This window comes from Marinobacter sp. (assembly GCF_034669625.1).
Classification (GTDB): domain Bacteria; phylum Pseudomonadota; class Gammaproteobacteria; order Pseudomonadales; family Oleiphilaceae; genus Marinobacter.
In genome coordinates this window covers 115,343-283,876 of record NZ_JAXMOY010000003.1, presented here as the reverse complement: position 1 = coordinate 283,876, position 168,534 = coordinate 115,343, and the positions used below count along the sequence as shown (strand labels likewise).

Sequence of the window (168,534 nt, the reverse complement as noted above, 5' to 3'; positions counted from 1 at the left end):
CTCTTCCGATCTATGGGGGCAACAATGCCCTGATGTTGCGTAAATGCTCGCATGGTGTCTCTCCTGTGGATCAGTTCATCAACTCACGGACATCAACAAAATGGCCAGTCACTGCAGCAGCGGCCGCCATAGCCGGACTCACCAAATGGGTGCGCCCGCCGAAGCCCTGACGCCCCTCAAAGTTACGGTTGGAGGTAGAGGCACAATGCTCGCCCTGCCCCAGCTTGTCCGCGTTCATCGCCAAGCACATCGAACAACCAGGGTCACGCCATTCCAAGCCCGCTTCAATAAAGATCTTGTCCAGACCTTCCTGTTCCGCCTGCTCTTTCACCAAACCGGAACCGGGGACCACCATTGCCTGCTTCAAACCAGCGGCAACCTTACGACCTTTAACCACAGCCGCTGCTTCACGCAGATCCTCAATACGGCTGTTGGTGCAGGAACCGATAAACACTCGGTCTAACTTGATGTCGGTAATCTTCTGATTCGGCTCTAACCCCATGTATTTCAGAGCACGAACAATGCCTTCGCGCTTGATGGGATCTTCTTCTTTGGCAGGGTCAGGTACATTCGCACCGACATCCGCCACCATCTCTGGTGATGTACCCCAGCTCACTTGCGGCTGAATCTTTGTTCCATCGATTTCGACGACCTTGTCGAACACAGCATCGTCATCACTGTGCAGGGTGCGCCAGTAATCAACCGCTTTGATCCAGGTTTCGCCCTTAGGCGCGAACGGGCGGTCTTTTACGTAATCAATGGTGGTGTCGTCGACCCCCACCATACCGACACGAGCACCGCCTTCGATGGCCATATTACAAATGGTCATCCGACCTTCCATGCTCAAGCCACGGATAGCCTCACCGCCGAACTCAATCGCATAACCCGTGCCGCCGGCCGTTCCGATCTTACCAATAATCGCCAGTACAACGTCTTTACCGGTTACACCAGCACCCAACTGACCAGTCACCTTGACCAGCATGTTTTTCATTTTTTTCTGTACCAGACACTGGGTAGCCAACACGTGCTCAACCTCAGAGGTACCGATACCGTGGGCCAAACAACCGAAAGCACCATGGGTCGAGGTATGGGAATCACCACACACAATGCTCATGCCCGGCAAAGTCGCGCCCTGCTCTGGCCCAATGACGTGAACAATACCTTGGCGAATGTCCTTGATCTTGAATTCCAGGATGCCGAACTCGTCGCAGTTCTTACCCAGGGTTTCGACCTGAGTACGGGACACGGGATCGACAATGCCATCGATACCCTTGTCACGGTCGGTAGTCGGCACGTTGTGATCTGGCGTTGCCAGGTTGGCGTCAATGCGCCAAGGCTTACGGTTAGCCAACCGAAGTCCTTCAAAAGCCTGCGGAGATGTCACTTCGTGCAGCAGCTGACGATCGATATAGATCAATGCTGAACCGTCATCGCGCTGTTTGACCAAATGGTCATCCCACAACTTGTCGTATAAGGTCTTGCCCGCCATGGTTCTCTCTCACTCTCTGGGGGTTTCTGTTTCTTTCTTAAGTGGGGCTATCATACTACCTCGCCTCCAATAACCCCAATTCATGTTTTTCATTCGTTGCATTCCAGTTGGTTATCGCTGATAGTTTTTGCTGGGCCGTCGCCCAAGTCATCGCTACAAACAACGGAGAACTCACTGGTGGATGCAAACTCCTTAAAAGCATTCCTGACCATTGTCGATCAAGGCTCCTTCTCGGAAGCAGCCGAAACGCTGCATCTGACTCAGCCAGCTGTCAGCAAACGCCTCGCTGCGCTGGAACACCAACTGGGAACCAAGCTGATCGAACGAGGCCACCGGGAAATTCGCCTCACCGAAACGGGAACCCGCTTACTCCCTCACGCCCGACAAATACTCGACGACATCCACAACGCCAAAGCCGCGCTATCGTCCAATGACGGCACCATCACCGGCGAACTGAATATCATCGCCAGTCACCACATCGGCCTGCACCACCTGCCAAAATGGCTACGCCGCTTCGCTCGAGAATACCCGGAGGTATCCGTAAACCTGCAGTTTATGGAATCCGATGCGGCCTATAGCCAAATGGTAAAGCGAAACGCCGAGCTGGCGTTTGTCACGCTCAGTGACAGCATGGAAAGGCAGTTCGCGGTGCATCAACAGTGGCCCGACCCCATGATGTTTGTAACCGGCACCGATCATGATTTAACTGCACAAAAAGCGACTACACTTAAAGATCTGGCAAAGTATCCGGCGCTATTGCCGGACACGACAACAGCAACCTATCGCGCCGTGAGCCGGTTATTTTTGGAGGCCAACCTGCCCCTCAAACAGCAAATACCAACCAACTATCTTGAAACCATCAAGATGATGACAAGTGTCGGGTTAGGTTGGAGTGTATTGCCCTTGAGCATGATGGATAGCAGCCTGCACCAATTAATGACGGAGTTCTCGGTCAGCCGGGTTCTGGGTGCCATCGGCTTGTCAGGGCGCCAGCTGAGCCTGGCAGCCAGCGCGATGCTGGACATCGTTAGGGATGAAGAAGTTAACTGCTAAATAAATACCAGATGATTACAGGAGTTTTCATGGGCTTCGACGATTACCTCAAAATTCTGGCCAAACACGACGGATCCGACCTTTACCTGAGCACCGGCGCTCCGCCCTGCGCAAAATTCCACGGAGCCCTAAAACCTATTGATCGCACTCCTCTCGCCCCAGGCATCATAAAAGAGATTGCCTGGTCTATCATGGACGAAGGTCAACGAGCCGAGTTCGAGCAGGAAATGGAGATGAATTTAGCCTACAGCATTCGCAACGTAGGTCGTTTCAGAATCAATATTTTCCGGCAACGACATGAAATTTCCATTGTCGTCCGTAACATCGTCACAGATATACCTAATATTGACGACTTAGGCTTACCCCCGATTCTCAAAGATGTAGTGATGGCCAAACGAGGCTTGGTGCTCTTTGTAGGCGCCACCGGCTCCGGAAAATCGACATCTCTTGCAGCGCTCATAGACTACCGAAACACAAATTCCGCGGGACACATCATCACCATTGAAGATCCGGTCGAATATATACACCGACACAAGAAAAGCATTGTTAATCAGCGCGAAGTGGGCGTTGATACACGCAGTTTTCAACAAGCTCTGAAGAACACTTTGCGGCAGGCTCCCGACGTCATCCTGATTGGCGAGATCCGAGACCGCGAAACCATGGAGCACGCCCTCGCCTTTGCGGAAACAGGGCATCTATGCATCTCTACCCTCCACGCCAACAACGCAAATCAGGCTCTGGACCGGATTATCAACTTCTTCCCGGAAGAACGCCGAAACCAACTGTTAATGGACCTTTCTTTGAACCTGCGGTCATTTGTTTCTCAGCGACTCGTCCCCACCGTCGACAAAAAACGCTGTGCCGCCATCGAAATCCTGCTGGGCACTCCGACCGTTAGTGAACTCATTCTTCGCGGAGAGATCGATGGCATCAAAGAGATTATGGAAAAGTCCGCCAACCTTGGTATGCAAACCTTCGATCTCGCGCTTTTCAATCTTTGGAAGGAAGGAAAAATTACCGAAGAAGATGCCCTGAAAAACGCAGACTCTGCCAACAATCTTCGGCTCAGAATCAAACTTCATGGCCGAAGTGCATCGTCTACCAGCAACTCCCCGCGCTCTTCAGGGACATCAGACGGAATTGAGTTATCACTGCAGATAGAAAATGAAGAAGACTCAGAGTCCTAGGCATACGACCTTATACCTCGGTGGGGGGGCGCTCTCAGCCCCCACCATGTCACAACAATCGCGACAGCCATAGCTCCGGCACCACCCCAGAAAGCCGCTGTCGTGCTGTAGCCATCCACCAGAAAGCCCGACATCCAGGCACCCAGAGCTCCGCCAGCGCCGAACGTCAGGCCACTGTATAGCGCTTGTCCCTGGCCATGGTGATGCTTACCAAAGAACCCCTGAACGTACTGCACCGAAACCGCGTGCAACACCCCGTAAGATGCCGCGTGCAGCAGTTGCGCAAAAACCAATACCGGAACCACTGCCGTAAACTCTGCAATAAGGCCCCAGCGGATCATAGTTAGGACCAAAGCTCCGAGCACCACCTGACGGACCGACAGTCGCCGCGTTAATCGATGCAGAAAAAGGAACAACACAATTTCCGCAAGCACGCCGAGCGACCAGAGTAACCCGATGGATAATTTGCCGTATCCATGCTGCTCAAGATGAATGCTGAAGAAGGTGTAGTAAGCGCCGTGAGACACCTGCAAGAGGAAATTCATGGCCAAAAATGCAATCACTGCAGGGTGAGTGACAATCGCTTTAAGGCTGCCTTTAGGCGCGCGCCCCTTGAGTTCGCCACGATCTGAAGGCACCAGAAACGCCGACACTGCGATGCCTACAAAAACCGGCAGCAGCAACCAAGGCAGGTACTGGATCGGCACCCATTCCAACAAAGCGCCAACCAAAGCCACTGCGCCGATAAAGCCGACCGAGCCCCATAGCCGAACCTTACCGTATTTTTCTTTATGGGCACCCAACACTCTCAGGGTGATTACTTCGTAGAGCGGAAGAATGGCATTCCAGAAGAAGGTGAACACCAGCATCACCAAAAGCAGCCCGTAAAACCCGGGCTCCAAAAATACGCCGGCAAAGAACAGAGAACCGGTGATCGCACCAAAACGAACCAAGCGCACGCGCTGACCCGTGTGATCACCAAGCCAACCCCAAAGGCTGGGTGCGACAATTTTGGTTAACTGGATGGTCGCCATGAGTGTGGCGATTTGCAGATAGGTAAAGCCCTGCCCCTCCAGATAGAGGGACCAATAAGGCAAGAGCCCTCCAAGGAGGGCAAAGAACCAGAAATAGAGGTTAGACAGCCGCCAGTAGATCGTGTCGCCTCCTTTTTATCAGAGCTGCCCGATCACCGGAGTGGAGACTTCGACATCGCCATTTTGAGCGCGGTGACGCAGATAGTGATCCAACAGAACAATGGCCATCATGGCTTCCGCGATGGGCGTTGCCCGAATACCAACGCAAGGGTCGTGACGACCTGTTGTAATAACCTCGACCGGATTGCCATGCAGATCAATGCTGCGCCCGGGCAAGCGCAGGCTGGACGTCGGTTTCAACGCAATACTGGCAAGTATCGGCTGCCCCGAAGAAATACCACCAAGCACACCGCCAGCTTCATTAGACAGGAAGCCTTCAGGTGTCATTTCATCCCGATGCTCGGTGCCTTTTTGCTCAATACACCCAAACCCGGCGCCAATCTCGACGCCTTTGACCGCGTTGATGCTCATCAATGCATGGGCCAAGTCAGCATCCAAACGATCGAAGATCGGTTCGCCAAGCCCTGGCGGTACACCTTCAGCAACGACATTAATGCGAGCACCGATAGAGTCCCCCTCTTTTCGAAGGGCATCCATGTACGCTTCCATTTCCGGTACCTTGTCGGCATCCGGGCAAAAGAAAGGGTTCTGATGAACCTGCTCCCAATCCAGCTTATCGACCTTGATCGGGCCTAGCTGGGACAAATACCCGCGAATGCGTATACCCAGACGCTGCTCCAGAAACTTACGGGCTACCGCGCCAGCCGCAACTCGCATGGCTGTTTCGCGAGCCGACGAACGGCCGCCACCACGGTAGTCACGATTGCCGTACTTATGGTGATAGGTGTAATCCGCATGGGCAGGACGGAACTGTTCAGAGATCTTGGAGTAATCCTTGGAGCGCTGATCGGTGTTCTCAATAATCAGCCCGATCGGTGTCCCGGTTGTTTTACCCTCAAAGACACCGGACAGGATACGAACTTCATCGGCTTCCCGACGTTGCGTGGTATGGCGGGAGGTGCCCGGTTTGCGGCGATCAAGATCAGCCTGCATATCCGCTTCTGACAGCTCAAGGCCCGGCGGGCAACCATCAATGATGCAGCCCAAAGCGGCACCGTGGCTTTCACCAAAGGTAGTTACCGTAAACAGCTTTCCGAAAGTATTTCCCGACATATTTCAGCACTTTATTTAAGTTTTATAAAAACAGAGTTAAGACTTATTTGCCTGCCATTCACGAAGATCTCGGGCGGTGATCAGGAACACGCCATCGCCACCACTTTCGAACTCAAGCCAGGTCAGCGGCAGGTCCGGATAAGCGTCATCCATGGCTCCCCAGGAATTGCCCACTTCGACAATCAACAAGCCGTCTTCAGTCAGATGCTCAGCTGCTCCAACGATAATACGATGCGCAATATCAAGACCATCGTCACCGGCGGCCAGACCCAGCTCCGGCTCATGCCGATACTCTTCTGGCATGTCAGCCATATCTTCGGCATCGACATAAGGCGGGTTACTGAGGATCACATCGTAGCGGCCTTCAATGCTTGTGAACACGTCCGAACGAACCGCTTGCACGCGCCCCTGCAGGCCATGCAGTTCAATGTTCGACTCTGCCACCGCCAACGCATCTTCCGAAATATCAGACAGTGTGACCTCAGCTTCTTCGAACACTGTCGCAGCGCCAATTCCGATACAGCCGCTACCCGTGCACAAGTCCAACACTCGCTGAACATAGGTATCGCCCAACCAAGGCTGCAAGCCGTTTTCGAGCAACTCACCCAAAGGCGACCGGGGCACCAGCACCCGTTCATCAATATTGAACGGCATCCCCATAAACCAGCCCTCTCCTAACAGATAGGCAACAGGCACACGCTCATTGATACGGCGATCGATACGGGCAAGAATCAAGTCCCTTTCTGAGCGGGTCAAACGTGCATCCAAGAAAATGTTGTTATTTTCCAGAGGCAAATGAACACTGCGGAGCACCAACTGGACCGCCTCATCCCATACATTGTCAGTACCATGGCCAAAATACAGCGGCGATGCAGCAAAGCGCGAAGCGGCGTACCGCAATAGATCACGGATGGTGTGCAAGTCATCAACGGGGCTAGTCACAAATAATCTTTCCTGAACGGAGCATTTTAGCGCAGCATTATACGCTGATTAGACGCACCACTGCAGCATATGAGACGCTTAAAGCGCCAGAGGACCAGAGCTACTGCGACTTTCCTCAAATCGGTCCAAGGCCGCCGTCATTCGCTCACGACCTAAGCGGATCAGTTCAGGCGCTTTATGGTAGTCGTAACTTCGGCTCGCATTTTTCGGAATATTGACCAGAAGATCAGGCGGATAACCGGCAATTTTGTACTGAACCAAGGCACTTTGCATGGTTTCGATGGTCAGGTTCATTACATCAAACTTACCAATGCCGAGTTTGTCCCAATCGATGGTTGGGTGCTCCTCTTTTTGCTTTGCCTTATTCTGACTCCGCTCTTCCTGCCTTTCCTTCAGTTCGTTTTTTTTCTTCTCCTCGGCCGTCTTCTTGGCAATCTCCCGACTTATTTTATCTTCAGGTGATTCGCTGCTGCTTGAGCTCCGGGTTGTGAGCGATTTAAGCGCATCCCAGTCAAACCAGCGCGAGGCTTTGTCACGAACCGCACCGACCCACTCTTCAATATCACTCCCGTCGTCGCCCTCGAAAGAGAACGCTGCATCAGGAATACGCCGCTGTTGATCATCCTCGCCACTAAGGTTAACGGCCATCACAAGGTCGGCATGCGCTGAAATCGTCGGGATAATCGGGAGCGGGTTAAGAAGCGCACCATCTACCAGCACGCGGCCATTGAGCACCAAGGGGGTTACGACACTCGGAATAGCGATGGATGCGCGAATAGCCTGATCTAACGGGCCTTCCTGAAACCAGATTTCTTTGTGAGCAAGCAGATCGGTCGCGACAGCCGTATAAGACATCGGCAAGTCTTCGATTCGAGTATCACCGAGAATCTCCCGGACCACGGAAAAGACTTTCTCACCCCGTATGGCACCAATGGAGGTGAAGGTGACATCCAACAGTTTGAGCACATCAAACTGCCCCAGGCCAGTTACCCAATCCTTATAATCCTGCAGTTTGCCAGCGGCGTACATCCCACCTACCAGCGCACCCATTGAGCATCCGGATATGGCAATGATCTTATAGCCGCGCTCGTGCAATACTTCGATGGCACCTATATGGGCGTAGCCTCTGGCTCCCCCGCTACCGAGCGTCAATGCAACGGTTTTTCCATTGCCGGTCTGGCGGACGGTGGGCGATGCAGGCGACACATCAGAGCTTTCGACGACAGCACTTACGCCGTCTTGTACCGGTGGATTCGAATCGGCACTGCCGTTTGCTTCCGGATTGTCCTTACCTGCCATAGTTACTGCCTTTTGATGACGATCACTTCAATTCTATTGCCCTGACGGTTCGGAGCGATCTGTTGAACAGCAGGTCCTATTGGCAACATTCGAATCTGGCTTCGGGAAACCCCAATTTTACTCAGCAACTCGGCAAAGGACTGAGCAGCCTGATTAGAACGTTCAACGGCGGCTTCGAAATTTTCATCCGCCGCTAGCTCGGAAAATGCCGCAAGCACAACTTCAGCACCCTTTTGTTCACTCCAAGCCAAAAGCTGACGCCGATCACCCGCCGTAAACTCAAATCGATAAGAAACGCCACCCTGCCACGGAACAATGACCGGGCCCTGAACACGTCCGTTACCCGCCTCAAACCCGGGAATGCCCGCACCTTGGGTGACATTCAGATGCTCAACCCAAACGTACTCTCGCAAGTTACCCCGAGTAACGGTATACACCGAGGTCAACCATTGCCGCCCTTGCTCATCCAGCACCGCAGCCACAAAGTAATCCTGCAAGGTGTCCCGACCCAGCAATTTCGGTTGCTCAAAAACCTGATTCGCCCATGCATTACTTCGACCACAGTTAATTCCCGAACACTCAAACAGAATCTGAGCGCCGCGCGCCTGCATGCGTTTCAAATAATGGTCACGCGCTTCCTGTCGACTAGCGTCACGGTTAACTTCGTAAAGCTGCCCCTCCCCTCGCACCGGTAAACGGGCCATGACTTCCGAACGAATTTCATTGCGCACTTCCCGGATCGGACTGAAAAGCATCAGGTGCCCGGACGATTCGATGGTTTTGGTGGATTGCAGCCTGGACTGAGGGAAAGCTTCCGGTGCTTCTCTCAAGGAAGCTGCGTCAGAACCAAGCGAAAGACCGACCATGGTGACGGCTATCAGACCTTTCAGAAAACGGATACGCGCGGATTTAAGCATCAAAAAGAAACCTTTTTATGGCGGAGGCCACCGGAGCCGTATCGCCATCAAGGTGGCAATGATGCCCTCCCGGCACTTCCGCGACCGTTAAGTCGGGGATTAACTCTACCCGTTTATCGAGATCTTGCCGGCCCGCCAACAACCCTTGCCGTGCCCGAATGAATAATGTCGGGACACTCAACTCAGACAGGGATGCCTGAACCTGCTCTTCGGTCATCATAAGCGCGGTTGGGTGCCTCAAGCGAGCATCGGTTCTCCAGACAAAACCGTCTGGGTGCTCTCGCATGTTTCGAGGCACCAAGGTGGTGGCCGCCTCCGGGCTTAAGGGGCTGAGGCCGCCTTCCCGAATTTTTGCCGCACTTTCAACCGTCGAGTACACAGCTGCTGGCGCAGAACCGTTACGCTTTTTCTGCAAGGCTCGACGAAGTTGCGGGATGGTCTCTTTCGCCGGACGGCTCAAAGCCCCGATGCTATCAATCATAACCAACCGCCTGACTCGTTCAGGATAGGCCGCCGCATAAAGCGCGCAAACGATGCCGCCAAGAGAATGCCCCACTAAATCCAGCGGCTGTTGCTCGTTTTTTGAAAAGTGTACATCGATGAGCTCGCAAAGATCCGCAACATAATCGGTCAACCAGTAGCCATATCCGGGAGGACGGTGCCCCGAATGGCCATGTCCGGCCATATCAATCGCATGAACACTGGTAAATTCAGACAGTTCGGGTGCCAAATGGGCGAACGTCATAGCGTTGTCCAGCCAGCCGTGCACCATGATAACCGAAGGGTGGGGATGAGCATGAGTTTCGCTCGGCCAGATCAGACCACTCAACTCAATATTTTGCAGGGACCAGTGCGCCTCCCGGCAACCGGCTGGATTGGCGAGCCTGCTGCCAGCTAACACGGCATCGTTCATTTAATGATTTTCCTACATCGTGTGCGTTGGACGGTCCGAACTCAAAGAGCCTGCGAGGTATGATTCAATTTTGGTTCGAGCGGTTTCATCATCACCGTTGAATTGAACACCAATACCGGCGGCCCGGTTTCCCTGAGCGCCTTTGGGTGTAATCCATACCACTTTACCCGCGACCGGAATTTTCTCTGGTTCATCCATCAGGTTCAGCAACAGAAACACTTCGTCTCCAAGCTGATACTGTTTTTGGGTTGGGATGAATAACCCGCCCTGTCGGATGTACGGCATGTAAGCGGCGTAGAGTACCGCTTTATCCTTGATGGTCAGGGTCAGAATACCGCTGCGTGCTCCGAATCCGGGGCCCATATCAAACACCTTTGAATGCTAAAAGTTTCGTGACGTTATTTTATGCTTTTTTCCGCCAAGAATTTCCCGATATTTCACAATCATAGCAGCTGATCTTAAACAAAGCTCAACTTGCTTTGCGCCTAACCGGCATCAGTTCTCGCCAAGCAATTAGAAGCTGACTGGCTTCCAGTTCCGGACTGGCGTTGTACACTGCAGCACTCCGGCTTTCCTTTACTTTATCCAACAACTCATGAGCACGCCAAGGTGAATTGCTTCGCGCGAGATAGCCAAACATGTCCGCCGTTTCAGGATCCGAGACCTCTCCGCCAGCGCAGCAACGAGCAAGATCCGCAGCCCAGCTTTCAAAGAGCCAAAGCGCATCATCGACCCCCAGCGCTTTGAACTTCTTCGCTGCGTCACCTATCCCTACCTGCCCCTTCATGAACTGCCGGAAGGCATCGAATGCTGCATCCCGAAGCGACAAAAACTCACCTGTGGCGTACTCAAGAGCCAACCGAGGCGCGTTTCCGGAAAGTAATAAGCTACGTGCGAGATCTCGATCCGTTGGTCGACTGTCTTCGTCCAGGCTCGCCACCTTTGAGGCTAACCACTGGCTCGCTTGCTCAGCGGTAGGCAAAGGCAGAGCAAGCGCCTGACATCTAGATCGAATGGTTGGCAGTATCGGACGCCCACTTTCCTGCAACAACAGCAAGGTCACATCCGGTTGCGGCTCTTCCAAGGTCTTCAGCAAAGCGTTGGCCGCGTTGATGTTCAACTGATCCGCCCGGTCAATAATCGCCACCTTGTGCTGCGCTATCTGAGCCGAAGACACCGCAAAGGATGTCAGAGCTCGAATCTGATCAACTTTGATCATTCGAGACTTTTCAGGCGCGTACACCCTTATATCCGGATGCGTTCCTGCCGCCACCAATTCACACTGCTTACAGTGCCCACAAGCCAGTGGAGAACCACTCTCAAGGCCGTCAGGGGCTTCGCACAACAAAAGCGCTCCAACAGCTTGCGCCCACGCTTGTTTGCCGACACCTCGTTCACCGCCAATCAGCAACGCGTGGGGCAGGCGCCCCTGAGTCAAGCGCTGCTGAATACTTCGCCAGTGACTGGCAAGCCATGGCATTTCCTGTGCTATGTCCGTCATTTAACCGGGCCTGTGGAGCTTCTTTGACCATCGTGTCGAAGCTGACGTTTGATGGCTTTCAATATTCGTTTGAGCCGCTGCAAGTCTTCACCGCTATGCGAAGACAAACCCTGTCTATAGTAATGGCTGTTAACCGCCCGGGCAAAAGTCCTTGCCGATTCAGCGACAGCTGGCCGTGCAAGCGCCAAACGCTCTGCCTGAACCATCGGGGTTTCACCGCTGCGCACCGGCACACCCGCTTGCTCGCAGATTCGCCTCCAACTGACCAAGGCTCGACCAAACGCGTCGCGCCGCTCCCCGGTCCTCAAACTTAACCCAGACACAATACCGGCAACCAGCAAGGCCACACCAATAATCCCGGCGGTGATGTAGCCCAATTTCCTCAAACCCATTCCGCCGGGCAATCGTGACATCAGGTCTAACTGACTCTGACCTTGATACCCCACCACCCAACGTTGCCACTGGTAGTTAATTCGGTCCAGTTGCAGCCCTACCCATTGAAGCGCCGCAAAATCCTGATAACGCTGAATCGACGTAAGGTCATTTTCAAGAAAGGAGCCCTCGTCCTCCACGGCATCCCTGAGCCCAGACTCAATACGACTGGGCGCAATAGCGGCCGTGGGATCCACCCTCACCCAACCACGACCATCCAGCCACACTTCTACCCACGCATGGGCGTCGTACTGGCGCACGATGATATACTCGCCTCCGGCCCCCGCATCACCGCCCTGATACCCGACAACCACACGAGCCGGTATACCTGCCGCGCGGAACAAGAAAGTGGAAGCCCCTGCGTAATGCGCACAAAATCCGCGTTTATTATCAAACAACAACGCATCCACCCCGTTCTCCGGCATGATCGGCGGTCGAAGTGTGTAGTAATACGCCTGCTCCCTAAACCTGCGCATCAGCGAATTCACCAATTCAGCCGGCTCTAAATCAGCGGCCAGGTCTTCAGCAAGCGCTCGCGCTCTTGGGTTGCCGCTGCGAGGTAATTGGAGATATCGGTCTCGGTGGACAGGGTTCAGCTCCGTTCCGGCAGGCGCTGATGTCTGCGCCATCCGGTAACGTATCGGGCTGTCAGCAGGCCTGTCGAAACGAAACAAATCCTCTCCGGCTGCAAAGACATTATTCGAGGCTGCAACGGAATCTTCCAAGGTAAACGCCCAACGCTGATCAGTAGGCTCCATCAGCACATCGTATTCGTTGGCTGCGAGAGGACCTGAACCGCCGTCGGTGGCGACCCGACCCAGACGCCGGAACTGCTCGTCATCCCTCAGTCGCCAGGTTTCGCCGTCCAGATAATCCAGAATCAGCCCACGCCAATAACGATCCCGATACGCTGGGTTGTCACCACCAAAGGTCACCCGAAAAGCTCTTTCGCTACTCTGAGCAAGATTCGAGATATCACCGGGGCGCATGGTATCCGAGATGCCGCTGCGAGCCTGCCCCGACACCAGCGGGACACTCCATAACGGAGCCATTCGAGGAAAAAACACAAACAACAGCACAACGATTGGCAAGGTTTTCAGCAGCAATAGCCCTAAACGCTTCCAACCTGCCCGAAAATTTCCAGGCAGCGCCGGTGCGTTCAAAATCTGTAGCCCCACTAACAAGCAGCCAATAGCAGCAAACGTTACCAACGCCCAAATAATACTTTGCTGAAACAGAAAATTAACGGCCGCGAGATACACCAAAATAAAGAACAGAACGTAAAAATCCCGAGCCGTTCGGGTTTCCAGCCATTTCAACCCCACCGCCAATACAAAAAAGGAAGCAGCGGTATCTACTGTAAACCGGCCCTGTACCGTCGCCACATAGACCCCAACCAAAAGCAGCATGACACCGATTTTCAGCCAACGCCCGGGGAGCCTGAACCGGCCTTTCTGGGCCAACCAACGCCATACAGCCAAGACCGCACAAGCGACAATCATCCACCAAGGCAAGCGATCCCACTGCGGAGCCAGTAACAGAGAAAAAGCCCCAATCAACCAGAGCAGAGCACCGGCAGGAATAGCCTGTATCGCGTTTTCAGAATCCTCGATTTGCCTTGGGGCATAACGACTTATCAGACTCATTTCGGCGCCGCCGTATAACCAGTGTCCAATGACTTTCGGGTTCCAAAGGATAAGGTATCCTGATCTCTGGGTGGCTTCTCACCCCAAGCGGCAAGAGCGCGCATACACCGCTCACCATGAGCAGAACCGGAATCCGGCTCAATCATTTCACCCGGCAGGTTAAGTCCGAAACGCGCACCTTGCTGTACCCGATCCGCCACCAGCCAGGCCAGATAACTCAACCGAAGTTCCGAATCGGCGCCCGGGAACGCATTGAAATCCAGCCAATGGGGACTTCCCTGCTCACCCTGCCAATCCGCCACCACCATCTGGCCTGAGCGGGCATAGCGTTTCCACATCACCCGCTGACTGAGGTCCCCCTCCCTGAACGGTCGCAAGTCAGCGTTATCCTGGCCAACCACGGGTTTGGCGGACACTGCCTCCACGCCCTCCTCTACTTGGCTCCCAGCCTCCGGAGCGACCAACGGTCGTGGGTAAGCAAGGGCCGCCGATGATGGGCGCAACCACGACCAGGCTTTCAACAAACCAAAGGGAAACCGAGTTTCAATACGAATGCGTTCCGGCCGCACATACCCGCGATGGGTAGACGGCACAGGCAAGACCACATCTTTGGTTGAACCTGCGGAAATATGAATCTGCTCAAGCAAGGAATCTTCCACCGACACCTGAATGGCCACGGCCTGATCCTTGCCAGCGGTCAGTCTTATATAAAAAGGGAGATCATCGCCGGCAGTGCCTTCCCCCGTTCGCGTAATAGAAAGAGACAGGCCCGACAAATTTCGATGAGTTTGATGCATGGCGCCGACAAACACCGTGCCCAGAACAAAGGTCATCAGGTAAACAAGGCTGTTCTGGTAATTGATACCCGTAATCAGCATGATCAGCAATAGCACGCCAAACACCACTCCCGCCCCCGTAGGCAGGATAAAGAGGTTCTTTTGGCTGAATACTTGCATGTCTGAACGGGGGATACGCCGGTTAATCCAGCCTTGCCACCGAGCGAAAAAACCTTGTTTCAACATACCCACCAAACCCTAAATTCCGTAAACGCTCAATCGTTTGGGCGCCCATCAAACCACAGTTTGATGCTTCAGACACAACTATACTGCTTAACTATGGAATCTGATCACACCTAGGGCACTTTCCGATTGAAAAAGTGTCTGACAACCCGAACACTCCGGTAAGGGAGCGTATTGGCTGAATCTTGCATTCTCAGCGGCGGCTCTGAACTGACACGCTAACGCATGAGGCACCCTCTATGACTCGCCCATCAATACTTACAGCGGCGATTGCTGCATCATTCGCCGGCCCTGCATGGGCCGGTGTTCAAACCATGAGCTCTGACGAGATGGTTGACACTTACGTCGAAGATTCGGCCGTTATCGTGGTTCCAAGAAATCAGCGAAAGTCAGAAGCCGACCGCCAAAAGATTATCCGCGCCCTTACCATCTCACCGGGCGAACCAGTAATCACCGAAGCAGAAGAAGAAGCCTATCGGGAAGCGTTGCAGCGATATATTGAAGATGGCCGAAAGGATGCCCTCACCGATGCTGAAGAAGAGTTTGTTCGCAAGGCGCTCCTACTACCAATCGACGAACTGGCCAGCGCACAGCCGCCGACAGATTTTACAGCCAGAACCCTGCCTCTGATTTTCGGCCAACAGCTCGAGATTCCGGATGAACCCTTTACCCAAACGTTCATGAACGACCAGCTTGGGCTGGGATTTGACGGGCAGAATTTGAACTTCAGCATTGGCAACCCGCCGGGGTTAAATCAAATCCAGGTGCCGCAAGGAATTACCGAAGGACCGGTAACTTTGACGCCAAGGCCGGGGGGCGGTTTTGATTTATCAATCGCGGTGCCTGACCGGTAAACGCTTCGATACAGTTCCGGGGACAAAACGGTAACCTTAGGGTTGCCGTTTTTTATGACAACTTTTTCCGTTGCACATAAAAAACGCCCCGCAGAACGGGGCGTTTCATCACCAATTAAGCAATCCGGTCACATTAGTGACCGTATACTGCCAACTTGGTGTTAGAGATGGTCAGGTTATCAAGTGCAACCGAACCGATAGACGTACCGCCAATTTCGATAGCGCCAATGTTCATGTCCATAGTGATATCGTTGATGTCGATACGCAGAACGTCAGTCGCGGTGGAAGCACCCAGACCAGCTCCCTTGTAAACATCTACGTCAGCCACAGCGAACAGCCCGGTAAATGTGGTACCACCATCTTCAAAGAAGGTGCCACCCATGATAGCCATATCACGGATTCCTACGCCCAAGAACTCAACATCGAAGTCCATATCCACAACGTTAAACGCCGCGTCTAGCTGCAGCTGATCGGTCGCTGTGTCAACACGGACATCCAGTTGAGCCAAGTTACCGTGACCGGACAAGTTAGAAATTAGCGTTGTACTTTGGCTTCCGTCAGCAGCAACCAAAGACATGGAGTCCGCCGTCACACCCCAGTCGATCGGCGCACCGGAAAGTGAATGCACTGAAATGAAGGCATCGCCGTCTGCTTCAACGTCGATATCGATATACAGATCATCTAACAGGTTGGTGCCAGCACCGCCAGCCAAACCGGAGCCGCCGATTTCGATGCCACTAACCACAAAAGAACCTTCATCCGTGTAGACGAAGGAGCCGATGCTTACCTGAGTTTCCAGTTCGATGGTCACACCGGCTTGACCGGTGATGTTACCCATCATGCTGTCGTCCATAGCTTTCAGATCAGCGTGAGCTGCGAAAGGAGCAGCAGCGATAGCAGTTACCAGAGCAATTTTTTTCAGGCCTTTCATTGTATTCTCCTTATGAAACTCATCTTGTTGTTATCTGAGTTTTTTATTGGCGTGGAGTTCGATGCCCCACAACGCCATTTAAGATTGTTTTACACTCTGAATCTGTGACTGTACTCACAACCCATTACCTTTTGCTTACATTCAGAAACAAACAACGATGAGTTCACATTTTGATCAGGAGGCGTCTTCTTTTGCGTCATAAAACCACTGAAACGGCTTTTTCTGGGTGACTGGTTTCACCCAAGCGGCATCACCGCCTTCAATCTCGTAACCAATGACTTTATTTCCTGAGACCCCAAGCCTGTGCTCATGCTCGATCACCAACACTTCTGTGTCGCTCTCTTCGCTGACGCGCCCGGTATAGAGAATCGCAGCCGCATTAATCTCTCCCTTCCGCGCTACAGATTTAAATGCCGCCCGATAAACGGCTATTCGCGTGGCCGCTGGCATACCCTCCACTTGGCTGTCCAGATTTAACCGCTTCACGGTCGAACCATCTTTCATGAGCATCCAGGCCGCCGGCATATTGGGCTCGGGATCAACGATGACGGATTGGTAGTCTTCGGTCGCCCTATCAGAAAGGCGAATCAACTGCTGCTGAGCCGTTGCGAGAATACCAGCGAGTTCTTCTTGCGAAATTTCCCCATCGGCCAATGGGCCACTCTCGGGTAGCCCCTGCGCCAATGGAACCGAAGTCCCCAGTACAAAAAAACTGAAGGTTGCGACAAGTGCGTGCTTTCTGATTCGGAACATAGTGCTACTTCCATTATTGTTGTGCGGATTTCCGGTTCGCGGGCGCAAAAACGGTTAAAATACCGAGCAGCGCGAACACTAACGTCATCTATTAGATCAGCGCGCAGCCTACGCGGACAACGCAGATAATGTGCAGCGTGTATCATTCTTCCAATTTTTAACGGAGGTAATTTGGCCCTTCCCCTTTGTCAGCCCCTATCCCGAAAGCAGTACGAGACACTCTGCAGCCACGCCTCGTGCCAGCAAGACTTCGTGTTTCTGGGTAGTCGCTCCCGCACTGGGGAGCGCGGTAGTGCTCAAGGTTTTTCCAGCCATGCAGCGGAGCAGCTTGTCGTGCCCGCGTTAAAAGGCGAAGGAATCGATACCCGTGCACTGGCTGACAAAATGGATTCCCTTAAAGCCCCTTACACACTTCCTCACTTTGACCAACGACAGCACTCCGCCCTGTTGACAGGTGGCTGGGTTGGCCACATAGCCTATGAGTTTGGCTACGCGCGTGAAGCACGTCTTAATCACCTGCTAACAGATCAGGCTTTCCCCCTGCTCTTTGCCGGCCTTTATCTATGGTTCGCCGGTGAAGATTTAGAGTCAGGCAATTGCTATCTATGGGTGCACCCTAAGCTTGGTAAGGAACAGCAAGAACGATTAGCGAACTGGTTAAAGGATGAAGAAGCCGCTACCCAAAATTGCTGGGCCATCACTCAGCCATTCAAGGCCACTCAAAGCGCCGATTCCTTTAAAAACAAAGTGGACCAGGTGCGGGATTACATTAAGGCGGGAGATTGTTATCAGGCCAACCTGTCGCAGTCATTCGAAGGTCAGTTCAAAGGCTCCCCTTGGGCGGGGTTTCATGCGTTAAGCCAAGCCAATCCCACGCCCTATGCGGCTTTCCTCAAGCATCAAAACAGCACGGTGATCTCCGTGTCGCCAGAGCGCTTTTTGGATATCAGGGACAGTGAAGTCAGCACCAGCCCCATCAAAGGCACTCGCCCACGCGGGAGTACCTCAGAGCAGGACGTCGCGTTGGCGCAGGAACTGCTCGCCTCCGAAAAAGATCGTGCTGAAAATCTGATGATTGTGGATCTAATAAGGAACGATCTCAGCGTTAACGCCCGCCCTGGTTCGGTAAAGGTAGATGAACTTTTTGCCTTGGAAAGTTATGAGAATGTGCACCACTTGGTTAGCCATATACGAGCTGAACTAAAAGAAGACGTTTCACCTCTGCAAGCCTTGTTCGACGCCTTCCCCGGCGGCTCAATTACCGGCGCCCCCAAAATTCGAGCAATGGAAATCATCCGGGAATTAGAACCCCATTGGCGCGGGCCCTATTGTGGTTCAGTGTTTTATTACGGACTCGATGGCAAGCTCGACAGCAACATTGCTATCCGTACCCTTCTCTGTGAAGCCGAACACACAGATGGGTCAGTCGTGGAGCAAGGCACCATTCGATGCTGGGGTGGCGGGGGAATCGTTGCGGATTCGGAACCGGAAGCGGAGTATCAGGAAACTCTAACGAAGGTGCAGCCGCTGATGCAGTTTCTTGAAGATTTGAAGCTCTGACCTGCATCGCGTCCAGGCGGCACAGGTCAGAGCTTCGAAGGATTAGGCGCTGTGAACGGCGCTTGCTTTCAAGAATTCTTGCTTGAGGTCCTCGAAGGTCTGAACCGCCGGGAACAGCGGGAATTCATCAATCACGTTCTGCGGTGCGTGGAACAGAATGCCAGCTTCGGCCTGCCCCAGCATCGTGGTGTCGTTGTAGGAATCACCGGCGGCGATTACGCGGTAGTTGAGCAACTGAAAAGCACGAACAGACTGCCGCTTGGGGTCGCGCTGGCGCAGCAGGTAATTGGTGATCTGACCATTCTCAGCCACTTCCAGCTTATGACACAGCAGCGCCGGGTAGCCCAGTTTCTTCATCAACGGCATAGCGAATTCGTAGAAGGTGTCAGACAGAATCACCACCTGGAAACGCTCACGCAACCAATCCAAAAATTCACGAGCCCCGGGCAGCGGGTCGAGCGTACCGATGACTTCCTGAATAGCCGGCAAGCCATAACCGTGCTCGTCCAGAATACGCAGACGCTGTTTCATCAGCACATCGTAATCAGGAATATCCCGGGTGGTTGCCTTGAGCTCTTCAATACCCGTTTTTTCTGCAAAAGCGATCCAGATTTCCGGGATCAAAACGCCCTCAAGGTCAAGACATGCGAGTTCCACGACGGTCTCCTGAATAAATAGTTTTTGATAGAGCACACCGGTGCTCAGCTTCCGTGCAGCTATGATATGAAAAACGGGGCAGGAATGCATCGTGTATCGAGCCGGCCATCCTACCGACAAGGCATAAACATATAGTTTGTCATTCCTTCAAGTTATGAGTTGATTGGTGGTAGCCTTGGTTTATTCTGGAATAGCAATGCTGGAGCACCATGACTGATATCGAATCCTTGCGCACCGAACTGGACGGCCAAAGCCCCCGTGCGATCCTGAAAGCGGCCTTGGCACGTTACGACAACATCGCTATTTCCTTCAGCGGAGCTGAGGATGTGGTGCTGATCGAAATGGCGCACAAGCTGACTGACAACCTGAAAGTCTTCACTCTCGACACCGGCCGCCTGCACCCGGAGACCTACGAGTTCATCGAAAAAGTCCGCCAGCATTACGGCATCGAGATAGAAGTCTTGTTCCCGGAGGCTGAAGCGGTCCAAAACCTCGTTAGCAAAAAAGGTATGTTCAGTTTCTACGAAGACGGGCATTCCGAGTGTTGCGGTATTCGTAAGGTGGCACCGCTGCGTAAAAAGCTCGCCACCGTCGACGCCTGGATTACCGGACAGCGCCGTGATCAAAGCCCCGGCACCCGTAATGATGTGCCCGTAGTGCAAATCGATGGCGCCTTCTCAACGGATGACAAGCCTCTGGTCAAGTTCAACCCATTGGCGAACTGGAGCTCAAAGGAAGTCTGGGATTACATCCGGATGTCGGAAGCGCCCTATAACGCTCTTCACGAAAGAGGATTTATCAGCATTGGTTGCCAGCCCTGTACTCGCCCGGTATTGCCGGGACAGCATGAGCGCGAAGGTCGCTGGTGGTGGGAAGAAGCCACCCATAAAGAATGTGGGCTTCACGCGGGGAACCTGATTGGTAAATCTGGCTAATCCCAAGCGGCAAAAAAAAGCCCGGCTGCAAAATCGCAGGCGGGCTTTTTTATTGCGCGCGCCGTTAGTAAGTAGGCAGTTCGATATCTTCGAAGAGCGCTGCAATTTCGGTACGGCTGCCCTGATGCGCCACCACACGATCAACCATTTCTTTCGTCAAGTGCGGGGCAAACCGCCTCATGAAGTCGTACATGTAGCCACGTAAGAAAGTGCCTTTACGGAAACCAAGACGAGTGACGGAGGGGCGGAACAATTTGCTGGCATCAAGAGCCACCAAATCGGTATCAACTTTTGGATCGTAGGCCATACTGGCGATGATCCCGACGCCCAATCCGAGCCTTACATAGGTTTTAATAACGTCGGCATCCGCTGCGGTGAATACAACTTTTGGCGTCAACCCTTTCGACTGGAAAGCTTCATCCAACTTTGAGCGTCCAGTAAAGCCGAAAACATAAGTTACCAATTGATATTCAACCAACTCTTCAAGAGTCAGCTCTTGCCCTTTAGCCAACGGATGATCTTTTGGCACCACCACACAGCGGTTCCAGCGATAACATGGCATCATCAAAAGATCGTTAAACAGGTCCATACCCTCAGTGGCTATCGCGAAATCGACAGCGCCGTTAGCGGCCATTTCCGAGATTTGCATCGGCGAGCCTTGATGCATGTGCAGAGACACATCCGGGTATTCTTCAATAAATCCCTGAATAACGGGCGGAAGAGCATAACGAGCCTGGGTATGGGTTGTCGCAATACTCAACTCGCCTTTGCGCTGGTTGCTGAACTCCTGGGCAATTTTTTTAATGCCCTCTGCCCGGCGTAGAATCTCGCCCGCTTCACGGATGATGATTTCACCACCCGGGGTAATGCGCGTCAGGTGCTTTCCGCTTCTAGCGAACACCTCAAGCCCCAGTTCGTCTTCCAGCAATCGGATCTGCTTCGATATCCCAGGCTGAGAGGTAAAGAGGCTTTGGGCAGTGGCGGACACATTCAAATCATGGTGTGCAACTTCCCAGATATAACGCAGTTGTTGTAATTTCATTAAATCCGTCGCTCCCAGATAAGACCTTTTACCGAATAATACGCATAAAAATCGGAATTTTCATTCTTTTTAGATATACCTAAGCATCCATATTCATTGTAGCTCAAATCCCCGCTTTCACAGCCCCGCCAGAGAGTTGCCGCGCCCTGCTCTTGACTTGAGCGTAACAAAGCACACAATCGCTTATCTAAGCTATTTACGACTCGGTTGAACATGCTGTTAAACACCAAGTTTCTAAGGCCATCCCCCGATCGACGAGCGGTCCGAAGAGAACGCTTGGGTGCTCTGCTTGAGCCCGCAGAAAACAAACGGCTGAACCTGGTTGTGGCTCCCGCGGGCTTCGGGAAATCCACGCTTATTAGCCAATGGTGCGCTCAAAACACAACCCGCACAGCCTGGTTATCGCTGGATGTTCATGACGATCAGCCAAGACAGTTCTGGCAGTATGTAATCGGCGCCTTTGAACACAGTGGATTGATGGGGTTAGACGAAGCCAAAAAGCAGCTTTCACAAGAGGCAGGTGAAGACCTGACGGCCTCTATTACGTGTCTGATTAATACTCTGACGACAGAAGCCACGCCTTGGTCTTTGGTGTTCGACGACTACCACGTCATTTCCAGTGACAGCATCCATCGCCAGCTCGCGTGGTTTATAGACTACCTGCCACCCAGCATGCTGGTAACGATCGCGTCTCGTACCGAGCCGCCCTTGCCATTGGCCCGCTGGCGTGTTCGCCGCCAAGTCCAGGACATCTACCCCAGCTTGCTCGCATTCTCTGAAGACGAGTGCCTGTCGTTTTTCCGTGAAACCATGGCCATGGATCTTACGGATCAGGAAATCAGGGATATATGCCGACGTACCGAAGGCTGGGTAGCCGCCATGCAGCTGTCAGCCCTGTCAGGCAAAACAGGACAAGAATCCCGAGGCCAAAGTGCGCTAGCTCAACCCATCGCTTTAGAAGGCAAGCTGATCAGTGATTATGTCTTGTCGGAAGTACTGCAGCAGCTGCCAGATAATCTTACGGAATTCCTGCTGGACACCTCTTGTTGTCCGAGACTGTGCGCCTCTCTTTGTAATTCGATCCGAAACCGCACCGACAGCGAAGATATTCTTCAGTCGCTAGTGGCTCAGAATTTCTTCATCATTCCTCTCGATAATCACAATGAATGGTTCCGATACCACGATTTGTTCCGGGAAGCCCTGTTACAGCGCGCCAGGGTCATTAATTTCGATAAGGCGGATACCCTTCAACGGCACACAATAAACTGGTTGCTCAGCCACGGGCACGTACAAGAAGCGGTTGCCCAAATTGTCAGCAGCCGGGATACAACCCGGTTGGCTCAGGTCTTGGGCGAGCATGGTAACAACCTGATCCACGGAGGCTTTCACCTGCCCGTGCTGGAGTGGCTTAAGTACCTGCCACATGAACAGGTGCAGAGAAGCCCCCAGCTAATGATGCTCAAGGTCTGGGGGCTCTACTTTGCCAACCGTGTTGAAGGGTTGGAGCCCATCCTGAGTGAAGTGGAAGATCTGCTGGATAAGCAGGTAGCCGATTCCCATCCGGATGCTGAAGGCGCATTGGCGATCCATTCCGAGTTATCGCTGGTACGTTCTTACCTCGCCCGGAGCCGAAATGACGAGAGAAACGCCTCGGATCTCACGCGCCAGGTATTAAAAGACCTGGACCACAACCAAATTCCGCTCAAATCTGTGACCTATTACGGTCTAGGACTGGATTACTTTGGCCAAGGTGAACTTAACGACGCCCAAGAATCTTTAAACGCTGCGGTTCGTTATGGGCAGGTTGAACGTAAACCCAGTACCGTGCTGTCCTCTGGCGGTCTGTTGGCGTGGATTCAGTACCATCGTGGCGATACACACCTTGCTCTGGACACCACCACACGAATTCGCGGCTGGGTTGACGAGCATTACTCTGACCCCAGCCAACCCCGCTTGATCTCATGCTGGCAAAATTCAGCACTGACGGAGATCTACCGGGAGCGGAACGAACTCGAACTGGCCGCCCGCTATTTATCACCACTACTTGAGCATGTCGAGAATGGAACCGAACCCGGCCAACACGTGGTTATTCAATATGTTCGCGGTCATTTGGCCCTTAGTGAAGGACGCCTGGACGCCGCCATTGAAGCGCTGGAAGATGCATTGTTTGTCGGTAACAAGCGCCGGGATCATATAGTTTTCGAACCACCGGCTGTCTCAGCCTTGCTGGCCCGTTGCTATTTGGCCGCCGGAGATCAAGCGAAAGCCATGAGCTGTATTGAGCCAACAATCCAGCAACCTGCAAATAATCCGCTGCACCGCGAGCAAAACCAGATTGCTTTGGCCAGAACCTTTATTTCCGGAGGTCAATATCGGGAAGCTCAAGACACCCTTGCTGCGCTGATCCCCATTGCTGAGCGCAACGCCCATAACCGGCATTTAGTCGAAATTCTTTTGGTGTACGCAGACGCACTGCAGCACGAGGGTCGGTCAGAGGAAGCCTCCGCCATGCTTGAGCGCGCTCTGGATAAAGCCGAAGATGCTGGCTTTATGCGGCTGTTCGCTGAAGAAAATGACACTCTTAAGCGCTTATTGCTCAATCTGCCCCGCTTAAAAACACCCGGGCGCTGGAATCGCGAGCTACTATCTATGCTTAGCCAGCAACAAACCAGTCATTCTGAACACCCTCGGGCGACACCGCCACCTAAACCTAAGACCGCCACCCACGCCTCAATGGAGACATCGTCATTGGTGGAACCGCTTAGTCTCCGGGAACAGGAAGTTCTTCAGCTGATCAATCAGGGGTTGGCCAATAAAGACATTGCGGTGAAGATCGCAGTGGCACCTGCCACGGTGAAAGCCCACATTCGCAACCTTTACAGCAAGCTAGGCGTGGGCCGCAGAACAGAAGCCCTAGCCAAAGCTCGAGCGCTCGAATTACTGGGCGACTAATCCTAAAGTGTGACACGCGTCACACTTTCTCGACATTAAGCCCACAGACTACGCCTTTAGGACGATCCATATACGCCCCCTTCCGCCCTATGATGAATCCATAGTGAGGTTAACGCCTTGCACGAGATCTGAAATTCAGGCCTTCAGTCTCCTTGTTATGCGTTGTTTGGACGCCCGGGTTCGTTTAGAACCCTTTCGACAAGAGCCATCCCTTATGGGGCTGGCTCTTTTTTTCTGGTGGGGTTAGTGCTCAATCAGCCTGCGGAACGGTGGCAGCGCATCTAGTAGCAGCTGTCCATAGCGTCTGGCGACAATGCGACGATCAAGAATGGTCACACGCCCGGTATCTTGCTCCGTCCGCAGCAGGCGCCCTACCGCCTGAACCAGCTTGACCGACGCATCTGGCACGGTGATTTCCATAAACGGGTTGCCACCGCGTTGAGTCACCCATTCGGCCAGACTGGCGTCAATCGGGTCATCCGGCACCGAGAAGGGTAACCGGGTAATCACTACGTGATGCAGATACTTACCGGGCAAGTCGATACCTTCAGCAAAACTGGCCACACCAAAGAGGACACTAGCTTTACCTTCATCGATCCGGCTGCAGTGGGTGCGAAGCACTTCGTTCTTAGCCATGTCGTCCTGCGTCAAAATCAGCTCCGGGTATTCCGGGGCTAACGCATCCCTGACCTGCTGCATTTGCCGGCGAGACGTGAATAGCACCAAGGTCGCCTTCTCGCCCGCCCACAAGTAAGGAAGGCGTTTAATCAAAGCATCACCAAACCCGTCATCGGTCGGCAAAGCCTCAATAGCAGGTACCTCGACCGTTGCCATTTCGCTATAACGAAACGAGCTGGGCACGACCATATACCGGCTTGCTTCCGGCAATCCTGCCCGGGAGCGTAAGCGATCGAATCGCCCCAACGCTGTTAACGTCGCACTGGTGAGCACGGCGCCATAGACCCGCGACCATAAGCGGGAATACAGTAAGTTGTCGGCTAAGACCGGCGAACTGAACAGCGTAATGTCTTCGGCGTGTTCCCATCGCTGACGAACCGACCAACGCGCTGCCGGTGGGCCTTTGCGCGGCACCGGCTGGGCGCTTTCATCCTGATCAGGCTTGGCAATAATGGCACCATCAGACCAGGCCTCCCATAATCGAAGTTGCTCTTCAGCACGGCTGTGGAACGCACCAATTACTGGATACCAGGAATCCGCCGTATCACGGTCTAGTTCCGGGTCTTTACGCTCATCGAACGCACTTTGCAGTTCATCGACCAAGTTGCCGAGATTCCGGCACAAGCCGGCCGTTACAATTCTGGTTTCGCCGGCCAACTCAGCCAAACTTTCCGGCAACTCACCTTCCGGATACCGCCACTGAGCGCTCCGGCGTTCTTCGTTGAAATCCCAACCGGTATTTTGCTCAACCTCTTCGTATACCTTGGCCAAAGCAATATCGAGATCGCGCCCCGCCAAACTAATTTTCTCGACGGCCTTGGTGGCCTGCGAGCCGCCAGGCAGCCACGGCTGCATTTTCACCAAAGCTTGTGAAAGCTGTTTCAGCCACTGGCGGGTAGCGTTCAAGGGTACCGAAGCGGCGAAATGATTCAGGGCTTTGTCCGGGAGGTGGTGAGCCTCGTCAAAAATAAACAGAGCGTTTTCCGGTTCCGGAAGAATCGCGCCACCGCCCAGAGCAAGATCCGCTAATACCAGATCGTGGTTGGCCACTACAATATCGGCATCGTCCAGATCTTTTCTGGCTTCGAAAAATGCGCAGCTATCGAAGTAAGCGCAATGGCGGTTGGTACATTGGCGGTGATCAGTGGTGACCTGACGCCAGATCTCATCAGGGATCTGCTCTGGCCAATGGTCGCGGTCGCCATCCCATTCCCGGGAACCGTAGGTACCGAGCATCTTCTCAAACGTTGCTCGGCTACTGGCGTCATCATCAACCGGTTTATCCAACAGGAATAGCGGCATGGTGTCGCTGTCCCCATGCCCCTCATCGTGCAACCGTGTTTCCAGTCGGGACATGCACAAATACCGGCCACGACCTTTTGCAAGAGTCCAGTTGAACTTCAATTTACTGTGTTTACGCAGGTCGGGTAGATCTTTCAGAACAATCTGATCTTGCAGCGCCACGGTCGCGGTGGAAATCACCAGAGTCTTACCCAAGGCCTTGGCGACTGGAATCGCCGAGATCAAATAGGCCAGCGTTTTACCCGTACCGGTCCCGGCTTCCACCACACACGCTGCCGCAGGTGATGTGCGCTGGCCATCGTTATCGGTAATCTCACCCATATAACGGGCTATCTCGGCAATCATCAAGCGCTGGCCATAACGGGCACGAACGCCCTTGCCCGCTAAAACATCCCGATAGGCTTGTTGAATGTCCTGTTTTACATCGTCGGTTAGCGCCATTATCTGGGGCTCACCCAATCTCGAACGATTCCCACCCGAAAACGTTGGCCATTTTTACTCAGCACAACGCCGTCTTCCGTGATGTTTTCAACCAACAACTGGCCCAAACTTTGGCCGGTTCGCAAATATCGGTTGTTGATCATCACCCGGCTGGCAGAGGGGTCTGAGGAATAGATATGGCTGTTAAAGGTCAAATCAGGAACACTCTTTTGGAATGAAAGCGGCAATTCTACCAGATGCGGGACACGTCCTTGGGGCCGTGTTTGTACTGGGTCAGGAAGCGCTTGGCGCTCGGGCTGTCTGGGCACGATAATCGTGGGTTGTTCGAATTGAGGCTCGGTCAGACCGGATTCCGAAACGGCTTGGGCCACTTCCGCTGCCGTGCCTAACGAGCTATCGGTTGATTCTAGGTCAGGCGCTGACTCGAGTTTCGCGCCAGGCGCAGGCGAAGCCGCCTTCTGAGACTGAGTTGTGGTCTCTGGAGTGTCCACCGGTTGCTGAAGTTGCGTCGAGGGCCAAAAGACATACGCTAAAACCACCGCGTTGATGATTAACGCCAACACCACCCACACAACCGCCGAAACCGGCTTTTTCTTCGGGCGGTAGACCATCTGTACCTGCTGGCCGAGATCCGGGGCTTTGCCCTGCCGGCGTTCTGCTTCGGATTTCCTCAATGCTTCGAGTATGTAAGACATAATTTAGCTACGTCCCGATGCCGGTTCTGCCACTAACCGAGGCCCATCAACACCCAGATCGTTCCGGATCTGAATAATGGTCATTGCACCGGGAATGCCATCCACTGCCAACCCACGCAGTTCCTGATACCAGCGCACCTGATCGGCGATGCCTAATCGTTTGATGCGCTCACCCTCCTCCGCATTGTCGGCATAACGATCGGCAAGCTCCATCATTTTAGAGCTGATCCAGAGTTTTTCACCCTGTTTACCAGAGTAGACGCCATCCTCATTCTTATATTCCGGCGCACGCCACAGGATCTGGAACTTACCAAACCAATAACGCTCAATTTGTCGGAATTCGACGGCAACCAATCCGTTGGCCGTTTTTATCAAAGCTTTATCACCATCCAACGCCTGCAAAACAATCTGAACTTCCGGCCTGGAACCCATCCCCAAGCTCAGAATGGCGGGACGGTTAAGGAATTCCAACGTCCTGCGCGCACCCTCACGCTGCAAACATTCCAAACCAACATTTTGAGCGTGTTGGCAAGGATACGGCGCAACTTCAGGGTAATAACTAATCCCCCATACGTCGAAGAGTTCAACGTACGAATCGGATAAAGAGAGGCCATGCTGATCGGGCGAAAATTCTACCCAACCGGACGTGGGAGACACCTTTGTTTCTTGCTCTGATGGATCCGCCACCTCAGTCTGTCCAGTAGCTGCCACAACCCGTTCGATAACACCCGAAACAGAGTGTTCACCATCGTCATCCTTCGTCAGATATCCTTGCGGCGGTAGATCCAACACCCAAAGCGTGCCGATAACCGCGATCAGAACCGATGCAACCACCAACCACAAATGACTGACGCTGTCGCCAAACCGAGCGCGTTTACGCACCCCCGGCTTCAAGCCACCACTGACCTCCTTTGCCGCCCTTTTAATGTGTAACGCGGTAATTTGGTGCTCACCTTCCGCGTAGGCTCCCAGCAGGGCACGATCACTAATCAGATTGATGAGCCGAGGCACTCCCTGACTGGCACCGTAGAGCTTGCGAATAGCCGCAGGGGTGAACAAGTCTCCCCTCAGCCCCGCCACACTGACCCGGTATTGCAAATAGGCAGGGAGTTCCGCCTTATCGATCGCATCCAAGTGGTAACGGGCGGTAACCCGCTGATTGAGCTGGCGCAACTCCGGTAATGCAAGAATATCCTGCAACTCTGGCTGCCCCAGCAGAACGATCTGCAGCAATTTCTTTTCAGCGGTTTCAAGGTTGGTAAGCAGGCGCAGTTGTTCCAGCACATCCGCGGAAAGGTTCTGTGCCTCATCGATAATGAGAACCTTGTGACGGCCCGCCGCGTGGGCCTTCAGCAAGTCTGCATTAATGGCATCCACTAACACCTTGATGCTGGCATCCGGTGCATGAGCGATTTCCAGCTCATCACATATAGCCGACAATAACTCCCGGGCTGAAAGGCGCGGATTCAGTGTCAGGGCGATATCAACGTGCTCAGGAGCACTATCAAGAAAACAACGGCATACCGTGGTTTTACCCGTACCCACTTCACCCGTTATCACAATGAAGCCACCCTGCCCCTGCACGCCATACATCAGGTGCGCGAGTGCCTCTTTGTGGCGATCACTCAGATACAGGTATCGTGGATCAGGAGCGATAGAAAATGGCGGCTCCCGAAAGCCAAAAAAATCGTAATACATGGTTCTTAGAGCCTTGCCGAATCGCTGCTGCTGACCAATTTCAGCTCTGCAGCACGGCTACTTTGATGTTTCAGGCGCCGCACGCAGCGCTCCAGAGTTTTTGATATTCGTGCATGGGACCGAATCATCGAGATTTTCGGCCAGGTTTCCCTTTCACCCTGAAGAATCATTTCCCGCACATATTCCGGGCTCGGATTAGACAGCACATGCCGGTAATGACGAAGGGAATAATTGGGCGCAATGGTCACATCGCCAGAATAACGTTGCGCCATAATCGTATACATCTGACCGGAAAGCTGCCTCAAGAGCTCAGGCTTGAGGCGCTTGCGCAAGAAATCAAACACGCCCTGGCCATGAAACGCCACTTCCGCTTTCAGTAAGTGGGAAGGCAAATTCAGGAGAGACAGTTTCTCGTCTTGCCCCTTTTCGTTCAAGAACGGTATTACGTGGGGGTTTGTCTGGCTGACAATGGTGAAATTGACATCGTACAGGTGCATCAATCGATCGACAGGTAGATCACTGACCACGGACCCGTCTACAAACCTCAACCGAGGCATGTAAGGCAGAGTGTTCCCGTTCAAATCTTTTTTCATCAGGGTGACGGGCGGAAAAATGCCAGGCACAGCAGCACTCGCAAGCGCTGCACTCCACATCATTAAATACGGAGACGTATAGCCACTTAACAAACGGGCCTTCTGATGGGCTTGTACCGGAGAAACGCTGATATTTACGCTTCGTCCGGTGCGCTGATAGGCTTCTTCAAAGGTGTACTCTCCGATATTTTCACGGAGGCACTGCTTCAAAATGTTCTGATCCATCAACCCATCGCCACGAATCGCGCTGAATAAACCGCGCCATTTCCAGGCTTTAAGGTTGTGATTTTCTGGCACCAGCATTTCCGGTATTTCGGCGTCCGTATGCACGCCCAGAATACCCGCAATGATGGCCCCGACACTGGAACCGGCGATCACTTGTGGCAGCAGACCTTTCTCCCACAACGCCTTGACCACACCAAAATGGAACATGCCAAGCCCAGCACCTCCACTAAGCAACAGCGCCGGCCGGCCAAAGCTTGTCAGGGTATCTCGAAAGAACTGAAGCTTATCGTGCACCGAAAAGTTCGGAACAGAATGGTCGCACAAGAAATCCAACGCCTCACAAACCTGAGTTATGTACTCTTCAACCAGATGCTTGGTGCCCACCCGGGAGCGAGTGTAAAGCGCCGGGTTACCCATATTGCCCAAATCGTGGTGAAGTCCCTCACGTAAGGCTCGCTTCAAACGCTCGATATCGTTTTGCTGTCGATATTGTTTGAGATTGCAGAGCCTGTCGTAGATCAACTCGTAGTGATATAGATCCGAGGCAAAGTCTTCCTTCCATTCAACATTGCCTTCGAGAAAGTCCAACTCCAACGCGGCCGCTTTCCATTGCTCATAATTTTGAGCATCCGCCAGCAGCTTACGGAATCGGTTAATTCTCGGGTCTTTAAGCAAGATGGATCTCCCGGCAATGCTCAGAAATCTTCGAGCATCAGGTCATCTTCGTCATCATTGGCGAAGGGGTCAGAAGTGATCTTACCATCGTTAATCAAGAATTCACGACGCTGCAGAAAGGCATTTCTCACGAACGTGTACCGATCCCCAGAAATAAGCCCTTCGGCCGGAATAAAGTCCGCTCGTTTATCAACGATCTGCAGCCCTCGAAGATAATAAGTTTCCGGTTCTTCAACAGAGTCCCAAGCCGAAGGCAATGCCAAGCTATCGGACGCCAAGCCCGTGAAATGCCGGGGAGTCGACGGCCCCAGAAACGGCAGCATCAGATACGGCCCCGAGCCCATCCCCCAATGACCCAATGTCTGGCCAAAATCTTCCGGCCGTTCAGGTAGATCAAAGGCCGTTGCCACATCAAAAATGCCGCCCAGACCAAATACGGTATTGAAGGTGAACCGTCCAAATGCCACAACTGCCGACTCACCTTTCAGCTGTAACAGGCTATTACTGAAGTTACGGATTTCAGTCAGATTATTAAAGAAGTTTGTGACCCCACGATCCACAACACCTGGCGTTACGTTACGGTAAGTCTTAGCCACAGGGCGAAGAAACCAGTCGTCCACGGTTTCATTGAACGAAAACACGCTTCGGTTCCAGTTTTCATAGGGGTCCGCCTGGTTCACGGGCGCTGCGGGCTGACCAACGGGTTCCTGCGCAATCTGGGCGACCGCAGGCGCCACGCCCACGATAGCAAATAGCACCAGCATTGACGCTGCGAATATCGAATACCGAGTAGTCGTTTGAGTCATTTCAATCTCTTGGGTTGTTTAATCTAATTCCATTAGTCGACAATACCGGCGTTGAATTCTTTTTATATAAGTCATCCGGAGGAAATTTAATGTCAGTTCAGGGAAACCTCGTCAGCTCCCTTGCCATGTCGTTGCGTTGGGGCGACATGGATGCATACGGCCATGCCAACAATACGGTTTACTTCCGTTTTTTTGAGGAGGCTCGCATCGTCTGGTTGGGCGAACTGCAGTTCGGAGGCAGCGAAGACCCAACCGGCCCCGTTATTATAAAGACCAGCGCCACCTTTCTGAAGGAATTAACACACCCGGCCACCGTCGTGGTGGAAACATACGCGGGCAAAGCAGGAAATACCAGTCTGGATACCTACCACTTGCTCAAAGATGCTGACACCGGAGATGTGTATGCGGAGGGGTATGCAAAGATTGTGTGGATGGATAAAACAAGCAGGAAGTCTACTCCGCTACCAGGCACTCTGAGAGCGCTGGCAGCGGAATAAGAGACATCAGCGGTGGCGTACGACCACGCTGCCGATGGAATAGCCGGCACCGAAGGAGCAAATAACACCCAAGTCGTCGGCTTTCAAATCCTCTTTATACTTATGGAACGCAATGATTGAACCGGCCGAGCTGGTATTGGCGTATTCGTCCAAAATCACCGGTGCTTCTTCAACGGTAGCATCGCGGCCCAACACTCGACGGGCAATCAGCTGATTCATATTCAGGTTGGCCTGATGCAACCACATGCGAGCCAGATTGTCCGGCGCCAATTCCAAAGACTCCAGATGATTCTGGATTGTTGACGCCACAAGCGGAGACACCTCTTTAAATACTTTCCGCCCTTCCTGGATGAACAACTTGTCCGGTTTGCCAACGCCGGATTCATCCGCGCGGTTCAAAAACCCAAAGTTGTTCCGGATATTGTTGGAAAACTTGGTCACCAGACGGGTACCGATAATCTCGAAACCCTGCCCTGGTTTGACGTCTTCCTCGCGCTCCACGAGCATGGCGGTGCACGCATCACCAAAAATAAAGTGACTGTCCCGATCCCGGAAATTCAAATGGCCGGAGCAAATCTCCGGGCTAACCACCAGAACCGCACGGGCCGTTCCATTTTCAACCGCGTTAGCCGCTGCCTGCAAACCGAAGGTGGCAGAACTGCAGGCCACGTTCATATCGTATGCGAACCCTTGAATACCCAAGGCTTGCTGTACTTCAATAGAAACCGCTGGGTAAGCACGCTGCAAATTGGAGCACGCGACGATAACGGCATCCACATCAGCCACTGTTTTCCCGGCTTGCTCTAGCGCTTCATTGCAAGCAACCACGGCCATTTCACACTGTACTGAGGGCTCATCGTTGCTGCGATCGGGAATATGGGGAGTCATACGCGTTGGATCGAGAATACCCTCACGATCAATAACGTGGCGGCGCTTGATGCCAGAGGCTTTTTCGATGAACGCAGAAGACGAGGGTTGCAGCGCCGCTAGCTCTCCGCGGGCTATCTCTTCCGCGTGCTCCGTGTTGTGCAGATCCACATACTGATTGAAGGCTTCAACCAGGTCGTCGTTTTCGATGATGGCGGGCGGCGTATAAAGGCCGGTTCCGCTGATGACGGCTTTAATCACAATAACCCCACGTCATGGTTATAGAAATAGTTTTTGACAATACACTGCCAGAAATACTAACACAGTCCTGAAGATTTGCCCGTTGGACTATTGGCTGCATGCCCTGACGACCTCGATTAAACCTTGGTGACAGCCCACTGTTTGTCGAGGCGCTTAACCGACACGGTCATGGCGGTGCCTAGCTGTTGAGCAAAAAATGATACCCGATATTCTTCCAGCATCCAGCGATAAAACTCCAATTCCGGATCACACACACCCTGGCGCTTCTGCTGTTCAAGTTTCTTGGCATAGCGAGTCCAAAGCGCCTCAATACTATGCAGAAACTCACGCTCTTTCCCCATCTCCCTCGGCATCTTCTCGAGGCGGATCAGCGCCGCCTCAAAATAGGTCCCAAAACGGGCCAGCCATGCGGAAGGAGTCTCGACAAGAAATCCAGGATAGACAAGATGTTGAAGCTGAAACTTAATGTCAGCCATACTGTTAGCTAGAGCTAGGTTGATCTTGCCCTTCAACTGCTTTGCCACCTTCTGATAGCCGATCATGGCCGCATGAAGGCGCTCGTCCGCCAGTTCCAGCGCAGGAATAAAATCCCCGCGATGCTGATCAAAAAACTGATCAAAGCTATCCGGGTTTCGAGGAACTTCTCCTGACAGAAAATGCTCCATCACAGCGGCCACCAGCAAATCATCCAACAGCGCTTTAGCTCGCCCCACCGGCGCAAACATCAACGCCGACTGTTTAAACTTGGGTAACCTGCGTTCCAGATCCGTCAAAGTGCTGCCAAATCGATTAATGATCAACCGTGCCACACCTCGGCGCATGGTGGTTTCGGCAGTCAACGGATCAAGGCACCGAATCGCCCGTACCTGTTTACCCAAGTCTTCCAGTGCCGGGTAAACCGTCACTTGCATGCCGCCTTTTTCCGTCTGAACCCGTTCCGGCAGCGTTCCAAACTGCCAGTCCGTGTGTTCAATCACCTTCGCCTCATCCGTGTCATCCGATGCAGCGGTCGCCAGCGCGTGTTCCGCCTGCCCTCCAAGCTTTGCCTGAAGGTCATCGGCACTGCGGCCTTCCGCCATCACCTTGCCCTTGTTACCGGTGACCTTCAGATTCATCCGCAAATGACGAGGCAATTCTTCCTCTGGCCAGGCTTCAGGGTCAATCCGCACACCGGTCATTCGGCGCAACTGATCCGCCAGCTTGGCGGTTAAAGGCTCATTGCCAGGCTGCATGTTTTCTAATGCTGCATCCACAAAGTCCGGAACCGGTACAAAGTTTCGGCGCACCGATTTAGGCAAGCCTTTAACCAGCGCGATGCACTTTTCCCTCAACAAGCCCGGCACTAACCATTCCAAACGGCGGGCTGGAATTTGTTTAAGAGCCATCAACGGCACATTCAGCGTAACGCCGTCTCGCTCACTGGTCGGCTCGAACTCATAGCTGAGCGGGTACTTTGCACCTTCCCATTCCAGATAATCGGGATACAACGAGTCTGCAGACTGGTCGACCGGGCGCTGCATCACATCCGCTTCGGTAAGCTCCATATTTCGCAGAGCTTCAGCGCTAAGATTCTTCCACCAGCTTTCGAAATGCCGGCCGCTAACAATGTCATCCGGTAAGCGTTCATCATAAAACGCCACTAAGACTTCATCATCAACCAGCAGGTCACGACGCCGAGTCTTCTTTTCAAGATTTTCGACGGTATCCAGCATATCGCGATTGCGGGCGATGAAAGGTGCCTTTGACCGCAATTCCCCTTCCACCAGCGCCCGACGTATAAACAGATTCCGGCACTCGGCGGGGTCCACTTTAGCGTAGGGAATGCGGCGCTTGGGCACCACGTCCAGTCCGTACAGGGTGACCTTTTCGTAGCCCATTACCTGTGCGCGCTTTTGCTCCCAGTGCGGCTCGAAAAAGTGGCGCTTAACAATGTGTCCCGCTAAAGGCTCAACCCATTCCGGCTGTACACCCGCCACCATGCGGGCGAACACCTTGCTCGTTTCAACAATTTCTGCCGCCACAATCCACTTGGGGCCGGATTTAGCTACTTTTGAACCCGGGAAAATCATCACCTTGCGATTACGCGTCGCCAAATATTCCCGTTTCTCCACTTTAATGGCGATCTGCCCCAACAAGCCCGCCAAAATGGGCTTATGAATGGCATCATAGTTTGCCGGCTGCCGGTTCATGGTGAGTTTCTGATCCCGGCAAATTAACGTGAGCTGCCGATGGATATCCCGCCACTCACGCATGCGCATCCAGCTCAGGAAATTCTTCTGGCACAGTTTTTTGAGCTGATTCTGGGACAGCTCCTGACGTTGTTCTTCAAACCAGTTCCAAATATTCAGCAGTGTCGCAAAATCCGATTCTTTGTCATTAAACGGTGCATGGGCTTGGTCCGCGGCCTGTTGTTTCTCTTGCGGGCGCTCGCGAGGGTCCTGCACACTGAGGCCCGCAATGACAATCAGAACTTCTGCCAAACTGCCATGATCCGCCGAGGTGACCAACATTCTGGCCAAACGAGGGTCCAACGGTAAACGAGACATGATGCGACCGAGCTTAGTTACCCGCCGCTTTTCATCAACGGCACTGAGTTCTTCCAGCAGTTTGTAACCATCATTAACCTGTCGACGATCCGGCGATTCCAAGAACGGGAACTGTCGAATTTCACCCAATCCGGAGGTGGCCATCTGGAGAATAACCGAGGCCAGGTTGGTGCGCAGAATTTCCGGATCAGTGTATTCAGGCCGGTTAATGAAGTCGGTTTCATCATACAAGCGGAAGCAGATACCGGGCGCGACCCGGCCACAACGCCCTGCTCGCTGGTTCGCACTAGCTTGAGAAACGGGCTCTATCGGCAAGCGTTGAATTTTTGAGCGCACGCTGTAGCGACTGATTCGGGCGACACCGGTGTCAATGACATAGCGAATACCCGGCACCGTCAGCGAGGTTTCCGCCACATTAGTCGACAGCACAATGCGCCGCCCTTTGTGGGACTGGAATACCCGATTCTGTTCTTGATTGCTTAAGCGGGAATAAAGCGGCAGCACTTCGGTATGGCGCAATTCTGCGTGCCGGAGGACTTTACTCACCGCTCGAATTTCACGTTCACCCGGCAGGAACACCAACACGTCGCCCGGAGGTTTCTTTTCCGTACGCTCGTGTTGCTCAATCTCTTCAACTGCGGCCAGGATGCCATCGGTCCAGCCTTGATCCTTATCGTCTTCATCACCGACTAACGGGCGGTAACGAACATCAACGGGATAAGTCCGACCACTAACCTCAATGACCGGAGCCTTATCGAAGAACTCACTGAAACGATCCACCTCAATGGTGGCCGAAGTGATGATCACCTTAAGATCCGGGCGTTTGGGCAATAGCTGCCTGAGATAGCCCAACAGGAAATCGATGTTCAAACTGCGTTCGTGGGCTTCATCGATAATCAGCGTGTCGTAGCGATCCAGAAACCGGTCATGCTGGACTTCCGCCAGCAAAATACCATCGGTCATCACTTTGATTTGAGATTGCTCCGAGGTGTTATCGGTAAATCGAACTTGATACCCCACCCGCTGACCAACTTGCTCGCCCAATTCCTCCGCAATGCGACCAGAGACGCTGCGCGCCGCAATCCGCCTGGGCTGTGTATGCCCAATTAAACCGCGGGCACCTCGGCCAAGGTTAAGGCAAATCTTAGGAATCTGTGTGGTTTTGCCCGATCCGGTCTCACCCGCAACAATAACAACCTGGTGCTCTTCAATCGCTTTGCTGATGTCATCAACCCGCGCACTAACAGGTAACCCCTCAGGGAACGTGGCGGGTTTATGCAATGCCCGACGCTGACGAACTTTAGCTTGGCCCTGCTCCAACCAATCGTTCATCAGGGCCAGATCTTTCTGACCGGGCAAGCCTTTGCTACGGCCCAAACGCCGAACAATACGGGCTGCTTCTTGCTGATTGCAGTCAGCAAAGTGACGTTTGAGTGCTGCCACCTCCGCTTGCGGGTCGGTCACATTGGATGCGGAAGCGTTGTTCGAGGTTGAATCAGACATTACTCGCCATTGGCTCTCAAAGTTTCGTTCGGGGGAATCAGGCGCCACAGTCTAGCCGGAAAGCCACACCGTATAAACACAAAAACCCTGCCGAGGCAGGGTCTTTAAGTGCAGGGAGAACCCCTGCAGAGGTGTGAACTTAAGCGTTAGCTTCTTCGTCTCGCAGTTCACGTCGAAGAATTTTTCCCACGTTGCTCTTAGGCAGTTCTTCACGGAACTCGAAGTGCTTAGGAACCTTGTACGCAGTCAGGCGCTCACGACAGAATTCTTTCAGCTCGTTCGCAGAAACGCCTTCTTTGGTAGCGACCACGTAGACCTTAACTGCTTCACCACTCTTGGCATCATCAACACCGACAGCCGCACACTCAACCACTTTTGGATGGCTGGTCACTACGTCTTCGATTTCATTTGGGAAAACGTTAAAGCCAGACACAATGATCATGTCTTTCTTGCGGTCAACGATGCGAATGTAGCCGTCTTCCTGGATCAGCGCAATGTCGCCAGTCTGAATGAAACCGTCGTCGGTAAAGGATTGACGGGTATCTTCAGGGCGCTGCCAATAGCCGCGCATAACCTGAGGGCCTTTAACGCAAAGCTCACCGGGCTCACCCACGGCGGTTTCGTTGCCGTCGTCATCAATGGTCTTGACGATAGTAGACGGGATCGGAAGCCCGATAGTACCCAACTTGATGGCGCTGCGGGGGTTAAAGGTAACCACCGGAGAGGTTTCAGTCATGCCGTAACCTTCGCTGATTTCACAGCCCGTGACACGCTCCCACATCTTGGCTGCGTCGCTGGTCAGAGCCATACCGCCGGAGGCCGTCAGTTTCATACCCGAGAAGTCCAGCTTCTGGAAATCTTCGTTATTGCACAACGCCACGAACAGAGTGTTCAAACCGATAAAGGCCGAGAACTTCTGTTTCTGGAGCTCTTTCACAAAACCCGGGATATCACGCGGGTTTGGAATCAAGACGTTATGAGCACCGGCTTCCAGCATGATGCCGCAGTTCAACGTGAAGGAGTAGATGTGATAGAGCGGCAGTGGCGCAATAACCACTTCCTCACCTTCAGCTACCTGATCTTCCAGCATCGGGCGAACCTGAGTCAGGTTGGCAACCAGATTGGCGTGAGTCAGCATCGCACCTTTCGCGACACCGGTTGTGCCACCGGTGTATTGCAGCACGGCAAGATCGTCGAGTTTGATATCAACCGGGCTAAACTTCTCTCGGGCACCCGCACTTAAAACCGCTGGCAGCTTATGGGAACCCGGAATGTTGAACGGAGGCACCATCTTTTTAACGTGCTTCACCACCGCATTCATCAGCTTGCGTTTGATGGTCGAATGCATGTCAGCGACTTCGGTTACGATAACGTGCTCGATGCCGGTATGCGGAAGTACTTTCTCGGCGTTTTCCGCCATATTGGCAAGAACGACCAGCGCTTTAGCACCAGAGTCGTTAAACTGGTGTTCCATTTCCCGCGTGGTGTACAAAGGGTTGGTATTCACCACAATCAAGCCAGCACGCATAGCACCAAAAACAACCACCGGATATTGGGTGATGTTCGGCATCTGCACTGCAATTCGGTCGCCAGGTTTCAGGTCGGTTTTGTTTTGCAGCCAAGCCGCGAAGTTGCGACTCTGAGTATCAAGATCTTTGTACGTCAGAGTGACGCCAACCGCAGTGAACGCAGGCTTTTCTGCGTACTTTTTAACGGCCTGTTCAAAAACATCTACCATGTTTTTGTACTTGTTGAGATCTACCTCACGGGGGATGCCCGCAGGGTATTTATCTTGATAGAACTGCTCAAAATCCATCACCATCTCCTGTTTGATTGGTGGCATTCGGGCCAAAAGAGCAACCCGACTAAAGTCTCAATCCTTAAAAGTGGTGTGAGAATAGCAGTTTTGGAAACGATGAGGTAGCTTTCAGAAATCTATCCCCTTGGAACCACCCACGAGCCCTTAACGAGTAGAGGTCACTATGAGCGACACCCTGGACATTCTCGAAAACATTACCTACAACGAATTGAACGAAGGTGATTCTGCAACCTTTACCCGCACTCTCACGGAAGACGAACTGGTTTTGTTTGCCGCTGTATCCGGTGACGTAAATCCTGTGCACCTGGATTCGGAATTTGCAGCCGACACCATGTTCAAAGAGCGCATCGCTCACGGCATGTGGAGTGGTTCTTTAATCTCCGCAGCTCTGGCAACCGTCATGCCGGGCCCAGGCACTATTTATCTGGACCAGACCCTGTCGTTTAAACGCCCGGTTAAGCTGCACGACACCCTGACCGTGAAACTAACCGTTTCTGAAAAAGGCGCAAAAAACCGGGTAACGCTGGCTTGCGATGTTCGTAACCAGAACGATGACCAGGTGGTTGTCGGCGAAGCGAAAGTGATTGCACCGACCGAAAAGGTGTCTCTGCAAAAACCCCGCTTGCCGAAAATCACGATCGAAGGCTAACGGCTTAGCCCGGAAGGAAATCGATAGGGAACTGAACTTTCCGGGCGGTGACTCGAGCCGCCCCGAAATCAAACATTTGCACCCTCATTGCAATCCGCTGCTCCAGTGCGGGATTGCTCAACTCAGAGGCCACAATCCGGCAGGCCGATACCGATCCGTTCGGTTCGATAATCAGTTCCAGTGTGACCTTTCCTTCAAGGGTAGGATCTTTTCGGAGTTCTCGTTTATAAAGCGAGTACAGCACGCTCTTCTGAGCATCAAAGACCTGCCGAATATTACTCATAGCCCTTTGTTGAGCGGGATTACGAGCCGGTTTCGCGGCTTTCGCCACGGCAACCTCTTCAGGCACCTTAACTTCAGCAACCTGATGCCCGGCTACAGCGACTTCACGTGCGGGGCCCTCTTGTGTTTCTACGCCTCCACTGTCGGCCAGCACGTCAGCGCCCAATGGTTCCGCGGACAACTCGGTTGCTTCGGCTCCGGTCACGTTAGCCCTCAGATTGCGGCTATCCTTTGGCTGATCATCAGTCAGAGCCTGCAAACGGTTTTTCATCGCAAACAAGCCCGATCGCGATGCGGTTTCACGAGCCTGCTCCGTGGTTTGAACTGGCGGTTCCCCATCTTCCCTAGAGGGCCGGGGTTGCTCCAGTTTGGGCTTAGGCTTGGGGTTCGCCTGAACATCATCTTGCACTGACTCGGGCTCGGGTTCTTGACCTGGCTCGGGCTGTTTCGTTTTTTCCACACGAGGTGGCACGACTAACTTTGCAAGCCTCGGAGGAATCCGTTCCGCTTCAGCACGATCAAGCTCCGGAACATCTAGATAGGGAATCAGCGCGGCGGGCACCATGAACAGGCCGAGCACCAACACAACAATGACCCCAAACCGCAAGCTCTCGAGTCGATCACGACTCCAAGGCAAGCGGGTGCCACTGCGACCTTTGAGGCGATCAACCATTGCTCACCTCCGCCTCTACCGCGAGCCGAACGTGACGAAACTGTTCATCAACACAGGTTTGCATAATCCGGCGCAGCAATCGGTAATCGGTATCCCTGGCTGCCATGATGGTGATTTCCAGGCCTTGCTCCGGTATCTCGCTCCAGCGGCTTCGACGGTAGGCCAATTCCTCGGACAATCCCGCTATCCGTGTGTCGGCCGCGCTGATTCCTTCGACCGTCGCGACTTGGCGGCCTTGAACGAGTACGGAGCGCCCGCTGACCTGAACCGTTAAATTTTCGACCGCTTCTTGTTGCGCAGTCGAGGTCGGCAAGGGAACGTCTGCGTTGTTTTGCATGACTTTCACGTCAGAGGAATTCACCATCAAAAAGAACACCAGAATGGTGAAAATATCCATCAACGACACCAGATTCAGGCCACCGGCTTTGTGCATCCGGCTGTAGTGTCGTTTTCGCATCTGGGCCCTTCGGGCGGTTTTCATACACCCTCCCCTTTAACGGTTTCCGAGCTTTGCGCCAACACTCGGTTTTCAGTCGCATCCATCAGCGAAACATCGGGGAACAGCTCGACTTCAACGACGCTGGTCGCCAAAACCGCAGGATAAGAGCGCACGGTATCCATTACCGAAACCAACGTTTGGTAATCAACGTCCGGCCCGACCTCCAGAATCACATCCGTTTTGCCCGGAACATGATGCTTGATCTGCTGCAACACCAAACGGAGCCCTTGGTAATCTTGTGCCGCCCCCTTAACAGGCAATGCCTCAATCAATCCGCGTTCGCTATCGGCCACCTCCAACCCGGCAGGGATCACAGTAACAACCAACCGGAACTCATCCACGGCAGGAGCTTTACCCGCATCCATTGCCGGAAAATTAAGCTCGATCATGCGAATCTGACTGAATACCATGCCCAGCAGCAATACGGGCACAAGAACGATCATCAAGTTCAAAAACGCAGTGATGTCCAGCTCCGCTTCGGAGGTTAGCCGGCGGTGTCGACGTCTCATATCGCCCTACTCCTGTTCAATCTGGCTTGGGGATCTACAGCGTCACGCTGTGGCGCTGCGTGCTTCTGGCTCAGACACAATGTTCAGGAGTTTGACACCGGCCATTTCGAAGCTGTCGACGATTTCATTCGTACGGGTTTGCAGTAACGCGTGGAACAGCAACAAGGGAATAGCTGAAATCAAGCCGAATGCAGTGGTGTTCATAGCCACGGAAATACTTTCAGACAGCAAGCTCGCTTTTTGCGCAGGGTCTGCTGCGGCCACAGCGGTAAAGGCTGCGATCAAGCCAATAATAGTCCCGAGCAGCCCAAGCAACGTCGCCACGTTCGCCAGTGTCGCCAGATACTGGGTTCGCTTTTCCAGTCTGGGAAGCACTTCCATTAGTCCTTCTTCCATCGCGTACTCGATATCTTCACGCCGACTGTTATTCAGCAGTCGGGCAATGCCGGCACCGAGAACAGAGGCAATAGCGCTGTCCGAGCCACTAGCAGCCTTCATCGCTCGGGAATAATCACGTTTTTGCAAGGCCGGCAATATGCCTCGCTCGAAGGCCGTACGGTTTCGCCGGCGAACCGAACCGAGATAGATGAATCGTTCCAACGTAATTGACAAGCCTATCGCCAACACAACGGCAATCGGGTACATGAAAGGGCCGCCTTCCTGAAAGAATCGGATAATGGTGTCTAGCATGATGTTATTCTCCGTTGTTACTGCTGAGTCACGGTTTAATCTGGGCTGAAGAAACGTCTGTTGGCTCCAACACCAGTGGGTTCAGGGTTTCCCGGAACAGGCGATGGTTTTCCACGGCTGTTCCGGAAACTGATTGTGTTAGTTCAGGTATTTTCTGGTTCAATTCGGCTCTCGCCCTTCGCGGCAAACTGGGGGCTTGCCACGGCAAAATGTAGAGTATGCGAGGGTCATTCTCGCCCGAGTTCGCTGATATTCCGGCCACTTTCAAGACCGAACGCTGAGGCACATCCACTGTTTTTTCCGTATCAGCCCAGGCGGGCAACCCGACGGTCGGAACTAAGCCAAACAGCAACACTGCCCCGGCAACCGAACGCATCATTGAAGCCTCCGTTCCAGATCCACAATCCAGCCGGCCACAGCCTTGTCTTCGGTGACAGATAACTGCTGATAACGCTGATAGTGAGCCAGTGCTTTATCCAGTTGAAGCAGGTAAAGCTCCGAAATCACGGCAAGGTTGTAATGCAACTCGGCAGTTTCAGGTGAGGCGTTCACCCCTTTCTCCAAAAGCGTCACAGCCTCCGAAAATCGGTTCGCGTCTTTGAGCGCAAGCGCAAGATTATTTACCGTCACCACGTCCGCTGGATTGAGCTCGACCGCGCTCTGCCAGGACTGGATCGCGGATTCAACCTCGCCTTGTTCATAGGCTCGCCTGCCCTCACGTGCAAGAACTTCCGCCTGTTCGGGTGAAGGCACCGGTTGCGTTTGAGCCTTATCGTATGAAGACCCCTTATGAGTTGCAGCACAACCAGATAACGCGGCAACCGCCAACAGCATCAAGCAGATCCCTGCGTTGCGAGTACAATCAAGCACCATCATTCTCCTTCGCTGCCCAAGTCATCCAACGCAAATTTCGGCGGTACCGGCCCGGATGCATGACGGCTAGCGTATCCAGGCTCCGCGCAATCCATTTGTCATAGCCGTGTGCGCTGATTTTTTGGTGATTTTGGGTGTGCAGCGCCATCGCCCTTTCTTCCAGCGGGTATGCTTCTTCCTCAAGCAACATCTGATACTGCATGGTTTCCAGTTCATTGAGCTCAGCCGGCACCTTAGACGCCATCAAGTCTGCAGCCAGCAAACGGTATAGCTCAGCTCGCCTGAACAGCACCTCCGTCACCACGGCCTTACCCGCAAACGCCTCAGCCTCCTGCAGATAGTTCTGCGCTCTTTCGAGCACCGTTTGTTTTCTAATAAGGGTTTCTTCCAAAGGGTGCACCAAAGCAATGGACGCGAACTCGTCCGCAGCGCGCGCTCCGAGAATCAAGGCGCCGTCGGCAGCCCACCTTAAGGTTTCGTCGGAGTGCCAATGACTCTGAGATTCAATGGCGACCAAAGCCTGCAACGTTTCAGAATCGGTTGCCCCAGACTCAATCAATCGTTGGCGCATCGTTTGTTGCTGCACATGGTCACCAGCCGTTGCAGCGACTGGCGCAACAGCAAGCCACTCGCGATATAACTGATTGCGACGTTCGATCTCATTCGAGCCGTGGTAAATCGCCGCTGCCCGCAAACGTTGTGGCCACGGATCCGACAAACGGGAGGCGGTGGCAAGGAGTTCTTTCGCCGCTTTTAATGGCTGGCCAGATCGTTGATAGGAATGCACCAGCTTTTCGCTGATTTGCTCGGTTAACGGATGGTCAGAATAATCGGACCTGAACCGGTTCAGTTCGTTGATGGCGGCGAGCCATTCCGAGGCCTTCAACAAAGTGTTGGCAGCATCAAATCGCGATTTTATGGCCAACTCCGAGCCGGGCAGCACAGTCACCACACGTTGAAAATGAGCGACTGCCAAGGTTGAGTTACCCGCCGATCCGGCTTTCTCGCCCTGCTTGTAAATCGCAATGCCCAACTGCTCTCGGATATCCCGTTGCTCGTGTAAAGGAATCGCCAGTAGGCTTTGCGTTTCTGCAAGAGTGCGCGCTTGCCGCCACGCACGCTCGGCCAAACCGTACGCATTTTTCTGTTGCTGTACGCGGGCAATCACCAGCCAGGCTGCATACCGTTGTTCGGCATTTGCCGAGTCCCAACCCAGTGTTTTCTTGGCGTAAGCAAGTGCGTTCTGAGTGTCAGCCCGAGCATACCAACGGTTAGCCAAATCGGCGCGCAATGCCGACAAACGCTCATCCACACCGAAGGCTTCTGAAAAACGCTGCTCTTCTGAACTTAACGCTGCTAAGGCTTGTTGATCGCCGGCTCCTTGGCCCGGCGTTACTAACGTTCCTCTCAGCAAGGATATGGCCGCCCAACCGGCTTCACTTGCGCGTTCATAGCCCCGGCCGTATGCGGCGCGCCGGAAGTTATCCAACGCTTGCTCCCGCTGTCCTGCCTGCAACCTTGCGTCACCTGCGAGGTGCATCAACTCACCGCGAGCAGCTGAACGGGCTGCCAGTGTTTCAAAATAATCTGCAGCGGTGGCCCATGAACGACTAGCCTCAATCCCCTTGCCTTCAGACTGACACCTCGAAGCAGAGGCGTAATAAAAGTCCGCCAGAGAACGACCATACTCTTGCCAGCGCTTTTGATGATCAAAGGTCAATCCCCGGTAGTTGTTGGCCGGAAGATACCGCTTCACGAAATCAGCTTTGGCTTCCCGGACCCGGCCGGGCTCTCCGGCCATCGACCAGAATTCCACATTCTGAGTGATGAAATCGGGTTGCGATGCATGTTTCGGGTACGCCCGCACAAAGCCGTTGTTCACCGCTACCGCTTGGCTATATCGGCCTTCCACCGCGTGCAGGTCTGCCAGCCGGTCGTAAAGAAGATAGAACCACGGCGAATTGGAACGACCCACCAGCCAACGCTCCAGGGTTTGCTCATTGTTCAAGCGGGAAGCCATCAACCCCATCACTCGAAAGCTGTCCTCTACCATATCCAGGCTGGCGGTGATCGGGTCACGAATTTGTTCTGCGCCCGGCAGCTGTTCATCCAACAGTGTCATGAAGGTTTTAGCTGCCCGGTCCCAAGCCTGCTCGCCCTGCTTGAATTGACTCCATCCCTTCATGTAACGGGATTTGGTGGCAAGCTCTGAATCGGGCCGAGCCTTGAGCAACGCTTGGTAACCGTTTTCAGCCTCAGGGTAGCGGCCGGCGGAAAACTCGGCCTCAGCCATGCGAAATCGAGCCTCTGGTACCAGCTCGGATTTTGGATACATCCCTACCAGTTGCCGCAAACGCTGGATAGATTCTTGCTGTTGCCCGGTCAAGGCATGGGCTTTGGCCATTTGATAAAGCAGCTCATCCAATCGTCCCGAGAACGAACCTTGAGACAGAATTTTTTCATAACTACCCAAGACGTCTTCATATATTTCAGCTTCCTTCGCCTCCGAAAAGCCAATATTCTGAACCGAGCGATCGCGAATATTATTCAAGCGATTCAGCGCGTCGATTCGAACCTCCGGTTCCCCTGAATCTTCAAACAGCTTCTGATACCGGCGAGCGACTTCAGCGGGAGAAATTGCGGGCAAGGGGCGCGTTTCAAATGTTAAGAATACGGGCCGCATGTCGCCCAAAGTTTCACCGTCTTTCCCCAGCTCTACCCGAAATGATTCCTGTGCGGACAGATTGGTATGCCCTATGGCTACCAAAACCAACAGGGGTAGAAATCGTCTAAAAACGAAACGCGAATTCATTGTGCACCCTTCCCCAACGTCTCTAGGGCGAGGTATTCATACAGGTGCGCAATTTGCTGTTCCGTTTTATCCATCGCCTGCACCATCAACTGATATTGATGATCAACAAATTCATGTGCCAACGTATCCAACGCATCCGCCGCGCGCGCTCTTGCCTCATTAACTTGGGCTTGTAACCGGTTCAAGTGATCCTTCAATTTCCGGGTATCAGTGAGCGTGCTTGCTATGATGGATGCAGCGTTCCCGCCTTCTAACCACTCCGTTGATGCAACAATAAATACCGAAAGATCATGAGCGTTGCGGTTTAATTGAGCCGTCATCTCATCCAGAAGCGCCACCCTAAGAACAGCCTTCTGGGCATTAGCCTGCTCAAAGAATTGCAACAGATAAGCCATACGAGGCTGAGTCAACGTTCGGCTATCGGCCAGAAACCATTCCGTTCCGGTGTTTCGGGCATCTTCAAGTAAGGCTTTATACGCTCCGTGTTTTTCTATCCTTTGGGCTAGCTTGTTCAGCGTCACTCTTTCACCCTGATAGGCCGCATGTGCAGCCAACCACGCATCTCCAGCCTGCCCCGGATACCCTGCCATATCGAAGCCCTGCCCCATGCCTATCCAGGCCTCTGTCACGCCGGGGAACGCCAATGGAAATTTCTTGGCACGATGCCAGCTTTGCATGGCGGCCCGGTGGCTGCCTTTGTTCGACAGTGCTAAACCGTGCAGGTACAAGGCTTGAGGCGCGTAGTAGCTATCAAGCGTCACCTTCTCGAATAGATGGATAGCTTTGTCGTGCTCGTCGCTTTTGAGCGCCAGGTAACCGGCACGAAGGTGGAGCTGATTGAGAAGATTTCTCCGACGCGCTTCGTTGGTATCTTTCGCAGCCATCGCCATGGCTACGCGCAGCGATACAAGCGCCCTGCTTGAGTTCAAATCGTCCCGGGCGAAGTCATTGGCAAGATTGAGATAACCCAATGCCGCCCAGTAACCCTCATTCATCTTGGCGAGATAGCGCCCTGCTATGTCTGTTCTGCCCTTGCGCCGTTCCTGTTCCGCTAATTCGAACATCTCTTGGTCTCGCTGCTCACGATGCAGGCCCTTGGCCTCTGTTCGCGGAACGAAATGATCCGATACCACCGATGTACTCGCATCACCAGTGGATGAGGCAACTTCTTCAGAAAAGAGCGCTTCGGGTTCGAATTCAGGTGCTTTGGCCCGCAGAGTCATATGCAGTTGTTTCAGGACTGGCGGCTTAACAAACCGGTGAACCAACTCCCGGCGAACAAATCGATTGTTCTCTGCGCGGGCATTGACGACGGCTTTAAGGCGATGAGGACCGCTCGACAAATTGCCTTGATACAGCGGCAATACCTGCCCCTGCGCCAACGCATCTCGCTCGCTCTCGGCGTAACGCTGAGATGTCACCAGCTGATTGTCGAGATAGAGTTCCAGAGAATCGACAATCAGAGTTTTCGGCGTGGAAACAGCGAAAACGACCACCACCCGGGTATCCGTATGCGGCAGCAGCTGTTGCTCTATGGTACGCACGCCATCAGTATGCCGCGCCACCTTCTCGTTGAGTTGCGCCACCCGAGTATCGATAGGTACAGCGTGAACACTGGCCACCATGAAGACAGCCAGCCATCCGGATATCCAATGCCCCAGCATCCTTGGAGCAATCCGGCACTGTTGTGATTTTTGTTTGCCGAACATAGCTGTCCCGTTGTGTCTGGCCGCAATGATGAGGGCGACCGTGTAACAATTCGAAATAAAGAGTAACACCAGCTAACAGACAAGAACGGTATCCATTTCACCAAATGGAAATTTGAGGCGATGGGATTTTAAAGTGTCGATTTATTTGACAGGTAGGAAAATCGCGAGAACGTCAAAGCGTGGGATTAAGCGAAAAGATTGTTTCCAGGCGATTGATTTCAGGTGGGATAGTAAGGAGTTGGCCTAAACACTGCTTTATAAAACATGCGGGCGCGCCAGAAGGCTGCACCCGCTTATATATGCCGAGCTTTGCCGATGCCGTAACACGCATCGGCTTTTTTCTAGGGAAACAGAAGACTATTTGGTCAGCTGTTTCATGGCAGATTCGAGGCCTTCTATAGTCAGCGGGAACATGTGGTCGTTCACCAACTGCCGGGTAACCCCCAACGACCCACCGGTGCCCCAATAACTTTCCGGCAACGGGTTCAGCCAAACCACTTTGTGAAAATGCTCGGTCACACGCTGCATCCAGGTTGCGCCTGCTTCTTCGTTCCAGTGCTCTATAGACCCGCCCGGATGCGTGACTTCATAGGGTGCCATGGTGGCATCACCCACAAAGATCACTTTGTAGTCGGGCGTGTATTTATGAAGGATGTCCCAAGTGCTTGTGGTCTCGTTCATGCGTCGAACATTGTTCTTCCACACACTTTCGTAAATGAAGTTGTGAAAGTAAAAATATTCCATGTGCTTGAACTCAAGCCTGGCCGCTGAGAACAACTCCTCACACACTCGGATGTGCGGGTCCATGGAACCGCCCACATCAAAGAAGATCAACACCTTTACGGAGTTATGCCGCTCTGGAACCATTTTAAGATCCAGGTAACCGGCATTTCGTGCCGTTGACCGAATGGTGTCATCAAGATCCAGCTGATCAGCAGCACCCTGGCGGGTAAACTTGCGCAAGCGCCGTAAGGCAACTTTGATATTACGAAGCCCTAGGGTAATGCTGTCATCCAGATCTTTGTAGTCTCGCTTCTCCCAGACTTTCACCGCCCTTCCGTGGCGGCCATCTTTCTGGCCAATGCGAAAACCTTCGGGGTTGTAACCGTTCGCACCAAAAGGCGAGGTACCTCCCGTACCCACCCATTTGTTGCCGCCCGCATGGCGCTCATTCTGCTCTTCCATGCGTTTTTTGAAGGTTTCAATCAGTTCTTCGAGGCCACCCAGCGACTCGATTTTAGCCTTTTCTTCTTCGCTCAGGTGTTTCTCAAACTCAGCCCGCAGCCACTCATCCGGAATCAATGCCTGCAACAAGTCGTCGAGATTTTCGATGCCGTCAAAGTAGGCTTTAAAGGCCCGGTCAAACTTATCGAAATGCCGTTCATCCTTAACCAGACAGACGCGGGCAAGATAATAAAACTCTTCCATATTGGCGAACGCCAGACGCTGCTGGATAGCTTCCAGCAGGTCCAGAAATTCCCGCAGACTGGCCGGTACCTTGGCACGGCGGACTTCAAGAAAAAAATCAATCAACATAAAGCGATGCTCTTGCCAGCAATCAGTTGCGACGACGCGCCATAAACGCCAGCCTCTGCAGCAAGTGCACGTCTTGCTCGTTCTTTACCAGCGCACCGTAAAGCGGTGGCAATGCGGAACTGCTTTCTTTGTCCTGAAGTGCTTTCGCGGACAGCTCATCGGCCATCAGCAGCTTCAGCCAGTCGATCAGCTCAGAGGTAGATGGCTTTTTCTTCAGTCCGGGCACTTTCCGCACGTCAAAAAAGACCTCCAAAGCATCCCTTACCACTTGCTGCTGTAACCCCGGGAAGTGAACATCCACAATGTCTTTCATGGTGTCGTGGTCCGGGAAGCTAATGTAGTGGAAGAAACAGCGACGCAAAAATGCATCGGGGAGCTCTTTTTCGTTGTTACTGGTGATCACGATAATCGGGCGCTGCTTTGCTTTTACGAACTCCTGAGTTTCGTATACAAAGAACTCCATCCGGTCGAGTTCCAGAAGCAAGTCGTTTGGAAATTCAATATCGGCTTTGTCGATTTCGTCGATCAGCAGGATCACTTGCTCGTCTGACTCAAAGGCTTCCCAAAGCTTACCTTTAACGATGTAGTTGCGGATATCTTTGACTTTTTCATCACCCAATTGAGAATCCCGCAAACGAGAAACCGCATCGTACTCATACAGACCCTGCTGGGCCTTGGTGGTCGATTTGATATGCCAGGGAATCAACCTCATTCCCAGCGCAGCGGCCATCTCTTCTGCCAACAAGGTTTTGCCGGTGCCGGGCTCGCCTTTGATCAACAGCGGGCGCTGAAGCGAAATGGCCGCGTTAACTGCCATTTGCAGGTCGTCGGTGGCTACGTATTTTTCGGTACCGGTAAACTTCATGTGTCTAATTCCTGTTGGTTATTTTAAAACTTAATCTTTTTTAGCATTATCGTCGGGCAGATCGTCGAATTCTGACAGATCGAAATCTTCTAAACCAAATTCTTCCACCTCATCCTCGGGTGGCTCAAGCTCAGACTCGATGGTTTCAGTCACCTCGGGTATCTCATCTTCGGATACAAGATCAGGCTCTGGCACCAGTTCAGGGACCTCTTCTGGCTCTGGCTCTGGCTCTGGCTCTGGCTCTGGAACAGTTTCTTCGAGAACCGGAAGCGCTTCTTCCGGCTCTTTGCTTTCTCGTTTACGGCGCAAAACAAATAACACAAAACCAACAATAATAACGATCGGGGCCGCAATTACACCCAGCAGCCAAACCGGGAAGCCCCACAAGGTGCCTTTCTCGGCCTCGTGGACTGGCTTGCTTGTTGCTTCCGGTGCTTTCTGCTCTACCGGTTCTGGCAGGGGTTCACTTACGACCACGGCATCATTCTGTAAAGCCGGATCGATGACCGGCGCCGACTCTTCGATTGGCTCTGGTTCGGGGCTGCCGGCCTTTTCAGGAGCGGATGAGCCTGCGGTGTCGATGCCGTCGAGTGGCAAGGTTTCCAACGGCTGACTCAAATCAGGTACCAGGGGTTCCGACACCACCGCAACGGGCACCTCTTCACCGGGGACCACAAAGCTCGTCTCGGCACTGAATTTACGCGTAAAGGTTCCGCCATCAGCCACCACTTCAATCTGATAGACGCCCGCTTTCGATAGCTGTTTCAGCGTATCACGGTATACACCATCTTCCGGCGGTGGTCCCGAAGACAGCACTTTGGTGCCCTTTCGTCCTTCAGCTGTGCTGAGCGACAGGGTCACGTCCATGACATCCAGGAAGTTCGGGTCTTTTAACGGATCGTCACCTTCATAAAAGGCGACCGCAATCTCTAATGGCTGTTCAGCACTAAACTGTGACGGGACCGGACTGACCACCATCATTAGATTGCTCACCACCGTGACACGGCTACCCTGCCCCAATTCACCGTCAATTTTCCACTCCCCCGCTTGAGGGTCGGTTACGGTAATCAGGTCATATCCCGGCTCAGCTAACCAGCGAACGCCATCGGGCGCTTCTGAAGCCGTAAACAACTGCCCCTCCGGCTCAGCCAAGCGGAGCATGCGCTGCTCAGAAGACGGGCCGCCGGTAAAGATAAGCGCGGTAAATTCCTCTACCCCTTCATCAACTGAGAAACGGTTTCCCTCGATAGGTAGCTGCGCTTGGGGTGCTGCGGCGTTCAAGGCATCGGCAAACGCCAGATTCAAGGCTTCAGCAGAACGTGCCAACCGGAAGGTTCCCCCGGTTTGATCCGCCAACGCTCGAAGAAACGAGACATCAGCAAATTCCGATAGCCCGACGGTATGTATCGTTAATCCCTTCGACTTCAAAGCCGGCACCATGGAGTCGAGAATTCGGGCTTCCTCAGCACGGCTTGCCGCTTCGCTGTCCGGGATATCGACTTTACCGTCACTCAGCAGGATCAGATGAGTGTGTTCGAGGGTGCCGCCGGACAGCCAGTCATTACTGGCTTTTTCAATCGCCAGTCCCAGATTCGTGTGCAAAGCAACAGAGTTGATTTGATCTGAACGCTCAACGGCTGTGTTCCGCCAAGCGTCACTGACCGAATCATGGGGCACCAGCATGTTGACGTACTGGCCGAAAGTCCATACCCCAGCGCCCGCCCCTTCAGGGACAAGTCCGGCTAAGAGCCTGACCGCCGGGCGACGAAGGTTGACCGGGTCTGTTTGTTTCATCGATCCGGAAATATCGACAACAACTCGGACATCAATAGGCGATGAACCTTCGGCTGATGCAGCTGCAGAAACCTGCCAAGGCATCAAAACAAGAAGAACTAACGAACACAGCCAGGTTATACGGTTGATTATCACAGTCGCCTACCAGTTATTATTCGGACAGTTGCTATGGGTTATTTGCGCGCTAATCGGTACCGGACAAGGTCGAAAATCCAGACCAACAACATGACTAAAGCCGCCAAGCCAAAGTTAAATAACGCAACGCCCGCCGCATCAATATCACCAAGAATAAGTTCGTAGCCGGCATACAGCCAAGCAGGAATCCACCACCCTGCAAGGTCAGGCGATTCAACCGGGGTGAGCACCAAAACCGTCAATGCCGCAAGCAAAAGCGTGCGAAAACCATAAAAAGGCAAAAAACGAAACAATGCTTTCATCATGAAAAACAGCACCACGAAAGCGACGGCGTAAGCGCCCCAGAAAATGACGTAAGCCAAAGAAGCATTTGCATCAATCATTAGATAACCCAGTGAATAATATGTTCTTCCCATTCCTCTTCCGGCACATCGCCTTCTGAGGTCACTCTACCCTGAATGGAAAGCCCCGCCTTGCGCACAGAATCGGGATCTCCAGAGCGTAGCGGGTGCCAATCCGCCAAAGGCCGCCCCTCCGCCAGCGTACGATACGCACAGGTATAGGGTAGCCAAGCGTAATTCGTGATGGTGTCAGGCGTTAGCACGGTGCATTCCGGGACCACATCCGACCGCTGAGCATAGACGGTGCATTGGCCGTTTTCGACGTTCATACACCGACACACCAAGTCAGTGTGGTAAACCTCCCCAGTCTCTTCGTCTTCAAGCTTCTGGAGGCAACATTGCCCACAGCCATCGCACAAAGATTCCCATTCTGAGGGGGTCATTTCATCAAGGCGCTTTCGCTGCCAGAACGGAATCTGGGCGCTCATTCTTTATGCTGCTCTACCTTGCGTTTGAAATCGACAATATAGGTATCCTGCTCTTCTGGCATCTGCAGGAAGAACCCCTTCTCTTCCAGCGCATCCAACACTTCTTTACCGGTTGTTCTGGCTAACTGCTTCTCCGGCGTTATCAACAAATCCATCGCATGGGCAGGCTGGCCGAAAATCGAGCGAAGTGCTTCAGGAAGCTCTTGCCAGTCTTCACCTCGGCGGACATAGATGTAAGTGTCTATCTTTTTGGTGCTGCGATACACCGACACAAATTCACGATTGGTCATTGTTTAACAAGTTCCTCAATTTCACTGACGACGGGCCTTAACACGGTTGCACGCCAGCCCTCAAAAAAAGCCTGCCCTTGCAGAGTCTGGTCTTGAATTACTTTTTCAATACGCTTTCTTGGGGAAAGGATTTCTATTGGAATATCATGTTGTTCCGCTATCTTTCTAAAGCACTTTTTTACCTGTTTATAGAGCGCTTGCTGGTCTCGAGTGAGCGGTCTTTGAATCGATTCGAATGCTGAAGTGTCGGTATCTTTACCTGAGCGAACGAGTTCCAACAGGTGTTCGCCGTAGCGTTTGATGAGCCCGCCCGGAACACCCTGTATATCGTTCAATTCTCTCAGTGAGTTTGGGCTCCGATCCGCGATCGCAATTAACAGAGCATCGCTCAAAACCCGGTTTCTCGGACGATCGACCTTGTGGCATTCCCGCTCACGCCAAGCAACCAAACGCTGAAGCACGGCTTGCTGAGCAAGCGTCAACGTCCAACCACCTCGAAGCTTCAGATAATGCCGGTCAACATCCTCCGGTGCTGCGGCCTCGTCCGCAAACCGGCGAGACTCTTCGGCCAAGGCATGCTCCAAATTACGCTCTTGCAGTTTGGCGACCACCCAGTTCGCCAGCGGCTCTAAATACCGGATGTCATCCACCGCGTAGCGTTCTTGTTCAGGCGACAACGGACGTGACAGCCAGTCCGATCGTGTTACCGACTTATCCAACGCCTCACCGAACAGAGACTCTACCAATCGGGCATAGCCTACAGAAAATCCGGCTCCAGCCAATGCGGCTCCAATTTGCAGATCCTGCAATCCTGCTGGGGCAACTTGAAGCCAGTGCCGAAACAGTTCGAGATCCTCGCTCATGGCATAGAGCAGTTTTGGGCGTTCGCTATCCGCCAGCATCTGCCGAAAATGCGTTGAAGCTTCCGCTACGTGCGGCTCAACGAGCCAGAAGTCACCTGCCCCGCCCAACTGAACCAAACCAGGTATTGGGTGAAATGTGGACACGCGTTCAAATTCGGTATCAAGCGCAATCGGACAGCCAGCAGGAAGATTGGTCAGCCACTGATCAAGCTGCTCCGGTGTTACCAGCCAGCGAATGGTTTCCGGCGCTGGAGGAACCGGTACGGCCGTAGGGCTTTGAGTCATAAAATAACCTGGAACTATTCAGAAAGGGGTTTGCGGCCCCGGAAGGCATGCGTAAGGGTAAATCCATCGACATAACCAAGCTCTCCGCCCACCGGTATACCGTGTGCGAGACGAGTGATCAGAATGTCTTGACCATCGAGGCGATCGGCAATGTAATGCGCCGTGGCCTCCCCTTCTACCGTGGGGTTGGTTGCCAGTATCAGCTCCGTTACACCCTCATCACGGATTCGCTGTAACAGGCGTTCGATACCGATTTCTTCGGGGCCAACGCCGTCAATGGGCGACAAATGCCCCATGAGCACAAAATAACTGCCGCGATAATCGCCCGCCTGCTCTATCGCCAGCAAGTCAGAAGGACTTTCGACAACACACAGGGTTCCCGTACGGCGCTCAGGTTTGGCACAAAGCTGGCAGATCTCAGTATCGGAAAAATTCTGACAACTGCTGCAACGGCGAACATTATCCATCGCCTGACCCAAGGCACCCGCCAAACGAACACCACCTGAACGGCCACGTTCCAGAAGATGGAAAGCCATACGCTGAGCGGTTTTCTGGCCGACCCCAGGCAAGCAGCGAAGGGACTCGACCAATTCATCAACCATGGGGCTGAATGCCATGAATACTCCTCAAACTACTACCAAGCCGAGAACGCTTAAAACGGCATCTTGAATCCAGGCGGCATGCCCATTCCAGACATCATTCCGGACATTTTATCTTTCTGGTTCGCCTCAACACGGCGAACGGCATCATTGACGGCAGCAGCCAGCAGGTCTTCGAGAATTTCCTTGTCTTCGGACAACAAGGACGGATCGACATCCACTTTGCGAACATCGTGTCGGCCATTCATGGTGACCTTTACCATACCTGCGCCGGACTCACCGGTCACTTCCGCCTTGGCTGCTTCTTCCTGAGCCTTTTGCATTTGCTCTTGCATCTGCTGGGCCTTTTTCATCAGATCGCCCATGTTATTCATCATGCGATTATCTCCTGCCTGTTTCTATCGGGCGGATACTTTCTTCGACAACCCGCCCCTCAAACCGTTCAACAATATTCTGGACCAGCGGATCTTTGCGAATCGATTCCACCGCCGACTTCTGCCGAGCTACCCGCTGACGCTCTTCAAAGGCAGCCGGTGTATGCAAGCCCGGCTCGCCCTCTTGGACTTTTAACTGTGTGGTGTCGCCAAAGCGTAATCTCAAGGCTGCAAGAATTTTTTCTTCGTGCCGTTCGTTTAAAAGCCGGGCGTGACCCTCTTCCAGCGTTAACACGACAGCATCGCCATCACGTTTCATGGCGCTGTAACTGGCCAGAGTCCCCGGCATACCGGTGATATCCAGTGACCGATAATCGCGCTCCCAAACAAAGCCGTCTTCACTTACAGGGGCCGCCACTTCTACCACCGGAGATGGGCTCGAAAACTCGACCTCTGGCTGTTGCACTGGCTCTGCCTGCGCCATGTCCAGCATAGGCTCAGGTTCAACGGCCGCTACGGGGAGCTCTTCCACAACGGTTTCGGGTATTGGTTCCCGGGGCGCCGCTGAAAAGGCCTGTTCATTCGGCTCCGGGTCCCAGGGCGGCGCATCATCCATTACAGGGGGCTGCGTCTGATCTACCGCGGGCTCTGTTTGAGGAGCAGACTGTGAAGGCGGTTCCGCTGCTTCGACCGACTGCGGTTCGGGTTCCGAAGCTGCGGGCTGTGTTCGCGCAGGTTCAGGTTCGGGATCTGCGCGCCCCGCACTGTCATTACCACTCGACGACACGGCCGGCGGTGCCCGACGATCTGCGCCCGGCCTGAAGGCCAGCATGCGCAGCAGAGTCATCTCAAAACCCATTCGCGCATCCGGCGTAATGGCCAAATCTTTTCGACCCATCAAGGCAGTCTGATAAAACAGCTGTGCATCTTCGGCACTGAGCTTGCGTGCCAGCGCTTGGGCCTGAGCGGCATCACCCATGGCGTTATCGGCGCTGCCTGGCACCACCTGCTCCATCGTGACCCGGTGGAACAACGACAACAGATCAGCCAAAATAACGTCATAATCCGGCGCAAAATCCGAGATACGATTGATCTCCGCCAGCAAACTGGGACCATCCCGTTCAACCAACGCCTCAACAATGCGCTCGATATCTTGCTGATCAATGGTGCCCAGCATGGTGCTGACATCACTGGCCGCCAACTTCTGGTTACCAAAGGCAATGGCCTGATCAGTCAAACTCAACGCATCCCGCATACTGCCATCCGCTGCTCGGGCCAATAACCACAAAGCCGGATCTTCGAAGGGAATTTGCTCTTCCGCCAACACTTTTTGCAGATGCCCCACAATGTGCTCTGGGGTCATTCGCTTGAGATTGAACTGCAAGCAGCGCGATAACACGGTGACCGGTAACTTCTGAGGATCGGTCGTCGCCAACAGGAATTTCACATGCTCGGGAGGCTCTTCCAATGTTTTCAGGAAGGCGTTAAACGATTGGTTTGTGAGCATGTGGACCTCGTCGATGAGGTACACCTTGTATCGGCCGCGCGTTGGCGAATACTGAACGTTATCGGTCAGCTCACGCATGTCATCCACCCCGGTACGGGAAGCGGCGTCAATCTCGATCAGATCCACAAACCGCCCATCCAGGATTTCTTTACAACTGCCACATTCGCCGCAAGGATTGGGTGTAATGCCCGTCTCACAATTCAAGCAACGGGCCAACAAACGACCAATGGTGGTTTTACCAACACCTCGGGTGCCAGTAAACAGATAGGCATGATGAAGCCGCTGGTGCTCCAATGCGTGTACAAGTGCCTGCAGCACATGCTCTTGCCCCACCATGTCCTCGAAGGTACGGGGGCGCCATTTTCGGGCTAAAACCTGGTAGCTCATGATCCGCCAACTGCTCTGAAATCAGGGCTTAACAATACCATGGACCCGTTGTCAGAAGAAGGACGTTCACGCTAGCCCGCACTTTCAGCCATCTTGCCCAGAGCACGAATACGCAACAACTCATGGCCCTTGAACATCGCCTGCCTCAAGGACTGCAACGCCGCATCACGGTCCTGTGGCGCCAAACCTTCACTTTGCATCACTTCGCTCTTACGACGCTGATAATCCGCAACGCGGCCTTGCCACTGCCTACGCTCAATATCCAACTTTTCCAATCTGGCCGTTGTTTCTGCCCCGTACTGCTCTAGCCGAAGAGCACGAACCTCTTGTTCGCTGCCACCGGACTCCCGCAATTGCCGTACCCGCTGATCCATACTGACAACCGTGGTCGACGTTTCCTTTGCTTTAAGGACGTGTTCCGGGAGATTTTGATCCAATCGCGCCAAGGCCCGACTTTTCTCAAACTCGGTCAGCGTGTCATCCAGCATGACACGCTGACGATCGAGCGCCAGACGCAAGCGCAGCTCCTCCACGCCGTAAAACCCTTCAGCCACCTCTGCCCCCAGGTATTCCCTGCGCAAACTGTATACCGCATCAAACGCTGCAAAGATGTCTGCTGAAAGAGGGTCAACCTGAAACTCCATCTGCCCCGAAGCTTCCCGATAGGCAAGATACCGGTCGAGAATATCAAGTACCTCATGCTGCACCCGTTCAGGCACCCCTTTTTCGCCCATCACCGCTTGCAATCTCAGCTTCATTGCAGGCTCATAATGACGACCGGGGGCAAGCCCGATAAAAAAATCGAGAAAACGGCGGAGCTGTCGATCGAGCACCAAGTTGCCATTCATGTCGACACGAACGGCGCCGTCAATGTCGATATCGGCTACGCGCTCGTCTCTTGGCAAGCCGGGGTATTCTTGTTGGGGGTTGGCAGAAACGAAGACAGATGCTGAAGCATCGCCCTGACTCACATAGCGGGCGTTAAACGGATTATGACGGAGGGGCGCTGTACGAGCAGCTGCGCTGAACTCGCCATCAGCGTACCAATAAAAAAATCCGGAACACGAAGCAATAAATAGCAATACACCCAGGCAAACAACGATGTAACGTCTACTCATGAACCACCTCTACGGCGGGCCAGAACGGCCCGCGCATTATGACAATTCAATCAGAGACCGAGATTCTTGAGGCGGTTCGCCTGCTGTCGATACAACTGAACCGGATCGGCTGCATTGCGCGCTACCAGCCCGAACAACTGATTCACTTGGTCAAGGTGGTTGTGGGCATAATCAACCCCGAGCACCCTACCGAGCTTCATACTACAGGCAGGCACCAAGCCATCCGCCGGCTCACCAAATGCTGGCTTCAACGTCAGCAACAGCGCGTCGCTGGCATCCAGCACGTTGGTCCAGACTTTATTGCCACCCCAAGAGTAGTAACGCACGCCGTCAACGACTTCCTCGCCGTCGTTTCCACAGTAGGTCGACGGTAAGCCGGCCGGAAATTGCGCATTAAACTGAAGCGAGCCGTCCGTGCTAAGCGAAGCAATCGCCGCACCGGTATCCTGGGGCAGGCCACCGCCACCAGAGAAGGTATCGATCAGACCAAAGAAAAAATTGCCCAAGCCATCCAGCACACCATTATTCGCTAAATCCGCCACCGGTGTTCCCCAGTTAACACCGCCGACACTGGAAACAGAGGCAACAAGGTCAGGCCGAACACCCGCAACGTAGCGGATGGTGGGTCCACCATGACTATGACCAATCAGGTGCACTTTTTCTGCGCCCGTAACCGCCAAATATTCTTCAATCTGCGCCAGCAACTGCTCTCCCCGTACTTCGGAGGAATTCGCTGCGGAAACTTGCGGCACAAATACTTCGGCCCCACTCTCGGTCAGCGCTTCCGGGATGCCGTTAAAGTATTCAACAAAACCTAGAAGCTTGTTAAAACCGGATAACCCGTGCACCAGCACAATGGGGTGCTCGGTTTTGGTGTAGGTATCTACACTTTTTCCAAACAACCAATCGAACCAACCAGCAGAAGCGGACTGAGAAGACAAAGCAACAGCGAGAGCGCCGGCGACAACAGCCAGCTTTTTATTTGCGCGTTTCATAGCACCACCTATTTTTATTTTAGTTCAGCATGCAACCTATCGAGCAACGCCAACATAGCGCACAAACGTGCTTCAATTAGCGAACGTTGTCACAACAATCGAACAGAAATACAGATAGCAGTGCCCTAAAAAGGCTAGTAACGAAAGGAAAACGAGGGAGGAAATGGGGGTGACCCCATCAGCAATTCTCCGGCACACAATTCCACCGCTTCGGCTGCTCCCTTCCGGGCCTGACCGGGTTCACGGTTTCATGTTGCGGAGGCACCAATGGGGCCACCATAACGGCGCTTCAGGACATTTCCCTGAAAGCGGCGCGAATAGTATCAGAGAGTTACGGGGACTACAACGCCCTATAGCGGCAAAGGCACTTCGTCTTGTCGAAACCAGCATGCAATGCTGTATCTGGTGCGTCTGGCCGGCAACACTTCATGAGGCACGGTTTCACTCAGGAAGAAAGCAGCTCGCCCGGTTTCCGGCCTCAACAAGCCTACCGGCGACTCGTGATCAGCAGAGTCAAATATCCGCAACTCGCCCCCGTCTTCAAGTCCCCAGTTATCATTCAGATAGAGCACTAGGCTAATCATACGAGAGGCCCTGCCCTGAAAACTGTCCACATGACGCTTATAAAAATCACCAGGCTGATAGGTAGCATAGTGCGCTTCATAACGCTTCAGCCCCAGAAACAAGCGGCGATTCAAACCTTCGCGAATACGATCAAAAAAACGAAACAATTCTACCTGCGGTGCACTTGCGCCATCCATCCAGACAATTTTATCGCGCCGAACACTTCGATCTTTCAGCAGATCAGCCCCACGTCCTATACCGGCTCGCGTCATCGCTTCCGTTTTATCGAGTATTTCGACCTCATGCTTCAAAGCTCTCAGCAAGCCCGCAGGGACGCGCGAAGCAAGGTCGATCTCTACCCAAGCTGCGCCCGCCAACCCATCGGCCAAGGCGTCAAGCCAAGCCTCATCCGCCACCGTCTCGACCCACGGGGCCTCACCGACACTTTTCGGCTCATCCCCGGCCAACCGATCCATCACCCCGCTGCTTCGCTCAAGGCGGGGGTCGGTCAGCGGCACCACAACATTAGCGGTCTTCTTTGAGTCCATTAACAGCGCTCCAGCAATTTGAGATATTGTATGACTAAAGACGTCGAATTGGCGCTTTTAATTTAATCTATTAGTACGCAAATGCACCTAAAGAAACGGCCACCCAACATGTCAGAACGTAGCGACAAGCCTTCTAGCACATTAGCTCCCGGGCAGTGGTCATTTACTCGCTGGAAGACCATCGGCCAACTGGAAGCTCTGGAAGTACAGCACCCTCTATTCGAAGCGACTATAGCTCTTCAGGGCGCGCACCTGATGCATTTTTCTCATGCGAACGAAACAAACTGGCTATGGCTGAGCGATCTCGCGCGATTCCAACCAGGACGCGCGATTCGCGGCGGCATCCCGGTATGTTGGCCATGGTTTGGCGATCCGGCTCGCAACCCACCTGCAATCCGCAGTCATATTAAAGCACCATCCGCTCACGGATTTGCTCGCACGGCCCTATGGCAACTGGAAGACGTTCGAGAAACCGCCCACGAAGTAGAAATAAGCTTGTCTTTGAACACCGGGGATGATTTTTCTGAGATTTGGCAAGGCCACGCCTTAGCGCTAATCACTTTTAACTTTTCACTTCGTGGCTGCCAGATCGCACTCACCACGACAAACCTATCAAAAACGCCTCTGGCGCTAAGCCAGGCCCTGCATACCTATCTTCCCACTCCGGACATTACAGACACCCGGCTGCTTGGTCTCGAGAACAGCCAGTACATAGATACTTTAGAAGATTGGACTTATTTCAATCAGGACGGCGCCGTCTATTTCGATGGGGAAACTGACCGCATCTATGAATCCGGCGACGAACTAGTTGCAACCACCCCCGATCGGAAAACCAAATTGACCGGTTTTGGTAGCGACTCAACGGTAGTTTGGAACCCAGGCCCCGAAAAATCCAAACGACTCTCTGACTTCCCTGATACTGGCTGGCGAAACATGCTGTGTGTCGAAACGGCCAATGCTGCGGGCGACTATCGCGTATTAAATACCGGCCAGAGCCACACACTGGGCGTATTGATTGAGCGGGATAAATCATCATACTAAAACCGCCAACATGCACCGGAATCAACACAGGAAGCAGGTATGGGCCTCGCGTCTTTTATCAGATCAAAACTGATTTCAACCGAATCAGACAACCAGATTGATCGTATCGAGAAACCAATCGGCACCTTGGGCTACGACCCTTGGGGCTTCAACAGCGACGTGGTCAAATTAGGGATGGGCATCACCCGCCACGTTTATGAGAAATATTTCCGGGTTGAATCAAGCGGCATAGACAATATTCCGGCCGAAGGCCCGGTGCTTCTTATTGCCAACCACTCCGGCCAACTCCCTCTTGACGGCATCCTCATCGGTTATGCGCTGGCAAATCGCAAGATAAAACCGCGCTTGCCTCGCGCCATGATCGAGCGCTTTTTCCCGACCGTCCCCTGGCTTGGCAACATGCTGAACGAAGTGGGTGCTGTCCTGGGCGACCCCGTGAACTGCGCAAAAATGCTTGAAAACGATGAAGCCATCATTGTTTTCCCCGAGGGCGTTCGCGGGTCTGGAAAACTCTATAAAGACCGTTACCAACTTCAGCGCTTCGGCAATGGCTTCATGCATCTGGCAATGAAATACAACGCCCCCATCGTCCCTGTCGGCGTAGTTGGCTGCGAAGAAACAATTCCTGCGATTGCTAACATCAAGCCACTGGCTAATGCACTGGGCGTGCCTTACGCACCGGTTGCACTACCTTTCATCTTTCCAGCGAAAGTGCACCTGAACTTCGGGGAACCGATGTATTTCGACGGTACCGAAGTACCGGAAGAACAAGTCACCGAACGCGTTGAAGCGGTTAAATCCGAGATAAGCCGACTCATTGATAAAGGCCTGACCGAAAGAAAAAGGTTGTTCTGATGCCGAAGAAACCCAGACCACAAATTCTTGTAACGGGCGCCGCCGGTGCACTGGCCCAACAAGTCATCAAACGGTTGAGTGACACCTGTGACCTCGTAGCCGTTGATTTTCGTGAACAAGTCGACTTGGGTGACAAGATCCCCAGCTACCGAATCGACTTCAACAAGCGCGTTTTCGAAGACCTGTTCCGAAAGTATCAGTTTGACGGTGTTATTCACTTGGGCCGCGTGCAGTCAAGCGAACTGACCCGTATGCGCCGATACAACGCCAATGTACTGGGCACCCAGAAGCTGCTTGATCTGTCCCAAAAATACGGCATTAAGCGGGTGATTGTACTGTCCACCTATCACGTGTACGGCGCTGTTGCCTACAACCCGGCACTGATCGATGAATGCGCACCACTGAAGAGTGCTGGCTTGAGCGCAGATCTGGTTGATTCGGTAGAACTGGAGAACCTCGCCAACATCTATTTGTGGCGTTACCCCAAGCTCAACATCACCATTTTACGTGCCTGCAACATCGTAGGGCCCGGAGTTGGCAACACCATGAGCCGATTGCTCAGCAGCAAGGTGGCACCGGTTCTGGCCGGTTTCTCACCCATGATGCAATTCATCCATATCGATGACATGGCCGATGCCATCACACTGACCTGGGAAAAAACGAGCAAAGGCGTATTTAACGTAGCACCCCATGATTGGGTTGCTTACCAGCAGGCGCTGAAACTTTGTGGCTGTACCCGCATCCCAATCGTTTCAGTCCCCCCGGTTCTGCCGAAAACTATTGCCAGAATTCTGAGACTTCGGAGTTTCCCGCATTATCTTCTGGCCTTCTTTAAATACCCCGTTGTGATTGATGGTCGAAATTTTGCCAAGGAATTTAACTTCACGCCCAAGCGGTCGCTCACGGAAATATTCGGTTATTACCGGGATCACAAATAACAATGTGACCCGAACGGCTAAATTGGCAATTAAAATGGGCGCAAACGGAGGTTCGCAGCTACTCTGTAGAGGTTAGTGACAGATCCGCGGTTTAAGGAAAGACCGAATGTTCAGTGACCTCAGCGTAATCAGCTACGGCGCGTCAGCGATTGTATTTGCGGTGCTGTCGACCTTGGTAGCAACCCGATACCTTCGGCGTGAGCTTGATCGCGCACTGTTTCTTGCGGCCTTCGTTACGACCCTTTGGGCCTCGGCTTTGGTCTCCCAAAGCCTTTGGGGGGAACCCGGATTCTTCATCCGCTACCTTCTTGAGTTGCTCCGCGACACCGCTTGGTTACTTCTATTATTCGCCTTACTCCGCGACTCCTTTCGCCAAGCGAAATTTACCGGCCAACTCCGTAAAACGCTGGGAGTCGCGACCACGGTACTGATCGTCACCCTACTCTCACTCGGCACCCTGGAATTCGCATTTGACGCAGATCTCGTCAATGGAAAAACTAAACTGATCGGCCAGCTTGCCCTTTCCTTACTTGGTTTGTCGCTGATCGAACAGGTCTGGAGAAACTCCCCGACCCTTGGACGGTCCAGCGTTAAATACCTTTGTATCGGCACTGGGACCATTTTCGCGTACGACTTCATCATGTACGCGGATGCCCTCCTTTTTGGACAGATCGCCGATTCATTTTGGGATGCCCGCGGATTTATCAATGCTGCGCTAGTGCCATTGTTTGCGGTCAACATCATCAATTCCCGCAAACAACCGGTGGACTTCCAGCTTTCACGTGCTGCGGTGTTTCATGCCGGCGCCTTCATTTTGGGTGGAGGCTACCTGTTCCTCCTTGCTATGGGCGGTTACTACGTTCGCAGCCTTGGCGGTGAATGGGGCGATGCTCTGCAGGTACTTTTCGTCACCGTGGCCCTCGCCTTTCTCGTTACGCTTCTTATGTCACGGCGAATACGTGCTCGAATTATGGTTTTCATTAGCCAGAATTTTTTCGACTACAAATACGACTATCGAGAAGAGTGGCTGAGAATGACGCAAGAGCTCGCCAACCTGAGCAACGAGCCACCCCTACCTGAACGGACCATCCGTATTTTGGCTGATCTAGTCGAAAGCAATGCAGGGGCAATCTGGATCAAGTCAGATCAAAACGACTATGAGCTGAAAAGCAGCGTCAACATAGCCACGCCCAAGCACACAGCGATTGACGGCGACTCTGAGCTCGTCCGTCTTTTCCAGAGCAAAGAATGGATCATTGATCTGGCCGAATACCGCGCAAACCCTCTCACCTACGATTTGATTGAGTTACCCGAACCGATCACCAACACACCTGATGCCTGGTTAGTGGTTCCTTTATTTTTGGGCAGTGAGCTGTACGGCATTGCGATGATTGGCAGGCCGTATGCGAAAGTGGTTTTAAACTGGGAAAACTTCGATCTGATCAAGGTTGTAGCACGCCAAACTTGTAACTTGTTGGCACAAGCCGATGCCCAAAATCGACTGTCACGGGCCATGCAATTTGAGGCAGTAAGCAAAGCTTCAGCGTTTATGGTGCACGACCTTAAAACCCTCATCGCCCAACTTTCATTACTGGTTAAAAACGCACCCAAACATCGCAACAACCCGGCATTTATTGACGACATGATCTCAACAACAGACCACGCCGTTCGAAAGATGTCCAATCTGGTCGATCATGTAAGAAAACCGACAACTCCCAACGACGAGCACCGAAGCAAAGTAGACCTTACCGGGGTGGTACGAACCCTTTCCGAAGAGAGCAGTCGGCGTCTACCCGTCCCGCAGTTGCTAGGCGACCCGCCCTCAATCCTAGTATGCGCGGAACACGAACAGCTCAAAAACGTACTCGGCCACCTGATTCGGAATGCTCAAGATGCCACGCCGCCCGATGGAGAGATCACCCTAAACCTGAAAAAGGCCAAAGGCAGCGCTGTACTGTTTGTTCAAGATACCGGGACAGGTATGACGGACGAATTCATTAAAACCAAACTGTTCAAACCGTTCGAGAGCACCAAAGGTTTAACAGGCATGGGCATAGGTGCATACCAAGCTCGTGAATACCTGCGGGAACTCGGTGGAAATATCGATGTAACCAGCGAGCCTGGCGTTGGCTCCTGCTTTTCAATACGCATCCCGATCGCGAGCCTATCCAACGAAAAACCAAGTACACCTGATGCAACGCCAAAACTCGGGGCACATAAATTACACAAAGCCGCCAATTAGATGACGCTTTGTAATTTTTTATCAGGCCAGCATTGCAAAGTGTCAATCTTATGTTAAGAATCCTATGTATGGAGCCGGTAAAGGCTGATAGCTGCACCCTAACGGAATACAAAACAAAGGAATGGTCGCTGTTGTGAAGCAACTATTGATCGTAGAAGACGACCCAGGCCTTCAAAGTCAGATGCGCTGGTGTTTTAACGAAGACGTTGAAGTGACCGTGGCCTCTGACCGTGAAACCGCACTGGCCGCACTTCGTCGCCTCGAGCCTCAGGTGGTTACTCTCGATTTGGGCCTACCGCCAGATCCGGGAGGTGCTACCGAGGGGTTTGCACTCCTTGAGGACATTCTCAGGCTGGCTCCGCAAACCAAAGTAGTGGTGGTCACTGGCCGAGAAGACAAAGAAAACGCAGTCAAAGCCGTGGGTATGGGCGCCTGTGATTTCTACCAAAAACCTCTCGATGCGGACATCCTCACCTTCGTCGTCAACCGTGCTTTCCGTTTGGCCGAATTGGAGCAGGAAAACCGTGAACTGGCCAGCCAGAATAATGGCACTCATATCAAGGGCATCGTGGCATCCAGCCCTGAAATGTTAGTGATTTGTCAGACCGTCGAGAAAGTCGCTCCGACCGACGTCACAACACTGATTACCGGCGAAACGGGAACCGGCAAGGAACTCCTGGCCCAAGCCCTGCATGACCACAGTCATCGGGCTGACAAACCCTTTGCGGCCATCAACTGTGCCGCCATTCCAGAAAACCTATTGGAGAGCGAACTCTTCGGATTTGAAAAAGGTTCTTTCACCGGCGCTACCCAAAGCAAAAAAGGAAAAATCGAAAACGCGAACGGTGGCACCCTGTTTCTGGATGAAATCGGTGATATGCCGCTCCCTCTGCAGGCCAAACTGCTTCGATTCCTGCAAGAAAGAGTGGTCGACCGCGTAGGCTCTGTGAAACCCATCCCGGTAGATGTTCGAGTGGTATGCGCAACTCACCGTAACGTGCAGGAGCTCATCACTGAAGGGACATTCCGGGAAGACCTCTATTATCGCATTAGCGAAATCACTCTGGATGTGCCGGCTCTTCGCAACCGCGAAGGCGATTCCATCGTTATCGCACAATCCCTTTTGATGAGTTTGGGGAAACAAATGGATCGCCCCAACCTGTCGTTTTCTGAAGACGCAGCACAAGCAATCAGCGCGTACACATGGCCAGGCAACGTTCGTGAGATGATCAATAAGGTCAAACGGGCCATCATCATGGCAGACGATAAACGCATCACCGCCGAAGACCTTCTGCTTCCCTTTGAACAGGCCTGCGATTCCGATTATCAACTAAACCTTCGACAAGTTCGCGAGAACGCCGAACGAAAAGCCATCCTGCAGGCGCTGACAAGCTGCGGTCATAATATGGCCCAAGCCTCACGCCTGCTCGGCATCACCCGGCCGACTCTGTACAACCTGACTGACAAATACCGAATTGAAACCTCCACGGCTACCAACGGTACCTGAGACAGACAAACGGAATAAAAAGACCCGACAATAAAAGGAACAGGGCATGAACGTGAACAACTTTGCGCGCGCGTCACTACTCTCAGTTGCCATTGCCACGGTAGGTCTGGCTGGCTGTAGCAACGAACCCGACATGTCTCAAGAAGACATTCAGTTCATCAGCCATATTGACCAAGCGCGCTTCTTTCAACGGCAGGGCGAATTGAAAGCGAGCACGATAGAAGCGAGAAGTGCCATTCAGCTTCAGCCAGAACGACCAGCCCCCTACTTTGTCATTATCGACAACTTACTTACCGCTGGTGACGCCGCGAATGCCGAGCGCCAAGTAGACAAGCTGATAGCCGAAATCGGCGCCGATCAGCTCACCCAAGCCGATAAAAACCAAGCAGCTCTGATTCAAGCAAATGCACGAGTGCAACGCGGTAAAACCGAAGAGGCGTTGGAAGCCCTTAAACAGTTAAAGTCGGTGTCACCGGATCAATCGTTAGAAGCCGACAATCTAAAGGGAAAGGCTTGGCTTGTAAGTGGCAATCTCGAGAAAGCAGAACAAGCGTACCAAGAAGCCCTCACCAACCAAACCAACAACGCTTTGGCGCACATCGGTTTATCCCGGGTTGCAGCGGCTCGCGAAAATTTCGAGTCGGCCAAAACACATTTGGCTCACGCTGAAGGCATAGACGCAGAGCATGAGGAAGTTTTGCTCTGGAAGGCTCAGTTATCTCACATACAAAGCGACTGGGCGCAGGCAGAACAATCGTACATCCGGGCTCTTGAAACTATTGGCCAGTACGATGTCATGACCTTCCAAAAATACCAGACCATTGCTGCGCTCGTCACCGTCTTGCGCCAGCAAGGCAAATCAGCTGAAGCGTTTGTTTACGAAGAAGTCTTGGCGAAGTCTGCACCCGGCACCATCAAAAGCAACCTTGAAGCCGCAACCGCTGCTTACGCAGAAGGTGACCTAGACACGGCAGGCCGTTACCTGCAGGAAGTTCTGAATCAGGCGCCGGGTCATGAACAAAGCACACTCATGCTTGGTGTTGTAAGGTTCAGGCAAGGCCGGGCCGAGGAAGCCGAAAAGCTACTCGAGCCGCTGGCGGATACAGAAGATGCCGATGGGGTCCGTAAGCTACTGGCGGCAACACGCATATCAATGCGCGACCCACAAGGTGCAAAATCCATTCTGGATAGCATGGACAACAAGGATGCCGACCCGCAAACATTGGCCTTGGTCGGCATCGCGGCGCTCGCTTCTGGTGATGACCGGACGGGCCGCCAACTTCTTAGGCAATCTCTTGAACAAGACCCGAAAAACTACAACTTAAGGCTTCGCTTCTCTACCTACCTGGCCCAAATGAATGACCACGAGCTCGCGCTCGAACAAGCTAAAAAAATCCCGGAAGATGCTGCCGAGGCTCTGCCGGCACAACTGTTGATCGCAAGGATTCAGTCTCTTTCCGATGATACCGATGGGGCCCGAAAAACCTTGGATTCTTGGCTTGCGAAAAATCCAGACAGTATTCGGGCCTTGCTCGCACGAGGACACTTGGCCAACAGCCTGAACCAAACCGGCGAGGCGGAAAAATACTACAAAACAGCACAAGCCAAAGCCCCTGACAATCCTGCTCCGCTGGTTGCGCTGGGTAATTTCGCCCGCAGTACAGATAACACAGAACAAGCAGTGAGCTACTACAAAGCGGCGATTACCCTTGATCCTGATAATGCCGATGCAATTCAAGCCGCTTCGGCAACCATGGGCCACGCAGACCTTACTGCCTTCATGCAGAAGATAAACGATAAGAACCCTCAAGCCACTGGGCCGCGTTTGGTGATGCTTGAGTCAGCCTTGATCAACCGCGACACAGCCCAAGCGGATAGCCTCACCGCCCAACTCATTGAGCGCGAGCAAGAAGACCAGCCCAGCCCAACCGAGCCCATGGTCGCCACCGTCTATGAGGGCATCGCCACGCAAATGGCTCAGCGAGGCGATATTGAACGGGCGCTAGAAATTCTTAACAGAGGCCGCATTCTATTCCCAGAATCGGAAAGCATCTCGTTAAAGCTCGCTGCCGCTGAGTTCGAACAAGGCAACACCTCAGAAGCGCGAGACGCCCTGCAGGATGTTAAAAAACACCATCCTGACTCTCCTGCACCCTATCAGGTTGAAGCCAGCTTCTACGCAAACTCCGGAGAGCCCCAGCAAGCCGCTGAATTATACGAGCTGGCCCTCGATAAACGCCGCACCCCGGAACTGGAAGTGGCATACGCACGCGCTTTGGCCCAGTCAGGGCAAAGCCAAAAGGCCCTGGAATCTCTGCGCACTGCGTTCCAGAAGTTCCCCAACAACCAGACTATTCTCTTGGTTTTGGCGATGACCCATCAACAACTCAACCAGCCCAATGAGGCCATTGAGCACTATCAGACTCTGATGGACATCAACCCTGACAACCCGCTGGTGCTGAACAATCTGGCGTGGCTGTATTATGAACAAGGTGATGACCTAGCAACTGGGCTTGCCCAACGGGCGTATGAGCTAGCGCCGGACAATGCGGCTATTGCAGACACATATGGGTGGATTTTGTTTGAAAGAGGCGATCTTAACCGAAGCCTCGAAGCACTCGAAAAAGCCCATAGCCTGGACCCCGACTCCCAAGATATAGCGATGCATCTGGCCGAAGCCTACAAGGCCGCGGGCATGCACCAAAAAGCAGAAGCAGTGATGAACGACGGTTAACCAAATATGGATACGGTCTAATAAGGTGGTCGCCAGACCAAAACGTTCCAATCTGCAGGTGGCGGCCTATAGGCGGATCAACAATACTCATTAGACCGTTTTTTAATCAGCTAACTGGGTGATCTATGTCTGTTTACAGGGTTCTGAGTCTTGGAAGCGCCATAATCATCATCAGCGGTTGTCAGAGCTGGCAACTCGGCAGGCTGCCGCCCACAGCAGCTGTCCCCGATAAAATCACGCCGGGAATAGTCGAGGTTCGGTATTACGATGGCATTTCTGGGACATCACTTTCAAACCTTGTCAGCAGCGCTCAATTCCCGGACAACCCAGATGTCACCCAAGAATTAACCGAATTGCGTATCGCCGGCGGCCGAGGGGATAATTATGGCAGCTTCGTGCGTGGTTTTATTGTTCCGCAAACCACCGGCGATTATCGTTTTTTCATGACCGCCGACGACAACGCTGAGTTTGCCCTCAGCACCAGTGACCAGCCAGAAGACGTTCGAACCGTAACTTCAATACCAGGCTGGACTCGCGCAGATGAATACGGCAAGTATTCTTCTCAAACATCAGGGATCATCTCCCTCGATGCAGACAAACTCTATTACTTTGAGATAAGACACAAAGAAGGCAGTGGCGGTGATCATTTTTCGGTGGCTTGGGAGGGCCCCGGATTCGCCCAATCTGTGATTGGCAGTAGCTATATCGCAAGCTGGGCAGAAACCACAGAAGACACCTCCCAAAGCAGTGGTGAATCCTACAACCTTGGCTATCGCGTTGGCTTTGTTGATGGTCAGAACGGACTGGCGTTTAATCCTCAGTTCCCACCTGAAGATCAAGATCAAGACGGCTTATACGACAACTGGGAAATACTGAACGGCCTTGACCCTCAAAACCCGAATGACGGCACAAGCGATCCGGACGGTGACTTCCTGGTCAGTGCCGATGAGTTTTTGATAGGTACTCGGGAAAACAATCCCGATACCGACGGAGATGGCATTCCCGATGGCGCTGAATATGCATATGGCCTCAATCCACTAGATGACACCGATGCTTCCGAAGACATGGATGGTGATGGTTACTCCAATCTTGACGAACACATCGCCGGCACTTCGATAAACGACGCCGACGACACGCCCGCGCCCGCAGAGCCAACAGCGGTTGCCGGCTTCACCGCCCAATATTTTGAAGGCTCGGATTTCCAGCGTTTGGTTGCCGTAGAAGTACAGGAGTCCGTGGACTTCGACTGGAGTCGTGGCCAACCCAGACCTGATCTGCCTGACGACCGATTCAGCGTGCGCTGGAACGGTACCTTTACAGCGCCCCACAGCAGCGGATCCAACCAATATCGATTCACGGTTCGGACCAACGATGGCGTGCGTATGTATGCCGATGGCAACCTGGTGATCGACGACTGGACTGAACGACCAACCACCCAGTACTCCTATGATCAGTCACTTGACGCAGGCGAGCGCCTGAACCTGACCATCGAGTACTTCGAAGGGGTGGGCAGTGCGGTAGCTGAGTACTCAGCCACCAACCTGACCACAGGGCAAGCATTGTCTACGGCTGAAACTGTCTCTACTCTCGACAACACCGGTTCAAGCACACAAGACACCGACGGTGACCAAATCCCTGATACCTGGGAGCTACAGCATGGCCTGAGTCCATGGATTTCGGACGCTAATAGCGTCAATAATTCTGAGGGCCTGACCAACATTCAAGCCTATCAAAGTGCGTTGGACCCCTTCACTCTCGAGACCGCAGAAACTCCGGACTCGGGCTCTTCCTCCGGTGGCACCGATACAGGCGCTTCCAGCACACCTCCTGAAGTGCCGGAAGACCCTGCCATCAACTCGCTAACCCTGAGCTGGACCGCACCGTTAACTCGAATCGATGGTAGCTCTATATCGCTCAGTGAAATTGACTCTTACACCATTAATTATGGCCAGAGTTCGTCAAATCTTAATCAGACACAGGAAGTCAGCGGTGACCAAACGTCCTATACGTTTGAGAACCTCTCACTAGGCACTTGGTACTTTACAATTCAAGTAATAGATACCGCTGGTCTCAGCAGCCCACCCTCAGACGTTGTCTCAGGTGAGGTTCAATAACGCCTGAGCATTATCGCGATTGGCCGTTCGTTTCCGAGCGGTCAATCGTCCTTTTTTATTAAGACATCAAGTTGATGTTCAGCACGTTTTCGCAAGAGCGGCATCACGTTATCTAACACGTTTCGGCCATTGCACTGCTCACAAGACACGCCGAATGCCAACAACGACGCATCGGTGCGACCATTAAAGATACCGGGAATTTGCGCCAACTTTGCCCGTAGCTCATCGTTTTCCCAGCGGCCTTCAACGTAGTAACCATAAGCCACATAGAGCTGGGCGTCAGAGTGCCGCAGCCTCAATCGCATCCCCCGCAAACTAATCCCCTCACCCGCATCAACCTCGAACGTCTCCTCGGGTATAAACAACGCACGGTCAAACAGACGATTGTTATAGCTGATCAGCTCACCGCCTGGTCTTTGAAACGCATACACGTATAGACCACTGAACACCTCCAATCGTAAATCCTCAGTTTCTGATGCGGTTTCACGCGCCAAATAAACATCGACACGAGAAGCGTCCGGATTACGAACGATAGGTTCCCAGCCATCTAGTCTGGATTGGAAAAGCGGCAGCCATTGCTTACGTTCAAGTAACGGCTCCAGAGATGGGAACGCCTCTGCGTGCTCCTCTTGGTGCTGGCGCGAATCCAGACCAAGTACGGTTGCCGAAAACAAAACGAGTGGCCCAAATACCAGAATGGCAACCGGCATCAGCCCCGTCGTTATTCTTTCCGAGCCTTCAGCCTTGCCATGCGGCGCGAGAATGGGTTGATCTGTTCCCTCAAGCCATCGAGCAAAAAAGAATAGTGGCAACAGGGTTCCAGCGAACACCCACCAACCGAAAAAATCATGTTCATTAATAAGAGATGAAGTCATATTCGATTCGTAACCAATATAAATGATCACGAAAACCCGGATCCAGTTGGCCACCAATGCCAACAGAAGACCCGCAGCCATTAACGCTGCCCGAGTGCGAACTCGGGCATAGTTCAACTCGCCATAAAGAACGGAGAGCGTCAGGCCGACCAACAAATACCGCAATCCGGAGCAGCCATGTGCAATTTCAAAGGCCCCAACGCCAGGAAAGTAAACAAAAACGCCCTCGACATAGAATTCAATATTGAAGAAGGAGAGCAAGAAATCGTTTACCCAAACCGTGATAACTTGCAGAGGCCAGGACAGGTAGTCCCAGACAGGTATCGCAAAAGCTAAGAGCCCCAGCGGAAGGAAGAATGGCTTCGATTGCTCCCACCCCCAGATGAGTAACAAAGAGCCGATCACCAATGGAAGTATGGCGAGTTGTTGTACTGCCTCTATTAACAGGATTGATCCCGCAAAATAGACGAACGAAACAAGACCCAGTGGCAACAGCCAAAATGAGTAAACTCCCACACTTGGCCTCAACCGAACCCACTTTTTCAGTATTAGTGACAGGCTCACCGCCAGCACCATGAATCCATGGGAATAGGATTCATCAAACTTCAACCATCGATCGATTAATACGTCCAGTGTCGGCCAAAGACCAACAAACAAAATAACCACTACAGCTAAAGGAATCAGCCCATCGTAACGGGCCTGTAAATTCGAACGTTCCATGTTATTCCGTCTCAATGTTTAAGCCTGTATAGCAGCTTCAGCAGCCGACCACGCACTACCATCACAGAAACCATCGGCACCTCCCGATTGGCAAGGCGTCTTTTGTAATTTTCGTTCTTGCCCTCCCCCGCCAACAGATCAAAGCTGTCTACATCAGTAGCCGAGCACGCTGTTTCAATACAATAGCCCAAGTGAAGCGTGCCCAAGGCCAACTTCCGATGAAAACCTTCGATATAACCCGCTTGGATGTTATAGACCCTACCCTCATAGACCACATTGTACAGAAGCGACACATCCTCGTTATCACAGCATAGAACAGACAATTCCGGTCTTCCGCCTTCATCAACAATTCTGGATAAGAAACGTAAATGGAAATCGAGACTGCTGCTCCCGAAACAGGGTACCCCCCAACGACTCCTATGAAGCTCGTTTAAACGATGGAAAAAGTGCTCTACTTTATTCGGCCAGAAGTTCTCTAAAGTGATGTGCCCGCAACCATCAAGGACTTTACGACGGTTAAACAACCGCAAGCGGGTATTCGGTCCAAGGCTGGAGAGATAGTCATCAAACGTGATATCCGTCGCAATATGATAAGCGGTATCCTGATGGACGGTTCGAAACAACCAGCCACGCTCTCGACAAAGCTGGCGTAAACGATTTACGTGTGGCGTGGAATCTATAAGGTCGCGAAAAACGGCCTCGCTCCATGAAAGGCCTGACAGCTCACCTTTTGCATCCAAACCGTCATGAAACGATGTTAAATCGTTGTATTCGGTTCTCGGCGTGGAAATTCGCCGATAGTTGGTACCAACAAGTTGTAGGCAGCGAATCGGCACCACGCTTCGCCATCGATATTGGTCAAGGTACAGCCCTGAACGGCCACGCCCCCCTAGCATCACCAACTTGAACCCGGGGGTGCTCCCCCAGATTTCCCACCATGTCTTTTGCCAAGCGTTGCTCTGAAATAGGCTCACAACCCATATCGTCCATGAGTAAGTTACAGTGAACAAACAAACACACTCTACGGCTGCTCGCTTGTCAGAAATTCTTACACACCGCTTAAATCAACCGCATGTCCAGCAGAGTATCACACTGTTATTTTTGGTGAAGTTATAATCTGGCACTTATGATGCTGCGATCACCGAAAAGGAAGATTGAACGTTTCGGGAGATATCAAGCATGAGCTTTCTGAGCCGAGTAGTACCAGCCCGCAGTAGATTGCTAACGTATTTTCTTTTAATTCTGCTTAGCGCTTTAGCCAGTTTCCCGCTTCTTGCTGCTCCCAATATATTGGTCAGCGAATATCCTGCACGATCAGCACCCATACCATTGGCCGGGGCCGAACTTCATGGAATTCGTTATATCTTTATTTCGCCAGATACTGACGTCAAGCGCGTCGAGTTTCACCTCGACTCGGCACCGCCCTCTGGATCATTCAGTGTCGAGAACGTAAAACCTTTCGACTTTAACGGAACCGAAGCTAACGATTCCGCAAAGCCTTACGACACCAATTCAATAGACGACGGCCAGCACAGCATCTACGCCAGTATTCGGTACAACGACGGATCCACCGAGCTTGTATCCTCAGCGTTTACTGTATACAACTCAGCGCCCGCGCTAGCATTCAACCAATCCTCGGCGACGTTCTCAGCCCAAGAAGGAAGTACGGCCACCTCTTCCAAAACTGTGTCACTGCAGACCTCTGATTCAAACCCGGTATCTTTTACCCTATCCGACAATGCAGTCTGGCTTTCCATCACGCCAACCTCCGGCACGACACCTGAAAGCATCAGTCTGACGGCAGACCCCTCCGGCTTGCCTCCCGGGCAATACAGCGCTCAAGTAATAGCAGACAGCAACAATGCAAGCAGTGACAGCTTGCTTGTTACGTTAGATGTCGTGCCAGAATCGTCGAACACCTATGCATTGATGGCCAGCAACGCGCCGGATCGCTCTTCCGCCATCTCACTTCGCGGCGCTTCTTTAGCCGGTGACGTATATATTTTCGTTCCCGAGCAACCCGACATGACTCGCGTCCAGTTCTATATCGACAATCCTCAAAAGAGCGGCTCGCCAAACCAGACAGAAAGCGTCGCTCCGTATGACCTCGCAGGCACTGCATCTAATGATCAAGCCCTGGCATTCGATACGACTCAGCTAACTGACGACAGCCATACCGTGACAGCGGTGATCAGACTGAACGACGGGTCAACACACGAAGTTACGGAATTCTTTGATGTTTCCAACAACGCAGACTTTTTAGCGTTTGCTCCGTCGTCTTTAGCAGGCTCCAGACATGTTGATAACCCCGAACCGATTGTTTCGAGTAGTACACTTACCGACAGCGGCGATTCCGGCGCATTGTTCAATCTAACCTCGAGCGAAAGCTGGCTTTCTGGCATCGGTGATTCAGGCGCCACACCCGCCACGATAACGGTGACAGCAGACCCAACCGGCATGCCCGCAGGCACACACAACGCGACACTGACGGCTTCGGCCCCGGGCTATGAATCCGCAGTTGTTAATTACACTCTGACGATTACCGATGGCCCACAAGGGCTGCTAACTGCACCTGGCTCGCTATCATTTACAGCCGCTCCTGATTCAATACCGGCAAGTCAGACAATTTCCGTCAGCCACACGAGCAATCAAGCCACAGCATTTACGGTAAGCACCAATGAACTCTGGCTGTCGGCCTCTCCATCAAATGCCACCACTCCCGACGACATTTCGGTGTCGGTTGATACCAATGGCTTGGCATCAGGAAACTACAGTGGCTTGGTGACCCTCAGTCCAACCAACGGAGACCCGGCTGATGTGCCTGTGCAACTGACAGTCGCAAGTTCCGACAAATGTGCCCCGGTGCAATGCAGCGATGTTCGTGTAGACCTGCCGTACCAACTCAGCTTCACAGAAAGCCAAGGCTATTACATGGACAAAAATGGCTGGGGCACCGGCTTTACGTGGGTGGACAAGCCGACTGCTGGAACTGGTTACATTCAGGACAACTTGGAGATGTTTTTCTTGCAGGGTTACTTGGAGTTGACCACAACGTCCGGTCTAAATATCGAAGGTGTTAACTCTCTCGATAATACTATGGCGGTAGGCTTTGCCGCGCCCAACCAGATCACCCGGATCACCACTCAAATACTGGATGTTCCGCAAGGTACTGGCAAATATGAGCAAGCCGGACTCTGGTTCGGAAATGACGAAGACAACTACCTCAAGCTGGTGGCAGCCTCTACGCCCAGCGGGGCGATTATCCATTACTTACTCGAAGTAAATGGTCAAAAACTGATTGAGAAAAATGTTCCAACTGCGGGACTCGTTGGTTCGGATGCAAAATTCGGCCTTATCGTGAACCCATACTCTCGGAGCGTCGAGTTGAACTACAGCCTGAATGGTGGTTCAACCTACAAACTCGACACGATATATCCACCCGATGAGTTCTTCAGCTTTGACGCAGCCGGTATCGACCCGGAAATAGGCACCCGCAGTTTCACTGGCATTTTTGCAACGCACCGCCATGCGTCTGCACCCATGATCTATCGCTTCAACGAATTCACGCTGCAAGAGGGAGAAGCTCCATTAGCACCTAATTCCGGTGTCGATTTCATCAAGCATCAATACAACATCGATTACCCGACTTCGATGGTCTGGGGGCCGGATGACAGACTCTACGTGACCCAACTCTTCGGCACGATTCGAGCGCTTACCTTTGACGACGAACTCAACGTTATCAACGACGAAGTCATTAACGCTCTCGAGAATGACCTGGGCCCAAGACTGACCCTCGGTATCACGGTGTCGCCCTATTCTACTGCCAACGACATAGAACTGTGGGTCGCTCATAGCAGTCCCTCCATTGATAACGGCGAACCAAACTCCGGTATGGTAACCCGCATTGGCGGCCAAGGGTTCGGAACGGTTGAACACGTCATTACCGGCTTGCCCAGGGCGATCGCCAACCATTCGATTAACTCCATACACTTCGGCCCGGATGACAACCGCCTTTATATCGCCATCGGTGGCAATACCGGCGCAGGTGCACCGAATGAATCAAATTCCGAATTCGGCCAAATGCAAGAACAGCCTTTGAGCGCTGCTATTCTGGTAGCGGATGTGTTTTCTGCTAACTTTGATGGCTCCTGCAACAACACCAATGATCTGTTCGGGCCTCCACCTTGCGATGTCACCACCTACGCCACCGGCTTGCGCAATAGCTACGACTTCGCCTTCCATACGAACGGCAATATGTACGCGACCGACAATGGCCTTGGTGTAACCGGCACCTTTCCCCCTAGCCCGGAACCCCAGTGCCTTGGTTTGGCCAGCACGGCGAGCTATCAAAACGGTGGACATAACCCTGGCGCCCAACCCGACTTGTTGTTGCGTATCAAGCAAGGCGCTTATTATGGTCACCCTAACCCGCACCGCGACGAGTGCGTATTCAAAGACGGCTCCTACCAGAATGTTGCGCCGTTACCGAACTACGAGGAGCCAGCCTACCTCCTTGGCGAACACAAATCTGCGAACGCCATTATTGAATACCAAGGCGGGCAAGGTTGCGTTGGCGATTATCTGAATGGTCAATTACTGATTACCAACTATTCAGTGGGCGACGATATATTCCGAGTTAAACTCGACAGCACAGGCAATTACGGCGTCGAAGGTAGCCCTCTGATAACCGGCTTTAACGACCCTCTTCCAATGACCAGGTCACCCTCCGGCAACCTGTTTGTCGGAGAGTTCGGTGGAGGCAACCTCACATCCCTGAAACCCGTAAGCCTAGGCTGCTGGGAGTCCAAGGCACCAGCGCCCATCGCAGTACTGGATGCCTCCGGAGCAACCATTGAGGGTAAGTTCTATGCCGTAGGTGGAAAAAACAACAGCGGGCACCTAAATACTCTACTCATTTACGACCCAGGTACAGATGTCTGGAGCCAAGGGGCGCCACTCCCAGGCGCCGGCGTTGAAAACCCGGCGGTTACAGCTTACAACGGCAAGCTATACGTATTTGGCGGATCAACAGCGCCATTCTCAGGCGCAGTGGCCAATACTTCTGTGTACGACCCATCCTCCAACACTTGGGCAACGCTTTCTGACATGCCAACCGCTAAAGGTGGCGCTACGGCTCAGACTCTTAACGGCACCATCTACATCATTGGCGGCATGGGGTCTGCAGGCAATTCACTTAATTCGGTGGAAATCTTCAACCCTCTGTCCAACACATGGCAACTTGGCCAACCACTAACGTATGTTCGTGACAATCCTGGTTCGGCAGTAACCGACGGTAAGATCTACGTCTTTGGCGGCCGTCATCGCGAAGCTAACGGCAATACAATTGAGGGCGCCATGAAAACCGTCGAAATGTACGACCCCGCAACGGGCAGCTGGACAAACATGGTCCCAATGCCAACCGGCAGACGCACCATGAGCGTGGGTGTCATCGGAGGAAAAATCCAGGTAGCGGGTGGCGAATTGAATGCAAACAACACCAGTGGGGTCTTTGAGCAAAATGAAGAATACGATCCTGCGACCAATACATGGCGCCCTTTAACAAATGTTCCAACCCCAAAACATGGCGCAGCGGCTGCGACGATCAATGACACGCTGTACATAATGGGCGGTGGCGCAACGGCTGGCTCATCGTATACCAGTTCTATGGAAGCCCTGAGATATTAAATTCAGAGAACACTCAGAGGTACTGACTGTATTGCCTATCGAACACCCATGAAACTGGCTATACTTTAGGCAACACAACATCCTCTGAAGTGGCAAGGACGCAAATGCCAAAAGCTTCAATCATTGTCCCCGCGTTTAACGCGGGGCAATATATCAGCAAGACGCTAGATTCGATCCTGAACCAGTCGTGTCAGGATTTCGAAATCATCATCATTGACGATGGATCGTCTGACGATACCGCCCGACTTATCCATCAGTATAAAGAACCCAGAATCCGCTACTATCACCAGGCCAATAGCGGTAAACCCGCTATTCCCAGAAACCGAGCGATAAAAAAAGCTCGGGGTGAATTCATCTTTATATTCGATTCAGATGACATCATGCTGCCAGGTAAGCTGGCTAAAACCATAGAGTGTATGAAAAATGCGCCGCACGCCGGGCTCGCATTTACAGGATTTGCCTGTATAGATGAGCAGGATGCTGTCATCAACCCCGATTTTCTCTCACCGTACCAAACTCTCCATAGCCTCGAGAAAACCGAAGTAGCCGGCGATGCCTTTCTGATCAAAGCGCGAGACGCCCTGAAAGGCTTAGCAATTTCAAACTACATAGGCACGTCTGGAGTGGCCATTCGGCGAAGTGTTTTCGACAATGTGGGGGGGTTCGATGAGGACGTGCGCAATTCGGACGACTACCTTATGTGGCAGGCTGTCGCTAGCCGTTACGACTTTCTCTATATCCCCTCCATTTTTCATCACTACCGTGTACGGCAAGGCAGCATATCGCTCCGTAGCATTGAGGACCGGGCACCGGGTCTGATTGCCTGCACAGAGAAAATGATGCAGTACCACAAGGGCGACCCAATATCGCTTAATCACCTGAAACACAGAATTGGGCGATTCCATTTTGAAGTTGGCTACTCCCATTTCAAACAACAGCAGCTGCCGCAAGCCCGCAATGCATTGATTAAAGCGCTCATCAAACGCAAAGACCGAAAAAGCATGTTCTACTTATTGCTGGCCTGCCTTCCACCCTTCGTCCTAAACCAACTCAAACAGTTAAAAGCATCAGGTAGCAGCAGCTAACGTGTCGACCGCCATCGAACTTCTAAAAGGATCCGTAACAAGGGTTTCTCAAACCTTTGTGAGCATCATCGTCGCGTTCTTCATGATGCCGTTCCTGATTCATGAACTCGGCGACCATTGGTACGGCATCTGGACGGTGGTCGGCAGTCTGGCCGCGGCCTATCACCTTTTTGATATGGGCATGGCCAGCGCGGTAACCCGCTACGTCAGTCGTGCCTTTGGGACCAATGACGACCGGCAAGCCAACATCACCATCAATACCGCACTTGCCATTTATATTGCCATCGCGCTCGTGATTATCCTCGTGAGCATCGCCGCCAGTTTCGTTAGCCGAGGGTTTATCGATAACGACGCCGATAAAGATATTATCCAATGGCTTGTTCTGATCATCGGCGTGTCGGTAGCCTTAGAGTTTCCCTTTAACGCCCTGGCTGGGGTTGCCAACGCAAAGCTCCGATTTCATCACGTCGCCCTCGTTCGAATTGTCATGACTCTGTTAGGGGCAGGACTGACCTGGTGGTTCATATCCAATGGCTATGGCATTGTCACGCTAGCAGTCATCACGTTCTGTACTGCCAGAATATCCAATATTCTTTATTACCTGATCTGTAAATCGGCCTTCCCCGCTCTAAAGCTTTCCCGGTCTCTGGCATCCCGAGAAAACAGTAAAGAACTGTTCAAATACAGTATTTGGTCGTTTGTCATTGCCATTGCTTACCAAATGCGGAACAACGTCGACAATTTTGTTATTGCCGGTTTCCTTTCTGCTGCGAGTGTAACCCCCTATGCGATCGGTTTGCGCCTAGTGGATTATGTCGCTCAGTTTCTCAGCCAGGCCACCAACATGTTCGTGCCCATTTTCACGGCCTACCACACTAAAGAAGACACTCGCGAGCTGCACTCAAAACTACTATTTATCACACGCCTCAATCTTGTACTGGCTCTGATTGCCGGCGGCGGGTTAGTGATATTCGGCGATGCCTTTATCAATCGCTGGATGGGACCAAGTTACTCAGAAGCCTATTGGGTGATGGTGATATTGCTAATTGGGCGCATGATTGGTTTCGCTAACCACCCTCTGAATTCCGCCATGTATGCCGCGAACAAACACAGCATCGTGGCGAAAATTGATGTAGTAGAGGTGGGTCTTAACTTGACCTTAAGCCTGATTTTAGTTCGATATTATGGATTGATTGGAGTTTCTCTCGGCACCATGATACCGCTGCTCGCGCTCCGTCTGTTCGTTCTTCCAGCACTTGCTTGTCGTGCTATCGAAATGCCGGTGAAAGACTATTACGTTTGTCTGATTCGTCCAATAACAGCTACAACCTTGCCTCTCGTAGGCATGTACCTATGGGTACATAACAGTGTAAAGCCAGAGAGCTACAGTCAGATCTTCGCCCTTGCAGCACTCATGACGGCAGTCACTGCGGCGACGGGGATAAAGCTTGGTTTTTCAGCTCTAGAAAAAAGCGAACTTCGCAAAGTCATTCCAGGGCGTCGACTCAAGCTATTCCTCTAAGTACAGATCAAACCGAAACCAAGATAACCTTAGCGCAATGACAAATTGTCAGGATAAAAAAGATGGAACATACACCCAATCCCAAACCGCTCGTTTCCATTGTGATCGCAGCTTACAACGCTTCGGAATATATCCGTGAAACGTTGGACAGCATCTTGGAACAAACCTACGGGAACCTTGAAATCATCGTTGTTGATGATGGTTCTACAGATAACACAGCTGCCATTGTAAAGGCATACATACCGCGGGTTAACTACTATTACCAAAAAAACAGTGGTAGTTGTGCATCCCCTCGAAATACAGGATTAGGAAAAATAAAGGGAGATTTTGTTACTTTCTTTGATGCTGACGACATCATGCTGCCCGAAAAAATTGAGATGCAAATAGTAGCATTATTAGCCAACCCCGAAGCCGTAATGAGTATTATTAACTACCGAAATTTCAAGGGTAATGAGCGTACCGTGGACCACTTCTCCAACTGTCCTATTTTTTCTTCGTATGTAGGGCGTAATCAGAGTAAAACTTTCGCGCTACTCTCTGAGGAGTGTAGGCGTATCATGATTGATGAAAATTTCACCATCGCGTCTTCGCCAGTTTTCCGGTCTGAATACCTGAAGCAGGAGCAAGGCTTCGATGAGACCTTAACTGCCTGTGAAGATTTCCATTTAATTTACCGCGTAGCGATTCATGGTCAGGTCATAATTCATCCTGATATAGGATTTGAACGCCGACTACATGACCAAAATATGAGTAGCGATAATGAACGAATGTTAAAAAACTTAGTAAAGAGCAGGTCCTCTCTACGTATGATCGAAAAAAACAATCAGTTTAGTAGGTTCTTAAATATCAGAGTCAGACAATACCTAAGAAAGTTACAATCATGCCTAATTACCAAAGGCGAGATAATATCAGCACTCAAATTATACAGGAAAACATTTCCGCCAAAATCTATTGATGACTTACGGCACGACATTAAACAATTTATTAAAATTTCTATAACTTTCAATTCGAAAAACTTATGATCTAAAGTTAATTGGCTACCGGGTCGTTATATAAAACAATCACTATATTACTTGGAGATTTTTAATAAATTATCACTTCACCTAAAGCCGATTTATTTTTCTTGCCAACTGAAACACCTCAGGCTTCTCCGAACCTAACTGAATATGGCTTTCCTGGACACAAATTTTATTTTTAACAATCGATAAAACAACAACAGACAGACCACCAAAGAAATACCATTCATAACTTTTCAAACCGTAGCTAGCAAAACTAAATAAAAAATTCATTAAAAGCCAAACTTGCATTGCCTCTAAGCAACGATAAACAAAATCAGATCTATATAGATTTTTTTTGACCAAACACCCTGCTTGCAGAAAATTTTTGACCATTGATTTCAAATAAAAAATAAACAAAAGAAGCCCTATAGCACCAATTTCTTGCCAAACCTCGGCCCATAAAATATGCGAAACCCTATCGATTCCCGCAACATTCCAATTAGCTTCCCTTGAAGTCCCAAGCCCATGACCTATGAGAGGTCGATTCATGGCAACTTTTAAATCAACAAACCAGCCATCTATTCGACCATCAGCGGTTCCAGACTGCTGCGCTTCATCACTAACAATCGAAAAATACCTATCCTTCTGAACATCATTCAAATTAGCATATATAAGAAAAACAGAAAAAATACCTACAATAACAAGCAGGAACTTGTGAGAACTTTTTATCCAAACCCCAAGAGCAATGATACACAATGCAATAATTCCAGATCTCGAGAGCGTCAGAGCCATCGCATATAATAAAATAGGCATCAAAAAAATATAAACAGAAAACATGAAACGATTAATAGGCGCCATGACATAATGCAAAAAAGGAATCACTGTCGCTATAATAAAGGCTAGACCATTGGGGTTTACCACATCTGATGGAGCACCAGATAGCCTACCAGCAAACTCTCCGTCACCCAAATAGGTCGCAGACCCAAGATATCCAGAAGTAACATTTAGAACCAATGGTTCTATAACACGTAGTAAATTACATAAAACAAAGACGAAAACCGTCAACTTCAAACGCTTTTCACTAACAACCAAACTAACTGTAAAGAAATAAAAAATAGCCCCTTTTATAAACAAAACTATACCATTATTTATTACCGAACCAGGCCAATGAACGAAAGGTAATGTCAAAATTGCAAAACAAAATATATAAAACAAATATCTTGAAGAATCATCAAAATTAGACTTCAAGCGAGACCTATTCAAAAAAATCAAAAAACAAATAATTGATACGATAATAAAATCCATCCTTATGGAACCTAGGATAGATATTCGTGCTGGCAAATGAAGAAAAAAACTAACCAAATAAAATAAATATAAATAAAATGCCACACTAGTTTTACTATCCACTTGGTCAGCGTAAAATTTCAATCTCGATTCGCTTTTCAAACGATTACAACCCCGCAGAAAATTCTAAAGAACAGGTAATTAAGCCACAATCACAAAATAACCTCTCCAAAGACACTCTATCATTATTAATCGGAAAAGCCTTTAAAACAACATTTCCTTCGAAAAAAAACAAAAACAAAAACAAACACAAACACAAACACAAACACAAACACAAACACAAACACAAACACAAACATCAATATAACGTTTCGGAATAAGCGGTAAATCAAAATTTGGAATAAAATTTACCGAAAAATAAAATATAGTTATATCAATATGAAACTAAAGTTTCCCTGCTTCTTTAACTTGGACTACAATTCTCCTAGGATCATCGATCAAACGACCGAAGACCTAAAGCTCAAGGAGCCAACATAATGAAAACGTCAACGTTGAAATTCTCTACATTTCCTTTAATTATCACATCAACTTTTTGTTTTCATAGTATTTTGGCCGTAGGAGCTCCAAATATTCAGAACGTCTCCGGTGAACTTCAACATGGTAGCTCCCTTACTATTCGAGGTGAAGGATTTGGAGAATCCCAAGCAGCTAAACACATGCTTTGGGATACCGTTGATAACCAACCCGAATTTGAAGCCCTTAATAGTGGAGCTGACGTGCCTACTGATAGAGGCCCCTGGGAACGAAACGGAAGCCCATGGGCTAAACCGGTCACGTTATATCGTGGTAACGATCAGCGGCATCAACACTCCAGCGCCAACTACTTAGGACTAGAAAAAGCTTTCCTTGGTGTGCCCAGCGCATTTTCAGACAGTACGAATAAAAATATTTATGTTAGCTGGTGGTTCAAACCCAGCGGTGACATTAATGAATTTGGAGGCGCAAACAAGCTTATTAGAATTTGGGATTCATTAGACGGTAAAGATACAAGGATCTCATGGACTCAAGCACTATTAGGTGCATATAAAGACGGTAGCGAGTGGGATAGTTGGGCTGGAAAAGCAGGTGTTTGGAATAGACTTGAAATATTTGCAAATGGCGAAAAAGGAACAATTAAAGCATGGACAAACGGAAAAATAATTCACTCAGTAAGTGACTTCGAAAAGTCCACTATACAAGATGGTTTAACTGTGTGGCTGATTGGGTTTGATCCTAACTATGATGTTTACGAATCACTTGAAATAAAAATGGATGATATTTTTATTTCAAGTTCTCCAGAGCGAATTGAGTTGTCAACAAGTCAGTATTGGTCAGAAGCAGGGAACAAGAAAGAAATTCAACCTTTTGTTTCTTGGAACGACAATGAGATCTCGGCCAAACTAAATCTTGGACAATTTGACAAAAATGATGATTTGTATATTTATGTTGTAACGAAAGACGAATCTGTAAACGAAAATGGCATAAGGTTAAATAATGAGCCATGCACAAAATGCCCAAGTAGTCCATCAAGCATAGAGATAGAATAAACAGAAAATGAAACTCTGACGAGTTTAATTAATTGAAATAAAATTATATATTTCTCTTTTGTAACTTTTGATAAGTCCAACCGCCCGTGCCACCAAGTACAAATAATTTAAAATGAAAACTTGAAAAAATAGCAAAAAACTAAATCTTGCACTTGCCCGCCGATATCTATAAATGGAGAGCATCATTGCGATGCCTCCGCCAATGACAATAGCCGTTAACCCGACTTTTAAATTAGAAAATAAAGAAACCAAAAATACTAGCAATGACACCAAAAACAAATTAGCTAAGATAAACACTGGATCAAGGCCAGACTTTCGCGTCCTAACATAGTCCGAAGCTTGCCATACCTGCCTCTCATAAAATGATCTAAGAGTTAAGGGATATCCTAAATGAATCACGCGAATAGCTGATGAAAGAATTAGATTTTTATTATTAACAATTATCTCTTTAGATATTTCAGTATCCTCCCCTGCCCTTACCGTTTCATTAAAACCTCCAACTTCCTCAAAAGTGTCCTTAGTGATAAAAAAGCTTCCGGTAGCTAGAATTTTCACATAGGTAGCTTCTATATAAGGCCTATTAATTACCCAGGCTCTTTCCACCCAAGACGCTGAAGGTCCTATGTCACACCCGCCGCCAACAGCGCCAATATCACTCTCTAAATATAATAACGACACGCCTGACTGTATCCAATTTTTTGGAGCTAAACAATCAGCATCGATGTACGCTAGAATATCACCTTTCGCAACCCTCGCTCCCGCGTTCCTCACTCCACCAATCAATAATCCAGAAGCATCAATTACAGACACACCAAGCTCTGTCGCAATTTGAGCTGTCCGATCAGTGGAACCATTATCCATCACTATAACTTCGTAACGTTCTTTAGGGTAATTTTGTTCATTAATACTTAAAATACATCTAGATATATTTTTATCTTCATTAAAAGCAGGAATTAGTATTGAAACAAATGGCAACATAACAACTACCGTATGATGTTTTCACATAATAATATTAAGAGCTTCCACTTAAGCCTGGTTTGTAAAAACTTTTTACTGGCCTAAATTTCCCATTATTTTCTTTTTTTAAACAATCAACTTCAAACACGTTAATTGACAAAGAGCATCCTATCCTCTCAGCGGCCTCAGATAGAATAAGTTCTCGGTGGGTAGTAGTATATCCTTGATCAGGAACAACATAAATATCCACGCTGCCATCAATTTTCTGCACAACTTGCGATGACTTTATATTTTTGTCACTCCGAAAAATAGGACTAAGGCGACCTATCTTTCTGCCATCTTTGGTATAAATCAAATCATCCGTTCTCCCCTCTAACTCAGTGATTTTCGGAAAACTTGGATAGAGCACGTCATTCATCTCAGAAATCAGGACGCTGTCACCTACTCGATATCGGATTAAAGGCATCGCTTCATTTATCAAGCTAGTGGCTACCAATTCACCAGAACCTGTATTACGTATTATCCCAGAACCATGGTCTCTTACCTCAATCACAGAATGCTCAGGATGGAACAGCATAGAGCCAGACTTGCACTGTGATGCAAAGAATGCCATTTCAGTACAACCATATTGGTCAACAACAACACAATTAAATGCTTTTTCAATAACTTCCCTTTGATACGGCATTAGTGTTTCAGCAGTGGTCATCACTATTTTTAACTGTATCGGATTTAGATTCTGACGCATAATATATAGAGCCAAAAAATAGATACTCGAAGCATAACCAAATATCTCTTCAGGTTTAAATTTATTTAATTCTCTATAATAAAACTCCATATTTTCTTCAGACAAATGATAGGACGACATTATTAAATTTTTCTGTACTGCATCATATCTCCAATAAGGAGGCGTCTTTTGCTTCCCACTTACGACTACCCGCCCCAAAAATGTCGCTCTCTTGCTTCTTTTATTGATACCATACCAACTTCTAACTCGAGTAAAGAATGCATAGTGAAAAGTTCTGGTTTTTTGATCACAATATATCTTCAATGGAGTTCCAGTACTACCACTTGTGCTTAGCTCTATTAATTTCCTATCTCTATGTCTATCCGATATAAATGAACCTGGTGATTCTTGAATTTGTTTTTTCTCAATCACAGGGAAGTATTTTAGATCCTTAATAGATTTAAAATCATCCAGCTCAACATTATTTCGTTTTGCCCAATCTCTATAAAAAGGAACATATCGAATTGACAATTTAGCAATATAAAGAAACTTCTTATCTTGATAATCCCTCATCTGTTCTTGGCTATAATATTGAGAAACATTCAGGCATTTATCAAACTTCCTTGACCCAAAACCATATCTCTGCCTATATATCCCTATTCCATATATGCTAACTAAAATATTTTGAACTGATACCGGAAGTGACAGATAAAGATTTTGAATATTTTTTTTCATTTTACATCCAAAAGTTATGCCATAACCTATATGTTAAATTTTTCAATGACATACGTCATACCGAAAAGATGTTTTTCAAATTGGTAATCCTGACTACTTGCTGGATACCTATTAATAGACCACCTATTAACGAGCGGCTCAACCCCATAATATGCAGAGACGCCATAATTATATCCTGCTTTTCTTACACAACATTCAATTTCAACAGTTATATCTCTTTCCAAACCGTTAGGATAACAAAATACGTTTGATTCTATACCCAGAACCTCGTTTATTTTATCCCTAGATTTACTTAATTCCGATTTCAACTGAGTCCAATTCAGATTTACAAGGCTAGGGTGATTGACTGAATGACTTTCAACATTTAACCCAAACCTCATCATTTCTTTTATATCGTCCCAACTCACTGGCCTGAACATGGATGGTGCCTTTCTAGGGAGGGATAAGCCTAACTTTATGTATAGTTCCTCAATCATACTTAATCTATCTTCCTGCCCCAACGACAATCCATAATCTGCAATCTTACTCCAACATTCATTTTTATTTTTGACGAAATTTAAATCTTCATCTATCCCGCTAATTCTAATTTTTTCATTATCACTTGCATTCTCAATCGCGAATTTTATCTGATCCGGCCACAACCAAATATCACCATTTACAAATCCGGTGGTAATAAACAAAGTTGCTGGTATTCCTTCTTCTTTCATAACCGGAAATGCATAGTCCCCAAAATCACTATAGCCATCATCAAACGTTACCGCGACCGCATGCCTCGGGGTGATTCCCTTCTCATGCAGCTCGATCAACTTCGACAAAGAGATCGGATTAAACGATTTTTTTATCAACTTCATCTGCTTACGAAACTGATCCACAGAAATGGTGCCAGGGGCCCCGTCTGGAGAGATGCGGTGGTACATCAGGATGCGGGGGTGATTACGTGCAAGGAATCGCGCGGCCTGTAAAATCCCGAAAGGCCTCGCTACCTTGTATATGAAATAGTTCAATGTCATTGTCTATCCCTCGACTTGACCATAGCTTTATACTCGCCGGATCATCAGCTTAATCAGGCTTTTCCAGCCACGCAGGTAAGATATGTCGTATTTCAAGCCTGTGAAGATGTCTGATAACGGCTCCGAGATCGATTTCTCCGCACTAGCAATGGCCATTCCTCGGCCAATATACATGTCAGCCCAAGCACGCGAGGCCAGGCGCGCCGAGACTTTGGTTGGATTTGCTTTGATAAACTTCCTAAGAATACGAAACGCATTCTCGTATCGGCCCCGATAGTTTTTAGACATCTGTCCCGACCATATTCGGTATATGTAGGTCACCTCTGGGCAATAGCTGAACTCCCAATCAACCGAGTATCTCAGCCAAAGATCCCAATCAATCCCCATCGGTAATTCCTCGTCGAAATATCCATTTCGCTCTAGGCACTTACGACGAATCACCGAGGTTCCAAAAGGTATGAAATTCGAGATAACCAATGCATCCGTTACATTGCCGCTGTAACGAGTATAAGGAGCCTCTTTCTCAATGGGAGTGGTGTGCTGGTCGATGTACGAAACCTCACTGTAGACGACCCCAACCCTTGGGTTCTCGAACTTCGGCATCTGAACCTCAAGCTTGTTGTTAACCCATAGGTCGTCCGCGTCGCAAAAGGCGATGAAATCACCACGCGCTTCTTTGAGTCCTCGATTCTTAGCTTTGGGTTGGCCGCGATTTTCGGTTCGGACATAGCGCACACGAGCGTCGTGTTCGAATGTTGCCATACGTGCTTCTGTTTCATCTTCAGAGCCATCATCTATCACAACAACTTCGAGGTTACTCCAGGTTTGGTCAAGCACGGAAGCCACCGCAGCCGGCAAATATTGATCGGTGTTGTAGGTAGCAATGACTACTGAAACCAATGGCTGATCGCTCATTCGGTAACCCTGCATATTGAGAACCGGTATTTACCGGATGCCTCTTGAGGAATGTCTTTTACATCATTGATGCTGAGATCCACGCTTTCCCCAAAAACTTCTCGCATAGCTTCCACCAGATCTATGTCAGTCTCTTCCGTATAGTCAGAGTCTTTAACCCGGTTAATCGTCACCTCGTCGAGCTGCTCTTGTATCAACTGCATTTGCTCTATCCCGGGCACTTTGGTCAGCGTGCGTTCTACCAGCGAAATACCCGCAACCTGGCCGCCACCCGGCAGCCGCAAAAAGTCGGCAACTCGTCCTTCAAGTTTCTCCAGCAATGGAAATCCTCGGCCACATTCGCAAACGCGGTCGCTGTAAACGCCAACATCCTCAACTCGGTATCGTATGAGTGGCATGGCGAAATTGTTGAGGTCCGTTACCACGATCTTACCCGGGTCGCCGGGGGCCACAGGGTTATCGTTTGCATCCAAAAATTCCAAGTAAACGTGCGGCACATTAATGTGCATGCCTCTATGCTGTTCACACTCGCAGGCGATTAGGCCCACTTCTTCGCAGCCGTAGCGGTTCGTGACGTGGCAATCAAATGCTTTCTCAATCGTTGCCCGTTCGTGGTCTAACAGCATCATGGATGTCGCAACGATGCCCTGTGGTCGTAAATCGGTGATGCTTTCCTGTAGAAGGTATTTCGCAAATATGTAGATCGAATGCGCATGGCCAAACACGGCCCCGGGTTTTTCTTTTCGCCACCGCGCAACGAACGAACTCATGGACTGGTTATTCAAGTCCATGGTGTCCAGGTATATGGTTCGATCGAGAAGGTTGTGGCGTAGCTTCTGTTTAACGCTTTCGGGTACCGGTGGGTTTCCCCACACTGATGCCCTTTTCATGCCGAGATCCCAGCCAGACCACCGGTCCGCCATTAGCTGGGCTGCATTTCTTTTTTCCTGGCAGGTTCCATCAAAATAGAGGTTTAAGGAAACGCCGGTTGACCCGCCGGTCTTAGCCGAAACCAAGGCCTGTTTTTCAAACTGATCACTGATGAATTGATCACCGCCATTACGGATATCCTGTTTTGTCGTCACGGGTATCCGTTCAATATCAGTTAATGCTCTGATACCCGAGGCTTTAAGCCCGTGCTGTTTGAAGATTTCCCGGTAATAGGGACTGTGTTCCTCGGCATAACTCAATAGCGTTTTCATCCGGTTTAGTTGGAGGCGACGCAGGTCGTCTTGTGACCACCACTGCTGTTTTTCAAGCTGCCGCCATTTCACCAGCCTCTCACTGCCATCTTTTAGATCCCAGGCGGGATAGAAAATGTATTTAGACAGTGCGCTCATCATCATTGAATAACCTTTGGTTGAACCGATTCATAGAGCCCGATGTACTCATCTAACATGGCATTCACGTCGTATCTGTCCGCCACTTTCTCTGCCCCTATGCGCCCCATACGCACTCTTAATTCAGGTTGTTCTATGAGTTTTCTGAGCTTTTCAGCTAAACCTGAGATGTCTCCCACATCCACCAAGTAGCCATTTTCTCCGTCCTCCACAATTTCCGGATTGCCGCCGGTACGAGTGCAAACCACGGGCTTTTTACAGCGCATGTATTCAATGATGGCGTTTGAGAATCCTTCTGTTTCCGAACACAAAACCGCGATATCGAAGTGTTCTATAAACGTCTCCGGCTCCAGCTGAGAGCCTAGAAACTGGGTAGCATCTCGGATGCCAAGCTCAACAGCCAACTGTTCATATGGCCCGGGATCTCCGCCCCCTACAATATTTAAGCTAGTTCGCAAGCCCGCCGTTCTCAACTCAGCGACCGCTTTGATTAAATCGTCAATTCGTTTGATCGGCCTCAGGTTAGCAACCACACCAATAACTACAGGTTTGTTGTCATCGTGTTCAGAATCAATGACGGATCCTTGGATGCTTGCGGGCGGGTAACCGTTATAAATGACTTGAATTTTTTCCGGTGGAATTGCCTCTGACGACGCGGTGATCTCCGCAACTGCTTTGCTGTTACACACGGCAGCGGAGACAAAGCGGCCCGTCAACGCTAGCGCCTGCATGTACTTTTTGTTGTACCAAAAGCCCATATCACGTCGGGAAATAATGGTTTTCAAACCGGCCACGCGCATAGTTGGCGGGCATAGCACGGAGGCATCGTTAAAAAAAACATGAACCAAATGGAATCCAAGCTTCTTCAGTTGTCGGCCATATCGATAGGTTTTTAGCCAATTTTGGGGGTTTGAGATCGAGCTGACATCCAGCTCCTCGATCGTGACGGGGAACTCACCACTACGGCTAAATTCGGTTCCCCTGAACACTGCGAAGCGTACCTCCCAGCCTCGCTCAACAAGCCCCGAAACCAACTTAAGTACCTGGCTTTCAGTACCCGCATAGGGATTGTTATATTGGTCCATTATGATGCTGAGCTTCATCCTAGGGCCTGCTGATAAACGGATGAATATCGCCGTGTCATTGCATCGGATGAATAGTCCGCTTGCACGCGCTCACGGGACCAAGCCTTGGCTTCATCCATTGCCTCTGGATTAGACATCACGGTGTTGAGGCCCTCGAACAATGCGGCATCGTCTTCTGGGGGAAGGATCGCGCCGCCTTGAGCAGAGCCTTGTACCTTACCTAAAACCCGGCCTATCTCCCCGACATCGGTTGCTAAAATGGGCACGCCCACTGCCATAGCTTCAAGCAAGGTGATCGGTAGCCCTTCTGTACGCGATGGCATACAAATGATATCTGCCAGAGCCATTAGTGCAGGCACTTCGTTGTAGTACCCCGGTAGCAACAGACTGGATGACAGGTTTAGCTCTTTCGCCTGGCGCTCCAGTGTGGTCCGCATAGCGCCCTCGCCGATTATGATCAGTCCTGCGTTGGGGTAACTTTCGCGCAATCGACTGAACACCCTGATTAAAGACTCAAACCCCTTCTCCGGCGACAGCCGCCCTACTCCCAGAACCACCGGCGAATGTTTTCCAAAAAACTCTGTAAAAACCCCGTCAATCGGCTTTTGTGCCTTTATTCGAACGGCTTCTATATCCAAGCCGTTTGGTATGACGGCTACCTTCCCGGACTCGGCAACTGCCTTGGGTATCTGCTGCTTCATGGCGTCGGACACCAGCACCACGGCTCTCATCTGGTTTAACGCCAAACGATCCACGCTCTCGTATAGCCAGGATTTGGTGAACCGTGGTGCTTTGATGTAGCCGTGCAGAGTCGTGATTAAAGGGAGGGAACGAATCGATTCCGGCCACAGGCCCATCAGCACGTTGAACTTATAGCCATGAGAATGCAGCAACTGAAAGCCGTCGCTCTTTGCCCAGCGGATGATCTTTCGGGCTTCAGTCCGATTGAAACCCGGCTTCATGCGCCATGGAGTAACAGGCAACCCCAGGCGCTTGGCTTCGGCTTCGATTGGTTTCTCTGGGTGGCCCGGCTCTCCGGCACTGAGGATCATTGGCGCCAGTCCCTGTTTGATTTGTTCAGCCACGAGCGTCAGCAACATTTTTTCCGCACCATAAAGGCCGCCGCTATCAATCAAATGCAACACCCTGATTGACATAGTGGTCATCCCTTCCTTGGGTTCCAGACAACTTTCTTCTCACCCTTCAAAAACGCGCTAGCCGCTTTGAAAGAGGCGATGTTCAGCAACATGAAATAGTAAGGCACAGTGAAAAACACCGGGGTGGCGTTACCGTCCTTCGATTTGATATGGCCCATCCATGCGAGTAGATAAAGCGCGACCAATCCCACAAATGCCAGCGCATAAATACCTCCACGCCCAGCAAGCAGCAGCGCAGCCAACGAAAAGGTAGCAAGCGGCATAAATGCGGCGTATCGGAGCAATTTGTGAGACATGAGCTGGACTGCAAACACCCCAAAGGTAAACGGGTTCATAAGATGGCGCATATCCTTTAATGCCCACATCGCCCGCAGACTTACCCGCACCCGCATACTGAACTCACTGCCACTATCATCCAGAGCAGCTTCCTTCAAAAGCGCTCGGGGTTCGTACACTACGCGGTGGCCCTGCTCAATCACTTTCAGAGGTTGGACAAAGTCTGGCAATTGATCAGCCCGGAGCGGCTGGTAAAGGTCTTTACGCATGGCATCGATTCCGCCATCGACACCTACAATCGAGCCGATCGCCGTTTCTTTTTCTCGCAACCAGTTTTCATACTTCATATACGCACTGCATCCGTCGCCCACTAACGATCCGTCGTTGTTTATATAGACCATCTTACCGGTGACATAACCGACGTTCGGGTCGTCAAAGCAACTAACCAGCTGGCGAGCGGTCTGGCTATCCCATTGGGAATTGGCATCAGAGAACAGCAGAATGCTGCCTTTTGCTTCCCGTACCAAGGTATTCAGTCCGGCGGTTTTACCTTGTCTGGGGGACTGGCGAAAAAGCCGAATGGGGATAGCAGACTGGTCACTGAAACGCTGCACGATTTCGTCAGTGCCGTCATCGGATTCATCCGAGATAACCAACACTTCGATTCTGTCTGAGGAGTAGTCCAGCGCCTGTTTGTTGGCGAGCGTGGCCTCTATATCTGCAGATTCGTTATAAGCGGTGATCAATATGGAGACGAATGGCAGATTCTCGTCGCTGCCGGTTACCGCAGACTGCGTCTGTGTCGACGAAGTCCTTGCTAACAGTGCTACCAGCACTGGATAACCGATGTAGACATACACCAGTAACACCAGAGAAAACCAAAAGATTAGATACAGCATGGGCTATGCATCCAACACTCCACGGTCCCGGAGAACCTGTGTCATCGTTGTGAACTTGAATCGCGATAGCAGTTGCTTCAGGCGCGCCTCACAAACATCAAGATTGTTGTAATGCCGGAACCGCGAGAACCATTTCACGTCCAGTCGTGGCTGGCCAGGGTCCACTTCCCACGGGTGCAGATAAAACACGAACGGCTGCCCTTTCCGATTAATAGAGCCCAGCCCCCATTGACTGAACCAGTATGGAAATAGCCGGAAGTAACCGCCGCCCGCAATGGGCAACGTGTAACCGGGCAATTTCAGAGTACTCAGCGGAAATTCGGCCAGTTCGTTGCCATTATCTGTCGTTAGCCGGTGAGGCCACCTAGGCGTACCCGGCATGCCATAGCGGTCGTGGTGCACCGGGAAAATCGAAGAATCCCAGGTGAAGCCCTCTTCACATAAAATATCCAATGCCCAGCGTGACTGATGAGTGATGGAATAACTGGCCGCCCGATAACCTGTAATGGCCTGACCGGTTATGTCTTCCAGAATCGTTTTCGACTTTCGGGTTTCTTCTCGGAAAACATCGGGAGTCTGGTTGTAGATGAGTTGGTGGCTATAGCCGTGGCTCGCAACTTCATGGCCCTGATCTACAATTCTCCTGACCATCTCAGGTGAGCGATCGGCTACCCAGCCTAAGGTGAAAAAAGTCGCTTTTGTCTTTGCGGAATCGAGTAAGGACAAGATTCGGTCAGTATTGGCCTCTACTCGATATTCCATCGAGGGCCAGTCGTCATAACGAACAGCCTCAGCTAGGGCCGCCACCTGGAAGTAATCTTCAACATCAAAGGTGAGTGCATTTGAAATATCTAGCGTCATGCTTGTAGCCCTTCCTTGATAATGGTTGGTTTACCGAAGTCGATACTCCAAACCAACCAATGCCCAACGTTCCTCGTATCTCCTTGCCACTACGTCGCTGCCTTTTTCCTCGTATCCAACACTGACATAAACGTTGAACCTTCGACTTGCACGATAATCAACGCCAAGTTCAAAATTGAGCAGTTCATCATCCGAGTCGTCTTGTTCGAACGTCGAATATCGATACCCAAACTTCGAAGATAGCGTTACCAACTCCGAAACCGGCTTCGTTGCACTGATACGGATTCCCGCGCTTTGCTCCTCGGCATCAGTATCCAAGTAATCAGACGTATTGGTGAAAATAGCGGCATTGAGACTGCTGCCACTTGAAAAGATTTTGTTAAGCCCCGTTTCTAGTGATGTTGTCTCAACGGACAAACTTTCGGACAAATTGAACTCGAACTCCTCGAATCGAATGTCAAAACTCGAAGTTCTATCCGTCAATTCCCTTGCGCCCCGCAAATACCAGTCTGCGCTCCCATTGATCTCACGGGTAAACTCGAGGTTTCCAACACCGCCACGACTGGTGGTCGACATAGAGCCAAATTCAGTTTCGATTTCACTCACACCCAGCGCGCCCGATAGTGCAGCTGAGGCCCAACGCTTTCCGAAGGTAACCTGGGTTGTTCGAACATCTATGGTTGCCCCGGTGTCGTATTCAGTATCGCTCGCCGTCACGCTAAGACCACCATTCAAAGAGGCACTAAATAGATGGCCCCAACCCGCTGTACCGATAACTCGTTCGCTATCACTTTCTCCTGGTTCGCTGAACTCGGTATTCTCGTATCTGGCTTCGAAATTCACCGAATCCACCGAGCTCAATCGCAACAGATAATTAGGACCTGTGGAGAATAAATTTTTACGGGTTCTATTATCGGGGGTGTTACTGCTTGAAGTGTCTTGAGTAACTTCACGTAGGTTGTTAGTTAAGGTCCAGCTCAGACTCTCCGACAATTCACACCTTCCCAAGGCATCCATCTGCGCGTCGGTTTCACTGTCAAAAGAATCATCCGACCAAACGGTGTAACCAATGCCTCCTGAAAAACCACCGACACAACGGCCGTAGTTCTTTTCATAATTCGCATTCAGATATGACCTCCGTTTCAAATCGTCCTGTCTGTTCTCCTCCAGTACCTTTGTCGCGTTGTTAGTCGTGAGGAACGTTTGCCCAACAACCAACTGAACAGGATCGGCTACCGCGGTCACAGGCATAAATCCCCAGCACACCCCAACCATGCAAAGGCACTCAAGACGAAGCTTCCCCGCACCGTATGAATTAGCCATTGATAACGGCCCCTACAAATTTATCCGGATTAAAAGCAGTGGCGGCTTTTTCAACCGTGGACGGCGTGATCTTTCCGTGTGGCACCACCAGCATGCCGTAATCACACAATTCCGTGAGAATACGTGCATCCGGGGATTCCGATATCGGCGCCGTATCCAAAACAATAAAACGGTCTGGATAACGTCTGCGTATCGCTTGCAGGAACTGTTTCATACGAAACGATGTGAAAAATTCAGCAGGTGTTTCACGGCGACTGCCCGCAGGAATTAGCCTGAGCCGAGGAATCCCTGTTGGGTACAGAATTCGGCTGATGTCGAAGTTCGGGTCATCGAGGAAGTCGGTCAACCCAGTCTCCGGCAAGACATCTAAGGAGCTATGAATGGAGGGTTCTCGCAGGTTACAGTCAATGACCAACGCTGTTTTTGCTTGATCAAACGCAAATGCCGCTGCCAAATTGAGCGCTACAAACGAAGAGCCCGCCCCTGGGGAGGCTCCGCTGACAACCATGGTGAAGTTGTTCCCCCCGGACAACTCCAGCAACTTGGTTCTTAAATCGCGAAACCGGTTAACAAGCACTCGATTAGAAGACTCTGGGTAGATGATTCTCCGTTCATCCAGATCGTCAGGCGTGAGCTTTCTGGGCTCCTGCATTTTGGTGATCTGCTTACTAATCAAATACCGGTCAACGGCACCTGCCCCCAACTCTAACGAGCTTGGCACCAGGAGCTTCGAATCTTCTTCACCGGATGCCTGGACTTCCTTTTCCAGACGCTCTTTTCGTCTCTGAAAATACGGGTGCCGCTCTACATGGTCTGGTTGCTTGCTGCGATGTTCGCGGTCGGAACCTTCCCGTCCTGCCTCGTCAATTCTGGAGCTCTCACTCTTCCAATCCGCCATCACAGAACTCCCACGTATGCAGCCGCCACAATGGCGCCATACACAGCTACAATCAGCAGAGCACATAGGCCAATTACAACCGTTACTCTTCGATCACGACGCTTTTCAAAAGGCGTTCGAACCGCAGGTATATCAATCAGAACCGGTAAACCAATCTCTTCCTCAAGCTGCTCCCTGACCCGCACTCGAGGGTCAATCTGCAACAAACCGGCGATGGCGCCAAAGGGGATAAATGCGCCAGCCAGCAATCCCGCAGCTGCAAATGCGGAAAAACGGGGCCCTGAGGGTTGGTTCGGGTATTGAGCGGCTTCGTTGATACGATAACTGAGCCCTTGGCCTTCAACATCCAAGTGCATAGACACCCGAGCTTTTTCACGACGCTTCAGGAGATCATCGTATATTTCACGGTTTACCTGCAGGTCTCTCGTTAGGTCTGAGTACTGGGCCTTGTTCTCTTGGATTCGCTCCATTCGGCGATTTTGCTCAGTGATGAGTTTTTCGAGAGAGGATATTCTTATGTCGATTGTTGCCACATCAGCTCGGGCTTTGGTGATGTCAGCCGTGATTTCCTGATAGAGCGGGTTAAAGGTGCGTTCGCCCTCGCCCCCTCCAGAAGCTCCTCCGCCACCGGCTAGATGGGCAGAACGCTGTTTTTTCAGTTCGGCAATTTGCTCACGCAGAATAACGATATCAGGATAGGTATCGTGGTATTGCAATCGAAGCGTGTCGAGCCGCTCTTCGAGAACACTGATCCTCTGACGATACACATCCTCGGTTTTTCCCTGTCGGATCGTCTGCTGGACCCCGCCACGTTGTTCCTGCAGTGACTCTACCCTGGCGTTGAGTTCTTGCCGTTGAAGGCGAGCCAACTCCAGCTGATTCCGGAGCTGGGCCAAGCGAGCATTGGCTTCACCCTCAGTGCCATCAGTATTTTCAGACAAAAACGCTTTGAGTTGCTGCTCCACTTCTGCCAGTTGGTGCTCATAGCTCTTCACCTGTTTATCAATAAAATCGTAGGCGCCACGGCTTTCCTTGCGCTTTCGATCATTGGACTCTTCAATAAATAGCTGTGCCAGCTTTTGAGCTACCCGAAACGTTTCGAGCTGAGACCCAGATGAGAATCCAATACTGAAATAGCTGTCGCCTCTCGGGCGTACAAAAAGGTTACCGCGAATTCTGGCAATACGCTGTTCTACGGAAGGCGCCTCCATTGAAGCGTCGGGATACACCGTTGAATCCCGAGCCAAACGTTCAATGACGGACCTCGTCAAAAGGAGCTCTCTGGCGCCAGAGATGCGGTCATTAATTTTCGTGGTAACAGCTCGGCCTTCCATCAGAGGACGGATGATATTGCTATCATCAACAAAGATCACAACAGACGCCTGATATTTATACGGAAAGACAAACCCCACACTTAATACCGTGAAGCTGATCAGCAGAAAGGCAAGTAGCACCAACCATTTGCGCTCTCTAACCTCACGAATAATCTCGCTAGGCATTTTCGATAGGGGTAAAGCCATAATTACACCTGGCCGAATGGACGTTTAGTAGACGTTGGCTGTCAGAAACTACGCTCGGGTATGGTCAAAATATCCCCCGGACGCATTGAGTAGTTCGTGCTTATACGGCCCTTACTCAAAATGTCCTCTAACTGAACCGGTATCGCTACAACCTTATCCTCGACCTGCCGGTACAACATCGAATCGTTCAGGTTTGCAAACTGATTGGCTCCGCCTGCATTCAGGAACAGATCGAGAACGGTCATCCCGCTGCGATGAGGTATGGAAATGGGTTGGCGAACAGCTCCCGTTACACGAACCCGATCGGTGAACTCGTGACTGCCCATCGAGGTGACCACAACACTTACCTGCGGTTCTCGAATGTACTCAGACAATTCCGTACGTATGGATTGGGCCAACTGCTCGGGAGTTTCACCACTCGCCTGCACATCACCAACCAGCGGTACGGATATCTTGCCGTCAGGCCGAACCGGAACGGAGATGCTGATGTCTTCGTTCCGCCACACGGAGACCCGTACGATATCGGTGGCGCCCAGCACGTACTGCTCAACGCTGTCGCGCGAATCCATGGCCAACGCTTTTCGCACCATTTCCGGTGAAGATGGCGTATTGGAAGCACAGCCTGCCAAGAAGATGGCGGCTAGAAATGAAAGAGCTGATGCAGAGACAAGTGACTTCAGAGACATTGTTTTTCTCTCTTTTTATTTGTGCTGAGTTCCGTGTTCCGGGGGATACCCCGAAGCTACCTTGAGCCTTTCTTAAACAAAACCACCTCAACTGTCTGAATCACAATTAGAAGGTCGAGAAGTAGACTCTGATTCTTTATGTAGTATAGGTCATACCTAAGTTTTTCCCGGGTATCTTCCTCACTGTCTGCATAGGCAAAACACAGCTGTGCCCACCCGGTCAGGCCCGGCTTTACCCTGTGGCGTTCAGAATAGAACGGAATGGCTTCAGCTAAACGTTCCACAAACACTGGCCGCTCTGGCCTGGGCCCGACAAATGCCATACTTCCGTTCAAGACGTTAAATATTTGGGGCAATTCATCTATCCGAACCCGGCGGATCAGGTCCCCCACTTTCGTAACCCGTGAATCGTTTTTCTTCGCCCAAACCGCGCCATTTTTTTCCGCGTCCAGAACCATCGAGCGGAATTTATGAACCCTGAACAAACGGTTGTTCAGCCCTACCCGTTCCTGACTGTAGATAACCGGTGCCGAAAAACCGTCTTCCAGCTTGATGGCGAGGACCGTCAACAACATGATGGGAAAGGTCAACACCAAAAGAAGAGCCGCAGTAAAGATATCGAGTACACGTTTGCCAATGCCGTATATCGCGGAGAAGGTGTAGCCATCCGAAAACACAAGCCATCCCCGAGTGAGCATTTCAAGCGCCACCTTCCTGGATTCACGTTCGTAAAAATTGATACCGTCAATAATGGTGACACCTGCCATTTTGCATTCCAGAAGGTCATCCATCGGTAACCCTCGACGGCGATCATCAACAGCAACCACAATTTCCCGTACCGGATGGCGCATAACGTATTCATGCAGGGAGGCTGGCAGGTTAATCAGATGCTCTGCATCCACGACTACGGCCTCGTCTGGCATGGGGATGAAGCCGTCCAGGGTGAACCCTTTACGGTTAAAAGGAGTAGTAAGATCTTGCAGCAGTTGCTTTGCTTGATGCCCCGCACCCAGCACAACAACTCTGCGTTTGAACCGGGCCTTCCCCGCCACCGCAAAGAAAAGCACTCGACTGATGCCAAGACAAAAAATGGATAACACTGTAGCTGACGACAACAACCCAAAGCTGCCCAAATACCAGAACCATTCACTCGCCACAAAATACGCAAATCCGCTGACCGGTATGGAGAGAATCATTGCCATGATCGTGCGCAGCATCATGCCAGACATACCCTCTTCAATACTGGCCTGATATACACCCAGTGCCATCATGACGAGGAGGTTGACCGCAGAAAAAACGATAAGCGAAGGAAAAACAAAACCGAGGTGAGCACTGAAAAAATCTGCATCTCCGAAAAACCGAAAAAACACAGCTAAAGAACAAGAAAAAACGAGAACGACAAGGTCGATTAGACCAAGCAGTACGAAAGGCAGGTGTAAATAATGTTTAAACAACCTGACGTGGGCCACGCCGACTCCTTGTCTAGTTCACAGTAAAATCAACCAGCATCCCATGCGATTTACTACTACTTGTGAACATTCAGTTTACTGCATAACTCAATTACTGCAATAACATTTAGCATCATTACGTAACAAAAAATTACAAACAACCCGCTAAGTCCTATTTTTAGCTTAGCGGGCTTTGCGGTTTATGCCTTATTTTTCTTGCTGCGAATCAAGACCAGCCCAACCAGACCGAGTCCCATCAATGCCAAGGTTCCCGGCTCAGGAACAGTTCCTACCGTTACGTTATCAAGACCGTAACCATCATTAGAGTGGTTGGAGTAGATACTGAGATCTCCCAGCCCACTGTCGTCATACAAGGAGATGTAGAAGACTTTTCCGTTACCCAACGCTGACCCAAAAATGTCGGAAAACGAGAAATTCATTCCGCCGATGGAGAACCGGCCACCTGCATCGTTAGGATCGGTCATGTAGAAGCCCATCGCGGTGTAACCGCCAGAAGGAGAAATCGTCATCTCCTGTGCGTCCATGCTGTCAAGCCAGTTGTCCGGAGAGATATCAAACCGGCCAGAATACGGTGAACTTGAAGAATCCAGAACGGCCAAGCCTGCGCTGCAAGAATAGGGGCTGGTGTCACAAGCACCGCCTGTGCCGGCCAAATCCATAGTGAATGATCCGACACCTGCCAGCGAAGTAATCGTTGGCGATTGCGCACCTACCGTGTATCCGCTGTCGAAAGTCTCAGTGATATACCCAGCATTCAAATTGCCGAGAAAAGCTGCTTCCGCTGCCTGCGCTGCACTAAAGCCTTCGGAACTGATATTGATGACTGGTGCCGCCGCTGCACTTCCGGCGCCTCCGGCAAACATTAATACCGCTACTACCGTTGCCATATTTTTCATTGCTAACGCTCCGTGATTGTTTTTACTTGTCAGGAACGAAGCAGAATTTGTGCCACAAAAAAAACACTTATAAAACATTGCTTTAAAATTCGCGTTTTTTCGGAGCGTAAAGAAAGCTGACAATAGAAAGCCAAGTTATTTCATGACACCACAAACAAGCCCACGAACTCATCCACCGACATAACCTCCAGTCGCCCGATATCCTCGCAACCGGCCATGATCGCCTCGCATTTACGGGGTACAAAGCAGGTCCTCAAGCTGTTTTGGAACTTCTCCACCAATAATGGCATCCCTTCTTCCCGCCTGCGCCGGTGGCCAATAGGGTATTCCACCGCCACTTTGTCCGTACTGCTGCCATCGGTAAAAAACACCTGAATCGCGTTGGCAATAGAGCGTTTGTCTGGCTCTAGATATTCCTGAGTGTATCGCTCGTCTTCGACCACCTGCATTTTGTCGCGAAGGCGGTCGATCTCGGGGTGGGCTTGGTGGAAACTGTCTTCGTAGTGTTCCGCCGTCAGGTTGCCAAAAATCAGAGGCACCGCGGTCATGTATTGCAAACAATGATCCCGATCAGCCGGATTGGCCAACTCGCCTTGCTTGGAGATAATTCGTATGGCGGATTCGTGGGTCGTCAGCTCGATGCGGTCAATCTCGTCAAGCCGATCTTTGACCTCTGGATGGAGCATCACGGCGGCTTCTGCCGCGGTTTGGGCATGAAACTCTGCCGGGAACGAGATCTTGAACAGGATGTTCTCCATCACGTAGGAGCCGAAGGGCTGAGGGAGCGAGAACTTGCGGGCTGGCCCTGGCTTTACGGCCTGGTCGCGGTTGGTCTTGCTGAACAGTACATCGTAGAAACCCCATTGATTTGCTGTCAGAGCGCCGGGCACGCCCATCTCACCCCGCATCGCGATATCAGCCAGGCGTACACCACGTGATGCAGCGTCACCTGCGGCCCAGGATTTTCGGGAACCAGCGTTTGGTGCATGGCGGTAGGTGCGCAAGGATTGCCCATCAACCCAAGCGTGGGACAAAGCCGAGAGCATTTGCTCTCGATCAGCCCCCATTAATTTAGCGCTGACCGCAGTGGAGGCCACTTTTACCAGTACTACATGGTCCAGCCCTACTCTGTTGAAAGAGTTTTCCAGAGCCAATACGCCCTGAATTTCATGGGCCATGATCATGGCTTCCAGCACGGCTTTCATCGCCAGTGGCGCCTGCCCGTTGGCCACGCGTTTTTGAGAAAGATGATCGGCGACCGCCAGAATGGCACCCAGGTTATCCGAAGGGTGCCCCCACTCTGCCGCCAGCCAGGTATCGTTGTAATCCAGCCAGCGAACAATGCAGCCGATATCCCAAGCAGCTTTGACCGGATCCAGGCGATAAGTCGTGCCGGGTACTCTGGCTCCCTGGGGAACCACAGTACCTTCTACAAAAGGGCCAAGGTGTTTGGTGCATTCCGGAAATTTTAACGCGAGAAGCCCGCAGCCTAAGGTGTCCATCAGGCAGTAACGGGCAGTCTCCCACGCCTCGTCACTGTCAATTCGGTAATTGAGGACGTAGTCCGTAATTTCCTGGATCACCTCATCGTAATCAGGACGCTTGTTCTGATCTGCATTGGCTCCCATGGCAAAACCCTCCCATATCCGGAATCGTCAGGGTAAGCCTCAGCGTAGTTCAGAAACTGTCCTGGGGCACCCTCACCCAACCTTCCATGATTATCCGCGCACTGCGGCTCATGATGGCTTTGGTTGCCGTCCATTGGTCACTGACTTCCTTGGCTTCCGCGCCTACGCGCAGCGTACCGGAGGGGTGGCCGAAGATCACTTCGGTCCGGTTGCCGCCGCCAGCCGCCAAGTTCACCAATGTACCGGGGATGGCAGACGCTGTGGCGATGGCAACAGCCGCAGTACCCATCATGGCGTGGTGAAGCTTGCCCATGGACATGGCCCGTACCAGCAAATCAACTTCGGACGCGTTAATTTGCTTACCACTCGAAGATACGTAATCCACCGGTTTTGCAACGAAAGCCACTTTCGGGGTGTGCTGACGATTGGCAGCTTCCGCGATGTCTTGAATCAGCCCCATTTTCACGGCGCCGTGAGCTCGAATGGTTTCAAACATGGTCAGCGCTTTCGGGTCGCTGTTGATGTCGCCCTGAAGTTCGCTGCCTTTGTAGCCAATATCTTCTGCATTCACGAAGATGGTGGGGATACCGGCGTTGATCATGGTCGCCTTGAGCGTGCCCACGCCGGGCACTTCCAGATCGTCCACCAGATGACCGGTCGGAAACATGGAACCTTCACCATCGGCTGGGTCCATGAATTCGATTTTCACTTCCGCTGCCGGGAAGGTGACACCGTCTAAGTCAAAGTCGCCGGTTTCCTGCACTTCACCGTTGGTGATCGGCACGTGAGCAACGATGGTCTTTTTGATATTGGCTTGCCAGATACGAACGGTGCACACACCGTTTTCAGGGATGCGATCTTTGGCAACAAAACCGCCGTTGATAGCAAAAGCACCCACTGCTGCCGTCAGGTTGCCGCAGTTACCGCTCCAGTCCACGAAAGGTTTGTCGATGGAGACCTGGCCGAACAGATAGTCGACATCGTGATCGGGCTGGGTAGGTGCGGCCAAAATCACGGTCTTGCTCGTGCTGGAGGTAGCGTTACCCAGTCCATCGATTTGTTTCTCGTAGGGATCGGGACTGCCGATCACTCGAAGCAAGAGTTTGTCGCGGGCTTCGCCGGGGACCTGGCAGCCTTCCGGCAAGTCTTGAAGGCGGAAAAATGCACCTTTACTGGTGCCACCACGCATATATGTCGCGGGTACTTTAATTTGTGGGGGGAAGCTCATGAAATGCCTCTCTGAATTGAGTGGGATCTGACCCCGAGGGGCCAGATGTCCAGACTACAATCTACTTACGCTGCGCCTTCGGCTTCTAGGAAGTCCTGGGCGAAGCGCTGGAGTACGCCGCCGGCTGAATAGATGTTCAGCTCAGCGAAGGTGTCCAGACGGCATTTCACCGGCACTTCAACGGACTCACCGTTTTTGCGGTTGATCACCAGAGTGAGTTCCGCACCCGGTGCGATTTCACCTTTCACATCGAAGGTTTCGGTGCCGTCGATATTGTAGGTCTGGCGAGTTTCGCCTTCACGGAACTGAACCGGCAATACGCCCATGCCCACCAGGTTGGTACGGTGAATACGCTCGAAGCCTTCCGCGACGATGACTTCCACACCCGCCAGGCGAACACCTTTCGCAGCCCAGTCACGGGAAGAGCCTTGGCCATAATCAGCGCCAGCGACAATGATCAACGGCTGCTTGCGCTCCATGTAAGTTTCGATCGCTTCCCACATGCGAGTGACCTGCCCTTCGGGCTCGATACGCGCGAACGAGCCTTGCTTCACTTCGCCGCTTTCATCCCGAACCATTTCGTTCAGCAGCTTCGGATTGGCGAAGGTAGCCCGCTGCGCGGTCAGATGATCACCACGGTGCGTGGCGTAGGAGTTGAAGTCTTCCTCCGGCACACCCATTTTGTGCAGGTATTCACCCGCGGCAGAGTCCATCATGATCGCGTTGGACGGCGACAAATGGTCTGTCGTGATGTTGTCACCCAGCACCGCCAGCGGTCGCATGTCCGTCATGGTACGTTCTGCCGCAAGCGCACCTTCCCAGTACGGCGGGCGACGGATGTAGGTCGACATCGAACGCCAGTCATACAGCGGGCTCTTGGCCTGTTCAACGGCATCCAGATTGAACATCGGGATGTAGACCTCTTTGAACTGCTCAGGCTTCACGAATTCGCCCACGATGCGGTCGATTTCTTCGTCGGAAGGCCACAGGTCTTTCAGAGTGACTGGGTTGCCGTCGTTGTCATAACCTAGCGCATCTTGTTCGATGTCGAAACGCACGGTACCAGCAATGGCATAGGCCACAACCAGCGGCGGTGAAGCCAGGAAAGCTTGCTTCGCATACGGATGGATACGGCCATCAAAGTTCCGGTTACCGGACAGTACCGCGGTTGAGTAAAGATCACGGTCAATGATTTCCTGCTGGATTTTCGGGTCCAGCGCGCCAGACATACCGTTACAAGTAGTGCAGGCGTAGGCCACGATACCAAAGCCCAATTTTTCCATTTCTGGCAGTAGGCCGGCTTCTTCCAGATACAGGCGAGCCACTTTGGAGCCCGGGGCAAAGGAAGATTTCACCCAAGGCTTACGCACCAAGCCCAGCTCGTTGGCTTTTTTCGCCACCAAACCAGCCGCCACCACGTTGCGCGGGTTGGACGTATTGGTGCAAGACGTGATCGCTGCGATGATGACTGCGCCATCCGGCATCAAACCTTTCTTCTCTTCTTCCAGAGCCTTGTCCAAATTCACCGCAATACCGCGATCACCCAGCTCTGACGTTGCGACACGGCGATGCGGGTTGGACGGACCAGCCACGTTACGAACAACCGTAGACAAATCAAATTCCAGTACACGCTCGTACTGAGCTTCTGTCATTTCGGTGGCCCACAGGCCAGTTTCTTTCGCGTACTTCTCAACCAGATCGACCTGTTCTGGCTCACGGCCGGTCAACTTCAGGTAATCGATGGTCTGTTCGTCGATGTAGAACATCGCCGCCGTAGCGCCATATTCCGGAGTCATGTTGGAAATGGTGGCACGGTCGCCGATGGTCAGGCTGGAGGCACCTTCACCAAAGAATTCCAGATACGCTCCTACCACCCTTTCCTTACGCAGGAATTCGGTAATCGCCAGAACGATGTCGGTTGCCGTAATACCAGGCTGGCGTTTGCCCGTGAGCTTCACACCGACAATATCCGGCAGGCGCATCATCGACGGCTGACCCAGCATGACAGTTTCTGCTTCCAAACCGCCCACACCCACAGCAATAACGCCCAGTGCATCGATGTGCGGGGTGTGGCTGTCGGTACCGACGCAGGTGTCCGGGAAAGCAATCGGATGGCCGTCTTCATCAGCACGGTTCTGGATCACCGGAGACATTTTCTCCAGGTTGATCTGGTGCATGATGCCGTTACCCGCGGGGATTACATCCACATTGTGGAAGGCGGTACGAGTCCAGTTAATGAAGTGAAAACGGTCTTCATTGCGGCGCTCTTCAATGGCACGGTTTTTATCGAACGCATCGGGGTCAAAGCCGGCGGCTTCTACCGCCAGCGAGTGGTCCACAATCAGCTGGGTTGGTACCACAGGGTTTACTTTAGCAGGGTCGCCGCCCTTTTCCGCAATGGCGTCACGCAGGCCGGCCAAGTCGACCAATGCGGTCTGGCCAAGAATGTCGTGGCACACCACGCGCGCGGGATACCATGGGAAGTCCAGCTCGCTTTTACGCTCGATCAACTGCTTCAGGGAGTCGGTGAGCGTCTCGGCATCACAACGACGAACCAATTGTTCGGCCAGAATTTTAGACGTGTACGGCAGTTTGGCGTATGAGCCGGGCTGAATGTCTTCGATGGCCTGGCGGGTGTCGTAGTACTTCAGATCGGTACCCGGAAGGGGCTTTCTGTATTCGGTGTTCATGATTCTGTTCTCTTTCGGGGAGATGGGCGCGACAAAAACGGTTGGGGTCTGACCCCGAGGGGGACAGACCCCTTCGGGGATTCCAGATTATCCCTTCCTGTTCAGCCTTTAGCTGCGTTTTTCAAGAGGCAGCCATTCCTGATTTTCCGGGCCGGTATAATCCGCACTGGGGCGAATAATACGGTTCTTGGCGCGCTGCTCTTTCACGTGGGCCGTCCAGCCAGATACCCGCGACATTACGAAGATGGGGGTAAACAACTCGGTCGGAATGCCCATGAAGTGATAGGCCGATGCATGGAAAAAATCCGCGTTGCAGAACAGTTTCTTCTCACGCCACATGACTTCTTCACAACGGACAGAAACCGGGTACAGAACGGTATCACCCACTTCTTCCGCCAGCTTCTCAGACCACTGTTTGATAATGCCGTTACGCGGATCAGAATCGGTGTAGATCGCGTGGCCGAAGCCCATGATCTTTTCTTTACGCTCAAGCATACCCATCAGGCCGGCTTCGGCTTCGTCAGCAGTCTTAAAGCGCTGGATCAACTCCATTGCAGCTTCGTTGGCACCGCCGTGCAAAGGTCCACGCAGGGAACCGATCGCACCGGTGACACAGCTGTGAATATCCGACAGCGTTGAAGCACACACGCGAGCGGTAAAGGTAGAAGCGTTGAACTCGTGCTCAGCGTATAGAATCAGCGACACGTTCATCACGCGCTCATGCAGCTCGCTGGGCTTCTTGCCGTGCAACAGTTCGAGGAACAAACCACCGATGGAGTCGGATTCGCTGTTCGCAGTATCGATACGCACGCCTTCATGGGCGTAGCGGTACCAATAGGTGATGATCGCTGGGAAGGTCGCCAACATGCGGTCGATTTTGTCGTCCTGCTCACTGAAATCATTTTCAGTTTCCAGGTTCCCCAACATGGAACAACCCGTGCGCATCACGTCCATCGGGTGGGCGTTGCTCGGAATTTGCTCCAGAACCGTCTTCAGGGCATCTGGCAGTGTGCGCAGGCTCTTGAGCTTGGCTTTGTAGGCATCCAGCTCTTGCTGGTTCGGAAGTTTGCCGCGCAGCAGCAGGTACGCCACTTCTTCAAACTGGGCATGTTCCGCCAGATCTTTTACGTCGTAACCACGATAGGTGAGGCCAGCACCGGTTTTACCCACAGTACACAACGCTGTTTCACCAGCCACTTGGCCACGCAGACCTGCTCCGCCTAATTTCTTTGCTTCAGCCATGTTGGTCTCCCTCAATGTTCAGTTGTTAGATTTTTTACCAGTTAGTCTTTTTTCTGGGTGAACAGTTCATCCAGCTTCTGTTCGAAGTCGTGGTAGTTCAGGAAGTCGTAGAGCTCCATGCGAGTTTGCATAAGGTCTACTACATCTTTCTGATCACCTTTATCGAGAATGTTCTGATACACCGTCAGCGCCGCTTTGTTCATCGCACGGAACGCACTTAACGGGTACAGCACCATAGCCGCACCGGCTTCGGCCAGCTCAGCCTTGTTATAAAGAGGCGTCGCACCAAACTCGGTGATGTTTGCCAGAATCGGCGCATCGATGGCTTCTGCGAAGGCTTTGTAGTCCGACAGTTCGTGTACCGCTTCGGCGAAGATGCCGTCAGCACCCGCTTCGATGCAGGCCTTTGCACGATCAATCGCGGCTTCCAGACCTTCTTTCTGGAACGCATCGGTGCGGGCCATGATGAAGAAGTCTTTGTCTTCGCGCGCATCGGCCGCAGCTCGGATACGATCCACCATTTCCTCTTTGGAAACTATTTCTTTGTTCGGACGGTGGCCACAACGTTTCTGAGCAACCTGGTCTTCAATGTGGACTGCCGCAGCCCCGGCACGCTCCATCTCACGAATGGTGCGGGCAATGTTGAAGGCACCGCCCCAACCCGTATCGATGTCGACCAACAGTGGAACGTCAGTGGCCGCGGTAATACGACGCACGTCTTCGACTACGTCGTTCATGCTGGTCATACCCAGATCCGGTAGGCCGTATGAAGCGTTAGCAACGCCACCACCTGACAAATAAATGGCCTGATGCCCCACCCGCTCAGCCATCATGGCGGCGTAGGCATTGATTGTGCCGACAATCTGCAACGGTTGGTTTTCTTTCAGGGCCTTGCGAAAACGAGCACCAGCGGAAAGCTTTGCCATAGTAAATTACCTCTTAATCAGATAGTTAACACGCCTTCTTGAATCTTTTTCTCAATATTTTGGCGTGCGGCGTTGATGTGTCTTTTCATAAGAAATTCGGCGAGTTCACCATCACGCTGGGCGATGGCTTCAACGATACGGCGATGTTCACCCAGCGCCATATGAGGGCGCCCGGCAGATGTGCTTAACCGATAGCGGTACATCCGAACCATGTAATAAAGATCGCCCAGAAGCATCTGAGCCAGCTTGGTGTTTCGGCTTCCGGTCGCAATTCGGTGGTGAAAGTCGTAATCGCCCTCGGCCTGATAATAGGCTTGACCACGAGCTTCTTCGATCATGGTTTCATGGCTGTCGAGAGTGGCCCGCAGATCGCGAATCTCCTCATCGGTCATGCGCTCGGCCGCTTGCCGCGCCGCAAGACCTTCCATCACTTCACGAATACGGTACAGCTCTATCAATTCGTCAGCACTGACAGAGACCACCTTTACTCCAGCGTGAGGACGGCGCACAAGCAACCCTCGCGACTCCAGACGGCCCAACGCTTCCCTCAGCGGCCCTCGCGTCAGGTTAAATCGAGAGCAGAGCTCTACCTCACCAATTTTCTCACCCGGCGCCAAATCACCTTTTACGATTGCTGTTTGCAAACAATCGAATGCTTCATCGGCACGGGTTTGGGTCTGCAACTGAACTTCAGCCATATTTTGTTAACAATCCAAGGTTTGATGAATCGGAAACTACGCCTCAACACACGGATTGTCAACAATACAGCGTACGGCCAAAGTATAATTGGTGGCAGGTGACCCAATAAAATCTACCCGCCTTCTTTATATACCCACGAAACCCTCCATTTAGTGGAATAACTTCGCTACACTTATCGCACTTTGTGGGAAGGCTCCCAACAAGCACGAATCGAATGAAGGATGAACGATATGATCAAGAAGTGTCTCTTCCCCGTCGCCGGTTATGGCACACGTTTCCTCCCGGCCACCAAGGCTATGCCGAAAGAAATCCTGCCAGTTGTTAACAAGCCGCTGGTTCAGTATGGCGTCGAGGAAGCCTCAGAGGCGGGCATAAGCGAATTCGGATTCGTGACGGGTCGCGGCAAGCGCGCCATCGAAGACCACTTCGACATCAGTTACGAGCTGGAACACCAGATTGCCGGTTCAGGTAAAGAAGGTCTGCTAACTTCCATTCGCGACCTGATTGATAACAACACCTTCGCCTTCACCCGCCAGAGCGAGATGAAAGGCTTGGGGCACGCCATTCTGACCGGTAAAAACCTGGTAGGAGACAATCCGTTTGCGGTGGTTCTGGCGGACGATTTCTGCGTTGGCCCCGAGGATGACGACGGCGTATTAAGCCAAATGGTGAAACTGTACAACCAGTTTCGCTGCTCTATCGTCGCCATTGAAGAAGTGCCAATTGATGAAACCCATAAGTACGGCGTGATTGCTGGCGAATCCATGAAAGACGGCCTGTACCGCATCACCGACATGGTTGAGAAGCCAGCGCCCGAGAACGCCCCAAGCAACCTGGCCATCATCGGCCGCTACATCCTGACTCCGGATATCTTTGATATTCTGGAGCGCACGCCTCCTGGCAAAAACGGCGAGGTACAAATCACCGATGCCTTGCTTGAACAAGCCAAAAACGGCTGTGTACTGGCATATCAATTCAAGGGCAAGCGCTTCGACTGCGGCAGTATCGATGGCTTTGTTGAAGCCACCAATTACGTGTACGAAAACATCTATAAGAAAGGTAACTGAGGGCTTCGGGCCTAACCCCCTAACAACTGCAGCACCATGCGCCGGTTGTCCGTTGACGCTTTACGGAACCGGCGCAGAATTTCGATATCTTCATCTGACAACTGCACGCGCTCTAGCTCCTGCTCCAACTCTTTAAGCGCCTCTGCCAAACCGTCACCGTTGCTAACCACCAATCCCGGTAACTCCAGCTGATCGGCATCTGCGCCTTCGTTCATATCCAGCATCTGTTCCAGGGGCGTTTCTGTTTTCACACACAGATCCAACAGCTCAGCCACCCCCGGATAGCTGCGATGCTTTGGCTCAAGCGCCTCCCAGCGCAGAACTAAATCCTCCTCTACGCCACACATAGCGGCAACATCCGAACAGGAAAGTTGGACCGATTCGCGAAGATAACGTAGACGACGATGAAACGACTGCAGGTACCGCATCCTGTTGCCCCTGACCTGTTCTAACCATGACTGTTAAAGCCGCGGATTGTTATGCGTGACGGTAAACACTATGCGGAAATGTATCGTATATGTCGCTTTAAGCACAATGCGTTACTGCGGATAACGTATATCGCCAATGATCGTCGTATTGAGGGATGGCCGCCCGGTGCGCCATACCTCTCCTCTAACCATCGGGTCAGATAAGACCAGCCTATCCAACCTGCTAAACACCACCCTGAATAACTAAAGAGCCCACCCTCTCGGCTCATGGACGAGCCACTCTCTCTCGGTTTTCGCTGCTTTCTTTTTTAGCCACCTAACGATAAATTGGGCCACCTTTTTGATCTAAGCAGGCCCCTTTTCAATCATGTCTGACGCTCACAAATCCGACGTTCTGCTCGTTATCGTCACTCTTCTTGCAGCAGTCGGCTGGATGCTTTCAAAAGAAGCGGTATTGATGATGCCGCCCCTGCTGTTTATGGCTATCCGATTTTTGATCGGCGGAGCAGTGCTGATGCTGTTAGCTCTGCCCACACTTAGCCGCCTGAGCTCAGACCAAATCCGGCGCAGTGTTGGCGTTGGGGCGGTATTCGGAATTGCAATGACCTGCTGGATCATGGGCCTTTTCCATGGCGACAGCATGGGCGAAGGGGCTTTCCTGACCAGTTTGGGCGTGGTCATTGTGCCGGTACTGGCACGGCTGGTGTTTGGTGAAGCGCAGCCTATGAGTACATGGCTCGCCATACCGATCGCAGTATCCGGGCTGGCTTTGCTTTCATTGGAAAACGGATTCCGGCCAGACCCAGGCCAACTCTATTTTGTGATGGCCGCGTTTATCTTTGCCCTCTATTTCACCCTGAACACCCGAACCGCCAACCAACGGACAGTGGTTAACAAACACGGTGAAACCGTCGAGAAAAAGAAGGTCCCTGCCCTCCCGCTCACCGCCATGGCACTCCTGACAGTCGGCGTAGTCACTCTAGCGGAATCAGCGATCGCTGAACCTTGGGCATCCAGCCTCGCTAACCCACAGCCGATGTTGTACGTGTGGGTGTTGGCCAGCGCCATCATCGCCACGGCGGGACGTTTTCTGCTACAAACCTACGCTCAGAGCCTATCCGCACACAGTCACGGCGTGGTCATTCTGATACTGGAACCTGTATGGGTTGCGCTGTTTGCCGCAGGCTGGTTTGGAGAGACGATGACCCTCCTACAAGTCGCTGGATGCGGCCTTATATTCGCTGCGTTACTGGTCAATCGTTGGAATGCCCTGAGCCGTGCTATCAAAGGCTTGATGAAAGTGAAAAATACGCCTCAAAGTAGTTGACCAGTAACGGGATAATCAGTATATTTCGTCCCCGTTGCAGCACATAGGACCATAGCTCAGTTGGTTAGAGCGCTACCTTGACATGGTAGAGGTCGGCAGTTCGAATCTGCCTGGTCCTACCACTTTTAATAAGTCACGTGGAACCTGCAAACCTCTTCGCAATATTTTCGCCCCCCTCTTGTACAGTGTTTATTCCAGATCTCACAAACGCGTTGCACAACTGCAGCCAAGGCGCTTCCTCGTGCCAGCGTTCAGCAAACCTGCACAGAACCCTTATCACTAAAATACCCCTCACTCGGAGGGGTATTTTTAGCTGATCACACTGCGATTAAAACAATCGCTCCTGATCAGAAAGACAGCGTGGCGCAAGCCATCACCTGCTCATACTGCGTGCTGCCACTACCCACAATCTCGCCAAAATCCCAGTACGCGTATTCAATGCCCAGCGTGAGATTCTCATGAGCCGACCACAGCAAGTTGGCGTGTACCGATGTAGAGCTATCAAAGTAACTTAAAGTCCCCGCGGGCGAGGCGCTGAGATCGTCTAGAATTTCCGTATGTGAAACCGTCAGGTTTGAGCGCCAGGAAGGCGTCCAGAAATGACGATAGGCGGCAGTTGCACCAAATGTCTTGAGCGGATCAACCGTTCCTCCGGCCTGAGCGGCCAGATCGACATCAGGGTATGTGAAAAGCCCCATATAACGGCCCAGAGCACCGTAGCTGTACTGCAGCCTCAGGTCATCTCTTCCAATGGTCGGAATACGAGCACTTAGAGAAACAGCGCCACTGGTCTTGGTCTCGTCAGCCGCATTATCCTCAAAATGACGCAACACCCCGGCGATAGAATAAAAACCGTAGTTACCACGAATTTGATAGCGAACCGCCAAGTCCGGATAGGACTGATCATCGTAAGAGTGATCCGGTGTCGAGCGGAAGCCGTCCTCTGGATTTTCCAGGGCGACCATAATCTTCCCGCCAGGTGCGGCCATATTGTATCGAATCATTGGCTGAGTGGCGTAAATGAAGGCAGCCATCTTGCCCTGGTTCAGAATTTCCGGCAGCGCAGCGAGATCCGTGAAGGTGGTGTAGGTCTGACCGAAGTCCCAGTTATTCCAGGACCCGTAAGCCTGACGCAGACGTGGCGAATAGCTGTTGGAAACCGTCTCATTACCAAGCGCATTCTGATCGTTGTTGAAATCCATCTCAAGGTAGGTGGTTAACGTGTGGCCAGCTACACCTTCAGTTTTAGTACCAAAGCTGAAGCGCGATTCCCGGGCACTGAACCCTGTCTTCCAATCACTTATGTCTGAGTTAGCCGCCGTTGCAAAATTACGGGCTAAACCTGTGGAATAGGCATTCTTTGTGCCATTCCCGCCAAGACCCGCGATAACATCAGCCTTGATAAAACCACCAAAAGAAAGCGTTGTGCCGCCGATTTTGATACCGCTACCGTCACGCACCAAGTAGGGGTTGTCACGCCCAAGCTCAGGCGCCGTGTCCAAGCCATCAAGCCTTGCTTCAAGCGCTTCCACATGACTCCGCAGCTCTTGAAGCTCAGCGTTATCTTGGGCAAGGGCATTGGTCGCACCTAAAGTCGCCAGAGGCAACGATGCGGCGACAATCGACTTTACGAGTGTCCTAGTGGAAAAGCTCTTTGTTGTTGTCATCTTTATCCTCACACAAATGGGTTTTTTATTTATTTTTTAGAAGCACCGGCGCCAGCTGTCACACCCCACCTACAAACATCTATTCCGCTGAGCGGAACAAAAAGCTGCCACGAAGATGTGTTTGAAAAGTTGCATGCAGCACCCGGAATCTCGAATATAGACAAAGCTTTTTGGTTCAACAACCCTACATAGCTACTAATATCAGCCACCCACCCCCCAAATTCCCGCCAACATCCTTTCAAAAACGGCGCCAATACTAGTTTTGAAGGGGAATTACCAAGTTCTGCTATGCGGTATATATTTTTGTTTAAATAAACGAGGGGTTATTCAACGAAGGGAAAAAACTGAAGAAGAACTCACTTTCTGTGACGAGGCGGGAGGGTTTTCTGTAAAAAGCTGCTGGCCGATTTTGCCGCTAACGTAAAGGGCTTCATCGCTCAACTAGAGAGCACCATCGGCGATGGAAAGGACAACCAGGAAAGCAAAGGAACACAGGGGGCAGCGTCCGCTTAGGACAACCGCCCCCTTTGACCCTACGCGACGGGTGCAGTACCCCTTTCCCGAGCGTAGCTAATGTAGAAATCCAGGCTATCCGGGTTAGCCATGGCATCCGGGCTGGCCACCTGGGACAGAGGCTTGCCCAGCAGCAGCTTCCGAACAGGCAGTTCCATTTTCTTGCCAGTAAGGGTGTAAGGAATCTCCGTTGTCGCAATGATTTCGTTAGGCACATGGCGCGCAGAGAGATTGCTCCTGATAGCTGAACAGATCTTGGTTTTCAGGCCCTCGTCCAGAGCTGAACCTTCACGCAGCACGATGAATAACGGCATGTAGGACTCACGGCCAAGATACTCTAGGTCCACTACCAGCGAGTCCATCACTTCGGGGACTTCCTCCACTACTCTGTAGATCTCCCCCGTACCCATGCGAATACCCTGGCGATTGATGGTTGTATCTGAGCGCCCGTAAATGATTGCGCCTCCCCTAGGCGTAAACCGAATCCAGTCTCCGTGTCGCCAGATGCCCGGGAAGTGATCGAAGTAGCTGTCGTGATACCTGTGCCCGCCTTCGTCACCCCAAAAATACAGAGGCATGGATGGCATCGGTTTGGTGACGACAAGCTCACCCACTTCATCGTCCAGGGGGCGGCCATTATCATCAAAAGCATAAACGGCCGTACCCAAGCTTCGGCACTGCATTTCGCCCGCGTATACCGGCATTAAAGGGTTGCAACCCACATAGAAAGCCGCGATATCCGTACCACCGCTGATAGGCGCTACCCAAACATTGTCTCCAAGTTCATTCATGATCCACTTATAACCTTCATCCGGCAGCGGTGATCCGGTTGAACCGACCGAGCGAACTTGGCTGAGGTCCGCATACTCCCCGGGGTGTACGCCGCCCTTCTTACAGTTGAGGAAAAAGGCCGCACCGGCGCCAAAGAATGTCACCCCAGTCTCCCCCGCAAACCGCCAGAGCGTGCCCAGGTCCGGGTAACCCGGGTTTCCGTCATAGATGCAAATCGTCGAACCCAGCAGCAGGCCACCAACCTGTGCGTTCCACATGATCCAGCCGGTAGAAGTGAACCAGAGAAAACGATCGTCAGGCCCCAAGTCCATATGCAAGCCCTGCCCCTGCAATCCTTCAAGCAACGCGCCACCATGACTATGCACAATAGGCTTAGGCATGCCGGTGGTGCCAGAGGAATAAACAACCCACAGCGGGTGGTCAAAAGGCAGCTGTTCAAATGCCATAGGCTCGTTATGAGCCAGCATGTCCGACCAGGCAACGGAGCCATCGATAGAAGCGTCGTCATCCAGATATGGCAACAACACAACCTGCTCCAGAGTGGGCAGATCATCGTGCAGCTGCTTCAGCACATCCATACGATTGAAATCCTTGCCGCCATACCGGTAGCCATCCACCGCAATCAGAACCTTCGGGTCAATCTGGCGGAAGCGGTCGATAACACTGCGGGTTCCCATATCGGGCGAACAACTAGACCAGATCGCACCAATACTAGCGCAGGCATAAAAGGCTACGACGGCTTCGGGAATATTCGGCAGATACGCCACCACACGGTCTCCAGGCTCTACCCCCATTCTGCGAAGTTCATAAGCAAAGGAGGCCACCTGCTTTTTCATTTCACCCCAAGATAACTCCTGATGCCCTCGGGTTTCCGAGCGTGAAATAACGGCCGGTCGCTCCGGCTCATCCTCGTGGAAACGAAAAGCCTGCTCGATCATATTCAGGCGCGCGCCTTCAAACCACTTAGCACCGGGCATGTGGTGCCCGTCCAGCACCCGACTGTACGGTGCGGAATGCAAAATATCGAAATACTCCCAGAACGCTGCCCAAAAGTCCTCCAGACAGTCCACTGACCACTGCCAGAGGGCATTGTAGTCATCAAACGCCAACCCCTTATTATCGGCCAGCCACTGCATAAAATCGTACATGCGGCTGTTCTTGACCCGGGCCTGACTAGGCGTCCAGAGGGGGTTAAGGGAACTCTCATTCATTGGTAACTGATTGTTTTTATTGATCGTCATTCCAGATCCTCGCTCCATAGTTTTTGTGTTCGGGCTCGTCACAACCCCTCTCCTACCGCACTAATTCAAGTAAACCACTAAACCGAAAAGAAAAACAAACCTTCCAAAATTATCAAGCAAAATCATAATTTAACAATATAAACAAAATAAAGGTCCGCACAACGAAACTGCCTAGATCAGGTTGAAACAAACGGACACTGGTTATATATTCAGACTGCAGTCGAATAAATACAACAAAAATGCTGCCATGTCGGTATGGCGGCAAACCTAGGAGAAAACCATGCTACAAAACAAAAAAGCCGGTTTGCTCACAGGCACCTTGATTAGCCTCTCCATGGCTATGTCAGCTGGTGCCTATGCTGCTAAAGAAGACCCCATCCGTATTTCCTTTATCGAACCGCTTTCAGGTCCCTTTGCCAACGTGGGTGACGCGGGGCTGAAGCACTTCCGGTTCGCCGCAGACAAGATGAACCAAAGCGGGGGCATTCTCGGGCGGGATATCGAAATCATTGCCATGGACAACAAACAAAGCCCTTCCGAATCGGTACAGCTGGTCCAGCGGTCCGTTGATGAGGGCATCAAATTTGTCACTCAGGGCAACGGTTCCAATGTTGGCGGCGCGATGATTGAGGCGGTAGAGCGCAACAATCGCCGAAACAAAGACAATAAGGTGCTGTACCTGAACTACGCAGCCGTAGATCCTGCCCTTACCAATGAGCAATGCAGCTTCTACCACTTCCGCTTTGACGCCGCGTCCGACATTAAGCTCGAGGCGCTGTCCAACTACATGAAAGACCAGGAAGACATTAATAAAATATTCCTGGTGAACATGGATTACTCCCACGGCCATTTTATTTCCAAGCGCATGAAAGAGCTGGTGGACGAACGTTTACCGCAAGCTGAAATCGTCGGTGATGTTATGCACCCTATCGGCCAGGTTCGGGACTTCTCGCCCTACGTATCGCGCATCCAGCAATCCGCGGCAGACACTCTTGTCTCCGGCAACTGGGGCAATGACCTCTCTCTGTTGATTCGCGCCATCGACAGTGCCGGCCTCGACATCAAGATCCACACTTTCTACGGCGGCGGCCTTGGAACACCTGCGGCAGTGGGTCCCAGAGGGCAAGATATCCTCCACCAAATCACTGAGTGGCACGCCGACGTGAACGTTGACGAAGGTCTGGAGGAGTACGAAAACTGGTTCCGGGAATTCAAGAAACGCTACCCGGAAATCGATTGGTACTACCATCGCGTTTATAACCAGATGCACATGCTGAAAGCGGCCATCGAAGAAGTGGGCAACGCGGAAGACGTTGACGCTATCGCGAAGGCTCTGGAAGGCATGGAGTTTGAATCTCCCACCGGCACCATCACCATGCGTGCGAAAGACCACCAAATCCTGCAGCCCATGTACATCTCTGCTATGGACACTAACGCCAAGTACGATGCTGACAACTCAGGCGTAGGCTTCCGCACTGTAGCCAGCATTCCTGTCGAGCAGGCTACGGTCGAAACCTCGTGCAATATGAAACGTCCATAACTCGGGCATAAACTTCGGTGGCACCTGTGCCACCGAAGCATTCCAGCGAAGCAATCGCTTAATGCGGTTGAACAAATACAAGAACAAATGCCGCCTTACCTTAGTGGGGCGGCGCCACCAGGAGAAAATAATGCAACAAAACCCGAAAACCAGACTGCTCACCGGCCTAGCGGTTGGCCTGTCCTTAGCTACGTCACCTATCGCTCATGCCGAGGACGATCCGATCCGGATTTCCTTCATAGAACCGCTTTCAGGTCCCTTTGCCAACGTGGGTGACCTTGGGCTGAAGCACTTCCGGTTCACCGCTGAGAAGATGAACGAAAGCGGGGGCATTCTGGGGCGGGATATCAAGATTATCGCCATGGACAACAAGCAAAGCCCTTCCGAATCCGTACAGTTAGTTCAGCGGTCCGCGGATGAAGGCATCAAATTTGTCACTCAGGGCAACGGCTCCAATGTTGGCGGCGCGATGATTGAGGCGGTAGAGCGCAACAATCGCCGAAACAAAGACAATAAGGTGCTGTACCTGAACTACGCAGCCGTGGACCCTGCCCTTACCAACGAGCAGTGCAGCTTCTATCACTTCCGCTTTGATGCCGCGTCCGACATCAAACTGGAGGCGCTGTCCAACTACATGAAAGACCAGGAAGACATTAATAAAATTTTCTTGGTGAACATGGATTACTCCCACGGCCATTTCATTTCCAAGCGAATGACCGAACTGGTGGACGAACGTTTACCGCAAGCTGAAATCGTCGGTGATGTGATGCACCCCATCGGCCAGGTTCGGGACTTCTCACCCTACGTGTCGCGCATCCAACAATCCGGGGCGGACACCCTTGTCTCCGGTAACTGGGGCAATGACCTGTCTCTGCTGGTTCGCGCCATCGACAGTGCCGGCCTCGACATCAAGATTCACACCTTCTACGGCGGCGGCCTTGGAACACCCGCGGCAGTCGGCCTCAGGGGCGAAGGTATCCTCCACCAAATCACCGAGTGGCACTCCGACGTGAACGTTGACGAAGGCCTGGAGGAGTACGAAAACTGGTTCCGGGAATTCAAGCAACGCTACCCGGAAATCGACTGGTACTTCCATCGCGTTTATAACCAGATGCACATGCTGAAAGCGGCCATTGAGGAAGTGGGCAACGCGGAAGACATTGACGCTATCGCGAGGGCTCTGGAAGGCATGAAATTTGAGTCGCCTACCGGCACCATCACCATGCGAGCGAAAGACCATCAAATGCTTCAGCCTTTGTACATTTCCGTCATGGACGCCGGTGCTAAGTACGATGCTGACAACTCCGGCGTAGGCTGGGGTACGGTCGCCCAAATTCCGGTCGAGCAAGCGACCGTTGAAACCACCTGCAACATGAGACGCCCATAACCCCCCAAAAGCTCCGAAAGCGTAATTCGACTGAAGCACAACAAAAAACATACAGGAGTTCGTTTTACCATGCTCGAAACCATCGCTTACTCCATTTTTAATGGCGTACTCTACGGCACATTGCTGTTCATGATGTCCAGCGGCCTCACCCTGATTTTCGGGATGATGGGTGTGCTGAACTTTGCCCATGCCAGCTTCTACATGCTCGGCGCTTACTTCGCCTATACCCTTGGCTTAACGACAGGTTTCTGGCTCGCCCTGATTCTTGCTCCGATTGCCGTCGGGGCCATGGGCGCCCTGGTTGAGCGCTATGGTCTGCGCCGTGTACACCAATACGGCCACGTACCAGAGCTGCTTTTCACCTTCGGCCTGGCCTACGTAATTGAAGAGCTGGTCGCGCTCTTCTGGGGCACCGTCCCGATCCCCTATAAGGCTCCGGCTGTCATGAACACCACCGCCTTTACCATGTTTGACCTGGATTATTCCTGGTTCAAGGTGTTCATCCTGCTTGTAGCCGTCGCTATGTTTGTCGGACTGTGGCTACTATTGATGAAAACCCGCGCCGGGCAAGTCATACAGGCTGCCCTGTCCAGACCGGACATGGTTGGTGCCCTAGGTCACAACGTACCCCTGGTTTTCACGCTTGTCTTCGCCTTCGGCTGTGCACTGGCCGGACTCGGTGGCGTTGTGGGTGGCATCCAGTTTGTCACCGACCCCGGCATGGCGTTCATGATGGGCCCCATTGTGTTTGTTGTCGTGGTCCTGGGAGGGCTGGGTTCCGTTCCCGGCGCGCTGGTGGCGTCACTGATTATCGGCATACTCCAGACCTTCTTCCTGTCGATAAACTTCTCTCTGGCTGAAACCATCGGCACATTTAACATTGAAAACTCCGGATTCTTTGGCGTCCTCTGGCATATGGAAGCAACTCGCATCGCACCCGTGCTTCCATTCCTGCTGCTAGTACTCACCCTGATATTCAGGCCACGTGGCATTTTTGGGAAGCGTGAAGCATGACAACAACTACAACAAACTCTCAGGAAAATTCGTATATGGCTACGAACACTTCAGCAGCAGGACGTATCAACCTGCTGAAGCTATGGCCTTGGCTGGTCATACCGCTAATAGCTATCGTTCTGCCGTTTGTCTTTGACTCTGGCCACACCATTAATTTGCTCTGTCACATGGGCATCGCGATCATCTTCGCACTGTCCTACAACATGTTATTGGGCAACACCGGTCTGCTGTCATTCGGACATGCCGTCTATTTCGGCCTCGGCGCCTTTGTCGCCATGCACTTGCTACGCGCCATCAACGATGCGGGCGGCCAAGGATTACCGATCGAACTGCTCCCTTTGGTCGGCGCCGCCGCCGGTCTAGGCTTTGGAATAATCTTTGGCAGCTTCTCCGTGCGCCGTGCGGGGGTCGTTTTTGCCATGATCACACTAGGGCTTGGTGAACTGATGCACTCCAGTTCACTGATGTTCACCGACTTTTTTGGCGGTGAGGCCGGACTCTTCGGCTACCGCGATGAGGCGCCCTCTTTGTTTGGTGTGGATTACGCTCCGAGTAGAAATGTGTATTTTCTGGTGGTGGCCTGGACACTGATTGCGGCCATCCTGATGTACCTCCTGAAAAAAACACCGCTGGGCTGGATGGCCAACGCTGTTCGGGATAACCCTGAACGAGCCCAGTTTGTGGGCTATAACCCGACCATTGTTCGATACATCCAGTTTGTATTGTCAGCCTGTTTTGCGGGTCTGGCGGGCGGCCTTTTCGTGATCAGCAATGAAATTGTCAATGATGAAGTACTCGGACGACTCCAGTCAGGCGCCGTACTGCTGGGCACTTTCATCGGTGGCATTGGCTACTTTATCGGGCCTGTTGTCGGCGCGTCGCTTGTGTCGTTCCTAGAAAGCTCCCTGTCAGCTCACACCGAAGCCTGGGTGCTCTATTTTGGGCTGCTCTTTATCGCCATCGTGATGTTTGCGCCAATGGGTCTCGTTGGGATCATCCACACCCAGTACCTCAACTGGAAGGCCGGTGGCTGGAAAGGCAATACAGGTATCCGGCTGTATCTTCTTTTGTCAGGACTGGTGGGCATTTTTGGCCTGATCTGTGTGATCGAGCTGTCTTACCACTACTTCCGCAGCTGGGACCCCAGTGCTCCCTTTGTTCTGATGGGCTTCGATACTAATGCCACTCACCTGACGCCCTGGCTGGTCTCATTTGCTATCACCATCATTGGTTTCGGGCTGATGTGCCTCCATGGAAACCCACTATTAAAGCGCCACGTTAGCGCCAACTCTGACGGAGGCAAGGCATGACAAACCGCAACGCACTGGAACTCAAAGGTGTTAAGAAAAAATTCGGGCGTGCTGAAATCATCCGTGGCCTGAATCTTGAAGTCCGTGAGAATGAACGACATGTCATTATCGGCCCTAACGGGGCTGGTAAATCAACCATGTTCAACCTGATCAGTGGACGTCTGAAGGTTTCTGACGGCTCCATAAAGCTCTTTGACAATAACATTCACAACTTGCCCGCTCACAAGGTCAACCGCATGGGCCTGAGCCGCAGTTTCCAGGTGACAAACCTGTTTCAGAACATGACCGTCATGGAAAACTTGCGCTGCTCCCTGTTGTGGTCCGAAGGCCATAAATACGCCTTCTGGAAAAGTGTCATCGGCCAGGACAACGTGACTGAGCGAGCCTACGAACTTGCCACGCGTCTGAACCTTACCGAGCAGCTCACAACCCAGGTATCTCTTCTTACCTATGCCCAGCAGCGCTCTCTGGAGATAGGCTGCACGGTTGCCTCCGGCGCCAAGGTTATATTGCTGGATGAGCCCACCGCTGGCATGAGCCGTACCGAAGCTAATGATGTTGTTCAGCTAATCCAGCGAATGACCGGCGAAAACACGCTCATGGTCGTAGAGCATGACCTGAGCGTGGTCTTTGAGTTGGCGGACCGCATATCCGTACTGGTATACGGTGAAATCATTGCCACCGGTACCCCAGAGGAAATACGCAATAACGCGGCTGTTCAGGAAGCCTATCTCGGTACGGAGGTCCACTAATGCTAAAGATCCAGGATTTACACGCCTACTACGGCAAAAGCCATGTACTCCGTGGCGTAAACATGCACGTTGAGCGCGGCGAAATTGTCAGCCTGCTCGGTCGCAACGGGGGTGGCCGCACCACCCTTTGCAAAGCAATCATGGGGCTCGTCCCACCCGTTGGCCATGTGCAATTTGGCGACAAAACTCTTACGGGCTTGCAGCCTCACGAAATTGCTCATGCCGGCATTGGTTATGTACCTGAAGATCGCGCCATTTTCCCCGGGCTGTCTGTTCTGCAGAACCTTGAACTGGGCATGAAAAAAAAGGGGCAGACTGGCGACAAGTGGACTCTGGATAAGGTTTACGAGTGGTTTCCCCGCTTGAAGGAACGTGAGCACACACCGGCAGAGGTGTTGTCCGGAGGCGAGCAGCAGATGCTGAGTACATTCCGTGCCTTGATGGGAGACCCTCAGTGCATGCTGGTGGATGAGCCCACCGAGGGTCTGGCTCCGAAGGTCGTGGATGATGTCGCCGCCATTCTCAAACAAATGGCGGCAAACGGCCTGGCAGTGCTTCTGGTAGAGCAGAAACTCTCCATCGCTCTGGATGTTGCCGATCGGGTCTACATCATGGGCGACGGTGATATTGTTTTCGAAGGCACACCTGAAGAATTGCAGGACCACCCTGAAATCCGTAAAGAATGGCTGGAGGTCTAGGAGTTCGAATGCCCGTAGCACAACGCTGCGGGCATTCTGATCCGGAAACTGAATATGGCAAAGCTACTTAATGATCGCGATATTGAATTTCAGCTATACGAAGTATTCGATACTGAATCCCTGCTTCAACGCCCCCGCTACCGTGAGCACGACCGCGCAATATTTGATGCGACTCTCAGTACCGCGCACAGCATTGCGGCCGAATATTTTGCGCCCCACAACCAGAAAGGCGATGCGAACGAACCGACGTTTGATGGCCAGACCGTTACCCTGATCCCTGAAACCAAACCGGCCTGGGATGCCTTTGCGAGTGCAGGTTTCCTAGCATCACACCATAATTTCGATGAAGGCGGCTCACAATTGCCCGAAGTGGTGTTAAGGGCGAGCATGGCGTATTTCAACGCTGCCAACGTATCTAGCACCGCTTACTCCTTTCTTACGATTGGCGCCGCCAACCTGCTGAAAAGCTTCGGCAACGACGAGCTGAAGCAACAATATTTACCGCCCATGCTTGATGGCCGTTACAGCGGCACCATGGCATTAACCGAACCAGATCAGGGTTCAGCTCTGGGCGATCTGCGCACACTCGCGAAACCCGCAAGTGATGGCAGCTATCGCCTGTTCGGCAACAAAATGTACATTTCCGGAGGCGACCATGAGCTGACGGACAACATTATTCATATGGTTCTGGCTCGTATGGAAGGTGCACCCTCAGGTGTACGCGGCATTTCACTGTTCCTGGTACCCAAATTCCATGTGAATGATGATGGCTCCCGTTCAGAGCGCAATGATGTCACCCTTGCCGGACTACTTCACAAAATGGGGTACCGCAACACCACCTCTACCGTTCTCAACTTTGGCGAGAAAGACGGCGCTGTCGGCTACTTGGTAGGCGAGCCGAATAAAGGCTTGGGCTACATGTTCCAGATGATGAATGAGGCGCGTATCGGCGTTGGACTGGGCGCAGCCACCTTGGGTTACCAGAGCTACCTGGAGGCTCTGGACTATGCTCGTGACCGCCCTCAGGGCCGGCATGCCAGCAACAAAAACCCCGACACACCTCAAGTCAGGATTGTTGAACACGCGGACGTTCGCCGTATGCTGCTGATGCAAAAGGCTTATGCTGAAGGCAGCATGGCCCTTTGTTTGTACGCCAGTACACTGGTAGAAGATACCAACACCGCACCGGAGGAAAACGAGCGTAAAGCGGCCGCAGAGCTGCTGGACTTGATTACCCCCATGGTCAAAACCTGGCCGTCAAAGTACGGCCTTATGGCCTCCGAGCTGGGTATCCAGGTGCTCGGTGGCGCCGGCTACACCCGAGAATACTTGCTGGAACAACTCTACCGTGACAACCGCTTGAACCCGATTCATGAAGGTACAGAGGGCATCCAGGGCCTTGACCTGCTGGGCCGGAAACTGGGCCCCAAAGGCGGTGACGGTTACGCCGAATTTCTTCGCCGTATTCAGAGCACGCTCGACAAGGCTACAGCTATGGATACTTGCGAGCAGCTTGCCGGCCAACTGAAAGAGGCCCTGAATACTTTGCAATCGGTGACGTCAGAGCTGCAGCAACAGCTGTCCGCCGATCCCGACCACGGTCTTTCCAACGCCACCATGTACCTGGATATGTTCGGCAAAGTTCTGGTTGGCTGGATATGGCTGAAACAGGCTCTTGTTGCGGAAAGAGCACTGGCGGCAGGAGCTTCCGGCCCCGACGAAGCATTCTATAAGGGCAAAGTCCACGCCGCCAGATACTTCATGAACTGGGAACTGGCACCACTGAAAGGCTACGCTCGTTTACTCAGTGCCGGCGACCGCAGCAACCTGGATATGAAGAGTGACTGGCTCTGACCAGCGTCAACCGGGTCAGGAAGGCCCGATTGGTGTATAAATCGTGTTACCCACCCATGGCAGTCAACCTGCCATGGGTGGGTAACCTTTCTACTGCCGGTAACGATAGGGTTCAGGCGCTCAAGACACCTTGATGACCAGTTTGCCGCGGTTCCGCCCCTGTAACAGCCCCTGAAAGGCCGTCGCAGTATTTTCGAAACCCTCAACCACATCTTCCTGGTATCTCACTTTCCCCTCTTTCAACCACTGGCTCATATCGCGCCGGAACTGGGGAAGCAGTTCATTATGATCTGACTGGATAAAGCCGCGGAACATCAAACGCTTGACCAGAATCTGCCCCATAAACGGGATCATCCGGTCCGGCCCTTCGGGCAATTCGGTCTGATTATAGTGTGCAATTCGGCCGCATACGGGAATCCGGGCGAACGTGTTCACCAACTTCATGACCGCCTCAAATACCTTGCCGCCAACGTTTTCAAAATACACATCGATACCATCGGGACAAGCCTTCGCAAGCTGAGCCTTAAAGTCATCGTCCTTGTAGTTGACGCAAGCATCAAAGCCATAATGCTCAACAACGTGCTGGCATTTGTCATCCGCACCGGCCACGCCCACTACCCTGCACCCTTCCATTTTCGCGATCTGACCTACAATCTGGCCAACCGCTCCAGAAGCGGCAGAGACAACCACCGTCTCACCGGCTTTTGGCTTACCAAACTCGAGCAGTCCGACATAGGCCGTAAACCCGGTCATACCCATTACACCGAGCCACGCACTGGGAGGTGCCAGCTCCGGATCAATTCGAAACAGTTCATCGGCGTGCACGACAGAGTGTGTTTGCCAACCAGTACGGCCAACAACCATATCGCCAGGAGACAGGTCGGGATGACGGCTCTCAAGTACTTCACTAACCGCCTCGCCGGTCATGACCTCTCCAAGCCCGACAGGCGAAGCGTAGGAGGCACCGTCGTTCATCCGACCACGCATATAAGGGTCCAGAGACAGGTAACGGGTCAGCAAAAGCACCTGGCCATCGCCTACGGCTGGAATATCGCTTTCCTCCAGCTTAAGGTGAGTATCATCGGGCATTCCTACTGGGCGTTTTACGAGTGTAAATTTCTGATTTTTCGACATATCGAACCTTTTATCTTGGTTTTGTAATTTCAGGCCGTTACGAATGCATCGGAGTCCACCGCTCATTCACCCGGTAATGGCGTGAGCGGTGGGGCTGTCACATCTCAGCGTGTCCGATGCTTAAGGACTTAATGGGTACACGGGTATCTCTTCAGCTCTAGCTTGGCGACCGCATCCAGGTGGACTTCATCCGGGCCATCTGCAAGACGGAGCGTGCGCACGCCAGCCCAAGCGGCAGCCAGGAACGTATCTTGACTGACACCGGCGCCCCCATGCACCTGAATAGCACGATCCAGGATCGTCTGGGCCATGTTGGGTGCGACCACCTTGATCATTGCAATTTCCTGACGGGCCACCTTATTTCCGACGGTATCCATCATATGCGCTGCCTTGAGAGTCAACAGGCGTGCCTGCTCAATCTCCAGACGGGAGCGCGCAATGTCTTTGCGAATGGAGTCGAATTCCGCTAACGGCCGGCCAAACGCTTCACGACTATTGGCACGTTCGCACATAAGGTCCAGCGCGCGCTCGGCTACACCGATGGTGCGCATGCAGTGGTGAATACGCCCTGGCCCAAGGCGGCCTTGCGCAATTTCAAAGCCCCGACCTTCACCGAGAAGAATATTGGATGCAGGCACGCGAACATTGTTGTAGTGAATTTCCGCATGGCCATGGGGTGCATGGTCATAGCCGAACACGTGCAGCGCACGCACAATTTCAACGCCCGGGGTGTCCAACGGCACAAGAATCATGGACTGCTGTTTGTGTCGCTCAGCATCAGGATCCGTCTTGCCCATAACGATGGCAATTTTGCTGGTGGTTGTCATGGCACCAGAAGACCACCATTTCTTCCCGTTGATGACATACTCGTCGCCGTCACGACGTATTTCACAGGCGATGTTGGTGGCATCAGAGGACGCTACATCCGGTTCGGTCATAGAAAAGCAGGAGCGGATCTCACCTTCGAGCAAAGGTTTGAGCCACTGTTCCTTCTGCTCTTCGCTACCATAGCGTTCGATAGTTTCCATATTGCCCGTGTCGGGCGCGGAACAGTTGAAGACTTCCGGTGCCATATGGGACCGACCCATAATTTCGCACAGGTAGGCGTACTCCAGATTCGTCAAACCGGCGCCACGCTCGCTTTCAGGTAAGAATAAATTCCATAAACCGGCACTCTTGGCTTTGCTCTTGAGCTCTTCCATGATCGGAGTCGGAGCCCAGCGGTTATCAGAGTTTTCAATCTGCTCATGGTATTTCGCCTCATTCGGATAAACATAGGCATCCATGAATTCGGAGACTTCTTTCTGCAGTTTCTTTACTTTTTCTGAAGGTTCGTAAGACATCATCGTGCCTCTTTCTTGATTAGCTATTTCATACAGGAGCAGGCCAAAAAGGCGCGCCCACCCGGTTTACTTCCAGCCTGAATACTGCCCTTGCGATTCCGGGAAAGTCATGCGCTTCTCGGCGCGCTACACCTTCATACCAGGCATATTGAGGGAGGCAGTATTGCCACCGTCTACGGGCAGTGCCTGGCCAGTGATATAACTGGCATCAGCTGAAGCCAGAAAACAAATAGCCGCAGCCAGTTCTTCGGGCTTGCCATAACGACGCAACTCACAGCGGCCGCCCAACTTGTGCTCTTTGTCGTTGGCGCGGGCATAATCAAAGACGAACTTGGTCATGCCGGTTTCAACCAGCCCGGGGCAAACAGCATTAACCCGAATATTGAATCCACCCAGATCACAGGCTGCGGTCTGGGTCAGATTAATTACTCCCGCTTTAGACGCGCTGTAAGGATTGCCGCCAGCACCTGAACGAATACCCGCCACTGACGCCGTGTTAACGACTGCTCCTTGCCTGCGCTCCTGCATATGGGGGGCCACGTGTTTAATCATCAGCATGGCACCGATCAGGTTGACGCCCAGAATATTCTCCCAGTCAGCCCGCTCATTTTCGGTCACCGGTGGGTAACTGCCGCCAGAGATACCTGCGTTATTAATCAGAATATCAATTTGCCCAAACTGCTCTTTGGTTTCAGACACCAAAGCTTTGACTGCATCCTCATCCGAGACATCCAGCTTGCGCTCAATATAGGCTGTTCCCTCGGGGAGCTGTGAAACAGTCTCCTGAAGACCGTCCTCTGACCAGTCCGCAAGAACCACCTTGGCACCCTCGTGGGCAAGCCTAAGAGCGGTTGCACGACCAATACCACTTCCGGCCCCGGTAACGATGGCAACTTGTTCTATGAAACGCTTCATTTTTGTTCTCCTTAAATTCTGCTTCGTTTTTGTGGTTGTAGAGACAGCCAATTTTCAGCGCCGATTCAGAACAGGTTTCGGCACACCCGATAAACCTCATAAATTATAGTGATGGCTCATCTATAAAGATAAAGCATGACCTTTAATTTGCCATGCACCCCAGTCACGGGTCAACATATTCGAACGCATATTTCGCTAGACAGAACAACAAGCTCACAATTGCTATCGCAAATCCGTAATGGCATTGTGTAAGAAAACAACAACACCTCATCAGGAAACATCAATTTCGCTTAATCCATAGACTGGATAGCAGGCTAGTAAATCAGGTTGGATCTGGGATGCGGGTTATTGCTGGATTAGTGAGCGACGGGCTATCAGTCGTCACCATAAAGCCTTTTCATTATAAGGCCCGCTCTAAAACACTAGACAAGCCACCACATAGCTGATTAGGATTAGGTTTCGTTTTGCAACCTAATTAAGTTAAAACCAATAAAAAAAGGACCGATGCATGTTTCTCAGCAAGCCCAAAACCTTGTCCACGCAACGCGGCACTTTTACTTGGCGGGAAGGTGGAGACCCTGATGGCGCTCCCCTGGTAATGATTCATGGCTGGCCGGAAAGCTCCTACTGCTGGGAGCACACCGGCCAGCACCTGAAGCATGGCTTACGAGTCATTGCACCGGATTTGCGGGGACTGGGCGATAGCGAACGAACCGAAGGTCCGCAACACTATCTGAAGCAGGCAATGGCCGCCGATGTCATCAGTATGCTGGATGAACTGGGCATCAAGGAGTTCCAGTTGGTAGGCCACGACTGGGGCGGCATTGTGGCTCAGGAAGTCGCCTTGGCGATTCCTGATCGCGTTCAGAAGATGGTGATCATGAACATTGCGATCATCAACAACCTCAAGGGCAATATGGAGGTGATCGACAAGGTCCGCTCCGGTAGCGGCAAGGCCTACTGGTACCAGCACTTCCAGCAGGCTCCGGGACTGGCCGAAGCCATGATTCCCGGAAACGAGGAAACATGGATTAATCATTTTGTGCATGGTGTCGTCAAACCGATTCCTGCGGATTCCGTGGCCGAATACACTCGCATGTACCGCATCGCCGGAACACCAAGCACCGGCGCTAACTACTACCGCACTTTTGTTGACGACGCCAAGCGCTGGGCAACCCTTTCAGGACACCACTGGACTATTCCCACGCTGTATATCTACGGCAATAAAGACAGGGTAATCATTCCTGAATATCTGAATCACATCGAAGAATGCTTCGATGATATCCGGGTAGAGCAAGTCGATGCGGGGCACTTCCTGCAAGAGGAACAGCCCGAGGATGTTGCCGGGCACATGAACGACTTCCTCGAGATCCATTAAGCATCCCAAAAAAGCTGATCCGGCACACCGTGCCACTATTAATAACAAGGAGCTAGCATGAGCACCACACACTATGACACCAATGGCAACGTGGCCATTATCCGACTAGATAACCCACCGGTTAATGGTCTGAGTCTTGAACTACGCCAGGGCATTATTGACGGCATCAAAAAGGCCGAGCAGGACAGCGACATCGGCGCCATCATTATCACCGGCTCTGACCGGGCCTTCTCGGGTGGCGCTGATATTACCGAGTTCGGCACCCCGAAAGTGATGCAGGAGCCGATTCTCACGACGGCTATCCATTATGTTGAAACCTCCAAAAAGCCGGTTATTGCCGCTATCAGTGGCAACTGCATGGGCGGTGGGCTGGAACTGGCTCTTGGCTGTCACTACCGGGTATCCAAGCCGGATGCCACCATGGCCCTGCCAGAAGTGAAGCTGGGCATCCTGCCAGGTGCCGGCGGAACTCAGCGCCTGCCGCGAGTTATCGGTGTCGAACAGGCCCTCAACATGATCGTCTCCGGCGCTGTTGTTCCAGCCAAAAAGTTTGAAGGCACCCCAATGCTGGACGAAATCATCGAAGGCGATCTGATGGAAGGCGCCCTCGCCTTCGCCCGCAAAGTGGTTGCCGAGAAGATGCCTCTGAAGAAGGTGCGTGACCTGAAAGTGAAGCACCCTAATCCCGAAGGTTTCTTCATGTTCGCGCGCAACACAATTGGCGCCATGTCCAAAAATTACCCGGCGCCGCTTAAGTGCCTGGAAGCCGTCGAGGCCGCAGCCACCAAATCCTTCGATGAAGGCATGAAAGTTGAACGCGAAGGTATCACGCATCTGTTGCAAACCCCGGAGTCTTCTGCCCTGCGCCACGCTTTCTTCGCCGAGCGCAAAACCAGCAAGATTTCCGATGTGCCCGCCGATACTCCCACCCGTGAGATCAACAAAGTAGGTGTTATTGGTGCCGGCACTATGGGTACCGGTATTTCGATCAACTTTCTGAACGCCGGCCTTCCGGTGACCATCGTCGAGATGAAGCAGGAAGGCTTGGATCGTGGCGTCGAAGCCATTCGCAAAGTCTACGAAGGCCAGGTCAAGAAAGGCCGGATGACCGAAGAGAAAGCCAAGGCGAGAATGGACCTTCTGACCCCTTCCCTGACCTATGACGACCTGAAAGACGTCGACTTGGTCATTGAGGCCGTCTTCGAGGAAATGGGGGTCAAAGAACAGGTTTTCACCAAACTCGACGAGGTCTGCAAGCCTGGCGCCATTCTGGCTTCCAACACCTCAACCCTGGATGTAGACAAGATTGCCAGTTTCACTAAACGTCCAGAAGATGTAATCGGCCTTCACTTCTTCAGCCCGGCCAACATCATGAAACTGCTGGAAGTGATACGTGGCGACAAGACGGCCAAGGACGTACTGGCGACGGCAATGAAACTGGCCAAGACCATCCGCAAGACGGCTGTGGTCTCCGGTGTATGCGATGGCTTTATCGGCAACCGCATGATCAACCAGTACTCGCGCGAGGCCCTGACCATGCTGGAGGAAGGTGCCAGTGTGCAGCAGATCGACAAGGCCATAGAGAAGTTTGGCTTCGCCATGGGACCTCTACGCATGGCCGACTTGGCTGGCGGTGATATCGGCTGGGCTATCCGCAAGCGCCTGTACGCGGAAAACCCGAATACGAAAAAGAACCTGATCGCCGACCGCCTGTGCGAAATGGGCCGTTATGGACAGAAAACCGGTGCCGGTTTCTATCGTTACGAGCCGGGCAATCGCAAGGCGATTAACGACCCCGAAGTGGATAAGGTGGTGGATGAGTGCCGCGCCGAAATGGGCATCACCCCTCGCAAAATCAGCAACCAGGAAATCGTTGAGCGTTGCGTCTATGCCCTGGTGAATGAAGGTGCCCGCATACTGGAAGAAGGCATTGCCCAGCGTGCTTCCGACATCGACATGGTGTACCTGACCGGCTATGGCTTCCCGGTATTCCGCGGTGGTCCCATGCACTATGCAGAGCAGGTTGGCCTGAGCAACGTGGTCCGCAACATGGAACCCTTCGCCGAGAATCCCCACGCCCAACCCGGCTTCTGGGAACCTGCCTCTCTGCTGCTTAAGTGTGCACAGGAAGGCAAGGGCTTTGACCAGTAAGGCGAACAAAACCGGAAACCACAAGTTGATCGCCGTGGCCCTCGCGGGTCCCGGCACACAGGAGAAAAATCATGAGTGATGTAGTCATTGTATCCACTGCCCGTACGCCTTTGGCCAAATCCTGGCGCGGCGGCCTGAACATGACCCACGGCGCCACCTTGGCAGGCCACGCAATTCAACACGCAGTTGAGCGCTCAGGCGTAGACCCGGCCGAAATTGAAGATGTCCTGATGGGCTGCGCCCTTCCGGAAGGTTCTACCGGTAACGATGTTGCCCGCATGGGTGCTATTCGTGCCGGACTGCCGGTATCTGTCGCCGGCGCCACTATTAACCGGTTCTGCTCGTCTGGTCTTCAGGCTATCGCGATGGCAGCTCACCACATTGCCGTGGACAAAGTACCGGTAATGGTTGCCGGCGGTGTCGAATCCATCTCCACTGTCCAGGCTACCGTTAACCAAAACTACGTTGCCGAGCCCTGGCTCATGCAGAACAAGCCAGAGCTGTATTGGTCGATGCTGCAAACAGCAGAAACCGTAGCCCAGCGCTACGAGATCAAGAAAGAAGACATGGATGAATACGGCGTGCGCAGCCAGACCCTCGCAGAAAAGGCCCGCGCAGACGGCAAATTCGATGATGAAATCGTGCCCATCACCACCACTGCCGGTGTTGCGGACAAGGCCACCGGCCAGTTGATAAGCAAGGAAGTGACCATCTCCCAGGATGAAGGCATCCGCTCGGGCACTAACCTGGCAGGCGTCAGCAAGATCAGATCAGCCATGGAAGGTGGTGTTGTCACAGCGGGTAACGCCAGCCAGTTCTCGGACGGCGCCTCTGCCTGTGTTCTGATGGACGGCAAACTGGCTGAGCAACGCGGACTTCAGCCTCTGGGCATTTTCCGCGGCTTTGCCGTAGCCGGCTGTGAGCCGGATGAAATGGGCATTGGCCCGGTTTACGCTGTACCCAAACTGCTCAAGCGCGCTGGACTGACTGTCGACGACATCGGCCTGTGGGAGCTCAACGAAGCCTTCGCCGTTCAGGTCTTGTACTGTCAGCGTGAACTCGGCATTCCCATGGACCGCCTGAACGTCAACGGTGGTGCCATCGCAGTCGGTCACCCCTATGGCACGACAGGTTCCCGCCTGGTAGGACACGCGCTCATTGAAGGCAAGCGCCGCGGAGTTAAATACGTGGTCGTGACCATGTGCGTTGGTACCGGGATGGGGGCTGCAGGCCTGTTTGAAGTAGCCTGATCATACCTGCCTGATACAGAGGGCCGGGCTCCTTAAAGCCTGTCGGGAGCTCGGCCACAATAAACAACAAAGAGATACAGCTATGGATCTGAATTACACCCCTGAACAGGAGGCCTTCCGTCAGGAAGTCCACCAGTTCCTGCATGACCACCTGCCAGATGACATTCGCGAGCGGACTCAGAAGCGGCTGCGCTTAACCAAGGACATGATTGTCCGCTGGCAAAAGATCTTACATAAGCAAGGCTGGGGTGGCAGCAACTGGCCAAAAGAGTTCGGAGGAACCGGCTGGAGTGAAGTGGAACAGCTGATCTTCGAAGAAGAGTGCGCTCTTGCTGGCGCGCCGCGCCAGCTGGACTTTGGTCTGCGCATGGTGGCTCCGGTCATCATGCAGTTCGGCAATCAGGAACAAAAAGATACCCACCTGCCCGGCATCCTCGATGGCTCTGTCTGGTGGTCACAGGGCTACTCTGAGCCAGGCGCCGGCTCTGACCTCGCATCTCTGCGCACAACCGCAGAGCGGGACGGAGACCACTATATTGTCAATGGCCAGAAAACCTGGACCACATTGGGACAATACGGCGACTGGATTTTCTGTCTGGTTCGAACCAACAAGGAAGTGAAGGCCCAGGAAGGCATTTCTTTCCTGCTGATCGACATGAAGACCCCGGGCATCGACGTGAAGCCCATCATCATGCTGGACGGTGAGCACGAGATTAACGACGTATTCTTCGATAACGTCAAAGTACCGGTCGAAAATCGGATAGGCGAAGAGGACAAAGGCTGGACCTACGCCAAGTATCTGCTAGGCCATGAGCGTACTGGCTTGGCGAACGTCGGCCAGTGGAAAGCCATGATGCGCCGCCTGAAGGAAATCGCCCGGGAAGAACAGGATGACGGCCATGCCATCATCGAGAACCCCCGTTTCCGCGACCGGCTGGCCCAGCTGGATGCGGAACTACGCGCTCTTGAGTTAACCGTGCTGCGGGTGTTGACCAACAGCTCAGGCCCTGGCCCGGAAGCCTCCATTCTCAAGATCCGCGGTACGGAGATCGGCCAGCGTTTGTTTGAACTGGCCATGGAAGCCACCGGCCAAAACGCCCTCGCCCACATTCCGGATGCCTTGGAACCCGACTATACAGGTCCTACGGTCGGCGGCATGAACGCTGTGCCTTCAGCAGGTGACTACTTCAACATGCGCAAACTCTCTATCTTCGGCGGATCCAATGAGATTCAGCGCAACATCATTTCCAAACTAGTGCTGGGATTATAAGGAGCGGGTCATGAACTTTGAACTGACAGAAGAACAGCAAATGCTGCAGGACTCGCTGCGCCGCTTCCTGACGAACGAGTATACATTTGAGAAACGCCGCGAGATTATAGAATCCGGTCAGGGTACCGATGCAGGTATCTGGCAGGCACTGGCTGAAATGGGACTGTTGGCCTTCACTTTCCCCGAAGAATACGACGGGCTGGGTGGCAGTGGCATCGACACCATGCTGGTTATGGAGTCCTTTGGCCGCGCTCTGGTGACTGAACCGTATCTGGCCACCGTAGTACTGGCGGGGGGGCTGGTGCGTGATGCCGGCTCCGACGCCCAGAAGCAAGCCATCTTGCCAGCCATTGCCAGCGGCGAGAAGCTTATGGCCCTGGCAACCTACGAGCACGGCGCCCGTTACAATCTGGCCCACATCAATACCCAAGCCAAGAATGACGGTAGCGGCTACGTACTCAACGGCACCAAAACTGCCGTTATCCACGGTGGCCAGGCCAGCCAGCTGATTGTGTCCGCCCGCACCAGCGGCGACACTCGGAGCGAAGATGGCGTTACTCTGTTCCTGGTAGATACTGATGCCAGCGGAGTCAACATCACCGACTTCGCTAGTCACGATGGTTTCCGTACCGCAGAAATAACTCTGAAAGATGTGAAGGTAACCGCTGATGCTGTCATCGGCAAAGCTGACCTGGGCTTCCCCGCGTTGGAAAAAGCCATTGACCAGGGCATTGCCGCTCTCTGCGCAGAAGCTGTGGGCGCAATGGATGCCATGACAGAATCAACCCTAGAATACACCCAAACCCGTAAACAGTTTGGCACGCCTATTTCAAGGTTCCAGGTGCTGCAGCACAGCATGGCGGATATGTTCATTCAGGCCCAGCAAGGCCGCTCAATGGCCATTCTGGCAGCAGACAACGCGGATTCTGACGACCGTGAAGTCCGCCGCGAGTCCATTTCACAAGCCAAGCTACTGATCAACCAGGGTGCCCGCGAAGTCGCTCAGTCTGGTGTCCAGCTTCATGGCGGGATGGGCGTCACCGACGAAATGTGGGTTTCGCACATCTTTAAACGTCTCACGATGATTAACCTGATGTTCGGCGACGCCGACTACCACCTCGGCAAGGTCAGCGACGCACTTCTGGCCAAGACTGCCTAAAAACCACCTGCCATTGCCCGGCCGATCTCGGCTGGGCACATCACAACAATTAAAGGAGCCCCGAAAATGAGCTTAAAACAGCTTTTCGACCTAACCGGCAAAGTTGCCGTAATTACCGGTGGATCACGCGGCCTGGGCCTGCAGATGGCCGAAGCCCTGGGCGAGCTGGGCGCGAAACTGGTTATCAGCGCCCGTAAGCAGCACGAACTGGATGACGCACAGAAGCACCTGGAAGCGCAAGACATCGAGGTAATGACGATCGCAGCCGACATGTCTAATCGCGAGGACATACCCGGCTTCGTAGATCAGGTCATCGAACGCTTCGGCACCATCGATATTCTTGTTAATAATGCGGGCGCGACATGGGGCTCCGCTATGGAAGATTATCCCGATGAAGCTTGGGAAAAGGTCATGAACCTGAATGTGGACGCCACCTTCTTCCTTACTCGCGAAGTGGGCAAGCGCTGCATGATCCCCCGCAAGTCGGGCAAGGTCATCACCACTGCCTCCATCGCTGGTCTGTCAGGCAATCCGGAAGGCATGAACACAATTGCTTACAACACGTCCAAAGGTGCCAATGTGAACTTTACCCGGGCACTGGCATCGGAATGGGGAAAGTACAATATCAACGTAAACAGCATCTGCCCGGGGTTCTTCCCCTCTAAAATGGCTAACGGTCTACTGGACTCCATGGGCGAGAAAATGCTTGAGCGTATCCCCCTGAACCGGTTTGGCGGCGAAGAAGACATAAAAGGTCTGATAGCCCTACTGGCTAGTGAAGCCGGCCGACATATCACAGGTCAGAACATCCCCGTGGATGGCGGATCGTCTGTTTGCTGAGTAACCCCTTTGCTAACTGACCCCCCACGTTAACAGTCAGCCCGGACCCATTTTGGCGATCCGGGCTTTTTTATGCCCTCAAGCAAAGCTGACCTCTCGGTTTTTTTGGCCAAAAAAATAGCGAGCCAATCATTGCCAAACGATGCAATGAACACGACTCGCTATTCTTAAGGTGCCCCGGTGAACCCCGGCAAGCTTCCTACGGTGGGTATTCTGGCAGACTTACCTGTGAGCGCCGACCGCATCAACGGCATCAACAAGCCCCGGGGCTGTGGGCGCGGTGGTATCGCCAACCGCATACCCAGCCGGGAACCGACGGATTTTCAGGGTCAGATAGGCCCCTGCAAGCAACACCACAAAGTTGAAACCAAAAGCACCCAGGAAACCACCGTTGGATTCGATAATCCAGCCGGCCACCGCCGGCCCCAACAGCTGACCGGAGGCAAAGAACAGAGTAACGAAACTGAACGCAATAGGAATGTATCGGGGCGCAACCTGGTCGGTTGCCGTGGCCTGGATGAGCGCAAACATGCCGTTTACTGAAACCCCCATCACCAGAAAGTACAGAAAGAAACTGATAATAGACTGATTCGCCAAAGGCAGAGCCATGGCCACTGTAACCAATACCATGGCCGTTGTAAGTGCATTACTCCGCCCCCACTGATCCGAGAGCCATCCCCACAGTGGCCCTGCGGCAATGGAAAGCAACCCCGTCATCGCCATGAATGCCCCGGCCGTTGCCTCATTATGCCCCTCCTCGATCATAAAACTGATCATGAAGATGGCCTGAACAATATAGGTCATGCCGATAATACCGTAAACGGTCGCAACGGTTATAACGCGTGGATTCCGATAAATTAGCCACTTGTCGGTGGCAGGCGATGAATTTGGAGAGTCAGCTGTCAGACGGGGCGGGTCCTTGGCAAAGAGGATAACCAACACCGCAACCAACACCGCGATTGCACCAAAAACTCCCCAGCTGACCCGCCAGCCATTTTCGCCAAAAAGGTGTGTCAACAAGGGAACCAAGCCGCCGACCAGCAGCATGCCCAAGCCGACACCGCTGGACATAAGGCCGATCACAAACCCTCGTTTTTCGGGATACCAGATAGCCAGCAGGGAGACCATAGGCGCAAAGCTGAAGGCAGTACCAAGGCCAAGCAAGCCCATCAAGGCCAGCAGCAACCAATACTGAGAAGCCAGCGTCAGCCCGGCAAAACCCAGTGCCACCGTGATTAGCCCAAACGTAATGGTTAAACGGGCTCCAAACCTTGCCGCAGCAACCCCTCCGGCCAACACACATACCACATAGCCAAGGGCCGTAACCGTGCCCAAAACGCCTGCCTGCTGGTAGGTCAGCCCCAGATCGGCTCGCATCGACGGCAATATAACGCCATAGGCCATACGGGCAAATGCGATGACAACAAGGCTGGTTAACAGCCCGCAGGTGACCATGATCGCCAGGTTCGGACGCTTATCAGTCACTAAATTTTTCTCCCTCACTAGAGTCGGGGCGCCGGTACTGCAGCACCCCCCGCCCCGGTCCTGAGAACCGGGGCCTGCGCATCAGAGATTACTTACCGCTGCGGTAAGGATCCTGGTTAAAGGCTTTTACTTCTGCCCGCGCTACCACATTGTGATGCACCTCATCCGGCCCATCCGCCAACCTGAGTGTACGTTGGCCGGTGTACATGTCAGGCAATGCTGACCACTGGCTGATACCGGTGGCACCATGTATCTGGATAGCCTGATCAATAATCTGACAGCACTTCTCAGGAACCATGGCTTTCACCATGGAAACCCATACCCGGGCTTCCTTATTTCCGAGAACGTCCATCGCTTTGGCAGCCTTGAGGACCATCATACGCATCGCTTCGATTTCGATTCTGGCACGGGAAACCGTTTCCATATTCTTGCCAAGATCTAACAGAGAGCGTCCGAAGGCTTCCCTGCTCTGACCACGTTCAATCAACAGGTCCAGAGCCTTTTCAGCGGCACCAATAGAGCGCATGCAGTGGTGGATCCGCCCTGGCCCAAGACGGAGCTGGGATATTTCAAATCCACGACCTTCGCCCCACAGGATATTGTCTTTCGGCACTCGCACATTCTCGAGTTTGATATGCATATGCCCATGAGGCGCGTCATCATGACCGAAAACGTGCATAGGACCGACAACCGTCAGCCCCGGAGCATCCATCGGGACCAGAATTTGTGACTGCTGGCGGAAAGGTTCAGCGTCAGGGCTGGTCTTTACCATACAGATCATGATCTTACAGCGCGGGTCGCCGGCACCGGAGATATAATACTTCTCACCGTTGATAACCCACTCGTCACCATCCAGCACCGCACTGGTGGCAATGTTGCGCGCATCTGAAGATGCCACGTGGGGTTCAGTCATTCCGAAACATGATCGGATCTCACCCTGCAACAGTGGCTTGAGCCATTGCTCTTTTTGCTCGGGGGTACCGACCCGCTCCAGCACTTCCATGTTACCGGTGTCCGGTGCGGAGCAGTTGAGCGTCTCTGACGCCAACGGGTTCTTACCGAGCTCTACTGCCAGGTAGGCATAATCCAGGTTGGAAAGACCCTCACCAGTTTCGGCGTTCGGCAGGAAGAAATTCCACAAACCTGCTTCTTTAGCTTTTTGCTTGGCGCCATCGAGCAACTCAAGCTGGCCCGGCGCGTAGCTGAAGCGCTCAGCTCTGCCCTCGCCCAAGCGCTTGAACTCTTCCAGGATCGGATCGACATTGTCGCGGATATGCTGTTTGACGGCCTCGAGCAAAGGTCGGGACTTCTCGGACATCCTGAGGTCGTTCATTTCCGCGGGTATAGTTGTTGTATCCAAGATGGACTTCTCCTTATTATGATGAGCCTCTGGGCTCTGTTTATAATTGTTTAAGAACTCGCATGCCTTTCGGCGCAGTCGCGACTGGCCGTCAACAGTCTGAACGCTGTTGCTATCTGTGTTATTTCCGTTTTATGCCCACTGATTACATCGCCATATAGAAATGACTCTCCGAGCCGCACGATCAGGAATGCAAGATCGTCTTCATCGATTGGCGGCACCCAGTCAGTGTTTCGAACCTGTTCAGCAATCAATTCCCGCACCGCATCGACAGATCGGGTCTGGAACAGGCTGAACTTTGACGTAAGTATCCGGAGGGCATACTGAGGATCCTGCTGAACAAACTGCTGCAACGGCTCACTTTTCATCACCTTCCTGAGCAGCCGCTCGCACACCGAAACAATATAATCCGGACCACACCCCACCGTGCTCTCATAAGTGACATCAAACAACTGACGGTAGAACGACCAGATAATCTCGCCGACAAAAAGATCACGGCTTCCAACCCAGCGAAAAAGCGTTGCGCGGTTAATCCCGAGCTCTTTAGCTATTGCCCCCATGTTGATCCGCTCGCCGCTCAACCAACGTTGGCGCCCAACCTCGAAGGCATCCAGTGGCGTGACTGCACACGAGGAAGTCTCGCCAGCCAGGGCGCGGGAGAGTGGGGTCGTCTCGGAGTGCATCACTATTTGTTTTTGTTGCATCATGCGCCATAGTATAGATATGTTATAGCTCGCAAAACAAGCCAGCGATACTGGTTTTTTTCATGAACGCCCAACAAAAACAAATACGAGGTTGGAAAGATGTTGTACTCCCAAATCCCTACCGACGGCCCATGGTTCCGCAGTTATCCTCAGGGTGTTCCGCATCACCCCGAGCTTTCGGGACATGCCGTTCACGAGATGCTGTCCAACGCGGCTGAACAATGGCCTGACCGCATCGCGGTAGACTTTATGGGGCACCAGTTCAGTTACGCTGAATTGGATAATATGGTCTCCCGTGCTGCTAAAGGGCTTCAGAAGCTCGGCGTAAAGCCGGGAGTTCATGTGGGATTGTATCTACCTAACACGCCACATTGTGTTATCAGCTTTCTGGCAATTATGCGAGCCGGCGGAGTCGTAGTTAACTACTCCCCATTAGATGCAGAACGTATCCTGGAACACAAAATCGCCGACAGCGAGACAGATCTTATGATTACTGTCGACCTGCAGGCCTTACTGCCTCAAATGACCCGTTTTATCGGGAACAGCCGGCTGAAGGGCCTGATTGTCGGATCTCTGGAAGATTTCGCCAGCGCCGGTGAGGAATGCCACAACGCGCTCACGGCCGCAGGCGGGCGAGCAAGTGTTCCCGCCGAGGGCACCACGCGCTTTACAGACCTCCTGAACAATGATGGCGACTACGCCTTTTACCCGGAATCGATAGCTCCGGATAGCCTGGCGGCACTCCAGTATACCGGCGGCACAACCGGTGCACCCAAGGGCGCCATGCTGACCCACCGCACCCTGTCGAGCGCTACAGACCAGTTAAAATCAGGTTCGGTTACCACCTTGGTTCCCGGCGAAGAGCGATTGCTCTCAGTGCTGCCCCCGTTTCATATTTACTCGATTGTGGTCAATACGCTGGCAGGAATAAGCAACGGCGCAACTCTCTATCTGCAAATTCGCTTTGACCCCAAACAGGCTTTGGAAGCAATCCATAACGAGCAGATCACCATCTTTGCCGCCGTACCAACCATGTTTTCTGCCTTGCTCGCATATCCGGAGTTGCACAACTACCGCCTGGATTCATTGAAACTGTGCAACTCCGGCGGCGCTCCGCTGCCAGTTCAGCTTCAGCAACATTTTAAAGAGAAATCAGGCTGCACCATTAAAGAAGGCTGGGGCATGACGGAAACCGCATCCATAGGCACCTTCACCCCCGAGGGCTTAACACCACCACCCGGCTCCTGCGGTATTGCAGTGCCGGGCGTCGACATTCGCATTCTTTCTCTGGATGGAGAAGAAGAATTGCCCGCGGGTGAACGTGGAGAGCTGTGCTGCAGAGGTCCGAACATGATGAGCGGCTACTGGAAGCGAGAGGATGCGACCAAAGAATCCACCACGTCGGAAGGCTTTTACCGGACAGGCGATATTGCTTACCTGGACGAAAATGGTTTCCTTTTCATCGTCGATCGAACCAAGGACATGATCATTTGTAGCGGCTACAACGTTTATCCGCGCAATATAGAGGAAGCCATCCACGAGCATCCAGCCGTATCGGAGGTCTCTGTGATCGGTGCACCTGATGAGTATCGAGGGCAGAGCCCCCGCGCCTACATCACACTGGTGCCGGGCGAGCCTGAGCCCACCTTGGAAGAGATGCAGGCCTTCCTGCGCTCCCGCCTCGGAAAACACGAGATGATCCACGGCATGGAGATTCGGACGGAACTGCCCAAAACCCCCGTCGGCAAGCTCTCCAAGAAAGAACTGTATGCCGAGGTGAACGCCGGATAAACAGCTCCGGTGGCTTGTCGTTAAACAACCGGCGCAGCATCTTCGCGGCGCCGGTTGACTGCAATGAGCCACAAATTCGCCGCGCTTCGGCACCCATCCCCCTCCACGCTCTCTTTCGCCCAGCCGTGTTGAATGTCACAAATTCAACCAAATGCATCAAACCAGGCCAAAAAATAAATGCCAAACGAGTAAAGCTTGACTATTCTTAATAACTCCCCTCCCAAATGACATGTCTTTAAAAAATACAATTATGAATCACGGAGGGGTGGCGCTTAGAAGGAGTTAAGCATGCGAAATGGAAAAAAGTGTGCCTGTGCCTTTGGAATCATGATCTTGGCAGTGCTTTCTGATCACCCAGAGTTACTTGATTCCAAATACTTTGACCCATATTTCTACTATTACTGGGCCTTCTATTTAGCTCAGGACTACGTGTTAATGGCAGGGTTCTGAATCTTAACCTCCCCTCTTATCTTGCTCCTGCTCTTCCTTGTCGAGCTGGGCTTTGCGCGCACGGATCTTTTCAAGTTTATCTTCAGGAATTTTCATGTTGGCGCTGTCTCTGAGCAACAACAGACTGCCAACCACCATGGCGATCGCAGCTAGAATAAACAGCCAACCTATGAGTGGCATCTTCAATTTCCTTCTTGGCGTTTCAGTCTAGTGTACACCCTACCCTTTGAATGGTTAACTCCCGACCCTCGGGCAAAATCACTTGTCCCCTGCCCAGTAGCTTCGTACCATTGCTCCGACAACCGCCCACTCAGGACACCAGATGCGCACACAGCTCGATATCACCGTTGATTCCACCGTAACTGCCGTGGATGCGCTGGCGCAGGCATCGGACCTGCCCAAACAGCGGATCAAAGACGCGATGGCCAAAGGGGCCTGTTGGTGGACACAAAAAGGCAAGAAAGTTCGGCTTCGAAAGGCTAAACGGGAGCTGAAGCCTGGTACTCGCATCGAGCTTTTCTATGACGATCAGGTGCTTTCAAAAACGCCGGAGCCCCCGAAACTGGTGCAAGCCTTTCGCAGCTACAGCGTATGGTTCAAACCTCACGGACTGCTTTCTCAGGGCTCCCAGTGGGGCGATCATTGCAGTCTGCTGCGCCTTGCGGAAGTTGAGCTGAATAAACCCTGCTTTCTTGTTCATCGCCTTGATGGTGACGCGGCTGGCTTGATGCTGATTGCCCATGACGGAAAAGCCGCAGGCGCCCTTTCACAGCTGTTCTCCGGCCGCACTGTTACCAAGATTTATCGCGCGACAGTGGCGGGGCGTTTAGAAGCTGAGGATTTGGTGGTAGATGCGAAGTTGGACGGGAAAGCGTCGGTAAGCCGGGTAACCACTTTGAGCTTCGATGACGAGGCGGACACTACGGTGGTGAAAGTGGTCATCGAAACAGGCAGAAAACACCAGATTCGACGGCACCTAGCTGGCATCGGTCACCCGATTATCGGGGACAAACTATATGGCAAGCCAGATGCAGCGGGATTACGGCTTGAAGCCGTGCATCTGGCTTTCGATTGCCCACTGCTAAAGCGCAGGCAAGCCTTTGGTCAGACCTTGTAGAAATCCCGATACCAATCCACGAAGTTGGCAATGCCCTCTTCGACCGCTGTAGCAGGCTTGTAGTCCACATCATTGATCAAATCATCAACATTGGCGTAGGTGGCCGGCACGTCACCCGGCTGCAACGGCAGCAGGTTCTTCTGAGCCTTCTTACCCACACGCTCCTCGATAATCTCAATAAACCGGGACAACTCCACCGGGTTATTGCTACCAATATTGTAGATGCGGTACGGGGCCTTGCTGGTGCCCGGATCTGGCTGCGCGCCTGACCACTCCAGGTTCGGTTCCGCCACATGATCCAGCGTGCGGATCACACCTTCCACGATGTCATCAATATAGGTGAAATCGCGGCGATGCTGGCCGTGATTGAACACATCAATCGGCTCACCCGCCAATATCTTCTTGGTGAAAATAAACAGCGCCATATCCGGGCGGCCCCATGGGCCATACACGGTGAAGAACCGCAAACCGGTGGTCGGCATGTTGTACAAGTGGCTGTAGGTATGAGCCATCAGCTCGTTAGCCTTCTTGGACGCTGCATACAGGCTCAGCGGATGGTCCACATTATCATGTACCGAGAACGGCATGGTTTCGTTCGCACCGTAAACCGAACTGCTGGAGGCATACACCAGATGCTTCACATCATTATGGCGACAGCCTTCCAGAATGTTCGTAAAGCCCACCAGATTGGCATCGATATAGGCGTGGGGATTTTCCAGGGAATAACGCACACCGGCTTGTGCTGCCAAATGCACCACGCGCTCTGGCTTATGCTTCTGAAATAAGGTTTCCATCGCCTCACGGTTGGCGACGTCTTCCCGCACTTCGGTGAAGCCCGGCTTATCCAGCAGCCTTGCTAGCCGCGCCTCTTTAAGGTTTACATCGTAATAGTCGTTAACGTTGTCCACACCAATGACTTCATCACCGCGATCCAGCAGCCGATGAGCGAGGTGCGAGCCGATAAATCCGGCGGTGCCCGTTACGAGAATCTTCAAGATCTGTTCTCCAAAAAAATGGCGCCCGAAGGCGCCTTTACAATCTGTTTAGAAGTCAACGCCGATACTTGCAAACGGACCGGAAAGCTTCACATCCAGTCGATCGTCGTCGTCTTCGTAATCAATGGCCATCTCGCGGTAACCGGCGCGCAGGCGCAGTACCGCTACATCGAACTGACCGTAAACATTGACGTCGTACAACGAATCACCGCTGTAGGAAATCACGTTGCCTTCGCCACCCACGGATACGCCGGTGAACGGTAAATCGAAGCGAACGGATGCGTAACCCAAGGGCAACACGGCGTCTACGGACGTCTTACTGACTCGACCACTCGTTATCTTCTCCCGAACAATCAACTCACCATCAAACTTACGAGCGGTCAGACCCAGATCCAGGTTCACCCAGTTGTCCAACACTTCGTAGTAGAAGGTGGCGTCGAGCTGCTCGATATCGAGGTCAGATTTGACGTTAGCATTGGCAATACCATCAAACGTGGAGGGACCAATTTTACCACTGCCACTCTGGGAAATGCCGGTGTAGTTCACGCGCACGTTCGGCAATACCGGAATCGGGTGCTCAAAGTTTGCAGTAAAATTGGCGTTGCCGTCGCTGCTCATCTTGAGGTCTTTGTCGATATCGACAGCATCGCCCTTATTAACAACTTCACCGGAAAAATCCGAGTTCCAGTAGCTAACACTTGCACCCGCGCCGACTACATCTGCACTGGCCAAAGGCGTGGCAAGTACCAAGGAGCCACCCACAGCAATCATCAATTTACGCATAACACACCTGTCGTTTGGTTAATTATTGTAGTAATCAGTCGAAACTGATGCCGAGACGACCGCCTACTTCTTCGTAGGTTTCAATCACACTGCCAAGTCCCTGACGGAAACGGTCTTTATCCATCTTCTTGCGGGTTTCCTTATCCCAGATACGACAGCCGTCCGGGCTGAATTCGTCACCCAGTACAATCGTTCCTTCACTGCGGCCAAATTCCAGCTTGTAGTCAACCAGCAACATGCCCGCGTCATCAAACAAAGCCTTCAGCACATCGTTGACCTTGTAGGTCAGCTCTTTCATCTGGGCCAGCTCAGACTCGGAAGCCCAACCGAAGCTCACCGCCAAAGATTCGTTCACCATGGGGTCGTGCAGAGCATCGTCTTTCAGGAACAGCTCGTAGGTGGGCGGATTGAGTTCAACGCCCTCTTCCACTCCGATTCTTCGACACAGACTGCCTGCCGAGATATTGCGCACAACGCACTCAACCGGAATCATATCGAGCTTTTTCACCAAGGACTCTGTGCCGGACAGCAGCCCTTCGAAGTGAGTCGGCACGCCAGCTGCTTCGAGCTTTTCCATGATGAAGGCATTGAACTTATTGTTCACCATGCCTTTACGGTTTAACTGCTCTTTCTTTTCGCCGTCGAAGGCGGAAGTGTCGTCCCGGAATACCAGAACAAAACGATTAGGGTCATCGGTGCGGTAAACAGATTTTGCCTTGCCCGCGTATAGCTCTTCGCGCTTTTCCATTAGGGTCTCCAAACGGTCAGCAGCCTGCCCGGCCGCCCCGTTAATCAGTACAGATGTTCAAACAATTTGGTAAGCAGGTCGGCACTGGTGTATTCACCATTATAGGCGTCAACGCGCTCGGCCGTAACCACCATGACAGGGTCTGCCTGGCTGATTGTTACCGTGTGGGTATGGGTCAGCTTTTCATCGTCACTAAACCAGGAGAACCAGCCAGGCGAACGTTCGGCTTCGGTGCGGAAGTCGACCTGAACCCAACCGGCGCTGCGATCGATATCAACGATATTCGCGCCTACCTCTTCGAGAGAGCGGTTCACTTCTGCCCAAGTTCGGCCGTAATCAAGCTCCACTTCAACAGCTTTCGCCTGTTCGTCCTCAGACACCAGACGCACCAATGGCTTAGCCACCATACCGGAAGCAGCTCTGGAGAAGGATTTGCTGTCTTCTCTTTGCTTCAGAAACTCGGCCAATTCACCGAGAAGTTTTTTCTGGAGTTCCTCGGATGATTGGTTGTCTGCTCCATCGCTATTCCAGGCAACTAACCCTTCCGGTTTTTCGCTAAACTCAAGCACCTGAGCGCGAATCTCTGTGGTTTTCCGGCGAATACCAGGAGCCAGCCTTAGCTGCGTTAGCACCTTCGGTTCAGACGCCGCGGACCCGTTATCCAGCTCCAGCAACGTGCGAGCCGCTATGCTGTAATTGGCGAGTTCGCTTTGCAGAACACCCAATTGTGGACTGTCGTGGGCAACCCCTAATCCGGACTGGTTCATCCAAGCGTTAACGGCAGGCCACAAACGCCCCGGCACATCGTTCACCAGCAACCACAATCGACCATCCAGCTCCTCGATAACGTAGTTCTGATCCAGAATCTCGGACGTCATATCGGGAGGACGAGGGATGGAGGACGGATACATCTGGCGAGAATCGTCGGTGGTGATGCTGCGAATAGGCATAGCCTGGCTCAAGCGCGAGCTATCGTAACCATCGGGCACCTGAATTGGTGTGCCTTCCGGTGCGTTCACATAGTCTTCGGAACGATCGTGCAGAACGCCACAGCCAGCGAGGGTGCCAGCAAACACAAGCCCGGCAACAGGCCGGGCTAGAGATACAAGTTTATAACGGGTTCTTCCAGGAACCTGCATCGGGTTACTCCGGTTGAAGAGAAAAGGAGTTGGCCTCAGAGAACACCTGAGGCTTTGAGTGCGTCTTCCACTTCACCGTGGAACTTGTCGCTGAACGGAGTCAACGGCAGACGAATCCCTTCACCGATCATGCCCATATGCTGCAGGGCCCACTTAACCGGAATCGGATTCGCTTCCAGGAACAGCTTGTGATTCAACGGCATCAGCTGTTCGTTCAGGCGGCGAGTTTCCTCTTTGTTACCGGCAATGGCGGCTTCACACAGCTGCGACATACCCTTTGGCGCCACGTTAGCCGTTACCGAAACGTTGCCTTTAGCGCCGGCGAGCATCAATTCTGCTGCCGTAGCATCGTCACCTGAGTAAACCGCCAAACGTCCCGACAAACCTTCAATCAGCTCGGTTCCCCGTGGAATGTTTCCGGTCGCATCCTTGATGCCCACGATATTGGGAATGTCAGCAAGGCGCAGAACCGTTTCATTCAACATGTCACAGGCCGTACGCCCCGGCACGTTGTAAAGGATCTGTTTCATACCCGGTACGGCTTCAGCAATGGCCTTGAAGTGCTGATACAGGCCTTCCTGAGTCGGCTTGTTGTAATAAGGTACAACAAGCAAGCACGCATCCGCGCCCAGTTTATGTGCTTCGGTGGTCAGCTCGATGGCTTCCCGGGTGCTGTTACCGCCAGTACCGGCGATAACAGGAATCCTGCCATCCACGCGTTTTATGATATGGCCAATAACCCGACAATGCTCTTTCGGGTCCAAGGTGGCGGACTCACCAGTGGTGCCCACAGCCACGATGCCATGAGTGCCATTTTCGATATGAAAGTCCACTAGTTTGTCCAGGTCTTCCCAGTGAATGTCACCATTGGGATGCATGGGCGTTACTAGTGCGACGAGGCTACCCGTAATCATAAAAACTCCGTCCGAATAAAACCGATATGGTAATGTTGGGCTCGAACTGACACAAGGGAATTAAAGGAGATGTCATGTCATCCGTAGCATTGAATCAGCCTGTACCTGATTTTCAGGCCCAGGCCACCGGTGATCAATCAATTACCCTGACTGGCCTTAAGGGTAAAAACGTTATTATCTACTTTTATCCGAAAGACAACACCCCCGGCTGCACCACCGAAGGCCAGGATTTCCGTGATCGCATGGAGCAATTCTCTGCTCTGGATACTGAAATTTTTGGTGTTTCCCGAGACAGCTTGCGGGCACACGAGAACTTTCGGGCCAAATACGAGTTTCCGTTTCACCTGATTTCAGACAAAGACGAAGACCTATGCAAGCTTTTTGATGTCATCAAACTCAAAAAGCTTTATGGCAAAGAGCACATGGGCATTGAGAGAAGCACCTTCCTGATCGATAAAGCCGGTGTACTTCGAACCGAGTGGCGTGGCGTTAAAGTCAAAGGCCACGCCGACGAGGTGCTCAACGCCGTCAAAGCTCTATAAGTTTACTCCTACGCCGCCGGTGGAGAAGCGATATTCTTCACCGGCCAGGCCGCAAATACGGCCTTGAGCATAGTCGCCAGCGGTATCGCGAAGAAAACGCCCCACAACCCCCAGACACCGCCAAAAAACAGCACGGCCACAATAATGGCTACCGGGTGAAGGTTATTGACCTCAGAGAACAACACCGGCACCAACACGTTACCGTCCAGCGCCTGGATAATGCCGTACACCACCATCACCCAAATAAAATGACTGCCCCAACCAAAGGCAAATAGCCCGATCACAGCAACCGGAATGGTGACCACTGCCGCACCAATGTACGGAATAACCACGCTCAACCCCACCAGCAATGACAGCAAAGCCGCATAAGGCATGCCCAAAACCTTGAACGCAATATACGTTACAGAGCCTACGATCAAGATCTCGACCGCCTTGCCTCGCACATAATTCGCGCACTGCTGATTCACCTCCTGCCAGATACCAATCATCATCGGGCGCTGTTTCGGCAACAGCCGGGCAAATGAGCTCACCAAGATTTCGCGGTCTTTCAAGAAGAAAAATACCAGAATCGGCACCAACACCATGTAGATCAGCAAGGCAACCAGGTCAGGAATGCTCGACAAAGAAAATGACACCAGCCACTGGGTTATATGAGCCACCTCTGCAGACACTTGCTGATAGACCGCATTGACGGCCTCCGCTGAGATCAGATGAGGGTATTCATCTGGCAAGACCTCCAGATAGGACTGAAGCTCCCTGATAATGCGCGGCGCTTCCTTCGCAAGGTTCGACACCTGAGACCAAATCAGAGGCAGCAAACCGAAGATAAAACTTAACAGAATCCCCAGAAACATCAGGAAGACGCCAATCACAGCGATGAAGTCAGGAACTCCCCATTTCTGCAACTTGAGCACCAAACCCTGCAAAATGAAAGCAACAATCAAGGACCCAATAGCGGGCGCCAGCATAGCACCGAACCAAATAATAAAGACGGTGCCAGCAAGCAAAATGAGAAACAGCACAACTGCTTCTTCATCTGAAAAGTATTTATTCGCGAGATCTCGCAAGACTCTGATCATGAAACGCTCCGACGATTATCCGCCGCACTCTATCACGAACCGGTATTCACCGTTATCGTCCTCATAGCTGAGGAGTTCGTGTGCGGATAATTTTATGTAAGCAGGGATGTCCCGTGCCGATCCAGCATCCGTTGCAATGACCTCCAGGCACTCACCGGAAGCCATAGAATTGAGCTCCAACTTGGTTTTGAGAAGCGGCATGGGACAACGCAGCCCGCTTGCATCCAGAGTTCTGTCAGCCATCTTAATAAAACACCATTAACATTCATTCAACAATGGGCAGGCATTATGCCGACAGTGGTACTCTATTGCATCAAAACAGTTGGCAATACTGCGCAGAGCATCAGCGTCAAACACTTTAAGGCGCCTGCAGCGAAAACCGCACATCCACGATGAGGCAATACCTAATTCCATGACGCTAATTCGTAAAGGCCGCCGCACATCATCGCCAACAACCGCGGTCGCACTGCTTATCGCCCTGACGGCAACCTCTCCGCTCAGGGCCGAGCCCTCGGCTCTACCTTCCTTTGGCGGCAGTGGCGGACTGATCGCCGGCCAACAGGAAGCCAGCATTGGCGAGCAGGTCATGACCTCCATCCGTCGCTCGGCGCCACAGGTACAAGACCCCTTAGTGTATGACTACCTGTACAACGTAATTTACCGACTGGTGCCGTTCGCGCCGCTTGATAATCGCGACCTGAAACTGGCTCTCATCGATAGCCCCGCGCTCAATGCATTCGCAGTACCGGGAGGTGTGGTCGGGGTCAACGGTGGACTCTTTCTGAATGCAGCCACGGAACAACAGTTCGCCTCGGTACTCGCCCACGAACTTGCGCACCTTAGCCAACGTCATTTTGCCCGCAGAATGGAGCAACAAGAAACAAGCGCCCCGCTGACTCTGGCAGGCATGATCGCTGGCATCGTCCTTTCGGCGGTGACTCAATCTGACATTGGCATCGCAGCCATAGCGGGCACGCAGGCCATGGCAATTCAGAACATGCTTTCCTATAGCCGGGCTCACGAGCAGGAAGCCGACCGGGTGGGCCTGGAAATCCTGGCCAACTCCGGCATGGACCCCAGAGGCATGCCGGAGATGTTTGAAATCATGATGCGCCAGAACCGTCTGCAAGGGAACCAGATGCCCGAATACCTCTCCACCCACCCACTGACGCAGAGCCGCGTCTCAGACACTCAAAACCGGGCAGAACAATATCCGAGCAAGACCGTGCAGGACAGCCAGGAGTACCACCTGATGCGCAGCCGGCTTCAAGTGCACTACGCCACCTCGCCCGCGTCTGCGGTCGAGATATTTGAGTCGTACCTGAATCGCGAAGATGCCCAACACAATGATGCAATACGCTACGGACTTGCCGTGGCCTATAAGGAAAACAAGCAGCTGGATAAAGCCGAGAAGATACTGCAGGAGCTGTTATCTAAAAATCCGGGCCGAATTACGCTTCAGGTTACTCTCGCAGGAGTCTATACCGAACAAAAGCGCTACGAGGAAGCCCGGCAAATTCTGAAAGGAGCGCTTTTGAGAAACCCGCGTAACTATCCCATCACGTGGGCCTTGGCAGGGCTTGAGATTGCAGACGGAAATGGCACTGCGGCCGCTGGCTATTTGAAGGAATTGACACGGCAGCGTCCTTCCGGCGATCAAATCTGGCTACGACTTGCGGAAGCCGAAGGCATGGCCAGAAACATTGTCGGCGTTCATCGAGCCAGAGCGGAATACGATGCCTTGAGGGGGGACTACCGCTCAGCCCAGCGCCAGTTACGCCAAGCTCAAGAAAAACTGCCCGCCGGCTCGGCAGAAAGGCAGGTGGTTAGCGAGCGGCTGAGCGAGATCGCTAGCCGCATTCAGCAGGCCGACAAATCCTGACCTGGAGCTACAAACCAATCAGGAGGCGTTGCCGGCAGCCTTAAGGTTCATGCCCGCCGTGAAGTCCAACATACGCTTCAATGGACGCAAAGCATCTTCACGAAGGACTGGATCAACGTGCACTTCCTGATCACCGTTCTCGAGCACATGAAGCAGATTCTCCAACCCGTTCATAGCCATCCAGGGACACTGCGCACAGCTACGGCAGGTAGCGCCATTCCCCGCCGTCGGGGCCTCAATCAGCGTTTTATTGGGAGCCAATTGCTGCATCTTGTAAAAGATGCCGTTGTCCGTGGCCACAATAAACTCTTCGTTAGGCATGCTCTGCACGGCATGAATCAACTGCGACGTTGAACCAACCACATCGGCCATCTCGACTACGGCGTCAGGTGACTCCGGGTGCACCAGAATCGCCGCATTCGGGTACAGCGCCTTCAGATCTTCAAGCCCTCTCGACTTAAACTCCTCATGGACGATGCAAGAGCCGTCCCACAGAAGCACATCCGCACCTGTTGTTTTCTGGACGTAGTGCCCCAAATGCTTGTCGGGTGCCCAGAGAATCTTTTCTCCCCTGGCATCCAGATCTTCTACAATCGCCTGCGCACAGCTTGAGGTGACAACCCAGTCTGCCCTCGCCTTTACGGCCGCCGAGGTGTTGGCATACACCACAACGGTACGATCAGGGTGCTGATCACAAAAGTCCGAAAACTCGTCTGCCGGACAACCAACGTCAAGCGAACAGGTCGCTTCCAGCGTTGGCATCAGTACACGTTTTTCGGGGTTTAGAATTTTCGCCGTTTCACCCATAAACCGGACACCAGCCACTACCACGGTCGTGGCTGAATGCTGGTTACCGAAACGCGCCATTTCCAAAGAGTCGGCTACACAGCCGCCCGTTTCTTCAGCAAGACGCTGGATATCAGGATCGGTGTAGTAATGAGCAACCAGCACAGCATCTTTGTCTAAAAGTACCTGTTTAATGCGGGCCTCAAGCTCGGCTTTCTCGCTGGTGCTGAGAGGCTTAGGCTCAGCGGCATGAGCCAGGTGTTCCTGAACAAGGATACGGTCTTGCGCTCGTGTCATTGATGGATCTCTGCGTTGGACGTTACAGGCCGAGTATACCACTTCCCCATTTGAATTGAGGACAGCGCTACATCTCCCCAAAAACTGCAGGCAAAAAAAAAGAGCCCGAAGGCTCTTTTTCGAGCAAAACCAAAATTCCGGCTTTGCTATATTGGTGGGTCGTGATGGATTCGAACCATCGACCAATTGGTTAAAAGCCAACTGCTCTACCAACTGAGCTAACGACCCATAACTGGTATTGCCGGTTTTTCAGCCGACGAACAACGGAAAACTCCGATGTTCTGAAATTGGTGGGTCGTGATGGATTCGAACCATCGACCAATTGGTTAAAAGCCAACTGCTCTACCAACTGAGCTAACGACCCAATGGAGGTGCGTATAGTAATGATATTTTCTTGCTGATCAACCCCTTTTTCAGGGTTTTTTAATTTTTTTTACATCGTTGCTTAAACAGCGATCAAATTGGTGATTGCGCGAGCAACTTACGCCTCGCCCAGGAACTTACGAGCCAGATCAGCCGCACTGGAATCCGGATAATGGTCCACCACCATCTGCATGCGACGCTTAGCTTCCGCTTTTTCGCCCAACTTGTCGAGTGTCACACCCAGCTTGTACACGGCATCCGCCGCTTTTCGATGGTCATCATAGCGCGTAGCAACAATGGTAAAGGCCTGCTTGGCTTGTTCGAGTTGCGGTTTGGCAAGATAAACCTCACCCAACCAATAGTAGGCGTTAACGGTTAGGTCACCTTCTGGGTACTCATCAACGAACTCATACAGCTGAGTGATCGCCTCGTCGTAGGCCTTTTGATTACGGATCAGATCAATAATCTGATTGTAGGTTTGCCGCTCGTTCGCATCAGGCGCCCGATAATTCCGCACAGCCGGTTTAGTCGCTGAAGACTCTGCGGTGGTTGCCGCCGTATCCGGTGCAGAAGCTTTCTCTTCCAGAGCTTTCGACAATTCAAGAATCCGCTGATCGAGATCCACATAGCGATCCCTACCCTGCTGTTGAAGCTTGCGAATTTCGTACTGCTGCTCTTCCACTTTACCCTGAAGCCGCCGCACATCGCCCTGAAGCTGCTGAATCATATAAAACAACTCGGCAGTTGCCTGGCTGTCTCCAGCCTTACGCTGGGCTTCTGAAGTGGCGTTCTGGTAGGCAGGCGTCGACGACTGTGCAGAAACGGCACCCGCCAGGCCAAAGCCTAGCGGGATTAGCACGGTCGCCATGAGTTTTTTTCTCATGGGTCAGTCCGTTTATCAGCGTTAATTACTTGAAAATCAGCTCTACACGACGGTTCTGGGCCCAAGCACTTTCGCTGGAACCACGAACCACAGGCTTCTCTTCACCGTAGCTTACGGTTTCAATCTGGCCACGTGAAGCACCGTTCACCACCAGGAACCGCTCAACGGCTTTAGCGCGACGCTCACCCAGCGCAAGGTTGTATTCCTTGCTGCCACGCTCGTCTGCATGGCCTTCAAGACGAACTTGCTGGCGTGGATTGCTAGACAGGAAGCGCGCATGAGTCACCAACGCATTGCGAGCTTCTTGCTTGATCTCGGAGGTATCGAAATCAAAGTAGAAGGTGGTGATGTTACGCAGAGCTGCCTGCTCCGCCTTGGCACGCTCTTCATCGGTTAGAACAGAAGAGGAAACACCTTCCCCGTCTTCCCCACCATAGACAGTAGAACCACCTTCCTGATCAATCGCAGCAACGTCTGAGCCGGAATCGTAACCGTACTCACCCTCGTCCATGGTATCGCCGGTCGAGCTACAACCCGCTACCAGACCAAAGGACAACAGCATGGCGAACGCTTTGTTTTGTGCAGACACTTTCATATTTACCTTTCCTTCTCGTGACATTGACTTTCTTTAGCTACAAAAGGATTAACGGGTAATCGGACCCCAAGCGGGCTCTCTCACTTCACCCTCCGAGGCCGGCAGGCTATACGCAGCACCGCCGTCCGCAGACACCACCGTAAGCACTCCTTCGCCGCCTTGCTCGGTGGCATAAATCAGCATGCGGCCGTTCGGCGACACACTGGGAGACTCATCCGTTCCGGTACGAGTAACAATGGTTTCCTCATCGGTTTTCAGATTACGACGCGCAATGTGGAAGGACCTATCCCGCTGATGCACGTAGTAAACATATTCGCCTTTAGAATCGGGACGCGCTCGGGCGTTGTACCGGCTACCAAAAGTAATTCGACGGGCTTCAGCACCGGGGCGTTCCATATAATAAATCTGTGGTCCACCCGACTGGTCAGAGGTGAAGAACACCCCTTTTCCAGCATGATCCCAGGCCGCTTCTGTATCGATAGCCCAGTGATTGGTCAGTTTTGTGATCTTTCCACTAACCAGATTCTTTTCATAGATTTCGGCGTTGCCGTCTTTCGATAGCGTCATTAACATCGATTGACCGTCAGGTGACCAGGCAGGTGCCGAATTCAACCCTGGGAAGTCGGCGGCCTTGGTACGTTTTCCAGTCGCCAATTCGTGTATAAAAATGACCGGTTTTCCCGTTTCGAAAGAAACATAGGCAAGCTTCTTGCCATCCGGTGACCACGCGGGCGACAGAATAGGCTCATCACTTTCCAGGCGCACCGTTGAGCGCTGGCCATCAATGTCACTGACGTGAAGGCGGTAGACACTCTTATTGCTCGCACCCGAAAGCGTCACATACGCCAGCTTGGTGGAAAAAGCACCGGGCTCGCCAGTGATCGCTTCGTACACGCGATCACTGATGTGATGCGCCAGAGAGCGGACGTTACCCTGCGGCGCAGCCGCCGTTTCACCCAAAATCCGCTGTTCACGGTTCACATCAAACAGTTCGTAACGCGCCTCTACTCGACCGCCATTATTCGTGAGTTGACCAACCAGGACATAGCGCTGACCCAACATCCGCCAATCACGGAAGTACACTTCAGAGCGCTCAGATGGCAGGCTCAGCATTTTCTCTGGACTCAAAGGCTTGAATTCGCCACTCATGGTCAGGTCGGCCTGCACAATGCTGCTGATCTTATCCCCAGCCGGCATTGCACCACTTTCCGCAAAAGGAACAACTGCCACCGGGATGGCCGAGTTTGCCCCTTCGGTAATGCGAATCAGCAACTCTGCTCGCGCACTTGATGCAACGAAGAACATAACCATCAACCAGCCGACCATGGTTACGTGTCGTTTCGCCAGTACGCTCCTCGAATTTTTACTCTTAAACATTGTCAGCCTCACCGCAACCGTTTGGGGTTGAATTCAATCGTAAACTTTCGGAAGTACCGCTCAAACGTATCTCTGTCGCTCGGCACCGGATATCGATTCAATGAGCGCACCGCACTCAGCGCCGAGTTATCGAACGCGGTATTACCGCTGCTGCTTACCAACGTAACACCTTGCAACTCTCCCGTCGGCAATAGCGTAATCTGCAACCGTGCGACCATATTTTCGGTCGCCGAAGCCGGCGGATACCAAGCCTGAGCCAGGCGGTCTCGAATCAACGCCTGATACTTCTCACTGTCGGTCAGCATCTGCGCTTCCCGGGCTTTGGCCACAGCCGCCTCACGCTGGCGGCGCGCTTCGCTCTCGCGGGCCTTCTCAGCCTCTTCGGCCAGCGCATTAAGCTGCTGTTCTCTCAACCGCCGCTCGGCTTCCTTTCGCTTGCGTTCGGCTTCCTTTCGAGCTCGCTCTTCTTTGCGCTCAGCTTCTTCTTTGCGGCGTTGTTCTTCCTTCCGCTTCTTTTCTTCCTCAGCTTGGCGCTTAGCTTCTTCCTGGCGCTTTCGTTCCTCTTCAGCCTTCTGGCGCTCACGCTCCTTCGCTTCGGCTTCCGCTTTTTTACGAGCCGCTTCTTTAGCTTGAGCCTGCTGTTCAGCCTTTTCACGAGCCTGAGCTTCTTGCTGTTTGCGCTCTCGCTCTATTTTTCGAGCTTTTTCCTGAGCCGCTTTTTCGGCGGCCTGACGCTTGGCTTCCTGCTCCGCTTTTTTACGTTCCGCATCCGCCGTTTTACGCTGCTGCTCTGCGGCCAACTCCCGCTTCTGCGCGTCGTCCCGCTGATCTTGCTCATCAACCACCGGGCTCGGCTTCGGCTCCGGACTGATCAATCTTGCCGAGATGCTGCGCGGCTCAGGCTCCTGCACAGGATTGGTCCACGACCACCCCGCCAGCGCAACCACGACAATCAGCAGATGCAGCCCAAGAGACATCGCCACAGGCGACTTCAATGAAATGCTGTCTTTATTTACGGTGACCCGTTCGTGACCCTTCACAACAATCCCGCCACCTGATTAAGGCTGATCCTGAGGTGCATCGGTAATCAGGCCGATGCCAGACGCACCCGCTGCCTGAAGCTCTGCCATCAAACGCACGACAACACCGTAATCGACAAATTCATCACCACGAACCAACACCTCGCTGTTAGCGCGCTGCGACAAGATTTTCGCAACCTGTGTCCGCACGTTTTCCAGCGACATTGGATCACTGCTGTCATCGCCGACTTCCAGGTAGTAAGCGCCGTTACTGTCGACCGACACGGTTATGGTCTCGACGTCTTTATCCTGAGTGATCGGTTCAGACGTGGTTTCCGGCAAATCCACCTTCACACCTTGTGTGAGCATTGGGGCTGTCACCATAAAAATGACGAGCAACACCAACATAACATCGATATAGGGCACCACGTTGATTTCCGACATCGACTTGCGCGGCTGCCGGGACATCATTCCCATACTTTTCATCGAGCGCCCCTCCCCTTACCATCGGCAACCATCACGAACCGGCCTGCTCGGAGTTGTGAACACGGCGGTGAAGAATGCTGGAAAACTCTTCTGCAAACGTTTCATAGTTCTTCAGCAGTGCATCAGACATGGTCGAGAAACGGTTATACGCAATAACAGCAGGAATCGCGGCAAACAAACCCATCGCAGTCGCGATCAACGCTTCGGAGATACCCGGCGCTACGGTTGCAAGCGTGGCCTGCTGAACCTGAGCCAGCCCCCGGAATGAATTCATGATGCCCCAAACGGTGCCGAACAAACCAACGTAAGGACTGGTGGAACCGACCGTTGCCAGAAACGGAAGATGCATATCCAGTCGTTCATGCTCTCGCGAGAAGGCAACACGCATCGCCCGCTGCGCTCCTTCCATTACGGCATCGGCGTCACGACTTTGCTGTCGAAGCCTGGAAAACTCCTTAAATCCTGCACGAAAAAGAGACTCCATACCCGAGTTCGGCGTTGGGTTCGCATTCACATCTCGGTACAACTGACCAAGATCCATGCCGGACCAAAAGCGCTCTTCAAACGCCAGCTGGGCTTGTTTAGCTTGGCGGTAGATCTTCACTCGCTGGAAGATCAGCGCCCAAGACACCACAGATGCCAACACCAGCAACAGCATGACAAGCTGCACCAGAAGCCCTGCGTTCGCAATCAGATGCCAGACTGATAGTTCGGATCCCACTGTACACTCCCAAGAAAGTTTCTATATTTTTCAGATAATTAAAGCACGCTTTTAAGAATCATACTCATGTTTTCGGGCAGACGCCTTGGCTTACCAGTATCCAGAGCAACACAAGCGACTCTAACCTCGGCTTCGCACAACAACGCTCGGCTATCCGCCATCAGAACCTGTTGACGGAAGGTCATCCAAACCCGGGATGACGCAATCGGCTCGGCGGTGACCAACAACTGGTCATCCAACTTGGCCGGCGCGGCGTAGTGCAGAGTCATCTTCTGAACCACGTAACTGACGTTTTGCTCCAAACCAGACCGCAACTCCACACCCTGACTGCGGACCCACTCTGTGCGTGCACGCTCCATGTAATGGAGGTACTTGGCATGGAATACGATCCCACCGGCGTCGGTATCTTCTATATAGACCCGAAGCGGCAATTCAAAAACAGGAACGCCAGATACATCACTCAAAACCGTTACTCTCCCTCTCGGATTTGGGCGGCACAACACCAAAATGCTGATAGGCACTCGACGTCACCATACGCCCTCTTTGTGTCCGTACCATATAACCTTGCTGAATCAAAAACGGCTCTAACACGTCTTCGATGGTACCTCGCTCTTCACTGATCGCTGCGGCCAGACTTTCAACACCGACCGGTCCGCCATCAAACTTTTCGATCATCGCCAGCAACAGCCGTCGATCCATGTGGTCAAAGCCCTGACTATCAACTTTTAACATATTCAGAGCCTGATCCGCGATTTCCGCAGTAATCCGGCCATCTGACCGTACTTCTGCGAAGTCACGCACTCGACGCAATAGCCGGTTAGCAATTCGCGGCGTACCTCGAGACCGGCGGGCAATTTCAAACGCACCACCTTCATCAAGCGTCACCGAAGATAGCCGGGCCGAGCGGGCAATAATCTGGGTCAGGTCGGCGGTATTGTAGAATTCCAGACGTTGAACAATGCCAAAACGGTCCCTCAGCGGGGAGGTCAGCAAGCCGGCACGAGTGGTCGCGCCCACCAAAGTGAAAGGCGGCAAATCCAGCTTGATAGAGCGCGCTGCCGGGCCCTCACCAATCATGATGTCTAACTGATAGTCTTCCATCGCCGGATACAATACTTCTTCAACCGCCGCACTGAGACGATGTATCTCATCGATGAAGAGAACATCCCCTTCTTCAAGATTGGTCAGCATAGCGGCCAGATCGCCCGCTTTTTCGAGCACGGGACCGGAGGTGGTTTTAATCGCCACACCCATCTCGTTGGCAATGATGTTTGCCAGGGTGGTTTTACCAAGGCCAGGCGGGCCAAAAATCAGGACGTGATCCAGAGCTTCCTGCCGGGCACGAGCTGCAGAGATGAAAATTTCCATCTGCTCGCGCACCGTCGGCTGACCAACGTATTCGGACAACAGCGTCGGGCGGATGGCGCGATCATGCACCTCTTCATACTCTCCGGCTTTGGCCGTTATCAGTCGGTCCGATTCAATCATGGCATTATCCACTTGCTGGGAATAAACAACGTGCCTGCTGGTCGCCCTTGGCTTTAGATTGCCCTAATTGTACAAAGGGCGCGGTCCGAGTCACGTTAAGCTCTATACACATTAGTGTCATCATACGACACAAAAAAGCCGGGCTTACCCGGCTGGAATCATGTTTCTCAGCGCAAGTCTGATCAACGACTCACTGCTCATATCTGGCTCCGCCACCTTACTGATGGCTTTAGCCGCTTCCTGGGGCTTGTAACCGAGCGCAATCAACGCGGCTTCGGCCTCCTCCCTGGGATCCGGCCCCACTGCGGCCATGTCGCTGGACACTCCTCCCGCCGACTGTTCGGGCATAGAAGGAAAGAACTGCCCCTCCAGCTGTTTGATGCGGTCAGCCATGTCAATCAACAAGCGCTCTGCGGTTTTCTTTCCCACGCCTGGTAGCTTAACCAAGGCATTAACATCCCGGGCTTCCACGCATTGGATAAACTGTTGCGCGTCCAGTCCCGACAGAATACCGATGGCCATTTTAGGACCCACACCGTTCACTTTGATCAACAACCGGAACAGATTACGATCCAGCAAAGAAGCGAAACCGAACAGGCTTTGCGCATCTTCGCGCACGGCAAAATGGGTATGGAGAGTCACCTCTTGGCCGGTTTCCGGCAGGTGAAAGAACGTGGTGTAAGGAATATCGACTTCATAACCCAGCCCTGCGCACTCCACCAGTGCCTGGCCCGGGGTTTTCTCAACCAGCAAACCTCGAATACGACCTATCAAAGCCCGTCTCCTCTGGCTTTCATGAATCTTTGTTTATTGCCGGCGAACGCGACCGCCTCGAACCTTGCCGCCAACACCTGCAAGCTTTAACGTACTTTGATTCATATGGGCGTGGCACAGCGCAATGGCTAGCGCATCCGCAGCATCTTCCTGGGGCTTCCGAGACAACCCCAACAAAGCCTGAACCATATGTTGAACCTGAGACTTGTCGGCACCCCCTGTGCCCACGACAGCCTGCTTCACCTGCCTCGCGGAATATTCATGAACAGCCAAACCGCTATTGGCAGCACTGACGATTGCCGCACCTCTAGCCTGCCCCAACTTAAGTGCAGAATCCGGGTTGCGGGCCATGAACACCTGCTCAATGGCAAACTCTTCCGGACGATACTCTCCAATCAACAGCGCGAGACTCTGAAAAATGGTTTGCAAGCGTTCAGCCATGGGCTTTTGCCCGACTCGAATGCAGCCACTGTCAAGATACTCGATCTGGCGACCATCCACGCGGATGATACCGTAACCGGTGATTCTGGAACCGGGGTCTACGCCCAGAATGATTGGCATCCGCCTACCTTCAACGCTGTGAGAGGATCACCAAAACAAAGAGGCGGCCAAAGCCGCCTCTTGTCGTTAGCGCTTACGCTTTATCATCTGCTTTGCCACCATCAGTGGCCTTAGCTGAGCGTCGCAAACGAATGTGCAGCTCTTTCAGCTGCTTCTCGTCAACTTCACCCGGCGCTTGAGTCATCAAGCAAGTCGCACTCTGAGTTTTCGGGAAAGCAATCACGTCACGGATGGACGCAGAACCGGTCATCAGCATCACCAAACGATCCAGACCAAAGGCCAGACCGCCGTGTGGCGGGCAACCGAACTTCAGCGCGTCGAGCAGGAAGCCAAATTTCGCACGAGCCTCTTCCTCACCGATACCCAGAATACGGAACACGGTCTCCTGCATGGCGCCGTCGTGGATACGGATGGAACCGCCACCCAGCTCAGTACCATTCAACACCATGTCGTAGGCGCGGGATAATGCATTCGCCGGGTCTGCCGCCAGCTCTTCCGGCGTGCACGAAGGTGCCGTGAACGGGTGATGGATAGCGGTCAGACCGCCATCGGAGGTTTCCTCGAACATCGGGAAATCTACCACCCACATGGGAGCCCACTCGCAGGCCAGCATATTCAGATCGTGTCCTACTTTGATGCGCAGCGCACCCAGAGCCTCATTCACAACCGTGGTTTTGTCAGCACCGAAGAATACGATATCGCCATCTTCTGCACCCACACGCTCCATAATTGCCATGGCCACATCAGCGCCCAGGAACTTCACGATCGGAGACTGGAGACCTTCCACACCCTTGGCCAGCTCGTTGACCTTGATGTAAGCCAAGCCTTTAGCACCGTAGATGCCTACAAACTTGGTGTATTCGTCGATCTGCTTACGGCTCAGCTCGCCACCTTTAGGTACACGCAACGCAGCAACACGGCCTTTTGGATCTTTCGCCGGGCCGGCGAAGACCTTGAAGTCGACGCTTTCAACCAGATCGTTCACGTCCTGCAGTTCCAGCGGGATACGCAGATCGGGCTTATCGCTACCGTAGCGCTGCATAGCTTCAGCGTATGGCATGCGCGGAAACTCGGGAAGCTCAACATCCAGCACGTCTTTGAACAGGGTGCGAATCATGTCTTCGTTCAGATTCATCAGGCTTTCTTCATCGACAAAAGAAGCCTCAATATCCACCTGAGTAAACTCCGGCTGACGGTCGGCGCGGAGGTCTTCGTCACGGAAGCACTTGGCGATTTGGTAGTAGCGGTCAACACCCGACACCATAAGCATCTGCTTAAACAGCTGCGGCGACTGAGGCAACGCGAAGAAAGAACCGTCGTGAGTTCGGCTTGGCACCAAATAGTCACGAGCACCCTCGGGAGTCGCACGAGTCAGGATGGGGGTTTCCACATCCATAAAACCGCGGCTGTCCAGGAAGTTTCGAATATAGCTGGTTACCCGGGAGCGGAAACGCAAACGGTTGATCATTTCCGGGCGACGCAGATCGATAAAGCGGTAGCGCAAGCGAACATCTTCACCCACGTCTACGTGCTCATCCAGCGGGAACGGAGGCGTGGCCGCAGCATTCAGGATCACGAGCTCTTTACCCAGCAGCTCTACCTGACCGGTAGACATGTTGTCATTTTCAGTACCGGCGGGGCGACGACGCACGCGGCCAGTCACTTTTACAACATATTCACTCCGAACTTTCTCGGCCAGAGCGAAGCTTTCCTGGGTATCCGGGTCAACCACGACCTGAGAAATACCATCCCGGTCCCGCAGATCCAGGAATATAACTCCACCGTGGTCACGGCGGCGATGTACCCATCCACAGAGTGTAACTTCCTGATCAATGTGAGATTCGTTGATCCCACCGCAATAATGACTGCGCATACCGGTTCCCGTAGTTTCTGAATGTGTGCGTTGTGTCCCGCGCCAGGCGGCGGATAACTTTTTCGAAACACGCTGTGAATACATCCATATACGCTCTGCTATGCCATCCATGGCTTCGCAAGGTTTCGAAAAAGTTATCCCCCACCCAACGCTACATCGTTCTTGGCCGCACACTGAAAAAGCGGCCATGGTGAAAAGCCGCCCATTATAAACACAATGACGCCGAAAATCAGGCGTACCGGAACGCATTTAAGACACTCTGATGACTCTTCAGAAACAGGCGGCTAGAATGATGCTCTTTAGCGGTAATTGGAGCAGCTATTTTGACCACCCGAGCGGAACAAAAACTGAAAACCCGAAGAGCACTCATGGACGCCGCCTTGGCGCAACTGAGCGCAGACCGGGGCTTTGGCAGTTTGAGTTTGCGGGAAGTGGCACGGGAAGCCGGAATTGCCCCCACCTCTTTTTACCGGCACTTTGCTGAGCTGGACGAACTGGGCCTGGCGCTGGTTGATGAAGGCGGCGTCGCTCTGCGCCAACTGATGCGCCAAGCCAGAAAACGCATTGTCCGAGACGGCAGTGCGATCTCTACCTCAGTCGACACGTTTATGGAATACCTCGGCAACAATGCCAACCTGTTCCGCTTGATGTTACGAGAACGAACCGGTGTGTCCAAACCGTTCCGTACCGCCGTGAAAGCCGAGATCGAACATTTTGTCACAGAACTGGCCGCTGACCTGCGCCGGTTCGCGGAAGAGCAAAACAAAACCATTTCAGATGCCCGCATCGTAGCTGAAGCCATGGTCACATTGGTATTCAATCAAGGAGCGGAAGCATTGGACGCCACGCCTAAAGAGCGGGAAGAGCTGAAAACGAAATTGAAGATCGAATTACGGATGATTTTGGTAGGCTCCCATACCCTGGCTCAATGGCAACAGGGCCGGGAGTAATCAGAAACCGGTTTAGGCCAACAGCTTGAGTACCGGTTGCAGCTTCGCAATAACGCACTCCAGCTCATCGTCATTATAAGGCACGGGCGCCTGTTTGCCCCACACAGGGCCAGGCCAGGCGGGATCACCTTCAAACCGAACGATATGGTGAAGATGCAGCTGCGGCACCATGTTACCCAAGGCCGCAACATTCATCTTATCGCCGCCAAAGAGCTCCATCATCCCCCTGCTTAAAGCAGACGACTCTTTCAACAGCGTTATCTGCTGCTCTGTTGTAAGCTGGTAGACCTCCCGGATACCGGGCACCGCAGGCACCAGAATAATCCACGGCCAGGTACGGTCATTCATCAACCGAACCTCACACAGCCCGGAATGTCCCAAGCTGTGAGTATCGGCTGCCAGACGTTCGTGAAGCTCAAACATGTCAGCCCCTAGATCAATCTGCCGAATGGAACTGGTTCTGGCCGCGACCAATTGCGTAATAAGTCAGACCATAGCGTTCCAGCATTTCCGGCTCGTACAGATTACGACCGTCAAACACCGCAGGTTCTTTCAATGTTCCAGCAATCGCATCAAAGTCCGGAGAACGGAATTCCTTCCACTCCGTGCAAATCACCAGCACATCCGCCCCTTTCAAGGCCTGCTCTTTGGTGCCGCACAACGTAAGGCCATTGTGGTCGCCATAAATACGCTGAGTTTCGTTCATTGCCTCGGGATCAAACGCCTGAACCGTCGCCCCGACCTTCCACAAGCTTTCCATCAGCGTTCTGGATGAAGCCTCGCGCATGTCATCAGTGTTCGGTTTGAAGGCCAATCCCCATAGAGCAACGACTTTGCCCTCCAGATTGCCCTGGAAGTAGTGACTGATCTTGTCAAACAACACGTACTTCTGACCAACGTTAACGGCTTCGACAGCATTCAGCAGCTTGGCCTCGTAATCACAATCACGGGCAGTGCGCGCAAGCGCTTGCACATCCTTCGGGAAACAAGAGCCACCGTAGCCACAGCCAGGGTAAATAAAGTGGTAACCAATACGCGGATCTGAACCAATCCCGCGACGAACCGCTTCGATATCCGCGCCCAGGCGCTCGGCCAAATTGGACATTTCGTTCATGAAGCTGATTTTCGTAGCCAGCATTGAGTTGGCTGCGTACTTGGTCAGCTCCGCCGAACGGATATCCATAAAGATCATGCGGTCCCGATTCCGGTTGAACGGGTAATACACTTCCCGAAGCAAATCCGCCGCTTGTTCACTATCGGTGCCAATCACGATTCGATCAGGCTTCATGAAGTCATTGATGGCCGCCCCTTCTTTCAGGAACTCCGGGTTGGAGACCACATCAAATGCCAGCTCCAGACCACGCGCATCCAGCTGCGCGCGCACCGCAGCCTTGACCTTATCGCCAGTACCAACTGGAACCGTGGATTTATCGACCACAACTTTGTACTCGTCCATGTACTGCCCGATGGACTTCGCGACCGCCAACACATACTGCAGGTCGGCCGAGCCGTCTTCATCCGGTGGCGTACCGACCGCAATGAACTGCAAAGCTCCGTGTTTGACCGCTGCTTCTGCATCGGTCGTAAAGGCCAATCGACCCGCCTCAAACGTATGCTTAACGATCGACTCGAGACCCGGCTCATAAATAGGAATCTGCCCATTTTCAAGCTTATTGATCTTGTCTTCATCAACGTCCATGCACAATACATCGTGCCCGACATCCGCCAAGCAGGCGCCAGTCACGAGACCAACATATCCTGTTCCAAAAATCGTAATCTTCATGAACTCTTTCCCGAAAACAATATATTAAAACGTTACTTCGCCGCTTTTTTCTGAAGCCAGATCTTTTCCCACGCCAACGCTGTCCGAACGATGGTACTGAGATCGTCGTAGTCAGGTCGCCAATTCAGAACCTGTTTGATTCGGGCATTGTCCGCCATCAATGCCTCAGGATCACCAGCTCGTCTTCCGGTCATCTCAACGGGGAACTCAACACCGGACTCTGCTTTAACCACGTCAATCACTTCACTGACGGTGAAGCCGCTCCCATAGCCACAGTTAAGCACCTGAGACTCACCGCCATCGGCCATGTAATCCAGCGCCATCACATGGGCTTTGGCCAGATCTTCAACATGGATGTAGTCACGAACACAGGTGCCATCACGAGTTTCGTAGTCGGTGCCGAACACACTCATACCTTCGCGTTGGCCTGTCACGCACTCACACGCCACCTTGATAAGATGCGTAGCTTCGGGCGTTGCCTGGCCAAGGAGGCCGTCCGGATTGGCGCCGGCGACATTGAAGTAGCGCAAAACAACATAATTGAGACTGGAAGCCGCCGCCAGATCCATGATCATCCGCTCACTCATCATTTTCGATGCGCCGTAAGGATTGATCGGCGCCAAGGGCAGATCTTCGGTCAGTACCGTCTGTTCAGGCATACCGTACACGGCCGCCGTGGATGAAAACACCATATAAGGCGTCTTGTGGCGCTCGATGGCCTTGAGCAGATTCAGGGTATTGCGAGTGTTGTTGCCATAGTATTTCAGTGGATTACTGACGGACTCGGGCACCACAATATTCGCTGCAAAGTGCAGCACAGCCTCGAAATCGTGGGCCGCAAACACTGCTTCGATGGCGTCCTCATCGCAAAGATCGCCAACCACCAACTCACCCGCAGTAACCGCCCAGCGATAGCCGGTAGACAGGTTATCAAACACCACAATATCGTGGCCTGCTTCCGCCAACTGACGCACAACATGGCTACCAATATAGCCGGCACCGCCGGTCACAAGTACTTTCACGTGGACTTACCCCTTCCCTGAATGCTGTTTGCGCTGCCGGCGGATTTCATCACGCCGACGGCTGAAAAATTCGGTGATAATTTGTCCGCAGTCGTCTGCCAAGACCCCGCCAACGGTTTCAACGTGCCAATTGAGAAACGCCTCATCCAGCGTACGCCGTGCCGACTCTACTGCACCGGCCTTGGGCTCTTTCGCTCCATAGACAATACGGCTGATGCGGCTGTGCACAATAGCGCCAACACACATGGTACAAGGCTCGAGAGTGACGTAAAGCGTTGCGCCGCTCAGGCGGTAGTTCCCCCCCCTCGCCGCGGCATCGCGCAAGGCGCGCACTTCAGCATGAGCCGTCGGGTCACACCCTGTAATAGGCGCATTATAGCCTACGCCTAATTCCTGACCATCACGAACAACAATGGCGCCCACTGGCACTTCGTCTTTTTCGGCTGCTTGCGCAGCCAACGACAAGGCACGAGCCATCCAGTATTCGTCATTGGCGTGTAAATCTGACATAAATGAGGTTCGTCTTATAGGGGCTTAAGCAGCTGATAATTGATCATCTCATGCGCAGGTACCGGCTTGCTGAAATAATACCCCTGCGCCACATCACACCCTAACTCACCCAACAAGGTAAGCTGTTCGGCCGTTTCGACACCTTCAGCAACGACTTGCAAGTTCAAACTGTGAGCCATCGCTATTGTGGCCGTCACAAGGTCACGATCTTCCTTATTGGTCGTGATACCACTGACGAAACTTCGGTCGATCTTCAGAAGGTCGAAGTCGTACTGTCTCAGGTAACTCAATGATGAATACCCGGTTCCAAAGTCATCCATTGATAATTTGACACCCA

Annotated in this window: 142 protein-coding genes, 3 tRNA genes and 1 other RNA gene (1 of these 146 running past the window's edge); 41 read left to right on the top strand and 105 right to left on the bottom strand. The window is 52.4% G+C overall.

The genetic code is table 11. The annotated features are described in order from the left end of the window. Positions 1-70: 70 nt before the first annotated feature. The gene (gene leuC / locus VOI14_RS04595) at positions 71-1,489 is read right to left on the bottom strand and encodes a 3-isopropylmalate dehydratase large subunit (RefSeq protein ID WP_323750849.1); all 1,419 of its coding nucleotides are present in this window, start codon (positions 1,487-1,489) and stop codon (positions 71-73) included. 177 nt (positions 1,490-1,666) lie between these two features. Between leuC and VOI14_RS04590 the strand changes: the two genes are divergently transcribed. Continuing rightward, complete coding sequence (locus VOI14_RS04590) at positions 1,667-2,542, top strand: LysR family transcriptional regulator (protein WP_323750848.1); 876 nt, start codon at positions 1,667-1,669, stop codon at positions 2,540-2,542. 29 nt (positions 2,543-2,571) lie between these two features. Then, positions 2,572-3,729: a PilT/PilU family type 4a pilus ATPase gene (locus VOI14_RS04585; protein ID WP_323750847.1), complete on the top strand. Its 1,158-nt coding sequence runs from the start codon at positions 2,572-2,574 to the stop codon at positions 3,727-3,729. Here VOI14_RS04585 and VOI14_RS04580 read toward each other — a convergent pair. The 10 genes from VOI14_RS04580 to VOI14_RS04535 form a co-directional block, all read right to left on the bottom strand. Then, entirely contained in the window at positions 3,726-4,871 is a 1,146-nt protein-coding gene (locus tag VOI14_RS04580; RefSeq protein WP_323750859.1) for an MFS transporter, read from the bottom strand. The genes VOI14_RS04585 and VOI14_RS04580 overlap by 4 nt on opposite strands. Positions 4,872-4,901: 30 nt before the next feature. Further along, a complete protein-coding gene (gene aroC / locus VOI14_RS04575; RefSeq protein ID WP_323750846.1) occupies positions 4,902-5,996 on the bottom strand; it encodes a chorismate synthase in 1,095 nt (364 codons plus the stop codon). Between the two features lie 36 nt (positions 5,997-6,032). After that, positions 6,033-6,938, bottom strand: coding sequence for a 50S ribosomal protein L3 N(5)-glutamine methyltransferase (gene prmB / locus VOI14_RS04570; RefSeq protein ID WP_323750845.1), 906 nt, complete (start codon positions 6,936-6,938; stop codon positions 6,033-6,035). A gap of 78 nt (positions 6,939-7,016) precedes the next feature. Then, positions 7,017-8,237: a patatin-like phospholipase family protein gene (locus VOI14_RS04565; protein ID WP_323750844.1), complete on the bottom strand. Its 1,221-nt coding sequence runs from the start codon at positions 8,235-8,237 to the stop codon at positions 7,017-7,019. A gap of 2 nt (positions 8,238-8,239) precedes the next feature. Then, a complete protein-coding gene (locus VOI14_RS04560) occupies positions 8,240-9,154 on the bottom strand; it encodes a DUF4892 domain-containing protein (protein WP_323750843.1) in 915 nt (304 codons plus the stop codon). After that, on the bottom strand, positions 9,147-10,067 hold the full coding sequence (locus VOI14_RS04555; protein ID WP_323750842.1) for an alpha/beta hydrolase: 921 nt from the start codon (positions 10,065-10,067) through the stop codon (positions 9,147-9,149). Before VOI14_RS04555 ends, VOI14_RS04560 begins: the two co-directional genes overlap by 8 nt. A 12-nt stretch (positions 10,068-10,079) precedes the next feature. Further along, positions 10,080-10,430 carry a PilZ domain-containing protein gene (locus VOI14_RS04550; RefSeq protein WP_114333655.1) on the bottom strand — a complete coding sequence of 117 codons (351 nt, stop codon included), beginning with the start codon at positions 10,428-10,430 and terminating at the stop codon, positions 10,080-10,082. A 106-nt stretch (positions 10,431-10,536) separates the two neighbouring features. Next, entirely contained in the window at positions 10,537-11,568 is a 1,032-nt protein-coding gene (gene holB / locus VOI14_RS04545; RefSeq protein ID WP_323750841.1) for a DNA polymerase III subunit delta', read from the bottom strand. Continuing rightward, entirely contained in the window at positions 11,565-13,646 is a 2,082-nt protein-coding gene (locus VOI14_RS04540) for a transglutaminaseTgpA domain-containing protein (protein WP_323750840.1), read from the bottom strand. Before VOI14_RS04540 ends, holB begins: the two co-directional genes overlap by 4 nt. Continuing rightward, entirely contained in the window at positions 13,643-14,668 is a 1,026-nt protein-coding gene (locus VOI14_RS04535) for a DUF58 domain-containing protein (protein ID WP_323750839.1), read from the bottom strand. Before VOI14_RS04535 ends, VOI14_RS04540 begins: the two co-directional genes overlap by 4 nt. Before the next feature lie 236 nt (positions 14,669-14,904). Between VOI14_RS04535 and VOI14_RS04530 the strand changes: the two genes are divergently transcribed. Continuing rightward, positions 14,905-15,519, top strand: a complete 615-nt coding sequence (locus VOI14_RS04530; protein WP_323750838.1) for a hypothetical protein — start codon at positions 14,905-14,907, stop codon at positions 15,517-15,519. A 133-nt stretch (positions 15,520-15,652) separates the two neighbouring features. Here the strand turns inward: VOI14_RS04530 and VOI14_RS04525 are convergent, their stop codons facing one another. Further along, complete coding sequence (locus VOI14_RS04525) at positions 15,653-16,450, bottom strand: DUF6160 family protein (RefSeq protein ID WP_323750837.1); 798 nt, start codon at positions 16,448-16,450, stop codon at positions 15,653-15,655. Between the two features lie 174 nt (positions 16,451-16,624). After that, complete coding sequence (locus tag VOI14_RS04520; RefSeq protein ID WP_323750836.1) at positions 16,625-17,203, bottom strand: hypothetical protein; 579 nt, start codon at positions 17,201-17,203, stop codon at positions 16,625-16,627. A 171-nt stretch (positions 17,204-17,374) separates the two neighbouring features. Here VOI14_RS04520 and pabB point away from each other — a divergent pair, with 171 nt between their 5' ends. Further along, positions 17,375-18,763 carry an aminodeoxychorismate synthase component I gene (gene pabB / locus VOI14_RS04515; protein WP_323750835.1) on the top strand — a complete coding sequence of 463 codons (1,389 nt, stop codon included), beginning with the start codon at positions 17,375-17,377 and terminating at the stop codon, positions 18,761-18,763. Positions 18,764-18,805: 42 nt separating this feature from the next. Here pabB and thrH read toward each other — a convergent pair whose 3' ends face one another. Then, positions 18,806-19,420, bottom strand: a complete 615-nt coding sequence (gene thrH / locus VOI14_RS04510; protein WP_323750834.1) for a bifunctional phosphoserine phosphatase/homoserine phosphotransferase ThrH — start codon at positions 19,418-19,420, stop codon at positions 18,806-18,808. Positions 19,421-19,629: 209 nt separating this feature from the next. Here thrH and VOI14_RS04505 point away from each other — a divergent pair, with 209 nt between their 5' ends. After that, positions 19,630-20,355 carry a phosphoadenylyl-sulfate reductase gene (locus VOI14_RS04505; RefSeq protein ID WP_323750833.1) on the top strand — a complete coding sequence of 242 codons (726 nt, stop codon included), beginning with the start codon at positions 19,630-19,632 and terminating at the stop codon, positions 20,353-20,355. A 64-nt stretch (positions 20,356-20,419) separates the two neighbouring features. Here the strand turns inward: VOI14_RS04505 and cysB are convergent, their stop codons facing one another. Beyond that, positions 20,420-21,397 carry an HTH-type transcriptional regulator CysB gene (cysB, locus tag VOI14_RS04500; protein WP_323750832.1) on the bottom strand — a complete coding sequence of 326 codons (978 nt, stop codon included), beginning with the start codon at positions 21,395-21,397 and terminating at the stop codon, positions 20,420-20,422. Positions 21,398-21,673: 276 nt separating this feature from the next. On the opposite strand from cysB, the gene VOI14_RS04495 reads away from it, so the two are divergent. Continuing rightward, a complete protein-coding gene (locus VOI14_RS04495; protein ID WP_323750831.1) occupies positions 21,674-24,349 on the top strand; it encodes a LuxR C-terminal-related transcriptional regulator in 2,676 nt (891 codons plus the stop codon). A gap of 243 nt (positions 24,350-24,592) precedes the next feature. Here the strand turns inward: VOI14_RS04495 and dinG are convergent, their stop codons facing one another. The 5 genes from dinG to VOI14_RS04470 are packed head-to-tail and all read right to left on the bottom strand — an operon-like array spanning position 24,593 to position 31,462. After that, the gene (gene dinG, locus VOI14_RS04490) at positions 24,593-26,770 is read right to left on the bottom strand and encodes an ATP-dependent DNA helicase DinG (RefSeq protein WP_323750830.1); all 2,178 of its coding nucleotides are present in this window, start codon (positions 26,768-26,770) and stop codon (positions 24,593-24,595) included. Continuing rightward, positions 26,770-27,465, bottom strand: coding sequence for a general secretion pathway protein GspB (locus tag VOI14_RS04485; protein WP_323750829.1), 696 nt, complete (start codon positions 27,463-27,465; stop codon positions 26,770-26,772). Before VOI14_RS04485 ends, dinG begins: the two co-directional genes overlap by 1 nt. A 3-nt stretch (positions 27,466-27,468) precedes the next feature. Beyond that, positions 27,469-29,163, bottom strand: coding sequence for an ExeA family protein (locus VOI14_RS04480; RefSeq protein ID WP_323750828.1), 1,695 nt, complete (start codon positions 29,161-29,163; stop codon positions 27,469-27,471). Positions 29,164-29,168: 5 nt separating this feature from the next. Beyond that, positions 29,169-30,656, bottom strand: coding sequence for a DUF3336 domain-containing protein (locus VOI14_RS04475; protein WP_323750827.1), 1,488 nt, complete (start codon positions 30,654-30,656; stop codon positions 29,169-29,171). A 20-nt stretch (positions 30,657-30,676) separates the two neighbouring features. Next, positions 30,677-31,462, bottom strand: a complete 786-nt coding sequence (locus VOI14_RS04470) for a VacJ family lipoprotein (protein WP_323750826.1) — start codon at positions 31,460-31,462, stop codon at positions 30,677-30,679. A gap of 89 nt (positions 31,463-31,551) precedes the next feature. Between VOI14_RS04470 and VOI14_RS04465 the strand changes: the two genes are divergently transcribed. Next, positions 31,552-31,959: a thioesterase family protein gene (locus VOI14_RS04465; protein ID WP_323750825.1), complete on the top strand. Its 408-nt coding sequence runs from the start codon at positions 31,552-31,554 to the stop codon at positions 31,957-31,959. A 6-nt stretch (positions 31,960-31,965) separates the two neighbouring features. Here VOI14_RS04465 and VOI14_RS04460 read toward each other — a convergent pair whose 3' ends face one another. The 3 genes from VOI14_RS04460 to VOI14_RS04450 all read right to left on the bottom strand — a co-directional run bounded on the left by VOI14_RS04460 (position 31,966) and on the right by VOI14_RS04450 (position 38,952). Then, positions 31,966-33,087 carry a beta-ketoacyl-ACP synthase III gene (locus VOI14_RS04460; RefSeq protein WP_323750824.1) on the bottom strand — a complete coding sequence of 374 codons (1,122 nt, stop codon included), beginning with the start codon at positions 33,085-33,087 and terminating at the stop codon, positions 31,966-31,968. Between the two features lie 116 nt (positions 33,088-33,203). Then, positions 33,204-37,136 carry an ATP-dependent RNA helicase HrpA gene (gene hrpA / locus VOI14_RS04455; RefSeq protein ID WP_323750823.1) on the bottom strand — a complete coding sequence of 1,311 codons (3,933 nt, stop codon included), beginning with the start codon at positions 37,134-37,136 and terminating at the stop codon, positions 33,204-33,206. Positions 37,137-37,275: 139 nt separating this feature from the next. Further along, entirely contained in the window at positions 37,276-38,952 is a 1,677-nt protein-coding gene (locus VOI14_RS04450; protein WP_323750822.1) for an AMP-binding protein, read from the bottom strand. 166 nt (positions 38,953-39,118) lie between these two features. Here VOI14_RS04450 and VOI14_RS04445 point away from each other — a divergent pair, with 166 nt between their 5' ends. Beyond that, a complete protein-coding gene (locus VOI14_RS04445; RefSeq protein ID WP_323750821.1) occupies positions 39,119-39,604 on the top strand; it encodes a MaoC/PaaZ C-terminal domain-containing protein in 486 nt (161 codons plus the stop codon). Between the two features lie 4 nt (positions 39,605-39,608). Here the strand turns inward: VOI14_RS04445 and VOI14_RS04440 are convergent, their stop codons facing one another. The 22 genes from VOI14_RS04440 to VOI14_RS04335 all read right to left on the bottom strand — a co-directional run bounded on the left by VOI14_RS04440 (position 39,609) and on the right by VOI14_RS04335 (position 60,340). Then, entirely contained in the window at positions 39,609-40,559 is a 951-nt protein-coding gene (locus VOI14_RS04440) for an AgmX/PglI C-terminal domain-containing protein (protein ID WP_323750820.1), read from the bottom strand. Next, positions 40,552-41,040: a biopolymer transporter ExbD gene (locus tag VOI14_RS04435; RefSeq protein ID WP_323750819.1), complete on the bottom strand. Its 489-nt coding sequence runs from the start codon at positions 41,038-41,040 to the stop codon at positions 40,552-40,554. Before VOI14_RS04435 ends, VOI14_RS04440 begins: the two co-directional genes overlap by 8 nt. After that, positions 41,037-41,567, bottom strand: a complete 531-nt coding sequence (locus VOI14_RS04430; RefSeq protein WP_323750818.1) for an ExbD/TolR family protein — start codon at positions 41,565-41,567, stop codon at positions 41,037-41,039. The genes VOI14_RS04435 and VOI14_RS04430 overlap by 4 nt, the downstream gene beginning before the upstream one ends. A gap of 42 nt (positions 41,568-41,609) precedes the next feature. Next, positions 41,610-42,257, bottom strand: coding sequence for a MotA/TolQ/ExbB proton channel family protein (locus VOI14_RS04425; RefSeq protein ID WP_323750817.1), 648 nt, complete (start codon positions 42,255-42,257; stop codon positions 41,610-41,612). Between the two features lie 28 nt (positions 42,258-42,285). Further along, a complete protein-coding gene (locus tag VOI14_RS04420) occupies positions 42,286-42,636 on the bottom strand; it encodes a hypothetical protein (protein WP_323750816.1) in 351 nt (116 codons plus the stop codon). Beyond that, complete coding sequence (locus VOI14_RS04415; RefSeq protein ID WP_416361385.1) at positions 42,633-43,130, bottom strand: tetratricopeptide repeat protein; 498 nt, start codon at positions 43,128-43,130, stop codon at positions 42,633-42,635. The genes VOI14_RS04420 and VOI14_RS04415 overlap by 4 nt, the downstream gene beginning before the upstream one ends. After that, a complete protein-coding gene (gene bamD, locus VOI14_RS04410) occupies positions 43,120-45,942 on the bottom strand; it encodes an outer membrane protein assembly factor BamD (protein ID WP_323750814.1) in 2,823 nt (940 codons plus the stop codon). The genes VOI14_RS04415 and bamD overlap by 11 nt, the downstream gene beginning before the upstream one ends. After that, a complete protein-coding gene (locus tag VOI14_RS04405) occupies positions 45,939-47,651 on the bottom strand; it encodes a hypothetical protein (protein ID WP_323750813.1) in 1,713 nt (570 codons plus the stop codon). The genes bamD and VOI14_RS04405 overlap by 4 nt, the downstream gene beginning before the upstream one ends. A gap of 357 nt (positions 47,652-48,008) precedes the next feature. Further along, the gene (locus VOI14_RS04400; RefSeq protein ID WP_323750812.1) at positions 48,009-49,187 is read right to left on the bottom strand and encodes a VWA domain-containing protein; all 1,179 of its coding nucleotides are present in this window, start codon (positions 49,185-49,187) and stop codon (positions 48,009-48,011) included. 22 nt (positions 49,188-49,209) lie between these two features. Next, a complete protein-coding gene (locus tag VOI14_RS04395) occupies positions 49,210-50,052 on the bottom strand; it encodes a MoxR family ATPase (RefSeq protein WP_323750811.1) in 843 nt (280 codons plus the stop codon). Between the two features lie 30 nt (positions 50,053-50,082). Next, positions 50,083-51,930, bottom strand: coding sequence for a VWA domain-containing protein (locus VOI14_RS04390; RefSeq protein ID WP_323750858.1), 1,848 nt, complete (start codon positions 51,928-51,930; stop codon positions 50,083-50,085). Positions 51,931-52,019: 89 nt separating this feature from the next. After that, positions 52,020-52,364, bottom strand: coding sequence for a hypothetical protein (locus tag VOI14_RS04385; protein ID WP_323750810.1), 345 nt, complete (start codon positions 52,362-52,364; stop codon positions 52,020-52,022). Beyond that, positions 52,364-52,810, bottom strand: coding sequence for a YcgN family cysteine cluster protein (locus tag VOI14_RS04380; protein WP_323750809.1), 447 nt, complete (start codon positions 52,808-52,810; stop codon positions 52,364-52,366). The genes VOI14_RS04385 and VOI14_RS04380 overlap by 1 nt, the downstream gene beginning before the upstream one ends. Beyond that, positions 52,807-53,100: a YcgL domain-containing protein gene (locus VOI14_RS04375; protein ID WP_323750808.1), complete on the bottom strand. Its 294-nt coding sequence runs from the start codon at positions 53,098-53,100 to the stop codon at positions 52,807-52,809. The genes VOI14_RS04380 and VOI14_RS04375 overlap by 4 nt, the downstream gene beginning before the upstream one ends. Beyond that, on the bottom strand, positions 53,097-54,248 hold the full coding sequence (locus tag VOI14_RS04370; protein ID WP_323750807.1) for a ribonuclease D: 1,152 nt from the start codon (positions 54,246-54,248) through the stop codon (positions 53,097-53,099). Before VOI14_RS04370 ends, VOI14_RS04375 begins: the two co-directional genes overlap by 4 nt. A gap of 14 nt (positions 54,249-54,262) precedes the next feature. Further along, positions 54,263-54,865 (bottom strand): recombination mediator RecR, encoded by a 603-nt coding sequence (gene recR / locus VOI14_RS04365; protein WP_323750806.1) that lies wholly within the window; start codon positions 54,863-54,865, stop codon positions 54,263-54,265. 35 nt (positions 54,866-54,900) lie between these two features. Continuing rightward, positions 54,901-55,224 (bottom strand): YbaB/EbfC family nucleoid-associated protein, encoded by a 324-nt coding sequence (locus VOI14_RS04360; RefSeq protein ID WP_323750805.1) that lies wholly within the window; start codon positions 55,222-55,224, stop codon positions 54,901-54,903. 4 nt (positions 55,225-55,228) lie between these two features. Then, positions 55,229-57,115: a DNA polymerase III subunit gamma/tau gene (gene dnaX / locus VOI14_RS04355; protein WP_323750804.1), complete on the bottom strand. Its 1,887-nt coding sequence runs from the start codon at positions 57,113-57,115 to the stop codon at positions 55,229-55,231. 71 nt (positions 57,116-57,186) lie between these two features. Then, on the bottom strand, positions 57,187-58,233 hold the full coding sequence (locus VOI14_RS04350) for a lipase secretion chaperone (RefSeq protein WP_323750803.1): 1,047 nt from the start codon (positions 58,231-58,233) through the stop codon (positions 57,187-57,189). Positions 58,234-58,283: 50 nt separating this feature from the next. Continuing rightward, positions 58,284-59,228, bottom strand: coding sequence for a triacylglycerol lipase (locus VOI14_RS04345; RefSeq protein ID WP_323750802.1), 945 nt, complete (start codon positions 59,226-59,228; stop codon positions 58,284-58,286). A 173-nt stretch (positions 59,229-59,401) separates the two neighbouring features. Then, positions 59,402-59,498, bottom strand: an RNA gene (gene ffs, locus VOI14_RS04340) — signal recognition particle sRNA small type. An 80-nt stretch (positions 59,499-59,578) separates the two neighbouring features. After that, positions 59,579-60,340, bottom strand: coding sequence for a 2OG-Fe(II) oxygenase (locus VOI14_RS04335; protein ID WP_323750801.1), 762 nt, complete (start codon positions 60,338-60,340; stop codon positions 59,579-59,581). A gap of 108 nt (positions 60,341-60,448) precedes the next feature. Here VOI14_RS04335 and VOI14_RS04330 point away from each other — a divergent pair, with 108 nt between their 5' ends. The 7 genes from VOI14_RS04330 (at position 60,449) to VOI14_RS04300 (ending at position 71,771) form a co-directional block, all read left to right on the top strand. Then, the gene (locus tag VOI14_RS04330) at positions 60,449-61,381 is read left to right on the top strand and encodes a D-hexose-6-phosphate mutarotase (RefSeq protein WP_323750800.1); all 933 of its coding nucleotides are present in this window, start codon (positions 60,449-60,451) and stop codon (positions 61,379-61,381) included. A 39-nt stretch (positions 61,382-61,420) separates the two neighbouring features. After that, on the top strand, positions 61,421-62,236 hold the full coding sequence (locus VOI14_RS04325) for a lysophospholipid acyltransferase family protein (protein ID WP_323750799.1): 816 nt from the start codon (positions 61,421-61,423) through the stop codon (positions 62,234-62,236). Next, on the top strand, positions 62,236-63,174 hold the full coding sequence (locus VOI14_RS04320) for an SDR family oxidoreductase (protein WP_323750798.1): 939 nt from the start codon (positions 62,236-62,238) through the stop codon (positions 63,172-63,174). Before VOI14_RS04325 ends, VOI14_RS04320 begins: the two co-directional genes overlap by 1 nt. Before the next feature lie 106 nt (positions 63,175-63,280). Next, on the top strand, positions 63,281-65,416 hold the full coding sequence (prsK, locus tag VOI14_RS04315; RefSeq protein ID WP_323750797.1) for an XrtA/PEP-CTERM system histidine kinase PrsK: 2,136 nt from the start codon (positions 63,281-63,283) through the stop codon (positions 65,414-65,416). Positions 65,417-65,537: 121 nt separating this feature from the next. After that, positions 65,538-66,923, top strand: coding sequence for a PEP-CTERM-box response regulator transcription factor (prsR, locus tag VOI14_RS04310; RefSeq protein ID WP_323750796.1), 1,386 nt, complete (start codon positions 65,538-65,540; stop codon positions 66,921-66,923). A gap of 46 nt (positions 66,924-66,969) precedes the next feature. Further along, a complete protein-coding gene (locus VOI14_RS04305) occupies positions 66,970-69,657 on the top strand; it encodes a tetratricopeptide repeat protein (RefSeq protein WP_323750795.1) in 2,688 nt (895 codons plus the stop codon). Positions 69,658-69,782: 125 nt separating this feature from the next. Next, the gene (locus VOI14_RS04300; protein WP_323750794.1) at positions 69,783-71,771 is read left to right on the top strand and encodes a PA14 domain-containing protein; all 1,989 of its coding nucleotides are present in this window, start codon (positions 69,783-69,785) and stop codon (positions 71,769-71,771) included. A gap of 41 nt (positions 71,772-71,812) precedes the next feature. On the opposite strand, the gene xrt is transcribed toward VOI14_RS04300, so the two are convergent. Beyond that, a complete protein-coding gene (gene xrt / locus VOI14_RS04295; RefSeq protein WP_323750793.1) occupies positions 71,813-73,366 on the bottom strand; it encodes an exosortase in 1,554 nt (517 codons plus the stop codon). 11 nt (positions 73,367-73,377) lie between these two features. Further along, entirely contained in the window at positions 73,378-74,340 is a 963-nt protein-coding gene (locus tag VOI14_RS04290) for a GNAT family N-acetyltransferase (protein WP_323750792.1), read from the bottom strand. A 205-nt stretch (positions 74,341-74,545) separates the two neighbouring features. Between VOI14_RS04290 and VOI14_RS04285 the strand changes: the two genes are divergently transcribed. From VOI14_RS04285 to VOI14_RS04270, 4 genes are all read left to right on the top strand, one after another. Then, positions 74,546-79,051 carry a kelch repeat-containing protein gene (locus VOI14_RS04285; RefSeq protein ID WP_323750791.1) on the top strand — a complete coding sequence of 1,502 codons (4,506 nt, stop codon included), beginning with the start codon at positions 74,546-74,548 and terminating at the stop codon, positions 79,049-79,051. A 104-nt stretch (positions 79,052-79,155) separates the two neighbouring features. Beyond that, positions 79,156-80,136: a glycosyltransferase family A protein gene (locus VOI14_RS04280; RefSeq protein ID WP_323750790.1), complete on the top strand. Its 981-nt coding sequence runs from the start codon at positions 79,156-79,158 to the stop codon at positions 80,134-80,136. 1 nt (position 80,137) lies between these two features. After that, a complete protein-coding gene (locus VOI14_RS04275) occupies positions 80,138-81,658 on the top strand; it encodes a lipopolysaccharide biosynthesis protein (RefSeq protein ID WP_323750789.1) in 1,521 nt (506 codons plus the stop codon). Between the two features lie 62 nt (positions 81,659-81,720). Then, positions 81,721-82,680 (top strand): glycosyltransferase family 2 protein, encoded by a 960-nt coding sequence (locus VOI14_RS04270; protein ID WP_323750788.1) that lies wholly within the window; start codon positions 81,721-81,723, stop codon positions 82,678-82,680. An 81-nt stretch (positions 82,681-82,761) separates the two neighbouring features. Here VOI14_RS04270 and VOI14_RS04265 read toward each other — a convergent pair whose 3' ends face one another. Continuing rightward, positions 82,762-83,961 carry an O-antigen ligase family protein gene (locus tag VOI14_RS04265; protein WP_323750787.1) on the bottom strand — a complete coding sequence of 400 codons (1,200 nt, stop codon included), beginning with the start codon at positions 83,959-83,961 and terminating at the stop codon, positions 82,762-82,764. 515 nt (positions 83,962-84,476) lie between these two features. Here VOI14_RS04265 and VOI14_RS04260 point away from each other — a divergent pair. Next, positions 84,477-85,526, top strand: a complete 1,050-nt coding sequence (locus VOI14_RS04260) for a hypothetical protein (RefSeq protein ID WP_323750786.1) — start codon at positions 84,477-84,479, stop codon at positions 85,524-85,526. A gap of 24 nt (positions 85,527-85,550) precedes the next feature. Here VOI14_RS04260 and VOI14_RS04255 read toward each other — a convergent pair whose 3' ends face one another. The 21 genes from VOI14_RS04255 to VOI14_RS04155 all read right to left on the bottom strand — a co-directional run bounded on the left by VOI14_RS04255 (position 85,551) and on the right by VOI14_RS04155 (position 110,689). Continuing rightward, the gene (locus VOI14_RS04255) at positions 85,551-86,504 is read right to left on the bottom strand and encodes a glycosyltransferase (RefSeq protein ID WP_323750785.1); all 954 of its coding nucleotides are present in this window, start codon (positions 86,502-86,504) and stop codon (positions 85,551-85,553) included. Positions 86,505-86,538: 34 nt separating this feature from the next. Then, on the bottom strand, positions 86,539-87,942 hold the full coding sequence (locus VOI14_RS04250; RefSeq protein ID WP_323750784.1) for a hypothetical protein: 1,404 nt from the start codon (positions 87,940-87,942) through the stop codon (positions 86,539-86,541). A 26-nt stretch (positions 87,943-87,968) separates the two neighbouring features. After that, positions 87,969-88,952, bottom strand: coding sequence for a polysaccharide deacetylase family protein (locus VOI14_RS04245; RefSeq protein ID WP_323750783.1), 984 nt, complete (start codon positions 88,950-88,952; stop codon positions 87,969-87,971). 27 nt (positions 88,953-88,979) lie between these two features. Continuing rightward, positions 88,980-89,867, bottom strand: coding sequence for a glycosyltransferase family 2 protein (locus tag VOI14_RS04240; protein WP_323750782.1), 888 nt, complete (start codon positions 89,865-89,867; stop codon positions 88,980-88,982). After that, positions 89,864-91,213: a hypothetical protein gene (locus tag VOI14_RS04235; protein ID WP_323750780.1), complete on the bottom strand. Its 1,350-nt coding sequence runs from the start codon at positions 91,211-91,213 to the stop codon at positions 89,864-89,866. Before VOI14_RS04235 ends, VOI14_RS04240 begins: the two co-directional genes overlap by 4 nt. Next, positions 91,210-92,310 carry a glycosyltransferase family 4 protein gene (locus VOI14_RS04230; protein ID WP_323750779.1) on the bottom strand — a complete coding sequence of 367 codons (1,101 nt, stop codon included), beginning with the start codon at positions 92,308-92,310 and terminating at the stop codon, positions 91,210-91,212. Before VOI14_RS04230 ends, VOI14_RS04235 begins: the two co-directional genes overlap by 4 nt. Next, complete coding sequence (locus VOI14_RS04225; RefSeq protein WP_323750778.1) at positions 92,307-93,449, bottom strand: glycosyltransferase; 1,143 nt, start codon at positions 93,447-93,449, stop codon at positions 92,307-92,309. The genes VOI14_RS04230 and VOI14_RS04225 overlap by 4 nt, the downstream gene beginning before the upstream one ends. A 5-nt stretch (positions 93,450-93,454) precedes the next feature. After that, positions 93,455-94,624, bottom strand: coding sequence for a glycosyltransferase family 2 protein (locus VOI14_RS04220; protein WP_323750777.1), 1,170 nt, complete (start codon positions 94,622-94,624; stop codon positions 93,455-93,457). 3 nt (positions 94,625-94,627) lie between these two features. Next, positions 94,628-95,485 (bottom strand): XrtA system polysaccharide deacetylase, encoded by an 858-nt coding sequence (locus VOI14_RS04215; RefSeq protein WP_323750776.1) that lies wholly within the window; start codon positions 95,483-95,485, stop codon positions 94,628-94,630. A gap of 30 nt (positions 95,486-95,515) precedes the next feature. Beyond that, the gene (locus VOI14_RS04210) at positions 95,516-96,808 is read right to left on the bottom strand and encodes an outer membrane beta-barrel protein (protein WP_323750775.1); all 1,293 of its coding nucleotides are present in this window, start codon (positions 96,806-96,808) and stop codon (positions 95,516-95,518) included. Beyond that, the gene (locus VOI14_RS04205; protein WP_323750774.1) at positions 96,801-97,706 is read right to left on the bottom strand and encodes a polysaccharide biosynthesis protein; all 906 of its coding nucleotides are present in this window, start codon (positions 97,704-97,706) and stop codon (positions 96,801-96,803) included. The genes VOI14_RS04210 and VOI14_RS04205 overlap by 8 nt, the downstream gene beginning before the upstream one ends. Beyond that, complete coding sequence (locus tag VOI14_RS04200; protein ID WP_323750773.1) at positions 97,706-99,226, bottom strand: XrtA system polysaccharide chain length determinant; 1,521 nt, start codon at positions 99,224-99,226, stop codon at positions 97,706-97,708. The genes VOI14_RS04205 and VOI14_RS04200 overlap by 1 nt, the downstream gene beginning before the upstream one ends. Positions 99,227-99,267: 41 nt before the next feature. Continuing rightward, positions 99,268-99,912 (bottom strand): XrtA/PEP-CTERM system exopolysaccharide export protein, encoded by a 645-nt coding sequence (locus tag VOI14_RS04195; RefSeq protein ID WP_323750772.1) that lies wholly within the window; start codon positions 99,910-99,912, stop codon positions 99,268-99,270. A 56-nt stretch (positions 99,913-99,968) separates the two neighbouring features. After that, on the bottom strand, positions 99,969-101,381 hold the full coding sequence (locus tag VOI14_RS04190) for a TIGR03013 family XrtA/PEP-CTERM system glycosyltransferase (RefSeq protein WP_323750771.1): 1,413 nt from the start codon (positions 101,379-101,381) through the stop codon (positions 99,969-99,971). A gap of 179 nt (positions 101,382-101,560) precedes the next feature. Then, complete coding sequence (locus VOI14_RS04185; protein ID WP_323750770.1) at positions 101,561-102,277, bottom strand: PEP-CTERM sorting domain-containing protein; 717 nt, start codon at positions 102,275-102,277, stop codon at positions 101,561-101,563. Positions 102,278-102,417: 140 nt separating this feature from the next. Next, the gene (locus VOI14_RS04180; protein WP_323750769.1) at positions 102,418-103,905 is read right to left on the bottom strand and encodes a bifunctional 2-methylcitrate dehydratase/aconitate hydratase; all 1,488 of its coding nucleotides are present in this window, start codon (positions 103,903-103,905) and stop codon (positions 102,418-102,420) included. A 49-nt stretch (positions 103,906-103,954) separates the two neighbouring features. After that, on the bottom strand, positions 103,955-105,133 hold the full coding sequence (prpF, locus tag VOI14_RS04175) for a 2-methylaconitate cis-trans isomerase PrpF (protein WP_323750768.1): 1,179 nt from the start codon (positions 105,131-105,133) through the stop codon (positions 103,955-103,957). Positions 105,134-105,198: 65 nt separating this feature from the next. Continuing rightward, positions 105,199-107,823 (bottom strand): Fe/S-dependent 2-methylisocitrate dehydratase AcnD, encoded by a 2,625-nt coding sequence (gene acnD, locus VOI14_RS04170; RefSeq protein WP_323750767.1) that lies wholly within the window; start codon positions 107,821-107,823, stop codon positions 105,199-105,201. Between the two features lie 108 nt (positions 107,824-107,931). Continuing rightward, positions 107,932-109,065: a 2-methylcitrate synthase gene (gene prpC / locus VOI14_RS04165; protein ID WP_323750766.1), complete on the bottom strand. Its 1,134-nt coding sequence runs from the start codon at positions 109,063-109,065 to the stop codon at positions 107,932-107,934. A 41-nt stretch (positions 109,066-109,106) separates the two neighbouring features. After that, positions 109,107-109,991 carry a methylisocitrate lyase gene (gene prpB / locus VOI14_RS04160; RefSeq protein ID WP_323750765.1) on the bottom strand — a complete coding sequence of 295 codons (885 nt, stop codon included), beginning with the start codon at positions 109,989-109,991 and terminating at the stop codon, positions 109,107-109,109. A 17-nt stretch (positions 109,992-110,008) separates the two neighbouring features. Then, positions 110,009-110,689, bottom strand: coding sequence for a GntR family transcriptional regulator (locus VOI14_RS04155; RefSeq protein ID WP_323750764.1), 681 nt, complete (start codon positions 110,687-110,689; stop codon positions 110,009-110,011). 231 nt (positions 110,690-110,920) lie between these two features. On the opposite strand from VOI14_RS04155, the gene galU reads away from it, so the two are divergent. After that, positions 110,921-111,757, top strand: coding sequence for a UTP--glucose-1-phosphate uridylyltransferase GalU (galU, locus tag VOI14_RS04150; protein WP_323750763.1), 837 nt, complete (start codon positions 110,921-110,923; stop codon positions 111,755-111,757). 11 nt (positions 111,758-111,768) lie between these two features. Here galU and VOI14_RS04145 read toward each other — a convergent pair whose 3' ends face one another. Continuing rightward, entirely contained in the window at positions 111,769-112,185 is a 417-nt protein-coding gene (locus VOI14_RS04145) for an XRE family transcriptional regulator (protein ID WP_323750762.1), read from the bottom strand. 367 nt (positions 112,186-112,552) lie between these two features. On the opposite strand from VOI14_RS04145, the gene VOI14_RS04140 reads away from it, so the two are divergent. Then, on the top strand, positions 112,553-113,512 hold the full coding sequence (locus VOI14_RS04140) for a DMT family transporter (RefSeq protein WP_323750761.1): 960 nt from the start codon (positions 112,553-112,555) through the stop codon (positions 113,510-113,512). A 45-nt stretch (positions 113,513-113,557) separates the two neighbouring features. Further along, a tRNA-Val gene (locus tag VOI14_RS04135) sits at positions 113,558-113,634 on the top strand. Between the two features lie 225 nt (positions 113,635-113,859). Here the strand turns inward: VOI14_RS04135 and VOI14_RS04130 are convergent. Together VOI14_RS04130 and VOI14_RS04125 are read right to left on the bottom strand one after the other, a co-directional pair. Beyond that, complete coding sequence (locus VOI14_RS04130) at positions 113,860-115,179, bottom strand: DcaP family trimeric outer membrane transporter (RefSeq protein WP_323750760.1); 1,320 nt, start codon at positions 115,177-115,179, stop codon at positions 113,860-113,862. 533 nt (positions 115,180-115,712) lie between these two features. After that, positions 115,713-117,725 carry an acetoacetate--CoA ligase gene (locus tag VOI14_RS04125; protein WP_323750759.1) on the bottom strand — a complete coding sequence of 671 codons (2,013 nt, stop codon included), beginning with the start codon at positions 117,723-117,725 and terminating at the stop codon, positions 115,713-115,715. Positions 117,726-118,005: 280 nt separating this feature from the next. On the opposite strand from VOI14_RS04125, the gene VOI14_RS04120 reads away from it, so the two are divergent. From VOI14_RS04120 to VOI14_RS04090, 7 genes are all read left to right on the top strand, one after another. Further along, positions 118,006-119,265 carry a branched-chain amino acid ABC transporter substrate-binding protein gene (locus VOI14_RS04120; RefSeq protein ID WP_323750758.1) on the top strand — a complete coding sequence of 420 codons (1,260 nt, stop codon included), beginning with the start codon at positions 118,006-118,008 and terminating at the stop codon, positions 119,263-119,265. A gap of 130 nt (positions 119,266-119,395) precedes the next feature. Beyond that, positions 119,396-120,652 carry a branched-chain amino acid ABC transporter substrate-binding protein gene (locus VOI14_RS04115; RefSeq protein ID WP_323750757.1) on the top strand — a complete coding sequence of 419 codons (1,257 nt, stop codon included), beginning with the start codon at positions 119,396-119,398 and terminating at the stop codon, positions 120,650-120,652. Between the two features lie 69 nt (positions 120,653-120,721). Further along, on the top strand, positions 120,722-121,666 hold the full coding sequence (locus VOI14_RS04110; protein WP_323750756.1) for a branched-chain amino acid ABC transporter permease: 945 nt from the start codon (positions 120,722-120,724) through the stop codon (positions 121,664-121,666). 35 nt (positions 121,667-121,701) lie between these two features. Further along, a complete protein-coding gene (locus tag VOI14_RS04105) occupies positions 121,702-122,976 on the top strand; it encodes a branched-chain amino acid ABC transporter permease (protein ID WP_323750755.1) in 1,275 nt (424 codons plus the stop codon). Next, positions 122,973-123,728: an ABC transporter ATP-binding protein gene (locus tag VOI14_RS04100; protein WP_323750754.1), complete on the top strand. Its 756-nt coding sequence runs from the start codon at positions 122,973-122,975 to the stop codon at positions 123,726-123,728. The genes VOI14_RS04105 and VOI14_RS04100 overlap by 4 nt, the downstream gene beginning before the upstream one ends. Further along, positions 123,728-124,426, top strand: a complete 699-nt coding sequence (locus VOI14_RS04095) for an ABC transporter ATP-binding protein (RefSeq protein ID WP_323750753.1) — start codon at positions 123,728-123,730, stop codon at positions 124,424-124,426. The genes VOI14_RS04100 and VOI14_RS04095 overlap by 1 nt, the downstream gene beginning before the upstream one ends. A 54-nt stretch (positions 124,427-124,480) precedes the next feature. Continuing rightward, positions 124,481-126,280 (top strand): acyl-CoA dehydrogenase, encoded by a 1,800-nt coding sequence (locus VOI14_RS04090; protein WP_323750752.1) that lies wholly within the window; start codon positions 124,481-124,483, stop codon positions 126,278-126,280. A 120-nt stretch (positions 126,281-126,400) separates the two neighbouring features. Here the strand turns inward: VOI14_RS04090 and VOI14_RS04085 are convergent, their stop codons facing one another. The 3 genes from VOI14_RS04085 to VOI14_RS04075 all read right to left on the bottom strand — a co-directional run bounded on the left by VOI14_RS04085 (position 126,401) and on the right by VOI14_RS04075 (position 129,672). Next, positions 126,401-127,414, bottom strand: a complete 1,014-nt coding sequence (locus VOI14_RS04085; RefSeq protein ID WP_323750751.1) for an NADP-dependent oxidoreductase — start codon at positions 127,412-127,414, stop codon at positions 126,401-126,403. Positions 127,415-127,542: 128 nt separating this feature from the next. Further along, a complete protein-coding gene (locus VOI14_RS04080) occupies positions 127,543-128,757 on the bottom strand; it encodes an acyl-CoA dehydrogenase (RefSeq protein WP_323750857.1) in 1,215 nt (404 codons plus the stop codon). A 126-nt stretch (positions 128,758-128,883) separates the two neighbouring features. Next, the gene (locus tag VOI14_RS04075) at positions 128,884-129,672 is read right to left on the bottom strand and encodes an SDR family oxidoreductase (protein ID WP_323750750.1); all 789 of its coding nucleotides are present in this window, start codon (positions 129,670-129,672) and stop codon (positions 128,884-128,886) included. A 508-nt stretch (positions 129,673-130,180) separates the two neighbouring features. Between VOI14_RS04075 and VOI14_RS04070 the strand changes: the two genes are divergently transcribed. From VOI14_RS04070 to VOI14_RS04045, 6 genes are all read left to right on the top strand, one after another. Then, a complete protein-coding gene (locus VOI14_RS04070; RefSeq protein WP_323750749.1) occupies positions 130,181-131,050 on the top strand; it encodes an alpha/beta hydrolase in 870 nt (289 codons plus the stop codon). Positions 131,051-131,107: 57 nt separating this feature from the next. Further along, a complete protein-coding gene (locus VOI14_RS04065; protein WP_323750748.1) occupies positions 131,108-133,201 on the top strand; it encodes a 3-hydroxyacyl-CoA dehydrogenase NAD-binding domain-containing protein in 2,094 nt (697 codons plus the stop codon). Positions 133,202-133,272: 71 nt separating this feature from the next. Further along, the gene (locus tag VOI14_RS04060; protein WP_323750747.1) at positions 133,273-134,451 is read left to right on the top strand and encodes an acetyl-CoA C-acyltransferase; all 1,179 of its coding nucleotides are present in this window, start codon (positions 133,273-133,275) and stop codon (positions 134,449-134,451) included. Between the two features lie 82 nt (positions 134,452-134,533). Next, entirely contained in the window at positions 134,534-135,721 is a 1,188-nt protein-coding gene (locus tag VOI14_RS04055) for an acyl-CoA dehydrogenase family protein (RefSeq protein ID WP_323750746.1), read from the top strand. Positions 135,722-135,731: 10 nt separating this feature from the next. Beyond that, positions 135,732-136,880 (top strand): acyl-CoA dehydrogenase, encoded by a 1,149-nt coding sequence (locus VOI14_RS04050; protein WP_323750745.1) that lies wholly within the window; start codon positions 135,732-135,734, stop codon positions 136,878-136,880. Between the two features lie 66 nt (positions 136,881-136,946). Continuing rightward, positions 136,947-137,720: an SDR family oxidoreductase gene (locus tag VOI14_RS04045; RefSeq protein ID WP_323750744.1), complete on the top strand. Its 774-nt coding sequence runs from the start codon at positions 136,947-136,949 to the stop codon at positions 137,718-137,720. A 222-nt stretch (positions 137,721-137,942) separates the two neighbouring features. Here the strand turns inward: VOI14_RS04045 and VOI14_RS04040 are convergent, their stop codons facing one another. The 3 genes from VOI14_RS04040 to VOI14_RS04030 all read right to left on the bottom strand — a co-directional run bounded on the left by VOI14_RS04040 (position 137,943) and on the right by VOI14_RS04030 (position 141,272). Continuing rightward, the gene (locus tag VOI14_RS04040) at positions 137,943-139,205 is read right to left on the bottom strand and encodes an MFS transporter (RefSeq protein WP_323750743.1); all 1,263 of its coding nucleotides are present in this window, start codon (positions 139,203-139,205) and stop codon (positions 137,943-137,945) included. Between the two features lie 88 nt (positions 139,206-139,293). Further along, positions 139,294-140,538, bottom strand: a complete 1,245-nt coding sequence (locus VOI14_RS04035) for an acyl-CoA dehydrogenase family protein (protein WP_416361387.1) — start codon at positions 140,536-140,538, stop codon at positions 139,294-139,296. Positions 140,539-140,615: 77 nt separating this feature from the next. Next, on the bottom strand, positions 140,616-141,272 hold the full coding sequence (locus VOI14_RS04030; protein WP_323750741.1) for a QsdR family transcriptional regulator: 657 nt from the start codon (positions 141,270-141,272) through the stop codon (positions 140,616-140,618). A gap of 96 nt (positions 141,273-141,368) precedes the next feature. Between VOI14_RS04030 and VOI14_RS04025 the strand changes: the two genes are divergently transcribed. Further along, positions 141,369-143,060: a long-chain fatty acid--CoA ligase gene (locus VOI14_RS04025; protein WP_323750740.1), complete on the top strand. Its 1,692-nt coding sequence runs from the start codon at positions 141,369-141,371 to the stop codon at positions 143,058-143,060. Between the two features lie 453 nt (positions 143,061-143,513). On the opposite strand, the gene VOI14_RS04020 is transcribed toward VOI14_RS04025, so the two are convergent. After that, positions 143,514-143,690, bottom strand: coding sequence for a DUF2897 family protein (locus VOI14_RS04020; RefSeq protein ID WP_323750739.1), 177 nt, complete (start codon positions 143,688-143,690; stop codon positions 143,514-143,516). A gap of 142 nt (positions 143,691-143,832) precedes the next feature. On the opposite strand from VOI14_RS04020, the gene VOI14_RS04015 reads away from it, so the two are divergent. Beyond that, entirely contained in the window at positions 143,833-144,627 is a 795-nt protein-coding gene (locus VOI14_RS04015) for an RluA family pseudouridine synthase (RefSeq protein WP_323750738.1), read from the top strand. Here the strand turns inward: VOI14_RS04015 and VOI14_RS04010 are convergent. Genes VOI14_RS04010 through dapA form a run of 5 tightly spaced genes read right to left on the bottom strand, consistent with a single transcriptional unit; the run spans position 144,615 to position 149,206 of the window. Next, on the bottom strand, positions 144,615-145,622 hold the full coding sequence (locus VOI14_RS04010) for an NAD-dependent epimerase (RefSeq protein WP_323750737.1): 1,008 nt from the start codon (positions 145,620-145,622) through the stop codon (positions 144,615-144,617). The two genes, VOI14_RS04015 and VOI14_RS04010, sit on opposite strands and share 13 nt — an antisense overlap. 48 nt (positions 145,623-145,670) lie before the next feature. Then, a complete protein-coding gene (locus tag VOI14_RS04005; RefSeq protein ID WP_323750736.1) occupies positions 145,671-146,405 on the bottom strand; it encodes a TIGR04219 family outer membrane beta-barrel protein in 735 nt (244 codons plus the stop codon). Positions 146,406-146,439: 34 nt separating this feature from the next. Then, positions 146,440-147,153 (bottom strand): phosphoribosylaminoimidazolesuccinocarboxamide synthase, encoded by a 714-nt coding sequence (gene purC, locus VOI14_RS04000; protein ID WP_323750735.1) that lies wholly within the window; start codon positions 147,151-147,153, stop codon positions 146,440-146,442. A gap of 44 nt (positions 147,154-147,197) precedes the next feature. After that, a complete protein-coding gene (gene bamC / locus VOI14_RS03995) occupies positions 147,198-148,292 on the bottom strand; it encodes an outer membrane protein assembly factor BamC (protein WP_323750734.1) in 1,095 nt (364 codons plus the stop codon). Positions 148,293-148,327: 35 nt separating this feature from the next. Beyond that, complete coding sequence (gene dapA / locus VOI14_RS03990) at positions 148,328-149,206, bottom strand: 4-hydroxy-tetrahydrodipicolinate synthase (RefSeq protein WP_323750733.1); 879 nt, start codon at positions 149,204-149,206, stop codon at positions 148,328-148,330. 74 nt (positions 149,207-149,280) lie between these two features. Here dapA and VOI14_RS03985 point away from each other — a divergent pair, with 74 nt between their 5' ends. Further along, positions 149,281-149,748 (top strand): peroxiredoxin, encoded by a 468-nt coding sequence (locus VOI14_RS03985; protein ID WP_323750732.1) that lies wholly within the window; start codon positions 149,281-149,283, stop codon positions 149,746-149,748. Between the two features lie 8 nt (positions 149,749-149,756). Here VOI14_RS03985 and VOI14_RS03980 read toward each other — a convergent pair whose 3' ends face one another. Together VOI14_RS03980 and VOI14_RS03975 are read right to left on the bottom strand one after the other, a co-directional pair. Continuing rightward, positions 149,757-150,827: an AI-2E family transporter gene (locus tag VOI14_RS03980; protein ID WP_323750731.1), complete on the bottom strand. Its 1,071-nt coding sequence runs from the start codon at positions 150,825-150,827 to the stop codon at positions 149,757-149,759. Between the two features lie 15 nt (positions 150,828-150,842). Next, positions 150,843-151,070, bottom strand: a complete 228-nt coding sequence (locus VOI14_RS03975) for a sulfurtransferase TusA family protein (protein WP_323750730.1) — start codon at positions 151,068-151,070, stop codon at positions 150,843-150,845. Positions 151,071-151,239: 169 nt separating this feature from the next. Between VOI14_RS03975 and VOI14_RS03970 the strand changes: the two genes are divergently transcribed. Further along, complete coding sequence (locus VOI14_RS03970; RefSeq protein WP_323750729.1) at positions 151,240-152,709, top strand: M48 family metalloprotease; 1,470 nt, start codon at positions 151,240-151,242, stop codon at positions 152,707-152,709. Between the two features lie 18 nt (positions 152,710-152,727). Here VOI14_RS03970 and nadA read toward each other — a convergent pair whose 3' ends face one another. From nadA to aspS, 14 genes are all read right to left on the bottom strand, one after another. After that, a complete protein-coding gene (gene nadA / locus VOI14_RS03965; protein ID WP_323750728.1) occupies positions 152,728-153,792 on the bottom strand; it encodes a quinolinate synthase NadA in 1,065 nt (354 codons plus the stop codon). Positions 153,793-153,944: 152 nt separating this feature from the next. After that, positions 153,945-154,020: transfer RNA gene (locus VOI14_RS03960), tRNA-Lys, on the bottom strand. Between the two features lie 60 nt (positions 154,021-154,080). Continuing rightward, positions 154,081-154,156, bottom strand: a tRNA-Lys gene (locus VOI14_RS03955). Between the two features lie 117 nt (positions 154,157-154,273). Then, positions 154,274-155,038: a tol-pal system protein YbgF gene (gene ybgF, locus VOI14_RS03950; protein WP_323750727.1), complete on the bottom strand. Its 765-nt coding sequence runs from the start codon at positions 155,036-155,038 to the stop codon at positions 154,274-154,276. Between the two features lie 25 nt (positions 155,039-155,063). Continuing rightward, complete coding sequence (pal, locus tag VOI14_RS03945) at positions 155,064-155,633, bottom strand: peptidoglycan-associated lipoprotein Pal (RefSeq protein ID WP_323750726.1); 570 nt, start codon at positions 155,631-155,633, stop codon at positions 155,064-155,066. Positions 155,634-155,681: 48 nt separating this feature from the next. After that, positions 155,682-156,959, bottom strand: coding sequence for a Tol-Pal system beta propeller repeat protein TolB (gene tolB / locus VOI14_RS03940; protein ID WP_323750856.1), 1,278 nt, complete (start codon positions 156,957-156,959; stop codon positions 155,682-155,684). A gap of 59 nt (positions 156,960-157,018) precedes the next feature. Then, positions 157,019-157,993: a cell envelope integrity protein TolA gene (gene tolA, locus VOI14_RS03935; protein ID WP_323750855.1), complete on the bottom strand. Its 975-nt coding sequence runs from the start codon at positions 157,991-157,993 to the stop codon at positions 157,019-157,021. Positions 157,994-158,068: 75 nt separating this feature from the next. Beyond that, positions 158,069-158,515, bottom strand: coding sequence for a protein TolR (tolR, locus tag VOI14_RS03930; protein ID WP_323750725.1), 447 nt, complete (start codon positions 158,513-158,515; stop codon positions 158,069-158,071). 31 nt (positions 158,516-158,546) lie between these two features. After that, entirely contained in the window at positions 158,547-159,236 is a 690-nt protein-coding gene (tolQ, locus tag VOI14_RS03925) for a protein TolQ (RefSeq protein ID WP_323750724.1), read from the bottom strand. A gap of 38 nt (positions 159,237-159,274) precedes the next feature. Beyond that, complete coding sequence (gene ybgC / locus VOI14_RS03920) at positions 159,275-159,700, bottom strand: tol-pal system-associated acyl-CoA thioesterase (protein ID WP_323750723.1); 426 nt, start codon at positions 159,698-159,700, stop codon at positions 159,275-159,277. Then, a complete protein-coding gene (gene ruvB, locus VOI14_RS03915; protein ID WP_323750722.1) occupies positions 159,693-160,724 on the bottom strand; it encodes a Holliday junction branch migration DNA helicase RuvB in 1,032 nt (343 codons plus the stop codon). Before ruvB ends, ybgC begins: the two co-directional genes overlap by 8 nt. 144 nt (positions 160,725-160,868) lie before the next feature. Further along, entirely contained in the window at positions 160,869-161,498 is a 630-nt protein-coding gene (gene ruvA / locus VOI14_RS03910; RefSeq protein WP_323750721.1) for a Holliday junction branch migration protein RuvA, read from the bottom strand. 33 nt (positions 161,499-161,531) lie between these two features. Beyond that, a complete protein-coding gene (ruvC, locus tag VOI14_RS03905; RefSeq protein ID WP_323750720.1) occupies positions 161,532-162,059 on the bottom strand; it encodes a crossover junction endodeoxyribonuclease RuvC in 528 nt (175 codons plus the stop codon). Positions 162,060-162,132: 73 nt separating this feature from the next. After that, positions 162,133-163,932, bottom strand: coding sequence for an aspartate--tRNA ligase (aspS, locus tag VOI14_RS03900; RefSeq protein WP_323750719.1), 1,800 nt, complete (start codon positions 163,930-163,932; stop codon positions 162,133-162,135). A gap of 323 nt (positions 163,933-164,255) precedes the next feature. Between aspS and fabR the strand changes: the two genes are divergently transcribed. Continuing rightward, positions 164,256-164,882, top strand: coding sequence for an HTH-type transcriptional repressor FabR (gene fabR / locus VOI14_RS03895; protein WP_416361384.1), 627 nt, complete (start codon positions 164,256-164,258; stop codon positions 164,880-164,882). A 12-nt stretch (positions 164,883-164,894) separates the two neighbouring features. On the opposite strand, the gene VOI14_RS03890 is transcribed toward fabR, so the two are convergent. The 5 genes in view from VOI14_RS03890 to VOI14_RS03870 are tightly spaced (at most 32 nt apart) and all read right to left on the bottom strand, a layout consistent with a single transcriptional unit that may run on beyond the window. After that, a complete protein-coding gene (locus tag VOI14_RS03890; RefSeq protein WP_323750718.1) occupies positions 164,895-165,305 on the bottom strand; it encodes an HIT family protein in 411 nt (136 codons plus the stop codon). A 13-nt stretch (positions 165,306-165,318) separates the two neighbouring features. Next, complete coding sequence (locus VOI14_RS03885; protein ID WP_323750717.1) at positions 165,319-166,665, bottom strand: UDP-glucose/GDP-mannose dehydrogenase family protein; 1,347 nt, start codon at positions 166,663-166,665, stop codon at positions 165,319-165,321. A 32-nt stretch (positions 166,666-166,697) separates the two neighbouring features. Then, positions 166,698-167,687: a UDP-glucose 4-epimerase GalE gene (gene galE, locus VOI14_RS03880; protein WP_323750716.1), complete on the bottom strand. Its 990-nt coding sequence runs from the start codon at positions 167,685-167,687 to the stop codon at positions 166,698-166,700. A gap of 6 nt (positions 167,688-167,693) precedes the next feature. Continuing rightward, positions 167,694-168,197 carry a tRNA adenosine(34) deaminase TadA gene (gene tadA, locus VOI14_RS03875; protein ID WP_323750715.1) on the bottom strand — a complete coding sequence of 168 codons (504 nt, stop codon included), beginning with the start codon at positions 168,195-168,197 and terminating at the stop codon, positions 167,694-167,696. Between the two features lie 14 nt (positions 168,198-168,211). Continuing rightward, positions 168,212-168,534, bottom strand: partial view of an EAL domain-containing protein gene (locus VOI14_RS03870; protein WP_323750714.1) — the 3' portion only. The gene runs 1,735 nt beyond the window's last position; the window shows 323 of its 2,058 coding nt (coding positions 1,736-2,058); its start codon lies off the right edge, out of view; its stop codon occupies positions 168,212-168,214.

What these genes read in the sequence shown, in the direction of transcription:
- VOI14_RS04370 (WP_323750807.1), bottom strand. Translation starts at nt 54,248, where the DNA reads ATGACTCAAAGCCCTACGGCCGTACCGGTTCCTCCAGCGCCGGAAACC.
- VOI14_RS04005 (WP_323750736.1), bottom strand. Translation starts at nt 146,405, where the DNA reads ATGCGTAAATTGATGATTGCTGTGGGTGGCTCCTTGGTACTTGCCACG.
- bamD (WP_323750814.1), bottom strand. Translation starts at nt 45,942, where the DNA reads ATGAATTCGCGTTTCGTTTTTAGACGATTTCTACCCCTGTTGGTTTTG.
- VOI14_RS03890 (WP_323750718.1), bottom strand. Translation starts at nt 165,305, where the DNA reads ATGTTTGAGCTTCACGAACGTCTGGCAGCCGATACTCACAGCTTGGGA.
- recR (WP_323750806.1), bottom strand. Translation starts at nt 54,865, where the DNA reads ATGGCATTCAGCCCCATGGTTGATGAATTGGTCGAGTCCCTTCGCTGC.
- VOI14_RS04335 (WP_323750801.1), bottom strand. Translation starts at nt 60,340, where the DNA reads ATGGACTCAAAGAAGACCGCTAATGTTGTGGTGCCGCTGACCGACCCC.
- VOI14_RS04520 (WP_323750836.1), bottom strand. Translation starts at nt 17,203, where the DNA reads ATGTTCCGAATCAGAAAGCACGCACTTGTCGCAACCTTCAGTTTTTTT.
- VOI14_RS04585 (WP_323750847.1), top strand. Translation starts at nt 2,572, where the DNA reads ATGGGCTTCGACGATTACCTCAAAATTCTGGCCAAACACGACGGATCC.
- VOI14_RS04555 (WP_323750842.1), bottom strand. Translation starts at nt 10,067, where the DNA reads ATGAACGATGCCGTGTTAGCTGGCAGCAGGCTCGCCAATCCAGCCGGT.
- VOI14_RS04450 (WP_323750822.1), bottom strand. Translation starts at nt 38,952, where the DNA reads ATGGATTTTGAGCAGTTCTATCAAGATAAATACCCTGCGGGCATCCCC.
- VOI14_RS04230 (WP_323750779.1), bottom strand. Translation starts at nt 92,310, where the DNA reads ATGAAGCTCAGCATCATAATGGACCAATATAACAATCCCTATGCGGGT.
- ruvC (WP_323750720.1), bottom strand. Translation starts at nt 162,059, where the DNA reads ATGCCAATCATTCTGGGCGTAGACCCCGGTTCCAGAATCACCGGTTAC.
- VOI14_RS04215 (WP_323750776.1), bottom strand. Translation starts at nt 95,485, where the DNA reads ATGACGCTAGATATTTCAAATGCACTCACCTTTGATGTTGAAGATTAC.
- leuC (WP_323750849.1), bottom strand. Translation starts at nt 1,489, where the DNA reads ATGGCGGGCAAGACCTTATACGACAAGTTGTGGGATGACCATTTGGTC.
- pal (WP_323750726.1), bottom strand. Translation starts at nt 155,633, where the DNA reads ATGAAAGTGTCTGCACAAAACAAAGCGTTCGCCATGCTGTTGTCCTTT.
- VOI14_RS04065 (WP_323750748.1), top strand. Translation starts at nt 131,108, where the DNA reads ATGAGCACCACACACTATGACACCAATGGCAACGTGGCCATTATCCGA.
- VOI14_RS04305 (WP_323750795.1), top strand. Translation starts at nt 66,970, where the DNA reads ATGAACGTGAACAACTTTGCGCGCGCGTCACTACTCTCAGTTGCCATT.
- VOI14_RS04330 (WP_323750800.1), top strand. Translation starts at nt 60,449, where the DNA reads ATGTCAGAACGTAGCGACAAGCCTTCTAGCACATTAGCTCCCGGGCAG.
- VOI14_RS04030 (WP_323750741.1), bottom strand. Translation starts at nt 141,272, where the DNA reads ATGATGCAACAAAAACAAATAGTGATGCACTCCGAGACGACCCCACTC.
- VOI14_RS04055 (WP_323750746.1), top strand. Translation starts at nt 134,534, where the DNA reads ATGGATCTGAATTACACCCCTGAACAGGAGGCCTTCCGTCAGGAAGTC.
- VOI14_RS04130 (WP_323750760.1), bottom strand. Translation starts at nt 115,179, where the DNA reads ATGACAACAACAAAGAGCTTTTCCACTAGGACACTCGTAAAGTCGATT.
- hrpA (WP_323750823.1), bottom strand. Translation starts at nt 37,136, where the DNA reads ATGTCTGATTCAACCTCGAACAACGCTTCCGCATCCAATGTGACCGAC.
- VOI14_RS03970 (WP_323750729.1), top strand. Translation starts at nt 151,240, where the DNA reads ATGACGCTAATTCGTAAAGGCCGCCGCACATCATCGCCAACAACCGCG.
- VOI14_RS04050 (WP_323750745.1), top strand. Translation starts at nt 135,732, where the DNA reads ATGAACTTTGAACTGACAGAAGAACAGCAAATGCTGCAGGACTCGCTG.
- VOI14_RS04085 (WP_323750751.1), bottom strand. Translation starts at nt 127,414, where the DNA reads ATGTCGAAAAATCAGAAATTTACACTCGTAAAACGCCCAGTAGGAATG.
- prpF (WP_323750768.1), bottom strand. Translation starts at nt 105,133, where the DNA reads ATGAGCTTCCCCCCACAAATTAAAGTACCCGCGACATATATGCGTGGT.
- VOI14_RS04440 (WP_323750820.1), bottom strand. Translation starts at nt 40,559, where the DNA reads ATGGTTGATCGCCTCAAAGGTCGCAGTGGCACCCGCTTGCCTTGGAGT.
- VOI14_RS04020 (WP_323750739.1), bottom strand. Translation starts at nt 143,690, where the DNA reads ATGCCACTCATAGGTTGGCTGTTTATTCTAGCTGCGATCGCCATGGTG.
- VOI14_RS04195 (WP_323750772.1), bottom strand. Translation starts at nt 99,912, where the DNA reads ATGTCTCTGAAGTCACTTGTCTCTGCATCAGCTCTTTCATTTCTAGCC.
- VOI14_RS04035 (WP_416361387.1), bottom strand. Translation starts at nt 140,538, where the DNA reads ATGAACGACCTCAGGATGTCCGAGAAGTCCCGACCTTTGCTCGAGGCC.
- VOI14_RS04225 (WP_323750778.1), bottom strand. Translation starts at nt 93,449, where the DNA reads ATGTCAATCAGGGTGTTGCATTTGATTGATAGCGGCGGCCTTTATGGT.
- VOI14_RS04485 (WP_323750829.1), bottom strand. Translation starts at nt 27,465, where the DNA reads ATGTCTTACATACTCGAAGCATTGAGGAAATCCGAAGCAGAACGCCGG.
- VOI14_RS04300 (WP_323750794.1), top strand. Translation starts at nt 69,783, where the DNA reads ATGTCTGTTTACAGGGTTCTGAGTCTTGGAAGCGCCATAATCATCATC.
- acnD (WP_323750767.1), bottom strand. Translation starts at nt 107,823, where the DNA reads ATGAACACCGAATACAGAAAGCCCCTTCCGGGTACCGATCTGAAGTAC.
- VOI14_RS04535 (WP_323750839.1), bottom strand. Translation starts at nt 14,668, where the DNA reads ATGTTGAAACAAGGTTTTTTCGCTCGGTGGCAAGGCTGGATTAACCGG.
- VOI14_RS04095 (WP_323750753.1), top strand. Translation starts at nt 123,728, where the DNA reads ATGCTAAAGATCCAGGATTTACACGCCTACTACGGCAAAAGCCATGTA.
- VOI14_RS04185 (WP_323750770.1), bottom strand. Translation starts at nt 102,277, where the DNA reads ATGAAAAATATGGCAACGGTAGTAGCGGTATTAATGTTTGCCGGAGGC.
- VOI14_RS04145 (WP_323750762.1), bottom strand. Translation starts at nt 112,185, where the DNA reads ATGCGGTACCTGCAGTCGTTTCATCGTCGTCTACGTTATCTTCGCGAA.
- VOI14_RS04415 (WP_416361385.1), bottom strand. Translation starts at nt 43,130, where the DNA reads ATGGTGCTTGATTGTACTCGCAACGCAGGGATCTGCTTGATGCTGTTG.
- VOI14_RS04390 (WP_323750858.1), bottom strand. Translation starts at nt 51,930, where the DNA reads ATGCCTTGGCAGGTTTCTGCAGCTGCATCAGCCGAAGGTTCATCGCCT.
- VOI14_RS04480 (WP_323750828.1), bottom strand. Translation starts at nt 29,163, where the DNA reads ATGTATTACGATTTTTTTGGCTTTCGGGAGCCGCCATTTTCTATCGCT.
- VOI14_RS04400 (WP_323750812.1), bottom strand. Translation starts at nt 49,187, where the DNA reads ATGTTGATTGATTTTTTTCTTGAAGTCCGCCGTGCCAAGGTACCGGCC.
- VOI14_RS04080 (WP_323750857.1), bottom strand. Translation starts at nt 128,757, where the DNA reads ATGTCTTACGAACCTTCAGAAAAAGTAAAGAAACTGCAGAAAGAAGTC.
- prsR (WP_323750796.1), top strand. Translation starts at nt 65,538, where the DNA reads ATGGTCGCTGTTGTGAAGCAACTATTGATCGTAGAAGACGACCCAGGC.
- VOI14_RS04015 (WP_323750738.1), top strand. Translation starts at nt 143,833, where the DNA reads ATGCGCACACAGCTCGATATCACCGTTGATTCCACCGTAACTGCCGTG.
- VOI14_RS04210 (WP_323750775.1), bottom strand. Translation starts at nt 96,808, where the DNA reads ATGGCTAATTCATACGGTGCGGGGAAGCTTCGTCTTGAGTGCCTTTGC.
- VOI14_RS04405 (WP_323750813.1), bottom strand. Translation starts at nt 47,651, where the DNA reads ATGTTCGGCAAACAAAAATCACAACAGTGCCGGATTGCTCCAAGGATG.
- VOI14_RS04245 (WP_323750783.1), bottom strand. Translation starts at nt 88,952, where the DNA reads ATGACATTGAACTATTTCATATACAAGGTAGCGAGGCCTTTCGGGATT.
- VOI14_RS04445 (WP_323750821.1), top strand. Translation starts at nt 39,119, where the DNA reads ATGAGCGACACCCTGGACATTCTCGAAAACATTACCTACAACGAATTG.
- ruvB (WP_323750722.1), bottom strand. Translation starts at nt 160,724, where the DNA reads ATGATTGAATCGGACCGACTGATAACGGCCAAAGCCGGAGAGTATGAA.
- VOI14_RS04285 (WP_323750791.1), top strand. Translation starts at nt 74,546, where the DNA reads ATGAGCTTTCTGAGCCGAGTAGTACCAGCCCGCAGTAGATTGCTAACG.
- VOI14_RS04525 (WP_323750837.1), bottom strand. Translation starts at nt 16,450, where the DNA reads ATGAAAGGCCTGAAAAAAATTGCTCTGGTAACTGCTATCGCTGCTGCT.
- dnaX (WP_323750804.1), bottom strand. Translation starts at nt 57,115, where the DNA reads ATGAGCTACCAGGTTTTAGCCCGAAAATGGCGCCCCCGTACCTTCGAG.
- VOI14_RS04200 (WP_323750773.1), bottom strand. Translation starts at nt 99,226, where the DNA reads ATGGCTTTACCCCTATCGAAAATGCCTAGCGAGATTATTCGTGAGGTT.
- VOI14_RS04120 (WP_323750758.1), top strand. Translation starts at nt 118,006, where the DNA reads ATGCTACAAAACAAAAAAGCCGGTTTGCTCACAGGCACCTTGATTAGC.
- VOI14_RS04380 (WP_323750809.1), bottom strand. Translation starts at nt 52,810, where the DNA reads ATGAGCGCCCAGATTCCGTTCTGGCAGCGAAAGCGCCTTGATGAAATG.
- VOI14_RS04265 (WP_323750787.1), bottom strand. Translation starts at nt 83,961, where the DNA reads ATGGATTTTATTATCGTATCAATTATTTGTTTTTTGATTTTTTTGAAT.
- VOI14_RS04375 (WP_323750808.1), bottom strand. Translation starts at nt 53,100, where the DNA reads ATGACCAATCGTGAATTTGTGTCGGTGTATCGCAGCACCAAAAAGATA.
- aroC (WP_323750846.1), bottom strand. Translation starts at nt 5,996, where the DNA reads ATGTCGGGAAATACTTTCGGAAAGCTGTTTACGGTAACTACCTTTGGT.
- dapA (WP_323750733.1), bottom strand. Translation starts at nt 149,206, where the DNA reads ATGATTACGGGTAGCCTCGTCGCACTAGTAACGCCCATGCATCCCAAT.
- VOI14_RS04235 (WP_323750780.1), bottom strand. Translation starts at nt 91,213, where the DNA reads ATGATGATGAGCGCACTGTCTAAATACATTTTCTATCCCGCCTGGGAT.
- VOI14_RS04550 (WP_114333655.1), bottom strand. Translation starts at nt 10,430, where the DNA reads ATGGGCCCCGGATTCGGAGCACGCAGCGGTATTCTGACCCTGACCATC.
- VOI14_RS04070 (WP_323750749.1), top strand. Translation starts at nt 130,181, where the DNA reads ATGTTTCTCAGCAAGCCCAAAACCTTGTCCACGCAACGCGGCACTTTT.
- bamC (WP_323750734.1), bottom strand. Translation starts at nt 148,292, where the DNA reads ATGCAGGTTCCTGGAAGAACCCGTTATAAACTTGTATCTCTAGCCCGG.
- VOI14_RS04155 (WP_323750764.1), bottom strand. Translation starts at nt 110,689, where the DNA reads ATGGCTGAAGTTCAGTTGCAGACCCAAACCCGTGCCGATGAAGCATTC.
- prsK (WP_323750797.1), top strand. Translation starts at nt 63,281, where the DNA reads ATGTTCAGTGACCTCAGCGTAATCAGCTACGGCGCGTCAGCGATTGTA.
- VOI14_RS04075 (WP_323750750.1), bottom strand. Translation starts at nt 129,672, where the DNA reads ATGAAGCGTTTCATAGAACAAGTTGCCATCGTTACCGGGGCCGGAAGT.
- aspS (WP_323750719.1), bottom strand. Translation starts at nt 163,932, where the DNA reads ATGCGCAGTCATTATTGCGGTGGGATCAACGAATCTCACATTGATCAG.
- cysB (WP_323750832.1), bottom strand. Translation starts at nt 21,397, where the DNA reads ATGAAATTACAACAACTGCGTTATATCTGGGAAGTTGCACACCATGAT.
- VOI14_RS03885 (WP_323750717.1), bottom strand. Translation starts at nt 166,665, where the DNA reads ATGAAGATTACGATTTTTGGAACAGGATATGTTGGTCTCGTGACTGGC.
- VOI14_RS03980 (WP_323750731.1), bottom strand. Translation starts at nt 150,827, where the DNA reads ATGATCAGAGTCTTGCGAGATCTCGCGAATAAATACTTTTCAGATGAA.
- VOI14_RS04060 (WP_323750747.1), top strand. Translation starts at nt 133,273, where the DNA reads ATGAGTGATGTAGTCATTGTATCCACTGCCCGTACGCCTTTGGCCAAA.
- VOI14_RS04385 (WP_323750810.1), bottom strand. Translation starts at nt 52,364, where the DNA reads ATGATTGATGCAAATGCTTCTTTGGCTTACGTCATTTTCTGGGGCGCT.
- VOI14_RS04125 (WP_323750759.1), bottom strand. Translation starts at nt 117,725, where the DNA reads ATGACGATCAATAAAAACAATCAGTTACCAATGAATGAGAGTTCCCTT.
- VOI14_RS04565 (WP_323750844.1), bottom strand. Translation starts at nt 8,237, where the DNA reads ATGGCAGGTAAGGACAATCCGGAAGCAAACGGCAGTGCCGATTCGAAT.
- VOI14_RS04220 (WP_323750777.1), bottom strand. Translation starts at nt 94,624, where the DNA reads ATGCTGTATCTAATCTTTTGGTTTTCTCTGGTGTTACTGGTGTATGTC.
- VOI14_RS03985 (WP_323750732.1), top strand. Translation starts at nt 149,281, where the DNA reads ATGTCATCCGTAGCATTGAATCAGCCTGTACCTGATTTTCAGGCCCAG.
- VOI14_RS04395 (WP_323750811.1), bottom strand. Translation starts at nt 50,052, where the DNA reads ATGAAGTTTACCGGTACCGAAAAATACGTAGCCACCGACGACCTGCAA.
- VOI14_RS04255 (WP_323750785.1), bottom strand. Translation starts at nt 86,504, where the DNA reads ATGTTGCCATTTGTTTCAATACTAATTCCTGCTTTTAATGAAGATAAA.
- VOI14_RS04105 (WP_323750755.1), top strand. Translation starts at nt 121,702, where the DNA reads ATGGCTACGAACACTTCAGCAGCAGGACGTATCAACCTGCTGAAGCTA.
- VOI14_RS04345 (WP_323750802.1), bottom strand. Translation starts at nt 59,228, where the DNA reads ATGAAACGCGCAAATAAAAAGCTGGCTGTTGTCGCCGGCGCTCTCGCT.
- VOI14_RS04270 (WP_323750788.1), top strand. Translation starts at nt 81,721, where the DNA reads ATGGAACATACACCCAATCCCAAACCGCTCGTTTCCATTGTGATCGCA.
- VOI14_RS04205 (WP_323750774.1), bottom strand. Translation starts at nt 97,706, where the DNA reads ATGGCGGATTGGAAGAGTGAGAGCTCCAGAATTGACGAGGCAGGACGG.
- VOI14_RS04115 (WP_323750757.1), top strand. Translation starts at nt 119,396, where the DNA reads ATGCAACAAAACCCGAAAACCAGACTGCTCACCGGCCTAGCGGTTGGC.
- VOI14_RS04435 (WP_323750819.1), bottom strand. Translation starts at nt 41,040, where the DNA reads ATGAAAACCGCCCGAAGGGCCCAGATGCGAAAACGACACTACAGCCGG.
- VOI14_RS04180 (WP_323750769.1), bottom strand. Translation starts at nt 103,905, where the DNA reads ATGGGAGCCAATGCAGATCAGAACAAGCGTCCTGATTACGATGAGGTG.
- prpB (WP_323750765.1), bottom strand. Translation starts at nt 109,991, where the DNA reads ATGGCAAAGCTTTCCGCTGGTGCTCGTTTTCGCAAGGCCCTGAAAGAA.
- VOI14_RS03975 (WP_323750730.1), bottom strand. Translation starts at nt 151,070, where the DNA reads ATGGCTGACAGAACTCTGGATGCAAGCGGGCTGCGTTGTCCCATGCCG.
- VOI14_RS04505 (WP_323750833.1), top strand. Translation starts at nt 19,630, where the DNA reads ATGACTGATATCGAATCCTTGCGCACCGAACTGGACGGCCAAAGCCCC.
- xrt (WP_323750793.1), bottom strand. Translation starts at nt 73,366, where the DNA reads ATGGAACGTTCGAATTTACAGGCCCGTTACGATGGGCTGATTCCTTTA.
- VOI14_RS04320 (WP_323750798.1), top strand. Translation starts at nt 62,236, where the DNA reads ATGCCGAAGAAACCCAGACCACAAATTCTTGTAACGGGCGCCGCCGGT.
- VOI14_RS04260 (WP_323750786.1), top strand. Translation starts at nt 84,477, where the DNA reads ATGAAAACGTCAACGTTGAAATTCTCTACATTTCCTTTAATTATCACA.
- holB (WP_323750841.1), bottom strand. Translation starts at nt 11,568, where the DNA reads ATGACGGACATAGCACAGGAAATGCCATGGCTTGCCAGTCACTGGCGA.
- tadA (WP_323750715.1), bottom strand. Translation starts at nt 168,197, where the DNA reads ATGTCAGATTTACACGCCAATGACGAATACTGGATGGCTCGTGCCTTG.
- VOI14_RS04025 (WP_323750740.1), top strand. Translation starts at nt 141,369, where the DNA reads ATGTTGTACTCCCAAATCCCTACCGACGGCCCATGGTTCCGCAGTTAT.
- VOI14_RS04240 (WP_323750782.1), bottom strand. Translation starts at nt 89,867, where the DNA reads ATGAGCGATCAGCCATTGGTTTCAGTAGTCATTGCTACCTACAACACC.
- VOI14_RS04090 (WP_323750752.1), top strand. Translation starts at nt 124,481, where the DNA reads ATGGCAAAGCTACTTAATGATCGCGATATTGAATTTCAGCTATACGAA.
- VOI14_RS04560 (WP_323750843.1), bottom strand. Translation starts at nt 9,154, where the DNA reads ATGCTTAAATCCGCGCGTATCCGTTTTCTGAAAGGTCTGATAGCCGTC.
- prpC (WP_323750766.1), bottom strand. Translation starts at nt 109,065, where the DNA reads ATGGCTGAAGCAAAGAAATTAGGCGGAGCAGGTCTGCGTGGCCAAGTG.
- VOI14_RS04530 (WP_323750838.1), top strand. Translation starts at nt 14,905, where the DNA reads ATGACTCGCCCATCAATACTTACAGCGGCGATTGCTGCATCATTCGCC.
- VOI14_RS04540 (WP_323750840.1), bottom strand. Translation starts at nt 13,646, where the DNA reads ATGAGTCTGATAAGTCGTTATGCCCCAAGGCAAATCGAGGATTCTGAA.
- purC (WP_323750735.1), bottom strand. Translation starts at nt 147,153, where the DNA reads ATGGAAAAGCGCGAAGAGCTATACGCGGGCAAGGCAAAATCTGTTTAC.
- VOI14_RS04325 (WP_323750799.1), top strand. Translation starts at nt 61,421, where the DNA reads ATGGGCCTCGCGTCTTTTATCAGATCAAAACTGATTTCAACCGAATCA.
- VOI14_RS04425 (WP_323750817.1), bottom strand. Translation starts at nt 42,257, where the DNA reads ATGCTAGACACCATTATCCGATTCTTTCAGGAAGGCGGCCCTTTCATG.
- VOI14_RS04250 (WP_323750784.1), bottom strand. Translation starts at nt 87,942, where the DNA reads ATGAAAAAAAATATTCAAAATCTTTATCTGTCACTTCCGGTATCAGTT.
- VOI14_RS04465 (WP_323750825.1), top strand. Translation starts at nt 31,552, where the DNA reads ATGTCAGTTCAGGGAAACCTCGTCAGCTCCCTTGCCATGTCGTTGCGT.
- VOI14_RS04470 (WP_323750826.1), bottom strand. Translation starts at nt 31,462, where the DNA reads ATGACTCAAACGACTACTCGGTATTCGATATTCGCAGCGTCAATGCTG.
- tolR (WP_323750725.1), bottom strand. Translation starts at nt 158,515, where the DNA reads ATGAAAAGTATGGGAATGATGTCCCGGCAGCCGCGCAAGTCGATGTCG.
- galU (WP_323750763.1), top strand. Translation starts at nt 110,921, where the DNA reads ATGATCAAGAAGTGTCTCTTCCCCGTCGCCGGTTATGGCACACGTTTC.
- dinG (WP_323750830.1), bottom strand. Translation starts at nt 26,770, where the DNA reads ATGGCGCTAACCGACGATGTAAAACAGGACATTCAACAAGCCTATCGG.
- ybgF (WP_323750727.1), bottom strand. Translation starts at nt 155,038, where the DNA reads ATGAGAAAAAAACTCATGGCGACCGTGCTAATCCCGCTAGGCTTTGGC.
- nadA (WP_323750728.1), bottom strand. Translation starts at nt 153,792, where the DNA reads ATGACACGAGCGCAAGACCGTATCCTTGTTCAGGAACACCTGGCTCAT.
- VOI14_RS04280 (WP_323750790.1), top strand. Translation starts at nt 79,156, where the DNA reads ATGCCAAAAGCTTCAATCATTGTCCCCGCGTTTAACGCGGGGCAATAT.
- VOI14_RS04140 (WP_323750761.1), top strand. Translation starts at nt 112,553, where the DNA reads ATGTCTGACGCTCACAAATCCGACGTTCTGCTCGTTATCGTCACTCTT.
- VOI14_RS04420 (WP_323750816.1), bottom strand. Translation starts at nt 42,636, where the DNA reads ATGATGCGTTCGGTTGCCGGGGCAGTGTTGCTGTTTGGCTTAGTTCCG.
- VOI14_RS04430 (WP_323750818.1), bottom strand. Translation starts at nt 41,567, where the DNA reads ATGAGACGTCGACACCGCCGGCTAACCTCCGAAGCGGAGCTGGACATC.
- VOI14_RS04360 (WP_323750805.1), bottom strand. Translation starts at nt 55,224, where the DNA reads ATGATGAATAACATGGGCGATCTGATGAAAAAGGCCCAGCAGATGCAA.
- VOI14_RS04110 (WP_323750756.1), top strand. Translation starts at nt 120,722, where the DNA reads ATGCTCGAAACCATCGCTTACTCCATTTTTAATGGCGTACTCTACGGC.
- VOI14_RS04350 (WP_323750803.1), bottom strand. Translation starts at nt 58,233, where the DNA reads ATGAGTAGACGTTACATCGTTGTTTGCCTGGGTGTATTGCTATTTATT.
- VOI14_RS04100 (WP_323750754.1), top strand. Translation starts at nt 122,973, where the DNA reads ATGACAAACCGCAACGCACTGGAACTCAAAGGTGTTAAGAAAAAATTC.
- tolB (WP_323750856.1), bottom strand. Translation starts at nt 156,959, where the DNA reads ATGGTCGGCTGGTTGATGGTTATGTTCTTCGTTGCATCAAGTGCGCGA.
- VOI14_RS04045 (WP_323750744.1), top strand. Translation starts at nt 136,947, where the DNA reads ATGAGCTTAAAACAGCTTTTCGACCTAACCGGCAAAGTTGCCGTAATT.